The organism is Pseudomonas sp. S35 (assembly GCF_009866765.1).
Taxonomy (GTDB): domain Bacteria; phylum Pseudomonadota; class Gammaproteobacteria; order Pseudomonadales; family Pseudomonadaceae; genus Aquipseudomonas.
In genome coordinates this window covers 458,686-689,371 of record NZ_CP019431.1, presented here as the reverse complement: position 1 = coordinate 689,371, position 230,686 = coordinate 458,686, and the positions used below count along the sequence as shown (strand labels likewise).

General features: G+C 61.6%; 195 protein-coding genes, 2 tRNA genes and 1 riboswitch (1 of these 198 cut by a window edge). Of the genes, 78 read left to right on the top strand and 119 right to left on the bottom strand.

Annotated elements, in window-relative coordinates; genetic code table 11:
- Positions 1 to 110 precede the first annotated feature (110 nt).
- The 7 genes from urtE (at position 111) to ureC (ending at position 5,270) form a co-directional block, all read left to right on the top strand.
- The gene (gene urtE, locus PspS35_RS02935; protein ID WP_032890580.1) at positions 111 to 809 is read left to right on the top strand and encodes an urea ABC transporter ATP-binding subunit UrtE; all 699 of its coding nucleotides are present in this window, start codon (positions 111 to 113) and stop codon (positions 807 to 809) included.
- A gap of 31 nt (positions 810 to 840) precedes the next feature.
- Complete coding sequence (locus PspS35_RS02930) at positions 841 to 1,680, top strand: urease accessory protein UreD (RefSeq protein ID WP_159932706.1); 840 nt, start codon at positions 841 to 843, stop codon at positions 1,678 to 1,680.
- Positions 1,681 to 1,821: 141 nt separating this feature from the next.
- Complete coding sequence (locus PspS35_RS02925) at positions 1,822 to 2,124, top strand: urease subunit gamma (protein WP_010213535.1); 303 nt, start codon at positions 1,822 to 1,824, stop codon at positions 2,122 to 2,124.
- Positions 2,125 to 2,133: 9 nt separating this feature from the next.
- Positions 2,134 to 2,646 carry a GNAT family N-acetyltransferase gene (locus PspS35_RS02920; RefSeq protein WP_159932705.1) on the top strand — a complete coding sequence of 171 codons (513 nt, stop codon included), beginning with the start codon at positions 2,134 to 2,136 and terminating at the stop codon, positions 2,644 to 2,646.
- A 5-nt stretch (positions 2,647 to 2,651) separates the two neighbouring features.
- The gene (locus tag PspS35_RS02915; RefSeq protein WP_159932704.1) at positions 2,652 to 3,185 is read left to right on the top strand and encodes a GNAT family N-acetyltransferase; all 534 of its coding nucleotides are present in this window, start codon (positions 2,652 to 2,654) and stop codon (positions 3,183 to 3,185) included.
- Positions 3,182 to 3,487 carry an urease subunit beta gene (locus PspS35_RS02910; protein WP_123716077.1) on the top strand — a complete coding sequence of 102 codons (306 nt, stop codon included), beginning with the start codon at positions 3,182 to 3,184 and terminating at the stop codon, positions 3,485 to 3,487. The genes PspS35_RS02915 and PspS35_RS02910 overlap by 4 nt, the downstream gene beginning before the upstream one ends.
- A gap of 82 nt (positions 3,488 to 3,569) precedes the next feature.
- Positions 3,570 to 5,270 (top strand): urease subunit alpha, encoded by a 1,701-nt coding sequence (gene ureC / locus PspS35_RS02905; protein WP_159932703.1) that lies wholly within the window; start codon positions 3,570 to 3,572, stop codon positions 5,268 to 5,270.
- Between the two features lie 49 nt (positions 5,271 to 5,319).
- On the opposite strand, the gene PspS35_RS02900 is transcribed toward ureC, so the two are convergent.
- Positions 5,320 to 6,258 (bottom strand): DnaJ C-terminal domain-containing protein, encoded by a 939-nt coding sequence (locus PspS35_RS02900; protein ID WP_159932702.1) that lies wholly within the window; start codon positions 6,256 to 6,258, stop codon positions 5,320 to 5,322.
- 238 nt (positions 6,259 to 6,496) lie between these two features.
- Here PspS35_RS02900 and PspS35_RS02895 point away from each other — a divergent pair, with 238 nt between their 5' ends.
- Positions 6,497 to 7,765: an Hsp70 family protein gene (locus PspS35_RS02895; RefSeq protein WP_159932701.1), complete on the top strand. Its 1,269-nt coding sequence runs from the start codon at positions 6,497 to 6,499 to the stop codon at positions 7,763 to 7,765.
- Positions 7,766 to 7,841: 76 nt separating this feature from the next.
- Here PspS35_RS02895 and PspS35_RS02890 read toward each other — a convergent pair whose 3' ends face one another.
- The 3 genes from PspS35_RS02890 to PspS35_RS02880 form a co-directional block, all read right to left on the bottom strand.
- Positions 7,842 to 8,855, bottom strand: a complete 1,014-nt coding sequence (locus PspS35_RS02890) for an AI-2E family transporter (protein WP_049710256.1) — start codon at positions 8,853 to 8,855, stop codon at positions 7,842 to 7,844.
- Between the two features lie 101 nt (positions 8,856 to 8,956).
- Positions 8,957 to 9,256 (bottom strand): PsiF family protein, encoded by a 300-nt coding sequence (locus tag PspS35_RS02885; RefSeq protein ID WP_024073127.1) that lies wholly within the window; start codon positions 9,254 to 9,256, stop codon positions 8,957 to 8,959.
- Positions 9,257 to 9,326: 70 nt separating this feature from the next.
- Positions 9,327 to 10,115 carry a helix-turn-helix transcriptional regulator gene (locus tag PspS35_RS02880; RefSeq protein ID WP_159932700.1) on the bottom strand — a complete coding sequence of 263 codons (789 nt, stop codon included), beginning with the start codon at positions 10,113 to 10,115 and terminating at the stop codon, positions 9,327 to 9,329.
- Between the two features lie 97 nt (positions 10,116 to 10,212).
- Here PspS35_RS02880 and PspS35_RS02875 point away from each other — a divergent pair, with 97 nt between their 5' ends.
- The gene (locus PspS35_RS02875) at positions 10,213 to 11,091 is read left to right on the top strand and encodes a DMT family transporter (protein ID WP_159932699.1); all 879 of its coding nucleotides are present in this window, start codon (positions 10,213 to 10,215) and stop codon (positions 11,089 to 11,091) included.
- Here PspS35_RS02875 and PspS35_RS02870 read toward each other — a convergent pair.
- Positions 11,088 to 11,978, bottom strand: coding sequence for a triacylglycerol lipase (locus PspS35_RS02870; protein ID WP_159932698.1), 891 nt, complete (start codon positions 11,976 to 11,978; stop codon positions 11,088 to 11,090). The genes PspS35_RS02875 and PspS35_RS02870 overlap by 4 nt on opposite strands.
- Positions 11,979 to 12,154: 176 nt before the next feature.
- Between PspS35_RS02870 and PspS35_RS02865 the strand changes: the two genes are divergently transcribed.
- Complete coding sequence (locus PspS35_RS02865; protein WP_159932697.1) at positions 12,155 to 12,685, top strand: ferritin-like domain-containing protein; 531 nt, start codon at positions 12,155 to 12,157, stop codon at positions 12,683 to 12,685.
- Between the two features lie 64 nt (positions 12,686 to 12,749).
- On the opposite strand, the gene PspS35_RS02860 is transcribed toward PspS35_RS02865, so the two are convergent.
- The 3 genes from PspS35_RS02860 to PspS35_RS02850 all read right to left on the bottom strand — a co-directional run bounded on the left by PspS35_RS02860 (position 12,750) and on the right by PspS35_RS02850 (position 16,331).
- A complete protein-coding gene (locus PspS35_RS02860) occupies positions 12,750 to 13,103 on the bottom strand; it encodes a hypothetical protein (protein WP_238785973.1) in 354 nt (117 codons plus the stop codon).
- Positions 13,103 to 14,083, bottom strand: coding sequence for a hypothetical protein (locus tag PspS35_RS02855; RefSeq protein WP_159932695.1), 981 nt, complete (start codon positions 14,081 to 14,083; stop codon positions 13,103 to 13,105). The genes PspS35_RS02860 and PspS35_RS02855 overlap by 1 nt, the downstream gene beginning before the upstream one ends.
- A 178-nt stretch (positions 14,084 to 14,261) precedes the next feature.
- Positions 14,262 to 16,331 (bottom strand): AsmA family protein, encoded by a 2,070-nt coding sequence (locus PspS35_RS02850; RefSeq protein WP_159932694.1) that lies wholly within the window; start codon positions 16,329 to 16,331, stop codon positions 14,262 to 14,264.
- A 346-nt stretch (positions 16,332 to 16,677) separates the two neighbouring features.
- On the opposite strand from PspS35_RS02850, the gene PspS35_RS02845 reads away from it, so the two are divergent.
- Positions 16,678 to 17,160, top strand: coding sequence for a hypothetical protein (locus PspS35_RS02845; protein WP_159932693.1), 483 nt, complete (start codon positions 16,678 to 16,680; stop codon positions 17,158 to 17,160).
- Positions 17,161 to 17,312: 152 nt separating this feature from the next.
- Positions 17,313 to 17,945 (top strand): TetR family transcriptional regulator, encoded by a 633-nt coding sequence (locus PspS35_RS02840; protein WP_159932692.1) that lies wholly within the window; start codon positions 17,313 to 17,315, stop codon positions 17,943 to 17,945.
- Positions 17,946 to 17,950: 5 nt separating this feature from the next.
- Here the strand turns inward: PspS35_RS02840 and PspS35_RS02835 are convergent, their stop codons facing one another.
- Positions 17,951 to 18,493: a C40 family peptidase gene (locus PspS35_RS02835; protein ID WP_159937970.1), complete on the bottom strand. Its 543-nt coding sequence runs from the start codon at positions 18,491 to 18,493 to the stop codon at positions 17,951 to 17,953.
- A 329-nt stretch (positions 18,494 to 18,822) separates the two neighbouring features.
- Between PspS35_RS02835 and ureE the strand changes: the two genes are divergently transcribed.
- From ureE to PspS35_RS02810, 5 genes are all read left to right on the top strand, one after another.
- Positions 18,823 to 19,323, top strand: coding sequence for an urease accessory protein UreE (ureE, locus tag PspS35_RS02830; RefSeq protein ID WP_159932691.1), 501 nt, complete (start codon positions 18,823 to 18,825; stop codon positions 19,321 to 19,323).
- Positions 19,320 to 19,994, top strand: a complete 675-nt coding sequence (locus PspS35_RS02825) for an urease accessory protein UreF (RefSeq protein WP_159932690.1) — start codon at positions 19,320 to 19,322, stop codon at positions 19,992 to 19,994. Before ureE ends, PspS35_RS02825 begins: the two co-directional genes overlap by 4 nt.
- A gap of 12 nt (positions 19,995 to 20,006) precedes the next feature.
- The gene (ureG, locus tag PspS35_RS02820) at positions 20,007 to 20,624 is read left to right on the top strand and encodes an urease accessory protein UreG (RefSeq protein ID WP_099583647.1); all 618 of its coding nucleotides are present in this window, start codon (positions 20,007 to 20,009) and stop codon (positions 20,622 to 20,624) included.
- 21 nt (positions 20,625 to 20,645) lie between these two features.
- Positions 20,646 to 21,218, top strand: a complete 573-nt coding sequence (locus tag PspS35_RS02815; protein ID WP_159932689.1) for a HupE/UreJ family protein — start codon at positions 20,646 to 20,648, stop codon at positions 21,216 to 21,218.
- Positions 21,219 to 21,341: 123 nt separating this feature from the next.
- Positions 21,342 to 22,451, top strand: a complete 1,110-nt coding sequence (locus PspS35_RS02810) for an AGE family epimerase/isomerase (RefSeq protein WP_159932688.1) — start codon at positions 21,342 to 21,344, stop codon at positions 22,449 to 22,451.
- Positions 22,452 to 22,509: 58 nt separating this feature from the next.
- On the opposite strand, the gene PspS35_RS02805 is transcribed toward PspS35_RS02810, so the two are convergent.
- From PspS35_RS02805 to PspS35_RS02765, 9 genes are all read right to left on the bottom strand, one after another.
- Complete coding sequence (locus PspS35_RS02805) at positions 22,510 to 23,415, bottom strand: cation diffusion facilitator family transporter (RefSeq protein ID WP_138817088.1); 906 nt, start codon at positions 23,413 to 23,415, stop codon at positions 22,510 to 22,512.
- 197 nt (positions 23,416 to 23,612) lie between these two features.
- Positions 23,613 to 24,377, bottom strand: a complete 765-nt coding sequence (locus PspS35_RS02800) for an SDR family oxidoreductase (protein WP_159932687.1) — start codon at positions 24,375 to 24,377, stop codon at positions 23,613 to 23,615.
- Between the two features lie 777 nt (positions 24,378 to 25,154).
- Entirely contained in the window at positions 25,155 to 25,871 is a 717-nt protein-coding gene (locus tag PspS35_RS02795; RefSeq protein WP_159932686.1) for an ABC transporter ATP-binding protein, read from the bottom strand.
- Positions 25,868 to 26,743 (bottom strand): ATP-binding cassette domain-containing protein, encoded by an 876-nt coding sequence (locus PspS35_RS02790; RefSeq protein ID WP_159932685.1) that lies wholly within the window; start codon positions 26,741 to 26,743, stop codon positions 25,868 to 25,870. Before PspS35_RS02790 ends, PspS35_RS02795 begins: the two co-directional genes overlap by 4 nt.
- Positions 26,740 to 28,017, bottom strand: a complete 1,278-nt coding sequence (gene livM, locus PspS35_RS02785; RefSeq protein WP_159932684.1) for a high-affinity branched-chain amino acid ABC transporter permease LivM — start codon at positions 28,015 to 28,017, stop codon at positions 26,740 to 26,742. Before livM ends, PspS35_RS02790 begins: the two co-directional genes overlap by 4 nt.
- A 2-nt stretch (positions 28,018 to 28,019) precedes the next feature.
- The gene (locus PspS35_RS02780; protein ID WP_012721939.1) at positions 28,020 to 28,934 is read right to left on the bottom strand and encodes a branched-chain amino acid ABC transporter permease; all 915 of its coding nucleotides are present in this window, start codon (positions 28,932 to 28,934) and stop codon (positions 28,020 to 28,022) included.
- A gap of 182 nt (positions 28,935 to 29,116) precedes the next feature.
- Positions 29,117 to 30,253, bottom strand: coding sequence for a branched-chain amino acid ABC transporter substrate-binding protein (locus tag PspS35_RS02775; protein ID WP_159932683.1), 1,137 nt, complete (start codon positions 30,251 to 30,253; stop codon positions 29,117 to 29,119).
- Between the two features lie 374 nt (positions 30,254 to 30,627).
- A complete protein-coding gene (locus PspS35_RS02770) occupies positions 30,628 to 31,911 on the bottom strand; it encodes an FAD-binding oxidoreductase (protein WP_159932682.1) in 1,284 nt (427 codons plus the stop codon).
- Between the two features lie 112 nt (positions 31,912 to 32,023).
- Positions 32,024 to 33,514 carry an aldehyde dehydrogenase family protein gene (locus PspS35_RS02765; RefSeq protein WP_159932681.1) on the bottom strand — a complete coding sequence of 497 codons (1,491 nt, stop codon included), beginning with the start codon at positions 33,512 to 33,514 and terminating at the stop codon, positions 32,024 to 32,026.
- A 153-nt stretch (positions 33,515 to 33,667) separates the two neighbouring features.
- Here PspS35_RS02765 and PspS35_RS02760 point away from each other — a divergent pair, with 153 nt between their 5' ends.
- The 3 genes from PspS35_RS02760 to nadE all read left to right on the top strand — a co-directional run bounded on the left by PspS35_RS02760 (position 33,668) and on the right by nadE (position 36,765).
- Positions 33,668 to 34,558, top strand: a complete 891-nt coding sequence (locus PspS35_RS02760; protein ID WP_159932680.1) for a LysR family transcriptional regulator — start codon at positions 33,668 to 33,670, stop codon at positions 34,556 to 34,558.
- Positions 34,559 to 34,719: 161 nt separating this feature from the next.
- Entirely contained in the window at positions 34,720 to 35,934 is a 1,215-nt protein-coding gene (gene pncB, locus PspS35_RS02755; protein ID WP_017734987.1) for a nicotinate phosphoribosyltransferase, read from the top strand.
- A gap of 3 nt (positions 35,935 to 35,937) precedes the next feature.
- On the top strand, positions 35,938 to 36,765 hold the full coding sequence (nadE, locus tag PspS35_RS02750; RefSeq protein ID WP_159932679.1) for an ammonia-dependent NAD(+) synthetase: 828 nt from the start codon (positions 35,938 to 35,940) through the stop codon (positions 36,763 to 36,765).
- A gap of 142 nt (positions 36,766 to 36,907) precedes the next feature.
- Here nadE and azu read toward each other — a convergent pair whose 3' ends face one another.
- Entirely contained in the window at positions 36,908 to 37,354 is a 447-nt protein-coding gene (gene azu, locus PspS35_RS02745) for an azurin (RefSeq protein ID WP_159932678.1), read from the bottom strand.
- A 332-nt stretch (positions 37,355 to 37,686) separates the two neighbouring features.
- Between azu and PspS35_RS02740 the strand changes: the two genes are divergently transcribed.
- Complete coding sequence (locus PspS35_RS02740) at positions 37,687 to 37,869, top strand: hypothetical protein (RefSeq protein ID WP_099583660.1); 183 nt, start codon at positions 37,687 to 37,689, stop codon at positions 37,867 to 37,869.
- A gap of 46 nt (positions 37,870 to 37,915) precedes the next feature.
- Here PspS35_RS02740 and PspS35_RS02735 read toward each other — a convergent pair whose 3' ends face one another.
- From PspS35_RS02735 to PspS35_RS02710, 6 genes are all read right to left on the bottom strand, one after another.
- On the bottom strand, positions 37,916 to 38,806 hold the full coding sequence (locus PspS35_RS02735; RefSeq protein WP_159932677.1) for a transglutaminase family protein: 891 nt from the start codon (positions 38,804 to 38,806) through the stop codon (positions 37,916 to 37,918).
- Positions 38,806 to 41,292 (bottom strand): circularly permuted type 2 ATP-grasp protein, encoded by a 2,487-nt coding sequence (locus PspS35_RS02730; protein ID WP_159932676.1) that lies wholly within the window; start codon positions 41,290 to 41,292, stop codon positions 38,806 to 38,808. The genes PspS35_RS02735 and PspS35_RS02730 overlap by 1 nt, the downstream gene beginning before the upstream one ends.
- A 150-nt stretch (positions 41,293 to 41,442) precedes the next feature.
- Complete coding sequence (locus PspS35_RS02725) at positions 41,443 to 44,733, bottom strand: transglutaminase family protein (protein WP_159932675.1); 3,291 nt, start codon at positions 44,731 to 44,733, stop codon at positions 41,443 to 41,445.
- Between the two features lie 187 nt (positions 44,734 to 44,920).
- Positions 44,921 to 45,370: a hypothetical protein gene (locus PspS35_RS02720; protein WP_159932674.1), complete on the bottom strand. Its 450-nt coding sequence runs from the start codon at positions 45,368 to 45,370 to the stop codon at positions 44,921 to 44,923.
- Positions 45,367 to 46,299 carry an NAD synthetase gene (locus PspS35_RS02715; RefSeq protein ID WP_159932673.1) on the bottom strand — a complete coding sequence of 311 codons (933 nt, stop codon included), beginning with the start codon at positions 46,297 to 46,299 and terminating at the stop codon, positions 45,367 to 45,369. Before PspS35_RS02715 ends, PspS35_RS02720 begins: the two co-directional genes overlap by 4 nt.
- 159 nt (positions 46,300 to 46,458) lie before the next feature.
- Positions 46,459 to 48,762, bottom strand: coding sequence for a YgiQ family radical SAM protein (locus PspS35_RS02710; RefSeq protein WP_159932672.1), 2,304 nt, complete (start codon positions 48,760 to 48,762; stop codon positions 46,459 to 46,461).
- Between the two features lie 215 nt (positions 48,763 to 48,977).
- On the opposite strand from PspS35_RS02710, the gene PspS35_RS02705 reads away from it, so the two are divergent.
- Positions 48,978 to 52,961: a DUF6543 domain-containing protein gene (locus PspS35_RS02705; RefSeq protein ID WP_238785971.1), complete on the top strand. Its 3,984-nt coding sequence runs from the start codon at positions 48,978 to 48,980 to the stop codon at positions 52,959 to 52,961.
- Between the two features lie 3 nt (positions 52,962 to 52,964).
- Here the strand turns inward: PspS35_RS02705 and dnaB are convergent, their stop codons facing one another.
- The 7 genes from dnaB to rnr all read right to left on the bottom strand — a co-directional run bounded on the left by dnaB (position 52,965) and on the right by rnr (position 60,243).
- The gene (gene dnaB / locus PspS35_RS02700) at positions 52,965 to 54,359 is read right to left on the bottom strand and encodes a replicative DNA helicase (protein ID WP_064450415.1); all 1,395 of its coding nucleotides are present in this window, start codon (positions 54,357 to 54,359) and stop codon (positions 52,965 to 52,967) included.
- A gap of 110 nt (positions 54,360 to 54,469) precedes the next feature.
- A complete protein-coding gene (gene rplI, locus PspS35_RS02695; RefSeq protein ID WP_003171376.1) occupies positions 54,470 to 54,916 on the bottom strand; it encodes a 50S ribosomal protein L9 in 447 nt (148 codons plus the stop codon).
- Between the two features lie 18 nt (positions 54,917 to 54,934).
- Positions 54,935 to 55,828 carry a hypothetical protein gene (locus PspS35_RS02690; protein ID WP_159932670.1) on the bottom strand — a complete coding sequence of 298 codons (894 nt, stop codon included), beginning with the start codon at positions 55,826 to 55,828 and terminating at the stop codon, positions 54,935 to 54,937.
- 36 nt (positions 55,829 to 55,864) lie between these two features.
- Complete coding sequence (gene rpsR, locus PspS35_RS02685; protein ID WP_003171373.1) at positions 55,865 to 56,095, bottom strand: 30S ribosomal protein S18; 231 nt, start codon at positions 56,093 to 56,095, stop codon at positions 55,865 to 55,867.
- Positions 56,096 to 56,124: 29 nt separating this feature from the next.
- Positions 56,125 to 56,547 carry a 30S ribosomal protein S6 gene (gene rpsF, locus PspS35_RS02680; protein WP_003171371.1) on the bottom strand — a complete coding sequence of 141 codons (423 nt, stop codon included), beginning with the start codon at positions 56,545 to 56,547 and terminating at the stop codon, positions 56,125 to 56,127.
- Positions 56,548 to 56,857: 310 nt separating this feature from the next.
- Positions 56,858 to 57,613: a 23S rRNA (guanosine(2251)-2'-O)-methyltransferase RlmB gene (gene rlmB / locus PspS35_RS02675; protein ID WP_057724256.1), complete on the bottom strand. Its 756-nt coding sequence runs from the start codon at positions 57,611 to 57,613 to the stop codon at positions 56,858 to 56,860.
- Positions 57,610 to 60,243 (bottom strand): ribonuclease R, encoded by a 2,634-nt coding sequence (gene rnr, locus PspS35_RS02670; protein WP_159932669.1) that lies wholly within the window; start codon positions 60,241 to 60,243, stop codon positions 57,610 to 57,612. The genes rlmB and rnr overlap by 4 nt, the downstream gene beginning before the upstream one ends.
- A gap of 224 nt (positions 60,244 to 60,467) precedes the next feature.
- On the opposite strand from rnr, the gene PspS35_RS02665 reads away from it, so the two are divergent.
- The 4 genes from PspS35_RS02665 (at position 60,468) to PspS35_RS02650 (ending at position 63,520) form a co-directional block, all read left to right on the top strand.
- Positions 60,468 to 60,554 (top strand) — tRNA-Leu (locus PspS35_RS02665).
- A 155-nt stretch (positions 60,555 to 60,709) separates the two neighbouring features.
- Positions 60,710 to 60,796, top strand: a tRNA-Leu gene (locus PspS35_RS02660).
- 145 nt (positions 60,797 to 60,941) lie between these two features.
- The gene (locus PspS35_RS02655) at positions 60,942 to 61,967 is read left to right on the top strand and encodes an iron ABC transporter substrate-binding protein (RefSeq protein ID WP_159932668.1); all 1,026 of its coding nucleotides are present in this window, start codon (positions 60,942 to 60,944) and stop codon (positions 61,965 to 61,967) included.
- Positions 61,967 to 63,520 (top strand): iron ABC transporter permease, encoded by a 1,554-nt coding sequence (locus PspS35_RS02650; protein ID WP_159932667.1) that lies wholly within the window; start codon positions 61,967 to 61,969, stop codon positions 63,518 to 63,520. The genes PspS35_RS02655 and PspS35_RS02650 overlap by 1 nt, the downstream gene beginning before the upstream one ends.
- A gap of 98 nt (positions 63,521 to 63,618) precedes the next feature.
- Here PspS35_RS02650 and PspS35_RS02645 read toward each other — a convergent pair whose 3' ends face one another.
- The 12 genes from PspS35_RS02645 to PspS35_RS02590 all read right to left on the bottom strand — a co-directional run bounded on the left by PspS35_RS02645 (position 63,619) and on the right by PspS35_RS02590 (position 77,964).
- Entirely contained in the window at positions 63,619 to 65,553 is a 1,935-nt protein-coding gene (locus PspS35_RS02645; protein ID WP_159932666.1) for a methyl-accepting chemotaxis protein, read from the bottom strand.
- 139 nt (positions 65,554 to 65,692) lie between these two features.
- Positions 65,693 to 66,982: an adenylosuccinate synthase gene (locus PspS35_RS02640; protein WP_159932665.1), complete on the bottom strand. Its 1,290-nt coding sequence runs from the start codon at positions 66,980 to 66,982 to the stop codon at positions 65,693 to 65,695.
- A gap of 54 nt (positions 66,983 to 67,036) precedes the next feature.
- Complete coding sequence (locus PspS35_RS02635) at positions 67,037 to 68,224, bottom strand: ATP phosphoribosyltransferase regulatory subunit (protein WP_159932664.1); 1,188 nt, start codon at positions 68,222 to 68,224, stop codon at positions 67,037 to 67,039.
- 293 nt (positions 68,225 to 68,517) lie between these two features.
- On the bottom strand, positions 68,518 to 69,384 hold the full coding sequence (gene hflC, locus PspS35_RS02630; RefSeq protein ID WP_159932663.1) for a protease modulator HflC: 867 nt from the start codon (positions 69,382 to 69,384) through the stop codon (positions 68,518 to 68,520).
- Positions 69,384 to 70,559 (bottom strand): FtsH protease activity modulator HflK, encoded by a 1,176-nt coding sequence (gene hflK, locus PspS35_RS02625; protein WP_159932662.1) that lies wholly within the window; start codon positions 70,557 to 70,559, stop codon positions 69,384 to 69,386. The genes hflC and hflK overlap by 1 nt, the downstream gene beginning before the upstream one ends.
- Before the next feature lie 96 nt (positions 70,560 to 70,655).
- Positions 70,656 to 71,957, bottom strand: coding sequence for a ribosome rescue GTPase HflX (hflX, locus tag PspS35_RS02620; protein ID WP_159932661.1), 1,302 nt, complete (start codon positions 71,955 to 71,957; stop codon positions 70,656 to 70,658).
- Positions 71,958 to 71,969: 12 nt separating this feature from the next.
- On the bottom strand, positions 71,970 to 72,230 hold the full coding sequence (gene hfq, locus PspS35_RS02615) for an RNA chaperone Hfq (RefSeq protein ID WP_003188059.1): 261 nt from the start codon (positions 72,228 to 72,230) through the stop codon (positions 71,970 to 71,972).
- 94 nt (positions 72,231 to 72,324) lie between these two features.
- Positions 72,325 to 73,296, bottom strand: a complete 972-nt coding sequence (gene miaA, locus PspS35_RS02610; protein ID WP_159932660.1) for a tRNA (adenosine(37)-N6)-dimethylallyltransferase MiaA — start codon at positions 73,294 to 73,296, stop codon at positions 72,325 to 72,327.
- On the bottom strand, positions 73,296 to 75,194 hold the full coding sequence (gene mutL / locus PspS35_RS02605) for a DNA mismatch repair endonuclease MutL (protein ID WP_174244853.1): 1,899 nt from the start codon (positions 75,192 to 75,194) through the stop codon (positions 73,296 to 73,298). The genes miaA and mutL overlap by 1 nt, the downstream gene beginning before the upstream one ends.
- Before the next feature lie 14 nt (positions 75,195 to 75,208).
- Positions 75,209 to 76,630, bottom strand: coding sequence for an N-acetylmuramoyl-L-alanine amidase (locus PspS35_RS02600; protein ID WP_159932658.1), 1,422 nt, complete (start codon positions 76,628 to 76,630; stop codon positions 75,209 to 75,211).
- A 15-nt stretch (positions 76,631 to 76,645) separates the two neighbouring features.
- Positions 76,646 to 77,116 (bottom strand): tRNA (adenosine(37)-N6)-threonylcarbamoyltransferase complex ATPase subunit type 1 TsaE, encoded by a 471-nt coding sequence (gene tsaE, locus PspS35_RS02595; RefSeq protein ID WP_159932657.1) that lies wholly within the window; start codon positions 77,114 to 77,116, stop codon positions 76,646 to 76,648.
- On the bottom strand, positions 77,104 to 77,964 hold the full coding sequence (locus PspS35_RS02590) for an NAD(P)H-hydrate dehydratase (protein ID WP_159932656.1): 861 nt from the start codon (positions 77,962 to 77,964) through the stop codon (positions 77,104 to 77,106). Before PspS35_RS02590 ends, tsaE begins: the two co-directional genes overlap by 13 nt.
- Before the next feature lie 63 nt (positions 77,965 to 78,027).
- Here PspS35_RS02590 and queG point away from each other — a divergent pair, with 63 nt between their 5' ends.
- A complete protein-coding gene (queG, locus tag PspS35_RS02585) occupies positions 78,028 to 79,092 on the top strand; it encodes a tRNA epoxyqueuosine(34) reductase QueG (RefSeq protein ID WP_159932655.1) in 1,065 nt (354 codons plus the stop codon).
- On the opposite strand, the gene PspS35_RS02580 is transcribed toward queG, so the two are convergent.
- Complete coding sequence (locus PspS35_RS02580) at positions 79,089 to 79,706, bottom strand: trimeric intracellular cation channel family protein (RefSeq protein WP_172833454.1); 618 nt, start codon at positions 79,704 to 79,706, stop codon at positions 79,089 to 79,091. The two genes, queG and PspS35_RS02580, sit on opposite strands and share 4 nt — an antisense overlap.
- 182 nt (positions 79,707 to 79,888) lie before the next feature.
- Entirely contained in the window at positions 79,889 to 80,431 is a 543-nt protein-coding gene (orn, locus tag PspS35_RS02575; protein ID WP_150674920.1) for an oligoribonuclease, read from the bottom strand.
- Positions 80,432 to 80,539: 108 nt separating this feature from the next.
- Between orn and rsgA the strand changes: the two genes are divergently transcribed.
- Entirely contained in the window at positions 80,540 to 81,571 is a 1,032-nt protein-coding gene (gene rsgA / locus PspS35_RS02570; RefSeq protein WP_003171340.1) for a small ribosomal subunit biogenesis GTPase RsgA, read from the top strand.
- Positions 81,572 to 81,666: 95 nt separating this feature from the next.
- On the opposite strand, the gene motB is transcribed toward rsgA, so the two are convergent.
- Positions 81,667 to 82,683 (bottom strand): flagellar motor protein MotB, encoded by a 1,017-nt coding sequence (gene motB, locus PspS35_RS02565; protein ID WP_159932654.1) that lies wholly within the window; start codon positions 82,681 to 82,683, stop codon positions 81,667 to 81,669.
- Between the two features lie 3 nt (positions 82,684 to 82,686).
- Positions 82,687 to 83,538 (bottom strand): flagellar motor stator protein MotA, encoded by an 852-nt coding sequence (gene motA, locus PspS35_RS02560; RefSeq protein ID WP_099583685.1) that lies wholly within the window; start codon positions 83,536 to 83,538, stop codon positions 82,687 to 82,689.
- A gap of 167 nt (positions 83,539 to 83,705) precedes the next feature.
- Between motA and PspS35_RS02555 the strand changes: the two genes are divergently transcribed.
- The 3 genes from PspS35_RS02555 to asd are packed head-to-tail and all read left to right on the top strand — an operon-like array spanning position 83,706 to position 86,990.
- A complete protein-coding gene (locus PspS35_RS02555; protein ID WP_159932653.1) occupies positions 83,706 to 85,241 on the top strand; it encodes an HDOD domain-containing protein in 1,536 nt (511 codons plus the stop codon).
- Positions 85,242 to 85,298: 57 nt separating this feature from the next.
- Entirely contained in the window at positions 85,299 to 86,114 is an 816-nt protein-coding gene (gene rhdA / locus PspS35_RS02550; RefSeq protein ID WP_159932652.1) for a thiosulfate sulfurtransferase, read from the top strand.
- A 15-nt stretch (positions 86,115 to 86,129) separates the two neighbouring features.
- Positions 86,130 to 86,990 (top strand): archaetidylserine decarboxylase, encoded by an 861-nt coding sequence (asd, locus tag PspS35_RS02545; protein WP_159932651.1) that lies wholly within the window; start codon positions 86,130 to 86,132, stop codon positions 86,988 to 86,990.
- 55 nt (positions 86,991 to 87,045) lie between these two features.
- On the opposite strand, the gene serB is transcribed toward asd, so the two are convergent.
- On the bottom strand, positions 87,046 to 88,260 hold the full coding sequence (gene serB / locus PspS35_RS02540; protein WP_159932650.1) for a phosphoserine phosphatase SerB: 1,215 nt from the start codon (positions 88,258 to 88,260) through the stop codon (positions 87,046 to 87,048).
- 133 nt (positions 88,261 to 88,393) lie between these two features.
- Between serB and PspS35_RS02535 the strand changes: the two genes are divergently transcribed.
- Positions 88,394 to 89,920, top strand: coding sequence for an AhpA/YtjB family protein (locus PspS35_RS02535; protein WP_159932649.1), 1,527 nt, complete (start codon positions 88,394 to 88,396; stop codon positions 89,918 to 89,920).
- A gap of 168 nt (positions 89,921 to 90,088) precedes the next feature.
- Here the strand turns inward: PspS35_RS02535 and PspS35_RS02530 are convergent, their stop codons facing one another.
- The 5 genes from PspS35_RS02530 to PspS35_RS02510 form a co-directional block, all read right to left on the bottom strand.
- Positions 90,089 to 90,799, bottom strand: a complete 711-nt coding sequence (locus PspS35_RS02530; protein WP_174244779.1) for an ABC-type transport auxiliary lipoprotein family protein — start codon at positions 90,797 to 90,799, stop codon at positions 90,089 to 90,091.
- 176 nt (positions 90,800 to 90,975) lie between these two features.
- On the bottom strand, positions 90,976 to 93,240 hold the full coding sequence (gene parC, locus PspS35_RS02525; RefSeq protein ID WP_159932647.1) for a DNA topoisomerase IV subunit A: 2,265 nt from the start codon (positions 93,238 to 93,240) through the stop codon (positions 90,976 to 90,978).
- A 73-nt stretch (positions 93,241 to 93,313) separates the two neighbouring features.
- Positions 93,314 to 94,318 (bottom strand): esterase-like activity of phytase family protein, encoded by a 1,005-nt coding sequence (locus PspS35_RS02520; RefSeq protein WP_159932646.1) that lies wholly within the window; start codon positions 94,316 to 94,318, stop codon positions 93,314 to 93,316.
- Complete coding sequence (gene parE, locus PspS35_RS02515; protein WP_159932645.1) at positions 94,318 to 96,222, bottom strand: DNA topoisomerase IV subunit B; 1,905 nt, start codon at positions 96,220 to 96,222, stop codon at positions 94,318 to 94,320. The genes PspS35_RS02520 and parE overlap by 1 nt, the downstream gene beginning before the upstream one ends.
- A gap of 54 nt (positions 96,223 to 96,276) precedes the next feature.
- Positions 96,277 to 96,885, bottom strand: a complete 609-nt coding sequence (locus PspS35_RS02510; protein WP_159932644.1) for a YqiA/YcfP family alpha/beta fold hydrolase — start codon at positions 96,883 to 96,885, stop codon at positions 96,277 to 96,279.
- Positions 96,886 to 97,040: 155 nt separating this feature from the next.
- On the opposite strand from PspS35_RS02510, the gene PspS35_RS02505 reads away from it, so the two are divergent.
- From PspS35_RS02505 to PspS35_RS02495, 3 genes are all read left to right on the top strand, one after another.
- On the top strand, positions 97,041 to 97,949 hold the full coding sequence (locus tag PspS35_RS02505; RefSeq protein ID WP_159932643.1) for a LysR substrate-binding domain-containing protein: 909 nt from the start codon (positions 97,041 to 97,043) through the stop codon (positions 97,947 to 97,949).
- A 218-nt stretch (positions 97,950 to 98,167) separates the two neighbouring features.
- Entirely contained in the window at positions 98,168 to 99,484 is a 1,317-nt protein-coding gene (locus PspS35_RS02500) for an MFS transporter (RefSeq protein ID WP_065946613.1), read from the top strand.
- 76 nt (positions 99,485 to 99,560) lie between these two features.
- Positions 99,561 to 100,544: a M14 family metallopeptidase gene (locus PspS35_RS02495; protein ID WP_065925641.1), complete on the top strand. Its 984-nt coding sequence runs from the start codon at positions 99,561 to 99,563 to the stop codon at positions 100,542 to 100,544.
- A gap of 11 nt (positions 100,545 to 100,555) precedes the next feature.
- On the opposite strand, the gene cpdA is transcribed toward PspS35_RS02495, so the two are convergent.
- The 3 genes from cpdA to PspS35_RS02480 all read right to left on the bottom strand — a co-directional run bounded on the left by cpdA (position 100,556) and on the right by PspS35_RS02480 (position 102,524).
- Positions 100,556 to 101,368: a 3',5'-cyclic-AMP phosphodiesterase gene (cpdA, locus tag PspS35_RS02490; protein WP_159932642.1), complete on the bottom strand. Its 813-nt coding sequence runs from the start codon at positions 101,366 to 101,368 to the stop codon at positions 100,556 to 100,558.
- Between the two features lie 98 nt (positions 101,369 to 101,466).
- On the bottom strand, positions 101,467 to 101,916 hold the full coding sequence (locus PspS35_RS02485; RefSeq protein WP_003171323.1) for a DUF1249 domain-containing protein: 450 nt from the start codon (positions 101,914 to 101,916) through the stop codon (positions 101,467 to 101,469).
- Positions 101,907 to 102,524 carry an NUDIX domain-containing protein gene (locus tag PspS35_RS02480; protein ID WP_159932641.1) on the bottom strand — a complete coding sequence of 206 codons (618 nt, stop codon included), beginning with the start codon at positions 102,522 to 102,524 and terminating at the stop codon, positions 101,907 to 101,909. Before PspS35_RS02480 ends, PspS35_RS02485 begins: the two co-directional genes overlap by 10 nt.
- Before the next feature lie 191 nt (positions 102,525 to 102,715).
- Between PspS35_RS02480 and PspS35_RS02475 the strand changes: the two genes are divergently transcribed.
- Complete coding sequence (locus tag PspS35_RS02475) at positions 102,716 to 103,453, top strand: RsiV family protein (RefSeq protein ID WP_159932640.1); 738 nt, start codon at positions 102,716 to 102,718, stop codon at positions 103,451 to 103,453.
- On the opposite strand, the gene cytX is transcribed toward PspS35_RS02475, so the two are convergent.
- Complete coding sequence (gene cytX, locus PspS35_RS02470) at positions 103,422 to 104,711, bottom strand: putative hydroxymethylpyrimidine transporter CytX (RefSeq protein ID WP_159932639.1); 1,290 nt, start codon at positions 104,709 to 104,711, stop codon at positions 103,422 to 103,424. The two genes, PspS35_RS02475 and cytX, sit on opposite strands and share 32 nt — an antisense overlap.
- 146 nt (positions 104,712 to 104,857) lie before the next feature.
- The gene (gene thiC / locus PspS35_RS02465; RefSeq protein ID WP_159932638.1) at positions 104,858 to 106,747 is read right to left on the bottom strand and encodes a phosphomethylpyrimidine synthase ThiC; all 1,890 of its coding nucleotides are present in this window, start codon (positions 106,745 to 106,747) and stop codon (positions 104,858 to 104,860) included.
- A 149-nt stretch (positions 106,748 to 106,896) separates the two neighbouring features.
- A riboswitch (TPP riboswitch) is annotated at positions 106,897 to 107,002 on the bottom strand.
- Positions 107,003 to 107,198: 196 nt separating this feature from the next.
- Between thiC and PspS35_RS02460 the strand changes: the two genes are divergently transcribed.
- A complete protein-coding gene (locus PspS35_RS02460) occupies positions 107,199 to 108,638 on the top strand; it encodes a TolC family outer membrane protein (protein WP_159932637.1) in 1,440 nt (479 codons plus the stop codon).
- A 27-nt stretch (positions 108,639 to 108,665) separates the two neighbouring features.
- Here the strand turns inward: PspS35_RS02460 and waaA are convergent, their stop codons facing one another.
- Together waaA and PspS35_RS02450 are read right to left on the bottom strand one after the other, a co-directional pair.
- A complete protein-coding gene (gene waaA, locus PspS35_RS02455) occupies positions 108,666 to 109,943 on the bottom strand; it encodes a lipid IV(A) 3-deoxy-D-manno-octulosonic acid transferase (protein WP_159932636.1) in 1,278 nt (425 codons plus the stop codon).
- 23 nt (positions 109,944 to 109,966) lie between these two features.
- Positions 109,967 to 110,857 (bottom strand): LysR family transcriptional regulator, encoded by an 891-nt coding sequence (locus PspS35_RS02450; protein WP_159932635.1) that lies wholly within the window; start codon positions 110,855 to 110,857, stop codon positions 109,967 to 109,969.
- 97 nt (positions 110,858 to 110,954) lie between these two features.
- On the opposite strand from PspS35_RS02450, the gene PspS35_RS02445 reads away from it, so the two are divergent.
- Genes PspS35_RS02445 through PspS35_RS02430 form a run of 4 tightly spaced genes read left to right on the top strand, consistent with a single transcriptional unit; the run spans position 110,955 to position 114,331 of the window.
- Positions 110,955 to 111,290, top strand: a complete 336-nt coding sequence (locus PspS35_RS02445; protein ID WP_159932634.1) for a multidrug efflux SMR transporter — start codon at positions 110,955 to 110,957, stop codon at positions 111,288 to 111,290.
- A gap of 55 nt (positions 111,291 to 111,345) precedes the next feature.
- Positions 111,346 to 112,521 (top strand): FAD-dependent oxidoreductase, encoded by a 1,176-nt coding sequence (locus tag PspS35_RS02440; RefSeq protein WP_159932633.1) that lies wholly within the window; start codon positions 111,346 to 111,348, stop codon positions 112,519 to 112,521.
- A complete protein-coding gene (locus tag PspS35_RS02435; protein ID WP_159932632.1) occupies positions 112,518 to 113,330 on the top strand; it encodes an aldo/keto reductase in 813 nt (270 codons plus the stop codon). The genes PspS35_RS02440 and PspS35_RS02435 overlap by 4 nt, the downstream gene beginning before the upstream one ends.
- Before the next feature lie 41 nt (positions 113,331 to 113,371).
- Positions 113,372 to 114,331 carry a metal ABC transporter ATPase gene (locus PspS35_RS02430; protein WP_159932631.1) on the top strand — a complete coding sequence of 320 codons (960 nt, stop codon included), beginning with the start codon at positions 113,372 to 113,374 and terminating at the stop codon, positions 114,329 to 114,331.
- Positions 114,332 to 114,401: 70 nt separating this feature from the next.
- On the opposite strand, the gene PspS35_RS02425 is transcribed toward PspS35_RS02430, so the two are convergent.
- The 6 genes from PspS35_RS02425 to PspS35_RS02400 form a co-directional block, all read right to left on the bottom strand.
- Positions 114,402 to 115,337, bottom strand: a complete 936-nt coding sequence (locus PspS35_RS02425) for an NAD-dependent epimerase/dehydratase family protein (protein WP_159932630.1) — start codon at positions 115,335 to 115,337, stop codon at positions 114,402 to 114,404.
- Positions 115,330 to 116,754, bottom strand: a complete 1,425-nt coding sequence (gene hldE, locus PspS35_RS02420) for a bifunctional D-glycero-beta-D-manno-heptose-7-phosphate kinase/D-glycero-beta-D-manno-heptose 1-phosphate adenylyltransferase HldE (RefSeq protein ID WP_159932629.1) — start codon at positions 116,752 to 116,754, stop codon at positions 115,330 to 115,332. The genes PspS35_RS02425 and hldE overlap by 8 nt, the downstream gene beginning before the upstream one ends.
- 103 nt (positions 116,755 to 116,857) lie before the next feature.
- The gene (cysC, locus tag PspS35_RS02415) at positions 116,858 to 117,466 is read right to left on the bottom strand and encodes an adenylyl-sulfate kinase (RefSeq protein WP_159932628.1); all 609 of its coding nucleotides are present in this window, start codon (positions 117,464 to 117,466) and stop codon (positions 116,858 to 116,860) included.
- Entirely contained in the window at positions 117,459 to 118,163 is a 705-nt protein-coding gene (locus tag PspS35_RS02410) for a sulfotransferase family 2 domain-containing protein (protein WP_159932627.1), read from the bottom strand. The genes cysC and PspS35_RS02410 overlap by 8 nt, the downstream gene beginning before the upstream one ends.
- Before the next feature lie 153 nt (positions 118,164 to 118,316).
- On the bottom strand, positions 118,317 to 120,125 hold the full coding sequence (gene msbA, locus PspS35_RS02405) for a lipid A export permease/ATP-binding protein MsbA (RefSeq protein WP_159932626.1): 1,809 nt from the start codon (positions 120,123 to 120,125) through the stop codon (positions 118,317 to 118,319).
- A gap of 8 nt (positions 120,126 to 120,133) precedes the next feature.
- Complete coding sequence (locus PspS35_RS02400) at positions 120,134 to 121,312, bottom strand: O-antigen ligase family protein (protein WP_159932625.1); 1,179 nt, start codon at positions 121,310 to 121,312, stop codon at positions 120,134 to 120,136.
- Positions 121,313 to 121,460: 148 nt separating this feature from the next.
- Here PspS35_RS02400 and PspS35_RS02395 point away from each other — a divergent pair, with 148 nt between their 5' ends.
- On the top strand, positions 121,461 to 122,027 hold the full coding sequence (locus tag PspS35_RS02395) for a toluene tolerance protein (protein ID WP_174244778.1): 567 nt from the start codon (positions 121,461 to 121,463) through the stop codon (positions 122,025 to 122,027).
- Here PspS35_RS02395 and PspS35_RS02390 read toward each other — a convergent pair.
- The 8 genes from PspS35_RS02390 to PspS35_RS02355 form a co-directional block, all read right to left on the bottom strand.
- Positions 122,016 to 123,113, bottom strand: a complete 1,098-nt coding sequence (locus PspS35_RS02390; protein ID WP_159932623.1) for a glycosyltransferase — start codon at positions 123,111 to 123,113, stop codon at positions 122,016 to 122,018. The two genes, PspS35_RS02395 and PspS35_RS02390, sit on opposite strands and share 12 nt — an antisense overlap.
- Positions 123,114 to 123,155: 42 nt before the next feature.
- Positions 123,156 to 123,917, bottom strand: coding sequence for a glycosyltransferase family 2 protein (locus tag PspS35_RS02385; protein ID WP_159932622.1), 762 nt, complete (start codon positions 123,915 to 123,917; stop codon positions 123,156 to 123,158).
- Positions 123,918 to 123,968: 51 nt separating this feature from the next.
- Positions 123,969 to 124,925, bottom strand: coding sequence for a glycosyltransferase (locus PspS35_RS02380; protein WP_159932621.1), 957 nt, complete (start codon positions 124,923 to 124,925; stop codon positions 123,969 to 123,971).
- An 11-nt stretch (positions 124,926 to 124,936) separates the two neighbouring features.
- Positions 124,937 to 126,334: a PIG-L family deacetylase gene (locus PspS35_RS02375; protein ID WP_159932620.1), complete on the bottom strand. Its 1,398-nt coding sequence runs from the start codon at positions 126,332 to 126,334 to the stop codon at positions 124,937 to 124,939.
- On the bottom strand, positions 126,331 to 127,227 hold the full coding sequence (locus tag PspS35_RS02370) for an antimicrobial resistance protein Mig-14 (RefSeq protein ID WP_159932619.1): 897 nt from the start codon (positions 127,225 to 127,227) through the stop codon (positions 126,331 to 126,333). Before PspS35_RS02370 ends, PspS35_RS02375 begins: the two co-directional genes overlap by 4 nt.
- Complete coding sequence (locus tag PspS35_RS02365) at positions 127,227 to 128,357, bottom strand: glycosyltransferase (RefSeq protein WP_159932618.1); 1,131 nt, start codon at positions 128,355 to 128,357, stop codon at positions 127,227 to 127,229. The genes PspS35_RS02370 and PspS35_RS02365 overlap by 1 nt, the downstream gene beginning before the upstream one ends.
- Entirely contained in the window at positions 128,341 to 130,098 is a 1,758-nt protein-coding gene (locus PspS35_RS02360; protein WP_159932617.1) for a carbamoyltransferase, read from the bottom strand. The genes PspS35_RS02365 and PspS35_RS02360 overlap by 17 nt, the downstream gene beginning before the upstream one ends.
- Before the next feature lie 153 nt (positions 130,099 to 130,251).
- Positions 130,252 to 130,608 carry a YceK/YidQ family lipoprotein gene (locus PspS35_RS02355; RefSeq protein ID WP_159932616.1) on the bottom strand — a complete coding sequence of 119 codons (357 nt, stop codon included), beginning with the start codon at positions 130,606 to 130,608 and terminating at the stop codon, positions 130,252 to 130,254.
- Positions 130,609 to 130,804: 196 nt separating this feature from the next.
- On the opposite strand from PspS35_RS02355, the gene PspS35_RS02350 reads away from it, so the two are divergent.
- Positions 130,805 to 132,895, top strand: coding sequence for a TonB-dependent receptor (locus PspS35_RS02350; RefSeq protein ID WP_159932615.1), 2,091 nt, complete (start codon positions 130,805 to 130,807; stop codon positions 132,893 to 132,895).
- Here PspS35_RS02350 and PspS35_RS02345 read toward each other — a convergent pair whose 3' ends face one another.
- The 12 genes from PspS35_RS02345 to glnE form a co-directional block, all read right to left on the bottom strand.
- Positions 132,896 to 133,819 (bottom strand): ABC transporter permease, encoded by a 924-nt coding sequence (locus tag PspS35_RS02345; protein WP_159932614.1) that lies wholly within the window; start codon positions 133,817 to 133,819, stop codon positions 132,896 to 132,898.
- The gene (locus PspS35_RS02340) at positions 133,816 to 134,766 is read right to left on the bottom strand and encodes an ABC transporter permease (protein ID WP_159932613.1); all 951 of its coding nucleotides are present in this window, start codon (positions 134,764 to 134,766) and stop codon (positions 133,816 to 133,818) included. Before PspS35_RS02340 ends, PspS35_RS02345 begins: the two co-directional genes overlap by 4 nt.
- A complete protein-coding gene (locus tag PspS35_RS02335; protein WP_159932612.1) occupies positions 134,759 to 136,282 on the bottom strand; it encodes a sugar ABC transporter ATP-binding protein in 1,524 nt (507 codons plus the stop codon). Before PspS35_RS02335 ends, PspS35_RS02340 begins: the two co-directional genes overlap by 8 nt.
- Positions 136,282 to 137,268 carry a sugar ABC transporter substrate-binding protein gene (locus PspS35_RS02330; RefSeq protein ID WP_159932611.1) on the bottom strand — a complete coding sequence of 329 codons (987 nt, stop codon included), beginning with the start codon at positions 137,266 to 137,268 and terminating at the stop codon, positions 136,282 to 136,284. Before PspS35_RS02330 ends, PspS35_RS02335 begins: the two co-directional genes overlap by 1 nt.
- A 325-nt stretch (positions 137,269 to 137,593) precedes the next feature.
- The gene (locus tag PspS35_RS02325) at positions 137,594 to 139,036 is read right to left on the bottom strand and encodes a lipopolysaccharide kinase InaA family protein (RefSeq protein ID WP_159932610.1); all 1,443 of its coding nucleotides are present in this window, start codon (positions 139,034 to 139,036) and stop codon (positions 137,594 to 137,596) included.
- The gene (locus tag PspS35_RS02320; protein WP_159932609.1) at positions 139,036 to 139,788 is read right to left on the bottom strand and encodes a lipopolysaccharide kinase InaA family protein; all 753 of its coding nucleotides are present in this window, start codon (positions 139,786 to 139,788) and stop codon (positions 139,036 to 139,038) included. The genes PspS35_RS02325 and PspS35_RS02320 overlap by 1 nt, the downstream gene beginning before the upstream one ends.
- Positions 139,785 to 140,519: a lipopolysaccharide kinase InaA family protein gene (locus PspS35_RS02315; RefSeq protein WP_159932608.1), complete on the bottom strand. Its 735-nt coding sequence runs from the start codon at positions 140,517 to 140,519 to the stop codon at positions 139,785 to 139,787. Before PspS35_RS02315 ends, PspS35_RS02320 begins: the two co-directional genes overlap by 4 nt.
- Positions 140,519 to 141,325: a lipopolysaccharide core heptose(I) kinase RfaP gene (gene rfaP, locus PspS35_RS02310; RefSeq protein WP_159932607.1), complete on the bottom strand. Its 807-nt coding sequence runs from the start codon at positions 141,323 to 141,325 to the stop codon at positions 140,519 to 140,521. Before rfaP ends, PspS35_RS02315 begins: the two co-directional genes overlap by 1 nt.
- On the bottom strand, positions 141,322 to 142,446 hold the full coding sequence (locus PspS35_RS02305) for a glycosyltransferase family 4 protein (protein WP_159932606.1): 1,125 nt from the start codon (positions 142,444 to 142,446) through the stop codon (positions 141,322 to 141,324). The genes rfaP and PspS35_RS02305 overlap by 4 nt, the downstream gene beginning before the upstream one ends.
- Positions 142,446 to 143,507: a lipopolysaccharide heptosyltransferase I gene (gene waaC / locus PspS35_RS02300; protein ID WP_159932605.1), complete on the bottom strand. Its 1,062-nt coding sequence runs from the start codon at positions 143,505 to 143,507 to the stop codon at positions 142,446 to 142,448. Before waaC ends, PspS35_RS02305 begins: the two co-directional genes overlap by 1 nt.
- 1 nt (position 143,508) lies before the next feature.
- On the bottom strand, positions 143,509 to 144,543 hold the full coding sequence (gene waaF / locus PspS35_RS02295; RefSeq protein WP_159932604.1) for a lipopolysaccharide heptosyltransferase II: 1,035 nt from the start codon (positions 144,541 to 144,543) through the stop codon (positions 143,509 to 143,511).
- Positions 144,544 to 144,762: 219 nt separating this feature from the next.
- Positions 144,763 to 147,702, bottom strand: coding sequence for a bifunctional [glutamate--ammonia ligase]-adenylyl-L-tyrosine phosphorylase/[glutamate--ammonia-ligase] adenylyltransferase (gene glnE, locus PspS35_RS02290; protein WP_159932603.1), 2,940 nt, complete (start codon positions 147,700 to 147,702; stop codon positions 144,763 to 144,765).
- A gap of 383 nt (positions 147,703 to 148,085) precedes the next feature.
- On the opposite strand from glnE, the gene aceE reads away from it, so the two are divergent.
- From aceE to msrA, 4 genes are all read left to right on the top strand, one after another.
- Positions 148,086 to 150,731 carry a pyruvate dehydrogenase (acetyl-transferring), homodimeric type gene (gene aceE / locus PspS35_RS02285; RefSeq protein WP_159932602.1) on the top strand — a complete coding sequence of 882 codons (2,646 nt, stop codon included), beginning with the start codon at positions 148,086 to 148,088 and terminating at the stop codon, positions 150,729 to 150,731.
- Positions 150,732 to 150,742: 11 nt separating this feature from the next.
- Complete coding sequence (gene aceF / locus PspS35_RS02280; protein ID WP_159932601.1) at positions 150,743 to 152,392, top strand: dihydrolipoyllysine-residue acetyltransferase; 1,650 nt, start codon at positions 150,743 to 150,745, stop codon at positions 152,390 to 152,392.
- 302 nt (positions 152,393 to 152,694) lie between these two features.
- Positions 152,695 to 155,388 carry a GGDEF and EAL domain-containing protein gene (locus tag PspS35_RS02275; RefSeq protein ID WP_159932600.1) on the top strand — a complete coding sequence of 898 codons (2,694 nt, stop codon included), beginning with the start codon at positions 152,695 to 152,697 and terminating at the stop codon, positions 155,386 to 155,388.
- 72 nt (positions 155,389 to 155,460) lie between these two features.
- Positions 155,461 to 156,108, top strand: a complete 648-nt coding sequence (gene msrA, locus PspS35_RS02270; RefSeq protein WP_159932599.1) for a peptide-methionine (S)-S-oxide reductase MsrA — start codon at positions 155,461 to 155,463, stop codon at positions 156,106 to 156,108.
- Between the two features lie 75 nt (positions 156,109 to 156,183).
- On the opposite strand, the gene rlmJ is transcribed toward msrA, so the two are convergent.
- Positions 156,184 to 157,020, bottom strand: a complete 837-nt coding sequence (rlmJ, locus tag PspS35_RS02265) for a 23S rRNA (adenine(2030)-N(6))-methyltransferase RlmJ (RefSeq protein ID WP_159932598.1) — start codon at positions 157,018 to 157,020, stop codon at positions 156,184 to 156,186.
- Positions 157,021 to 157,194: 174 nt separating this feature from the next.
- On the opposite strand from rlmJ, the gene PspS35_RS02260 reads away from it, so the two are divergent.
- Positions 157,195 to 158,472: an O-acetylhomoserine aminocarboxypropyltransferase/cysteine synthase family protein gene (locus PspS35_RS02260; RefSeq protein ID WP_159932597.1), complete on the top strand. Its 1,278-nt coding sequence runs from the start codon at positions 157,195 to 157,197 to the stop codon at positions 158,470 to 158,472.
- Between the two features lie 109 nt (positions 158,473 to 158,581).
- On the opposite strand, the gene putP is transcribed toward PspS35_RS02260, so the two are convergent.
- The gene (putP, locus tag PspS35_RS02255; protein WP_159932596.1) at positions 158,582 to 160,066 is read right to left on the bottom strand and encodes a sodium/proline symporter PutP; all 1,485 of its coding nucleotides are present in this window, start codon (positions 160,064 to 160,066) and stop codon (positions 158,582 to 158,584) included.
- A gap of 461 nt (positions 160,067 to 160,527) precedes the next feature.
- On the opposite strand from putP, the gene putA reads away from it, so the two are divergent.
- Both putA and PspS35_RS02245 read left to right on the top strand, forming a co-directional pair.
- A complete protein-coding gene (gene putA / locus PspS35_RS02250; RefSeq protein WP_159932595.1) occupies positions 160,528 to 164,481 on the top strand; it encodes a trifunctional transcriptional regulator/proline dehydrogenase/L-glutamate gamma-semialdehyde dehydrogenase in 3,954 nt (1,317 codons plus the stop codon).
- A 229-nt stretch (positions 164,482 to 164,710) separates the two neighbouring features.
- Positions 164,711 to 166,513 (top strand): acyl-CoA dehydrogenase, encoded by a 1,803-nt coding sequence (locus PspS35_RS02245; protein WP_159932594.1) that lies wholly within the window; start codon positions 164,711 to 164,713, stop codon positions 166,511 to 166,513.
- On the opposite strand, the gene PspS35_RS02240 is transcribed toward PspS35_RS02245, so the two are convergent.
- Positions 166,510 to 166,800, bottom strand: a complete 291-nt coding sequence (locus PspS35_RS02240; RefSeq protein ID WP_159932593.1) for a cell division protein ZapA — start codon at positions 166,798 to 166,800, stop codon at positions 166,510 to 166,512. The two genes, PspS35_RS02245 and PspS35_RS02240, sit on opposite strands and share 4 nt — an antisense overlap.
- Entirely contained in the window at positions 166,797 to 167,027 is a 231-nt protein-coding gene (locus PspS35_RS02235) for a hypothetical protein (RefSeq protein WP_159932592.1), read from the bottom strand. The genes PspS35_RS02240 and PspS35_RS02235 overlap by 4 nt, the downstream gene beginning before the upstream one ends.
- 277 nt (positions 167,028 to 167,304) lie before the next feature.
- On the opposite strand from PspS35_RS02235, the gene PspS35_RS02230 reads away from it, so the two are divergent.
- The 5 genes from PspS35_RS02230 to trxC all read left to right on the top strand — a co-directional run bounded on the left by PspS35_RS02230 (position 167,305) and on the right by trxC (position 176,527).
- Positions 167,305 to 168,930 (top strand): methyl-accepting chemotaxis protein, encoded by a 1,626-nt coding sequence (locus tag PspS35_RS02230; protein WP_159932591.1) that lies wholly within the window; start codon positions 167,305 to 167,307, stop codon positions 168,928 to 168,930.
- A gap of 369 nt (positions 168,931 to 169,299) precedes the next feature.
- On the top strand, positions 169,300 to 171,042 hold the full coding sequence (locus PspS35_RS02225) for a potassium/proton antiporter (RefSeq protein WP_159932590.1): 1,743 nt from the start codon (positions 169,300 to 169,302) through the stop codon (positions 171,040 to 171,042).
- 52 nt (positions 171,043 to 171,094) lie between these two features.
- Positions 171,095 to 174,478, top strand: coding sequence for a mechanosensitive channel MscK (gene mscK / locus PspS35_RS02220; RefSeq protein ID WP_159932589.1), 3,384 nt, complete (start codon positions 171,095 to 171,097; stop codon positions 174,476 to 174,478).
- A 48-nt stretch (positions 174,479 to 174,526) separates the two neighbouring features.
- Positions 174,527 to 175,990, top strand: a complete 1,464-nt coding sequence (locus PspS35_RS02215) for a YdiU family protein (protein WP_159932588.1) — start codon at positions 174,527 to 174,529, stop codon at positions 175,988 to 175,990.
- A 102-nt stretch (positions 175,991 to 176,092) separates the two neighbouring features.
- The gene (trxC, locus tag PspS35_RS02210) at positions 176,093 to 176,527 is read left to right on the top strand and encodes a thioredoxin TrxC (protein ID WP_159932587.1); all 435 of its coding nucleotides are present in this window, start codon (positions 176,093 to 176,095) and stop codon (positions 176,525 to 176,527) included.
- Between the two features lie 72 nt (positions 176,528 to 176,599).
- Here the strand turns inward: trxC and PspS35_RS02205 are convergent, their stop codons facing one another.
- A complete protein-coding gene (locus tag PspS35_RS02205; protein WP_159932586.1) occupies positions 176,600 to 177,370 on the bottom strand; it encodes a ParA family protein in 771 nt (256 codons plus the stop codon).
- Between the two features lie 337 nt (positions 177,371 to 177,707).
- Here PspS35_RS02205 and PspS35_RS02200 point away from each other — a divergent pair, with 337 nt between their 5' ends.
- Genes PspS35_RS02200 through PspS35_RS02105 form a run of 20 tightly spaced genes read left to right on the top strand, consistent with a single transcriptional unit; the run spans position 177,708 to position 195,079 of the window.
- A complete protein-coding gene (locus tag PspS35_RS02200; protein WP_159932585.1) occupies positions 177,708 to 178,427 on the top strand; it encodes a beta-ketoacyl synthase chain length factor in 720 nt (239 codons plus the stop codon).
- Complete coding sequence (locus tag PspS35_RS02195; protein ID WP_159932584.1) at positions 178,403 to 179,215, top strand: lysophospholipid acyltransferase family protein; 813 nt, start codon at positions 178,403 to 178,405, stop codon at positions 179,213 to 179,215. The genes PspS35_RS02200 and PspS35_RS02195 overlap by 25 nt, the downstream gene beginning before the upstream one ends.
- A complete protein-coding gene (locus tag PspS35_RS02190) occupies positions 179,193 to 179,462 on the top strand; it encodes a phosphopantetheine-binding protein (RefSeq protein WP_159932583.1) in 270 nt (89 codons plus the stop codon). The genes PspS35_RS02195 and PspS35_RS02190 overlap by 23 nt, the downstream gene beginning before the upstream one ends.
- 9 nt (positions 179,463 to 179,471) lie before the next feature.
- The gene (locus PspS35_RS02185) at positions 179,472 to 179,726 is read left to right on the top strand and encodes an acyl carrier protein (protein WP_159932582.1); all 255 of its coding nucleotides are present in this window, start codon (positions 179,472 to 179,474) and stop codon (positions 179,724 to 179,726) included.
- Complete coding sequence (locus PspS35_RS02180; protein ID WP_159932581.1) at positions 179,723 to 180,268, top strand: hypothetical protein; 546 nt, start codon at positions 179,723 to 179,725, stop codon at positions 180,266 to 180,268. Before PspS35_RS02185 ends, PspS35_RS02180 begins: the two co-directional genes overlap by 4 nt.
- Complete coding sequence (locus tag PspS35_RS02175) at positions 180,265 to 181,935, top strand: acyl-CoA synthetase family protein (protein ID WP_159932580.1); 1,671 nt, start codon at positions 180,265 to 180,267, stop codon at positions 181,933 to 181,935. The genes PspS35_RS02180 and PspS35_RS02175 overlap by 4 nt, the downstream gene beginning before the upstream one ends.
- A complete protein-coding gene (locus PspS35_RS02170) occupies positions 181,928 to 182,662 on the top strand; it encodes a glycosyltransferase family 2 protein (protein WP_159932579.1) in 735 nt (244 codons plus the stop codon). Before PspS35_RS02175 ends, PspS35_RS02170 begins: the two co-directional genes overlap by 8 nt.
- Positions 182,659 to 183,594, top strand: coding sequence for a glycosyl transferase (locus PspS35_RS02165; protein ID WP_159932578.1), 936 nt, complete (start codon positions 182,659 to 182,661; stop codon positions 183,592 to 183,594). Before PspS35_RS02170 ends, PspS35_RS02165 begins: the two co-directional genes overlap by 4 nt.
- Positions 183,578 to 185,119 carry an aromatic amino acid ammonia-lyase gene (locus tag PspS35_RS02160; RefSeq protein ID WP_159932577.1) on the top strand — a complete coding sequence of 514 codons (1,542 nt, stop codon included), beginning with the start codon at positions 183,578 to 183,580 and terminating at the stop codon, positions 185,117 to 185,119. Before PspS35_RS02165 ends, PspS35_RS02160 begins: the two co-directional genes overlap by 17 nt.
- Positions 185,112 to 185,537: an acyl-CoA thioesterase gene (locus PspS35_RS02155; RefSeq protein ID WP_159932576.1), complete on the top strand. Its 426-nt coding sequence runs from the start codon at positions 185,112 to 185,114 to the stop codon at positions 185,535 to 185,537. The genes PspS35_RS02160 and PspS35_RS02155 overlap by 8 nt, the downstream gene beginning before the upstream one ends.
- Positions 185,534 to 186,244 (top strand): outer membrane lipoprotein carrier protein LolA, encoded by a 711-nt coding sequence (locus PspS35_RS02150; RefSeq protein ID WP_238785968.1) that lies wholly within the window; start codon positions 185,534 to 185,536, stop codon positions 186,242 to 186,244. The genes PspS35_RS02155 and PspS35_RS02150 overlap by 4 nt, the downstream gene beginning before the upstream one ends.
- The gene (locus PspS35_RS02145) at positions 186,234 to 188,546 is read left to right on the top strand and encodes an MMPL family transporter (protein WP_159932575.1); all 2,313 of its coding nucleotides are present in this window, start codon (positions 186,234 to 186,236) and stop codon (positions 188,544 to 188,546) included. The genes PspS35_RS02150 and PspS35_RS02145 overlap by 11 nt, the downstream gene beginning before the upstream one ends.
- Before the next feature lie 33 nt (positions 188,547 to 188,579).
- On the top strand, positions 188,580 to 189,827 hold the full coding sequence (locus PspS35_RS02140) for an NAD(P)/FAD-dependent oxidoreductase (RefSeq protein WP_159932574.1): 1,248 nt from the start codon (positions 188,580 to 188,582) through the stop codon (positions 189,825 to 189,827).
- Complete coding sequence (locus tag PspS35_RS02135) at positions 189,824 to 190,558, top strand: class I SAM-dependent methyltransferase (protein ID WP_159932573.1); 735 nt, start codon at positions 189,824 to 189,826, stop codon at positions 190,556 to 190,558. Before PspS35_RS02140 ends, PspS35_RS02135 begins: the two co-directional genes overlap by 4 nt.
- Entirely contained in the window at positions 190,555 to 191,037 is a 483-nt protein-coding gene (locus PspS35_RS02130; RefSeq protein ID WP_159932572.1) for a DUF3261 domain-containing protein, read from the top strand. Before PspS35_RS02135 ends, PspS35_RS02130 begins: the two co-directional genes overlap by 4 nt.
- Entirely contained in the window at positions 191,034 to 192,200 is a 1,167-nt protein-coding gene (locus PspS35_RS02125; protein ID WP_159932571.1) for a beta-ketoacyl-[acyl-carrier-protein] synthase family protein, read from the top strand. Before PspS35_RS02130 ends, PspS35_RS02125 begins: the two co-directional genes overlap by 4 nt.
- A complete protein-coding gene (locus tag PspS35_RS02120) occupies positions 192,197 to 192,658 on the top strand; it encodes a hotdog family protein (RefSeq protein ID WP_159932570.1) in 462 nt (153 codons plus the stop codon). Before PspS35_RS02125 ends, PspS35_RS02120 begins: the two co-directional genes overlap by 4 nt.
- Entirely contained in the window at positions 192,655 to 193,383 is a 729-nt protein-coding gene (locus tag PspS35_RS02115; RefSeq protein ID WP_159932569.1) for a 3-ketoacyl-ACP reductase FabG2, read from the top strand. Before PspS35_RS02120 ends, PspS35_RS02115 begins: the two co-directional genes overlap by 4 nt.
- Positions 193,383 to 194,609, top strand: a complete 1,227-nt coding sequence (locus PspS35_RS02110; RefSeq protein WP_159932568.1) for a beta-ketoacyl-ACP synthase — start codon at positions 193,383 to 193,385, stop codon at positions 194,607 to 194,609. Before PspS35_RS02115 ends, PspS35_RS02110 begins: the two co-directional genes overlap by 1 nt.
- A 26-nt stretch (positions 194,610 to 194,635) precedes the next feature.
- Positions 194,636 to 195,079, top strand: coding sequence for a hypothetical protein (locus tag PspS35_RS02105; protein ID WP_159932567.1), 444 nt, complete (start codon positions 194,636 to 194,638; stop codon positions 195,077 to 195,079).
- A 165-nt stretch (positions 195,080 to 195,244) separates the two neighbouring features.
- Here PspS35_RS02105 and PspS35_RS02100 read toward each other — a convergent pair whose 3' ends face one another.
- Positions 195,245 to 196,138: a LysR family transcriptional regulator gene (locus tag PspS35_RS02100; RefSeq protein WP_159932566.1), complete on the bottom strand. Its 894-nt coding sequence runs from the start codon at positions 196,136 to 196,138 to the stop codon at positions 195,245 to 195,247.
- Positions 196,139 to 196,262: 124 nt separating this feature from the next.
- On the opposite strand from PspS35_RS02100, the gene PspS35_RS02095 reads away from it, so the two are divergent.
- Complete coding sequence (locus PspS35_RS02095) at positions 196,263 to 197,531, top strand: MFS transporter (RefSeq protein ID WP_159932565.1); 1,269 nt, start codon at positions 196,263 to 196,265, stop codon at positions 197,529 to 197,531.
- Here the strand turns inward: PspS35_RS02095 and PspS35_RS02090 are convergent.
- From PspS35_RS02090 to pilM, 23 genes are all read right to left on the bottom strand, one after another.
- Positions 197,523 to 198,053, bottom strand: coding sequence for a cytochrome b/b6 domain-containing protein (locus PspS35_RS02090; protein WP_159932564.1), 531 nt, complete (start codon positions 198,051 to 198,053; stop codon positions 197,523 to 197,525). The two genes, PspS35_RS02095 and PspS35_RS02090, sit on opposite strands and share 9 nt — an antisense overlap.
- Positions 198,054 to 198,199: 146 nt before the next feature.
- A complete protein-coding gene (gspM, locus tag PspS35_RS02085; protein WP_159932563.1) occupies positions 198,200 to 198,631 on the bottom strand; it encodes a type II secretion system protein GspM in 432 nt (143 codons plus the stop codon).
- Positions 198,628 to 199,728, bottom strand: a complete 1,101-nt coding sequence (gspL, locus tag PspS35_RS02080; RefSeq protein WP_159932562.1) for a type II secretion system protein GspL — start codon at positions 199,726 to 199,728, stop codon at positions 198,628 to 198,630. The genes gspM and gspL overlap by 4 nt, the downstream gene beginning before the upstream one ends.
- The gene (locus PspS35_RS02075; protein WP_159932561.1) at positions 199,725 to 200,585 is read right to left on the bottom strand and encodes a type II secretion system protein GspK; all 861 of its coding nucleotides are present in this window, start codon (positions 200,583 to 200,585) and stop codon (positions 199,725 to 199,727) included. The genes gspL and PspS35_RS02075 overlap by 4 nt, the downstream gene beginning before the upstream one ends.
- Positions 200,582 to 201,130, bottom strand: a complete 549-nt coding sequence (locus tag PspS35_RS02070) for a type II secretion system protein GspJ (RefSeq protein ID WP_159932560.1) — start codon at positions 201,128 to 201,130, stop codon at positions 200,582 to 200,584. The genes PspS35_RS02075 and PspS35_RS02070 overlap by 4 nt, the downstream gene beginning before the upstream one ends.
- Positions 201,123 to 201,518, bottom strand: a complete 396-nt coding sequence (gene gspI, locus PspS35_RS02065) for a type II secretion system minor pseudopilin GspI (RefSeq protein WP_275113836.1) — start codon at positions 201,516 to 201,518, stop codon at positions 201,123 to 201,125. Before gspI ends, PspS35_RS02070 begins: the two co-directional genes overlap by 8 nt.
- The gene (gene gspH, locus PspS35_RS02060) at positions 201,508 to 201,969 is read right to left on the bottom strand and encodes a type II secretion system minor pseudopilin GspH (protein WP_159932558.1); all 462 of its coding nucleotides are present in this window, start codon (positions 201,967 to 201,969) and stop codon (positions 201,508 to 201,510) included. The genes gspI and gspH overlap by 11 nt, the downstream gene beginning before the upstream one ends.
- A gap of 3 nt (positions 201,970 to 201,972) precedes the next feature.
- Positions 201,973 to 202,416, bottom strand: coding sequence for a type II secretion system major pseudopilin GspG (gspG, locus tag PspS35_RS02055; RefSeq protein WP_159932557.1), 444 nt, complete (start codon positions 202,414 to 202,416; stop codon positions 201,973 to 201,975).
- Positions 202,417 to 203,619 (bottom strand): type II secretion system inner membrane protein GspF, encoded by a 1,203-nt coding sequence (gspF, locus tag PspS35_RS02050; protein ID WP_159932556.1) that lies wholly within the window; start codon positions 203,617 to 203,619, stop codon positions 202,417 to 202,419.
- A 2-nt stretch (positions 203,620 to 203,621) separates the two neighbouring features.
- Positions 203,622 to 205,070, bottom strand: a complete 1,449-nt coding sequence (gene gspE, locus PspS35_RS02045) for a type II secretion system ATPase GspE (RefSeq protein ID WP_159932555.1) — start codon at positions 205,068 to 205,070, stop codon at positions 203,622 to 203,624.
- Complete coding sequence (gene gspD, locus PspS35_RS02040; RefSeq protein WP_238786051.1) at positions 205,067 to 206,899, bottom strand: type II secretion system secretin GspD; 1,833 nt, start codon at positions 206,897 to 206,899, stop codon at positions 205,067 to 205,069. The genes gspE and gspD overlap by 4 nt, the downstream gene beginning before the upstream one ends.
- Positions 206,900 to 206,933: 34 nt before the next feature.
- The gene (locus PspS35_RS02035) at positions 206,934 to 207,440 is read right to left on the bottom strand and encodes a type II secretion system protein N (protein WP_159932553.1); all 507 of its coding nucleotides are present in this window, start codon (positions 207,438 to 207,440) and stop codon (positions 206,934 to 206,936) included.
- Positions 207,441 to 207,630: 190 nt separating this feature from the next.
- Complete coding sequence (gene gbpA, locus PspS35_RS02030; RefSeq protein ID WP_159932552.1) at positions 207,631 to 209,091, bottom strand: N-acetylglucosamine-binding protein GbpA; 1,461 nt, start codon at positions 209,089 to 209,091, stop codon at positions 207,631 to 207,633.
- A gap of 323 nt (positions 209,092 to 209,414) precedes the next feature.
- Positions 209,415 to 210,482 (bottom strand): uroporphyrinogen decarboxylase, encoded by a 1,068-nt coding sequence (gene hemE / locus PspS35_RS02025; RefSeq protein WP_159932551.1) that lies wholly within the window; start codon positions 210,480 to 210,482, stop codon positions 209,415 to 209,417.
- Positions 210,483 to 210,663: 181 nt separating this feature from the next.
- Positions 210,664 to 212,082 carry an FAD-dependent oxidoreductase gene (locus PspS35_RS02020; protein WP_159932550.1) on the bottom strand — a complete coding sequence of 473 codons (1,419 nt, stop codon included), beginning with the start codon at positions 212,080 to 212,082 and terminating at the stop codon, positions 210,664 to 210,666.
- A 32-nt stretch (positions 212,083 to 212,114) separates the two neighbouring features.
- A complete protein-coding gene (gene gltB, locus PspS35_RS02015) occupies positions 212,115 to 216,560 on the bottom strand; it encodes a glutamate synthase large subunit (RefSeq protein WP_159932549.1) in 4,446 nt (1,481 codons plus the stop codon).
- A gap of 350 nt (positions 216,561 to 216,910) precedes the next feature.
- A complete protein-coding gene (locus PspS35_RS02010; RefSeq protein WP_159932548.1) occupies positions 216,911 to 218,467 on the bottom strand; it encodes an AAA family ATPase in 1,557 nt (518 codons plus the stop codon).
- Positions 218,468 to 218,477: 10 nt separating this feature from the next.
- The gene (gene aroB, locus PspS35_RS02005) at positions 218,478 to 219,578 is read right to left on the bottom strand and encodes a 3-dehydroquinate synthase (protein ID WP_159932547.1); all 1,101 of its coding nucleotides are present in this window, start codon (positions 219,576 to 219,578) and stop codon (positions 218,478 to 218,480) included.
- 125 nt (positions 219,579 to 219,703) lie between these two features.
- Positions 219,704 to 220,222, bottom strand: a complete 519-nt coding sequence (gene aroK, locus PspS35_RS02000) for a shikimate kinase AroK (protein ID WP_159932546.1) — start codon at positions 220,220 to 220,222, stop codon at positions 219,704 to 219,706.
- A gap of 4 nt (positions 220,223 to 220,226) precedes the next feature.
- Entirely contained in the window at positions 220,227 to 221,552 is a 1,326-nt protein-coding gene (locus tag PspS35_RS01995) for a type IV pilus secretin PilQ family protein (RefSeq protein WP_159937968.1), read from the bottom strand.
- A gap of 68 nt (positions 221,553 to 221,620) precedes the next feature.
- The gene (locus PspS35_RS01990; protein WP_159932545.1) at positions 221,621 to 222,592 is read right to left on the bottom strand and encodes a pilus assembly protein PilP; all 972 of its coding nucleotides are present in this window, start codon (positions 222,590 to 222,592) and stop codon (positions 221,621 to 221,623) included.
- The gene (locus PspS35_RS01985; protein ID WP_159932544.1) at positions 222,589 to 223,143 is read right to left on the bottom strand and encodes a PilN domain-containing protein; all 555 of its coding nucleotides are present in this window, start codon (positions 223,141 to 223,143) and stop codon (positions 222,589 to 222,591) included. The genes PspS35_RS01990 and PspS35_RS01985 overlap by 4 nt, the downstream gene beginning before the upstream one ends.
- The gene (gene pilM / locus PspS35_RS01980; protein WP_174244852.1) at positions 223,140 to 223,793 is read right to left on the bottom strand and encodes a type IV pilus assembly protein PilM; all 654 of its coding nucleotides are present in this window, start codon (positions 223,791 to 223,793) and stop codon (positions 223,140 to 223,142) included. Before pilM ends, PspS35_RS01985 begins: the two co-directional genes overlap by 4 nt.
- A gap of 218 nt (positions 223,794 to 224,011) precedes the next feature.
- Between pilM and PspS35_RS01975 the strand changes: the two genes are divergently transcribed.
- Complete coding sequence (locus tag PspS35_RS01975; RefSeq protein WP_159932543.1) at positions 224,012 to 226,474, top strand: penicillin-binding protein 1A; 2,463 nt, start codon at positions 224,012 to 224,014, stop codon at positions 226,472 to 226,474.
- A 205-nt stretch (positions 226,475 to 226,679) separates the two neighbouring features.
- Here PspS35_RS01975 and PspS35_RS01970 read toward each other — a convergent pair whose 3' ends face one another.
- The 3 genes from PspS35_RS01970 to rpmE form a co-directional block, all read right to left on the bottom strand.
- A complete protein-coding gene (locus PspS35_RS01970) occupies positions 226,680 to 227,948 on the bottom strand; it encodes a malic enzyme-like NAD(P)-binding protein (RefSeq protein WP_122305733.1) in 1,269 nt (422 codons plus the stop codon).
- A 181-nt stretch (positions 227,949 to 228,129) separates the two neighbouring features.
- The gene (locus PspS35_RS01965; RefSeq protein WP_159932542.1) at positions 228,130 to 228,936 is read right to left on the bottom strand and encodes a thermonuclease family protein; all 807 of its coding nucleotides are present in this window, start codon (positions 228,934 to 228,936) and stop codon (positions 228,130 to 228,132) included.
- A gap of 14 nt (positions 228,937 to 228,950) precedes the next feature.
- Positions 228,951 to 229,184, bottom strand: a complete 234-nt coding sequence (gene rpmE / locus PspS35_RS01960; RefSeq protein WP_005784030.1) for a 50S ribosomal protein L31 — start codon at positions 229,182 to 229,184, stop codon at positions 228,951 to 228,953.
- Positions 229,185 to 229,410: 226 nt separating this feature from the next.
- Here rpmE and PspS35_RS01955 point away from each other — a divergent pair, with 226 nt between their 5' ends.
- Positions 229,411 to 230,686 carry the 5' portion of a primosomal protein N' gene (locus tag PspS35_RS01955; protein ID WP_159932541.1) on the top strand. The gene runs 944 nt beyond the window's last position, so only the first 1,276 of its 2,220 coding nucleotides appear in the window; its start codon is at positions 229,411 to 229,413; its stop codon lies off the right edge, out of view.

Here is a 230,686-nt window from a genome sequence, read left to right as displayed (position 1 = left end):
GACAGAACGCGGTGAAAGGGAAAGGGGCCGCTTCGCGACCCAGCGCGGGGCAAGCCCGCTCACTACAAGATAAGAGCCAGGCACCTGCAGGATTTGAGGAGAGTGTGAACATGCTGCAAGTCGACAAGCTGCACCAGTATTACGGCGGTAGCCACATCCTGCGCGGGCTCTCGTTTGACGTGAAGATCGGCGAAGTCACCTGCCTGCTCGGCCGTAACGGCGTGGGCAAGACCACCCTGCTCAAGTGCCTGATGGGCTTGCTGCCGGCCAAGGAAGGGGCGGTGAACTGGGAAGGCAAGGCCATCACCGGGTTCAAACCGCACCAGCGCGTGCACGCCGGTATCGCCTATGTGCCCCAGGGCCGGGAGATTTTCGGGCGGCTGACGGTGGAAGAAAACCTGTTGATGGGCCTTTCGCGCTTCCCAGGCTCCGAGGCCAAGGAAGTGCCGGCGTTTATCTACGAACTGTTCCCGGTGTTGCTGCAGATGAAGCATCGGCGCGGCGGCGACTTGTCCGGCGGCCAGCAGCAACAGTTGGCCATCGGCCGCGCCCTGGCCAGCCGCCCGCGCCTGTTGATCCTCGATGAGCCCACCGAAGGCATCCAACCTTCGGTGATCAAGGAGATCGGCGCCGTGATCAAAAAGCTCGCCGCGCAGGGCGATATGGCGATTCTGTTGGTGGAGCAGTTCTACGACTTCGCCGCCGAACTGGCCGACCAGTACCTGGTGATGTCCCGTGGTGAAATCGTGCAGCAAGGCCGTGGCGAAAATATGGAAAGCGAGGGTGTACGCGGCCTCGTAACCATCTAACCTGTAGCGTCCTAACGATAAGCACTAAACCATGAACCTGCCCGTTTCCCCTGCCCTGTTCACCCCCAGCTGGCACGCCGAGCTGGAACTTGGCTATGCGCGTTTCGGCGACACCACACGCCCGGTGATGCGCCGCCACCTCGGCCCGTTGCGCGTGCAAAAGCACCTGTATGCCGAAGGCCCCGAGGTGTGCCAGCACATCATCGTGCACCCGCCCGGCGGGATTGCCGGCGGCGATCGCCTGGACATCAGTGCCCATGTCGCCGAGGGCGCGTGGGCACAATTGACCAGCCCCGGCGCAGCCAAGTGGTACCGCGCCAGCGGCCCGGCCTTCCAGCGACTCGAACTGACGGTCGAGGCCGGCGCCACCCTGGAATGGCTGCCCCAGGAAACCATCGTCTTCAGCGCCGCCCAGGCCGAGCTCACCACGCGCATCGACCTGCACGGCGATGCGCGGCTGTTCTACTGGGACGTGGTCGCCTTGGGTCGCCCGGCCAGTGGCGAGCGTTTCGACCTTGGGCACTTTCAATCGCACCTGGACATCCGCCGCGACGGCCAGTTGCTCTGGCACGAACGCCAGCGCATTGTCGGCGCCGACGGTTTGCTCGACTCGCCCATTGGCCTGGACGGGCAACCGGTGTTTGCCACGTTGTTGGTGACGGGCGAAGTAAGCCCTGAACTGCTTGAACTCTGCCGCTCGCTGCCGAATGCCGTGCGCGGCGACCTGACCCAATTGCCCGGCTTGCTGGTGGCGCGCTGCCTGGCCAGCGAAGCGCTGCTGGCGCGGGGATGGTTGATTGATGTATGGAAATTGTTACGTCCCGCTCTGTTTGGGCGAGAGGCGGTCGCACCACGAATCTGGAGCACATGAAGATCAACATGTGGGGGGGCTTGCTCCCGATAGCGGTGGGTCAGTGACAGATGTATTGCCTGACATTCCCCATCGGGGCATGCCCCCTCCCACAGGGGATCTGCGGTGTTTTTATGAATGTTGTTTGAAGGACCTTGAACCATGGACCTGACCCCACGGGAAAAAGACAAACTGCTGATCTTCACCGCAGGCTTGGTGGCCGAACGCCGCCTGGCGCGCGGGGTGAAGCTCAACTACCCGGAAACCATCGCCTACATCTCGGCGGCATTGATGGAAGGCGCCCGCGATGGCCGCACCGTGGCCGACCTGATGCACTTCGGCACCACCCTGCTCAGCCGCGAACAAGTGATGGAAGGCATCCCGGAGATGATCCCGGATATCCAGGTGGAAGCCACCTTCCCCGACGGCACCAAGCTGGTCACCGTCCACCAACCCATCGCCTGAGGCCCGGCCATGATTCGTGATGCGATTGAAAGCGACCTGCCAGCGATTCGCGATATCTACAACGACGCGGTGCGCAACACCACGGCGATCTGGAACGAACAACCGGTCGACCTGGCCAACCGCCTGGCGTGGTTTAACGCACGCCAGGCCCAGGCGTATCCGATCCTGGTGTCAGTCGAGAATGACGAAGTCACCGGCTACGCCTCGTTTGGCGACTGGCGGCCGTTCGAGGGTTTCCGCTACAGCGTCGAGCACTCGGTGTATGTGCGTAACGACCAGCGCGGCAAAGGCCTTGGCCCACGCTTGATGGCGGCCTTGATCGAGCGCGCGCGCAGCGGCGGCAAATACGTGATGGTCGCCGCCATCGAAAGCGGCAACCAGGCCTCGATCCGCCTGCATGAACGCCTGGGGTTCACCACCACCGGGCAGATGCCACAGGTGGGTATCAAGTTCGGTCGCTGGCTTGACCTGACCTTTATGCAACTGGCCTTGAACCCGGGCGCCGAGCCGCCCAAGGAGTGAGATCGATGAGCGCTGCGCAACTGCGTCGAGTCAATGCAGAAAGTTTTGCCCATTACCGCGAGGGCCTGGTTGAGCTGTTGCTGGACGCGGTCAAGCACGGCGCCTCGGTCGGTTTTATGGCCGACTTCGACGAAGCCCAGGCCCGCGAGTACCTGCGCGGTGTTCAGGCGAGTATCGAAGATGCCAGCCTGCTGCTGTGGGTGGTGGTGCGCGACGAACAGGTGCAAGCCAGCGTGCAATTGGCGCTGTGCCAGAAAGCCAACGGGCTGAACCGCGCCGAAGTGCAAAAGCTGCTGGTGCACAGCAGTGCCCGTCGCCACGGCCTGGGCCAACAGCTGATGCACACCCTGGAACTCGCCGCACGCCAGCACAAACGTGGCCTGCTGTACCTGGACACCGAAGCCGGCTCTGGGGCGGAAGCGTTCTACCAGGCGCTGCGCTACACCAAGATCGGTGAACTGCCCGATTACTGCCAAAGCCCGGACGGGCGCTACAGCCCGACCGCTATCTATTTCAAGACCCTGGGGCAACCTGCATGATTCCTGGTGAATATCAGATCCAGCCTGGCGAGATCGAACTCAACGTCGGCCGCCGTACCGTCAGCCTGAGCGTGGCCAACAGCGGCGACCGGCCGATCCAGGTGGGCTCGCACTATCATTTTTTCGAGACCAACGACGCGCTGACGTTTGACCGTGCCGCGAGCCGTGGCATGCGCCTGAATATTCCGGCGGGGACGGCGGTGCGGTTTGAGCCGGGGCAAAGCCGTGAGGTTGAGTTGGTGGATTTGAGCGGTGGCAGGCGGGTGTTTGGGTTTGCCGGGCGGATCATGGGTGATCTTTAGGGCCTCATCGGGGGCAAGTCGAATCGTCGCACCGCCCCCGATAGCGATTTCACATTCAACACAAATACTTCAGGGCACACACATGAAAATCAGCCGCCAAGCCTACGCCGACATGTACGGCCCCACCGTCGGTGACAAGGTCCGCCTGGCCGACACCGAGCTGTTCGTCGAAGTCGAACAGGACTTCACCGTCTACGGCGAAGAGGTCAAGTTCGGCGGCGGCAAGGTGATCCGCGACGGCCAGGGCCAGAGCCAGTTGCTCGCCCATGAAGTGGTCGACACCTTGATCACCAACGCGCTGATCATCGACCACTGGGGCATCGTCAAGGCCGACGTCGGCCTCAAGAATGGGCGCATCCATGCCATCGGCAAAGCCGGCAACCCGGATATCCAACCCGGCGTGACCATGGCCATCGGCGCCAGCACCGAGGTGATCGCCGGTGAAGGCATGATCCTCACCGCCGGCGGCATCGACAGCCACGTGCATTTCATTTGCCCGCAGCAGATCGAAGAAGCGCTGACCAGCGGCGTCACCACGATGATCGGCGGCGGCACCGGCCCGGCCACCGGCACCAACGCCACCACCTGCACCTCCGGCCCGTGGCACCTGGCGCGCATGCTCCAGGCTTCGGATTCGTTCCCGATGAACATCGGTTTCACCGGCAAGGGCAACGCCAGTTTGCCCGAGCCGTTGATCGAGCAGGTCAAGGCCGGCGCCATCGGTTTGAAACTGCACGAAGACTGGGGCACCACGCCCGCCAGCATCGACAACTGCCTGAGCGTCGCCGACCAATATGACGTGCAGGTGGCGATCCACAGCGACACCCTCAACGAGTCTGGCTTCGTCGAAACCACCCTCGCCGCCCTCAAGGGCCGCACCATCCACACCTACCACACCGAAGGTGCCGGTGGCGGGCATGCGCCGGACATCATCAAGGCCTGCGGCTTTGCGAACGTGCTGCCCAGCTCCACCAACCCGACGCGACCGTTCACGCGCAACACCATCGATGAGCACTTGGACATGTTGATGGTCTGCCATCACCTGGACCCGAGCATCGCCGAGGACGTGGCCTTCGCCGAAAGCCGCATTCGCCGCGAGACCATTGCCGCCGAAGACATCCTGCACGACCTTGGCGCGTTCTCGATGATCAGCTCCGACAGCCAGGCAATGGGCCGCGTCGGCGAAGTGATCACGCGTACCTGGCAAACTGCCGACAAGATGAAGAAACAGCGCGGCGCCCTGCCGGGTGACGGCCCGGGCAACGACAATTTCCGCGCCAAACGCTACATCGCCAAGTACACCATCAACCCGGCGATCACCCACGGCATCAGCCATATCGTCGGCTCCATCGAAGTGGGCAAATGGGCCGACCTGGTGCTGTGGCGGCCGGCGTTTTTCGGCATCAAGCCGACCCTGATCCTCAAGGGCGGCGCGATTGCCTCCAGCCTGATGGGCGACGCCAACGCCTCGATCCCGACGCCGCAGCCGGTGCACTACCGCCCGATGTTCGCCAGTTTCGGCAGCTCGCTGCACGCCACCAGCCTGACGTTTATCAGCCAGGCAGCACTGGAGGCCGGGTTGCCGGAAGCCTTGGGGTTGAAAAAGCAGATTGCGGTGGTGAAGGGCTGTCGCGAGGTGCAGAAAACCGACCTGATCCACAACGACTACCTGCCGGATATCGAGGTGGACCCGCAGACCTATCAGGTCAAGGCCGATGGGGTGTTGCTGTGGTGTGAACCGGCTGAAGTGTTGCCAATGGCGCAGCGGTATTTCCTGTTCTGACACTGGCATTGCGTAGGAGCGAGCACGCTCGCTCCTACCGTAAAGCGGCTTAGAAATTCTCGCGTGGGTTGAAGTTGGCCTTTTTCGCCAGTTCCTGCCACAACGCGATGGTCTCGTCGTCAGCCTGCTTGGGCATTACGGCCTTGAGCTGCACGTACAGGAAGCCACGCTCCCCGGCCTTGTTCAGCAAGCCATGACCCTTGGCGCGCATGCGCTGACCGTTCTGGCTGCCGGCCGGCACCTTGAGGTTGATCTTGCCGGTGAGGGTCGGCACCGCCACTTCCGCACCCAGGGCCAATTCCCATGGCGCCAGGGGCAAGGTGATCACCAGGTTCTCGCCTTCCACTTCAAACTTGGGGTGCGGCGCAAACTTGATGATCAGGTACAGGTCGCCATTGGCCCCACCGCCAATCCCCGGCGCGCCCTGGCCTTTGAGGCGGATGCGCTCACCGTCGGCCACACCGGCGGGGATCTTCACGTTCAGGCTCTTGGTGGTGTTGCTGACATGCCGGCCCGACGCGTCGTATTGCGGCACCTGGAAGGTAACCTGCTTGGACTCGGTGGACAGCGTCTCCTCCAAAAACACCGACAGCTGCATCTCCACATCCTGGCCTTTACGCCCGGTAGGCCGGCGCTGGCCGCCACCGAACCCATCGCCGCGCGAACCGAAAATCGAGCTGAAGAAGTCCGAAAAATCCCCTTGGTCCTGGCCGCCGCCAAAGCCGCCACGGCTCTGCCAGCCCGGTGGCCCCTGGAACGGCTGGCCATGCTGGCCGTATTTGCGCAGTTCGTCGTATTCGGCGCGTTTGTCGGCGCTTTTAAGCGCTTCGTAGGCTTCGGACGCGTCCTTGAACTTGGACTCGGCGTCTTTTTCCTTGCTGACATCCGGGTGATATTTGCGCGCGAGCTTGCGATAGGCGGCCTTGATTTCCTTGTCATCGGCGCTCGGCTCGACACCCAATATCTTGTAGTAATCTTTGAAATCCATCGGCGGTTCACCATCCTTAATCGAGATCGCACAGCCCGGGGCACAACGTGCGCTGCTTTGCACCTGTTGAGTGATGTGGCCTGGGGGTGCGTCGGAGTATTATCGGCACTGGCCGTATGCACCAGATGTGGGGGCAAATTGCCCACTTTCAAGCACGATTTAACGGATGGTCGGCCTACGCATCCGCGCTCGACTGGCATACACTGCGCGGCCGTTTTTCGACCGGAACCCGATAGACATGAAAAACCCATCCCCAGCCCGTGCCTGCGGCATCGACTTCGGCACGTCCAACTCCACCGTCGGCTGGATCCGCCCCGGCGAGGAGACGCTTATCGCGCTGGAGGACGACAAGATCACCCTGCCGTCGGTGGTGTTCTTCAACTTCGAGGAGCGCCGCCCGGTGTACGGCCGCCTGGCCCTGCACGAATACCTTGAGAACTACGAAGGCCGCTTGATGCGCTCGCTCAAGAGCCTGCTGGGTTCCAAGCTGATCAAGCACGACACCAGCGTACTGGGCACGGCCATGCCGTTCACCGACCTGCTGGCGCTGTTTATCGGCCAACTCAAGAGCCGCGCCGAAACCACCGCCGGCCGCGAGTTCGAAGAAGTGGTGCTGGGTCGCCCGGTGTTTTTCGTCGACGACGACCCGATGGCCGACCAGGAAGCGGAGAACACCCTGGTCGACGTGGCGCGCAAGATCGGCTTCAAGGACATCTCGTTCCAGTACGAACCGATTGCCGCGGCCTTCGACTACGAGTCCACCATCGCCAAGGAAGAGTTGGTGCTGATCGTCGACATCGGCGGCGGTACGTCCGACTTCTCGCTGGTGCGCCTGTCGCCGGACCGTCGCCACAATGACAACCGCCAGGACGACATCCTCGCCACCGGCGGCGTGCACATCGGCGGTACCGACTTCGACAAACAGCTCAGCCTGCAAGGCATGATGCCGCTGTTCGGCTACGGCAGCCGCATGAAAAGCGGCGCCTACATGCCCACCAGCCACCACATGAACCTGGCCACCTGGCACACCATCAACTCGGTGTACTCGCAAAAATCCCAACTGGCCCTGGGCAGCATGCGCTACGACATCGAAGACACCGGCGGCATCGACCGCCTGTTCAAGCTGATCGAACAGCGCGCCGGGCACTGGTTGGCGATGGAAGTGGAAGAAACCAAGATCCAACTGACCCACGAAGACAACCGCCACGTGGCCCTGGACCGCATCGAAGCGGGCCTGAGCGTCGACTTGAGCCGGGCGCTGTTCGAATCGTCCATCGACGCCCTGCTAGAGCGCGTGCGCGGCAGCGTGACGCAATTGCTCAACGACGCCTCGGTGACGGTTGCGCAAGTGGACACCGTGTTCTTTACCGGTGGCTCCAGCGGCATCCCGGCGCTGCGCCACAGCATCTCGGCGATGCTGCCGAATGCGCGGCATGTGGAAGGCAATATCTTTGGCAGCATTGGTAGCGGGTTGGCGATTGAGGCTAGCAAGCGGTACGGCTGTTAAGCAGCACGTGTCCAGCTGCAAGTAAAAGCAGGTTTGCTGTTACTTGCAGCTTGCAGCTTATAACTCGCAACTGCTCCTAAACCATCCCACCGAGCTTCAGCTCACTCTTCAAATACGCGTAGTAAATCGGCCCCGCCACCACGCCCGGCAGGCCGAATGCGGCCTCAAACACCAGCATCGCCAGCAGCAATTCCCACGACTTGGCACTGATCTGCCCGCCGACAATGCGCGCGTTGAGGAAGTACTCGACCTTGTGGATAACAATCAAATACCCCAACGCCGCCACCGCCACCCAGATCGACAGCGACAACGCGACGATGGTGATCAGGGTGTTGGACATCAGGTTGCCGATCACCGGCAGCAGGCCGAGCAGGAAGGTCAGCACGATCAGGGTTTTGGTCAGCGGCAGGTGAATGCCACACAGCGGCAGCACCACGGCCAGGAACACGGCGGTAAACGCGGTGTTGAGCGCGGCGATTTTGATCTGGGCAAACACAATGTTGCGAAAGGCCTGGACCAGCAGGTGCAGGCGGTCGAACAGCGCGGCAGCCAGGGGTTTGCGTTTGGTCAGGTCGGGCACGCGTTGCAGGGCGATGATCGCGCCGAGCACCATGCCGATCAGCAGGGTGACGAACATGTGCGCGGCATCTTTGCCGACCAGTTGCAGTTCGCTCAGGTGCTTGCTCAACCATTCGCCGATGGCCACGCGAAACTCTGCGGCACTGGCCGGCAGGTAGGCGTCGAGGAACGGCGGCAGTTGGCCGCGCGCGCGGTCAACCACGCCCATGAATTTATCGAGGGACGCCCCGGGGTTTTCCGCTTCGTGGAGCAGGAAGCTGATGGCGCCGGCAAAGATCAGGGCCAGCACGCTGACGATCAGGGTGCCAAGCAACGCCACCGCCAGCCAGCGCGCGCGGCGGCCTTCGATCAGCCGTTGCAGTTGGGGGGTGAGCATGTTGACCAGTTCATAGACCAACAGGCCGGCCAGCAGGCTGGGCAGCAACTTCAGCGGCAGTACCAGCAGCAATCCGCCGAAAATGATGATGTAGCTGGCCAGCAACAACACATGACGCTGAGAAAACGTTGGCATACAGCCTCAAAACGAACGGCGTTAACGGATGTGTAGGAGCGAGCTTGCTCGCTCCTACAGGGCTGTGTGCGAGTGTCGCAGCCTTCTATGGCCTGGGGCTATTATTTCTTCAGACAGGTACTCATAAAGGTTTTGCGCGCATCCCCGGTCAAGGCCTTGGTCTTGGCGTCGGCATTGCAATCCTTCATCTTCTGCTGCTGCGGGGTCAGGGTCTTGGCGTCGTTGGCGGCAGGGGCCGACAGGCAGGTTTTCATGAAGGCCTTGCGCTCGTCGCCTTTGAGCGTCTTGGTGGTGGCTTCGGCATTGCAGGTGGTCATTTTGTTTTGCTGGGCGGTGGCGGCAAAGCCTTGGGAGCACAGCAGCAGGCCCATCATCAACAACGGAATACGCAACATCTTCATGGAGTTTTCTCCCTGTTACCACGCCGAGGGGCGCAGCCTACCCGCAGTGTAGTCAAACCCTGTTACATCTTCATCCACGGCGAATATTCGCCCGCCGATACTGCTCCGGCGTACAACCGGCATGGCGCTGGAACATCGCGATAAACGCCGAGGCGGTGCTGTAGCCGAGGTCGAACGCCACCTGCTGCACGCTGCGTTCGCTGTCGAGGGCTTCGATGGCAGCCAGGTAGCGCAGGCGCTGGCGCCATTCACCGAAGCTCATGCCCAACTCACGCACAAACTGCCGCGCCAGGGTGCGTTCGCTCACATGCACTTGCTCAGCCCATTGCGCCAGCGGGCGATTGTCGCCGGGGTCGGCCTGCATACCTTCGAGTACGCCGAGCAAGCCTGGACGACGGGCATAGGGCAAAAAACCGTCGTGGACCGGCGCCTGCCGCAGTTGGTCCACCAGCACCTGGGCCAGGCGGATATCGGCTTCGGTCTGGGGGATATTCACGTCACGCCGGGCGAAGTCACGCAGGATCGCCTTGAGAATATCGCTGATCGCCAGGGTGCACGGCTGTTGCGGCAACTGCTTGCACAGCGCCGGGGCCAGGCCCACCGAGTGATAGACAATCGCCTGGGCGTTGTAGGAGCTGTGCTCGGTATTGGGTGGGATCCACACCGCGTATTGCGGCGGCGACATAAAGCGGTTGCCGGCCACCTCCATGCGCATCACGCCACTCGCGGAGTAATCCAGCGAGCCCCAGAAATGCTGGTGCGGCGTGCATTCGGTGTCAGGGGCAAAGTCGGAATACCGGAAGTACACCGGGCTGGGGAGACTGCGGAAATCCGCAAGACGTACGGTATGTCTGGCCATATTGTCTGGATGCAGAGGTGATTTGTCTGGATCGAAGTATAAGCTTCTATCCAGACAGAGGATAATCGCGCCTCATCAACACACCTGGTTTCTTTCGATGCAATACGCGTATCCCCTGCTGGCCATTTTTATCTGGGCCGGCAACACCGTGGTCAACAAACTGGCCGTGGGCTCGATTTTCCCGTCGCAGATCGGCTTTTACCGCTGGCTGCTGGCGGCGCTGCTGTTCACGCCGTTCATGCTCAAACCGGTGATCGCCCAGTGGGCGCAAATTCGTCCGAACCTGGGCAAGATCGTCGTCCTCGGCGTGCTTGGCATGGCCGTGTATCAGAGCCTGGCGTACTACGCCGCGTCCCTGACCAGCGCCACCAACATGGGCATCATCCTGTCGCTGATGCCGTTGATGGCGTTGACGGCAGCGATCATCAGCCTCGGCCAGCGCCTGACGTTTGGCGCGCTCACCGGCGCCGTGCTGTCGTTTGCCGGTGTGGTCGTGGTGGTGTCGTCCGGCAGCCTGGGCGCGCTGTTGCAACACGGCGTCAACCTGGGTGACGCCATGATGCTGGTCGCCACCCTGGCCTACGCGGTCTACAGCACCCTGCTGAAAAAATGGCAGCTACGCCTGCCGCCGCTGGTGTTGCTGTACTTGCAGATACTGGTGGCGGTGGTGGTGTTGTTTCCGCTGTTCCTGTTCTCGGCCAAAGCCGACCTGGGCTGGGCGAATATTCCACTGATACTGTACGCCTGCTTGCTGGCATCGATGCTCGCGCCACTGGCGTGGATGCATTCGGTGAAGACCTTGGGGCCAAGCCGTACCACGCTGTTTTTCAACCTGCTGCCGTTGATTACCGCGTTGATTGCGGCGGTGGTGTTGAAGGAAGAACTGGCGCCGTACCACTTGGTGGGTGGCTTGCTGACCTTGGGTGGGGTGATCCTGTCAGAGCGCTGGACCACACCTGTGCGCCGCCCGGCTTAAACCCCTGCCGCTTTCAAGCGCTGGGCATGTTCGACAAAAAGACGGATCGGCTCGGCGCCCTTGCCCACCAGCCCCATGGACTGATTGACGATATCAAAGTGGTCCAGGGCGAAGTCATCGCCAATCACCGTGCCCAGGTGTGAGCTGTAGCGCCCGACCATGCCGTCGCACTGGCCCTTTTCCCGCACAAAGCTGCGGGCGAACAAGCGACAGCTGCGATGGGTACCGTCAAACAGGTTGCGGCCCCGATCCGTGATGCCCGGTTGCAGCGTGCCGGACCACGAGTAATAGCGCACGCCGTTGACCACCTCCGCGCCCTGCCCGCCCCACGTCTCGGGCAAGCCTTGGGGATACTGGCGATTGAACAGCGCCACACCTTCACTGGTCAGGGAATGGTGCGATGCCTGCAGGTCCGCCTTGAAGCGCGGCCCGCGGTAGCCGGTTTCCAGCACGCCCATCACCCAGGCGACCAGGTGAAACAGCGCGCTCATGATCCGGCCTTTGGCGCCGTCGGCGGGGTAATGGGCGTGGATGTGGTCCGCCAGTTCCGAACCGTGGTTCGGCCCGGCCACCGAGGTCACCGACGCCACCCATTCCGGCCGTTTGGCCGCGGCATAACGTGCCGTCAGCGAGCCCTGGCTATGACCGATCAAGTTGACCTTTTCTGCCCCCGTCTCGCGGCGAATGCGCTCAATCTGTACCAGCAACTGCTCGCCACGCACCTCACTGGAATCCAGCGGCGCCACCTGCACCGCGACTACCTGTGCGCCACCGGCACGCAATGCCGGGACGATGCCGTACCAATAGGGGAAGAACCCCAGGCGCACGAAACCGAGCATGCCGGGCACCAGCACCAGGGGGTAACGCGTGGCTAACGACTGCGGCATGACGCGAACGTCCTCGAAACTGAACACCTGCCGTGCAGCCTAGCCCACCGTCAAGTCGGCCTGATGACGCTGGGGATAAATCCGATAAAACTTTTTGCGTTGCCTGGGACTCACAACTTGGAGCGATCACGCCGGCAGAGCGTGGCGCAAAACCGGATTAGCACCAGGAGATTGAGATGACTGAAGCACATTTGACTGACGTTGCGACCCTGCGCAGCCGCGCCCGCCAGAACGTCGAAAACGGCGCCGTGACCGAAGGCTACGACGCCGACCGCAAAGAGATCATCCGCCTGCTCAACGAGTCGCTGGCCACCGAATTGGTCTGCGTGCTGCGCTACAAGCGCCACTACTTCATGGCCAGCGGCGTAAAAGCCGCCGTCGCCGCCGAGGAATTCCTGGAGCACGCCACCCAGGAAGCCGAGCACGCTGACAAACTCGCCGAACGCATCGTGCAACTGGGCGGCGAGCCGGAGTTCAACCCCGACCTGCTGTCGAAGAACTCCCACGCGCAATACGTGGCCGGCAATACCTTGAAGGAAATGGTCTACGAAGACCTGGTGGCCGAGCGCATCGCGGTGGACAGCTACCGAGAGATCATCCAATACATCGGCGACAAAGACCCGACCACTCGCCGCCTGTTTGAGGAGATCCTCGCGCAGGAAGAAGAGCATGCGGACGATATGGCGGATATTCTCGAAAGTCTGTAAATAGCGGCGCAAAAAGAGGGGGGGGAGCCGGTTAACCGGCTCCCCCCATTTTTTTGCCTGACCGTCATCCAGTCAGAAGCCACGATAACGCCATTCCGACGAAGGAAGACATAGTGAGCAGGTAGGGAACTACTATCCAAAGTTTGAGACGTCTTGGGATACGCTTCACATCCTCAACAAGTACAAGGTGCCGCCATTGGAAAAAACTCGGAATTAGGATGACAAGGGCGATCACGAAGAAACGTTTCAACTTGCCACCAAACGGGCCGACGCCGAACCTGTATTTGAACGTCACAATGAATGAGCTGAATTTTAGATAGTCTTCGGCCTCTTCAAGCTTTGTATAGATGACATAAAAATTTAATGGAAAACTCAGCAGCATCAACACACCCGACCATATGCCGATGGACTCCGACATCATTTTCCAACTCCTGAAATTTCATAAAGGCGGGTTCCTATTTGCTCACCAGCGTGGCTTCCCAAACTACCCACGGCGACGCTCCCAATGGCCGCCCCCACAATGGCACAGCCCAGCGCACTCGCTCCGGCGGTAGGTATGGCAAAGACAGCGGCACATACGGCGACCCCAACCCCCAAGCCTGCGTATCCCCCGTAAGCGGCGCCACCGACTCCTAACACCAGCTTCCCTCCCTCCACAAACTTAGCCCGATTACATTCATGCTCACGTCCGGCTGAACACGCCTCCGTTATTTCCAACGCAGTCACTCCAACATCCAGTGCTATACCGATATAGGTGCCCTTCTTCAATATCTGCGAAGCCTTGGCGAGGCGTTTGACTGCCTGTTCGTATTCGCGAATTTCACCGTGATGCCAATAGCTTTTAGTAGAAATACCCAACATTTTTTTTATCGACCCTTCATTTTTCAAGCCCGTACCAAAACGAGCCATACCCGAGAGCTGCTCCTCCAGCTTTGCAAACAACATCCTGCGTTTAGCCAGAAATTCATCCCTCGCGGCCGTTGTGCCCTTGCTCAAGTACTGCTTATGTAAAACGTCGATTTCTTGAAGTGTCCTCTCGATAGCCACAAGATGCTTACTCCAGGCACTGCTGGCACTCCCGACACCGATCGAAGCGTTGGTCATGATGAGCTGTAGTAGATCGTAGTTTTTGATCAAAAAATGATCGACTGCGGAATGCGCCAGCAACGCATGTTTTATGTTCTGCGCAGCGCGCATCAGTTGCGCTTCTTCAGCGGTGCAAGACGCTGTACGCGCATCAGGAATGATCACCAACTGCCCCGGCAAGACCACCACATTGCGGATGTGTTGGTTGACGATGTCGAACTTTGTTTGCGTATAAGGGCTAAGAGAAAGACTGAGCTTGAGCAGTGGATACGGCTGTGGTCGCTCATTGATAAATGCGTAGGCTCCCTGCATGGATTACACCTCCAAGTGACTGTGGCGGTCGACTATAGGAAGGCAACCCAGGAGGTGTAAGGGGAATCAGGGGCGGTTTTAGCGCTTCAGAAATGAGCTACACAAGACAAGGATCATACTTACGGCGCCCCGATAAAAAAGGCGACCAAAGGGTCGCCCTTTCTGACAATTTCGACGATCAGCCTTTCACCGTCTTCGGCGCCTTGCCTTCCTTCATCTGTTGCAACAGCGGTGCGCATTCATTGGGCTCGCCGCCACTTGGGGCGACCAGCGCCAGCAACCCAGCCGCCGGGCCGGCGATCACACCCAGTGCCACCATGCCTGCGCCACGCAGGGCCAGGGGGATGGCTTTCACGCCCGCATTGGGCTTGATAAATGGGCCGTTGACGTACAACGGCGAACGCAGGGAGAACAGGCGAAAGCCCTTCGATTCCGGTGTGACGGTCAGGTCCAACTGCTCGGTAGCCATGTTCGCGGTGCCGTCGATGTAGATGATGGCGTTCTCGGTATCGAACACAAACAGCCGCGTGGTTGCCAGGCCGGTCTTGATGCCGAAGTCCGCCGCCGCGCAGTTGATCTTCACTTCCTTGTCGCCAAACAGGCGGCCCACCACATAGTTGCCGACGTTGAGCCCGGCGATTTCCATCAGGCCACGGCTGATGGCGCCATCGTTGATCAGCATCTTCAGATCACCGTTGGAACTGCCCAGCAGCGCGGCGACGGAGTTGCCGCGCCCGGCAATATCGGCATCGCCGTTGAGTTCACCGAAGCTGGTTTTCATCGGCTCAAAGGTCGGGAACAGTTGCTTGAGCTTGAAGTTACGTGCGGTCAGCCTGGCGCGACCTTCCATTGGTGTGATGCGGCCATTCAGGCGGATCTGCGCATCGAGCTTGCCGCCAGCGACGCCGAAACGCAGGGGCTCCAGGCTCAGTTCGCCGTCGGTGAGCACCAGGTGGGTATAGAGGTCGGTGAAGGGCAACTCGGCACTGTGCACGATACGTTTGCCGGTGAATTCAACGTCGGCATCCATGTCGCGCCAGCGCTCGGTGCGGAACTCTTCCACTGGCAGCACTTTGGTCGCCGGCTGCTTGCTCTCGCCGCCACGGGCCTTTTGCTTGGCGTTGGAGTCGGCGCCGATCAGCGGCGCAAGGTCAGTCATGAGCAACTGGTTGGACACCAGCGCGCCGCTGAGCTTGGGCCGTGGCTGGCTGGCGACGTAGCCGAGGTTGCCGTGGATGTCGCTGTTGCCGATCTTGCCGTTGAAGTTCTCGTAGCGGAAGGACGCGCCGCTGGCCTCGTGCAACTTGGCGATCAAGTGACCGTCGGTGGCGTAGGCCGGCGAGTCCGGCAGGGTGACGCCGGTCAGCGGGTACAAATTGCCCAGGCTGCTGCCGGAAAGCTTGAGGCGCAGGTCGAGGGCGCCGAGGTTGAGCGGATCGGTCAGGGTGCCGGCCAGGGCGATGCTGGTGTCGGCGATCTTGACCTGGGCCTGTAGCGGGAATGGCTTGGCCGCGTCCTGCAGGGCCAGCAGGCCACCGATCTTGCCAGTGCCGTCGAGCTTCTGGCCGTGGTACTGGCCTTTGACCTTGAGGGCGAACGCATAGTCCTGGGGCGCGGAGCCTTTTTCCAGGGCCTTCTTGGCATCCGCGTCGCCGACGATTTCACCGAAGGGGATCGGTTTGCCCAAGGGGTCGATGATCACGTCGAGCTGGGTCTTGAGGGTCTGGTCGTCGAGGGTCACGTGGCCTTTGTCGAAGCCGATGGCACCAATGTCCACCACCCAGTTGGAGGGTTCGGCGTCCGGGTCCTTGGGATCGAATGTGAAGGTCCAGTTGGCGCGGCCGTCGGCCAGGCGCTGCAGTTCGGCGCTCGGTTCGGTGAGGTCGATACGCGGGATCACCACGCGCTGCACCAACAGCGCGAGGGGTGAAATACGCAGCTCGACCTTTTTCAGCGTGACCATTTGCGGCTTTTTCGACCACTCGGGGTTGCCCAGGCTCAGGTCTTCGGCAATCACATGGGGCCACGGCACCCAGGCACGCCAGCCGCCCTCATCGGGCTCGCGCTGCCACACCACGGCGAGGTTGCCATTGATGGCAAACGGGCGATGCAGCTCTTCGGAGACTTTGGCATTGAGGGGCGGCTTGATGCGATTCCAGTCAAAGAACACCAGGACCAGGACCACCACAGCGATTAAGAGAACGAAGCTGGCGCAGCTCCAAGCGACAATTTTACGAGTGCGCGTCATTGCACAGGACTCCTCAACACGACTAGCTGAACTACAGCTCATAAGGGTACGACTGGCAAACCGTCGTGGGGTTTAACCCGACGGCCAATTTAGTCGCAAAAAGCCATTTTCCTGATCATTCAGACAGATCCGATCATCAACGACGCACCATTGTTACCCAGGTTCGTGTCGAAAATACCCACCACAGTGCAAAACCGCGTGCTTGAGAGGCGCGATCTAGAGCCCCCGGCGAGAACAATCAATTCTGTTGATTATTACCATTGTGTTTATGAACTTTTATATCGACTTATCAAGAGTAGCATTAGCCCTGTACCCACTTTATCGCCCTCCCAAGGAGCAACCCATCATGAAACGCCAAGTACTCGCTACCGTCCTGTTGTCCGTTCTGGCTTCCAGCGCTTTTGCCCTGCCAGCCGCCGAGCAAGTCACCCCACAAGTCAAAGCCGACGCCGTGCACTTCAGCCAAACCCTGGCTCGCAGCGGTTCGCAAGAAGACGAGAGCCGTGACTACGCCAAAGGCGCTGTCGCTGAAAATGGTTCTGATCGCTTGCTGGAACGCAACGCCGTTGCCGAAGACGGTTCGGATCGCCTGCTGGAACGTAACCCTGTTGCCGAAGACGGTGCTGATCGCCTGCTGGAACGCAATGCCGTAGCCGAAGACGGTGCTGATCGCCTGCTGGAACGCAACCCTGTTGCCGAAGACGGTGCTGATCGCCTGCTGGAACGCAATGCCGTAGCCGAAGACGGTGCTGATCGCCTGCTGGAACGCAATGCCGTAGCCGAAGACGGTTCGGATCGCCTGCAAGAACAACATCAAGCACAGAGCTAACTCAGTGGTGGCCCAGAAAAAAGCCCGATCAGTCGATCGGGCTTTTGACTTTTTGTAGAACCTGTCACGCAACGCCTCCCGCCAAGTTCGACGCCCATGAAGCTGTTTTGCTAGAGTGCGTCGCTGTACTTGCCGACAAAGCCCACCCGCCCATGCTGCCCCGCGCCGAACAGAAGCAACAGACCCGCCTCGCCCTGATGGACGCAGCCCGCCATCTGATGGAGTGTGGCCGTGGGTTTGGCAGCCTTAGCCTGCGTGAAGTGGCCAAGACCGCCGGCATTGTGCCCACCGGCTTCTATCGCCACTTTGCCGACATGGACCAGCTCGGACTCGTGTTGGTGAGTGAAGTCGGCCAGACCTTTCGCGCCACCATTCGGCTGGTGCGCCACAACGAATTCGTGATGGGCGGCATTATCGATGCGTCCGTGCGGATCTTTCTGGATGTGGTCTCGGCCAACCGTTCGCAATTTCTGTTCCTGGCTCGCGAGCAATACGGCGGTTGCCTGGCCGTTCGCCAAGCCATCGGCGCCCTGCGCGAAGACATCACCCGCGACCTGGCCGCCGACCTGATGCTTATGCCCAAGTTGCAACACCTGAGCGCTGAAGGGCTGCACGTGATGGCCGACCTGATTGTCAAAAGCGTGTTCGCTACCCTGCCCGATATCATCGACCCGCCGGCACAGGCACTGCCGGCTCACCTCACGCCCCAGGCAAAAATCACCCAGCAGTTGCGCTTCATTTTTATCGGCCTCAAGCACTGGCAAGGCCTGGGCAGCACCGAGTAGCCCCGTCAGCCCGGCTTATGAAAGCGCTTGGCCGTGGTGTAGTTTTTGTTCCAGTAGCGGTTGCTCAGCGAATCGATACGTACCGTCTTGCCCGCACGCGGCGAATGAATGAACTTGCCCTCGCCTATATACAGGCCGACATGGCTGATCTGATTGTGCCCGTTACCTTTAAAGAACACCGCATCCCCGGGTTTCAGGGCGCTGCGCTTGATCGTCTTCGCGTTTGAGCGATGCATGGCCGCCGTGGTGCGGGGGATGCGGATGTTGGCTTCGGTCTTGAACAGGTAGACCAGCAGGCTGCTGCAGTCAAAACCCTGCTCCACGCTACTGCCTCCCCATTTATACGGCGTGCCCAGCAATTCATGGGCGCGGTCAATCACATCGTCGATAGCTGGCCGCATTGGCAGCGTTGGCAGCGATTGCAAGGTCTGCAGAGGCGTTGCGATCTGGACAGGCGCGGCGATCGTGCGCTGTTGAATATTGGCCGAGGAGGACGACGTGACCAGATAAAGACTGAAAATGAATAAACACAAAATTGACTTAAACATGATGGAACCCACCGTGGATTTTTAGCACGGGGTAGATCCTAATGATCTGACACGTAAGCAGATGAACGCCAAATCTGCAGAGCGGGTAGGACTAATCCGAAAACGCCAAAAATACAGCTCGGTAAAGACACGCCCCTCAGGCCTCCAGCACGGAACGCCCCCATTCGGTGCCAAATACCCGATAACGCACCATAAACAAGCATCACTGAAGGCGTGGACGCCCTGTTGAGTGGCACAATCGCGAGCACCTACAGTAAATTCCTACGCAATGCGTCGTTGGCAAGCCCCTTGCTCTAGCTCTGTTATCGCTCATAGCTGGAAGCTTCCTGATGCTGGTGATCCACCGCCGAATCGCCCCCCAAGCCCTCTGGGCCGCTGAGCTGCTGCTGAATTTCGAAGCCCGCAGCAAGAGCCGCCTGCGCTGTTTCAGTGCCGACGGTGAAGACGTCGGCCTGTTCCTGGAGCGCGGCCAGCCGCCGCTGCACGATGGTGAGTTCCTACAAGCTGAGGACGGACGTGTCGTACGCGTGTGCGCACGCCCTGAACAGCTGCTGCACGTCACCTGCGCCAGCGCATTTGAACTGACGCGCGCGGCTTATCACCTTGGCAACCGTCACGTCGCCTTACAGGTGGGAGACGGTTGGCTGCGCTTGCTCGATGACTACGTGCTCAAAGCCATGCTCGAACAACTGGGCGCTCATACCGAAACCCTCGAAGCACCGTTCCAGCCGGAGCACGGTGCCTATGGCGGCGGCCATCATCACTCACGTCATGGCGATGAAGATTTCAACTATCCGCCCAAGCTGCACCAGTTCGGCGTACGTGTATGAACCCAGCCTGGGCGCTGCTGCGTCTGGCCAGTCCGCAATTGCCGATTGGCGGCTACAGCTATTCCCAAGGGCTGGAGATGGCCGTGGAGAATGGCCGCGTCAACGATGCCGCCAGCGCGCGGCGGTGGATCAGTGACCAGTTGCTGCTCAACCTCGCACGCTTCGAAGCGCCGCTGCTACTCGCCCATTGCCGCGCCGCAGCCGAGCAGGATTGGCCGACACTCGCGCAATTGTGCGAAGAGCACCAAGCCAGCCGAGAGACTCGCGAGCTGTATCAAGAGAGCCGTCAAATGGGCTACTCACTGCAACAACTGCTCAACGGTCTGCCGGAACTGGACAACCAAGCCCGCACCTTTCTTGAGCAACGCAGCGAGCCTCATCTGGCGTTGGGCTGGGCCCTGGCTGCACGCGCCTGGACCATCAGCGCCGACGACGCCCTCGCCGCCTGGCTATGGAGCTGGCTGGAAAACCAATTGGCCGTGCTGATGAAAACCCTGCCCTTGGGCCAGCAAGCCGCCCAGCGCCTGACCAGCGATTTGTTGCCCCTGCTGCAACAAGCCCAGCAGGACGCCAGCCGCATCGACCCCCACCGTTTCGGCAGCGCCGCCTTCGGCCTGTCCCTGGCGTGCATGGCCCACGAGCGCCAGTACAGCCGCCTGTTCCGTTCCTAGGAGAAAAAACCCATGAACACACAACCCCTGCGCGTCGGCATCGGTGGCCCGGTGGGCTCCGGCAAGACCGCCCTGACCCTGGCCCTGTGCCTGGCGCTGCGTGATCGCTACAACCTGGCGGTGGTCACCAACGACATCTACACCCGCGAAGACGCTGACTTCCTGGTGCGCAACCAGGCCCTGGCGCCGGAGCGCATCATCGGCGTGGAAACCGGCGGCTGCCCGCACACGGCCATCCGTGAGGACGCCTCGATCAACCTGGAAGCGGTGGACCAACTCAACCGTCGCTTTCCCGGCCTGGACCTGATCCTGGTGGAGTCCGGTGGGGACAACCTGTCGGCCACGTTCAGCCCGGAGCTGTCGGACCTGACGATCTATGTGATCGATGTCTCGGCTGGCGACAAGCTACCGCGCAAAGGCGGTCCCGGCATCTGCAAATCCGACCTGCTGGTGATCAACAAGATCGACCTCGCGCCGCTGGTCGGCGCTTCGCTGGAGCTGATGAACAGCGACACCCAACGCATGCGCAACGGTAAACCTTTTGTGTTCAGCAACCAGAAAACCGGTGTCGGCCTGGATGAAATCGTCGCCTTTATCGAACGCCAAGGCCTGCTGACCACTGCCGCCTGATCAACCTATAAGGAACCTGTTATGAGCCTCCACAAACTCTTCGCCGCCGCCGCCCTGCTGCTCGCCCCGGCCCTGGCCTTCGCGCATCCCGGCCACGGCGACAATGGCCTGGTTGCCGGCATCAGCCACCCGCTGGGCGGCATCGATCACTTGCTGGCCATGGTTGCCGTCGGCCTATGGGCGGCGCAGCAAAAAGGCGCCGCGCGTTGGGCCCTGCCGTGCACCTTTGTCGGCACCATGCTGATCGGCGGCGTGCTGGGTTTTGAAGGGCTGGCATTGCCGGCGCTGGAAAGCGGGATTGCCGCGTCCGTACTGGCCCTGGGCCTGGCCGTGGCGCTGGCGGTGCGTCCGCCACTGTTCATGGCCGTGGGTTCTACGGCGCTGTTTGCGCTGTTTCATGGGGTGGCCCATGGCCTGGAACTGCCTGACATGTCCAGCCCTTGGGCGTATGCCGTTGGGTTTGTCGGGGCGACCGCGGTGTTGCACGCCGCGGGTTATGCCGTGGTGCGTTTTCTGCCGGCGGCGGCGGCGCCGTTGGTGCGGGTTGCTGGAGCGGCTTCGGCGGCGACTGGGGTGTGGTTGCTCGCCAGCTAAAAGCGCCAAGCTACAAGCTGCAAGTAGAGTCCGAGTGTTTTACTTGCAGCTTGAAGCTCACAACTTGAACCTGCCCCTCTGCTACCATGCGCGCCTACACCCCTGCCGTGACGACGCCAGCCAATGCCCATCGCTTCCCAACCCACGTTGAATTCCGTGCTCACCCACTTCCACAGCCTGATCGTGCCGCTCTGGCAGGGTCCGGGCTGGAATGCCGAGTTGGCGTTGCCCTATGAGGCGCTGGATGCCGATCATCGGCCTTTGCCACCGCAGCGCTACCGCGCCATGGCCTGCGCCCGGCAGTTGTACCTGTTCGCCAGCCTGATCGGCGAGCGCGGTGCGGCCTTCGCCGAAGAACGTGCCGCTGCGTTGTTCCGTTCCCTGCAACGGCACTTCCACGACGCCGAGCATGGCGGCTGGTTCTACAGCATCGACCCGGCCGGGCAACCGCTGGACACGCGCAAAGACCTCTACACCCACGCGTTCATCATCTTCGCCTGCGCCCATTACTGGGCCAAAGTACGCGAGCCATTGGTGGAATCGGTGCTCAATGCCGCCCTTGAAGTGGTCGCCGAGCGTTTCGCCACCGGCGATGGCCTGTATGAGGCGGTGCTTGAGCGTCATTGGTCGTCCCTCAAGTCCGGCCCGCTGCAAAACCCGTTGATGCACCTGGCAGAAGGCTTTCTCGCCACCCTGGCGGTACGTGAAGACGCCGATGTACAAGCGGCCTTGCTGGCCTTGGCGACGGCCATGCAGCAGCGCTTCATCGACCGCCAGCATGGCGTGATGATGGAAAAGCCGCTGGGCGCTGTGGATAACTGGTTCGAGCCGGGGCATCAATTCGAGTGGTTCTTTTTGCTGGAATCGTCACCCGTCTTACGCGGCACGCCGTTGCATGCCTCACTGAGCCGGGCATTTACCTACGCAGAGCAAAAGGGTGTGGATAGATCAAGCGGCGCGGTCAGCGGTATGCTCGCCCTGGACGGTAGCGTGCGTGACGCCACCCAGCGCATCTGGGCCCAGGCCGAATACCTGCGGGCACTGACCTTGCGGCCCGGTAGTGAAGCGGTGCTGCAACGCCAATTGCTGGCGCTGCAAGAGCATTTTTTGCATGCCAAAGGCTGGCATGAATGCCTGGATGCCAACGGTGTGGTGAGCCGACGGGACATGCCGTCGACCACGCCTTATCACTTGGCGACCTGCTATCAGGGCCTGATTCAGCATCTGCGCTGACCTTCAGAGCCTCATCGGGGGCAAGCCCCCGATAGCCTCACCTGGGTCTAAAGACCGATCACGCAATCCACTTGCGGTCCCCGGTAAAACTGATCGTCAACCAGCGCGCCGCATCCGGCGTGCCGAGCCCTGTGGATATCTCTTCGCGCAGCCCGTCCAGGGTCGCGACGTTATCCACCGGGTAGTTCGCCGGCAGCACCACATGAATCTCGATGAACCGCGCCCGCCCGTGCTTTTGCACGTAGGACACGTAGTCGTCGAAACCATGCCTGGCCTGGGCCGCGTCCATCACTTCACGCACTTTGTCATCCAGGTGGTCGGGGGCAATCCCCAGCACCTCGCGCAACGCTGGGCGCAGGATCTTGAATGCCGGCGCCAGCATGCTCAGGGCCAGCAGGATCAGGATCAACGGGTCGACATACACCGCCCACTCGCCATAGCCCTGGGACTTGAGCAGCAGCGCAGCCAGAAAGCTGATCAACAAGCCCACCGACAGCATCGCGTCCACCAGCCAACTGATGTTGTCGAACTGGATCAAGGATGATTTAAGCGTGCGGTTGCGGTAGCGCACATAGAAGAAATAAGCGAACTCAACAACGGTAAACACCGCCGCATAGACGATCACCAACCCCAACTCGATCTCGCGCCCGCCATTGATAATGCCGAACACGCCGTTGAGGAACGCATAGATGGCGATCAACAACAGGAAGCTGCCTTCGATCAGCAGCACCATCGGCTCCAGGTGCCAATAGCCGAACTGGAAGCGCTCGTTGCTTTTCTTGGCGATCAGCTTGGCCGTGATCAGCATCAACACCTTGATGGCGGTGGCGATCAGCGAGAAAAAGCCGTCGAACAGAATGGATTGGGCGCCGGATATCACACCCGTGACAATCCCAGCGATCGCGACCGCGAACATCAGGATGGTCGATTGTTTGAGCAGTGCCTGCTCACCTCGGTTACTCACATTTCCTCCAGTCAAAACCTTTGAACCGCTGGGTGCGGTGGGGTTTTCAGGGGCGCAGTGTACCTTATGGCCTGTTTTGGCCGATTTGACGTCATCGGGGGCAAGCCCCCTCCCACATTGGACCGAGTTCCAACATGAACACGCGGACAAATGTGGGAGGGGGCTTGCCACCGATGGCAGCGACGCGGCTTAACGTCTTACTTACCGCCCCGCTCAATCGCAAACCCGGCCCAGGTCTGGCTCACCGGCATCAGCTCCAAGCGGTTGATGTTGACGTGCGCCGGAGTGTTCATCACCCAGAAGATCGTGTCGGCAATGTCCTGCGGCTGGATCGGCTCAGCGCCCGCGTACGTGGCGTCATAGCGCGCCTGGTCACCGCCGAAACGCACCAACGAAAACTCACTCTCACACAGCCCCGGCTCGATGTTGGTCACGCGCACGCCAGTGCCTTGCAGGTCGCAACGCAGGTTCAACGAAAACTGCTTCACGAACGCCTTGGAGCCGCCGTACACGTGGCTGCCAGGGTACGGGTAGTTACCGGCGATGGAGCCCAGGTTGATGATCCCGGCGCCACGGCCATGAGCGATCAAGCGCGGCAGCAACAGGTTGGTCGTGGTCAGCAGGCCCTTGATGTTGGTGTCGACCATGGTTTCCCAGTCGTCGAGGCTGCACTTGGGCGCCGGGTCAGTGCCCACCGCCAGGCCGGCGTTGTTGATCAGGCCACGCAAGGTGGCGAACGACGGCGGCAGGCTGGCAATGGCGTCTTCCATGCCCTTGCGATCCCGCACGTCCACGACCAGGCCGTGCACTTCGGTCTGCTTGGAAAGCTCTTCGACCAAGGCATTCAAACGCTCGGCGCGACGGCCAGTGAGCACCAGTTTCCAACCGGCTTCAGCAAAACGACGGGCACAGGCTTCGCCGAAACCTGAGGTTGCGCCAGTAATAAACAGCGTGTCGGACATGGTGTTCTCCTTGCGGGCATCGGGAAAAAAAACAGCCAGCAGAATGCCCTTACACCGCCGTCGCGGCAACCGCTAAGCACACACCCTCCTGCACAACTGATCATTTTTTGATCATGTCAGGCAACGCCATATGAACCGTGGCCTGTAGACATATACGCGCAGGTTATCCACAACTGCGCCCACAGTCTTTGGGGGCAAGTGCAAAACAGCGAAAGCCGCTGTATACAAGGCTTGCAGGCGGTTTTAGAAAGTTTTTTGCTTGACCTTGGCGAAGCCGTATGTAGGCCCATCGGCAGCAGGAAAACCCGAACGATGGCTCCAGGCCAGTCATTCCGGCCTCTGCGGCGGTCTTTCCAGAGTTTAATCACAGACTTATCCACAGGCTGGCGGGTCATATTTCGGTCATATACCTGTGTCTTTAAACAGGTTGACAAACCCCTCGACCGGTCGCCAAAAAGCGACTGATCAAAAAACAACCGATGCGCTGCAAGCCACGGTTTTAAAGGCTTTCAGCCAGCTACTCCCACGTTACCCACAGCCGGTTCCACAGTGGATGGGGACAAGTCAAAAGTGTGACAAAACAGGGATTTGCGGCGGCTATATGTCGCGCTTTGGAGGTGGGCTGGATTTGTTTTCCACAATTTCAGAAGCAACCCAAAAACACGTGTGGGAGGGGGCTTGCTCCCGATAGCGGTGGGCCAGTATCAGATGTACTGAATGACACGCCGCTATCGGGGGCAAGCCCCCTCCCACATGGGTTTTGCGTGATCTTTTAGATCAGTGGCCGCCCAGGTAGGCGTTGCGCACTTCCTCGTTCACCAGCAGCTCCTTACCCGTGCCGGTGAGGCGAATCTCGCCGTTGACCATCACATACGCCCGGTCCGACAAGCGCAGGGCGTGGTTGGCGTTCTGCTCCACCAGGAAGATGGTCATCCCGGTGGCTGCCAGTTCGCGCAGGGTGGCGAAGATCTGCTTCACCACAATCGGCGCCAACCCCAGGCTTGGCTCGTCCAGCAGCAACAGCTTGGGCCGGCTCATCAACGCACGGGCGATGGCGAGCATTTGCTGCTCGCCACCGGACATGGTCATGGCGCGCTGGGTACGCCGCTCCTTGAGCCGCGGGAACAGCTCGAACATGCGCTGCATGTCATCAAAGGCGTACTTGTCGCCAATCGGGATGGTGCCCATCAGCAGGTTTTCCTCGACGGTCATGTCGGGGAACACCCGCCGCCCTTCCGGCGACTGTGCGATGCCGTTGGAGGCGATGTAGTGGGACGACTTGTGGGTAATGTCGACGCCGTTGTACAGAATCTGCCCCGACTCGGCCCGTGGCTGGCCAAAGATCGACATCAGCAGTGTGGACTTGCCCGCGCCGTTGGAGCCGATCAGGCTGACGGTTTCGCCTTCGTTGATGTGCAGCGAGACTTTTTTCAGGGCCTGGATCGGGCCGTAGAACACGTCCAGGTCTTTCATTTCGAGGATAGGTGCGCTCATACCAACTCCTCTTCGTCGGCGCCCAGGTAAGCAGCAATCACTTTCGGGTCGTTGCGGATCGCCTCCGGCCCGCCCTCAGCGATCACGTTGCCGTGGTCCAGCACCACGATGTGGTCGGAAATACTCATCACCATGCCCATGTCGTGTTCGATCAGCACCACCGTGAGGTCGTGTTCGTCGCGCAGCAGGCGAATCATCGCGCTGAGGGCTTCGGTTTCCTGTGGGTTGAGGCCGGCTGCCGGTTCGTCCAGGCAGATGATCTGCGGCCGCGTGCACATGGCGCGGGCGATCTCCAGGCGGCGCTGCTGGCCGTAGGAGAGTTCGCCGGCCAGGCGGTTGGCGCAGTCCACCAGGTCCACCACTTCCAGCCAATAGAAGGCGCAGTCCAGTGCATCGCTTTCGGCCTTGCGGTAGCCCTTAGTGTTAAGGATGCCTGCGAGCATGTTGCGGTTGACCCACATGTGCTGGGCCACCAGCAGGTTTTCCAGCACCGACATTTCCTTGAACAGGCGAATGTTCTGGAACGTGCGCGCTAGACCTGCCCGGTTGACCAGGTGGGTGCCGCCGAACATTTTGTAATACACGCGGTTCAGAAAGCTTTTCGGCGACACGAAGTCGGTGGCCTTGAAGCGTTCGCCCAACAGTTGGATCACGTTGGTCTGCTTGCCACGGATGTTGAGTTCGATCTTGCCGCCGCTGGCTTTGTAGAAGCCGGTGAGGCAGTTGAACACCGTGGTCTTGCCGGCGCCGTTGGGGCCGATCAGGGCGAAGATTGAGTTGCGTTCGACCTTGAGGCTCACATCGCTCAAAGCCTTGATGCCACCGAAGTGCATCATCAGGTGTTCCACGGACAGGACGACTTCCTTGCTCATGGCGCCACTCCTTTACGTGGTGTCACACCGGTTCGGCTGATCCGAATAAGGCCGCGTGGCCGCCAGATCATCATCACCACCATCAACACGCCAAACAGCAGCACGCGGTATTCGGAGAAACTGCGCAGCAGCTCCGGCGCGACGGTCAACACGAACGCCGCGATCACCACGCCCACCGTGGACCCCATGCCGCCCAGCACCACGATGGCCAGGATCAGCGCCGACTCGAAGAAGGTGAACGACGACGGGTTGACGAAGCCCTGGTAGCTGGCGAAAAACACCCCGGCCAAACCGGCGGTAGAAGCGCCGATGGTGAACGCCGAGAGCTTGACCAGTACGTGGTTCAGGCCCATGGAACGGCAGGCGATTTCATCTTCGCGCAGGGCTTCCCAGGCACGGCCGACTGGCATGCGGGTCAGGCGATGCTTGATATACAGCACGGCCAGCACCACCAGGAACAGCACGATGTAGATGAACATGAACTTGATGTTGGGGTTGTAATCGAGACCGAAGAACTCGTGGAACGGAATCCCGCCCTCCTTCGCCTTGCGCCCGAATTCCAGGCCTAGGAAGGTCGGCGAAGGCACCGGCATACCGTTCGGGCCACCGGTGAACGACAGCCAGTTATTAAGCACCAGACGGATGATTTCACCGAAGCCCAGGGTCACGATGGCCAGGTAGTCCCCGTGCATTCGCAACACCGGAAACCCGAGTATGCACCCCGCCAATGCCGCCGCGATGGCCGCCAGGGGCAGCACGCTCCAGAAGCCCAGGCCGAGGTACTGATAACCCAATGCCAGGCCGTACGCGCCGATGGCGTAGAACGCCACGTAACCCAGGTCGAGCAGGCCAGCCAGGCCAACCACGATGTTCAGGCCCAGGCCGAGCAACACGTAGATCAGGCCGAGGATCACCACGGTCAGCAGGTACTTGTTGGCAAAGATCGGGAACACGATGGCGATCACGATCAACGCCGGAATGATCCAGCGCAACCGCGACTTGTAGTCCGGTGGCAGCACATGCACGCCGGAGCCACTGCTCTCGAAGCCCTGCAGAATCTTCAGGCCCTTGGGGGTTTGCAGGAACAGGCTGAGGGCAAAGCGCCCCGCCATCACGATGGCGACCAGGATGGCCACGCGCGCCGGTTCCAGGTTGAAGCTGTAGCCGTCGAGGACCACGCCGACAATCGGACCGAACACGATCAGCGAAATCAGCCCGGCAAGGATCGTATCGACGACACTTTTCTTGATATCGATAGGTTTGGCAGCAGACATGTTTACACCTTAGCCACGAGCGGGCGACCCAGCAGGCCCTGGGGACGGAAAATCAGAATCACCACCAGCAGGGAGAAACTGAACACGTCTTTGTAGTCAGAGTTGATCAACCCCGAGAACAGCGACTCGGAGATACCGAGGATGATCCCGCCCAGCATTGCCCCAGGCAGGGAGCCGATGCCGCCGAGCACCGCTGCGGTAAACGCCTTGATGCCGATGATGAAGCCGGCATAGAAATCGAAGGTGCCGTAGTTCAAGGTAATGAGCACGCCGGCCAGGGCCGCCATGGCGGCACCGATCACAAACACGTAGGAGATCACGCGGTCGGTGTTGATGCCCAGGATCGAAGCCATCTTGCGGTCTTGTTGGGTGGCGCGGCACATGCGGCCGAGCTTGGTGTACTTGATGATGTAGGTGAGCAACGCCATGCCGGCAAATGCCGCGACGAGGATGAAGACCTTGGTGTACGTGAGCTGCACGAAGCCGCTGCCGATGTCGACACGCCAGGCGCCGGCCAGCAGGGTAGGAATGCCTTGTTGTTTCGCACCCTGGGCGATCTGCGCGTAGTTCTGCAGGATCAGGGAGATACCGATGGCGCTGATCAGCGGGGCCAGTCGGGTGGAGTTGCGCAGCGGTTTATAGGCGACACGCTCGATAACCCAACCGTAAACGCCCGTGACGACGACGGTGAACACCAAGGTGCCGAGAATGAGCAGCGGGAAGGATTCGATGCCGAAGTAAGCCAGCAGTGCCAGACTGATCGCCGCGAGGTAAGCGGAAATCATATAAACCTCGCCGTGGGCGAAGTTGATCATGCCAATGATGCCATAGACCATTGTGTAGCCGATGGCGATCAGGCCATAGACCGACCCGAGGGTCAGGCCGTTGACCAGTTGCTGCAGGAAAATACCATCCATAACGCAATCTCACGCGGTGAGCACCTGCACACCGGTGGGTGTGCGGCGCTTCTGGAGGAAAAGACAGATCTCGATCAGAACACGGTCACCTTGTGGGAGGGGGCTTGGCCCCGATGCGGTGGGTCAGCTGAACAACTGTTGGCTGACACTCCGCTTCGGGGGCAAGCCCCCTCCCACATGGATTACTTCTGCTTTTCCAACTGGTGGTATTTGCCTTCTTTATCCCACTGGTAAACCACGTAGTCGGAGATTTTCAGGTCGCCCTTACCGTCCCATTCCTTTTTGCCCATCACGGTCTGGACCGGGTTGGCCTTGAGCCACTTGGCAGCGTCTTCACCCTTGTTGGACTTGGCACCGTTGAAGCCGGCAGCCAGGGCCTGGACCGACGCGTAGGCGTACAGGGTGTAGCCTTCAGGCTCGGTGCCATTTTTGCGGAACTCTTCGACCACAACCTTGCTGTCTGGCAGCAGGCGCGGGTCGGCGCCGAAGGTCATGTACACGCCATCGACGTACTGCTTGCCGCCAGCGGTGGCCACCAGTTCGTCGGTCACGATACCGTCATCGGACATGAACTTGACGTCCTTGAGGCCCGCTTCACGGATCTGGCGCACCAGAGGCCCGGCTTCCGGGTGCAGGCCGCCGAAGTAGACGACGTCAGCGCCGGTGGAACGGATCTTGGTGACCAGGGCGCTGAAGTCTTTCTCGCCACGGGTCAGACCTTCTTCGAGCACCGGCTTGACTCCGCGCTTGGTCAACTGGGCTGCGGTGGCGTCGGCCAGGCCTTTGCCGTAGGTGTCCTTGTCGTTGATGACCGCGACTTTCTTGCCTTTGAGCACGTCGACGATGTAGTCGCCGGCGACGATCCCTTGCTGGTCGTCACGCCCGCACATACGGAACATGGCACCCAGGCCGCGTTCGGTGACTTGTGGGTTGGTGGAGCCTGGGGTGATGGCGATGATGCCCGCTTCGTCATAAACCTCGGACGCCGGGATGGTGTTGGAGGAGCAGAAGTGCCCGACCACGCCGATCACTTTGTCCTGGTCAGCCAGGCGGTTGGCCACGGCCACGGCTTGTTTTGGCTCGCACGCATCGTCACCGGCCACCAGCACGATTTTCTCGCCGTTGATGCCGCCAGCCTTGTTGATCGTATCGGCTGCCGCTTGGGCACCCTTCATGTACTGCTCACCGAAAGCGGCGTTGGCGCCCGTCATCGGCCCCGCGACGCCAATCTTCACATCAGCTTGAACAAACGTAGAAACACCCAGCGCCGCTGCAACGGCGAGGGCCAGAAAACCTTTCTTGTAAAACGTCTGGGACATGAGTGGTGCTCCGATATTTTTGATTTTTGGCACGACAACTTGCATTCAAACCTTTCACCGAAAGCTCAGAGCAAGCCCCGTGCCAGTACGTTTTTATTCTTCAAAAAGACACCGTGTCATTGTTATTACGGGCGTTTCGACTCGACTCGCCAGTACGTGCAACCGCCTAACACGCAGAGGTGCAACCAATGACCTTAAAAAGTACAACCCTGGCAGGTGCCACCTGCAACCGAATGGATAAACCGCAGCGCCTGCACCTGTAACAACGTGCGTAACGGAACTGCACATTTACAGTGCGTGACTGCTACGACCTGCACCAATACAGATTAGTAGCCTGCTAAGAAAATGCAGGCTTCTGAGCGGTATTTCGCTGATCAGATCACGATCCGCAGACATTGCCCGGCGTGATACAGCGAGAATCCAGCCTCGTACAGGCAACTGCGCAGGCCCACCCCGGCCAACGGCTGCATGGGCGCGAAAGGAATCGGCAAGGCCTGGGGATCCTGGTGACACAAGTAGTCGGCGAACGCCTTGCCGACCACACTGCCGGTGGTCACGCCACGCCCGTTATAACCGGTGACGGCGACCAGGCCGGGGGCCGGTTCGAACAAGCGCATCAGGTGATCGGGAGTGAACGCGATGCAACCGGTCCAGGTAAATTCCCACTGCACCGATTTGAGGTAAGGGAAGTAGTGCTGCTGCACCCGATCGGCCCATGCCTTGAGAAACCACGCCGGCTTCTGGTTGCCGTTGCCCAGGCTGCCGAGCAACAAGCGACCCTCGGCATCGCGGCGGATGCTGCTCAACACCTGGCGTGTATCCCACGAACCCTGGCCGCCGGGGAGGATCCGCTGGGCGGCGTCTGCGGTGAGCGGGGCCGACGCGACCTGGTAGTAATAACCGGGAAAAAAGTTACGCCGCAGCTCGGTCCATTCGCCTTCGGTGTAGGCATTGGAAGCAATCACCACCTGTGCAGCCTGCACTGCACCGTGCTGGGTCTGCACCGACCATAGCGCACCTTGGCGTTCCAGTTGGGTGACCGGAGAATGATCGAACAGTTGCCCGCCGAGTCCGACCGCCGCATTGGCCAACCCGCAGGTATAGGCCATAGGGTTCAAGGTACCCGCGCGCCGATCCAGCAAGGCGGCGGCAATCTTTTTAGTCCCGGTGGCTTGCTCGCAGGCCTGGCCGGTGAGCAATTGCACTGGCGCGCCACGGCGCTTCCATTGTTCTTCACGACTGCGCAAATCCGCCTCGCCACGGGCGTTGTGCGCCATGTGCAGGGTGCCCTCACGGCGCAGTTGGCAATCGATGGCGTATTTGTCGATCAGGCTGAACACCAGGGACGGTGCCGCACCGAGCATGCGGTTGAGCTGACTGCCCACCGCTTCGCCGAAACCGGCTTCGATGTCGTCTGGCGGGATCCACAACCCCGCGTTCACCAGCCCGACGTTACGGCCCGACCCGCCGTGGCCGGTGCGATGGGCTTCGAGCACGGCGACACTTTTGCCCTGTTCCAGCAAGTGAATCGCCGCCGACAAACCAGTGATGCCGGCGCCGATCACGCACACGTCCACTTTCAGCTCGCCCTTGAGCGCAGCGCGGTCCGGCCGGCTGGGGGTGAGGTGCTCCCACAAACATGTTTCGCGTAGTGCCATTGCCAGACTCCGGTGAGACCTAACAAACATCTGTTCCAAGCTGCAAATGCGATTCAAATGTGGGAGGGGACTTGCCCCCTCCCACATTTTGAGCGCAATCCGACTTGAGGGATTAGTCGAAGGTGATGCCCTGCGCCAGAGGCAGCTCCAGCGAATAGTTCACGGTATTGGTCTGCCGACGCATATACCCGCGCCACGCATCCGAACCCGACTCACGCCCGCCACCGGTCTCTTTCTCGCCACCAAACGCGCCGCCGATTTCCGCGCCGCTCGGGCCGATGTTGACGTTGGCGATGCCGCAGTCACTGCCCACCGCCGACATGAACTGCTCGGCTTCGCGCACATCCGTGGTGAAGATGCACGACGAAAGGCCTTGGGGTACCGCGTTGTTCAAGCGCAGAGCCTCGGCAAAATCGCTGTAGCCCACCACGTACAGAATCGGCGCGAAGGTTTCGGTGCACACCACATCACTCTGCTCAGGCATTTCCACAATTGCCGGCGACACGTAGTAGGCATTGGGGAAGGTGTCTTCCAACTGGCGCTTGCCGCCGAACACCTTGCCGCCTTCGCTCAAGGCTTGCTCCAGGGCATCCTGCATATTGTCGAAACCGTGCTTGTCGATCAGCGGGCCGATCAGGTTGCCTTCCAGCGGGTGGCCGATGCGCACTTTGGAATAGGCGGCCTTGAGGCGGGTGACGATTTCTGCCTTGACCGATTCATGGGCGATCAGCCGGCGCAGGGTGGTGCAACGCTGGCCGGCGGTGCCGACGGCGCTGAACAGAATGGCGCGCACGGCCATGTCCAGGTCGGCGCTTGGGCCGAGGATCATCGCGTTGTTGCCGCCCAGTTCGAGGATGCTGCGGGCAAAGCGCGCGGCGACTTTTGGCGCCACTTCGCGGCCCATGCGTGTGCTGCCGGTGGCGCTGATTAGCGCGACACGCGGGTCATCCACCAGCGCGGCGCCGGCATCGCGACCGCCAATGATCACCTGGCTCAGGTACTCAGGGGCGCCGTCGAACTTCTTCAGTACGCGCTCGAACAGCGCCTGGCAGGCCAGGGCGGTGAGCGGGGTTTTTTCCGAGGGTTTCCAGATCACGGCGTTGCCGCACACCAGCGCCAGGGCCGTGTTCCACGCCCACACCGCGACCGGGAAGTTGAAGGCGCTGATCACGCCGACCACACCCAACGGGTGCCAGGTCTCACGCATATGGTGGCCTGGGCGTTCGGACGCGATGGTCAAGCCGTACAACTGGCGCGACAGGCCGACGGCGAAGTCGCAGATGTCGATCATTTCCTGCACTTCACCCAGGCCTTCCTGAGTGATCTTGCCGGCTTCCCAGGAGACGAGCTCGCCGAGGTCGGCTTTGTATTCGCGCAACACATCGCCGAACTGGCGCACCAACTCACCGCGACGCGGTGCCGGCACTTTGCGCCAGGCGTCGAATGCATGCTCAGCGCGACTGACCTGTTGCTCCACCTCGGCAGCACCTTCCCAGTGCACGCTGCCGATGCGGCTGCCATCAATCGGCGAATGCACAGGCTGTTTACCCGACTGGTACAGCGCCGGGTTCACCCCGAGACGATCAAGCAATACGGCAACCATGGGTCACTCCTTCAATCTCAAACAGAAAATTCGCGCCGCCACAGACACGGCGATCCAGCGCTTATTTGTAGCTGGCCCAAGACTTGCCAACAAACGACGATTAGGCGAGATATCATTCCGTTTATTCATGCAAAGCATAAAAAGAGGCACGCCGTGCTGAACAAAAGACATTTGCCCTCGATCACCGCTCTGCAGTGTTTCGAAGCCGCCACCCGCCACTTGAGCTTCACCCGCGCCGCCGAGGAGCTGAACCTCACGCAAAGCGCGGTGAGCAAGCAGGTGGCGCAGTTGGAAGAATTGCTGCAACACCTGTTGTTTCGCCGCGTGCGCCGACGCTTGCAGATGACCCCCGCGGGCGACCTGTACCTGGTGGAAGTGCGCAAGATCCTCACGCAGGTGGAGATGTCCACCCACTACCTGCGCTCCTACGGCGGCGAGACCGAAGTGCTGCGCGTGTCCACGCCCTACACCTTCGGCGCCCGCTGGCTGGTACCGCGCCTCAAGGGCTGGCGGTTGCGCCACCCGCAGATCCATCTGGACCTGTGCAACGAGCAGGAACCGGACGAACTGCTGCAAGGCAAGGCCGACATGGCCTTCTACTTCGGCCAGGGCGCGCGCCCCGGCACCGAGAGCCTGAAGCTGTTCAGCGAAGAACTGGTACCGGTGTGCGCCCCGGAAAGCCTGCCCGCAAAACCCTTCACCGACCCCACGCAACTGAGCGAGCTGGTGCTGCTGCAAAACGCCTCACGGCCCCAGGGCTGGCATGACTGGTTTGCCGACCAGGGTTTTCACACCGAACACAGCTACCACGGGCCGCGTTTCGACACGTTCTATATGTGCATTCGCGCCGCGCAGGTGGGCTGTGGCGTGGCGCTGTTGCCGCGGTTTCTGGTGGAGGAAGAACTGGCCGACGGCAAGTTGGTGATTCCCTGGCAGCATGCGATGCCGAGCCAGGATGCGTATTACCTCGCCTACCCCGAGCATTCGGCGGAAGTGCCCAAGGTGCGTGAGTTTGTGACGTGGATGATGGAGCAGGTTATTTAGCGCCTGGAATATAGCCATCGGGGGCAAGCCCCCGATGAGGCCAGTGGCCTCACTGAAAAAATCACTGGCAAAACCCCACAGGTCTATGCGCCACTAGCCCCCTTCCTTAAATTGTGTGTAAAGGCTGGCGCCCAGCGCCGACCCGTCTGGAGATTCCCGTTATGAGCGAGAGTGTGTTTGCCGATCGCATCGTGCAGAACCTGCTCGACACCGACTTCTACAAGCTGACCATGATGCAGGCGGTGCTGCACAACTACCCCAACGTGGAAGTTGAATGGGAGTTTCGTTGCCGTAACAGTGAAGACCTGCGCCCGTACCTGGCGGAAATCCGCTACCAGATCGAGCGCCTCGCCGAGCTGAGCCTGAGCCCGGACCAGTTGGGGTTCCTGGAACGCATCAGCTTTATGAAGCCAGACTTCCTGCGCTTCCTCGGGCTGTTCCGCTTCAACTTGCGTTATGTGCAGACGGGCATCGAGAACGGCGAATTATTCATCCGCCTGCGCGGGCCGTGGCTGCATGTGATCCTGTTTGAAGTGCCGATGCTGGCCATCGTCAGCGAAGTGCGTAACCGCTACCGCTACCAGACCGTGATCCTGGAACAGGCCCGCGAGCAGTTGTACCGCAAGTTCGACTGGCTGACGGCGAATGCCAGCAGCGAGGAACTGTCGGAGCTGCAAGTGGCGGACTTCGGCACGCGGCGGCGCTTTTCGTACCGGGTGCAGGAAGAGGTGGTGAGCGTGCTCAAGCACGATTTCCCCGGCCGCTTTGTCGGCACCAGCAACGTGCACCTGGCCCGCGAACTGGACATGAAGCCGTTGGGCACTATGGCCCATGAGTGGATCATGGCCCACCAGCAACTCGGCCCGCGCTTGATCGACAGCCAGATCGCCGCCCTCGATTGCTGGGTGCGCGAGTACCGTGGCCTGCTGGGCATCGCCCTGACCGACTGCATCACCACCGATGCCTTCCTCGGCGACTTCGACTTGTACTTCGCCAAGCTGTTCGACGGCCTGCGCCATGACTCCGGCGACCCCGTGCAGTGGGCCGAAAAAGCCATCGCCCACTACCACAAGCTCGGTATCGAGCCGATGAGCAAGACGCTGGTGTTCTCCGACAGCCTGTCGCTGCCCAAGGCCCTGGAGATTTTCCGTGCGCTGCGCGGTCGCATCAATGTGAGCTTCGGTATCGGCACCAACCTGACCTGCGATATTCCGGGGGTGGAACCGATGAGCATCGTGCTTAAAATGACCGCCTGCAATGGCCAGCCCGTCGCGAAGATCTCCGATGAAGCGGGCAAGACCCACTGCACCGACCCGAATTTTGTCGCCTATTTGCGTCATGTTTTCAAAGTACCTGCCATTTCCAGCAAGGAGTGAATCATGCAAGCCGTACAGCGTGAGATTGCGCAGCAACTCAAGGTGCAAGCGCCGTTCAACGACCAGGCCGACCTTGAGGCCGAAGTGGCCCGCCGCGTGGCTTTTATCCAGGATTGCCTGCGCAACTCCGGGCTCAAGGCATTGGTACTGGGCATCAGCGGCGGCGTCGACTCCCTGACCGCCGGCCTGTTGGCCCAACGTGCGATGCAGGAACTGCGCGCCAGCACCGGTGACGAGGCTTACCGTTTTATCGCGGTGCGCCTGCCCTACGACACCCAGTTCGACGAAATCGACGCCCAGGCTTCGGTGGACTTTATCGAGCCGGACGAGCGCCACACCGTGAACATCGGCCCGGCGGTGAAAGCCCTGGCCAGTGAAGTGGCGGCGTTCGAAGGCAAGGCGGCGGTGTCCCGCGATTTCGTGCTGGGCAACACCAAGGCGCGCATGCGCATGGTGGCGCAGTACACCATCGCCGGCGCGGCCGGTGGCCTGGTGATCGGTACTGACCACGCGGCGGAAGCGGTAATGGGCTTTTTCACCAAGTTCGGTGACGGTGCGTGCGATCTGGCGCCGTTGAGCGGGTTGGTGAAGAACCAGGTGCGCTCGATTGCACGGCACTTTGGCGCGCCGGAATCGCTGGTGGAGAAGGTGCCGACAGCGGACCTGGAAGACCTGTCGCCAGGCAAGCCGGATGAAGCGTCACATGGCGTGACCTATGCCGAGATTGATGCGTTCCTGCACGGGGAAGCGGTGCGTGAGGAAGCGTTCAGGATTATCTGCGAGACGTACCGCAAGACTGAGCACAAGCGGGTGATGCCATTTGCGCCGTGAGGTGAGCCAGACAGTGGTGTGTTGATTGGCAGACAGCCATCGGGGGCAAGCCCCCTCCCACATTTACTGAGTTCACCGGTCAAAATGTGTGAATGCAGTGAGTGTGGGAGGGGGCTTGCCCCCGATGAACGATAACGCGGTGTTACTTGACGACCACAGTGCCTTTCATCATCGAGATGTGGCCTGGGAACGAGCAGAAGAACGCGTAGTCGGTCCCGGCTGCCAGCTTCGACACATCGAAGGTCACCGAATCTTTCTCTCCGGCACCAATCAGCTTGGTGTGGGCGATGATGCGGTCGTCACCCTCTTTCAGGTAGTTCTTGTCGATGCCAGCGGCCATGCCATCAGTGGCCACCGGTTGCATGTTCGCGGCACTGGTCAGCACCCAGTTATGGCCCATGACGTTTTTCGGCAAGCTGCCCGAATGTTCCAGGTTCACGGTGAACGTCTTGCAGCTCTTGTCGATCACGATTTCCTTGGTGTTGAAGGACATCTGGTCAGTGGAGTCGACGGTGACCTTGCACTCTGCGGCAAGCAACTGGCCGCTCGCCAGAGTCAGCAGGGAAACAGCAACGAGTTTGGCAAACATGTGAATCTCCAAGGCAGGGTTTAAAAAACGCGGATTGCGGTAAGGGTGCCTCAAGCAGGCTTGAATTCTTATGATCTGAATCAACAGATTGTATACAACTTTAGGCTATCAGACTTATCAACACAATCTACCAGCCAAAGTAGCAGTACCCGCCTATGATCGGCCCATCACCCACTGGAGTCCGAACCATGCGCCTCAATCACCTGCTCAATGGCCTGCTGGCCGCGTACGCCTGCGGTAAGTGAAGGCAAAGCGCGCTGCTAAGCTGCTACCATAGCGACCCAAGGCAGCCGCGCGCCGCCACCCTCACCTTCGACCCTAGAGGATCGCCCATGGCCAAACCTAATTACTCCTTCGCCAAACGTCAGAGAGACTTGGCCAAGGAACAGAAGAAAGAGGAAAAACTGCAACGCAAGAAAGCCGCTGCAGACGAAGAAGCCGGCGCACTGAACCCGGACGTCGATGCTGAAGAAACGAGCGACGAGACTGAAACACCAAAAGATCCGGCTGAATAATTTCTTTTGTGGTGAGCAGGCCCACTCTGCTCACCCTCCTCAACCTCTACTCCAGCGGCATCACCGTCACCCGCACCTCCGGGTCATGGCTCCCTCCCCCCAGAATCACCCCACGCAACGGCGACACATCGGAAAAGTCCCGGCCCCAGGCCAGGGTGATGTGCTCCAGTGCCGGCTGCACGTTGTTGGTCGGATCAAAATCCACCCAACCGGCCATCGGGCAAAACACCGAAACCCACGCGTGGGACGCGTCGGCGCCGATCAGCCGTGGCTGGCCAGGGGGCGGCTGGGTGAGCAGGTAACCGCTGATATACCGCGCCGCCAGGCCCCGCGAGCGCAGGCAGGCAAGCATCAGGTGGGCGAAGTCCTGGCACACCCCGCGACGGCGCTCCAACACTTCCACCAGCGGCGTAGCGACCTGGGTCGCCTCGGCATCGAAGGTGAATTCGCTGAAGATCTTCTCCATCAACGCCTGCGTGCCAAGCAGCAAGGGCTCGCCGGGCGGGAAGCAACTTTCGGAGAACTCGACGAAGGTTTTCTTCAGGTGCACGTAGGGCGATTCGAAGCGATACCGACAGGCTTCGATTCGCTCAGGCGTCATCGGCTGGCTGCTGTAGGTCAGGCTGTCACGGGTCTGGTCCCAGGCGGGTGACTGCCGGAAATCCAGCACCGGCCGCGCCAGCACTTCCACGGTCAGCCCGGCATTGACCAGCAGTTCATCATGGGGCCGCTCGAACGCCAGGCGGGTGATCGGGTTGCCGTACACGTCCAGCTCGTCTCGGCGCGAGGTCGGTTCCGGGCTGATATCCAGTTGTTGCAAAGTACAGCGCTGCCAGGCACAGGGTCGTGGCCATAAGTGCGCCAGTTGCTGGGCCAGGGACACCGGGCTGTCGTAGTGGTAGTGAGTATCGTGGAAAATCTGGTAGCGCGCGCTCATTACACCGACACCGTTTGTTGGCTGACGTCATCCACATGGGCAAAGTGGCGCAAGGCCAGGCGATCCGACACTTGCCCGCTTTCATCGGCCACTGCTTGCAGCAGATCGGCCAGGCCGTCCAAGGCGGCACGCACGCTGGACTCGCCAAACAACGGGTTCTCCAGACAGCCCAGGTCGAAACGCGCCAAGCGTTCCACCAAGGGCGCCAGGCCGGTTTCCCGGGGTACGGCAAAGTCGTCATTGAGTCGCCGCAAGGTGCGACTCACCAATTTGAGCTGGAACAGCACCGCATGGGGGTTCTGCTCGTCGAGCAGCAACAGGTCGAGCACTGGGATCAACTGCGGCACCGCCAGGTAGCGCGAGCGGTAGGTGATGCTGCTGTTGCCCAGTTCCAGCAACCACTCCAGCCCCGCCTGATCGAACACCGCCACGCCGCGCAGGAACGCCGCCAGGCTGCTGCTCAGAAACTGCAGGCGCTCGATGCGCCGGCCCATCATCAGGAAGCGCCAGCCTTCGTCGCGGGTCATGTCGTCCAAGGCAAACCCGGACAGCGCGGCCAGGGACATCACCAGGCGGTTGAGAAAGTCGAGCAATTCGCCAAAGTCCGGGGTGTCGCTTTCCAGTTCCAGGGCTTCACGCTGCAACTCCACCAACGCCTGCCAGTTCTCGCGGGACAACTTGCCACGCACTTGGGACGCCGCCCATTGCAAGCGTTGCAGGTTGGCGCGCAGGCTCGACGGCCAGTCGTCGCCGAGCAGAGCGGCTTGCAGGCGCTCCGGCAATTCGCCCTCTTCCGGCAGCAGGCGCAGGCTCTCACCCAGCTCCACCGCCGCCAGCAAGGCCAAGGGATCATCACCGTCCACATAACGCGCCAACACGATGCGCAGCCAGCGCGCGCTGTCATCGCAGCGCTCGCAATAACGGCCAAACCAGAACAGGTTTTCCACCACCCGTGACGGCAGATAGGGATCGCGGCGCACCAGGTCATGGGCGCCGATCGTACGCTGGGCACGCCACTGCTCACCACCGGCGGCGCGCTCGCCAAGCACCCAGGTGTCCTTGCTCGCACCGCCGCGCTGCATCGATACCACTTCGGCATCGGCTTCAGCGGCCACACGGGTCAGGCCGCCGGGCAATACGCGATAACCGTCGTCACTGGCCACCGCATACACACGCATGCCGATGGCGCGGTGCTGCAAGTGGTCATCCACGGTGTGCCATACCGGCGCCTGGGACAGTTGCGCCAGTTCCTGGGCGACGTAGGCGTACGGCCGCGCACGCATGCGTTCGGCCAGGGCCTGGCGTTGCTCATCGTTCAGATCGCGACCGAATACCGGGGCGAAGCTCTGGGAGGGAAACGCCGGTTTGATCAGTAGCTCCGGGAGTTTCTCCAACGCTTCGGCGAGCACCGGCGCTTCACCGCACCACCAGGTGGCAATGGACGGCAGGATCAGTTCTTCGCCGAACAAAAACTCGTTGATCTTCGGCAGAAAGCCCAGCAAACCGGGGGACTCCAGCACTCCGCTGCCCAAGGCATTGGCCACCAGCACATTGCCCTGGCGCACCGCATCCAGCAGGCCGGGAACGCCGAGGGCCGAGTCGGTGCGCAGTTCCAGCGGGTCGCAGAAGTCGTCGTCCAGGCGCCGCATGATCGCGTGCACCCGGCGCAAGCCGCTGAGGGTTTTGAGGAACACCGTGCTGTCGCGCACGGTCAGGTCGCCACCTTCCACCAGCGGGTAGCCGAGCTGGCGAGCGAGGTAGAGGTGTTCGAAATAGCTTTCGTTGAACCGTCCGGGGGTGAGCAACACGATCAGCGGTGGCTGGTCGTCACCGGGCGCCTGGCGGGCCAGGGTTTCCTGGAGCGTGCGGAAGAAACCGGTGAGGTGCTGCACCTGCAAGTCACGGTACAGGTCGGGGAAGGCGCGGGACACGATGGTGCGGTTTTCCAACGCATAGCCGGCGCCCGACGGGGCCTGGGTACGGTCGGCAGTGACCCACCAACGACCATCCGGGGTGCGTGCCAGGTCCACCGCGTACAGGTGCAGGAAGGCACCGTCGGGCGGCTGGATACCCTGGCATGGCCACAGGAAGTTGTTATGCCCGAACACCAGTTCCGCCGGCAGCAAGCCTTCTTTGATCAGGCGTTGCGGACCATACAGATCGGCAAGCACGGCATTGAGCAGGCGCGCCCGCTGGGCGATACCGGCCGACAGGTGCTGCCACTCGTCAGCCGCCAGCACATGGGGCAGCAGGTCCAGCTCCCACGGGCGGTCAGCGCCCTTGGGGTCGGCATAGACGTTGTAGGTGACGCCGTTTTCCTGGATCTGGCGCGTCAGCAACGCCTGGCGCTGGGCCAACTGCGCGGGAGTGCTGCGTTGCAGGTGGTCGAGCAAGCGCTGCCAATGGGCACGCACCGCGCCGCTGTCGTCCAGCAGTTCGTGATAGGTGCCCGCAGTCAGCGGGTAACGGTCGAGCAAGTCGGACATGGAACGCTCGGCAGGGCAAAGGGGGCTCAGATTAACTCAACAAACACTGCAAATCCCTCTATGGTCTCCAGGCTTTTGTGGTGAGTGGGCTTGCCCCGCGCGAGGCAAGCTCGCTCACCACACAAGCCTGGGGTCACAGGTGGATTGCGTTCAGTCATTTTTATTGGGGAAACGCCGCAGATCCAGGGTCATTGGTAATTCGTCGTTGATCACCACAGGCGGGACCGGCAGCTTCCCAGGGCTATGCCCCAAGCGGAAAAACCGCGCCATGCGCCGGCTCTCGGCTTCATTGGCGTTCACCGGCAGGCTGTCGTAATTACGCCCGCCCGGATGGGCGACGTGGTACTGGCACCCGCCCAGGGAGCGTTGCATCCACGTATCGAGCAGGTCAAAGACCAACGGCGCGTGCACCGGGATGGTCGGTTGCAGGCAGTTGGCCGGTTGCCAGGCGCGGTAACGCACGCCGGCAACAAACTCGCCAACGCGCCCGGTCGGTTGCAGCGGTACCGGGATGCCGTTGCAGGTCAGCAGATAGCGCTGCGGCGGCAGGCCGCTGAGCTTAACTTGCAGACGTTCCAGCGACGAATCCACATACCGCACCGTGCCGCCCACCGCGCCCTCCTCGCCCAGTACATGCCAAGGTTCCAGGGCCTGGCGCAGCTCCAGTTCGATACCGCTGACGGCGTAGTCACCCACCTTGGGAAAACGGAACTCCAGGTGCGCAGCAAACCATTCGGCGCGCAGCGGGTAGCCGGCGGCGTTGAGTTCGACGATCACATCGGCGAAATCCTGCTCGATAAAGTGCGGCAGTAAAAAGCGGTCATGCAGCTCAGTGCCCCAGCGCGCCAGCTTCGGCGGCGCATAGGGTTCGCGCCAGAACCGTGCCACCAGGGCCCGCAGCAGCAATTGCTGGGTCAGGCTCATGCGCGCATGGGGCGGCATTTCAAACGCACGCAGCTCCAACAGGCCCAGGCGGCCGGTGGCGCCGTCGGGCGAGTAAAGCTTGTCGATGCAGAATTCGGCGCGATGGGTGTTGCCCGTCACGTCGATCAGCAGGTTGCGCAGCAGGCGGTCCACCAACCACGGCGGGCATTCTTCACCGGGCTCGGGCATTTGTGCGAAGGCGATTTCCAGCTCATACAGCGCGTCGTTGCGCGCTTCATCCACCCGTGGCGCCTGGGAGGTCGGGCCGATGAACAGGCCGGAAAACAGGTAGGACAACGATGGGTGGTTATGCCAGTAGCTGATCAGGCTGCGCAGCAAGTCGGGCCGGCGCAAGAACGGTGAATCCTTGGGCGTGGCGCCGCCGAGCACAAAATGGTTACCGCCGCCGGTGCCGGTGTGGCGGCCGTCGATCATGAATTTCTCAGTGGTCAGGCGGGTTTGCCGCGCTTCTTCGTAGAGGAATTCGGTGCGTTCGACCAACTCATCCCACGTGGCGGACGGCTGCACGTTGACCTCGATCACACCCGGGTCCGGCGTGACCCGGAAGTTGCTCAAGCGCATATCGAACGGCGGTTCGTAGCCTTCCAGCAGCACCGGGCAGTGCAGCTCTTCGGCGGTGGCTTCGATGGCGGCGACCAGCTCCAGGTAATCCTCGACGCGCTCCAGCGGCGGCATGAACAGGTACAGCCGCCCTTCCCGCGCTTCGGCACACAGTGCGGTGCGGGTCAGCCAGTCGGCGGATTCATCCACCTTCGGTGCACGGTCTTCGCTCGGCGCAGGTTCACCGTGGCTTTGCAGTTGCGCGGTGGTCGGCAGTTGCGGTTGATCCTGGTTGGGATCGGTGGGATGCACAAACGGATATTGCGCCGCCGTGACCCAAGGCTGCGAGGCCAGGGGCAGGCGATAACCCAGTGGCGAATCCCCCGGCACCAGCCGGCAGTGGTTCTCGCGCAGGTACCAGCGCCCGCTCTGCCAGCGGTCATTGGCGGCGGTGCGCGCCAGCGGCAGCACTTGGCCGATGATTTTATCCAGGCCCTGGCTGAACACCTTGCGCAGGCGTTCGCGTTCCAGGTCATCGCTCAGACGCGGGTCTTGGGCGGTGACGTTCTGCGGCAGCGCACCTTCGCGCCACAGGTAGTAGAAGTTGTCTTCAAAGGCCGGGAACACAAAACGCACCGGCAACTTGAGGCGTTCGGCCACACTGGCCAGGAAGCGCCCGGCCATCACGCCATCGGCACCGTAGTCCTCTTGCTCATCGGCAATCAGCGCGCTGTTGTGCCAGATCGGCACGCCGTCGCGGCGCCAGTAGCAGTTGAGCGACCATCGCGGCAATTGCTCGCCGGGGTACCACTTGCCTTGGCCAAAATGCACCAGGCCCTTGGGCGCGTAGTGCTTGCGCATGCGTTGGAACAACTCGGCGGACAGGCGACGCTTGTCCGGGCCAAGGGCAGCAGTGTTCCACTCGGCGCCGTCGGGGTCGTCGATGGACACAAAGGTCGGTTCACCGCCCATAGTCAGGCGCACGTCGTCCTTGAGCAGGTCGCCGTCGATCTGCCGACCCAGGGCCTGAATCGCCAGCCACTGCTCTTCGGTGTAGGGCTTGGTCACCCGTGGGGCTTCCCAAATCCGCTCCACCGACATCTCGTGGGTAAACTCACACTCGCACGGCTCTACCAACCCGCTGATCGGGGCGGCGGACGAGGGATCGGGGCTACAGGCCAGCGGGATATGCCCTTCACCGGCGAACAGCCCGGAGGTGGCATCCAGGCCGATCCAGCCGGCACCGGGCAAATACACTTCGCACCAGGCGTGCAGGTCGGTGAAGTCCACCTCGGTGCCGGACGGGCCGTCGAGGGCTTTGACGTCGGCGGTGAGCTGGATCAAATAACCAGAGACAAACCGCGCCGCCAAGCCCAGGTTGCGCAGCAATTGCACCAACAGCCAGGCCGAGTCACGGCACGAACCGGAGGCGTTTTCCAGGGTGAATTCCGGGGTTTGCACACCCGGTTCCATGCGGATCAGGTAGCCGATATCGGTGGCCAGGCGCTGGTTGAGCCCCACCAGGAAATCCACGGCGGGCAGTGGCGTACGGTCGATACCGGCCAGGTAGGCGGCGAACTTCGGCGTCAGCGGTAGGGTTTCCAGGTACGGCGCCAGCTCGCGTTGCTCGTCGGCGGCGTAGCTGAAGGGGATTTTTTCGGCGTAGGGCTCAAGGAAAAAATCGAACGGGTTGAACACCGCCATCTCAGCGACCAAGTCGACTTCGATCCGCAGCTCATCGGTCTTTTCCGGGAACACCAGGCGCGCCAGGTAGTTGCCTTGCGGGTCTTGCTGCCAATTGATGAAGTGCTGCTCGGGCAGCACTTTCAGCGCATAGGACAGAATCCGCGTGCGGCTGTGGGCCGCCGGGCGCAAACGCACGATCTGCGGGCCGAGTTCGACCGCGCGGTCGTAGCGGTAATGCGTAACGTGGTGCAACGCGACATGAATCGACACGGCGGCCTCCTGCGAGCCAGGGCATGAACACAATGCGCGCAAGACTTATGCCACTGCGGCGGTCATTGCGCTTTATCGTAAGACCCGGTGCAGTACAGCACCAAAACGGCGCCATCGCAGGTGCCGTGGTGCGAGGTTTGCACATATTTGTGGCGAGCGCGTGCAAACAGGTGGTGAATCTACCCAGTCAGCGGTGCTTGGCCTTTGCGATCACTGCTTGGCGCAGGTGGCGTATTTCCAGCAGCCTCTGGCGCATTTCCCGATGGCGTTTGCTGTTGAGCAGCAGCAATCCCAACAACGGAAACAACACGGCCGAGCCATAGACCCAGCCATTGAGGCCGTATTGAATCATCGGCAGCACAAACAACAGGCAGGCGCCCAAATACCCGGCAATCAGCCGCGTCGCCCAGGGGTACCCGCGCGCAATCATGACATTGCCAAAAACCAGCACCGCCACCAACAGCAGGATGGCGCCCCCCGAATAGCTGGACTTGAGCGCGGGATCGACGCCGCGCAAATACGTCACGCCGGCCATGGACACCGCAGACGAACCGGAGAAGATCGCCATGAAAATGGTGCCCATGAACACCGGGAAATATCGGGCCAGGAATCCGCCCATGTCGGGGAAACCGTTCATTCCGTCAGGTCCTCATACAGGCCAATGGCGATCGTCTCCGCAGTGCCCACGTGGCCGGTTCGGTAGCTGCCCCAGATACCCAGCAAACCGCCCAATGCATCCTTGAGTTGGGTCAGGGTGGCATGACGGATTTGCGTGGAACTGTAGCGTTTGGTCAATGTGCCGGCGCGCTGCTGCAATTTCAGCAATTTGGGGGTCAGGCTGGGGTCTTTGAGGCTCAGCAGTTCCTTGGTCAACTTCTTGCGTTCCTGGCGGCTCAGGCCCTTGAGCAGTTCGTACCAACTCTTGCCCAACGCCGCCGCTTTGTTGGCCTTGAGCAAGCGAACCGTGGTCAAGGCACCTGTTCCGATGCCGACCAACGAAGCCGCATCGAGAAGGGGTGAAACAGCGCCGTACCAGGCAGCGTCATCCATGCGGTCGTTGGCATCGGGATCAAGGATTTCGTTATAGGTGCGCGCCACGCCAAACCCGCACTGAGCACTGCTGGCCAATGCCGCCGTGATGCCAATGCCGACCACAAACGCGCTGGCACCGGCCGTGAACGGCACGGCGACGCTGCCACTGAACACCACGATCCAACCGATCACCGCCGCGCCACAGGAAAGGCCCATGTCAAACGCTTCCTTTTGGAGGCGCCCTTCGCGGGGGTCGGTCTTCACCTGTTCCACAAACTGTGCGGGCGAGATGTACTTCTGCGCCTCGCGCAAGATGATGCGCTTGGGCTTGATGCTGCAGATCGGCTTGAATTCACGCAGGGTGATGACGTTGAAGTCGGCGTCGATGTACACCACGCCTGCGCCGACGATACCGGGGTCGGCATCAATGGCGGCGAACAGCCGCGCAAGGTTGATCTGACTTTCGATGCGCTGGCGCGCCATGAACTGGGAGCGGTTGGAGTCCATGCCGATGCCGGCCAGGGGGTTGCCCATGGGGGTGTTCTTCCTTGAAGGGGTGTTGACTGGACTGACGCTATCGGCGGCAAGCCCCCGATAGCGATCTAATGGCCGCCACCTTAACAAACAGACCACCCACCCGCTAGAAAGCAAAACGCCAGCATCACGCTGGCGTTTTACATAGTCAGGCTGCGATCAACGCGGCACAACCGGCTTACGCGCAGGCTTGCCGCCCTTGCCCTTCGCCGCATCGGTGCGCTCTTTGGCTGCCTGCTTGTTACGTGCCTGGGCCGCGGCCTTGGCTTGTTCGCGCTTGTCCCACGGGTTGCTGCCGTCGCTGCCACGCGGCGGCAGGCCAGTGTGTTGGGTGAGGATCTTGGTGGTGGTTTCCTTGGCGACCTTGTGGCTGCCAGCCGGCGTCGAGTTCTTGCGACGGGCGCTCTGGTAGCTGTCGGTGCTCGGCTGGTGCAGCGGGATCAGTTGGTCCTTGCCCGAACCGATCAGGTCGGCGCGCCCCATGCGGGTCAGCGCTTCACGCAACATCGGCCAGCCTTTCGGATCGTGATAACGCAGGAACGCCTTGTGCAGGCGGCGCTGGTCTTCGCTCTTGACGATGGTCACCGCGTCGCTCTTGTACGTCACCTTGCGCAGCGGGTTCTTGCCCGAGTGGTACATCGCGGTGGCGGTGGCCATCGGCGACGGGTAGAACGCCTGCACCTGGTCGGCACGAAAGCCATTACCCTTGAGCCACAGGGCCAGGTTCATCATGTCTTCATCGGTGGTGCCGGGGTGGGCGGCGATGAAGTACGGGATCAGGTACTGCTCCTTGCCCGCTTCCTTGGTGTACTTCTCGAACATGCGCTTGAACTTGTCATAGCTGCCGATGCCCGGTTTCATCATCTGGTTGAGCGGACCTTCCTCGGTGTGTTCCGGGGCGATCTTCAGGTAGCCACCAACGTGGTGAGTGACCAGTTCTTTGACGTATTCCGGCGACTCGACCGCGAGGTCGTAGCGCAGGCCCGAGGCGATCAGGATCTTCTTCACACCCGGCAATGCACGGGCGCTGCGGTACAGCTGGATCAACGACGAGTGGTCGGTGTTCAGGTTCGGGCAGATACCAGGGAACACGCACGACGGCTTGCGGCACGCGGATTCGATTTCCGGGCTTTTGCAGGCGATGCGGTACATGTTCGCGGTCGGACCGCCGAGGTCAGAAATCACGCCGGTGAAGCCTGGCACCTTGTCGCGGATCTCTTCGATCTCGCGAATGATCGACTCTTCGGAACGGTTCTGGATGATGCGGCCTTCGTGCTCAGTGATCGAGCAGAAGGTGCAGCCGCCGAAGCAGCCACGCATGATGTTCACCGAGAAACGGATCATGTCGTAGGCCGGGATCTTTTCCTTGCCGTACGCCGGGTGCGGCACACGGGCGTAAGGCATGCCGAACACGTAGTCCATTTCTTCGGTGGTCATCGGGATGGGCGGCGGGTTGAACCACACGTCCACTTCGCCGTGTTTCTGTACCAGAGCGCGGGCGTTGCCTGGGTTGGTTTCCAGGTGCAACACGCGGTTGGCGTGGGCGTAGAGAACCGAATCGCCACGGACTTTTTCCACGGACGGCAGACGAATGACCGTCTTGTCACGGGTCATGCGCGGGCTGGCCAGGATCTGTACGACCTTGGCCTCTTCCGGATCGTCCACCGGGCCTTTTTCCTGCTCGATGGCGCAGGCCTGGGTGTCCTGGGTGTTGACGTACGGGTTGATGATCTTGTCGATCTTGCCCGGACGGTCGATGCGCGTGGAGTCCACTTCATACCAGCCGGCGGGCGTGTCGCGACGGATGAACGCGGTGCCGCGCACATCGGTAATGTCTTCGATCTTGTGGCCCCACGACAGGCGCTGGGCGACTTCGACGATGGCCCGCTCGGCGTTGCCGTACAACAGGATATCGGCGGTGGCGTCGATCAGGATCGAGTTGCGCACGCGGTCCTGCCAGTAGTCGTAGTGGGCGATACGGCGCAGGGAGGCTTCGATGCCGCCGAGTACGATCGGCACGTTCTTGTAGGCTTCCTTGCACCGCTGGCTGTACACCAGGCTCGCACGGTCCGGGCGTTTGCCGGCCATGCCGCCAGGGGTGTAGGCGTCGTCGGAACGGATTTTCTTGTCAGCGGTGTAGCGGTTGATCATCGAGTCCATGTTGCCGGCCGCGACGCCGAAGAACAGGTTCGGCTCGCCGAGCTTCATGAAGTCGTCTTTGGACTGCCAGTTCGGCTGCGCAATGATCCCGACGCGAAAGCCCTGGGACTCCAGCAGCCGGCCAATGATCGCCATGCCGAACGACGGATGGTCAACATAGGCATCACCGGTGACGATGATGATGTCGCATGAATCCCAGCCAAGCTGATCCATCTCCTCCCTGCTCATGGGCAGGAATGGCGCAGGACCGAAACATTCGGCCCAGTACTTGGGATAGTCAAATAACGGCTTGGCTGTTTGCATGACGGTGACCGGTGTTGAGATGAAAAATCGCGGGCGCGGAATATAGCACAAATTTTGACCAATTCCGACGGCAATGGTCGGCTTTTAACGCGCGGCATTGCTGGCTGGGGGGCCAGCCCCTTTTGCCAATCAAAAGGGGCTATCACGCTAACGAATAGCCGAAGAAATCATGGGTAGCCTGGGATAGATCAACCACACCCCAGATGACCCGATCAATGAATACACCCTTGTCACAACCGCCAACCTTGCCCCTGACTGCTCATCAGGACTTTATCAAAACCCAACTGCCCACCTGGTTGAGCCAGGCTCCCACCGCTGTATTCAAGGCGTTTCGCAGCAGCCTGATCAATAGCAACCAAGCCAGGCACGACCTCAAAGAACTGCTCGATGAGTTGCAAAGCCCCGAAGCCTTTGCCCGACCGCTGCTGCGTGAGCGCCTCAAATCCTGGTTTTTTGGCTTGATTGAGGATGAAAACGCCATCCTGGTGCGCGAATGGAAAAATCATCATTTGCTGGGTTTGATCAACACCCACGCCAAAACTACGCGTCAGACCCTGCTGGAAGCGGCCCTGCAAAACTTTGAAGCCTCGGAAGCAGAAGCTGGGGGAATGGAGCCAGGCACCGCCATCTATAACGTCGTCCAAGGTGGTGAGGTCAAAACCATAATTTCGGCGCAATCATTCGCGCAATCATGCCGCGAGCTGGATCTGGGTGGACAATACCTCGAACACATCAAAAGCGTCCTTGAGCCAGCGCCCTGTTCCAAACCCGCCCGCTCCGCCAGTCAAGTACTCGGTTTGTTTCGTTCTCAAGCGCAGCATGCCTTTGGGGTCGCACTGCACATGGAGTACATGCAGGGAAAGTTGACGCCCAAGGAGCACCTGCAACTGGAAAGCCTGATGCACTCGGGCTCTCATCTGGATATACGGTACTGTCATCTGACTTTCAATAACGTAGTGCTGCCCAATGTCGTGGTGATCGAGGCCTCCACCCTCGGCAGACCGTTCATCCTGTACACCCCCGAAGACCCCAATGCCCCCTTTCGTTACCATGCGGCCATGCAAGACCTTGAGCAACGCTTGGCCGAACGCCTGCTAGACCAGGATTACCATACTTTCTTCAACCGCCTTGTGCCCTTGCAGCATCAGGGCAACCTACTAAAGGTGATCCCAGCCCAGGTCGGACGCCACGAGTTGATAACGGCTGGAAGAAGCGACCCTACCCAGCTGGAAGCATCAATCAGCCTCACCCCCATCAGAGGCGACCTGTTCCACTCCATCGCCCGGCATCGAATCACCCAGATCAAAGATGATGCACGCACCCTGGCGATACCCACCGCCGATGCTGACCTTGCAAGTCGACAAAAGCGCCTTCAGAGCTATATCGACCTGGGCAAATCGGTACTGTTCTTTGCCGCGTCATTCATTCCCATTGTGGGAGAGGTGATGCTGGTGATCGCTGCCGGTCAGATCATCAGTACCGTATATGACGGTTTCGCAGCCTGGAGTCGCGGCGACAGCGAACAGGCCCTGAACGACTTATTGGATGTGGTAGACACAGTAGCCATGGCCGCGGCAACCGCGGGTGCGGTCAAGGCCGCCAGCTTTACCGGTGGCCTGATAAAGGTGCGGGTACGCAACAAGGGATGGCGCCTGTGGAACCCGGACCTGAAGCCCTACCGCCACCCCAAGGTGCTTGCCGACTATGTGCGCGCCGATAAACAAGGCAAATATCAACACGAGCAACAGCAGTACCTGAAGTTCGATGAACATACTCACGCCATCAAGCGCGCCTCCGATGACAAGCACTGGGAGCTCTCACACCCCACCGACCCACACGCCTATGCCCCGCCCTTGCTGAGCAATGAAGTGGGCGGCTGGCGGCATGCGCACGAAACATCGACAGATTGGGACAATCTCAAGCTGATCAAACGCCTAGGACCTGATGCCGCCACACTCACCGAGCCGGCCGTCGAATCCCTCATGCTCCTTGGCGGCGTGGACACCCCCACGTTGCGCCAACTCCACCAGGACATGGTGCGCCCGCCGCCCTTACTGCGCGACACCCTCAAACACTTCAACCTGGAACAGGAAATCAACGACTTCAACCTGGAGCGTGCCGAAGGCATTTCGGTCACGCCCTATTCGCCGTTCATTCAATTCCATCTACTCAGCAAACTGCCGGAATGGCCAACCACGCATACGCTGAAAGTTGTCGGCGAGCAGAACAACGAGGTGATACGCGCCGGGACGGGCCCCGTCGAAATAAAAGTCAGCGAAGCACGATTCAGGCAGGGCGAACTGCTGCACGTGGTGGAGGAACAACTGCCGCAGGCGGTATTCAACAATCTATTGCCCACGTCATTTATCGAGGACTTCACCAAAACTGAAAACCTCGCCATGCGCCTGGAAGATCAGGCGTCACAGAAAAAACAGTGGCTGTTCTCTGTGCTCAACGCGCCAGGCGAAAAAGCCATCACGCCTACCGAGCAAAACCTGCGCACCCTCATGCCGGAGCTGTCCAAACACCATCTGGAGGAGCTAGAGGCGACGCTCAGCCCCCAAGACCAGCAAAGCCTGCAACAAAAAAACGACATGACACCATTACTGAAATGGGAAGCCGACCAGTACCGCAGTGCGATACAGGCAAATCGCGCTCAAGAAGGGGTTTTACTGGAGTCCGTCGGTGATCGACATAGCATCCCCCTGACCCTGTATGCCCTTGAGCAGATACCCGGCTGGCCTGCGCAGCGCAGAATCGAGGTGTATGACGGCACTGCCGATGGCCCCTTACTCGCCAGTCTCGGCCCAAAGAACGCCCGTACTCGACACGTGCTCATCCGTCAGGGCGAACAGTACAAACTTGAAGGCACCCCAGGCACCACTGACCTTCCGGGCGCACTGGAACGTACGCTTACCGTACCTGAGCGCAGTGCCATCCTGGAACAAACAGGCGCGACCACCCTGAGGCAGGCAATCCTGAACACCTGCGTGTCCAAGATGCGCAACGTACCGTTACCGCTGCGAGCCCCGCCAGTCACGGCGAAACTGTCCAACGCAGCCGGGCAGCCTCTGGACCCGCTGTTCGCCGAAATTCACCGACCCACGGGGCTGACACTGCGCGATGACGGCACTTACATCTCCACGCCACGTCCGGACGGCAGCTTTCGATACTACGTTCAGGACAACCAAAAGTATTACCCAGCCAAGTCCGACGCTCTGGGCTGGCGCCTGATTGACGCACGCAGTCGCTTCAGGGCCTATCAACCCTACCTGCGCAGAAAACCCGATGGTGGCTGGGAGGTCGACCCCATCAAGGATGCTTTGCTGGGAGGAAAAGACTCGCCGGTATCCTCACCGCGAGGGATGGAGTCCAGTGACGAGTTTGAGTCTGCGCACTCTTCCAGCGACTACGAGTCTGCAGAAGAGGGAACCATAAAGATCCAATACACCGCCCAAGAGCTCGATTCCATGCGCAGTGAACGGGGCTATCAGCACAGCCGGAACTATCTGCGCATCTACGACCGAGCCAACAATGGTCGATACCCGCTACGGGACGAGTTTGGCCAGCCCCTCCGAATCCGACGCATACAGGCACAAGCCAAATCATTAACCTCTGAAACGGTATTCAGAAGCGCGCTGATTCGGCCTTACATCCAATGGGAAGGCTATGAACAGGTTGCACGCCTTTATGAAGAAAAACTGGAGGTCATCCCTTTCACCGCCGCCCATCAACAGTTCCCGGAGGAGGCAGCCATGATTGGCCAGAGCACCGTCATCACCCGGCGAGCCTTGAAAAAAGGCGAAGCCCTAGGCGTCTATGGCGGCGAGACACTGCCTTTCTACGTTGCAAACGCACGTCAAGACCCCTACCTGATGCCCATCAGAAACGTCAGGCCAACCTCCACTCACGCGCTGCACACGCAACCGGTGCTGTCAGGAGACAACGCACTGTCGAGGATAAATACCCTTTTTGAGTATGACGCCGGCGTCCCGGTCCGACAGGCTATAACAGGCTACAACACCGAAGCGGCACTCTTTGAGATCGAAGCTCAAGTCGCCAACAACCCGCCCGAGCAAATGATACTCATCGGCCTGTTTGCCAGCGAGGACATGTCTGCCGGTACCGAGTTGCGCTGGAACTACAGATACAGCGAAACCGTCATCAAAAAACTATTTCCCAGGCAGCCAAGCCGATAATGATTACTCATCGTCAAAGTTGTAACTGCCCGGCGCCAGGTTTTCGAAGCGGGTGTACTTGCCGATAAACGCCAGGCGCGTGGTACCGATCGGGCCGTTACGCTGCTTACCGATAATGATTTCAGCGATGCCTTTATGCTCGGTTTCCGGGTGATACACCTCGTCGCGGTAAACGAACATGATCACGTCGGCATCCTGCTCGATCGCTCCGGATTCCCGCAAGTCGGAGTTGATCGGGCGCTTGTTCGGCCGTTGCTCCAGGGAACGGTTGAGCTGCGAGAGGGCAACCACCGGGCAGTTGAACTCCTTGGCCAGGGCTTTCAACGAGCGGGAAATCTCGGAAATCTCGTTGGTACGGCTATCACCGCTGGAGCCTGGGATCTGCATGAGTTGCAGGTAGTCGATCATGATCAGCGCGATATCGCCGTGTTCACGCACCAAGCGTCGGGTACGCGCGCGCATTTCCGACGGGCTGATGCCCGCCGTGTCATCGATAAACAGCTTGCGGTCGTTGAGCAGGTTGACCGCCGAGGTCAAGCGTGGCCAATCGTCGTCTTCCAGGCGGCCAGCACGCACTTTGGTCTGGTCGATGCGCCCCAGCGACGACAACATACGCATGATCAGCGATTCACCTGGCATCTCCAGGGAGTAGACCAGTACCGCTTTGTCGCTGCGCAACACCGCGTTTTCCACCAGGTTCATGGCGAAAGTGGTTTTACCCATGGACGGACGGCCGGCGACGATGATCAGGTCAGACGGCTGCAGGCCGCTGGTCATGCCATCCAGGTCGGTGTAGCCGGTGGACAGGCCGGTGATGGCGTTGTCGGTGTTGAACAGGGTATCGATACGGTCGATGGCCTTGGTCAGCAGGTCGTTGACGCTGACCGGGCCACCGGTTTTTGGTCGGGCCTCGGCGATCTGGAAGATCTGCCGTTCGGCCTCGTCGAGAATCTCTTCAGCGGTGCGGCCTTCCGGGTTGAAGGCGCTGTCGGCGATCTCGGTGGCGATGCCGATCAACTGGCGCAACGTGGCCCGCGCACGGACGATCTGCGCATAGGCCTTGATGTTGGCGACCGATGGCGTGTTTTTCGCCAACTCGCCCAGGTAACCCAGGCCGCCCACTTGAGAGGTCTGGCCTTCCTTGTCCAACTGTTCGGCCAGGGTCACCACGTCGATCGGTGAGTTCTGGTCGGCCAGCTTGGCGATAGCGCGGAAGATCAGGCGGTGGTCATGACGGTAGAAATCACCATCCGAGACTTGATCCAGCACGCGTTCCCAGGCGTTGTTGTCCAGCATCAAACCACCGAGCACGGCCTGTTCGGCCTCGATGGAATGCGGCGGCACCTTCAGGGCAGCGGTTTGCAGATCGTATTGCTCAGGAGCGGAGATATCGTTCATGGCCACTTGGAATTCGGGGATCGTAAAAAAACAAAAGGCACGACCTGTAAACAGGATCGTGCCCGATGTTAACCGGCTGGCACGCGAGGTGCCAACCCGTTAGGTGCTGCTTAAGCTGCTACCACGACAACGCGTACGGTGGCTTCAACTTCGGCGTGCAGGTGCACGGCTACGTCGAATTCGCCTACGTTGCGGATGGTGCCGTTCGGCAGACGAACTTCGCTCTTCTGCACTTCAACGCCGGAGGCGGTCAGTGCATCAGCGATGTCGTGGGTGCCGATCGAACCGAACAGCTTGCCTTCGTCACCGGCGGTGGCAGTGATAGTCACTTCCAGCTCAGCCAGTTGGGCAGCGCGAGTTTCGGCCGAAGCTTTTTTGTCTGCTGCTGCTTTTTCCAGCTCAGCACGACGCTCTTCAAACGCAGCCAGGTTGGCAGCGGTTGCAGCGGTGGCTTTGCCGTATGGCAGCAGGTAGTTACGACCGTAACCGGCCTTAACGTTCACTTTGTCGCCCAGGTTGCCCAGGTTGGCGACTTTTTCCAGAAGGATCAGTTGCATGTGAAAATCCTCTAACTTTTAACCTTCACCGTTCGCGTTATCAGCGTCTTTCGACGCCAGACGACCGCGAAAATCAATCAGGCCGTCGACAATGGCCAAAACCACGAGTAACGGATAGATCAGCTGCATGAACAGCAACAGCGTGACGTACAACCCCACCAGCCAGAACTTGGCCAGGCGCTTGCGCGCAACAAGCCCATGAATCAGGGCCAGCCCGGAAAACACCAGCGGTACGCTGCAAATCGGCGCCAGCAAGGCCATCTGTGGACCGAAGTTCGGTCCGACAACCATGCACGCCAGCAGCAACATCGCTGGTCCCGCGGGGATTCTGATACTGCGAAACTCGCGACCAAAACCACCCGGGTTGTACAACAACGCCTGCCAATAACGCCCAAGAATCAGGCTCAGCACGCTGACGACCTGCAACAAAGCCGCAATCAGGCCAGTCAGGACCGGGGCAATCAGTGACGCAAACCGCGCTCGCTCATCTACCGACAATTGCTGGTAGAGATCCCCGAGGGCCAGGGGCAGGATCTTGACGATCTCCTGCGCCAGCGCCTCGATTTGCGGGCGGAAAGCCGCGCCAAGCATCACTGAGTACACCAACCCCAATGCCACGCTGACCAGCAGCGTGCGGACCCAGGACTCGCTTGCGCGTAAAACCAACGCAAGGCTCGATGACCCCAGCAGTACCAGAAGTACCCGTGGATCACCCATTTGCAGCCACCAGATCAAGGCCGGCAACAAACCCAGGGCAAGAACGCCAAGAGCGTCCTTCAAACCGCGCCGCAGCAGCACAAGGCAACCCGCGGCAGCACCCAACCAATAAAGCAGCGGCAATGCCGCACAGCCAGCCACTACCAGAGTGGCCTGCACACGACCGCGCATGATGAACTCAGCTAAGGCGCGCATGCATTCAATCCCTTACTACTTGTCGACTGCCCGGTCTCAGCGGCCGTGGCTGTCGGTGTAGGCCAGCAGGGCCAGGAAGCGGGCGCGCTTGATAGCGGTGGCCAGCTGACGCTGATAACGTGCTTTGGTACCGGTGATACGGCTTGGAACGATTTTGCCGGTCTCGGATACGTAGGCTTTCAGAGTGTTGAGATCTTTGTAATCGATCTCCTTCACTTCTTCAGCGGTGAAGCGGCAAAACTTACGACGACGGAAGAAACGTGCCATTTGATAGGCTCCTTAATAAGGTCCGTGGATTACTCGTCAGCGTTATCGCTGCTGTCGCTGTCATCACTATCAGCGCTATCAGCGCCTTCGTGCTCAGGACGGTCGCGACGCTCACGGCGCTCACTGCGGTTTTCTTCAGCCTTGAGCATCTCGGATTGGCCGGTAACGGCTTCTTCGCGACGGATGACCAGGTTACGGATCACTGCATCGTTGTAGCGGAAGTTGTCTTCCAGCTCGGCCAGGGCCTTGCCAGTGCACTCAACGTTCAGCATCACGTAGTGAGCCTTGTGAACATTGTTGATTGCGTAGGCCAGTTGACGACGGCCCCAATCTTCCAGACGGTGGATTTTGCCGCCGTCTTCTTCGATCAGCTTGGTGTAACGCTCAACCATGCCGCCGACTTGCTCGCTTTGATCCGGGTGGACCAAAAAGATGATTTCGTAATGACGCATGAATGCTCCTTACGGGTTGTAGCCTGCCGCTCAAAAACGGTCAGACAAGGAGTGAATGACACTTATGGATCTTGCCGCAGGGGAGGCACATGCGTGCCTGCCAGGTGGGCAAGGGGCGCAATTGTAGAGAAGGGGAAGAACGGGCGCAAGGTGATTGGTGATTATTTGAACAACCTCCCAAACACCACAAAGCAAATGTGGGAGGGGGCTTGCCCCCGATTGCGGCCGGCCAGCCACATCATCTGTAACCGACCTACCGCTATCGGGGGCAAGCCCCCTCCCACATTTTGCATCTATGCCAGACTCAGAATTACTTCTTGGCCTTGGCCTTGGCCCCACGCTGACGTCGGGCTTCGAACAGGCACACGCCGGTGGCGACCGACACATTGAGGCTGCTGACGCTACCGGCCATCGGCAGGTGTACCAGGTAGTCGCAATGCTCACGGGTCAAACGACGCATACCCTTGCCTTCAGCACCCATGATCAAGATGGTCGGGCCCGTGAGGTCTTGGTCATAAATGCTGACCTCAGCCTCGCCTGCCGTGCCCACGATCCACAGGCCGCGCTGCTGGAGCTTCTCTAGGGTGCGCGCCAGGTTGGTCACGGCCACCAGCGGAATCACTTCCGCCGCACCGCAGGCAACCTTGCGCACGACTGGCGTCAGGGTGGCCGATTTGTCTTTAGGCACGATCACCGCCAGCGCACCGGCCGCATCCGCCGAACGCAGGCAGGCGCCGAGGTTGTGCGGGTCGGTCACGCCGTCCAGCACCAGCAGCAATGGCGCGCCTTCGGTACGGTCGAGCAGCTCGTCGAGCATGGCTTCGCCCCAGACCTGGCTTGGGCTTACGTCCGCCACCACGCCCTGGTGAACGCCTTCGACCCACACGTCCATTTCACGACGCTCGGCCTGGCCGATGGCAACCTTGTTTTGGGTAGCCAGCTCCACCAGCGCTTGCACGCGCGGCTCGCTGCGACCTTCCGCCAGCCACACTTGCTTGACGCGTTTAGGGTGGTGACGCAGCAATGCTTCTACGGCGTGGACGCCGTAGATTTTTTCCAGACTCATGACTTGGCCTTAGGTTTGCGCGACCCGCCGCTTTTCGCGGGGGCCGAACCCGCTTTAGGCGGGCCTTTACGGTGTTTACTTGGCTTGCTCGACGGCTTTTCCGCCCCGTGGGACTTTCCCCCAGACGCCGCTTTACCACCGCTTTTGGCTTCGTTGAGCAACTGCTGCTTCAACTCGCGGCTCTTGCGCAACTCGGCGTTTTTCGCCGCTGCGTCGCTTGGGCGATAGGCCTCAGGGGCCTTTTCCTTGGTCGAAGAACGACGACCCGCCTTGGCCGGCGCAGGCTCGGCGACCGCTGCTTTCGCAGAAGCCCCTTTGCCTTTGGTAGCCGGTGCAGCGGTTTCGCTGCCACGTTTTTTACGTCCCGCCGGCTCGGCTGGCTTGTCTGGCATGCCGAAGTCGATCTTGCGCTCGTCGAGGTCGACGCGCATGACCTGCACCTCCACGGTATCGCCCAGACGGAAACTGCGACCGGTGCGCTCGCCCGCCAGGCGGTGATGCACAGGATCGAAGTGGTAGTAGTCACCCGGCAAGGCAGTGACATGCACCAGGCCTTCGACGTAGATATCGGTCAGCTCGACGAACAGGCCAAAGCCGGTCACGGCGGTGATCACACCCGGGAACGTCTCGCCTACGCGATCTTTCATGAACTCGCACTTGAGCCAGTTCACCACGTCGCGGGTGGCTTCGTCGGCGCGGCGCTCGCTCATGGAGCACTGCTCGCCCAACTGTTCCAGGGCCGCTTCGTCGTACGGATAGATCCGTGCCTTCGGAATAGTCATGGCACCGGCGCGCTTGACGTGCGGGGTGTTTTGCTTGGAATGGATCACGCTGCGGATCGCCCGGTGCGTGAGCAAATCCGGGTAACGACGAATCGGCGAGGTGAAGTGGGTGTACGCCTCGTAATTCAGGCCGAAGTGACCCTGGTTATCAGCGCTGTACACCGCCTGGCTCAGGGAGCGCAGCATGACGGTCTGGATCACGTGGTAATCCGGACGGTCCTTGATGCTGGCCAGCAGAGCCTGGTAGTCCTTCGGCGTCGGGCCGTCCTTGCCTTTGTGCAGGGACAGGCCGAGCTCGCCGAGGAAGGCGCGCAGTTTTTCCAGGCGCTCCGGCGGTGGACCGTCGTGCACGCGGTACAACGCAGGGATTTCATGCTTCTTCAGGAATTCGGCAGTGGCCACGTTGGCCGCCAGCATGCATTCCTCGATCAGCTTGTGTGCATCGTTACGTGTGGTCGGGGTGATTGCGGCGATCTTACGCTCGGAACCGAAGACAATCCGGGTTTCCTGGGTTTCAAAATCGATCGCGCCACGTACGTGACGTGCACCCAGCAATACCTTGTACAGCGAGTAGAGCTGCTTGAGGTGCGGCACGACGCCGGCGTACTCGGTACGCAGGGCCTTGGCTTCGCTGGTCTTCGGCGTTTCCAGGATGGTGCTGACCTTGTTATAGGTCAGGCGCGCCTGGGAGTGAATCACCGCTTCGTAGAACTGGTAGTCGGTCATTTCACCGGTTTTCGAGATGGTCATCTCGCACACCATGGCCAAACGGTCGACTTTCGGGTTCAAGGAGCACAGGCCGTTGGACAACTGCTCAGGCAGCATCGGGATCACGCGCTCAGGGAAGTACACGGAGTTGCCGCGCACCTGGGCTTCGTTATCCAGGGCCGAACCGATCTTCACGTAGCTGGACACGTCGGCAATCGCGACGAACAACTTCCAGCCGCCGGAGAACAGGCGCAGCTTGCCAGGCTTGGCTTCGCAATAGACCGCATCGTCGAAGTCGCGGGCATCTTCGCCGTCGATGGTGACGAACGGTAGATGGCGCAGGTCGATGCGTTTTTCTTTGTCTTTTTCTTCGACTTCCGGCTTGAGCTTGGCGGCTTCTTTGAGCACAGCCTCAGGCCAGACGTGAGGGATATCGTAGGTGCGCAGCGCAACGTCGATTTCCATGCCCGGCGCCATGTAGTTGCCGACCACTTCAACGATATCGCCTTGTGGCTGGAAGCGCGCAGTCGGCCAGTGGGTGATTTTCACCTCGACGAACTGGCCGACCTTGGCGGCGCCATTGCGGCCTGGGGTGATCAGCACTTCCTGCTGGACCTTCGGGTTATCCGGCACAACAAAGCCGATACCGCCTTCCTCGAAGTAACGGCCGACGATGGACTCGTGGGCACGGGAGACCACTTCGACGATCACGCCCTCACGACGACCGCGACGGTCCAGGCCGGAAACGCGCGCCAATGCACGGTCGCCATCGAACACCAGGCGCATTTGCGCTGGGCTCATGAACAGGTCATCGCTGCCGTCGTCCGGGATCAGGAAGCCGAAGCCATCACGGTGGCCCGCAATGCGACCCAGGATCAGGTCAAGCTTGTCTACCGGCGCATAGGTACCGCGGCGGGTGTAGATCAGTTGAGCGTCGCGCTCCATGGCACGCAAACGGCGGCGCAGGGCTTCGAGCTGGTCTTCGGTGGTCAGACCGAACTCTTCAACCAACTGCTCGCGGCTAGCAGGCGAACCCCGATCGGCGAGGTGCGCCAGGATCAGTTCGCGGCTAGGAATAGGGTTTTCATATTTTTCCGCTTCACGAGCGGCCTCGGGATCGAGGGACTGCCAATCGGCCATTAGAGAGTTTTCACCTTGTCTATATGCGGGTTAGTTTGGCATACGCGTATTGAAACGGGAAATTTCAGGCATCAACAAGCGTTTAAAAGCCCTTTATGGCCCTCGCCGCGCACCTTGCACGACCATTGGCGAAATTTTCCAGGCTTTTTTGATGGCAGGGGTTTACAGCTGAAAATCTGCTCCGTATAGTGCGCGCCATCGACGACGGCAACGTTGTTGATGCTGCCCAGGTGGTGAAATTGGTAGACACGCCAGCTTCAGGTGCTGGTGATCGCAAGGTCGTGGAAGTTCGAGTCTTCTCCTGGGCACCAAATTCAGATCAAACCCGCGAAAGCGGGTTTTTTTCGTTTCAGGCCTTTGATTTTTAACGTGAATCTCGATTTATTTTTTTGAATCAGGGGTTTACAGATCAAAAAGCCCTCCGTATAGTTCGTTCCATCAACAGCGGCAACGTTGCATTGATAATGCCCAGGTGGTGAAATTGGTAGACACGCCAGCTTCAGGTGCTGGTGATCGCAAGGTCGTGGAAGTTCGAGTCTTCTCCTGGGCACCAAATTCAGATCAAACCCGCGAAAGCGGGTTTTTTCGTTTCCGGGGTTTAAAAACCCTATCGGCAATTTGCTCCTTCGCCGCACCTGAGAAACTTTATCGTTTATCCTTGCAATGATTTGTTGCATCTCAAGTGAGGAAAACCCCGGATGATGATCCGCGATACCCGTCCCAAGACATCCCTTCTGCGTGGCCTGACCATCACTCTGCTCGGCCTGGCCCTGCTCTCGCCCGCCGCCTACTCCGCCGACAAGGTTTCCCTGACCCTGTACAACGGCCAGCACAAAGAAGTCGGCGATGAACTCGCCAAGGCCTTCGAAGCCAAGACCGGCATTCACGTCAACGTGCGCAAAGGCAGCAGCAACCAACTGGCCAGTCAGGTCGTCGAAGAAGGCGACCGCTCCCCCGCCGACGTGATCTACACCGAAGAATCCCCACCTTTGAACAAACTGGGCGAGCAAGGCCTGCTGGCCAAGATCGACGCCGGCACCCTGGACGTACTGCCCAAGGATTACGTCGGCCGCAACGGCGACTGGATGGGTGTGACCGCACGCACTCGCGTGGTCGCGTTCAACCCGAAACTGATTGCCGAGAAAGACCTGCCCAAGTCGGTACTGGATTTTGCTGGCCCCGAATGGCAGGGCAAAGTCGGCTTCGTGCCCACCAGCGGCGCATTCCAGGAACAGGCCGTAGCGATCATCAAGCTGCACGGCCGTGAAGCGGCTGAAGAATGGCTCACCGGCCTGCGCGCCTTCGGCAAGGTGTACAGCAACAACATGGTCGCCCTCAAGGCTGTGGAAAACGGCGAAGTGGCCACTGTGCTGGTGAACAACTACTACTGGTTCGCACTGAAGAAAGAAAAAACCAACCTGGACTCCCAACTGCACTATTTCACCGACGGCGATGCCGGCGGCCTGATCACCGTGTCCTCCGCAGCCGCATTGAAATCCAGCAAGCACCCCAAGGAAGCCCAGCAATTGCTGGCGTTCATGGCGAGCGAAGAAGGCCAGCGCGTGATCACCAACACCTCGGCAGAATACCCGCTGCGCAAGGGGATGGAGTCCAACCGCGGCCTCAAGCCGTTCAGCGAGCTGCAACCGCCGAAAGTCACGCCTGCAGACCTTGGCAACGCCGAAGAAGCCCTGGAACTGGAACGTGACGTTGGCTTGAACTGATGAGCCCATCGCTCTCTGCTGCGCGGTTCAGCCCCCGCCGCAAACGCCCATCGATCTGGCTGCTGCTGCCCGTGCTGTTTTTGGTCGGCTTGAGCCTGCTGCCATTGGCGTATGTCGGACTCAAGGCATGGCAGGCCGGCTGGGCGCAGGCGGTGCATCTGCTGTGGCGGCCTTATGTGTTCGCACTGCTGCGCAACACCCTGGCGCTGATGGCGGGCGTCACAGTGACGTGCGCCGTAATTGGCCTGTCGCTGGCCTGGCTGCTGGAGCGCAGCAACCTGCCGGGTCGACGCCTCTGGGGCGTGATCCTGTGCCTGCCGTTTGCGGTGCCGGCGTTTGTCAGCAGCTTTACCTGGGTGTCGTTGAGCGCCAATTTCGAAGGGCTGGGCGGGGCGATCCTGGTGATGAGCCTGTCCAAATACCCGCTGGTGTTTTTGCCGGTGGCCGCGACACTGCGCAACCTTGACCCCTCCCTGGAAGAGTCGGCACGCACGCTGGGGCTGAACCGCTGGGGCGTATTCTGGCGTATCACGCTGCCCTTGCTTTGGCCATCGCTGCTGGCCGGAGCGCTGTTGATTGCACTGCATATGCTGGTGGAGTTCGGCGCTCTGTCGATCATCGGCCTGCAAACCTTCACCACCGCGATCTATCAGCAATTCGAACTGGAATTCAGCAATGCCAATGCCGCGATGCTGTCGGCGGTGCTGCTAGCGATGTGCCTAACGCTACTGTGGCTGGAACTGCGGGTGCGCGGTAAAGGCCGACACGTACGCATAGGCCAGGGCGCTGCGCGGCATGCCGAGCAGGTCAAGCTGGGAAAATGGGCGCCATTGGGCCAGGTGTATTGCCTGGCGCTGGCAATCATTGGCAGCGGCATACCCCTTGGGATGCTGGGTTATTGGCTGGCGGTCGGTTCGTCGGCGGCATTTCCGGTGGCCGAGATCAGCGAGGCGCTGCTTTCCTCACTGGCACTGTCACTCGGCGGTGCGGCGCTGTGCCTGGTACTGGCGGTGCCGGTCGGGCTGCTGGTGGTGCGCCATAAAGGCCAACTGGCGATCTGGGCCGAGCGCCTGCCGTATCTGCTGCACGCCCTGCCCGGCCTGGTGATTGCACTGACGCTGGTGTATTTCGCCTTGCATTACGTGCCGGCGCTATACCAGACGTCGGCGCTGTTACTGATCGCCTATGCGTTGCTGTTTTTGCCGTTGGCCCAGGCGCCGATTCGCACCGCGCTGAACAAGGCGGCACCGCAACTGGAAGAAGCCGCACGCACCCTGGGCGCATCCTCGTTCAGCGCGTTTTGCCGGGTGACCTTGCCGATCATCTTCCCTGCATTGGGTGCGGCGTTTGCACTGGTGTTCCTGGATGCAATGAAGGAATTGACGGCGACCTTGCTGCTCAGCCCGACCGGGCTGAACACCTTGGCCACCGCCGTGTGGTCGCACACCTCGAATGTTGAGTTTGCGGCGGCGGCGCCTTATGCGGCGTTGTTGATTCTGGTGTCGGGGTTGCCGGTTTATCTGTTAACAACCCGGATGTACTTGAGCCGCTGAGACCGCCATCGGGGGCAAGCCCCCTCCCACACTGGACTGTATTCACAGATCAAAATGTGGGAGGGGGCTTGCCCCTGATGAGGCTCGAACAGACAACACTAGGCCCGGAACTGCCCCAAGCTCGCCTTCAACTGCGCCGCCAACCCATCCAGCACCTTGCCACTGGCGGTCGTCTCCACCACCGCCTGCGCCGCACGCTCGGCCTGGGCGTGGATCACTTCAACCCGCCCCCGCACCGCATGCGCGCCCTGGGCTTGATGCTCGGCCGCACGGGTCGCCAAACCAATCGCGGCATGCACCTGCTCAACCGAAGCCTGCACCGTCTGCTGCAAGCGTACGCTGTCACGCAACACCAGCAAGCCCTCATTGGCCTGGCGCCCCGCCTTGCCGATGGTCTCAACCGCCTCGCGCGCGCCCTGCTGCAACGCCACGATATGCGCCTGGATATCACCGGTAGAGCTTTGGGTTTTACTGGCCAGTGCGCGCACTTCGTCCGCGACCACCGCAAAACCGCGCCCGGTCTCGCCGGCACGCGCTGCCTCGATGGCCGCGTTAAGCGCCAGTAGGTTGGTCTGCTCGGCGATCCCATGGATCACCGTCAGCACCACCTCAATCTGTTCGCTTTGTTGAGCCAGGCGCTCGATCACCTGGGAACCGGCCTGGACTTGACCTGCCAACGCCTCGATCAAGCTGCCGACTTCAGCCGATGTCCGTGAGTTCTCATCCGTGGCCTGGCGAATATCCACCACCTGCTGCAACGCCGCCTGCATGGCGTGGCTTTCAGCCTGGGCCTCGTCAGCCATTTGCGACAGCGCACGCAAGCTCTCGGCCACTTCGTCGCGCTGAAGGCCGGCGGCCGCATCGGCACCGGCATTGCGCAAGGTCATGGCGCCGATTTCTACGCCAGTACGCTGGGCCACATCGCCGGCTTCGCGCACGATGGGCTGCAACTTATCCACAAAGCGATTGACCGCCGAGGCCATGTCGCCGATTTCATCCTTGCTGCTGATCTGCACACGCTTGGTGAGGTCGCCCTCGCCCGCCGCCAGGTCATCCATCGCCGCAATCAACAGCTTCAGGCGATTGACCACACGACGGCCGAGCACAACGGCGATCAGCAGCAATACACCGAAACCGACCACCGCCAGCCCCATGCCGATGCGCCAGCGCAGAGTGCCCGCGGCCTCCTGCACGGCGCCGGTGGTGTTAGCCGTCATCTGGGTCGCAGTGGCTTGCGCCGACTGCAGGCGAGCGCCCATGGCCGCGGCACTGTCAGCGGCGGCACCTTTGAGGCTGTCGCCGACCAGTTGATCACCGCTGGCGATCAATGCGGCAAAACGCTTGTCGAGTGCTTGCAGGTCAGCTTCGACCGAAGCGGTCGATACGCCCATGAGCACCTTGCCGATCTCTACGCCATTGGGACTGATGGAGGCCTCGACATAGAACACCGACGGATCGTTCTTCGCCGCATTCAATACTTTGTCCAAGGCACGATCGCCCTGGCCTTTTTCCAGCAGCGCCTTGTTGATCGGGTTTTCGCGGTTCAGGTAACGGGTCAAGTGCTCACCTGCCGCGTCGTCGTAGACCACAAACAGCACGTTGGGATTGCGCTGGGCGCGCCGGGCAAACTCTGACAACGTTGGCACATCGCTGTCCCACATGGCGCGGGGCGCCACAGAGGCCAGCAGTTGGGCCATGTCGTTAGCGGAGTCTTTCAGGTCTTTTTCCAGGGTCGCACGCAGCTGCTGCTGCTCTTCCTGTAGGCGCGTGGAAAGCCCCGCCGTCAGACGCTGGCGAGTACTGGCGGACAAGCTGTCCAGGCTGGACGTGACTTCCTTGCCGGCTTGGGCCAACTCACCCGACAGCTTTTGGCTATCGATACCCAGGCGACTGCCCAAGTCCGCTTCCAGCGCAGTAACGGTGCTCCGGGTTAGCGCGACCGCCACCAGCACTTGCACCAAAAGGGCGATACCCAAGGTAACGAACACCGGCCGCAACAGACGGCTTTGTAACAACGAAAGAACGGCAGACATCAAGAATCCCTCCACCACGGGTGCCATTAATTTGATAGCACCGCGAAAGAGAGAACCGAAGCAAGGGTCGTGCCGCGCCGACGGCAGACACGAAAAAGGACTCCCGAAGGAGCCCTTTTCTATTTACATCAACAGCTTATTAAGCGAACGGATGACGCAAAACGATGGTTTCGTTGCGGTCCGGGCCCGTCGAAATAATGTCGATCGGTGCGCCGATCAGCGTTTCAACGCGCTTGATGTAGGCACGGGCGTTGGCCGGCAGTTCTTCCAGGGTCTTGGCGCCCACGGTCGACTCGGTCCAGCCCGGTACTTCTTCGTACACAGGCTGCAGGCCTACGTAGCTGTCAGCGTCAGTTGGGGCAACGTCATTACCGTCTGCATCTTTGTAGCCGACGCAGATGTTAATGGTTTCCAGACCGTCGAGTACATCCAGCTTGGTGAAGCAGATGCCCGAGATGCTGTTCACATCAATAGCGCGACGCAAGATAACCGCGTCGAACCAGCCGCAACGGCGAGCACGGCCGGTAGTTGCACCGAACTCGTGACCTTGTTTGGCCAGGTGTGCACCGACTTCGTCGAACAGCTCAGTCGGGAACGGCCCCGAACCTACACGTGTGGTGTAAGCCTTGGTGATGCCCAGGATGTAGTCCAGGAACATCGGGCCAACGCCGGAACCTGTCGCAACGCCACCAGCGGTGGTGTTGGAGCTGGTCACGTACGGGTAGGTACCGTGGTCGATATCCAGCAACGAACCCTGGGCGCCTTCGAACATGATGTCCTTGCCAGCGCGACGCAGGTCGTGCAGCTCGGCAGTCACGTCCAGCATCAGCGGCTTGAGCAGCTCGGCGTATTCCTTGCACTCGGCCAGGGTCTTTTCGAACTCGATGGCAGGTTCTTTGTAGTAACCGACCAGCATGAAGTTGTGGTAGTCCACCAACTCACGCAGCTTGTCTTCAAAGCGCGGCATGTTGAGCAGGTCGCCCACACGCAGGCCACGACGTGCAACCTTGTCTTCGTAGGCTGGGCCGATACCGCGACCGGTCGTACCGATCTTCAGCTCGCCACGGGCCTTTTCACGGGCCTGGTCCAGCGCAACGTGGAAAGACAGGATCAGCGGGCAGGACGGGCTGATACGCAGGCGCTCGCGCACCGGTACGCCTTTCTCTTCCAGCTTGATGATCTCGCGCAGCAGGGCATCCGGTGCAACCACCACGCCGTTGCCGATCAGGCACTGCACGCCTTCGCGCAGCACGCCCGACGGGATCAGGTGCAAGACGGTTTTTTCGCCATCGATGACCAGGGTGTGGCCAGCGTTGTGGCCACCTTGGTAGCGCACTACGGCGGCAGCATGTTCGGTCAGCAGATCAACGATCTTGCCTTTGCCCTCATCACCCCATTGGGTGCCCAGGACTACGACATTCTTACCCATAACACTTGTCCTCATTCGCGCAAACTTGGTGCCGGCGATGGCCGGCAGGAAAACTCAAGAAGCCAGTGGCGATACTTGCCAAAGCCCGTTCTGCAGAATCAATTGCTGGTCGCAGTCCGCTTCACGGGCGGCGGCCAATGGCTGGCCAGGCAAGGCCTGGACAACACGCTGACCCTCACTGCGCAACTGGCAAACCTGCTGCCAGAGTGCTGCGTCCGTACTGTCGGGCATCCAGATGCCACCAGACGGCAGCTCGACCTCAGCACGCCCCAGGGTCACCAGGGTTTTCAAATCGGTGGAGAAGCCAGTCGCTGGACGGGCACGACCGAAGTCGGCGCCGATATCGTCGTAACGACCGCCTTGGGCGATGGCTTGGCCAACACCCGGGACAAACACCGCGAACACCACACCGGTGTGGTAGTGATAACCGCGCAGCTCGCCCAAATCAAAGTACAGCGCCAGCTCCGGGAAGCGCGCCGACAGCTGCTCGGCAATCGCCAGCACATCGTCCAGCGCCGCCAGTACCGGCGCCGGCGCATTGGCCAGTCGCTCACGCGCAGCCGCCAGCACTTCACGGCCGCCGCATAGGTTCACCAGGGCACGCAGCATGCCGGCCAGGTCGGCAGGTACACCTTCGGTCAGGGCGATGACTTCATCGATGGCCTTGCGTTGCAGGGCATCGAACAGCTGTTGCTCCACTTCTCCGGACAAACCGGCCGCACGGGCCAGGCCACGGTAGATACCGACATGCCCCAGGTCCATGTGGACATCTGGTACGTCAGCCAGTTGCAGCATGGCCAGCATCAAGCTGATCACTTCAACGTCGCTGCTCGGGCTGGCATCACCGTACAACTCGGCGCCCAACTGGATCGGGCTACGGGAAGACGACAACGCACGCGGCTGAGCATGCAGCACGCTGCCGGCGTAGCACAGGCGGCTCGGGCCTTCGCGACGCAGGGTGTGCGCATCGATGCGCGCCACTTGCGGCGTAATGTCAGCGCGGAAACCCATTTGCCGGCCCGATTGCGGGTCGATGACCTTGAAGGTGCGCAGATCCAGGTCCTGGCCCGCGCCGGTAAGCAGGGATTCCAGGTACTCGATATGGGGGGTCACGACAAATTCGTAACCCCAGCTCTGGAACAGATCCAACACCTGGCGGCGCGCTACTTCAATGCGCGCAGCTTCCGGTGGCAGTACTTCTTCGATGCCATCTGGCAGCAGCCAGCGGTCTACCGTTGCCATTACGCCATTCCCCTTTGATCCGGGCGGCCAGCCCTCGGCCGAGCCTTGAGTGAAGCAGAAAATACCCGCCGCCTGCATAAACCACGCGCAAGAGCGACGTGACGAACGACCTGTAACCGGCCTCGTCGGGCACTTTCCTCGAAAAACCTGTCACGCCTGCCGAATCAAACATGCAGACGCAAAAAAGCCGGGAATTTCCCGGCTGCCGCATCATACACCCGTTTTCTGAAAGGATCACCCCGCCAGGCATTTTAGCCGCCCGACGGAGCGCATCCTACAGAATCACAGGCTGGTTACTTGGACTTTTCCAGGTAGCGGAAGAAGTCGCTGCTTGGGTCCAGCACCATGACGTCGGTTTTGTTCGCGAAGCTTTCACGGTAGGCACGCAGGCTACGATAGAACGCGTAGAACTCCTGGTCCTGGCCGTAAGCCTTGGCGTAGATCGCCGCAGCTTGAGCATCGCCATCACCGCGGGACTCTTCAGACTCGCGATAGGCTTCTGCCAGCAGTACACGACGCTGACGGTCGGCATCCGCACGGATACCTTCAGCCAGCTCGTTACCCTTGGCGCGGTGCTCACGCGCTTCACGCTCACGTTCGGTGCTCATACGCTCGAACACGCTGCGGTTCACTTCTTTCGGCAGGTCAATGGCCTTGACCCGAACATCGACAACTTCGATGCCCAGTTCTTTTTCGGCCATTGCGTTCAGCGAACGGGTGATATCCGCCATCAGCGCATCACGCTCACCGGAGACCACTTCGTGCAGCGTGCGCTTACCAAACTGGTCACGCAGGCCGGACTCCAACCGGCGTGACAAGCGGTCATCGGCAAGCTGCTTGAGGCCGGACGTCGCGGTATAGAAGCGCTCGGCATCCTTGACGCGCCACTTGGCGTAGGCGTCAACCATCACGGCTTTCTTTTCCAGGGTCAGGAAGCGTTGCGTCGGTGCATCCAGGGTCATCAGGCGTGCGTCGAACTTGCGCACCTGGTTGACGTAGGGGACTTTCACATGCAGGCCCGGCTGGACATCCGCCTGGACCACGCGACCGAATTGCAGCAGCACCGCACGCTCGGTCTGAGCCACGATGTAGAAGCAGTTCCAGGCAGCGATGACCACGACGACGCCCACAATCAGGGCGGTCAGCGATTTATTGCTCATCAACGACTCTCCCTGGTACGTGATTGCTGTTGCAGCAAGTCAGCGGCCGCACGGGCGCTCGCTTCATTGGCAGCGGCATTGGAGCCGGAGGCCGGTGCGCTGGTGCTGCTACGACCACCTTCGATCATCTTGTCCAGCGGCAGGTACAGCAGGTTGTTCTGCCCACCTTTGCCGCCGGTCACGAGGACCTTGCTGGTGTTGCTGAAGACTTCCTGCATGGTGTCCAGGTACAGACGCTCGCGGGTGACTTCAGGTGCCTTGCGGTACTCGGCGACCAGCTTGGTAAAGCGATCCGCCTCACCCTTGGCGCGGGAAACCACTTCGTCACGGTAACCATTGGCATCCTCAAGGATGCGCTGGGCCTGACCACGCGCTTCCGGCACGACGCCGTTGGCATAGGTTTCAGCCTGGTTGCGCGAACGCTGCTCGTCTTCACGGGCACGGATCACGTCGTCGAAGGCTTCCTGTACTTCACGCGGTGCCGCTGCGCTCTGTACGTTCACCTGAGTGACGGTGATACCGGTGCGATAGGTATCGAGGAACCGTTGCAGGCGCTCCTTGATCTCGCTGGCCATCAATTCACGACCTTCGGTCAGCACCTGGTCCATTGCAGTGGAACCCACTACGTGGCGCAGGGCGCTTTCAGTTGCGTGTTGCAGGCTGACTTCCGGCTGATCAACGTTCAGCACAAAGTCTTGCAGATTGGTGATCTTGTACTGCACGGTCAGCGGCACTTCGACGATGTTCTCGTCTTCGGTCAGCATCTGGCCCTGCTTGGTGTAGGCACGCTCACGCGTGACGTTCTCCATGTACTTCTTGTCGATCGGCGGGAAATAGATATTCAGGCCCGGGCCGACCGTTTCGTAGTACTTGCCGAAGCGCAGCACCACGGCCTGCTCCTGCTCGTCCACGACGTAGACGGCGCTGTACAGCCATACGGACGCCAGCACGACAAGACCCAGGCCCAGCAGGCCATAGCCGCCGCCCTTGCTTGTGCGACCGCCGTCGTCACCACCACGTTTTTTTCCACCACCGAACAACCCATTCAGGCTTTCCTGCAGCTTTCGGAAGGCCTCGTCGAGATCTGGTGGCCCCTTGCGGTCGCCATTATTGCGGCGCTTACCACCCCAAGGATCCTGATTATTCGAGTTGCCACCCGGCTCATTCCAAGCCATAGCGCTCTCCATCTGATAAAGCAAAGACGCACCCACGGCGCGCCGACCAATGCTACAGAATGCCTGCTACTGCGGCACAACCGCTTTCGGAGGCTTTTATTGCAAAGTGTGTTGTTCGATGAACTCTGTCGGTACTACGCCTTCACGGCTGACCAGCCGATTGAGCTCCGAGCGCGGCAACCGAACGGCCAGCAAGCTGACACCTTCTTCGTCGTGTTCTTCTTTCTGTACCGCGCCCAGCTCGAAAAACTGTGCACGCAGTCGAGCAAAACGCTGAGGCAAGCGCAAGGTGCCGACGAACAAATCGCTGCCGAGCAATTCGGCAATGGCTTGTTCGAGCAACGCCAGACCACTGCCATCTCGCGCCGACAGCCAGACCCGCTGGGGCTTGCCGTTCTCATCGCGCTGGATTTGTGGCTCAACGCCTTCAAGCAAATCGAGTTTGTTATAGACCTCGAGGATCGGCAAGTCCTGGGCACCAATCTCGCCCAGTACCACCATCACCTGCTCAATCTGCAACATGCGATCCGGTTCGGCCGCATCGATCACGTGCAACAGCAGATCGGAATTGCTCGACTCTTCGAGCGTAGACCGAAATGCCTCGACCAGCTTGTGGGGCAAGTGACGAATGAACCCCACGGTGTCAGCCAGCACAATCGGCCCCAGGTCGCCAATGTCCAGACGGCGCAGGGTCGGATCGAGGGTGGCGAACAGTTGGTCAGCCGCGTACACGTCGGACTTGGTCACGTTGTTGAACAGCGTGGACTTGCCTGCGTTGGTATAACCCACCAGGGACACGGTAGGGATATCCGCACGGGAACGCCCACGTCGCGATTGCTCGCGCTGGCTGCGTACTTTTTCGAGGCGGCCCTTGATCTGGCGCAGGCGAACCCGCAGCAAGCGTCGGTCGGTTTCGAGCTGGGTTTCACCCGGCCCACGCATGCCGATACCGCCACCTTGACGCTCAAGGTGAGTCCAGCCGCGAACCAGCCGGGTGCTCATGTGGTCAAGCTGGGCCAGTTCGACCTGGAGCTTGCCTTCATGGGTACGGGCGCGTTGGGCGAAAATATCGAGGATCAGGCCGGTACGGTCGATCACGCGACACTCGAAAACACGTTCGAGGTTACGTTCCTGACTGGGCGTGAGGGTGTGATTGAAGATCACCAGATCGGCTTCTTCGGCATGGACCAGGTCGCGCAGTTCCTCGACCTTGCCGCTGCCAATCAGAAATTTGGCGGTTGGCCGATGACGCGGTACGTTAAAAAACGCAACGGTCTCGGCGCCGGCCGAATTTGCCAACTCCTGAAACTCCTGCGGATCTTCGCGCGCCTCAGGGTCCTGTCCATCCAAGTGAACGAGGATCACTCGCTCACCACCACCGTGGCGCTCAAAGAACAAAGGAGACTCCTATCAGGCGTTACCTGGCTCAGCGTCACCTTGTTCGTCGCCAGCTGCGCTAGGCAGACGGATTGGACGAACTGGAACGACTGTCGAGATAGCGTGCTTGTAAACCATCTGGCTGACGGTGTTTTTCAGCAGGATCACGAACTGGTCGAACGACTCGATCGTGCCTTGCAGCTTGATACCGTTGACCAGGTAGATGGAAACCCCCACTTTCTCTTTACGTAAAGTATTCAAGTAAGGGTCTTGTAGCGAATGCCCTTTTGACATGTGCCGCACTCCTTTAAGGATCAATAATAAAAAATCGGAAAATAGATAGCTCATGGCCGTCACACCCCCAAGGATAGACGGCAATTGCAAGGACTCAGCTCAATATGGAGACCGTTCCCAAGTATTTCAAGGCGCGTGACAGATTGTCGCTGTCCAGGCTGTCCAACCAGTGCAAATCGCTCCAGCTGCGCAGCCAGGTGAACTGGCGCTTCGCCAATTGGCGCGTGGCAATGATGCCGCGCTCCTGCATTTCGGCTGACGTCAGCTTGCCATCCAGATGATCCCAGACTTGGCGGTAGCCTACAGCACGTATCGAAGGCAGCCCTGGATGCAGGTCACCTCGTGAACGCAGTGCTACGACCTCGTCGATAAACCCCTGTTCCAACATAATTGTGAATCTTTGTGCAATTCGCTCGTGCAGCACCTGGCGATTTGCCGGAGCAATGGCCAGATTCGCCACAGTATAGGGCAATTGTGACTGTCCAGATGCGCCTGCGTCAGCACTTTGCGCAGTTTGTTTGCGCCGCAGTTCAGTCATGGTCTCGCCGCTCACACGCCATACTTCCAAGGCGCGACTGAGGCGCTGCGGGTCATTGGGGTGAATACGTGCGGCAGACACCGGGTCCACCGCCGCCAACTGATCGTGCAGGGCCTGCCAACCAAGGCGTGCAGCCTCTTCTTCGAGTTCGGCACGCACCTGGGCGTCAGCCGGCGGCATATCTGCCAGGCCTTCCTGCAAAGCCTTGTAATAGAGCATCGTACCGCCGACCAGCAGCGGGATATTGCCCCGCGCGGTGATCTCGGCCATGGCAGCAAGGGCATCGGTGCGAAAATCGGCGGCCGAATAGCTCTCGCTGGGGTCGATGATGTCGATCAGGCGGTGCGGATGCTGGGCCAATAATGCCTTGGAGGGCTTGGCCGTGCCGATGTCCATGTCCCGGTAAACCAGGGCAGAGTCAACACTGATCAGCTCGCAGGGCAACACCTTGGTCAGCTCGATAGCCAGGTCGGTCTTGCCGGCGGCCGTGGGGCCCATCAGGAAAATCGCGGGGGGCAAGGCACTCATCAGCGGCCGCGCAGGAACAGTTTGTCCAGATCGTCCAGGCCCATCTGGGTCCAGGTCGGTCGGCCATGGTTGCATTGCCCGCTGCGCTCGGTGTTCTCCATGTCGCGTAGCAGGCCGTTCATTTCCGGCAACGCCAGGCGGCGATTGGCGCGGATGGCGCCATGACAGGCCATAGTGCCGAGCAGTTCGTTGATATGCGCCTGGATACGGTCACTGGTGCCGTACTCCATCAGGTCCGCCAGTACATCGGCCACCAGCCGGTTGGCTTCGGCTTGCTTGAGCAGCGCCGGAATCTGGCGGATAGCCAGGGTTTCCGGGCCCAGGCGTTGTAGTTCGAAGCCCAGCTTCTGGAACACGCCGTGGTGCTCTTCGGCGCAATCGGCCTCACGCTGGCTGACCGCCAAGGATTCCGGCACCAGCAGCGGCTGGCCGCTGAGGCCCTCGCTGGCCATGGCGATCTTCAGACGTTCGTACATGATCCGCTCGTGGGCGGCGTGCATGTCTACCAGCACCAGGCCGTGGGCGTTTTCCGCGAGGATGTAGATACCTTTGAGCTGCGCCAGCGCATAACCCAGCGGCGGGATATCACCGCCACCTTCCGGCAAGGCCACTGCGCCCGGCTCGGCACCCGGCAGCGGCGCATAGAATTCACGATAGGCCGCCTGGGCTTCGGCCACCGGCACTGCCGATTGCGTGCGCGGCGTGTATTGGTACTGATAACCCGCACCCGAACCGGAACCCGGTGCGGTATACGCAGGCTGCGGCTGCGGCGATTGCAACAGGTTACCCGCCAGGCTCATCTCGCCCTGGGGACCGAATTCACCGGCTTCGGGGCCGCTGGGACGCACCATCGCCGTCACGATCGGCGCCGACAGCTGATCATCCGGGCGCACATCGCCTAACGCGCGGTGCAACGTGCCATACAGGAAGTCATGCACCATGCGCCCATCACGGAAGCGTACTTCGTGCTTGGTCGGGTGCACGTTGACGTCGACGACCGAAGGGTCGACCTCGAAAAACAGCACAAACGTCGGATGCCGCCCGTTGAACAGCACATCGCGATACGCCTGGCGCACCGCATGGGCCACCAGTTTGTCGCGCACTGCACGGCCGTTCACAAAGAAATACTGCAAGTCCGCCTGGCTGCGGGAGAACGTCGGCAACCCGACCCAGCCCCAAAGCCGCAAGCCATTGCGCTCGATCTCGATCGGCAGCGCCTGCTCCAGGAACCCACCACCGCAAATCGCAGACACACGCCGAGCACGCGCAGCGTCGTCATGGGCTTCGTGCAGGCTGAGGATGGTCTTGCCGTTGTGCCGCAGGTGAAACGCCACGTCAAAGCGGGCCAAGGCCAGGCGCTTGATGACTTCTTGCAGGTGATCGAATTCGGTTTTCTCAGCCTTGAGGAATTTGCGCCGCGCCGGCGTGTTGAAGAACAGGTCGCGCACTTCCACCGAGGTGCCCACCGGGTGCGCGGCCGGCTGGACCCGCGGCGCCATGTCGCGGCCTTCGGTTTCCACTTGCCAGGCCTGCTCGGCACTGCGGGTGCGGGAGGTCAGGGTCAGGCGGGCCACGGAACTGATCGACGCCAGGGCCTCACCGCGAAACCCCAGGCTCATCACCCGCTCAAGGTCTTCCAGGTCGCGAATCTTGCTGGTGGCGTGGCGGGCCAGGGCCAGCGGCAGGTCATCGGAAGAGATGCCGCTACCGTCATCGCGCACCCGCAGCAACTTGACGCCGCCCTGCTCCACATCCACATCGATGCGCTTGGCGCCGGAGTCGATGCTGTTTTCCAGCAGTTCCTTGATCACCGATGCAGGGCGCTCGACGACCTCACCCGCGGCAATCTGGTTAGCCAGTCGCGGGCTGAGCAATTCAATGCGCGACCCGCTGTTCAAGGTTGATTCGCTCATTACTGCGCCGCCAATTCAGTGCCAGGAATGGTCAACACCTGGCCAACTTTCAACTCATCGGTTTTCAGGCTGTTGGCACTGCGCAACGTCGCGGCCGACACCTGGAAGCGCACGGCCAGCATTGCCAGGGTATCGCCGGGCTGTACGCGATGGTCACGCGGGCCTTGGGCGATCTTGCCGGAGTCACGCAGCCAGGCGATGTAGGTGCCCGGCGGCGGGTTCTGCTGGAAGAACTGGCGCACGCCGGCGCTGATGGAGCGCGCCAATGCCTGCTGATGGCTGGCACTGGCCAGCTTGGAGGCTTCGTTGGCGTTGGAGATAAACCCGGTTTCCACCAGGATCGATGGGATGTCCGGCGACTTCAACACCATGAACCCGGCCTGCTCCACACGCTGTTTATGCAACGAAGTCACGCGACCGATATTGCTCAAGACCTTCTGGCCTACGTTCAGGCTGGAGGTCAGCGAGGCGGTCATGGACAGGTCGAGCAGTACGCCAGCGAGCATCTTGTCCTTGTCATCGAGGGACACGTTGCCGGCGCCGCCAATCAAGTCGGAACGGTTTTCACTGTCGGCCAGCCAACGCGCTGTCTCGGAGGTCGCACCACGATCAGACAAGGCAAACACCGACGCACCGAACGCGGCGGTCGACGGCGCCGCATCGGCGTGGATCGACACAAACAGGTCGGCACCCTTCTTGCGGGCGATTTCGGTACGGCCGCGTAGCGGGATGAAGTAGTCACCGGTACGGGTCAACTCGGCGCGGTAGCCTTTCATGCCGTTGATCTGGCGTTGCAGCTCACGGGCAATGGCCAATACCACGTCTTTTTCATGCTGGCCACGCGAGCCGGAGGCGCCCGGGTCTTCACCGCCGTGGCCGGCGTCGATCACCACGATAATGTCGCGCTTGCCGGCCGGGGTGGGTGGTGGCGGCGGCAACTTGACCTGGGGCTGCGACGGGCTGACCGGCACGGCGGGCACGGTCGCCACGGCCGGCGTCGGCGCAGGCGGCGGTGCGGCATCGGCGGCGTTGTCGAACAGATCGACCACCAACCGGTTGCCATACTGGGCATTCGGCGCCAGGGAGAAGCTTTTCGGGGTCACGACTTTTTTCAGGTCGATGACCACCCGCAAATCGGTCGGCGTGCGCTGGGCCGAGCGCATGGCGGTAATCGGCGTGTTGGCGGTAGACACCTTCAGCGGCGCGGCCAGGGTCGCACCGTTGATGTCGATCACCAGCCGATCAGGCGCCGTGAGGGTAAAGACGCTGTGCTGGACCGGGCCAGACAGGTCGAACACCAGTCGCGTGTTATCCGGCGCTCGCCACAGGCGAACACTCTTCACCTGTGAAGCAGCCAGAGCATTGACAGTCATTGCCGCAAGCAACACCCCTACGACAGCAACCAACGCGCGAAAGCGCATACCTAACCCCACCAATTATTTGAATTTCAATGCCAGAGCGGCACACCACGATTGACCGCGCGGGCTCTGGGGCAACAACTTCAGCTGACGTCCTGATTCATGCGGCGTAATGGTAATGGTCAGGTCCGGCTTTGGCAAAAAGCCTGTGCCTTTATCTGGCCACTCGATCAGACACAGTGCGTCTTCGTCGAAATAATCACGGATGCCCATGTACTCCAGCTCTTCAGGGTCGACCAGCCGATAGAGGTCGAAGTGAAAGGCCCGTACGGTCCCGATCTCGTAGGGCTCAACCAGGGTAAACGTCGGGCTCTTCACCGCCCCTTTATGGCCCAAGCCCCGGATAATCCCACGCGAGAGTGTGGTCTTGCCCGCCCCCAGGTCACCTTCGAGAAAGATCAGCCCCGCTCCGCCCGTGACCTGCGCAATGCGATGACCCAACGCGACCATGGCGTCTTCATCGGCCAGCAAAAGGATTACTTCAGGCACGGCGACTGCTCCTCCAACAATTGACGAATGGCAGGTATCAGGTCGCTGGCCGCCAAGCCGCGACCCAGGCTGCCCTGGCGATCCCCCGCCGTAGCATGCAACCACACGGCCAGGCAGCTTGCCTCATAGGCCGGCATGCCTTGGGCCATCAGCGCGCCCACCAGCCCGGCCAGTACATCGCCAAGGCCCGCCGCCGCCATCGCCGGATGGCCCTGGTCACAACGGGAAACACGCCCATCGGGGCAGGCAATCAAACTGCCAGCACCCTTGAGGATAGCCACTGCCTTGAATTTCTGGCTCAACGCGCGCGCCACCTTAAGGCGATCGGCCTGAACCTCGGCTGTCGAAACGCCCAACAAGCGCGCAGCCTCGCCCGGATGCGGCGTAATCACGCTACCGCTCGGAAGACTCACCGTGCCGGTAGCCAACTGATTCAGCGCGTCTGCGTCCCACACCTGCGGCAGCTGCGCGTTCGCGGCAACCGATATCAGGCTTTTACCCCAAGACGCCTCACCCAGGCCCGGACCGATGACAATGACCGAGATTTTTTCCAGCAAGCCCATAAGCTGGTTGGCCGAACTCACGCCCACGGTCATGACTTCCGGCAAGCGCGCCAACGCGGCGGGCACATGTTCAAGGCGGGTCGCCAGGGACACCATGCCCGCACCGCTGCGCAATGCACTTTGCGCGCTCAACAGCGCCGCGCCGCCAAAGCCGCGGTCGCCGCCAATGACCAGCAAGTGGCCGAACTGGCCTTTACGGGCGCTGGGGGAACGCGCAGCCAGTTGCGGCAAATGGCCGGGCAACAGTGACTGAACGTCGGTTATTTCGTGATTTGTCTGCGGCATGCGTCTTCAAGCTCCGATGTCTGGCAGAATTATACGCATCTAACCTGCGGTTTCCCGTGTCTCATGCCTGCTATTACCTCCGATCTGCCCGCCCTCGCCCAATCGATCAAAGACTGGGGCCGCGAGTTGGGCTTTCAACAAGTCGGCATCAGCGGCCTGGACCTGGCCGAGCATGAACAGCACCTGCAACGCTGGCTCGACGCGGGCTACCACGGCGAGATGGACTACATGGGCGCCCATGGCAGCAAACGTTCCCACCCCGAAGAACTGGTACCGGGCACCCTGCGCGTGGTGTCGCTGCGCATGGATTATCTGCCAGGCGATACCCAAATGGCGCAGTTGCTGGCTAAGCCGGAAAAAGCCTACATCTCCCGTTACGCCCTGGGCCGCGACTATCACAAGCTGATCCGCAAGCGCGTGCAGCAACTGGCCGACCGCATCCAGGCACAAATCGGCCCGTTCGGCTTTCGGGCCTTTGTCGACAGCGCCCCGGTACTGGAAAAAGCCATCGCTGAAAAAGCCGGCCTGGGCTGGATCGGTAAAAACACGCTGGTACTCAATCGCAAGGCGGGCAGTTATTTCTTCCTGAGCGAACTGTTTGTCGATTTGCCGCTACCGGTCGATGAACCTCACAGCACTGAACATTGCGGCCGCTGCACGGCGTGCCTGGATATCTGCCCGACCAATGCCTTCGTCGGCCCCTATGTACTGGACGCCCGGCGCTGTATCTCCTACCTGACCATCGAACTGAAGAACGCGATACCCGAAGACCTGCGCCCGCTGATCGGCAATCGGGTGTTCGGCTGCGATGACTGTCAGATCGTTTGCCCGTGGAATCGTTTCGCCCGCCACACCGGCGAGAGCGATTTCAAGCCCCGCCATAACCTGGATAACGCAGAGCTGGCCGAACTGTTTATGTGGGACGAGGATAAATTCCTCAGCAGCACCGAAGGTTCACCCCTGCGCCGCGCCGGCTACGAGCGCTGGTTGCGCAACCTGGCCGTGGGCCTGGGCAATGCGCCGTCGAGCATTCCAGTGCTGGAAGCCTTGAAGGCGCGCCGCGATTACCCCTCGGAGTTGGTGCGCGAACATGTGCAATGGGCCCTCAACCAACACGCTACGCGCTAGTGCACGTCGTCGTTGTAGACAAACTTGGGCATTTCCCAGTGGAAACGAATAGCCAGCAGCCGCAGTAGAAAACCGCTGAACAATGTCAACAGAATCGCCTGCTCGCTGGGCAACTCCAGATACAGACAGAGCAGGTAGAACCAGGCTGCCAGGAACGACACGCTGGCGTACAGCTCGCGGCGGAAGATCAGCGGAATGTCATTGCAGAAGATATCCCGCAGGATGCCGCCGAAGACACCGGTGATCACACCACTGACCGACGCCACCAGCATGCCGTGGCCCATTTCCAGGGCGGTCATGCAGCCGATCAGCGTGAAGGCCACCAGGCCCAAGGCGTCCAATGCCAGGAACAACGAGCGCAGGCGGCGCATCAGCGGCGCGATAAAGATCGTTACCAGCGCCGCCACCGAGGTCAGCACCAGGTATTCCGGGTGTTTGACCCACGTCAGCGGGTAATGCCCCAGCAATACATCCCGCACCGAACCGCCCCCCAGCGCCGTCACGCAGGCAATCAGCACCACGCCAAACCAGTCCATACCGCGCCGGCCGGCGGACAACGCACCGGTCATGGCTTCGGCGGTGATTGCGATGAGGTAGAGCATCAGCAGCATGATGGCGATCCTTGCAGGGAGGCCGGCAGTCTAATCATTTGGTGATGGCACCAAAAGGGGGCGCTTGGCGATAAACCGCGCCGCCGCAATCGCGGACAAGCCCCCTCCCACATTTGGCATGTGTTCACAAATCAAAATGTGGGAGCGGGCTTGCCTGCGATGGCGTCAGTTCAGTCGCTACGGTTTCAGGCCTTGATGAAGTGCTTGCGGTAATGCTGCAACTCGGCAATCGACTCGCGAATATCATCCAGCGCCAAGTGAGTGCTGCCTTTATGGAAGCTGTCTTTGACTTCCGGCGCCCAGCGCGCAGCCAGCTCTTTGAGCGTGGACACGTCGAGGTTGCGGTAGTGGAAGTAGCTTTCCAGCCCCTTCATGTGGGTGTAGAGGAAGCGCCGATCCTGGCAAATGCTGTTGCCGCAGATCGGCGACTTGCCCTTGGGCACCCACTGTTCCAGGAAGGCGATGGTTTCGGCTTCGGCTTCGGCCATGCTGATGCGGCTGTCGCGCACACGCTGGGTCAGGCCGGAATTGCCGTGGGTGCGGGTGTTCCACTCGTCCATAGTGGCGAGCACCGCGTCGCTGTGGTGGATGGCGATCACCGGACCTTCGGCCAAGGTATTGAGATTGCTGTCGGTGACAATGGTCGCCATCTCGATGATGACGTCGGTGTCGGGGTTCAGACCGGTCATTTCCAGATCGATCCAAATCAGGTTCTGTGGGTTTTGCATGGCTTGATTCTCTTGGCACCTTGGCGTAGCCGGGCAGTTTAGCAGGCGGGGCCGTGCTAGACTCGCGACCGTTTCACCCAACCTTTGCATTATCGACACGGAACACCAATGGCCAAACGCCAGCTCAACCGTCGCCAAAACTGGCGCATCGAAAAGATTCAAGGCGAACGCGCCGCTCGCGCCGCCAAACGTGAATCCTCCGCCGTGGAAGCGCTTGAGGGCGGCGACCTGGGCCCCGAGCAAACGGGCCTGGTGATCGCGCACTTTGGTGTGCAGGTCGAAGTCGAGGCGCTGGAAGGCGAACTGGCGGGCTCTGTGTCCCGTTGCCATTTGCGCGCCAACCTACCGGCGTTGGTCACTGGCGACAAAGTCGTGTGGCGTGCGGGCAACCAGGGTATCGGCGTGATCGTCGCCCAGTTGCCGCGCACCACCGAACTGCGTCGTCCCGACAGCCGCGGCCAGCTCAAGCCGGTAGCGGCCAACGTTGACATGATCGTGATCGTGTTCGCACCGCTGCCCGAGCCCCATGCCAACCTGATCGACCGCTACCTGGTAGCCGCCGAGCATGCCGGCATTCGCCCGTTGCTGCTGCTGAACAAATTCGACCTGATCGACGAACAGAACGCCCCGGCGCTCAATGCGCTGCTGGCGGTCTACCGCACCCTGGGTTATCCGGTGCTGGAAGTTTCGGCGCACCACGGCAATGGCATGGAACAGCTGCAACAGCAACTGGACGGGCGTATCAGTGTGTTTGTCGGCCAGTCCGGCGTGGGCAAGTCATCGTTGGTGAACAGCTTGCTACCGGAAGTCGACACCCGTGTAGGCCCGCTGTCGGAATTGTCCGGCCAGGGCACCCACACCACCACCACCGCGCGGTTATTCCACTTCCCCGGCGGCGGCGAGTTGATCGACTCCCCCGGCATTCGTGAATTCGGCTTGGGCCACGTCAGCCGCAGCGATGTGGAAGCGGGCTTCATCGAATTCAACGACCTGATCGGTACGTGCCGCTTCCGCGATTGCAAGCATGATCGCGAGCCAGGCTGTGCACTGCTCAAGGCGCTGGAAGACGGTCGCGTGCAGCAGCAGCGGATGAACAGCTATCGTTCGATTATTGCGAGTCTCCCGGAGAGCAGTTACTGACCCTTGTGGCGAGCAAGCTCCCTCGCCACAGAAAGCTCACCCATAGGGCAGAAACAAAAAGGCCGCGATCATCGCGGCCTTTTTGCATGTGCTGCTTAGGAACCTGCCTTAGGCACCGTAGGGTCCTTCACCCCACCATCATCAAACAGGTTCAGCTTCTGCCGCAGCTCGTGGGCCGGCAACGGCTCCTGCCCTGGCGGGATGGCGTTCGGGTCGCCCGGTACTTCGCCGGGTGCGCCAGCGCCTGGGGTTGGCGCAGCGGGCGGCTGATCACCTTCAATCGCGCGCTGGGCCTTTTTGGTCAGCACCACGATGTCGATCCGCCGGTTGATTGGGTTGAACGGATCCTTGGGCTCAAATAACTGCGAGGAAGCAAACCCCACCACGCGCGCCACTTGCGGGTCCGGGTAGCTGCCTGCCACCAACGCACGACGGGCGGCGTTGGCGCGGTTGGCCGAGAGTTCCCAGTTACCGAAATCACCCTGGCCAGCATACGGCTTGGCGTCGGTGTGGCCGCTGATGCTGATCTTGTTCGGCACCGCCTTGATGGTGTCAGCCATGGCCAGCAGGATGTCTTCGAAGTACGGCTTCAAGCGTGCACTGCCGGAATCGAACATCGGCCGGTTGGCGGCATCGGTGATCTGGATACGCAAGCCTTCCGGCGTGATCTCGAACGAGATCTGATCCTTGAATTTCAGCAACTGCGGATTTTCATCCACCTTGGTCTGCAACTCTTGCAGCAACAGCTCCAGGCGTTCCTGCTCGACCTGCTCGGCCATGCTTTCGACAGTGTCGCGCTCGATCGGGATGTTTTCCTGAGGCGCTTCGGTCTTGACCTCTGGGTTGATGGTGCGCTCAGGCGCCAACTGCGGCGAACCGCCCAGGTCGATCACGAACGGCGTACCGCTTTCCGAGAAGCCAATCGGGTCTTTGAAGTAGCCGGCGATGGCGATCTTCTGTTCGGGCGTGGCGGTGGACATCAGCCACAGCACCAGGAAGAACGCCATCATCGCCGTCGCAAAGTCGGCGAAGGCGATTTTCCAGGCACCACCATGGTGCCCCGCAGCGAAGCGCTTGACGCGCTTGATGATTATCGGCTGGTTGTTTTCCATGGCTTAGCGACCGCGAACCGCTTGTTCCAGCTCGGCGAAGCTTGGCCGATGTTTCGGGTACAACACCTTGCGACCGAACTCCACCGCCAGCGATGGCGGCATGCCGGAGGCGGACGCTACCAGGCTGGCCTTGATCGATTCGTACAGGTTGATTTCTTCCTTGGCATCGTGAGCCAGGGAGGTCGCCAGCGGGCCGAAGAAGCCGTAGGCCGCGAGAATACCGAAGAAGGTACCCACCAGCGCCGCACCAACGTGCATGCCGATGGCCGCTTGGTCGCCTTCGCCCAGGGACGCCATGGTCACCACGATACCGAGTACCGCCGCAACGATACCGAAGCCGGGCATGCCGTCAGCGATGCCGGTCACGGCGTGGGACGGGTGCTCCAGCTCTTCTTTAAGGCTGAACAATTCCATGTCGAACAGGCCTTCGAGCTCATGGGGGGCCATGTTGCCGGAGGACATGATGCGCAGGTAATCGCAGATGTAGGCGGTCATGCGCTCGTCTTTGAGCACGGCCGGGTACTTGGCGAAAATCGGGCTGGCGGCGGCGTCCTCGATGTCAGCCTCGATGGCCATCATGCCTTCGCGACGACTCTTGTTGAGGATCTCGTAAACCAGGCCCAGCACTTCCAGGTAGAAGGTGTGGGTAAAACGCGAACCGAACATGGCCAGCGACTTCTTGACCACGTGCATGGTCATGTAGCCGGGGTTGGCCTGCAGGAAAGCGCCCAGTGCCGCACCACCAATGATCAACACCTCGAAAGGCTGGATCAGTGCCGCAATTTTACCGTGGGACAAGACGTACCCGCCGAGCACGCTCGCGAAGACGACGATAATGCCGATAATTTTAGCCATAGGAGATGAGTACTTGCGCCGTCGGGTTCATGGACATATTTGGGGGAACTGGAAAACTCTTGTTCCTCTTATCGGCAAAACTGCGCCAGACTATAGCCCGTTAAGGCGAAAAGCCAGTTCGGCCCGCTCCGGGCGTGTTGACCGCAAGTGATGATCGCGCCCCAATCATGGCTAATGAAACGACAGTCCCATCTGTAAGACCCCTCTCTCTCGCCGCTTGGATCAAGCGCCTGGACGACGTGCTGCTGCCTGTTCCACAGGCCAGCCATGACCGGGTGTGCAAAGCCATCCGCGACAGCCGCAGTTCGTTGCGAGATATTGCCGAACTGATGCAAAACAGCCCGGCCCTGGTGCTCAGCGTGATGCGCGAGGCCAACAGCCATACCCACGGCAGCCTGGCGGAACCGGCAGAAAACCTCGAAGTGGCGCTCAACCGCCTGGGCCTCAAGCGCGCCGAAGAACTGCTGGCGCGCCTGCCTTCTGTGCCGGCCCACGAGATTCCAGTGGCGCTGCGCCAGCTGTTGCTGGTGAGCCAGCATGCGTCGCAACAAGCCAACGGCCTGTTTGGCAGCCGCCTGGCGCGACTGTGGCAAGACATTCACTGGGGCAGCCTGCTGTTTCTGTCACCCCTGTGGCCGATGGCCGTTGCCTACCCCAAGCTCCTTGAAGAATGGGAACTGCGCGTCATCCACAAGGGCGAGTCGGCACGCAAGGTCGAGCAGGAACTGTTCGGCGTGCGCCTGCTGGACCTGTGCCTGGGCCTGACCGAAGCGTGGCACCTGCCAATCTGGGTATCCCAGGGCTATAACCTGCTGCTGCGCGAGCAACGACTGCTGGTAAAGGCGCTGCATATCGCCCGCGAGGACGACCCGTTGCGTCACCAGCAATTGCTCGACGCCGAACCCAACCTGCGCCGCTGGCTGAACCAGCCGGCCAATACCGTGCTGCTGGCCAACGGCCTGGCGATGTCGGCCCAGGAGTCCTGGACCTGCCCGCACACCCAACGCTGGCAATACCTCACCGCCCTGTACCTGCAACAGCCCTTGAGCGAGGTACAGCAACAGGCTCACCAGCAAGCCGTCACCAGCGCCCGCACCACCCTGATGCCCGACCTCTGGCACCCGGCGCTGTCGCTGATCTGGCCGTGGCATGTGCAAAAGATTCATCGCGGCCTGCTGCCTGCGCCGCCACCGACTGCCGAAGCCTTGGCGGTCTGGCGCAACCGCTGCACCGAACTGCTGGTGGAGCCGAGCCGCTTTGCCAACGCCATGCATTTGACCACCTGCGCCAAAGAAGCCTTGGTGGCCAGCGGCATGCAGCGGGTCCTGTTGTTCATGGCCGACCGCGCGTTGAGCACCTTGCGCGTACACCAGGCAGATGGCCTGCCTAAAGACGCCGCCAACCTGAGCCTGGACGTGGTCAACAGCACGCTGTTGCAGCGCCTGCTGGAGAAATCCGCCCAGGTTCGCCTGACGCCGGACAACCACGCGCAGTTCTCAGCCTTGCTGCCGCCGATCCTGCGCCGCCTGTTCACCGGCGAACACCTGCTGCTGCGCTCGATGAGCTGCAATGGCCGCGTGGTGATGGTGATGGTTGCCGACCAGGGCGGCGGGCCGTTCTCGGAAACCACCGTACAGGCGTTCGGCAAAACCGCCCAATGCATCGAGAAAGCCCTGCACAGCTTTACCAACCGCAGCGCCTGATGCTTGCGTTACAATCGTCGTCCTTTATCGCCAACATTTGTGCCCAGGAGACCTCACATGCCTGACTTCTCTGGCTTGCCGCTGGTGATCGAATCTGCCGACTTGCTGAGTCGCCTGGATGCCGAACACCTGATTCTGGTGGACCTCACCAGCGCCGCCCGCTACGCCGAAGGGCATATCCCCGGCGCGCATTTCGTTGATCCCAAGCGCACCCAACTGGGCCAGCCACCGGCACCCGGCCTGCTGCCCAACAAGGCCGACCTGGAAAAGCTGTTCGGCGAACTGGGCCACACGCCCGACGCCACCTACGTGGTGTACGACGACGAAGGCGGCGGCTGGGCCGGGCGTTTTATCTGGCTGCTCGACGTGATCGGCCACCAGAAATACCACTACCTCGACGGCGGCCTGCTGGCGTGGCTCGAAGACAAACACCCGGTTTCCACTGAAGTGCCCGCCCCTGTCGGCGGCCCGGTCAGCCTCACGCTGCACGACGGCCCCACCGCCACTCGCGAGTACCTGCAAAGCCGCCTCGGCGCAGCCGACCTGGGTATCTGGGACGCACGCGGCCCGTTGGAATATTGCGGCGAGAAGGTGCTTGCAGCCAAAGGCGGGCACATCCCAGGTGCCGTGAACTTCGAATGGACCGCTGGCATGGACAAGGCCCGCAACCTGCGTATCCGCCGCGACATGCCGCAGATCCTCGAAGGCCTCGGGCTGACCAAAGACAAAGAAATCATCACCCACTGCCAGACTCACCACCGCTCTGGCTTCACCTACCTGGTGGCCAAGGCGCTCGGTTATCCGCGAGTCAAAGGTTATGCCGGTTCCTGGGGCGAATGGGGCAACCACCCCGACACCCCCGTTGAGATTTAAGGTTTAAGGACAGTTATGAAAAAGCAGTTGTTTATCCTCAGCCAATACTTGCTGCCGCACCATTTGCTGTCGCGCCTGGCCGGCTGCATTGCCGAGTGCCGCGTACGCTGGTTCAAGAACGCCTTCACCACTTGGTTCGCCAAGCGCTACCAAGTGGACATGTCCCAGGCGCTGGTTGAAGACGTGACCGCCTACGAGCACTTCAACGCCTTCTTCACCCGCGCCCTCAAGGACGGCGCCCGCCCACTGGATCAAACCCCGGGCGCAATACTCAGCCCAGCCGATGGCGCGGTCAGCCAGTTGGGGCCGATTGAGCACGGTCGTGTGTTCCAGGCCAAGGGTCACAGCTTCAGCGTGCTGGAATTGCTGGGTGGCGATGCGGCGGTAGCGGCACCGTTCATGGGCGGCGATTTCGCCACTGTGTACCTGTCGCCGAAGGACTACCACCGCGTGCATATGCCACTGGCGGGCACCCTGCGGGAAATGGTCTATATCCCGGGCCGCATCTTCTCGGTGAACCAAACCACCGCCGAAAACGTGCCGGATCTGTTTGCGCGTAACGAGCGTGTTGCCTGCATCTTCGACACCGAACGCGGCCCGATGGCCGTAGTGCTGGTGGGTGCGATGATCGTCGCGTCGATTGAAACCGTATGGGCTGGCCTGGTGACTCCACCGAAGCGCGAACTGAAAACCTTGCGCTACGACGAAGCGGCACGCGCGCCGATTCACCTGGAGAAAGGTGCAGAGCTGGGTCGCTTCAAGCTGGGTTCGACCGCGATTGTGCTGTTTGGGCCGGATCAGGTTAAGTGGGCTGAAGAACTGGTGGCGGGTTCGCCGGTGCAGATGGGCCAAGGCATCGCACTGCCGAAAGCCTAATTCCAGACCTGTAAAGATCCAATGTGGGAGGGGGCTTGCCCCCTCCCACACTCAGTTAGAGCTGCCCGTCTCGGTCGCGAAAGCCCAGCAGATACAGCACGCCATCGAGCCCCAACGTCGAAATCGCCTGCTTGGCCGACTGCTTCACCAACGGCTTGGCGCGGAACGCGACACCCAACCCGGCAATCGCCAGCATCGGCAAGTCATTCGCGCCGTCGCCGACTGCAATGGTCTGCTCCAGACGCAAGCCTTCCTTGTAGGCCAACTCCTTCAGCAAATCCGCTTTGCGCTGTGCGTCGACGATCGGCTCCACCGCCACGCCTGTGACCTTGCCGTCCACCACTTCCAGCTCGTTGGCGAACACATAGTCGATGCCCAGCTTGGCCTGCAATTGCTTGGCAAAGTAGGTGAAGCCGCCGGACAGGATCGCGGTTTTGTAGCCTAGGCGCTTGAGTTCGGCGAACAGGGTTTCGGCACCTTCTGTCAGGCGTAGCGAGGCACCGATAGAGTCCAAGACGCTAACGTCCAAACCCTTGAGCAGCGCCAGGCGCTCTTTGAAGCTGGCACGAAAGTCCAGCTCGCCAGCCATCGCACGTTCGGTGATCGCCGAAACCTGCTCGCCCACGCCCGCAGCCTTGGCCAGTTCATCAATGACTTCAGCTTCGATCAGCGTGGAATCCATGTCGAACACCGCCAGTCGACGGTTACGACGGAACAGCGAGTCTTCCTGGAAGGCGATGTCGACGTTCAGCTCTTGGGCCACGCTGAGGAATTCCGCGCGCAAGGCCTGCGGATCGGCCGGCTCGCCGCGCACGGAGAACTCGATGCAACCCTTGCCCTGATCAGCCGGTGTGTCCAACGGCATGCGGCCCGACAGACGGTCGATATGATCGATGTTCAACCCGTACTGCGCAGTGATGGAGCTGACCCGCTGCAGTTGCTCGGCGGTGACCTTGCGGGTCAACAGCGTCACGATGTGGCGTTTCTTGCCCTGACCCGCCACCCAGTGCTGGTAGTCCTCTTCGGACACCGGAGTGAAACGCACCTGTTGATCCAGCTTGTACGCCGTAAACAGGATGTCCTTGAGCACGGACGAGGCCTGCTCGGTGCTCGGGATTTCCACCAGGATGCCGAACGACAAGGTGTCGTGGATCACCGCCTGGCCGATGTCGAGAATGTTCACACCACCCTGGGCCAGAACACCGGTAATGGCTGCGGTAAGACCCGGACGGTCAACCCCTGTGATGTTAATCAGGACAATTTCGCGCAAGGCGCACCCCCAGGCTGGAAAAAAACCGCATTCTACCCACTTTCAGTGACCATCGGGCACAGCCAGCGCTTTGCCGGTCTTGGGCCTGTCGCTATACTGCGCGTCAACTTCACGGACCGAGAGCCGAGCGCAAGTGAACCGGCCCACGCCAGTAAAAACCGATAACTTCTTCCTGCTGATCTTCCGGGCACTGCGCCACCGCCGTGTACCGATCGCATTACGCATCGCCAGCCATAATGTGATCCTGGTCGCCCTGGCCCTGGTGATCTACGCCTGCGTGATGGGTTTGCAGTTCAAACAGGCCATGCACGAGCAAGCCGACGCCCTGGGCGAGAGCTTGACCACCCAGACCGCCACCTCGGCGACCGAGCTGTTGGTGTCCAACGACATCCTCAGCCTCAACGTGCTGCTCAACAACCTGACCAAGAACCCGCTGGTGGCCCACGCCGCGATCTACAGCGTGGACAACCGCATCATGGCCGAAGCCGGGCAGCGCCCGAAAAACGGCCTGCTGGGTGAAGCCGAAGGCCTGTACCAGAGCAACATCACGTTCCAGGACGTGAAGGCCGGCCAACTGCGCATCAGCCTGGACATGCAGCAATTCCAGCAACCGATGACCATCAGCCTGCAAAGCATGGGCATCCTCAGCGCGATCCTGCTGGCACTGGCACTGGCTTTGAGCCTGCGCCTGGGCCGGCATATCTCCACGCCGTTGATGCAACTGCGCATCTGGCTGCGCGATATCGACGAACACACCCCGGCCACCGACCGCCAGGACGAAATCGGCGACCTCGCCCGCCAACTGCACGCCAGCTTCGCCCCGGAGCCAGCACCCAAGGTTGAACCGGAACCTGAGTTCGACGACAGCGATTACGACGACGAACCCGAGTTTGAAGTGCGCGACCTGCGTGACCCAGGCTTCGACGAAAGCGCCCCGGTGGCCGGCCTCAAGCCCGCCACACGCAAGGTAATCCAGGCCGAAGAAGATGAACTGGACGACGAAGACCCGTTCGCCGACCTGCGTGACACTTCAGCCACCAGCCCGGCTGTCGCGCCAAAACCCGCGCCGGCAAAAAATGCCGAACCCCAGCACAGCGCCGTACTGGCCGTGCAATTGGGCGCACAAGACCAACTGCGCCGCCTGCCCCGTGCACGCCTGACCGAACTGCTGGAGCGCTATCGCGATTGCCTCGACCAGGCAGCCTCGCTGTACCAGAGCGAACTGCACACCCTGAACGACGGCAGCACGCTGATGCTGTTCCACAGCGAAGACAGCGGCGAAGACTACCTGACCAACGCCATCTGCTGCGGCGAGCTGCTGCGCGCCCTGGGCCATGCCCTGCAGATCGAAGTGGCCGACAGCGGCATCACCCTGCAATTGCAGCTTGGCCTGACGGTGGGTGACGATTTGTTTGGCATGAGCCAGATCGACCTGCTGCTGACCGAAATCGCCCAGGACGCCCTGGCCCTGTCGCAACACAGCCGCAACCTGCTGCTGGTGGAGCGCAAGATCAGTGAAGACTCGCTGATCCGCCAACGCGCACGCATCCGCCCGATTGCCAGCCCTGAAGGCGCCAGCTGTGTGGAGCGATTGATGGAGCCATATCCGTCGATGCTGGAGCGGCAGTTGGCGCGGATGCATGAGACCCGCAAGCCCTGAAGAACACTGCAGGGCTAATGTGGGAGGGGGCTTGCCCCCGATAGCGGTGGTTCAGTTAATGATGTGCTAACTGATACTCAGCCATCGGGGGCAAGCCCCCTCCCACATTTATTCGTACAACAAAAAGGCCCGCTGAATCAGCGGGCCTTTTTTGTGGGCGATGTCAGATCAGAACCTGAACACTTCCATATCCGTACGGATCGGCGTAGCCATCGGCATTTTCGGCTTCTGCGGCTCTGCTGGCTTGGCCTGCACCGCCGGGGCTTGCTTGCGCGGCGCCTCGGCAATCGGCGGCTGGTTGGCCAATGGCTTGAGGGCCACCGACAACTGCTGCGCCAGATTCTGCAACAGCACGCCCTGGGCCTGGACCTGGGACGCGGTGGTACCCGCGTGTTCTTCCTGCAAATGCACGATGCGGCTGTCGCGCACCTGACCACGACGGTCGATCAAACGCCATTGCGCATCGAGGATGGCCGGCTGCGATGTCCCCGAGTCCAGTCGGGTGATGGTCAGCAACACCTGCACATCCGGCGAAAAACCGGCGGGCGCAGGCGACAGGACCACACGCTGGCTGTCCAGATGACCGGCCACTTGGCGCAGCATCAACTGGTTGATGTCGGAGGACAAGCTGCCCGCCCAACGACCATCGGTGGAACCTTGCAGGCTGCCGTCGTTCTGACGTTGCAGCAGGGTTTCGCGTTGCAGGTAGTCGGCAACCACCACCGGGCCCAGCAGGACCGCCATACCCGCACTTTGTGCAGGTTGCGCCGGACTTCCGCTGTCCAGCTGGTACAGCGACACCGGCTGGTGCGTGCTGCAACCCGCCAGCCCCAGAAGGCCAGCGAGCATCAAAAATAGAGGAAGGCGTGGAGCAGTCATCATCCCATCCAGGTGGCTGCCACAAGGCGAACCACAATGTAATACTAAAAATAACCTAAACACGCTCGGCCACGCCGGCGCTGGAAAGGCCATATCATCCGTGAATATGCGCCATGACTCCAGCGCCAAAGCGTCGATCTACGCGTTAAATCGTAGATCGAGGGCTCTAGTACGCCTTAAACAGGCGTTTCAACCAGTAAAGCATCCACTCGCTGGAAACCCCGCGGCAGTTTATTACCACGCCGTCCACGCTCGCCTTTGTAGTGTTCCAAGTCGTCGGGACGCAGCGACAGCGTGCGTTTGCCGGCCTGAAGCACCAGGGTGGCGCCCTCCGGGATCACCGCGATGTCGGTCACGTACTCTTCGCGACTGGCCACCCGCTCCCCTGGAATACCAATAATCTTATTGCCCTTGCCTTTGCCCAATTGCGGCAGATCGCTGATCTTGAACACCAGCAGACGCCCTTCGGTAGTTACCGACGCCAGCCAATTGCTCTCGCGGTCGTCCACCGGTCGCGGCAGGATCACCTTGGCGTTGTTCGGCAGGCTCAACAGCGCCTTGCCCGCCTTGTTCTTGGCCTGCAGGTCTTCACCCTTGACCACGAATCCGTAACCGGCGTCGGAAGCGATGACGTACAGCGAATCATCATCCGGCAGCAGCACGCACTCGAAATTCGCCCCTGGCGGCGGCGTCAGGCGCCCGGTCAACGGCTCGCCCTGCCCCCGTGCGGATGGCAAGGTGTGCGCCGGCACCGAGTAGCTGCGCCCCGTGGAGTCGATAAATACCGCAAACTGGTTGGAACGCCCGGCCGCAGCGGTCTTGAACCCGTCGCCGGCCTTGTACGACAAGCCAGTGGCGTCAATATCATGCCCTTTGGCGGAACGAACCCAACCCTTTTCCGACAGAACGACGGTAATTTTCTCGTTCGGCAGCAGTTCGGTTTCTGTCAGCGCTTTGGCTTCAGCACGTTGGACGATCGGCGAACGACGGTCATCGCCATAGGTTTCGGCGTCTTTGATCAGTTCGCTGCGCACCAGCTTTTTGAGCTTGGTTTCGCTGCCCAGCAGGGCTTGCAGCTTGGCTTGTTCCTTGAGCAGCGCGTCCTGTTCGTCACGCAGCTTCATTTCTTCCAATCGCGCCAACTGGCGCAAGCGGGTGTCGAGGATGTAGTCGGCCTGGATCTCGCTCAGCTCGAAACGCGCGATCAACTCGGCTTTTGGGTGCTCGGCGGTACGGATGATATGGATCACTTCATCCAGGTTGAGGTAGGCAATCAGCAAGCCGTCCAACAGGTGCAGGCGGCGCTCAACCTTGTCCAAGCGAAATTGCAGGCGACGACGAACGGTCTGCACCCGGAACTCCAGCCACTCCACCAGCAGGTTGCGCAGGTTTTTCAGCTGTGGCTTGCCGTCCAGGCCGATGATGTTGACGTTGACCCGGTAGCTGGACTCCAAGTCCGTACTGGCAAACAGGTGTTGCATCAGCACTTCGTGGTCGACCCGGCTGTTGGTCGGGATGATCACGATGCGGCATGGGTTTTCGTGGTCGGACTCGTCACGCAGGTCGGCGACTTGGGGCAACTTCGACGGTTTGGCCTGCATCAATGCGGCGATCTGCTCCAGCACCTTGGCGCCGGACACCTGATGCGGCAGCGCGGTGACGATGATGTCGCCGTCTTCGATGTGGTACACGGCGCGCATGCGCACCGAGCCCTTGCCGGTTTCGTACATCTTCAGCAGGTCGGCGCGCGGCGTGATGATTTCCGCTTCGGTCGGGTAGTCCGGGCCCTGGATATGCTCGCAAAGCTGCTCGACGGTGGCCTTTGGCTCATCCAGCAAGCGTACGCAGGCGGTAGCGACTTCGCGCAGGTTGTGCGGCGGTACGTCAGTGGCCATGCCGACCGCAATACCGGTGGTGCCATTAAGCAGGATATTCGGCAAACGTGCTGGTAACACCAGGGGTTCGTCGAGGGTGCCGTCAAAGTTCGGCCCCCAGTTCGCCGTGCCCTGACCCAACTCGCTGAGCAACACCTGCGAATACCGCGACAAGCGCGCCTCGGTGTAACGCATGGCGGCGAAGGACTTGGGATCATCCGGCGCACCCCAGTTACCCTGGCCGTCCACCAACGTGTAGCGGTAGCTGAACGGCTGGGCCATCAGCACCATGGCTTCGTAGCACGCCGAGTCGCCGTGGGGGTGGAACTTACCCAGCACGTCACCGACGGTACGCGCCGACTTCTTGTGCTTGGAATCGGCGTCCAGGCCCAACTCACTCATGGCGTAGATGATGCGCCGTTGCACGGGTTTGAGGCCGTCGCCGATATGCGGCAAGGCACGGTCCATGATCACGTACATGGAGTAGTTGAGGTAGGCATTTTCGGTGAAGTCAGCCAGCGACCGGCGTTCTACGCCGTCTAAGCTGTCTGCGAGGATGTCACTCATGCGGGCCTCATCATTGTTTGGTAAGGCGCAGCGGAACTGCCGCTGCGCCGGGTCAATTCAAGTGTTTGATCATTCAAGGCTGGGCACTCCAGCCGCCGACCGGGGCGGCAAAACGATAGACCACCGGGCGTTTTTCACCATCGGCACGGGGGCCGAAGTTGTTGTCGATGCCTACCCACGCGCCCTCGGCATCCACCACCAGGGCTTCGGCCAGGCCATAAGGTTGGGCGTAACGCCGCTCGGGCGTCAGGGTTTCGTCGGCGAACGACCAGCACAGCTCGACCTTGGCCGTGACCGCATCGCGCCGGCAAATCTGGAACGCATTCCGTTCCAGGGTAAACAGCTTGCCGTTGAACAGTGAAAGATCGGCGAAGTCCTTGGACACGGCCTTGGCGTCGGTGAACTTGACCGGCTGCACTTCCTGGCCGGCCTCACTCAGCAATACGCAAGGACCGTCGCAATTCCAGAGGCTCTGGCCACGCTTGATCGAAATCAAGCCGCGTCGTTCACGCTCGGCCGCCAACCAGATCTGGTTGCCTTCAGGGTTGACCGCCAACCCTTCAAACAAGGCATTGAAGTGCAGCAGCATGCCGCTGGCCCGGGCCTCACGCACCATGCCCGGGGCAATCTGCAACCATCGCGTATAGCTGTCATCGCCGTGAAGCGACACTCGCAGGACAGCGGCGTGAGACTCGCTGACGATATACAGCCCGCCCTGGTTATCGCAGCTGACGCCTTCGAAATCCAGATCACCGCCCCGAATAAACGACGCTGCCTTGGTGCGCGAGCGCAATCCCCAGGGCAGCCCGGATTCAGGAACAGGGGGTACATCGATGCCGAACTTTTCAGCCTTCCAAACGGTGTCCGACCTATCCAGGCGATAGATCTGGTCGTCGTCGCGGTCGGAAACCGTCCACAACGCCTCCCCGCACAGCGCCAGCCCCGAGAGGTTGCCGCCGCGCATGCCGTCCACGGGGTGCTCGGACACGAGTTTGAGCTCTGCCACGGGCGCAGCCACCACCGAGGTGGCCGCCAGCGCGCTCAACATCAGGATCGCCAGGACGACGCCTGTGCGCATCAGCCCAACACCTCGGCCAGGTTGCCTTTGGACTCCAGCCACGCCTTACGATCCGGCGCACGTTTCTTCGCCAGCAGCATGTCCATCATTTCCGAAGTACCGGCGTAGTCTTCCAGGGTCAACTGCACCAGGCGCCGGGTATTCGGGTCCATGGTGGTTTCACGCAGTTGCGGCGGGTTCATTTCACCCAGGCCTTTGAATCGAGTGACCTGCGGCTTGCCGCGTTTCTTCTCGGCGACCAGCCGGTCGAGGATGCCATCGCGCTCGGCTTCGTCCAGGGCATAGAAAATCTCCTTGCCCAGGTCGATGCGGTACAGCGGCGGCATGGCGACGTAGACGTGACCGGCATCCACCAACGGGCGAAAGTGCTGCACGAACAATGCACAGAGCAACGTGGCGATGTGCAGGCCGTCGGAGTCGGCGTCGGCGAGGATGCAGATCTTGCCATAGCGCAGTTGGGCGATATCCGCCGAACCCGGATCGACACCGATGGCCACGGCAATGTTGTGCACTTCCTGGCTGGCCAGGACTTCACTGCCGTCGACTTCCCAGGTGTTGAGGATCTTGCCGCGCAACGGCAGGATCGCCTGGAACTCTTTGTCTCGCGCTTGTTTGGCAGAACCACCGGCGGAGTCACCTTCGACCAGGAACAGTTCGGAGCGCATCGGGTCCTGCCCCGCGCAGTCAGCCAGTTTGCCGGGCAGTGCCGGGCCCTGGGTGATGCGTTTGCGCTCGACCTTCTTGCTGGCCTTGAGGCGACGGCCGGCGTTGTTGATCGCCAGCTCCGCCAGGGCCAGGCCCAGCTCAGGATGCTCGTTGAGCCACAGGCTGAAGGCGTCCTTGACCACCCCGGAGACAAACGCCGCGGCTTCACGGGACGACAGACGCTCTTTGGTCTGGCCGGAGAATTGCGGCTCCTGCATTTTCATCGACAGCACGAACGCGATGCGCTCCCACACGTCTTCCGGCGCCAGCTTCACGCCGCGTGGCAACAGGCTGCGGTATTCGCAGAATTCGCGCATGGCATCCAGCAGGCCTTGGCGCAAACCGTTGACGTGGGTGCCACCCTGGGCGGTGGGGATCAGGTTGACGTAGCTTTCCTGCACGCTGTCGCCGCCTTCGGGCAACCACAGCAGCGCCCAGTCGACGGCTTCTTTATTACCGGCCAGGCTGCCGCAGAACGGCTCGTTGGGCAGGCGCTCGAAGTCGCTGACGGAGTCTTCCAGGTAAGAGCGCAGGCCGTCTTCGTAGTGCCACTCGACTTTCTCGCCGGTGCCTTTGTCTTCAAAGGTCACCAGCAGGCCCGGGCACAACACGGCCTTGGCCTTGAGCACGTGCTTGAGGCGGCTGATGGAGAATTTCGGCGAATCGAAGTATTTCGGGTCCGGCGCGAAGTACACGCTGGTGCCGGTATTGCGCTTGCCTACGGTGCCGATCACTTCCAGGTCGGTGGCTTTGTAACCATCGGCGAAGGTCATCTGGTACTCATTGCCGTCGCGCTTGACCTTGACTCGCACCAGGGTCGACAGGGCATTGACCACGGAAATACCCACACCGTGCAAGCCACCGGAGAACTGGTAGTTCTTGTTGGAGAACTTGCCGCCGGCGTGCAGCTTGGTGAGGATCAGCTCGACGCCCGACACGCCCTCTTCCGGGTGAATGTCCACTGGCATGCCGCGGCCGTCGTCGGACACTTCCAGGGAATGATCCGCGTGGAGAATGACGTGCACCGACTTGGCGTGCCCGGCCAAGGCTTCGTCGACGCTGTTGTCGATGACTTCCTGGGCAAGGTGGTTCGGCCGACTGGTGTCGGTGTACATGCCGGGGCGTTTGCGCACCGGGTCGAGGCCCGAGAGGACTTCGATGGCGTCGGCGTTATAAGAGCTAGCGCTGGGAGTGGCCATGGGGTCTCGTCGTGAGTCGTTCGATTAAAAAGTAACCTGCGGTTTCCAAGGCAATTACAGTGCCGAGAAATCGAAGGATTGATACTGATCTGCGCCAATGCCGGCAAAGCTGAGCAGCGCCGGTAATTGCTGGGCGAACCCTTGGTAACCATGGTCGCCACCGGCCTGGATGCGCAAGGCACAGGCCCGGTAATACTGTTGGGCGAGGCGATAATCCAGGGTTTCATCCCCGGTCTGCAACCACACCTGATAACGCGCCGCATCCTGGGGCGCCGGCACTTCCAGCTCGGCCAGCGCCGTGACGTGGTCGTGGGTCAATTCCCAGGTTTCATCGGTGTAGAGGTTCTTCTGGGTGCCCAAGTAGCCGTCGAACATCCGATGGGGGCTTACCGCTGGGTTGACCAGCAGCGCCTTGAGGCCATGGCGCTCGGCAAGATAGGTTGCATAGTAGCCGCCGAGTGAGCTGCCGACCAGCAGCGGCCGCCCCAGTTGGGCAAGGGCCTCCTCTAACTGAGGAATAGCCTGACGAGGATGGTGATGCAACGCCGGCACGCGCAGTTGGTCGGCCAGGCCGAGGCTGTCCATCACGGTGATGAGCTGGCTGGCCTTGTTGGACGCCGGCGCACTGTTGAAACCGTGGATATACAGGATCGAAGCAGACATGCCGGGGGCCTCGCTGGGGCTGCCAAAGAGGCGCAGTTTACAGGGAACAGGGGGCTTGTGGGTGCAGCCGATCGCCGCTGACGGTACTATCTGCGGCCCGGGAACCCGGATATATGGCCGGAGGCCAGTGGCCCGACTTCAAGCGGGGAAACACCATGCAACTTGAATGGCTTGAGGATTTTGTCGAACTGGCGCGCACTCGCAGCCTGTCGCGTGCCGCCGAAAATCGCTGTGTCACGCATCCAGCGTTCGGTCGACGTATCCGGGCGCTGGAAGAATGGGTCGGCACGCCATTGATCGAGCGCAAGCAACCCCTGTCACTGACACCCTGCGGCCTGCTGTTCCTTGATGCCGCCACTCAATCGCTGGAATTGCTGGGCACTGTCAGAGCGCAGTTCAAAAATGACACCCTCAGCCGCGACGAACCGGTGCGCATCGCCACCGGCCGGACCCTGGCCTGTGACTTTTTCCCCGATTGGTACGAGTCATTGCACCCGAAACTGGGCAGCTTTGCGGTGTCATTGCTCACCAGCGGTGCGCAAGAAGCGATCAGCCGGTTGTCCGCCGGCGAGGTTGATCTGCTGCTGAGTTTTTCCAGCCCGCTGACCCAGACGCTGTTGGACCCGGAGCATTTCGACTCCCGAGTACTGGCCAAGGAGGAACTGCTACCGGTCAGCGCCCCGAGCGCCCCTGGGCAGCCGCAACTGCAGATACTCGCCGACAGCAACGCCCTGCTCATCCCTTGGCTGGCCTTCTCACCCACTCTGACACTGCGCAGCGTACTGGCCCGGCATTTGGATCGACTGCCGCAGCGCCTGGCGCTGCGAATGGTTTACCAAGCGGACTCCTATGACGCCATTCTGGAAATGGCCAAGCGTGGCCGGGGGCTGGCGTGGTTGCCGCGCATGGTCGTCAACGACGCGCTGGCATCGGGCGAGCTGCTGATGGCGGGGGGCGCCGAATTTTGCGTCAGTTTCGACGTTTCGCTGCATCGCCTGCGCGCCAACCGGAGCGAGATGGTGATGAGGATATGGACAGCCTTGACCCCCTCCACCACCCAGTAGCCGGATTTACGCGCTCTATCACCGCTGCCGGCAACAACCTGCCGGGTCGTGCCGAAACAGCTCAAATCTGTGCCGAAAGAGCAATTGCCGTTCTGCCGCCTTTGGTTCACTTTCATCCGGGCTTTCACCCATAACAATTAACGCCTTCGATGTCGCCAGGCCGCGCTGCGGTTCGGAGAGTCCGTAGGCCAACAGTGAAACAAACCCGGTGCACACTCATGACAACTCAATCATCCGCCTTATCATCGGCCCAAGCTCCCACCCGGCGCGGCCCATGGAAAGAGATCATCGCTGCCAGCGTCGGCAACGCGCTGGAGTTCTATGACTTACTGATCTATGGCTATTTTGCAGTCGTCATCGGCAAACAGTTTTTTCCGTCCGATAACGAAACCACCTCATTGCTGCTGGCCGTAGGCTCGTTCGGCATTTCCTTTTTGATGCGCCCGCTGGGCGCCATTGTGCTCGGTTCATACACCGACAGAGCCGGACGAAAGGCGTCATTAACGCTGTCGATCATGATCATGCTGGTCGGCACCGCAATGATTACGTTCGCCCCGACCTACGAGCAGATCGGCCTGGCGGCGCCGCTGCTGATCATCGTTGCCCGCATGCTCCAGGGGTTTTCCACGGGCGGCGAATTTGGCGCGGCGACCGCGTTCATGGTCGAACACGCCGACGCCGGGCGACGGGGTTTCTTTGCCAGCTGGCAATTGTCTACCCAGGGGCTGGCAACTGTGCTGGCGGCGGGTGTCAGTGCGATCCTCAGCTATGCGCTGTCGGATGTGCAGTTGAACGATTGGGGCTGGCGTGTAGCCTTCGGCTTCGGCCTGCTGATCGGGCCGGTAGGCTTTTACATTCGCAGACAAATCGATGAAACGCCGGACTTCAAGAAAAACGTAGCCAACGTAGCGGTCAAGACCCCACTGCGGGATGTCCTGATCAAAGGGCACGTCAGCCTGTTGCTGGCTATCGGCGTGGTGGCGGGCGCGACCGCATTCAATTACGTGCATAAGCTGTACATGCCGATCTACGCCTTTAAACAACTGAGCATCACTGCCACGTCGTCCTACCTGGGGGCCCTGATGACCGGTATTACGTTGATGCTCATGGCCCCGATTTTCGGTGGGCTTTCCGATCGCCACGGGCGATTCCGAGTGTTGACCATCGCCTTGTCGATTACCGGGCTGTCGTCTTATCCGATGTTCCTGCTGCTCAATATCTTCCCCAGTTTCTCCACGCTGCTGGTCGTGCAAGCGCTTGTCGGCGTATTGATTGCGGCCTGCCTGGGGCCAATCCCGGCAATGCTTGCCGACATCTTCCCAACCAGCATTCGCGGTACTGGGCTGGCGCTGAGCTACAACTTTTCCGTGACCCTGTTTGGTGGTTTCGCCCCGTTGATCGTGACCTGGATGATCGAGGCAAGCGGCAGCAAACTGGCGCCGAGCTTTTATGTGATGGCAACCATTTTGATCAGCGTACTGGCGATCGCCTGCCTGGGCCGGCGCATGCGCAGCGCCCATCCCTGCGCCAGTTAAGGGCCGCGAGTTCCCCCCTGCTTGTCGCGGCTCGCCCCCGCGACAAGGTACCCACCTTGAGCCCTCGGAGGCAGACATGAAAACCCTTGAGCAGGTTCGTGCATCACTGACACCGTACCCTGTGGAAGTCGAGTTCCCCGATCTCAGCCAATGGAAAGCCGGCAACTGCGGGATCGACTATGTCCACAGTTTTGACAGCGGCACGCCTGGGCCACATGTGCTGGTCATGGCACTGACCCATGGCAATGAAGTCAGCGGAGCAATCGCAGTAGACGCCTTGCTGCGCAGCGGCGTGCGCCCTCGCAAAGGCCGTTTGTCACTGGCGTTCGGCAATATCGAGGCCTATCACCGCTTCGACCCACACGACATTGACGCCACCCGTTTTGTCGACGAGGACATGAACCGTGTCTGGCTACCATCAACACTGGACGGCGACCGAGACTCCGTGGAACTGCGTCGCGCACGTGAGCTGCGACCGCTGATCGACAGTGTCGACTTGCTGCTCGATATCCATTCGATGCACGAAGAATCCCCACCACTGATGATGTGTGGGGCCTGCGCCAAAGGCCTGAAATTCGCAAAATCGTTAGGCGTACCGGCAACCGTGGTGGTCGACGCCGGCCACGCCAATGGCCGGCGTATGCGTGACTATGGTGGGTTTGGCGATCCCGCCAGCCAAAAAAACGCACTGCTGATCGAGACCGGCCAACATTTTTCTAAAAAAAGCCAACACGTCGCCCTCGATATTGCCGCACGCTTCCTGATGGCGACTGATGCAGTCGCCGAGGCCGACGTCTTGAAGCTCCTGAGCCAGGAAAAGCCGGGGCCCCAGCAATGCCTGCAAGTCACTGAACCGGTGATCGCCCACAGCATGGACTTCCGTTTTACCGATGACTTCCGCGGCCTTGAGCGCATAGCCCAGGCTGGAACAGTGATCGCTCGGGACGACCGGCGCGAGATCGTCACACCCCATGACGACTGCGTGTTGATCCAGCCCTCGCTGCGGCAGTTGGGTCCAGGGGTTACGGTAGTGAGGCTGGCGAAGGTTCTGGATATTTAGCCGCCGAGACGTCAATAGCCGTTGCTGCCGTAGTCCACAGTAAAAGCGAAGCCTGTGACACGCTCTACCCCAGTCTCCAACCGCCCATCGGCATGCAAACGCAACCAACGATAGCCCGGCGCCTGCTCACTGACCTTGAAATCCTCGCTGCCCGGCGCGAACTGGATGCAGGTGGACGGCGAAGCCAGCAGGCGCACGCCGTTACGCTCGCGATCGATTTCCTGGTGCACATGGCCCCAGAGCACTGCCTTGACCTGGGGAAAGCGGTCCAGCACGGCAAACAATGCGTCGGGATTGCGCAGGCCGATAGGCTCCATCCACGCACAGCCAAAAGACACCGGGTGATGGTGAAAGCACACCAGATGATGACGGCTAGGGGCTTCACTCAAGGCTTGGGCCAGCAATTGCAGCTGCGAATCCTGAAGATAGCCGGGGACCGAGCCCGGTACGGCGGAGTCCAGAAGCGTGATACGCCAGTTGCCCACATCCACCACTGGCTCAAGCAAGTCGCTGTGTGCAGCGGCCTGCGCCATGATCTGCGGCTCGTCATGGTTACCGGGAATCCAGCGCGCAGGGGCGCCGATGGGTGCAGTCATGTCGCGAAATTGCTGGTACGACTCCAGCGTGCCGTCCTGGGACAAGTCCCCGGTTGCCACGATCAGGTCGATTTGCGGCTGTTGCTGGCGCACCAACCCGATCACGCGCTGCAGGCTGTCACGGGTATTCATGCCCAGCAGTGTGCCGCCGGCCTCTGCAAACAGGTGGCTGTCAGATAACTGCACCAGCAGCGCAGTGTCGGGGTTCAAGGCGGATACGCTCGGCAAGGCGCTCTCCCAAGGCAATCACAGGAATGGACAATTGGGGCGATTATGCTGGGGCAGAACGCAAAGAGGAAACCCGGGAAAGCAGACGCAGTTCACATCTACCGCACGACCTCAAACTCATGACCCAGTGCCAGGCAATGGCTCAACCACTCACCGAGGAACACATTGAGCTGTGCTTTCTCATCGGGCTGGTGCATGAACACATTCGGGTAAGGATAGATGCTGCGAAAGCGTCGCGCATGTTCGGCGCTGATCACTTCGGCCATGCGCGCGTCATGGTACACCTGCACTTCCAGTTGCGGCACCGGCAGCCAGGGCAGGCTGTGCTCCTGGCGCACGCGCAAGGTGGTGGTGTACGGGCAGTTGACGATGACTTCCAGGGCCAGCACGCCGAGCATCTGGTCGCCATGGGTCACGCCGATGCGCCGCGCCTCGGGGGCGTGGCGCATGTCGGGAAGCAGGCGCATCAGGCGCGCATAGTTGGCTTCGCAGGCGGCTTGCAACCCGATCAGGTCGACTCGATAACGTTCCCGTGCCTTTACTGCCATAACCCCCTCACTTCCGCGCGATTAAGCGCAAGCCATTGCAGGGCGATAATGCTGGCTGCGTTGGAAATCTTACCGTCGCGTACCGCTTGCAGGGCGTCTTCGAAAGCCCAGACGGTGACGCGGATATCTTCTGCCTCTTCTTCCAGTCCATGGACGCCACCGGCACCGGCGCTGTCGCAACGGCCCAGGTACAAATGCACAAACTCGGTACTGCCACCGGGCGACGGAAAATACTTGGTGATCGGCCACAGCGCAGAGAAGGTCAGCCCAGCTTCCTCCTCGGCTTCGCGGTGTGCAACCTCCTCAGGTTCCTCGTCCTTGTCGATCAGGCCGGCGACCATTTCCACCAGCCAGGGGTTGTTGCCGCGCCCCATCGCACCTACACGGAACTGCTCGATCAGCACCACTTCATCGCGCTGCGGGTCGTACGGCAGCACGCAAACGGCGTCGTGACGGACGAAGACTTCACGGTTGATCACTCGACTCATGCCGCCATCGAATTTTTCGTGGCGCAGTTGCACGCGATCAAGCTGGTAGAAGCCCTTATAGGCATTGTCGCGCTGAACAATCTCAATCTTGCTCGGCGTCGATTTTGCTGTGTCCGTCATATCCCTTCCTCGTTGTGCCTGGCAATTCGCGCCATCCTAACGCGCTCACGCCCCTGGGTGCAGCCCCCTTCCGGTTGCCGGGATAGACGGCGGGCGTCAAACTCACTCTAATCAGCTTAGTGGCGAACTGACTGCCTTGCTGGTAGTCGAAGCTGCACAATTTCGCTCTTATCGATAGACGAAGGACATCCATGTCGCTTTTAAAAATCGCCTCCGTGGCCTGCATCGCCTTGACCCTCGGCGCCTGCCAAAGCCTGTTCCAACCCAGCTGGCGCACCCCGCTGGAAGCCACCCGCGACACCACCGAACAAACCCGGCCGGGCTGTGCCAGCGCCGATTGCGCGCTGGTGAACATCGACACCGTGCACTTCGTCAAGGAACCCAAGCTGGATGCGTTGATTGAGCAGCGCCTGCTGGAAATGACTGGCGCCAACCCGCTGCCGACTAGCCTTGCGACCTATCGCGAACAATTCCTGCAAACCGCAGCGCCGAACAACAGCATGTATCTGCAGGCCAAGGTACGCGAGCAGCATGACGGCTTGGTGATCATCGAACTGTCCAGCTACCTGGACCAGGGCGCCACCCACGGCGAACCGGGCCGCGCGTTCATCAACTATTCGCGCCAGCAACAAAAGGCCTTGTCGCTCACCGATATGCTGCTGCCGGGCAAGGAAGACGCCTTCTGGAAAGCCGCCCAGGTGGCGCACAACAGTTGGCTGATCAGCACCCGCCTGAGCCTGGAGCCGGAGTTCGTGAAAACCTACCCCTTCCAGAAGACCCCGAACGTGGCGCTGACTTACGGTGGCGTGATCCTCAAGTACCCCACCACCACTATCGCGCCGTACGCCCTGGGCCACGTCGAGTTGCAGATTCCCTACTCGCGCCTGGACGGCATCCTCAAGCCTGAGCTGGTGCCCGTACGCCGCTGAAGGCCCGAGCCAGGATGAACTGCAACAGCCCTGCCAGCACCAACGCCGGCAGGGTAGCGCCGACATCCGGGTACAGATTCGCCAACAGGTGGTAAGTGGCGATGCCACCCAGCCAGGCCAGCAACGCCGACCAATGCAGGCTGGTGACCACACCCTGGCCACGACGGCGCAGGATGAAATGATCCACCAGCACCACGCCGAACAACGGCGCGAACACCGAGCCGATCAACAGCAAGAAGTTCTGGTACTGGGCCAACGGCGCGAAACAGGCGATCAAGGTGCAGATCACCCCGATAGCCAATGCCAGGTGCTCGACTTTCAAGCGCAACAAAATCCCGCTGGACACCGCCGCCGAGTGAATATCGGCAAAGGCGTTTTCCGACTCATCCAACAGGATCAGCAGCAGCGGAATCCCCAGGCCCGCACCCGCCAACGCCAGGAGCAGCGCGTTCACTTCGCCGCTTGGCGCGAACGCCAGGGTATAGGCCACGCCCAGGCTCATCAGCCAGAAATTACCGATAAAGAAGCCCAACGCAGTGCCGCCGAAGACACTTTTGGCACGCTTGCCGAAGCGAGAGTAGTCGGCAATCAGCGGCAGCCACGACAGCGGCATGGCGATGGCAATGTCAAAGCCCACCGCGAATGGCAGCGAACCGTCACCGGCCTGAGCCCATAACGCGGCCAGGTCGGCCTTGGCAAACAGGTTCCAGGTCAGCCACAGGCAGGCGCCGAGCAGCAGCCAGATGCCCCATTTGCGCAGGATCTGGCGCACAAAGGTCAAGGGCCCGCTGACCGCCAGCAAGGTTGCCAGGCCGCCGAAAAACAGCGTCCACAACAACGGGCTGGCCAACACGCTGCCCTCGCTGAATGCCCGCGCGCCCAACAGGCTGGCGGCATCGCGCATCACGATGATTTCGAAAGAGCCCCAGCCGATCAGTTGCAGCAGGTTCAGCAACGCCGGCAGGCTCGCGCCTTTGGCGCCGAGGCTGAGCTTGAGCGCGGCCATTGCGGACAGGCCGGTGTCGCTGCCGATCACACCCACAGCAGCCAGCAACAGCACGCCAACCAGGGTGCCGAGGAAGATCGCCAGCAACGAGCCGCACAGGCCCAGGCCCGGCGCGAGCAGCGCGCCGGTTTGCAGGACCATCAGGCCGATGCCGAGGGAGAACCACAGGGAGAACAGGTCGCGGGCACCGAAGACTCTTTTGTCAGCGGGCACCGCGATGTCGGGGGAGTAAGTGCTCGGTTGAATGTTCAAGGGTGTTATCTCTGAGGGGCATTTGTTGTTTTTTAGATTGCTATCGGGGGCAAGCCCCCTCCCACCGCTTTGAACGTGTTCACCATTCAAAATGTGGGAGAGGGCTTGCCCCCGATAAGGCCAGTGCAGGCACCTGCAATCCTGGGTCAGACCTTCTTGTACAGCTGACTACCTTCCTGCTTGAACCGCTCCGCCTGCTCCGCCAGCCCCTTGGCCACGTCCACATCCACCGCTTCAATGCGCTGGTTGGCCGCGTACTCACGCACTTCCTGGGTGATTTTCATCGAGCAGAACTTCGGCCCGCACATCGAGCAGAAATGCGCGACCTTGGCCGAGTCCTTCGGCAGGGTTTCGTCGTGATAAGAACGTGCGGTATCCGGGTCCAGGCCGAGGTTGAACTGGTCTTCCCAGCGGAACTCGAAGCGCGCCTTGCTCAAGGCGTTGTCGCGGATCTGCGCGCCGGGATGGCCTTTGGCGAGGTCGGCCGCATGCGCGGCGATCTTGTAGGTAATGATCCCGGTCTTCACGTCATCCTTGTTCGGCAGGCCCAGGTGCTCCTTGGGCGTGACGTAGCACAGCATGGCGCAGCCAAACCAGCCGATCATCGCCGCACCGATACCGGAGGTGATGTGGTCGTAACCCGGTGCGATGTCGGTAGTCAGCGGGCCGAGGGTGTAGAACGGCGCCTCGTCGCAGCACTCAAGCTGCTTGTCCATGTTCTCCTTGATCAACTGCATCGGCACGTGGCCGGGGCCTTCGATCATGGTTTGCACGTCGTGCTTCCAAGCGGTCTTGGTCAGCTCGCCGAGGGTTTCCAGTTCACCGAACTGCGCGGCATCGTTGGCGTCGGCAATCGAACCGGGGCGCAGGCCGTCGCCGAGGGAGAAGCTGACGTCATAGGCCTTCATGATTTCGCAGATTTCGTCGAAATGCGTGTAGGTGAAGTTCTCTTTGTGGTGCGCCAGGCACCACTTGGCCATGATCGAACCGCCACGGGACACGATGCCGGTGACGCGCTTGGCGGTCAGCGGCACGTAGCGCAGCAACACGCCGGCGTGGATGGTGAAGTAGTCGACGCCCTGCTCGGCCTGTTCGACCAGGGTGTCGCGAAACAGCTCCCAGGTCAGGTCTTCGGCAGCGCCGCCGACTTTTTCCAGGGCCTGGTAGATCGGCACGGTGCCAATCGGCACGGGCGAGTTGCGGATGATCCACTCGCGGGTTTCGTGGATGTGCTTGCCGGTGGACAAGTCCATCACGGTGTCCGAGCCCCAGCGGATGCCCCAGGTGAGTTTCGCCACTTCTTCTTCAATGGACGAACCCAGGGCGCTGTTGCCGATGTTGCCGTTGATCTTCACCAGGAAGTTACGGCCGATGATCATCGGCTCCAACTCGGTGTGGTTGATGTTGGCCGGGATGATTGCGCGGCCACGGGCGATTTCTTCGCGCACAAACTCGGGGGTGATGATCTTCGGCACGCTGGCGCCGAAGCTGTGGCCAGCGTGTTGCTGGTCCAGCAGACCACTGGCGCGGGCTTCTTCGAGCTTCATGTTTTCGCGGATGGCGACGTATTCCATCTCGGCGGTGATGATGCCTTTGCGCGCGTAGTGCATCTGGGTGACGTTGGCACCGGCCTTGGCGCGGCGCGGGTTCTTCACGTGGGCAAAGCGCAGCGCAGTCAGCTCGGCGTCGCTGAGGCGTTGCTGGCCGAAGTGCGAGCTCAGGCCGGACAGGCGCTCGGTGTCGCCGCGCACTTCGATCCACGGCGAGCGTACATCGCCCAGGCCTTTGCGTACGTCAATGATCACATTGGGGTCGGTGTACGGGCCGGAGGTGTCGTAGACCACCACCGGCGCGTTGATTTCACCGCCGAAGTCGGTGGGGGTCACGTCCAGGCTGATCTCACGCATCGGCACACGGATGTCCGGGCGCGAGCCTTGCACGTAGACTTTTTGCGAGCGGGTAAACGGCTGCACGGAACCGGAGTCGACCTTGGCCGATTCACTCAGGTGCACGGTATTTTTTAGTTTTGTCGTCATCACGGGCTCTCCAACTTATCCAGGCGGTGGATTTTTGTCGGAGCGAACCTGTGACGGATGGACGCACTGAAACCAGTGCTGTGCTTGGCGCACGAGGACTGTTCGATTGTCGAACAGCATCCCGGACGAAGCACAAGAGGACTCGCCGGGTGACGAGAAATCTTGTTCCCTACGCAGGCGCTAACCTGATCAGGTTCAACGGGATCCGGTATTTACCGATCTCAGCCTTCCAACAAGGCACCCCGACAAGAACGCGGCCAGTCTAGACCATGCCGTGGGCAAATTGCCAACAGTGGAGCATTCAGCGTGATGAATGGCGCAATTACAGGATTGTTGTGCCGAGGTCGCGCCACTACACTCGGGTGCTGCCTCAAGGCTTGACGCCAGGGTTGGCCAGCCGTAGCCTTGAGCGCTAAATTATAGCCGTAATATTCACACTAGGGATCGCCTCATGCTGCGCAAACTCTCACTGGCTGTTGCCGTGTCTTGTGCGACCAACGCAATGGTCTGGGCAGCTGAAGCGCCCTTGTCTGCCAGAACCGATCTGGTCAGCGTCTATCAGGAGGCTGTGGATAACAACGCCGACCTGGCCGCCGCCCGCGCCCAGTACGGCGCGCAAAAAGAAGTAGTGCCCCAGGCCCGCGCCGGGCTGCTGCCGAACCTGTCGGCCGGTGCCGATATCAACAACGTGCGCACCCAGATCGACACGCCCGCCGCCACCGCCAACCGTGACGCCCATTCCTGGCGCGCGACCCTGAGCCAGCCGCTGTTTCGCGCCGACCGCTGGTTCCAGCTGCAAGCTGCCGAAGCCGTCAACGAACAGGCCGCGCTGCAACTGTCGGCCACCGAACAGAACCTGATCCTGCAAAGCGCCGAAAGTTACTTCGCCGTGCTGCGCGCCCAGGACAACCTGGCCTCCACCAAGGCCGAAGAAAACGCGTTCAAGCGCCAACTGGACCAATCCAACGAGCGCTTCGACGTGGGCCTGTCGGACAAGACCGACGTGCTGCAATCCCAGGCCAGCTACGACACCGCTCGCGCCAACCGCATCCTCGCCCAACGCCAGGTGGAAGACGCCTTTGAAGCGCTGATCACCCTGACCAACCGCCAGTACAACTCGATCCAGGGCGTCGTGCATACGTTGCCGGTGTTGCCGCCGCTGCCGAACGACGCCAAGGCCTGGGTCGAAACCGCCGGCCGCCAGAACCTCAACCTGCTGGCCAGCAACTACGCCGTCACCGCCGCCGAAGAAACCCTCAAACAGCGCAAGGCCGGCCACGCGCCGACCCTGGATGCGGTGGCGCAATACGAAAAAGGCGATAACGACGCCCTCGGTTTCAGCAACCCGAATGCCTTCGGCACGCCGTATCGCGGCGATGTCGAGCAACGCACCATCGGCCTGCGCCTGAGTATCCCGCTGTACAGCGGCGGCCTGACCAGCTCGCAAGTGCGTGAGTCCTACTCGCGCCTGGGGCAGACCGAGCAGCAACGCGAAGGCCTGCGCCGCCAGGTGGTGGAAAACACGCGCAACCTGCACCGCGCGGTGAACACCGATGTGGAACAGGTGCAGGCGCGCCGCCAGTCGATCATCTCCAACCAGAGCGCGGTGGAAGCCACGGAAATCGGTTACCAGGTGGGTACGCGCAACATCGTCGACGTGCTGGACTCACAGCGCCAGCTCTACTCGTCGGTGCGCAACTACAACAACAGCCGCTACGACTACATCCTCGACAACCTGCGCTTGAAGCAGGCGGCGGGCACCTTGAACCCTGGGGATTTGCAGGATCTGGCGCGGTATCTCAAGGCGGACTACAACCCGGATCGCGACTTCCTGCCGCCGGACCTGGCCAAAGCTGCCGCCGAACAACTCAAGGCCCGACCGGGTTATTGAACACACCACAGTTGGATCATTGTTGAGTCAGTGAGTGATCAGCCTGCCCAACCCATCCAGCAAGCGCTTCAACGCGCCCTGGTTGGCCTGCATCACCTTGAGCCCCGCCTGCGCCATCCTGCGCGCATCCTGCGGCAGCTCGAACAGCTGTCGCACGGCCTCGGCCAGCCCTTGCGCGTCATCCACCTCTCGCAACGCACCTGCTTCGCGCATCATCGCGGTGATTTCGAGGAAGTTGAACACATGCGGCCCCATGATTACCGGCTTGCCCAGCGCGGCCGGTTCCAGTGGGTTGTGCCCGCCGGTCGCCACCAGGCTGCCGCCGACGAAGGCGCTGTCGGCCAGGGCGTACAGAAACAACAGTTCGCCCATCGTATCGCCGAGTAGCACTGAAGTTTGCGCATTGACGGGTTCACCGGTAGAGCGGCGCACCGTGGCAAACCCTTGCGCCTGGCACAGCTCGAACATCGGGCCAAAGCGTTCCTGATGACGTGGCACCAGAATCAGCAACGCGTTGGGGTAACTGGCGAGCAGTTCGCGATGCGCAGCCAATACCACGTCATCTTCACCTTCGTGCGTACTGGCCGCGATCCACACCGGACGCTCGCTGGCGCCCCATTGCTCGCGCAACGCCGTGGCGCGCTCCAGCAATTGCGGGTCGATGGTCAGGTCGAACTTGATTGAACCGGTCACTTCTACGGTTTCCGGCCGCGCGCCCAGGCTCAAGAAGCGCTGGGCTTCGGTGTGCGTTTGCACCGCGAACAAACTCATTTGCGCCAGCATCGGCGCCGTCAGCTTGGCGAAGCGCCCATAGCCCTTGGCCGAACGCGCCGACAGCCGCGCATTGGCCAGCGCCACCGCAATACCGCGCTGGGCGCAGGCGTGGATGTGGTTGGGCCACAGCTCGGTTTCCATGATCACCGCAAGCCGGGGCTGCACACGATCGAGAAAACGCTTGGCGGCGCACGGCAAGTCATAGGGCAGATAGCAATGCTGGATGCGCGGCTCGTGGGCGAACAGCGCCTGGATCCGCTCGGAGCCGGTGGGCGTCATGCAGGTCACGGTGATCGGCAGCTGTGGATAACGTTCCAGCAGCCCACGGATCATTGGCGCGGCGGCAATGCTTTCGCCCACCGACACGGCATGCACCCAGATCCCGCCCGGCTTCATCACCGGCAAGCCGTAGGAGAAGCGCTCGCCCACGCGCTTGGCATAGGCCGGCGCCTTGCGGGCGCGCAGCCATAGACGTAAAGCCACCAACGGCAGCGCCAGGTAAAACAGACAGCTGTAGAGAGTTCTATTCATGGCGGCGGAGTTTATCCACTTTTTCAATCAATCGCCCGCAGGCACTCGGCAAAACGTTCAACGAGGAAACGCGCGGCGGGCCCGAGGTGCTCGTCGCGGCGCCATACCAGCTCCACCACCAGGGCCGGCGGCGTCCACTCGCTGTCCAGTTCCACCATTTGTTGCTGATAGGTCGGGTATTGCACGATATGCCGGGGCAGCCAGGCCCAGCCCAGGCCACTCATCATCCATTCGGCCAACACGTAGAAACTGTCGGCGCGCCACACCAGCGGGCTGGCGGCTTCGCTGCCGGGGTAGACACTGGTCTGCGTCGACATCAATAGCTGTCGGTACTGGGCCAAGCGCTGGCACGTCACGTATCCGTCCTTGGCCAGCGGGTGGTTCACACCGCAGACCGTGACCATTTCCACACTGCCCACCACGCGCCGCTCAAGGGTTTCGGGGATCTGGTCGTGATAGAACAACAGCCCCAGGTCCGCCTTGCGCTCCACCAACTTGCGCGCCACATCGCCCTGGGCGGCACTGGACAACTGCACTTCCAGCAACGGATAGCGCACCGCCAACGCCTCAAGGCTATCGAGCACCGGCTGGAACAACATCGCCTCATCCTGAGCCAGGCGCAGGCAGGCCTCTTCACCACGGGTCAACGACAATGCACGGCCATTGAGCCGCTCACATTGACGCAACACTTCGCGTGCTTCTTCCAGCAACACAGTGCCGGCTTCAGTCAGGCGCGGCTGGCGGCCACTGCTACGCTCAAACAGGCTCACGCCCAGGTCCGCTTCCAACAACGCGATCCCATTGCTCACCGCCGATTGCGCCTTGCGCTGCCCACGCGCCACGGCCGAAAACGAACGCAGCTCGGCGACGTCGACAAACAAGCGCATCTGCTCCAGATTCCACTGCATGGCCAACCCATCTCTATATCGGATAGGTAATGACTTTACCCCATCTGGCAAAGCCCTAGAATACCGACCTTATCAAGTGCGCTGCCTACCGAGGATTGACCCCATGAACCCTGCCTACTACTACCTGGCTATCGCCATTTGCTCGGAAGTGATCGCCACCGTGTCCATGAAAGCCATCAAGGGCTGGAGCACGCCGATCCCGTTGTTGCTGGTGATCGTCGGCTACGGCGTGGCGTTCTGGATGCTGACGCTGGTGGTGCGCACGGTGCCGGTGGGCGTGGCCTACGCCGTGTGGGCCGGGATGGGCATCGTGATGGTCAGTATTGCGGCGCTGTTTATCTACGGGCAGAAGCTGGATATCCCGGCGATGCTGGGGATGGGCCTGATTGTGCTGGGTGTGGTGGTGATTCAGCTGTTCTCGAAAACCGCCGGGCACTGACCGCCACTCAACAGCCTGTATACTGCGCCTCTTGTCTTGAACACTGAGGTCGCCCATGCCATCCGTTATTTCCACCGACGTCCTGATTGTCGGCGCCGGGGTTGCCGGCCTCTGGTTGAATGCGCGCCTGCGTCGCCAGGGGTTTTCCACGGTGGTGGTGGAAAATGCCACCCTGGGTGGCGGGCAAAGCGTGAAGTCCCAGGGGATCATTCACGGCGGTGCGAAATACGCCCTGCACGGCGCCCTCACCGGCGCCTCCGAAGCGATTGCCGATATGCCGCGTCGCTGGCGCGAAGCCCTGGCCGGTAACGGCGAGCTGGACCTCACGGGCGTGCGCTTGCTGTCCGAAGCCCATTACCTGTGGTCCCCCGGTACTATCGCCGGCAACCTCACCAGCTTTTTCGCGAGCAAGGCCGTGCGGGGTCGTGTCGACCAGGTCAAGGGCGAGGACTTGCCGCCAGCGCTGCAAGACCGTCGCTTCAAGGGCAAGGTCTATCGCCTGGCCGAACTGGTCGTCGACGTCCCGAGCGTGATCGAGCGCCTGGCGCAGTTGGCCGGCGATAGCTTGCTTGCAGGGCAACAGATCGAACCGCTGTACGACGGCAACAAACTGGTGGGCTTGAAGGTCGATGACCGCGAGATCCGCGCCCAGCGCATCGTATTGAGTGCCGGCGGCGGTACAGCCCAATTGCTCACGGCCCTGGGCCTGAGCCAGCCCGCCATGCAAAAACGCCCACTGCACATGATTATCGCCAAAGGCCCCGGCCTGAAGCCGCTGTACGCCCACTGCCTGGGTGGAGGCACCAAGCCACGTATTACCGTGACCACTCACCCCGCCGCCGACGGCAACTGGGTGTGGTACATGGGCGGTGACATTGCCGAGGCCGATGGCGTGATGCGCACGCCTGAAGAACAGATCGCCACGGCCCAGAACGAACTGGCGCAATTGCTGCCGTGGATCGACATGACCCAGACTCAATGGGCGACCCTGCGCGTCGACCGTGCCGAGCCGCTGCAATCGGGCCTGACGCGCCCCGACAACGCTTTCGTCGCCCAAGACGGCCGCCTGCTGGTGGGCTGGCCAACCAAGCTGGCCCTGGCGCCGGACTTCGCCGACAGGGTGATCAACAGCCTGGAGCGTGACGGCATCCGTCCAAGCCCCTCGGAGCAGCTGCCCGATCTGCCCAAACCCACCCTCGGCGTACCGGCCTGGGAGCAACTGCTGCCATGAGCCTGCCAACCTTGCACGACCTGCATCGCCCCCTGGGCAGCACCGGCCTGCTGGTGTCGCCGCTGGGCCTGGGCACCGTCAAGCTGGGCCGCGACCAAGGGGTGAAATACCCCAATGGCTTCCAGATCCCGGATGACGATCAAGCACGGATGTTGTTGCGCCAAGCGCGCCAATTGGGCATCAACCTGATCGATACGGCGCCCGCGTACGGGCGCAGCGAAGAGCGCCTGGGCCCGCTGTTGCGCGGCCAGCGCAAGGATTGGGTGATTGTCAGCAAAGTCGGCGAAGAGTTCGAGGACGGCGTGTCCCGCCACGATTTCAGCGCAGCCCATACCCGCATGTCCATTGAGCGCAGCCTGAAACGACTGGAAACGGACTTTATCGACCTGGTGCTGGTGCATTCGGACGGCGATGATCTGCATATCCTCAACGACTGCGAGGTCTACCAGACCCTCGCGCAGCTGAAAAAAGAAGGCAAGATTCGCGGTTTCGGGTTCTCCGGCAAAACCGTCGAAGGCGGTGTGAAGGCTCTGGAACAAGGTGATTGCGCGATGGTCACCTACAATTTGAACGAACAGGCCGAGAAAGCCGTCATTGAATATGCGACGGCACACGGCAAGGGCATCCTGGTCAAAAAGGCGCTGGCCAGCGGCCACGTTTGCCTGGAGCCAGGAATGGATCCAATACACGCCAGTTTCATGCTGTTGTTTGCGCAAACCGGCGTCGCCAGTGCTATTGTCGGGACCATCAATCCGCTGCACCTGGCCCATAACGTGGCGACCGCTGCCAAGGTCATTCGTCAACTCTGATGCCGCCCACGCGGCCGACCCCGTCGCAAGAAGGAGCCGACATGCCGCGAACGCTCATAAGAAAAAACCCCAGCAACTTTAAAACACTGCCACTACACGTCGAAGCCACCCCCGAAGGCCTGAGCTACCAGAGCGTGGGCATGCCGCTCAACTTCGCCCAGACCCTGCAACGGCGCAAGCCGGTAGACGTGCCAGACCCCGAACGCTTTGCCCTCGAACTGGCGAACCTCGGCGTATCGGTGCGCCTGACCCTGCACTGGCAAAACCGTGATTACTGGGTGTTGGTGCGCCAACGTCGCCAGGACCGCGGCGACGTGGTGCTCAAGCTGATCTCCGGTTACGTCCCGGCCCACGAACTGAACCTGCCGCTGCACACCGCCATCCAGGAAATTGCCGAAGAGTGCCTGCTGGAAACGCCCGAAGGCTGGCTCGGCGGGCGCTTCAACGATACCTGGCTACCCGCACCCTACTCCGCCGCGCTGCATTACCGCGAAGCACTGCCGTTTCGCTTGAGCCCGCTGTCCGGCGCGGCCCGCCCGGTGCGTTGCGCGACCACCCAGCTAATCGAACGCCCGCGGGCTTATGTGCATTTGCCCACGGCGTCGCTGCAACTGATCTATGACTTGCGCCTGGAAGTGCCGAAGGAAGCCAAGTCCCTGAGCCTGTTCCATGTAGACGAGCGCTTGGAGGGCGACCAACTGGTGGCACGCCTGGATCGCAAGCGTCCTGACCTGTACCTGATGCCACTCAAGGACGGCCAGCCCGTTCCTGAGCTGTACACCGTCAAGAAAGACCAGTTGTACCCGGCCAGCACACGGGGTTTGTACCTGGCAGAAAGCTTCGCCCAGCAGGAAGGCTGGCTGGTGCGCGAGGAACGTATTCGCTGGAAGGATTGGCTACGGCAGCAAGGCCTGGCGGAGCCGGAGAAAGAATCGAAGTTGAAGGGATTGGCGCGGCGCGTGCTGCGCAAGATCGTGCCGAAGAAGAAAACCAAGGGCTGAGTGAGCTGCGATCTAAATGTGGGAGGGGCGGTGCGACGATTCGACCTGCCCCTCCCACAGTTGATAGCGTTTAGCCGTTGATTAGCCGTTGGAGGCCGATTTTCAGCGGGGTCGGTTCGGGCAATTTGAAACTCGCCAACAACCGCTGGTTATTCGCCCGCGAATGCCGGATATCCCCTGACCGCGCAGGCCCGTAGGTCACAGCCGGCAAACTGCCCACCGCTTCCTCCAGCGCCTGCAGCACTTGCTTGAGGGTGGTAGTGCGGTTCCAGCCCACGTTGATCGCCCCCAACGGCGCCTCGGGCGCTTCGATGGCTTGCACCAATACGTCCACCAGGTCTTCCACGTACATGAAGTCGCGGGTCTGCTCGCCATCGCCGAACACGGCAATCGGCAATCCCTGTTGTGCACGTTCGCTGAAGATGCTGATCACACCGGAGTACGGTGACGACGGGTCCTGGCGTGGCCCGAAGATATTGAAGAAGCGGAAGATCACCGGCTCCAGGCCATGCTGGCGGCGGTAGAAATCGAAGTAGTGCTCGCCGGCCAGCTTGTCGGACGCATAGGGCGTCAACGGCGCCTTGGTGGTCTCTTCGTCAATCGAAGCACCTTCGCCATTGTTGCCGTACACCGCCGCGCTGGACGCAAACACCACACGCATGACGCCGGCCTTGCGCATGGCTTCGCAGACATTCAAGGTGCCGACGAAATTGCTCTGGTGCGTACTGACCGGATCATCCACCGAGGCCTGCACGGACGCCACTGCCGCCAGGTGCACCACCGCCGTCGCGCCAACAGCGGCACGCGCCACCAGCTCGGCGTCGGCGACATCACCCTCCAGCAGCTCGACGCGCGGGTTGTCCAGCGCCAGGTTGCTGCGTTTGCCTGTGGACAGGTTATCCAGTACGCGCACCCCATAACCCTTGGCGAGCAGCGCATCTACCAGGTGCGAGCCGATAAAACCGGCACCGCCGGTGATCAGGACCAACGGATCAGCTTTACTCATTGTTGCGGATCTTCTCGACAATCGCCGTGGTCGAGCTGTTCTCGACCAGGCCCAGCACTTTGACCTTGCCGCCATAGGCGCTGACGATATCGGCACCGACCACCTGGTCGACCGAGTAATCACCGCCCTTGACCAGCACGTCCGGCTTGACCTGGGCCAGCAGGTTTTCCGGGGTCGCTTCAGGGAAGCTGATCACCCAGTCTACTGCGCCCAGACCGGCCAGTACCGCCATGCGCCGGTCGACGCTGTTGATCGGACGGCCTGGGCCCTTGAGGCGACTGACCGAAGCGTCGTCGTTGACCGCAACGATCAGGCGATCGCCTTGGGCACGCGCCTGCTCCAGGTAGGTCACGTGACCGGCGTGCAGGATGTCGAAGCAGCCGTTGGTGAACACGATGCTTTCGTTGTGCGCACGGGCATCGTCAATTGCCAGCAGCAATTGCTCGATGGTCAGCACGCCGCGCTCGGAGCCTTCGGAACGCTGGATGGCGCGGCGCAACTCAGGCGCGCTGATCGCAGCGGTACCCAACTTGCCGACCACAATGCCCGCCGCCAGGTTGGCCAGGGCCACGGCATGGGGCAGTTCTTCGCCGGCCGCAATCGAGGCGGCCAGGGTGGAAATCACGGTGTCACCGGCGCCGGTGACATCGAACACTTCACGGGCACGTGCCGGCAGGTGCATCGCCGGGTGGCCTGGACGCAGCAGGGTCATGCCGTGCTCGCCACGGGTCACCAGCAAGGCGCCCAGGTCGAGATCGGTCATCAGCGCCGCGCCTTTGCTCACCAGTTCGTGCTCATCGGCACAACCGCCGACAATGGCTTCGAACTCGCTGAGGTTCGGCGTGATCAGGCTGGCACCTCGATAAATCGAGAAGTCCTTGCCCTTGGGATCGGCCAGCACCGGAATGCCCTTGGCCTTGGCGGCCTGGATCAGCAGTTGGTGGTTCTTCAGCGCGCCTTTGCCGTAGTCGGACAGCACCAGCACCTTGATACCTTCGAGCAACTCGTCGACCTGGCCGCTGAGGGCCAAAGCGTCGGTAGCGAAGGGTTCTTCGAAATCGATACGCAGCAATTGCTGGTGACGGCTCATGACCCGCAGCTTGACGATGGTCGGCTGGTGGGCAATGCGCTGGAACAGCGCACGCACGCCCGCACCGCGCAGGCTGTTGGCCAGGCTGTCGGCGGCTTCGTCGTCGCCGGTCACACCCACCAGGGAGGCCGGGGCGCCGAGGGCGGCAATATTGAGGGCAACGTTGGCAGCGCCACCTGGACGGTCTTCGATTTGCTCGACCTTGACTACCGGTACCGGTGCCTCAGGGGAAATCCGTGAGGTACCACCATGCCAGTAACGGTCGAGCATGACATCGCCGACCACCAAGACAGGGGCTTGATCGAATCGCGGCATGGACAACTTCATGGAGCAACCCACATACAAAATGAACAGGGGCGCGATATTAGCACAGGGTGAGCGCCGCCTAGTTCGAGAGCTTTACACGCCGTGTATCCCTGGCAAAAACTGGTTATTTTTTAAACAGCTTCGCGAGCACATGGTCCACGGCATCCGGCAGTTCGACGTCATCGGTATTGATTTCGCAGTCGGCCGCACACGGCGCTTCATAAGGACTGTCCACGCCGGTGAAAGCTTTGATACGCCCTTCCAACGCCGCACGGTACAAGCCCTTGGGGTCACGCCGCGCGCAAACATCGAACGGCGTGCTGAGGTAAACCTCAAAGAACTGCCCTACGCCGAACAGCGCCCTGGCGGTCGCCCGATCGACGCTGAACGGCGAAATGGCCGAAACAATCACAATTAATCCCGCGTCTACCATCAGCCGCGCCACTTCGCCAATACGCCGGATATTCTCTTTGCGCGCCGCATCGCTCATGCCCAGGTCATTGCACAGCCCGGTCCGCAAATTATCGCCGTCGAGAACAAAGGTGTGTCGCCCTTGCTCGTTTAGCTGCACTTCCAGGGCGTTGGCCAGGGTCGACTTGCCTGACCCGGAAAGCCCTGTCAGCCATATACAGCACGGCTGCTGGTGCTTGAGCACCGCCCGTGCGGTCGCCGACAACGACAGGGTAAAAGGACGGATAGCCGCAGAGCCCTTGGACAGCGATTGGCTATTCATAGCCCAAGACCTCGTAATCACGTTGATAGGCACGCCTGACCAGCCGGCGCGTTCGCGAAGAGCAAAACGCCCTGACCGGTTCGTTACGGCGCCCCAGTGAAACATTCAGGTGTGGCAGGGTCGTGGCCACCCCGAGACGTTCGCACAGGTGCTGGAAGTCTTGCTCCAGCGACTCCTGGCGCCCGAGGAAATCCATGGCCATCTGGCCCATGTGATCGACCAGGAAGTCAGTCTGGGGAGCAAAGTGCAATTGGCGGCGCAGGTTATCCGGGTGCAGCCAGCCAGCAATGAAATGGTCGAAGTCGCGGAAACTGCAGACCAACGCTTGGGCCTGCAGGTCGCGGGCACCCATGTGGTTGCCACGCAAGTAGGTATAAGCCGAGTACGCGCGCTCCAGCGGGTCACGCACGAACGCAAATTTGAAGCTGCGCGCGCAATGCTCGGGAAATTGCTGCTGATACCAGTAATACGGCAAATGCCCTGGCCAGCGCCCATCAAGCAGTGCCGAGCACACACTGCTGCCGGCGCATTTGGGCACATGGATAAACACGCATTTATGTCGCTCGAAGCCGGGGTTGAGCATTGCCACGCCAGACAGGGATTTGTTCACCGCCTGGCGATCCACCACCGACAAACGCCCCAGCAGAAACACCCTCTGGTGTTTGGGAAGCAGTTTCCACAACAGACGTTGCAACATTCCAATACCCACGCAAGAAGGTTAGCCCTCTCGTTCGTCATTCGAATCGAGAAGGCCAACATAGCAAACGATAAGCAGTGAATTATTTGGCTTTGGTCAAGCCCCGTAAGGGACCGGATACAAACGCCGGGGCGCATTGCACGCCCAGGCGGTTCAAGTGATGTTGTTGGCGACCGGCTCGTCCAGGCCCATGGCGTGCAGGCGTGAGTAATAGCCGCCCATGGCCAGCAGTTCGAGGTGCGTACCACGCTCGACAATTTCGCCGTGGTCCATCACCAGAATCAGGTCGGCTTTTTCGATGGTGGACAAACGGTGTGCGATCACCAGTGTGGTGCGGCCTTTCATGACCTTGTCCAGCGCCGCCTGAATGTGCCGCTCGGATTCGGTATCCAGTGCCGAAGTCGCCTCATCGAGGATCAGCAGCGGAGCATTTTTCAGCAGCGCCCGGGCGATTGCCAAGCGCTGACGCTGACCACCGGAGAGCAGCACGCCGTTTTCACCGACTTCGGTGTCCAGGCCTTTGGGCAGCTCGGCGATGAAGTCCATGGCGTAGGCGTCGGCGGCGGCTTTCTCGATGTCTGCACGCGGCGCATCGGCCAGGTCGCCGTAGGCGATGTTGTTGGCCACGGTGTCGTTGAACAGGGTCACGTGCTGCGTGACCTGGGCCACGTGTCGGCGCAGGTTGCGCAGGCGGTAGTCTTCGATTTCTACCTCATCCAGCAGGATTTCCCCGGTTTCGTGGTGATAAAAGCGCGGGATCAGGCTGGCCAGGGTCGACTTGCCGCTGCCGGAGCGGCCGACCAGGGCGATCATCTGCCCAGGGGCGGCGCTGAAGGAGATGTTCTTGAGCACCTCACGCTCGGCACCTGGGTAGGTGAAGCTCAGGTTGCGCACGTCCAGGCGACCGCTGACACGTTCACGTTCCACGGTACCGCTGTCGACTTCAGGCTCTTCATCCAACTGCTCGAAGATGCTCTCAGCACCGGCCACGCCCTTCTGGATCGTCGAGCTGACTTCCGATAACTGGCGGATAGGCTTGGGCAGCAGGCCCGCCGCCGTAATGTAGGCAACCAGGTCACCCGCCGTGGCGTCGCCGCGCAACAGCAGCACCAGGAACATCAACGTGGCCATGGCGGTGTAGATCACCAGTTGCAGCATCGGCGTGTAGACCGCGCCGGTCTTGTTCATGCGCAGTTGCTTGTCGGTGTTGCCTTGGCTCGCGGCCGCAAAACGCCGCTCCTCGTAGCCTTCGCCACCGAAGCTGCGGACCACACGGTAACCCTGGATGGTCTCGGAAGCGACGTGCGTCACATCGCCCATCGCCACTTGGATCTTCTTGCTTTGCTTACGGAATTTCTTGCTGGTACTGCCGACCATGATCGCGATCAGCGGCAGGATCGCCAGCATCACCAGGGTCAGTTTCCAGTTCATCCACAGCAGGTAGCCGAACAGGAACACCACCGTCAGGCCTTCACGGATCACGACTTTGATCGCATCCGTGGCCGCGCCGGTGACCATGGTCACGTTGAAGGTGATACGGGAGATCAGATGCCCGGAGTTATGGGTATCGAAATAACGGTTGGGCAGCACCAGCAGTTTGTTGAACAACTGGACACGCAGGTCATGCACCAGCCCCAGGGAAACCTTGGCCAGGTAGTAGTTGCCCAGGAAAGATCCCAGCCCTTGCCAGGCGGCGATCAGGATGATCAGCAACGGCACGGCCATCAGCAACTTCAGGTCCTTGAAAAACGGGACCTTGGGCATGAACACCACGTCGGGATTGCTCAAGCCATCCACGAAATACTTGAGAATCCCGGCAAGCATCGGCTGGGTGGACGCGAAGATCACGAAGCCCACGATACTCACCAGGAACATACCGAGGTACGGTTTCACATATCCCAGCAGCCGCAGGTAAATTTTCAGGCTGGAATCCTGTTCCGCTTTAGGCGGTGCGTCACTCATGGTGGAGCTCACTGATTGGATAGGACGCGAACTTTATCACAAGCATCGGGTTTGGCCCGAGCCCAGACCAAAACACTGGCCAGGGCGATCGGCAGCCAGGAGATGAACCACTCGGCCCGCGGCGTACCCGTCAGGCTGGCGGCGTCGAACTGCATGGCCAGGAACGAAAACACCCACATCCCGATGATGCCCTTGCCGTAGAGCGTGTCGCGTACCTTCCAGGCTTGCCACAGCACACCGAACCACAGCCCGCACCACAACAACAGGCCCGGCAGGCCCAACTCGATGCTCACGTGGGTGAACAGGTTGTGGGAGTGATCGAAATAGAGGTTATCGGCAAATACCTTGTAGTCCCCGCCCAGGCCAAGGCCGGTCCACGGGCGCTCGGAGATCATCTGCAGCGCGGCCATGAAGATCTGCGGGCGGTACGACACGCCACGGGACAGCATCAGAGACTGCATGGCGAAGAACACGGCCAGCGCAGCCAGCGCCGCGCCAATGGCAATCACGGTGGAACGACGATCACGGCACCAGGCCGGCATGGCCACGACCGTCAACAGCAGCGCCAGGGCAGCGCCACGGCTTTGGCTCAGGACCACAAACAGCCCGAGCAGCCCGACCGCCAGCACCCATCCTGCTTGCATCCAGCGCCCACGCGGCACCCAATGCAGCAACCAGATCGCTGCCAGGCCGATCACGTAGGCCCCCAGGATGGGGTGGGACAATTGGCCCAAGCCTTCAAGACGGGCAGACCAGGCATTATGCTCAAAGCCATAAAACTTGATGATGGCCACCAGTGCTGACAACGCCAGGCCAAAACCGCCCCACTGCATCACGCGAATGACACGTTCGGTCTGGCCACCGGCAAACACCGGGAAAAACAGCAGGAAGGCGCCGACATAAAGCAGGCGCTTGGCCTCGCGCGAAGGGTCTTCGGTATTGGTCCACGACAGGCTGATCGCCCCCCAGACAGCCAACAGGCCCACCATCACGCACATCCAGCGCTGCGCGTGCCAGACCGCCTTGAGTTGCTCGCGGGCCGACCAGGCGAACACCATGGCCGGCAACCAGAGAAACAGCGTCAATCCTTGTTGATACATCTTATTGGTCGGCGCGAAGGCAATAGCGAGCAAAAACCAAAGTAACCCCAAAACCATCCATACCTGCGCCCAACGACTTGCTTGCATCACCCGCTCCTGAATACGTTCAACCCGCCACCCCGGCATGGTTAAAACCTAAAACTTTCGGCATTATTACCGATCACTGTGCCCGCGACTCCCACAAGGCTTTCCGACGATGCAATGTTCAAGGCTTCCCCAAGCCGATTTAACCGCGATGATTGAAGGTGCCAAAATCCTCGAAAAGGACAGCTATGGCCCCAAAGTCTACCTGCTGACCGACGGGAATATCCTCAAACTGTTTCGCCGCAAGCGTCTGTTTTCGTCCGCGCTGTTTCGCCCGTACTCCAAGCGATTCATCGACAACGTGGCACAGTTGCAGCAGCGCGGGATCCCCACACTGACCGTACTGGCGTTCTTCCAACTGGAGGCGCCCGGCATGACCGCCGTGCTGTACCGCCCGCTGCCTGGTGAAACGCTGCGTCAGATTTCCAACCGCGAAGGCTTTGACTGGCATACGAACCTCGACCCGCTGGTGGCGCTGATTCGACGCCTGCACGGTGCAGGGATCTACTTCCGATCGTTGCACCTGGGCAATATCGTGGTCACGCCTGACAACGAAATGGGCCTGATCGATGTCGCCGACATGCGCTTCCTGCGTGCGCCCTTGAACCCGGAGCTCGCGCGTCGCAACCTGCAACATTTCGCACGTTATATTGCGCGCGAGAAGCTGAACGAGCGCTTTCCAATGCAAGCACTGGAGCAAGCGCTGCTAGCGGCATGAGAACAGCCGCCGGGTGGTTTGCGTGAAATCGCTCCAGGCCTGCTCTGGCGCCAGCGCCCGCGACTGCGCCTCGACAACGTCCTCGCCGGAGCTCGCAAACGCGCGCTCCATGAGGCGCCCCCAAGACGCGGCGTCGTCTGCCGGGGCATACCAGCCCGCATCACCCAACTGCTCGCGAAACACCGCCAGTTCGCTGGTCAGCACAGGCACACCCGCCATCACGGCCTCTTGCAGAATCAACCCCAACCCTTCTTCCGTCGACGGAATGGCTACCCAGTCAAACGCGCGGTAAAGGGTTGCAGCGTCCGGCAGATGCCCCGGCAACGACACCTTGCCGTGCAAGCCAAGCACCTTGATACGCGCCTCAAGCACAGACCTTGCCGGCCCTTCGCCGACGATCACCAAACGTGCATCCGCGTGCTGGGCCGCCACGCCGGCAAAGGCCTCCAGCAAACAGGAAAACCCCTTGCCATCGACCAGCCGACCAACCGCGCCCAGCACGGGCGAGCCCACTGGCGGCAGGCCCAAGCGGGATCGCGCCTGTTCACGGGAAAGCGCCGCAGCCCGGAAGACACCAGGGTCGAAGGCGCTGCGCAACACGGCCACTGGCCGTTTGAGGTAGCCCTCAAGCGAGCTGGCCAGGGTTTGCGATACCGCCGTCAGTGTCAGCTGCGACGCCGGAAACTGCTCGCACAGCTTTTGATCTGCGCTGCGCAAACGCGTGGAGCCATGAAAAATGACCACGGCCCGTATGTGCGGCAACTGCTTGAGCAGAGGTAAAAGCACACGTGCGACGCCGATGCCGTCCAGGAGCACAACCTGCACATCCCCGGGCAAGGCTTTCTGGAAACGCGCGCGCATCCAGGGCATCAGCAACTTCCACAGGTGCCGGCCCTTGAGACGTGCAGATGAGAGGTTCCACTCGACAGCCTGCTCGACCAGGCCATCGCAGCCGGCCGCACTGCCTTGAAGCAACCAGGTATGGACCGGCACATGACTGTCTGCGTGAGACAGAATTTGCTGATGAACCTTCTGCACCGAGGCATATGCAGAACCACCGGCCCACATGATGTTGAGAATACTCATCGAAAAAACCTTATGCGGCGTTGGTGTGGCTCGTCGTACTTACTAATGGATCAACCAGCCGATACCAATTCCCAGGATCAGCATGACTGCCAGCTTGATCCGCTCTCGCCGCTTGCGCCGTGCCTTGGTCAAGCGCTCCTCCGCCGTTGCCACATGCAAACCGAAGCCGGTGTGCAGCACCGCATCACCTTCCAGGGTAACGGCGGCCAGATTCAACTGTGCGTAACGCTTGGAAAGCCCCTTCTCACCCTCGAACCCGGCAAACGGTGCGCACAACCGATATTCCTTCATGCGCCGCAGGCCCGGGTTCAGCGAGAACCCCTGCCATTCCGGCTTATCGGACAACAACGGATAACACGGCACCCCGTCGATCACCTCGCGCGGCCCCCGGTGAATATAAGGGCTGTGCACCTGCAAGTCGTATACGAAATTACGTAACCAGACTTGAAGAATATCCGGGCGCTGCTCCAATACCGCCTTGGAGTCCTCAACGAAACCGGGTCGATAGAATGCCCAATCATCTTCGCAATGGAATATGTAAGGGGTTTTGACCGACTCGTAGGCCAGGTCGACGGATGCCAGTTGCCCAAGCTTCGGGCGATTGATCAAGAACGTGCAATGACTGCGCCAGTGCTCCGGAATCGCTTGGCGTACCGCCTCATCGCCCGAGTCTTCGGTAATGAAGACTTCGCGTATGGCTGCCGTATTGAACAGGTCGAAGCTCTCGAGTGTGCGCTTCAACAAGTCGAAGCGACCGCAACTGGTCACTACGAGCGTTATGTCGCTTTGGTCGGAGAATTGCATTCGAGCCTCGATAATATCATGTAGCCATCATTGACGGCCACATGGCCGATATCAAACGCCCAGTTTCAGGCGCAACTTTTCCAGCACACTCAATGGGGCACGGGGGCGCAAGGGCGGCGCCAGGGCTTCGACAATACGTTGGCCGATCCGCGCAAAGCTGAACTGGCTGACAGCAAGGTCTTGCCCGTTACGTGCGATGTCTTGCGCCAACTGAGGGTTGGATCGCAGCTCGGCGAGCTTCTCCTGCAACTGCGGGATGTCCTTGTAGAACACCACATTGACCTTGTCCTTGAAGCCAAGGGCCTCGTTTTCCGCAGCCCCCTGATCAAACGCAAGCAGCACACAGCCGCAGGCCATGGCTTCGAAATTCTTGATCATGTACTCGCCCATGCCCACGTCAGCACTGACGAAAAACCGGATCCGGTTAAGGGTCGCGCAGTATTCCTCACCGGATTTGGTGCGTGTGACCACCAAAGGTTCAACCCGAGCCAACTCATCAAGCAATGCCTTGCGACCACTATAGGCCACGCTGTTGGTACTGCCGACAAATGCCAGCTCAATGTCGCGCTCCAGGCCCTGGGCCTGCAACAGCGTCTGGTCGTACCCCTTGGGCACGAATACCGCATCAAAACCTTCGGCGCGCAGGCGCTCGGTCACCATATGACCGGAGCTGATCACCCGCGCCCAGGGCAGGCGGCGGTAGTGCGCACTGAACTTACCGGTGTATTTACACGGGATATAGTTCTGGTAGGCATCGTGCTCAAGGATCACCAGGTTCGGGATCGTGCGGATAAATCCGGCCTGACGGATTTCCTGCTTGAAGCGCAGGAAGAACACGATGCGGTCATAACGACTCACATCGACTTCACGCCGAAAGTAAGCGCGCAGGTTGCGCTGCTCGTCACTGCTCAGCCAGCGGGTATCGCACTCGCAGTGCGCGGCAATGCCTTCGTACAAGCGATCCAGAATGGCGCGCTGTTCTTTCTGCACCAGAAACAAAACTTTCATGACCTTCCCTTTCACAAACGCCAGAACAACTCATGCCGTCGCACGGCCTTGCGGAAAAACTCGTTCTCACCATAAGGCGACCGCGCCCGCCCCGCCAACACGCGCTGCAGCCAGCGGCGTACGCGGCGCTTGAACGGCGGTGCGGGCTGCAGGTCATGCATCATGCCCAGCGCCATGGCCTTGTCACGTTGCTGCGCCAATGACAGCGACAGGCTGCACGGGCGCAATTCAAGCGTGTCATCGAACTGCGGCGGCAAGGCGATGCCAGCTCCGGCATCGCCCATGGGCCAGCGGTCGTTGTCATGCAAATGGTTGGCGTACCCCAACAGTGTTGTCGGTTGCCACTCCAAGCCTTGCAGCGCCTCGATCACCGCTTGCTGCGCGCAGATGTGATCGGGGTGAGGGTCAAGGACCGGGTGGGGCAGCACGATCACTTGAGGGCGCGCCATCAGCAGCAACTGACGCAGGTCGGCCAGCAGGTTATGCCAGGTGGGCGAACCGTCCTGATCTGCCGGCAATGGGAAGGCGTTGAATTGGCGAAACAGGCGCACATCCATCAAGTCAGCCTCACGCGAGGCCACTGGCAGCTCGGGTGTTGCGCGCATCGCCGGCAATTGCAGGCAGAAATAACCCAGCTGTACACACTGCGCCTCGGGCACGCCAGCCCAGCGCGGTACGGCAATGCTGTCCCAGGCACGCAAGCGGCCTTTGATTCGCGAGGCTTCGACCGGGTCCAGGCCCATCTGCTGATAGTGCTCGGCTTCGATTTCACCCGCCGTGAGCGTCACGACCCACGGCTTTTGCGCCTGACTGTAAAGACCAAACGCAGCCAGCTCGGCATCGTCGGCATGAGGGGCGATGACCATCACGCGTTGCGCCGAGTAGTCCGGGTTGGCCCAGGCCCACAATCGGGGCACGCCTTGCACGCGGCAAAAGCGCCCGCGCAAACGCAACTCTCCGACCTTCAGGTCCTGCGCCAAACCACTGAGATTGAGATACCGAACCCCATTCACGCCACGCTCGAATGCCTGTCGATCCAGGCTGTCAGCGCCGGAGATTTCCACAACCGGATCAAAAAAACGGCCCAACCAACGACTCTTGACCGTGATCGCCAGCACCAAGGTGGCGGCGCCATCCACCGGTTGATCAACCCGCAGCTGCCCGCCTTCCAAGTGCACACCCGTCACCTCGGCATCCGCGCAGAACCGGTATCGATAGTCGTCACCGGGCGCATAAAACAGATGATCGGCAAACCACGCCTCGTGGGCGACCCAAGCCAGCACACCGAGCACCAGCGGCAACCACCAGACGACCCAGACGCCGATCACCACCAGCAGCAACAGGCCGATCAGCACGCCGACCCGTTTGTTACGCCGGTGACGCTTGAGCAATTGCTGTTTGCGGCTCATACGGTCAGCACCGGCACAGGGTTGCACCAACGGTCCTTGTACTCGCGGTCGGCGCGCCCGAAGGAAAAGCGCAGCGGCTTGCCGACTTCACGCGCCTGCTCCCAAGCACTCTGGGTGTTGAGGAAACTCAGGACGCTGCCCGGGCTGAACGCACGGGTTTGTGGGTCGACACCGCCATTGACGTACTCCACGCTGATCCACTCGGGCGATTCGACCCGGTACACCAACTGGACCGCGATAGGCGCGTCATTGAGGAAAACCACCGAGCCGATCAGCCACTCGCGCAGCAGCTCGATCACCTCAGCCATGCGCTCGGCACCCGTGGCGACAAAGCCCCAGCGGCGCAGGAACAGATCGCAGTAGATCGCCGCCAACTGCGCACTGGAAAATTCGCTCACCGGCCGCACCACACCGCCCGCCTCTTCCAGCAAACGCAGTTCGCGGCGCTGGTTGTAGCGGAATTTCTTCGACAGTTCTTCCGGGGTGCGGGCCATAGCCAATTGCTCGGCCTGGGGCCTGAGGCCGCTGAAACGGCCTTCGTTCAGGATCGACAGGTAGCGCGCCCGGTGGCGCAACGGCGCCTGGGCGTTGGCGGCGGCTGGCAGGATCAACTCGGCGTTACCCAGGTCGAACAGGCCTTTTTTGCCGCGCTGCTTGAGCACGTCTTTGGACAAGGCCAGGTCACGCCCCCAAGTGGCGATGCATGCTTGCAATTCACCGCCCTGCTCCCAGGCCAGGTAGCGCACCGGGATATCGGCCAGCCCGGCAAGGCGTTCGATCACCTGCGGGTGGGTGGCGACGCTGCCGCCAAAACGCTGCCAGGCGTTGCTGTAGGCAGGCGCGTCAACGACGGACCAGCCGCGCTCGCGCCAGCCTTGGAATCGATTGAGCATCAAGCCCCCGCGGTCAGTTCAATAACGTGCGGCAGTTGCCAGAAGGTATCGCGTACCGCCTGATCCGAGAAACGCGTGTGCAAGCGCTCCAGCATCATCTCGGCGCACTGCCGTTGTTGCTGCTGATCCATCGCCGCCAGGTGCCGCAGCCCTTGGGCGAGGTGTTCGGCGTCGCCGAAGGGGAACAGAATACCCACGCCTTCGACCACTTCCCGCGCCCCGCCACAGGCCGTTGCCAGCAACGGCACGCCCGCCGCCATGGCTTCGAGCAACACCATGCCGAACGGCTCGTGGTCGGAACTCAGGGCAAACACATCGAACGCCCGGAAGTACCGACGCGCATCCGGCACCTGGCCGAGGAACAGCACCTTGTCGGCAACCCCCAGCTCACGCGCCTGATCCTTGAGCGCTTGTTCCAGGCGCCCGGTACCTAGGATCGCCAGGCGACTCTCGGCCGGCAAATGCGGCAACGCCAGGGCAAAGCCCTTGAGCAGCGTGGCCTGGTCTTTATCCGGGTGCAGGCGGCCGACATTGCCGACCACCCACTCATCCGGTGACAGGCCCAAGGCATCGCGCGCCGCATCCACAGGCACCTGGATCGCCCGCAATGCATCAACATCAATGCGGTTATGCAAGGTCTGGATACGTGCGGCAGGCCAGGCCGGCAGACAGCGCCGCATGTCGTCACGCACCGCGTCGGAAACCCCCAGCAAGCTCAGGCGCTTGCGGAAAATCCCGGCAAACAGCTTGCGGCTGCGGCGCTGGTAGTCACCGAACGCGTGATGCACACCGATCACCGGCAGCCGCGTGCCGAGCAAAGCGATATAGATCGGCTTGAAACGGTGGGCGATACAAAAGCTGAAATTACGCGATGCGGCGATCTTGCGCAGTTCACGAATGGCACCCAGCTTCAGGCCACGAATGGCCTTGGAGCTGAACTCCATGAACAGCACTTCATCGCACGCGCACCCGGCCGCTACAGCAGGGTCGGCGACCCCGGTGAGAAACACCGTGGTCACCTTGTAGCCGGAGCCTGCGAACAAACTGGCGTACTGCCGTGCGCAGTCCAGGAACGGCCCGTCATAGCCGTGGCAGAACTGCAGGACGTGGCGGTCAGCCGAGCGCGTCATAAGGGTCCACGCCGTCTTTGACGACCAGGATGTCTTCCATGATCAGGTACTGCAGGTCGGAACCGAAGAACATGTCCAGCGCGTCTTTCGGCGAGCAGATCATCGCTTCGCCACGGCGGTTGAGCGAAGTGTTCAGGGACACGCCGTTGCCGGTCAGCACTTCGAGTTCTTTCATCATGTCGTAGTAACGCGGGTTGTATTCGCGCTTGAGCACCTGGGCGCGAGAGGTGCCATCTTCATGGACCACTTCCGGCACGCGGGTCTTCCATTCTTCCGACACTTCAAAGGTGAAGGTCATGAACGGCGCCGGGTGATCGACCTTGATCATCTGCGGGGCCACGGTGTCGAGCATCGACGGGCAGAAAGGCCTCCAGCGCTCGCGGAACTTGATCTGGTGGTTGATGCGGTCAGCCACGCCGGTCGCACTCGGGCAACCGATGATGGAACGACCGCCCAGCGCACGCGGGCCAAACTCCATGCGGCCCTGGAACCAGGCCACCGGGTTGCCGTCGACCATGATCTTGGCGATGCGCTGGGGCATGTTGTCGATCTTGCGCCACGTAGGCTTGCTCTCGTGCTTGGCGCACGCAGCGATCACGTCTTCGTTGCTGTAGGACGGGCCGAGGTAGACGTGCTCCATCTTCTCCACCGGTACGCCACGGGCGTGGGACACATACGCCGCCGCGCCCACCGCCGTACCGGCATCACCGGACGCCGGCTGCACGAACAGCTCTTTCACGTCATCGCGGGCAATGATCTTCTGGTTCAGCTTGACGTTCAGCGCACAGCCACCGGCGAAGGCCAGCTTGCCGGTATCCTTGAGGATGTCGCCCAGGTAATGGTCGATCATCTGCAAGGCCAGTTTCTCGAACAGCGCCTGCATGCTGGCGGCGTAGTGGATGTACGGCTCGTCGGCGATGTCGCCTTCGCGCTTGGGACCCAGCCACTCGATCAGTTTCGGCGAGAAGTAGAAACCCTTGCCCTTCTCTTTATAGCGGCGCAGGCCAATGACGTTGGCGTAGTCGGTGTTGATCACCAACTCGCCGTTCTCAAACGAGGCCAGGCGCGAGAAGTCGTATTTGCTGGCATCACCGTACGGCGCCATGCCCATGACCTTGAACTCGCCGTCAAGCATCTCGAAACCGAGGAACTCAGTGATCGCGCCGTACAGGCCGCCGAGGGAGTCCGGATCGTAGAATTCCTTGATCTTGTGGATCTTGCCGTTTTCGCCGTAGCCGAAGAACGTGGTGGCGTATTCACCCTTGCCGTCGATCCCGAGGATCGCGGTCTTCTCCTGGAAACCGGAGCAGTGGTAGGCGCTGGAGGCGTGGGCCAAGTGGTGTTCAACCGGTTCGATCTTGATTTTCTTCGGATCGAAGCCCAGTTGCTCCAGGCACCAGACGATCTTGTTGCGATAGCGCTTGTAGCGACGGTTGCCCATCAGGATCGCGTCAAGTGCACGGTCCGGGGCGTACCAGTAACGCTTGGCATAGTGCCAGCGCGCCTCGCCGAACAAGCTGATCGGGGCGAACGGAATCGCCACTACGTCAACGTCGGAAGGCTTGATGCCGGCCTGTTCCAGACAGAACTTCGCCGACTCGTAGGGCATGCGGTTCTTTGCATGTTTGTCGCGTACGAAGCGCTCTTCTTCGGCGGCCGCGATCAGCTTGCCGTCGATATACAAGGCTGCGGAAGGATCATGGCTAAGGGCGCCGGACAGGCCAAGAATCGTCAATGCCACAGGGGTCTAGCCTCTTTTAGTCTGCATGCAGGCGGGTCGCGCCTGAAAAAAGTGTGCTTCCGGCCTGGGCAGGAAACAGCTAAAGGGCGGGATTATAGCGTAAACACGCGGCGGGATGATCTAGGGAATGTGGCGACGGGTTGTCACTGCAACCTAACGGAAGATCTCGATGCTGCCGTCCTTGTTCTGCCGGTAGATCGTGTAGGGCAGCACCAGTGTGTCCAACACGCCGGAGGCGACGAACTCGACCGCGATAACCGGCAGCAGGCCGCCGCCATGACTGATCAAGCTGCTGTCCTTCAGGCTTTTATCAGCTGCGGGCTCGCCATTGAGCGTACAGAACCCATAGATCACACCGCTGTAGATGCGCGGCACGTTTTCACAGTGGCTGCCTGAAGCCTTCAGGTTCTGGCTCGCGACGACGTCAGGGCGAAAGACCGTGTTGATCGTTCCGCAACCGGCCAACGGCACGCACAGGGCAAGCCACAGGACTTTGGATGTAAGCCTCACGAACCACTCCTTTTGACACTTCGACCAACTTCATCGACAAGGCCAGGCACGCTAACATCGACCGTTCTGCCGGCCCAAGGCGAACGGTCCGACTTGCAGCGTAGGCTGATTCCCAAATGATAAAAATTTTCTAAACCACTAAACTCGCGCCCTTTTTTGCGTTTACCCCCTAAACGCCACGGATTCCGGCTGACACATGAAGACCCTCGCCCGCTTCACCCTGTTGCTACCCGGCCTGTTCGCGCTCTGCGATACCGCCCGGGCGGACGACACCGCACTGGTCCTCGACCCCAGCGTGGTCACCGGCTCGCGCAGCGCCAGCCCGACATTTGACCTGCCGTATTCGGTAGACGGCATCAGCCGCGAGCAGATCAGCGACGGGCAACTGGGCATCAATGCCTCTGAAGCGCTGTCCCGCGTCCCCGGCCTGGTGGTGCAGAACCGCCAGAACTACGCGCAGGACCTGCAGATCTCCTCACGCGGCTTCGGCGCCCGCTCGGCCTTTGGCGTGCGCGGCATCAAGCTGATCGCCGACGGCATCCCCGCCAGCACGCCGGACGGCCAGGGCCAGGCCGCCACGTTCAACCTCGACACCGCCGAGCGCATCGAAGTGCTGCGCGGGCCGGCTGCCACGCTGTACGGCAGCAACGCCGGCGGCGTGATCCAGATGTTCTCCCGCGACGGCGAAGGCCCGCCGCGCATCGGCGCCGAAACCCTGGTGGGCAGCGACGGCCTGAACAAGAACCACCTGAGCGCCGAAGGCGCGGCCAACGGTGCGGGCTTCGTGCTCGACGCCTCGCGCATGGACACCAACGGCTACCGCGACCACAGCAGCGCCCGCCGCGACCAGACCTTCGCCAAACTCAACGTCCAGCCCGATGACGACAGCAAACTGGCGCTGATCTACAGCAGCCTGGAACAGAACGGCACCCAGGACCCGCTGGGCCAGACGTGGGCGGCGTATAAAGCCGACCCGCGCTCGGTGAGCAGCAATGCGCTGACGTACAACACGCGCAAAAGCATCGATCATCAGCAATTGGGGATGAACTACGAGCGGTATTTCGGCGATGCGACGTTGCAGGTGACGGGGTATACCGGGCGGCGGAGTGTGATTCAGTATCTTTCGATTCCAGGCACCATCCCCGCAGGCAAACGCGGCGGGGTGGTAGCGTTCGACCGCAAGTTCTACGGTGGCTCTGCCCACTGGCTGCAACCCATCGCCAGCGCTCCGGGCGACCTGACCCTGATCGCCGGCCTCGACTACGACCGTAGCCAGGATGATCGACAGGGTTATTCCAACACCGTCAACGGTGTGCAAGGCGTCAAAGGCGCGCTGGGCCGCGATGAAACTGACACCGCCACCAGCCTCGACCCATTCGTGCAAGCCAACTGGCTGCTGGGCGACTGGACCCTGCAAGCCGGCCTTCGCCACAACACCATGAAAATGGAAGTGGACGACCGCTTCATCAGCGGTACCGACGGCGACGACAGCGGCAGCAAGACTTACCAGAAGAACACCCCATCGGTCAGCGTGATGTACGCGTTCACACCAGACCTGCACGGCTATGTGAGCGCGGGCAAAGGCTTTGAAACGCCGACACAGGCCGAGTCGGCCTACTCCAGCAGCTCAAACGGGTTCAACTTCGCACTCAAACCCTCAGTCAGCACGCAGTACGAAATCGGTTTGAAAGCACGGCTTGGCCAAGACACACGCATCAACGCTGCCGTCTTCCAGATCACCACCGAAGATGAACTGGTGATACAGCAATCCGTTGGCGGGCGTTCCACTTATCAAAACGCCGGCCGTACCCTGCGCCGTGGCTTGGAACTGGGTATCGAAAGCCAACTCGCCGAACACTGGAGCACCAGCCTCGCCTACACCCGCCTGCAAGCCACCTACGACAGCGACTTCGTCAGCGGCACCAGCACCGTCGTCGACAAAGGCAACTACCTCCCCGGCGTGCCGCAAACCACGCTGTTCGCCGAACTCAACTGGAAACCCCGCGACTGGCTCAGCACCGCTGTCGAGGGCATGTACCGCAGCAAGGTCTACGTCGAAGACACCAACAGCCAGCACGCCGCGCCGGGCTACAGCGTGTTCAACTGGCGTGCGCGCTTCGAGCAGAAAGTCGAGCACTGGACCTTCCACCAGACCCTGCGCCTGGACAATCTGCTGGACCGCCAGTACGTCGGTTCGGTGATCGTCGGCGACGGCAACGGTCGCTACTACGAAGCGGCACCGGGCCGCTCGTGGTACGCCGGCGCAGGTGCCGAGTACCAATTCTGATCAACGGGTTTGCAGGCGCCGACTGGTAAAACTAAACGCCAGCACCCCAAAAATCAGCACACCGGTCGCCACCTGCTGCCAATAGAAGTTCCAGCCGATCAGCAGCAGGCCGTTGGCGATCACATTGATAAACAGCACCCCCAGCAGGGTTCCGGGAACATTCGCCCGGCCCTGCCGGCTCAGGGTGGTGCCGATAAAGACCGCACCGATGGCATTGAGCAAAAACGCATTGCCCGACAGCGGCACATAGGCGCTGACCGTCGAACTGAGCAACACCCCCGCCACGCCGCACGCCAAGGCAGTCGCCAGGGCCACGACGGTGACAATCCGCTGTACCGACAAACCGGAGTAATACGCCAGCAAAGGCTGCGTGCCCTGGGCCAGGAGTTCGCGGCCCAGGCGTGCGCGTGCTAATGCCAGGCCGTAGAACAATGCCAGCCCGAGCACGACCAGCAAGGGTGCAAGGCCGCTCAGTTCAGGCTTCAAACCCTGGCTGATGTAGATCGGCTGGCCGCCGTCCGAGAGCAATTGCTGGGCGCTGGTACCGATAAACAACGTGCCCAGCGTGGCCAGGAAGGGGCTGATCCGCAGCCCGGCGATCAGCCCCGCATTCACCACGCCCACCAACAGCGCCGCGACCAACGCACCTGACGCGGCAACCGCCCAGCCATGCCCACCATTGAGCAGCACCACAAAACTGAAACTGGCGAAATCCAGCGCAGTGCCCACCGACAGATCGATGCCACCGGCCGCCACCGCGTACGTCATGCCGATGGCGACAATCGCCAGCAACACGAAGTTGTTCAGCAGCAGGCTTTTCAGGTTGCCGGCGCTCAGGAAGCCCGGCGCCTGCAAGGCAAACACCAGCACGATCAGCGCAAGTACCAGCGGCAACGTCAGCGGCAGCAAGGCACGCGGGTTCATGAGCGGGCTCCTCGATTCAGTGCACTGGACGCGGCTACCACCAGCAGGATCAGCACGCCCTGCACACCGTTGACCCAGAAGTTCGACACGTTGAGCAACTGAAACCCGTTGATCAGAAAACCGATCAACAACGCCGCCAATAACGTGCCCGGAATACTCGCCACCAGCCGCCGGGAAAACACCACGCCGAGAAAGGCAATCGCCACCACGGACAGCAACATATCGCCGGAGCCGGTGGTGCTGCCGCTGAAAAACGCAGCCGAACACAACGCCGCCACCGCCGCACAAAGGCCCGACAGCGCGTAACTGGAAACCACATAGGTAGCGACGCGAAGGCCTGCCGCTTCAGCCGCCTGGGGGTACTCGCCGACGGCATGCAAACGCAACCCATAAGCCGAATGCTGGACCAGCAAGGTCAGCCCCCCGGCCGCCAGCAGCAACACCCACGCCAGAGCCGGCACCGCCAGCCAGGTGCCGCCGCTGAGCAGGTCCAGCAACGGCGAGTCGGTGGAGACCACGGTATTTTCCGTCAGCACCAACTCCAACCCCGCCAGCACATTCATGCTCGCGAGCGTCGCCAACAGCGGCGGCAGGCGCAGCAGCACCACCGCCAGGCCATTGACCAAGCCCACCGCCAGGCCGCAGCCCAGCGTCAGCAGCAAGGTGAGCCGAAGGTCCAGGCCGGCATTGTTCAGGCGACTGAACACCGCCGCGCACAAGCCCAGGTTGGCCGCCAGCGACAGGTCGAGCCCACCGGCCAGCACATTCGAACCGCCGCCGATAATCACACAGGTCAGCCCAAAGGCCAGCACGCCGAGGATGGCCGACTGGCTGAACACATTGGCCAGGTTGCCCAGCGACAGAAACCCCGGCGCCGCCAGGGCGAACCCCAGCAAAATCGCCAGGAACACCCCCACCGAGCCCCGGCGCAGTATGGCCTCAAGCATGCTCGACCTCCCGCACCTGCACAGCAGCAGCAGGCACGGCGCCCGTCGCACAGGCGAGCAACTGATCGCTGTCGACCTCTCCTGCATAAAATTCACCGGCGATCTCGCCGCGATGCAGCACCAGGATCCGATCACTGATCCCCAGCAACTCCGGCAAATCCGACGACAGCACCAACACCGCCGCGCCCTCTTCCACCAGGCGCCCGATCAGCCGATAGATTTCCACCTTGGCGCCCACATCCACCCCCACACAGGGCTCGTCCAGCAAGTACACCGCCGAACGACGACTGAACCATTTACCCAGGGCGACTTTCTGCTGGTTACCACCGCTCAACTGGCTGACGGCGGCGTTAGGCCCCGCTGCCTTGATCGCCAGTTCTTCAATTAACCGCGCAGTTTCCACCTGCTCGGCGCGCCGGCTCAGCAAGCCCCAGCGACTGAACCGCGAGAGCCCCGCCAGCGTCAGGTTTTCCAGCACCGACAGCAGCGGCGAGATGCCCTGGCTACGCCGCTCCTCCGGCACCAGCGCAATCCCTTCGGCAATCGCCTGGCCCGGTGAACGCAGGCGCAGCAAGCGCCCGTCCAGGTGCACAGTGCCGCTGTCGGCCCGCTCGACGCCGAACAACGTCTTGAACAGTTCCTTGGCCCCCGAACCGACCAACCCGGTCAACCCGACGATTTCCCCCCGGCGCACCTGCAGGTCAATCTGCCGATAGCGCCGTGCCAGGCTCAAGCTGCGCACCTGCAACAACGGCGCGCCCAACTCGACCTTGGCCTTGGGGTACATCTCCTGCACGTCGCGGTTGACCATCAAACGCGCAATCTCTGCACTGGACGTGTGCCGTGGCTGCACCACCGCCACATCGCGGCCATTGCGCAGCACGGTGACCTCATCACACAGGCTGTCGATTTCTTGCAGGTAATGGGAAATGTAAAGGATCGAAAGCCCCTGGTCGCGCAGGCGCTTGACGATGCGCAGCAACTGGTCGACCTCGCGCTTGACCAGCGCCACGCTGGGCTCGTCGAACACCAGGATCTTCGGCTGGCGAATCAACGCCCGGGTGATTTGCAGCACCTGGCGCTCGGCGCTGTTCAACTCGCCCACCAGGGCGCCGGGGGGCAGTTGCAAATCAAAGTATTCCGTCAGCAGGCGCTGCGCCTCACGGTCTTGCCGCCGCCGATCCACAAACGGACCCCGACGCAATTCATGCCCGAAAAACAGCGCCTCGCCCACGGTAAAGCTGGCGGGCAACAGACGCTCCTGATGGATGAACTGCACGCCCAGCGCGTCCACCTGGCGCGGCGACAGCCTTGCATAGGCCTGGCCGTCGATACTCACCTGGCCCGCATCGGCCTTGTGGATACCGGCCAGGATCTTGATCAAGGTCGATTTGCCCGCGCCATTCTCGCCCACCAGGCCGTGGATGCTGCCGCGCTCGACCTTGAGGCTCGCGTCCTCCAGTGCCACGCTGGCGCCAAAGCGCTTGTGCAGGTGTTGCAGGTGCAATGCCGCCATCAGTCACCCCGCAGCTGTTGAACCTGTGACAGGTTGCCGGCAGTGGTCAGCAACGTGGCGACATGGGTTTCCTTGGGCAGATCACGTTGCCCGGCCAGGTAGCGCGCCACGTTCTGCACGGCCGTCTTGCCAATCAGCGCCGGTTGCTGCGCGACCACCGCGCCCACCGGCGAGTTCGCCTGGCCGAGCAATGCCAGCACCTCGGGGGTGCCGTCGACACCGTAGGTTTTGATCTCGGTGCGCTTGGCATCGATCAACGCCTTGCTCGCGCCCAACTGTGGAATATCCCAGGCCGACCAGATCGCCGACACACTGCCCTGCGGGTATTTGTTGAGCAGCGCCGACACCTGGGAGTAGGCGTCCTGCACGGTATTGGGGATCACATCGCGCAGCTCGGGCTGGATTATTTCCAGCTGCGGGTAATCCTTGAGCGCCAGCTTCAACTGGTCATAACGAATCGCACACACCGGCACGCCGTAGAAACCATTGAACACCAGGATCTTGCCCTTGCCGCCAGCGTCCTTGATCAGTTGCTCGGCCAAGGCTTTGCCGGTGGCGACGTTGTCGGACGTGGTGTTGTTGAGGCTGTACTGCGACGGCGCATCGATGGTGAACAACGGAATTCCGGCCTTGCTGATGCGCTTGAGCCACGGGTCGATCACGCTGAGGGTGCCGAGGGTCTGAATCACCGCGTCGGGCTTCTGGGTAACCACGGTTTGTAGCTGGGTCACCAGATTCTTGTCATTGCGCCCGGCGTCGAGGGTAATCGGCGTACCACCCAGGCGCTTGATTTCATCCACCTGCGCCTGGAATGCCTTGATATCGAAATAGTGACTGGTGCCGGTCATGCTCACCGCAATGCGTTTGCCGGCCAGGGACGGCACAGCGTCATCACCTTCGCCAGCCTGGGCGACGGCGGCGTGGCCCAGCAGCACGGCAGCGCCGAGACAGATCAGACGGGAAAGCGAGGAAAGGCTCAAAGGCATACAAGGCTCCGCGGGCGGCTGGTGAAAGGGTTCACCAGGCAGCGTTGCAGAGGCCGTGCCAGGATTTTTACCTATAAAAATCAGCAGGATAAAAATATTCAGCGCGTAAGTGCTGTCGGCCTCCACTCACAAGTGCCCAAGCACTGTTGCCCACGCAACACTTGAGGGCCGCACAATAACCCTGGTGAGCGGGCTTGCCCCGCGCGGGGCTGCGAAGCGGCCCACTAGAAGCACCGCGGTGTTCCAGGTAAATCGCAGCGGCTGGTTTTGGGGCTGCTGCGCAGCCCAGCGCGGGGCAAGCCCGCTCACTACAAGGAGCGAGCGTTCAGTCGATGGTTTTGGGCAGGCGCTGATCAATCAGTTTGTACAGCGCGCTTTCCTGTGGCCAGTTCCGCATAAACCGTGCGCGGTCCCTGGCATACGCCGGGGCGAAGCTGGCGGCGGAGCTGTGTTGGCACATCGCGTCGAGGTCGATCAGCGACCAGCGATCCTTATCCCAGAACAGGTTATGGCCTTTGAAATCACCATGGCTGATGCGCTCGCGAATCAGCTCGGCAAACAAATGGTCCAGCGCCAGTAACTCGTTTTCCGGCGCGTCACCGTGTTCGATGTAGGGCGCGAAACGCTCGATGATGTCCGGGCCCGGCAGGTATTCAGTAATCAGGTAGGCCCGGCTGCGCAGCCAGAAAAAGCGCTTTTCCAACACGGCCAAAGGCTTGGGCGTGGCGATGCCCAGGAACGCCAGGCGGTTGCCTTCACGCCACGAATGCCAGGCGCGACTCGGGCGCCAGAAGCGTTTGAGCCAATGGGCGAAGCCCTTGATGTTGTAGCGCTTGATCACCAGCGGCCGACCGGCCACGTCGACCTTGGCGACACTGGCGGCACCGCCGGTTTTGTAGAGGTGGCCCTGATCGAGTAGCTTATCGGCCTGTTCCAGTACCGGCAGCATCGCCGCCTCTTCTTCGCGACGAATTGCACGCAGGCCAAAGGCGCCGCGTACCACGCTGAACAGCGTGCATTCGCGGCCAACCTTGTTCAAATAGTCCTTCAAGCGCCAGGCGCTGACCTTGCGTACCTGTTTTTCCAAGGCTTGCAGCGGCAACGCGTGCTCACCGTTGCCCAGCAGGTAGTACACCAGCAATTCTTCGGTAAACGGCTCAAGGTTTTTCGGCAACTGGGCGAAAAACACCCCGAGGTTTTCCAGCACGCGGTTGCGCGACAGCGGCTTGCCGGCCTCTTCGACGCGGATGCCCGCGCCGTCGATCAAGTACAGCTTGCCGTCCTGGCGCAGCAGGTTGTCCAGGTGCAGGTCTTCCTGCCAAAGGCCCTTGGTGTGCATCTGCGCAATCGCGCCCAGCGCCTCGGCCAGCACGGCGGTTTGCTCATCGGCCAAGGGGGGCAGACCTTCGACGGCGTGCCAGGCATCGGCCAGGCTTTCGGCGCCTTCGATAAACTCGAACAGCAGCCAGCCACCCTCGCCGTCCTGCAAGCCGTCGGCGAGCAACAACGGGGTGCTCAGGCCTTGCTCGGCCAGCATGCGCACACCGCTGAGCTCACGTTGAAAATGCCGCGCTGCCTTGCCGCCCACCAATAACTTGGCCAACACCGGACGCCCGCGCCAGACTGCGGCGCCCACGTAACGCTCACCCGGCAACACCCGCAACAGGCTCAGCAACTGCAATTGAGCGGGGCCGGCGGCATCCGCCAGGTCGAGAGTCAGGGGCAAGCTCGGTGTGCGACCGGCGCTTTTGAGCTCGGACAGGCGCATCAGCGATTCTCCTTATGGCTACGCCGACTCGTCAGGCGTTGCAGCCAGGTGGTGACCAGCGAACTGTCTTCGGGCTGATCGAGGTAGGCGGCCAGCAGTTGGCGCACCTGCGCATCCGACCAAGGCCGCGCACGCCGCAACAACGGCTCCAGGTCCTTGACCCGATCCCGCCAGCCGAACAGCAACGGGCGGGTTTTTTCCAGGTCGATCAACTGCGCGGCGTAACCGTCGCCAGTGGCCTGCAGGAAAATATGCTTGGGGTAAAAGCAGCCATGCACCTGGCCGACGCTGTGCAACCGGCGCGCCAGTTGGCCGCACGCCAGCAGGATCGCGCGGTGCTGGGCGTCGCTCAATTGCGGCCACTGTTCGAGCAATGAATCCAGGTCATTCCAGCCGTCGAGGGCGCGGGTCAGCAGCATTGCGCGGTGTTCGCCGGCAACCTTGCGCTCGCCGTAGAACGCCGCCTGCAACGCTGGAATGCCCAGCCTGCGGTAACGACTGATATTGCGAAATTCGCGGGAAAAACTCGGCTCGCCCAACGGCCGGTGCAGGCTGCGCGTGAGGTAGTTGCTCTGGCGCTTGAGGTAGTAACCGTGGCCGTCGAGTTCCAGGCGAAACACACTGCTCCAGCCGCCACGGCTGGTGTTCGGCTCGTCCACTGCGTCCAGTTGCTTGGCCCACAGCGCGTCGAATGTCGCGAGGCCGTGGCGCTCCAGCAACGCACGGTCTTGAGCCGCCAGGAAATCACTCATTCGCGCCCCTCGAAAAACTTCACTACGTGGCGAATCCGCCGTTTGTCCGAGTCACTCAGGTGCCGGCACTGGCGGTACTGCATATAGAAACGCAGGCGCTGGGTCGCCGACAGGTGATACTTGGCCACTTTGTCCAGGCAGGCCAAGTCTTTGGTGATGCGGTACTTGAGCCAGAAACCGCGCCAGAAATCGCCGTTGGGGCAATCGATCAGGTACAGGGTCGACTGGTCGTCGATCAGCAGGTTGCGCCACTTCAAGTCGTTATGGGTGAAGCGATGATCGTGCATTGTGCGCGTGTATTCGGCGAGCTGGCGGCTGACCACGTTGACCCACTTGGCGTCGCGCAGGCGCACATCGTGACGCTCGGCCAGCACCGAAAGGTCTTCGGTGTTGGGCAGTTCGCGGGTGATCATCGCGCCACGGTCGTAGGCCAGGCCGTTGCGCTCCAGGCCCCAGGCCACCACGTCGGCGGTGGGTATCCCCCACTTGGCGAAACGCTTGAGGTTCTGCCACTCGGACTTGACCCGCGGCTTGCCCAGGTAGCGACGCAGGCCCTTGCCGGCGCCGGTGTAGCGCTTGACGTAGTAATTGACCCCGCCGCGCTCGACCCGGATCACTTCCGACAACGGGTCGCGGGTCAGCCGCTCGCCTTGCAGGGCGAACACCGCTTCGAGGCTTCCAAAATCATCCGCCAGGGCGGCGTAAGCAGGTTCCAGGTTCCAACCCGCCATCAGATCGCATCCCCGTAACGTTGCTTGCGTGCATACAGTTTGTCGGCCTTGCGCTGCATCAGGCTAAGGGAGGCCGATTGCTCGGTCAGGATCTGGCGCAGCGGCTGGCGGAAATAGCCCTTGAGAAAGCGCAGCTTATCGCGACGGGTCAAGCCGATGTCCAGCGCCGAGTAGTACAGCGCAGACAGGTCCTTGTCGCGCCAGCGCAGCGGCAAGTGTGCACGCATTTGGGCACGGTGCAGGTCGATCACCGAGAGCTTGATGTCACGCGGGTCGATCGGCTTGGACGTGTCCAGCAGGAAGTGGCACAGGTAGCAGTCGCGATGGTTCACGCCGCCCCGGTGCATGTCGCCGACCATGCGCGCCAGTTCGGCGGTCAGGGCATGGCGCAAGGCTGGCGTCGGCGGCTCGGCAACCCAGTTGAGGGTCACGTCTTCAAGGCTGAGGGTTGGCGCCAGCTCTTCGGTGATGATGAACGAATGCTGGTCCGCCGGGTTGCTGCCCTTTTCGCCGAAGGCCACGCCGGTCATGGTCGGAACGCCGATTTCCTGCAAGCGGTGAATGGCATCCCACTCCAGGCCGGCGCCCAGTACCGGCAACTTGGCGGTGATCAGGTTCTTGAAGATTTCCGCCCAACCGATACCCCGATGGATCTTTACAAAATACGGGCGGCCGTCGACCTCGGTGCGCAACGTGCGGCGCGCCGCCAGCTCACGGAATACCTGGCCTTGCAGTTTCTCGACTTCGGCGAACGCATCACGCCCGGCCCACAACGTCTTGAACGGTTCGGCAAGTATCAGTTTCATCGTTTTGGCTCCGCCAGAATCACATCCGCAGCGTGCTGCGGCATGCTGTAGAGGTCGGCCGTCTCGGCGAAGGCCAACCCATTGCGGCCCCAGGCCGCGCGCTGTGCAGAATCGGTCAGCATTTTAGCCAGGTACCCATTGAGCTGCGTTTGCTCAAACGGCTCATCCAGCACCAGGCCGCTGTCGGCTTCGGCGATGTAGTGGGCGTAACCGCACACCGCCGAGACCAGCACCGGCAGCCCAGCCACCAGGGCTTCAAGCAACACGGTACCGGTGTTTTCGTTGTAGGCCGGGTGGATCAACAGGTCGGCGCCCAGCAGGAAACGCGGAATATCGCTGCGACCCTTGAGAAACTGCACGCTGTCACCCAAGCCGAGGGTGGCGCTTTGCAGTTGGAAGACTTTGGGGTCGTCCTGGCCGATGACAAACAGGCGCGTACGCTTCTTCAGTTCAGACGGCAACGCGGCCAAGGCCTTCAGGCTGCGGTCGACGCCCTTGGTCTTGAAGCCGGAGCCGATTTGCACCAGCAGCAGGTCGTCATCGCCGAGGTTGAACTCCTGGCGAAAACCTGCACGGATTTCAGCCGCATTCGGCGGCGCGCGGCGGTCCTGGGCAATGCCCGGTGGCAGCAGGTGGAAGCGCTCAAGCGGGGTGTCGTAATGCTTGATGAACAGCGGCTGCTGCACTTCGGAAATCATCAAGACTTCGGTCTTGGCATCCTTGGCGAACACCGCACGCTCGTATTCGGCAAAGTGCTTGTAGCGGCCAAAATAGCGGTACAGGGAATGACGCAGGTTTTGCGCCTTGTCTTCAAAGCAGCCGTCGGCGGCGTAGTACACGTCCAGGCCGGGCATCTTGTTGAAACCGATCAGGCGGTCCACCGGACGCTTGGCCAGGTCGGCCTCCATCCACGCACTGAGCTTCTCGTTGCGCTTATGGTTGAAGAACGCCTTCACCGGCGCTACCAGCACTTCGAAGCCGGGCGGAATGTCGCCTTCCCAGATCAGCGTGTAGACACGGATCTGATGGCCGCGCTGCTGGCATTCCAGAGCGATGCGCATGAAGTCGCGCTGCAGGCCGCCGAAGGGGAAGTATTTGTACAGAACAAAAGCCAGTTGCATCAGTGCAGCTCCTCAGCCAATAACAACGTGCTCAGTCGGCTGGCCACACGCTCAGGGTTCAGGCGCGTGAAGCACAGGGGCGACTCGCGCTTGATGTCGAACCGACGCAGGTCGTCGGCCGTCGGTTGATAGGTACAGTGCTTTTGCAGGCACGGCGCGCACGACCAGTCGCTGCCCAGGTGAATCTGACCCTTGCCATAGGCGCCGGTCAGGCCTGGGTTGGTAGGGCCGAACAGGGAAATGGTCGGCACGTCCAACGCAGCCGCCAAGTGGCCCAGGCCGGTGTCCACCGCCACACAGGCACGGGCGCCGGCCAAGACACGGGCGACGCCGGCCAGGTTCAACTTGGGCAATACTTCGGCGTTGTTCAAGCCTTGGGCCAGGCGTTCGGCACGGGCTTTTTCGGCGGCGTTGCCCCAAGGCAATTTCACGTCCACACCCAGGCGGCCCATGCGCTCGGCCAGCTCGCGCCAATAGGCTTCGGGCCAGTGCTTGGTGTCCCAGGTGGTGCCATGCAAAAGCAGCACGAAGGGTTTTTTCGGCGGCAGGCCGAGCAGTTTTTCGGTGCTCAGCCCGTAGTCGCCCAGGCCTTTGGGCAAGTCATAGCCCAGCGCCACGGCGAACAGCTGGCGCAGACGCTCCACGGCGTGCTGCCCTCGGGCCACGGCCAGGCGTCGCGAGTAGAAGCGCGCAGCGATGGGCTCACGGGCAGAGTGCTTGTCGAAGCCCGCTACCGGGGCACGCACATAGCGGGTCAGCCAGGCGCTTTTGAGCAGGCCCTGGGCATCGATCACCAGGTCGTATTGGGTCGACTGGATCTGCTGCTTGAAGCGCCGCCACTCGCCACTTTTGAGGGTCTGCCAGAGGTTCTTGCGCCAGCGGCGGATGGCCACCGGGATCACCTTGTCCACCGCCGGGTGCCAGGTGGGGATCTCGGCAAAGCCTTCTTCCACCACCCAGTCGAATTGAATGCCAGGGAGCGCCCGCGCCGCGTCGGTGAGTGCCGGCAACGCATGGATCACGTCGCCCAGGGATGAGGTCTTGATTACCAGTACCCGCAACTCAGTGAACCTCGACCGCAGTGCCCTGCAATCGCTGCAAGGCTTCATTTACCGGCTGCGGCAGCAACTGACGCATGCAGTTGTAGTGGCCGAAACGGCAGGTGCGGTCAAAACACGGGCTGCATTCCAGGCCCAGGCGCACCACTTCGACCTTGTCGGCCAAGGGCGGGGTAAACCCTGGGGAAGTCGAGCCGTACACCGCCACCAACGGGCGGTTCAGCGCTGCGGCTACGTGCATCAGGCCGGAGTCGTTGGACACCACGGAGTCTGCGCAGGACAGCAAGTCGATGGCCTCTGCCAGCGAGGTATCGCCGCTGAGGTTGACCGACTCTTCGCGCAGGCCAGGAATCAGGCGCTGGCGGATCTCTTCACCCACCGGGTGGTCTTTTTTCGAACCGAACAGCCACACCTGCCAGCCTTCGCGGATCTTCGTTTCAGCGACCTTGGCGTAGTGCTCCGCCGGCCAGCGCTTGGACTCGCCGAATTCGGCGCCGGGGCACAGGGCGAGCACCGGACGATCCAGGGTCAGGCCGAACTTGGCCAGGGCCGCATCGCGGGTCACCGGGTCGATCTGCAGGCTCGGGCGCGGATACGGCTTGGGCAGCTCCGCCCCAGGCGCATACGCCAACGCCATGAAGCGTTCGATCATCAGCGGGTAACGCGTTTTATCCAACGTGCGCACATCGTTAAGCAGCACGTAGCGAAACTCGCCGCGCCAGCCGGTGCGCTTGGGGATGCCGGCAAAATACGGCACCAGCGCCGACTTGAGCGAATTGGGCAGCAGGATGGCCTGGTCGTACTGGCCGGCCAGGGATTTGCCGATGCGACGACGCGTTGCCAGCTCCAGGGCGCCGTGGCCGAGCGGGAAGCTCAAGGCCTTGCGCACTTCGGGCATGCGCTCGAGGATCGGCCGGCTCCACTCAGGGGCGAGCACGTCGATCTGGCAGCCTGGATGGCGTTGGCGCAGGCACTGGAACAGTGTCTGTGCCATCACCATATCACCGACCCAACTGGGCCCAACGATCAGAATATTCATGTAGTTTCCACAAACGATGCGGGGAGGCTTATGCCTCCCCGCATCGATAATTACCCAAGGTTGCGGTAGCCACGGAACTGCTTTGTGTGGGAGCGGACTTGCTCGCGAAAGCATCACCGCGGTCTGACAGACAGACCGCAGCGCCTGCTTCGCGAGCAAGCCCGCGCCCACACACAACCAGTTTCCACATTAGATTGGCGTCGCTCAATTAATCGAGTTTCAGCTTAACCCCAGTTCCTTCCAGATTCGCATCACCTGTCGCCGTTCGTCGGCGAACTGATCCCCCGCCACCGTACCGGCCTCGTTTTGCAAGGCCTGGCGATGCGCAGCGGAACGGTAGGCCTTATACACCTCGCGCAGCAGATGGGCATCGGCGGCGGGCATCAAACCCACCTGCTCCAGACCTTCCAGAATGCGGATATTGTCGGTGTAGCGCAGCAACGATGGATGTTGCGCAGACCACGCCAAAGCCGCGTATTGCACCATAAATTCAATATCGACGATACCTCCGGCGTCCTGCTTGAGGTCGAACACCGCCGCGGCGTCGAAGGCATTGGCACCGGTGCCCGCCGTGGTGGACTTGGTGCCCAGGTTGTCACGCATCTTGGTGCGCATCTCGCTGACCTCCTGGCGCAGCTTCGCCAGGTCACGCTCACGCCCCAACACTTTAGCCCGTACCTGCTCGAATGCACGGCCCACATCCTGGCTGCCCACCAGCACCCGCGCACGGATCAAGGCCTGATGCTCCCAAGTCCATGCTTCATTCTGTTGATAGCGGTCAAACGCCCCAAGGGAACTCACCAGCAAGCCTGAGGCGCCGGAAGGTCGCAGGCGCATGTCCACTTCATACAGCTGGCCGGAGTTGGTCTGGGTGGTCAGCAGGTGAATGATGCGCTGGCCCAGGCGCGTGAAGAACTGCGCACCATCGATCGGCTTGGCGCCGTCGGTCTCGGCCTGCGGGTCGCCATCGTGGATAAACACCAGATCCAGGTCCGAACCATGCCCCAATTCGATCCCGCCGACTTTCCCATAACCGACAATGATGAACCCAGGATCGCACAACGTGCCGTCCAGCCGTTGTGGCGAGCCGTGGCGCGCCACGGTCTGGCGCCAGGCCAGGGCCAGCACTTGTTCGAGGATGGCTTCGGCGAGCCAGGTCAGGTAGTCGCTGACTTTCATCAGCGCCAGGCTGCCGGCGATTTCCGAGGCGGCCACGCGCAGGCGGTGGGCCAGCTTGAAGTGACGCAGGGCTTCCATCTGCTGCTCAAGGTCGTCCTCGGGGATGCGCGTCAGGCGCTCGCGCAGTTCGGCGGCCAGTTCCGGCGCCAGCGGCGGCTTGAACAGGCGCCCCTCGTTGAGCAATTCGTCCAGCAGCAGCGGGAAACGGGTGATCTGCTCGGCAATCCACGGGCTGGCGGCGCACAGGGTCAGCAGGCGGCGCAGGGCGTCGGGGTTTTCCGTGAGCAGCACCAGGTAAGCGGAGCGGCGGGCGACGGCCTCCACCAGCGGCAACACGCGCTCCAGCACCAGGTCTGGGTTGGCGTGCTCGACGGCCTGGGCCAGCAGGCGCGGGATAAACGCATCCAGGCGTTCGCGACCGAGGCGCTGCATCGCACGCAATTGCGGGCTGCCGCGCAAGCCGGCGAGGGCCTTGAGCGCCTTGGGCGCATCGGCGAAGCCGCCTTCGGTCAATTGACGGCACGCCGCGCCTTCATCTTGAGACTCTTCCCACAGCGGCAACCACTCACCGCCCACGACCAACTCGCTTTCTTCGCCCCCCTCTTCATCCGGATCAGCGATGACTTGGCGGAAGTGCCAGTCCACCCGGCCACGCCAGTACATCAGGCGCTCATGGAACGCGGCCCAGTCGGCAAAGCCGAGCATGAAGGCAATGCGTGCCTGGTCTTGCGGGGTGTTGGGCAGCATCTGCGTCTGGCGGTCGGCAATCGCCTGGATCGCGTGCTCGGTGTAGCGCAGGAATTCATAGCCGTTGCGCAGTTCGGCGATCACCGCCGGCGGCAGGTAACCCTGGCCTTCCAGGGTGCCGAGCACCTTGAGCAGCGGGCGTTGTTGCAGGCTGAGGTCGCGACCGCCGTGGATCAGTTGGAACGCCTGGGCGATAAACTCCACCTCGCGGATGCCGCCCGAGCCCAGCTTGATGTTGTCGGCCATGCCTTTGCGCCGCACCTCCTGCTGGATCAACTGCTTCATGGTGCGCAGCGCTTCGATGGCGGAAAAGTCCAGGTAGCGGCGGTAGACGAACGGCCGCAGCATATCGAGCAATTGCGCCCCGGCCACCTGGTCGCCAGCGACCACGCGCGCCTTGATCATGGCGTAGCGCTCCCAATCGCGGCCCTGATCCTGGTAATACTGCTCCAACGCGTTGAAGCTGAGCACCAGCGCACCGGCCGAACCGTAGGGACGCAGGCGCATATCAACGCGGAACACAAAGCCGTCGACAGTCATCGGGTCGAGAGCCTTGATCAATTTTTGACCAAGGCGAATGAAGAACTCCTGGTTATCCAGTGAACGCTTCACGCCCTGCGTCTCGCCGCCTTCGGGGTAGGCGAAGATCAGGTCGATATCCGACGAGAGGTTCAACTCCACCGCGCCGAGCTTGCCCATGCCGAGGATGACCATGTGCTGCGGCTCGCCGCTGCGCCGGCCGGTGGGCGTGCCGAACTGTGCACAATGGCGCTGGTACAACCATTGGTAGGCTTGGTCGATGCTGGCGTCGGCCATGTCGGAAAGGTCGCGGCAGGTTTGCACCAGGTCGGCCTGACGGGTCAGGTCGCGCCAGATAATGCGCACTTGCTGGCGCGTACGCTGGCGACGCAACACGCGGCCCAGCTCCTCTTCTGTTTCTGCCTGTTGCACGGCACCTGCAATCTGGCCACACAGCTCGCCCGGCGCAAAGCCGCGGTCCAGCTCGCCCCAGGCCACCAACTCCAGCAACATCAAAGGGTCACGAACACTCTGTTCAATGACGAAATCACTGGCGGCGCACACCCGGGTGAAGTCGGCCCAGCGTTGCGCCGTCCACGCGCAAAGTCCATGATCGTCGTCCAGCGTGGCCACTGCGTCACGAAATGACTGCTCGGCGCGCTGGGCAATGGGGAGAAGAATGGCCGGCAGTTCGGCCAGCGTTGGAAGGCTCATGGTCTATCCTTGTTCGGCGCGTAAATGGCGTGTTGCGGTGAACCCGATAGCCACGCTTGGTGAAGGACTGTCGAACAAAGGTTATAAATAGCTGAAAATTGATAGTTCTTGGCAGGCAACATTAAACTTCTACCTTTTCTTGTTCGCAAAAGATCAACAATAACGATTATGCTCACCAGCCAGACCGAGCAATCCGCTCGGTCTTGTGTAGTTTTACTACTCGTATATACATTCGAAAGGCTGAAATGGCCGACGATTTGTAGTAAAACTACAGGACGCCGAAGCAACCTTCGGCCATCCAAGAATTTATGTCGTCTGCCCACAAGGCCAGTCGCAAACTTCAGGCAACCGATTCTGGTAGCCTTTCCGCCCTGGAGCAAGCCATGCAAGACCTCGATCCCGTCGAAACCCAGGAATGGCTGGACGCCCTGGAATCGGTTCTCGACAAAGAAGGCGAAGACCGTGCTCACTACCTGATGACCCGTATGGGCGAGCTCGCGACCCGCAGCGGTTCGCAACTGCCTTACGCCATCACCACGCCATACCGCAACACCATCCCCGTTACCCACGAAGCACGCATGCCTGGCGACCTGTTCATGGAACGCCGCATTCGCTCGCTGGTACGTTGGAACGCCATGGCGATGGTAATGCGCACGAACTTGAAAGATTCGGACCTGGGCGGTCACATCTCCAGCTTCGCTTCCAGCGCAACCCTGTATGACATCGGCTTCAACTACTTCTTCCAGGCCCCGACCGACGAACACGGCGGCGACCTGATCTACTTTCAGGGCCACACCTCGCCAGGCGTCTACGCCCGTGCGTTCATGGAAGGTCGCATCACCGAAGACCAGATGAACAACTTCCGCCAGGAAGTCGACGGTGGCGGCTTGTCGTCCTACCCGCACCCTTGGCTGATGCCTGACTTCTGGCAGTTCCCGACCGTATCGATGGGTCTGGGTCCAATCCAGGCGATCTACCAGGCACGTTTCATGAAGTACCTGGAAGCGCGCGGTTTCATCCCGGAAGGCAAGCAGAAAGTCTGGTGCTTCCTGGGCGACGGCGAGTGCGACGAGCCGGAATCCCTGGGCGCCATCTCCCTGGCCGGCCGCGAGAAGCTGGACAACCTGATCTTCGTCATCAACTGCAACCTGCAGCGCCTCGACGGCCCGGTTCGCGGCAACGGCAAGATCATCCAGGAACTCGAAGGCGTGTTCCGCGGTGCTCAGTGGAACGTGACCAAAGTCATCTGGGGCCGTTTCTGGGACCCACTGCTGGCCAAGGACGTCGACGGTATCCTGCAACGTCGCATGGACGAAGTCATCGACGGCGAGTACCAGAACTACAAAGCCAAAGACGGCGCGTTCGTGCGTGAACACTTCTTCAACACGCCTGAACTCAAGGCGATGGTTGCAGACTTGTCCGACGACGAGATCTGGAAACTCAACCGTGGTGGCCACGACCCGTACAAGGTCTACGCGGCGTACCACGAAGCGGTCAACCACAAAGAACAACCGACCGTCATCCTGGCCAAGACCATCAAGGGTTATGGCACCGGTGCCGGCGAAGCGAAGAACACGGCGCACAACACCAAGAAGGTTGATGTTGAAAGCCTGAAGCTGTTCCGCGACCGCTTCGACATCCCGGTCAAGGATGAAGAGCTGGAAGACCTGCCGTTCTTCAAGCCAGAGCCAAACAGCGCCGAAGCCCGCTACCTGAGCGAGCGTCGCACTGCACTGGGCGGTTTCGTGCCCCAGCGCCGCGCCAACAGCTTCGCCGTTCCGACCCCGGACCTGAGCACCCTCAAGGCTATCCTGGACGGCTCGGGCGACCGCGAAATCTCCACCACCATGGCCTTCGTGCGGATCCTCGCGCAGCTGGTCAAGGACAAGGACATCGGCCCACGCATCGTTCCGATCATCCCGGACGAAGCCCGTACCTTCGGTATGGAAGGCATGTTCCGTCAGTTGGGCATCTACTCTTCCGTCGGCCAGCTCTACGAGCCAGTCGATAAAGACCAGGTGATGTTCTACAAGGAAGACAAGAAGGGCCAGATCCTCGAAGAAGGCATCAACGAAGCGGGCGCCATGAGCTCCTTCATCGCTGCCGGTACTTCGTACTCCAGCCACAACCAGCCGATGCTGCCGTTCTACATCTTCTACTCGATGTTCGGTTTCCAGCGTATTGGCGACCTGGCTTGGGCAGCAGGCGACAGCCGTACCCGTGGCTTCCTGATCGGCGGCACCGCCGGCCGCACCACGCTGAACGGCGAAGGCCTGCAACACGAAGACGGTCACAGCCACATCCTGGCTGCCACCATCCCGAACTGCCGCACCTTTGATCCAACCTACGGCTACGAGCTGGCGGTGATCATCCAGGACGGCATGAAGAAGATGACCGAAGAGCAGCAGGACGTTTTCTACTACATCACCGTGATGAACGAGTCCTACCAGCAACCCGCCATGCCGGCCGGTGTTGAAGAAGGCATCATCAAGGGCATGTACCTGCTCGAAGAAGACACCAAGGAAGCAGCGCACCACGTACAGCTGATGGGCTCCGGCACCATCCTGCGCGAAGTGCGTGAAGCGGCGAAGATCCTGCGTGAAGAGTTCAACGTCGGCGCCGACGTGTGGAGCGTGACCAGCTTCAACGAACTGCGTCGCGACGGCCTGGCCGTAGAGCGCAGCAACCGCCTGCACCCTGGCCAAAAGCCAGCCAAGAGCTACGTCGAAGAGTGCCTGGCCGGCCGTAAAGGTCCAGTCATTGCCTCTACCGACTACATGAAACTGTTTGCTGAACAAATTCGCCAGTGGGTCCCGTCCAAGGAATTCAAAGTCCTGGGCACCGACGGTTTCGGTCGCAGTGACAGCCGTAAAAAGCTGCGTCACTTCTTCGAAGTCGACCGTCACTTCGTGGTGTTGGCAGCCCTGGAAGCCTTGGCTGACCGTGGTGAGATCGAACCTAAGGTGGTGGCTGACGCCATCGTCAAGTTCGGGATCAACCCGGAAAAACGCAACCCACTGGACTGCTGAGGAGATTTTTTGTGAGCGAACTCATTCGCGTACCTGACATCGGCAGCGGTGAAGGTGAAGTAATCGAGCTGTTTGTGAAGGTCGGCGACAAAGTCGAAGCCGATCAGAGCATCCTGACCCTGGAATCGGACAAGGCGAGCATGGAAATCCCTGCTCCCAAAGCCGGCGTGGTCAAGAGCCTGAAAGTGAAGCTGGGCGACCGCCTGAAAGAAGGCGACGAACTGCTGGAACTGGAAATCGAAGGTGCCGCTGATGCGGCCCCTGCGGCGGCGCCTGCTGCCGCTGCTGCACCGGCGCCTGCCGCTGAAAAGCCTGCCGCTGCTGCCGAGGCCCCTGCGGCCCCGGCTGCTGCACCGGCCGCAGCCTCTGTTCAGGACATTCATGTTCCGGACATTGGCTCGTCGGGCAAGGCCAAGATCATCGAACTGCTGGTCAAGGTCGGCGACACCGTCGAAGCCGACCAATCGCTGATCACCCTGGAGTCCGACAAGGCCTCCATGGAAATCCCTTCGCCGGCTGCCGGCGTGGTGGAAAGCATCGCGGTCAAGCTGGAAGACGAAGTCGGCACTGGCGATTTCATCCTCAAGCTGAAAGTACAAGGCGCTGCGCCGGCTGCTGCTCCAGCACCGGCCGCCGCTCCAGCTGCCAAGGCTGAAGCTGCACCCGCTGCTGCCGCCCCTGCACCTGCTGCAAAAGCTGAGGCCGCTCCGGCCCCAGTGGCTGCTGCACCTGCGCCAAGCGGTGCCAAGGTTCACGCCGGCCCTGCCGTGCGTCAGCTGGCCCGCGAGTTCGGCGTTGAGCTGAACGCAGTCGCGGCCACCGGCCCTCACGGCCGCGTGCTGAAGGAAGACGTGCAGGTTTACGTCAAAGCCATGATGCACAAAGCCAAGGAAGCTCCGGCTGCCGGCGGCGCTACCGGTGGTTCGGGCATTCCGCCGATCCGCACCGTAGACTTCAGCCGCTTCGGCGAAACCGAAGAAGTGCCGATGACTCGCCTGATGCAAATCGGCGCGGCCGGCCTGCACGCCAGCTACCTGAACATCCCGCACGTGACTCAGTTCGACCAGGCCGACATTACCGACCTGGAAGCTTTCCGCATCGCGCAGAAAGCCGTCGCCGAGAAGGCCGGCGTGAAACTGACCGTGCTGCCACTGCTGCTCAAGGCCTGTGCACACCTGCTCAAGGAACTGCCGGACTTCAACGCATCGCTGGCGCCAAGCGGCAAGGCGATCATTCGCAAGAAGTACGTCAACATCGGTTTCGCGGTAGATACCCCTGATGGCCTGCTGGTACCGGTCATCAAGAACGTCGACCAGAAGAGCCTGCTGCAACTGGCTGCTGAGGCTGCTGCACTGGCTGCCAAAGCCCGTGACAAGAAGCTCACCCCGGACGACATGCAGGGCGCGTGCTTCACGATCTCCAGCCTCGGCCACATTGGCGGCACTGGCTTCACGCCAATCGTCAACGCGCCGGAAGTGGCGATCCTGGGCGTGTCCAAGGCAACCATCCAGCCAGTGTGGGACGGTAAAGCGTTCCAGCCGAAGCTGATGCTGCCGCTGTCGCTGTCCTACGATCACCGTGTGATCAACGGCGCCGCTGCTGCACGCTTCACGCAGCGCCTGAGCCAGTTGCTGAACGACATCCGCACCATCTTGCTGTAAGTCAGCGCAGGTCTCCCTTTCACCGGGGAGACCGGCCTGCACCGATTTCCGAGCGCCACGCTCGTACCTCAACCCCGTCAATTTGGCGGGGCTTTTTTTGCTTTTCTGTACACGCAGAACAGGCTTGTACACCTTCTGTCACCGCGCCTACAGAAATCCCCCGTCCGGCCGATAACCCACTTATAGCACTTAGCCTTCATCCTCTCTTGTCAGCCCGCGCTGCATGATGCAACCTTGCCGCAGGCAACAGAAAAGAGGGCGTGAGCCCGGCGCCGTGCGCGTTATTTGAAGTGAGTTCCCCCATGAAAAGCCAACCCGATGTCGCCCGTATGGCGGCCGAGGTAGTGACGCAGTTACCGGTGCCTTCGCGCCTCGGTATGCTGCGTTTCGAGCGGCTTAACGAGGCAAGCTGGGCGCTGCTGTACCTCGACCCCAATTGCGAACGCCAATTCGGCCTGCCGGCGGTCGAACTGTGCGCCCTGCTCGGCACGCCCTACGCCAGCCTGATGGAACCCCAGGCACGCTATCAACTGCACGACACCATCCAGCAGCAACTGACCCAGAGCCCTCACTACCTGGTGCGCTACACCCTGCACACCAACGATGGTCCCCTGAGCCTGCTGGAAATGGGCGAAGCCTACAAACAACACAATCGCCATCTGTTGCGCGGCTACCTGATGGTGGTCGATGGCCTGTTCAGCGAGATCCCCTCCACCGCGCCGGCTACAGACCTGGAAAGCCAGAACAGCCGCCTGCAAATCGCCCTGGAGCTCAACCAGCGCGCCCAGCAGGAGCAACTGCAGCACCTGGAGCGGGTGCGCGCCCAGCAGGAACTGATCCTGCTGCTGGCCCGCCAGCGCTACACCGTCAACAATTCGCTGCAGGAAGCCGCCGAGCTGATCACCCGCAGCGCCTGTGATATCTACCAGCTCGACTGCGCCAGCATCTGGAACCTCGAAGGCCAGCGCCTGGTGCCAATCTCGGCTTACCACCGCGACGACCAACAGCACCATCTGCCCGAGCCCATCGATGCCAGTTGCTTCCCGGATTACCTGGAAGCCTTGCAGAGCAGCCGCGCCATAGATGCCACCAACGCCCTGCGCGACCCGCGCACCCGCGAGATGGCCGAGAACCTGCGCAACAGAGACATCCACGCCATGCTCGATGCGAGCATCCGCGTCGACGGCCAAGTGGTTGGCGTGTTGTGTCTGGAGCAGTGCGGCAGCCCGCGTGACTGGCAGGCCGACGAGATCGCCTTTGCCGGCGAGCTCGCGGACCAGTTCGCCCAGGTGATCAACAACCACAACCGCCGCACCGCCACCAGCGCCTTGCACCTGTTCCAACGTGCCGTGGAGCAAAGCGCCAACGCCTTTCTGCTGGTCAATTGCGATGGCGTGGTGGAGTACGTCAACCCAAGCTTCACCGCGATCACCCAATACAGCGCCGAAGAAGTCCACGGCCACCGCCTGGCGCAATTGCCGGCCCTGGAAAACCTCAGCGAATTGCTGTTCGACGCACCGTCGAGCCTGGCCAAGAGCAACAGCTGGCAGGGTGAATTCAAAAGTCGGCGCAAGAACCTCGAACCCTACTGGGGCCAGCTGTCGATCTCCAAGGTGTATGGCGACAACCGCGAGCTGACGCACTACATCGGCATCTACGAAGACATCACCCAGACCAAGCTGGCCCAGCAGCGCATCGAGCGCCTGGCCTACACCGACAACCTGACCAACCTGGGCAACCGCCCGGCGTTTATCCGCAACCTCGATGAACGCTTTGCCCGCGACAGCGACAGCCCGATCAGCCTGCTGCTGGTGGACATCGACAACTTCAAGCGCATCAACGACAGCCTCGGCCACCAGACCGGCGACAAGCTGCTGATCAGCCTGGCGCGGCGCCTGCGTAACAGCCTGAGCGCCGGCGGTAGCTTGGCGCGTTTTGCCAGTAACGAGTTCGCGGTGCTGCTCGACGACACCGACCTGGAGAGCGGCCAGCAGGTTGCCAGCCAACTGCTGGCGACGCTCGACAAGCCCATGTTCGTCGACAACCAACTGATCAGCGTCACCGGCTCCGTGGGCCTCGCCTGCGCGCCGCTGCATGGCCGCGACCCGCAGACCCTGATGCGCAACGCCGGCCTGGCGCTGCACAAGGCCAAGGCCAACGGCAAACACCAGGTCCAGGTATTCACCGAAGCGCTGAACGCCGAGGCCAGCTACAAGCTGTTCGTGGAAAACAACCTGCGCCGCGCCCTGACCCAGAACGAACTCGACGTGTTCTACCAACCCAAGCTGTGCCTGCGCAGCGGCCGCTTGCTGGGCATGGAAGCATTGCTGCGCTGGAACCACCCGGAAAAGGGCATGATCCGCCCTGACCAATTCATCAGCGTGGCCGAAGAGACCGGCTTGATCATCCCCATCGGCAAATGGATCGCGCGTCAGGCCTGCCGCATGAGCAAGCAACTGAGCGCCGCTGGCATGGGCAACCTGCAGGTGGCAATCAACCTGTCGCCCAAGCAGTTTTCCGACCCGGACTTGGTGGCCTCGATTGCCACGATCCTCAAGGAAGAAGAGCTGCCGGCCAACCTGCTGGAGCTGGAGCTGACCGAAGGCCTGCTGCTGGAAGCCACCGAAGACACGCGCCTGCAACTGGACCAACTGAAGAGCTTCGGCCTGACCCTGGCCATGGACGACTTCGGCACCGGTTACTCGTCGCTGAGCTACCTGAAAAAATTCCCCATCGACATCATTAAGATCGATCGCAGCTTTATCCACGAAATCCCGGACAACCAGGACGACATGGAAATCACCTCGGCCGTGATCGCCATGGCCCACAACCTCAAGCTCAAGGTCGTGGCCGAAGGCATCGAGACCGCCGAGCAACTGGCGTTCCTGCGCCGGCATCGCTGCGACGTCGGCCAGGGCTACCTGTTCGACCGGCCAATCCCCGGCGCAGAGCTGCTTGAGATGCTCAAACGCTACCCGCGCGGGCCAATCGCCTGACAGCGCGGTAACACTCGGGCACACTGGCTGTCTGAATTCTTACCTTACTCAATCTGACTGAGAGGACTGATCATGGTCTTGCGCTCGGAAATCCTGGTGAACAAAAACGTGCTGCCTACTCAAGAACAAGCGTTGCCTGGTCGTGAAACCCCGATGACCCTGCCGGAGACGCACTTCGTCAACGGCAACCCCCTGCTGGGCCCATTCATGGACGACGTCGGCTTCGCGATCTTCGGCCTGGGATGCTTCTGGGGTGCGGAGCGCAAGTTCTGGCAGCGCGATGGCGTGGTCAGCACCGTGGTCGGTTACGCTGGCGGCTTTACGCCGAACCCGACGTACGAAGAAGTCTGCTCGGGCCTGACCGGCCACAGCGAAGTGGTGCTGGTGGTGTATGACCAGGCCAAAGTGAAATACGAAGACCTGCTGAAGATGTTCTGGGAATTGCACAACCCGACCCAGGGCATGCGCCAGGGCAACGACATCGGCAGCCAGTACCGCTCGGTGATCTATGCCACGACGCCCGAGCAATTGGCGGCGGCGCAGGCCAGTGCCGAGGCTTACCAGCAAGAGCTGACCAAGGCCGGCCTGGGCGCGATCACCACGCAAATCGAGGAAGCACCTACGGTGTTCTTCGCCGAGGCGTATCACCAGCAGTATCTGGCGAAGAATCCGCAGGGATACTGCGGTATCGGCGGCACCGGCGTGACTTGCCCGATCTAATATCAACGTGAATCAAAATGTGGGAGGGGGCAAGCCCCCTCCCACATTTGGTTCTATGTTTGACGTTAGAACGGATTACTCAGCTATGAGCCAATCCATCTGCCACCCACCCTGGGTCTGGCCAAGCTTTTTGGACAGCCACGGCAGCAGCTCACGCAATTCCTCTTCCAGGCCCCACGGCGGGTTGGCGATCGCCAGGCCCGAGCCGGTCAGGGTGTTGGGCGTGTCCAGCGGATGCACCAGCAACTCCACGCGCAGCAGCTTTGGCGCGCCGGTGCCGGCCAGGTCCTGGTAGAAGCGGCGTAACATGCGCTGGTCTTTGACCGGGTACCAGATCGCCGCGACGGTCTGGCGCATACGGCTGACGGCTTCCTTGAGGGAGGCCGCGCAGCGTTGCATTTCGTCGAGTTTTTCAAACGGCGGGTCGATCAGCATCAGCGCACGTTTTTCCGGTACCGGCAGCAAGGCACGCGGGACATGCCAACCTTCGCCCAGGTGCACCTTGACCCGACGGTCGCCCTTCATGTTGTCCTTGAGCAGCACGCCGTCTTCCGGGTGCTTTTCATTGAGCAACACACGGTCCTGTGGGCGCGTGAGGCGCCGCGCCAGTTCCGGCGAGCCCGGGTAGTAGCGCAACTGGCCATCCGGGTTCATCTCGTGCAGCACGCGCATGTAATCGGCCGTCAGTGGCGGCAGGTCGTCCAGATCCCACAGGCGCGCAATGCCTTCCAGGTATTCACCGGTGCGATTGGCCTGGTCGCCTTGCAGGTCGTACAGACCGATGCCGGCGTGGGTGTCGAGGTAGGCGAACGGCTGCTCCTTGCGCGACATCAGGGCGATGAGGCGGGTCAAGGTCAGGTGTTTGAAGACATCGGCGTGGTTGCCGGCGTGAAAGGCGTGACGATAATTCATGGTTGCTCCTGCGCAGGGGGCGAAGTTTACCTTCTACGCGGGCAAAGGTGCAGGGCTGCGTGTCGGGCGATGCTTATGCCGTAAAGACAGGGCGCGGGCCGAAAAAAATCTAAATGTCGACGCCAGGGCGGATTTATTGTGGCCATCCACCATCCAGGGAGGTCAATAACCCTCATGAAAGACGCCACCATCGCGCTGCATCACGGCTTCAAGTCCGACCCGACCACCAAGGCCGTCGCGGTGCCGATCTACCAGAACGTCGCCTTCGAATTCGACAACGCGCAGCACGGTGCCGACCTGTTCAACCTCGACGTGCCCGGCAATATCTACACGCGCATCATGAACCCCACCAACGATGTGCTGGAGCAACGCATCGCCGCTCTTGAGGGCGGTATTGCGGCGCTGGCCGTGTCGGCTGGCAGTGCGGCAATTCACTATGCGATCCAGACCCTCACCCGTGCCGGCGACAATATCGTCACCACCCCACAGCTCTACGGCGGCACCTACACCTTGTTCGCCCACCTGCTGCCAAGCTTTGGCGTCGATGTGCGCTTTGCCCGGGACGACAGCGCCGAGGCCATCGCCGAACTGATCGACGACAATACCAAGTTGGTCTACTGCGAAAGCATCGGCAACCCGGCGGGCAATATCGTCGACCTCGAAGCCCTGGCCAAGGTCGCTCACGCCCGCGGTGTACCGCTGATGGTGGACAACACCGTGGCCACGCCGATCCTGTGCAAGCCGATCCAGTTCGGCGCCGACATCGTCGTGCACTCGGTGACCAAGTACATCGGCGGCCACGGCAACTCCCTGGGCGGTGTGATCGTCGACAGCGGCACCTTCCCGTGGACCCAGTACCCGGAAAAATTCCCCGGCCTCAACAACCCGGAGCCGGCCTATCACGGCGTGGTCTACACCGAAAAATTCGGCCCCGCCGCGTTTATCGCCCGTGCCCGCACGGTGCCGCTGCGCAACACGGGCGCGGCACTGGCACCCATGAACGCCTTCCTGCTGCTGCAAGGCCTGGAAACCCTGGCCCTGCGCATGGAGCGCCATACCGAGAACGCGCTGAAGGTCGCGCAGTTCCTGCAAGGCCATGCCGAGGTGGAGTGGGTCAGCTATGCCGGGCTGGCCGATCACCCCCATCACGCATTGGCGCAGAAGTACCTGCAGGGCAAGCCCTCGGCGATCCTCTCCTTCGGCTTGAAAGGCGGGTTCGATGCCGGCGTACGTTTCTACGACGCGCTGCAGATCTTCAAGCGCCTGGTGAACATCGGCGACGCCAAGTCCCTGGCCTGTCACCCAGCCTCTACCACCCATCGGCAGATGAACGCGCAGGAGCAGGCCAAGGCCGGCGTGAAACCCGAGATGATCCGCCTGTCGGTAGGCATCGAGGCGATAGAGGACTTGATCGACGACTTGCAGCAGGCGTTGGGCTCAACTCACCAATAGAACGATCGGCGCGACGTTGCGCGTGACTGAGCAGCAGAGACCAAAAAGGCCCGCCATCCAGAGGACGCGGGCCTTTTTTCAACTCAACCGGCGCTCAGCGCCCGGCGAATCACTTGTTGAGGTTGTAGTCTTTTTCCGCCGCATCAAAACGCTCGACCATACCGGCAGTCGGGGCGCCCATCTTGCTCACGAAGTAGATCGCGAGGCTGGCGAAGATGAAGCCTGGGATGATTTCGTACAGGCCCAGCAGTTCGAAGTGTTTCCACACGATCACGGTGATCGCGCCGACCAGGATACCGGCCAGTGCGCCGTTGCGGGTCATGCCTTTCCAGATCACCGAGATCAGTACCACAGGACCGAATGCAGCGCCGAAACCGGCCCAGGCGTAGCTGACCAGGCCCAGTACACGGTTTTCCGGGTTGGCGGCCATGGCGATTGCGATCAGGGCAACCACCAGCACCATCAGGCGACCGATCCACACCAGCTCAAGCTGGGAGGCGTTCTTGCGCAGGAACGCTTTGTAGAAGTCTTCGGTCAGGGCGCTGGAGCACACCAGTAGTTGGCAGCTCAAGGTACTCATCACCGCCGCGAGGATGGCCGACAGCAGGACACCGGCAACCCATGGGTTGAACAGGATTTTTGCCAGTTCGATGAACACACGCTCAGGGTTTTCGGTGACGGGACCGGCGACCTCAGGGTGCGCCGAGAAGTAAGCGATACCGAAGAAGCCCACCGCAACCGTGCCGGCCAGGCACAGGATCATCCAGGTCATGGAGATGCGACGCGCCTTGGCGATCGACTTGACCGAATCCGCCGCCATGAAGCGCGCGAGGATATGCGGTTGGCCGAAGTAGCCCAGGCCCCAGCCCATCAGCGAGATCACGCCAATGAAGGTGGTGTTTTTCAGCATGTCGAAACTGGTCGGGTCCTTGGCTTCAATCGCCAGGAACGTAGTGTCCACACCGCCGGTGGCCAGCAGCACAATGATCGGCGTCAGGATCAGCGCGAAGATCATCAGCGTGGCTTGCACGGTATCGGTCCAGCTCACGGCCAGGAAACCACCGATAAAGGTGTAGGCAATAGTCGCTGCAGCACCGGCCCACAGCGCGGTCTCGTAGGACATGCCGAAGGTGCTTTCGAACAGACGGGCACCGGCCACGATGCCGGAGGCGCAGTAGATGGTGAAGAACACCAGGATCACCACCGCAGAGATGATCCGCAGCAGGCCGCTTTTATCTTCGAAACGGCTGGAGAAGTAATCCGGCAGCGTCAGGGCGTCACCGTTGTGCTCGGTCTGTACCCGCAGGCGACCGGCCACGAACAGCCAGTTGAGGTAGGCACCCACGATCAGGCCGATGGCGATCCAGCTTTCCGACAGGCCGGACATGTAGATCGCGCCCGGCAAACCCATCAACAACCAGCCGCTCATATCGGAAGCACCGGCGGACAAGGCTGTCACCACGCTACCGAGGCTGCGACCGCCCAGGATGTAATCGGAAAGGTTGTTGGTGGAGCGATAGGCCATCAGGCCGATCAGCACCATTGCTGCGATGTAGATCACGAATGTGATCAGGGTTGGATTACTTACGCTCATATGAGTGACGCCCTGGCTTTGTTTTTATGTAGCGGCGGTCTGTCAGACGGCCACCCACTGGTCAGTGAGTAAACGTACCTGCGTGCCGCGCATTTATGACTGACGTTTCCCCAGGAAAGCCGTCAGCCGATGAACCCCGTTTTACCGATGGTTGCACCTTGGCCGCGAATGCTATTCAACAAAGCAAATAAGGTGCAACCAGTTTCTTGGGAATAAGTTGCACCCTGACGCAAAAATCGTAAAACGGCCTGTTTTTGCTCCTTTTCGGAGCAAAAACAGCCGATCTCAGAAGTAAACGCACCAAGAAAAAGCACATTCCGCTGGCGCCAGAATTATTTCGGATGAAGCGCCTAAAATTTCATGGATAAAAAGGGTTGCACCCGGTTGCACCTCTTCATGCGCAAAGCTAATCTTGCCGCCAGCTGATGCCACTCGGTAGTGGCACCCATGAGGATAAGAAAATGGCGACGACCACCCTTGGGGTCAAACTTGACGACCCGACCCGCGAACGCCTTAAGGCTGCCGCGACCTCCATTGATCGCACGCCGCACTGGCTGATCAAGCAGGCGATTTTCAATTACCTGGAGAAACTGGAGGGTGGTGCAACCCTGTCCGAGCTCAATGGTTTGAGCAGCAAGGATGCCGATGATGCCGGCGAGGTCCAGTCCGACCACGCCCACCAGTGCTTCCTTGAGTTCGCCGAGAGCATCCTGCCGCAGTCCGTACTGCGCGCCTCGATCACCGCCGCTTACCGTCGCCCAGAGCCGGAAGTGGTGCCGATGCTGATCGAACAGGCCCGCTTGCCGGTCGCGATGGCCGAAGCCACCAACAAGCTGGCCGCCTCGATTGCCGAGAAACTGCGCAATCAGAAGAGCGCCGGCGGCCGCGCCGGTATCGTCCAGGGCCTGCTGCAAGAGTTCTCCCTGTCGTCCCAGGAAGGCGTGGCGCTGATGTGCCTGGCCGAAGCGCTGCTGCGCATCCCGGACAAAGGCACCCGTGACGCACTGATCCGCGACAAGATCAGCACCGGCAACTGGCACCCGCACTTGGGCAACAGCCCGTCGCTGTTCGTCAATGCCGCCACTTGGGGCCTGCTGCTGACCGGTAAACTGGTCGCCACCCATAACGAAGCAGGCTTGACCTCGTCCCTGAGCCGCATCATCGGCAAGAGCGGCGAGCCGATGATCCGCAAGGGCGTCGACATGGCCATGCGCTTGATGGGCGAGCAGTTCGTCACCGGCGAAACCATCGCCGAAGCGCTGGCCAATGCGAGCAAATTCGAAGCCAAGGGCTTCCGCTATTCCTACGACATGCTCGGTGAAGCCGCCCTCACCGAACACGACGCCCAGAAGTACCTGGCGTCGTACGAACAAGCCATTCACTCCATCGGCAAAGCCTCTCACGGCCGTGGGATTTATGAAGGCCCGGGCATTTCCATCAAGCTGTCGGCCCTGCACCCGCGTTACAGCCGTGCGCAGTACGAGCGCGTGATGGACGAGCTGTACCCGCGCCTGCTGTCCCTGACCCTGCTGGCCAAGCAATACGACATCGGCCTGAACATCGACGCCGAAGAAGCCGACCGCCTGGAGCTGTCCCTGGACCTGCTCGAACGCCTGTGCTTCGAGCCGCAACTGACCGGCTGGAACGGCATCGGTTTCGTGATCCAGGCCTACCAGAAGCGTTGCCCGTATGTGATCGACTACGTCATCGACCTGGCGCGCCGCAGCCGCCACCGCCTGATGATCCGCCTGGTAAAAGGTGCGTACTGGGACAGCGAAATCAAGCGCGCCCAGGTCGAAGGCCTGGAAGGCTACCCGGTCTATACCCGCAAGGTGTACACCGACGTGTCCTACATTGCCTGCGCACGCAAACTGCTATCGGTGCCGGAAGTCATCTACCCGCAGTTCGCCACGCACAACGCCCACACCCTGTCGGCCATCTACCACATCGCCGGTCAGAACTATTACCCCGGCCAGTACGAGTTCCAGTGCCTGCACGGCATGGGTGAGCCGCTGTACGAACAGGTTGTCGGCAAGGTGTCCGAAGGCAAGCTGAACCGCCCATGCCGCGTGTACGCACCGGTCGGCACCCACGAAACACTGCTGGCCTACCTGGTCCGGCGCCTGCTGGAAAACGGCGCCAACACCTCGTTCGTCAACCGCATCGCCGACCAGTCCATCTCCATCCAGGAGCTGGTGGCCGATCCAGTGGCCAGCATCGAGCAAATGGCCACGCAGGAAGGCGGCTTCGGCTTGCCGCACCCGCGCATCCCCTTGCCACGTGACCTGTACGGCAGCGACCGCGCCAACTCGGCCGGTATCGACCTGGCTAACGAACACCGTCTGGCGTCGCTGTCCTGCGCCTTGCTGGCGACCGCACACAACAACTGGAAAGCCGCGCCGATGCTCGGTTGCGCCGCCAGCGATCAAGCGTCTGCGCCAGTATTGAACCCATCTGACCTGCGTGATGTGGTCGGCCAGGTTCAAGAAGCCACCGTCGAAGACGTCGACAACGCCATCCAATGCGCCATCAACGCTGGCCCGATCTGGCAGGCCACCCCGCCCGCCGAGCGCGCCGCGATCCTGGAACGCGCCGCCGACCTGATGGAAGGCGAGATCCAACCGCTGATGGGCCTGCTGGCTCGCGAAGCCGGCAAGACCTTCGCCAACGCCATCGCCGAAGTGCGTGAAGCCGTGGACTTCCTGCGTTACTACGCCGTACAGGCCCGTAACGATTTCACCAATGACGCCCACCGCCCATTGGGCCCAGTGGTCTGCATCAGCCCGTGGAACTTCCCGCTGGCGATTTTCAGTGGTCAAGTCGCTGCCGCATTGGCCGCCGGCAACCCGGTACTGGCCAAGCCCGCCGAGCAAACCCCGTTGGTCGCCGCACAAGCCGTGCGCATCCTGCTGGAAGCCGGTATTCCGCAAGGCGTGCTGCAACTGCTGCCGGGCCAGGGCGAAAGCGTGGGTGCCCGCCTGGTCGGTGATGATCGCGTCAAAGGCGTGATGTTCACCGGTTCCACCGAGGTGGCGCGCCTGCTGCAACGCAATGTCGCTGGCCGCCTGGATGCCCAGGGCCGTCCGATCCCGCTGATCGCCGAAACCGGTGGCCAGAACGCGATGATCGTCGACTCCTCGGCACTGACCGAACAGGTGGTCATCGACGTGGTGTCCTCGGCCTTCGACAGCGCCGGCCAACGTTGCTCGGCGCTGCGTGTACTGTGCCTGCAGGAAGATTCGGCAGACCGCGTCATCGAAATGCTCAAGGGCGCGATGGCTGAATGCCGCCTCGGCAACCCGGAACGCCTGTCGGTAGACATCGGCCCGGTGATCGACGCCGAAGCCAAGGCCGGCATCGAGAAACACATCCAGGCCATGCGCGACAAAGGCCGCAACGTGTACCAAGTGGCGATTGCCGACGGCGAAGAGATCAAGCGCGGCACCTTCGTGATGCCAACCCTGATCGAGCTGGAAAGCTTCGACGAACTGCAACGGGAGATCTTTGGCCCGGTGCTGCACGTGGTGCGCTACAAGCGCAAAGAGATCGACCAACTCATCGGCCAGATCAATGCGTCCGGCTACGGCCTGACCCTGGGCGTGCACACCCGCATCGACGAGACCATCGCCAAGGTGATCGACAACGTCAATGCCGGTAACGTCTACGTCAACCGCAACATCGTGGGTGCCGTGGTCGGCGTGCAACCGTTCGGCGGCGAAGGCCTGTCGGGTACCGGCCCGAAAGCCGGTGGCCCGCTGTACCTGTACCGCCTGTTGTCGACCCGCCCTACCGATGCGATCGAGCAATCCTTCATCCGTGGCGACAAGCTGGCGGCACCGGATGTACGTCTGCGCGACGCCATGAGCCAACCGCTGACGGCCCTGAAAGCCTGGGCCGAGAGCAATACGTTCAGCGAGCTGAGCGCGCTGTGCAGCCAGTTCGCCGCACAATCGCAAAGCGGGATCACCCGCCAACTGGCCGGCCCGACCGGCGAGCGCAACAGCTACGCCATCCTGCCGCGCGAGCACGTGCTGTGCCTGGCAGAAGTGGAAGGCGACCTGCTGACTCAGTTGGCGGCGGTCTTGGCGGTCGGTGGCTCGGCGGTATGGCCGGAAACTGACCTGACCAAAGCCTTGTTCGCACGCCTGCCGAAGGACATCCAGGCGAAGATCCATCGCGTGGCCGACTGGACCAAGGACGAGGTGGTCTTCGACGCGGTCCTGCACCACGGCGACTCCGACCAACTGCGTGCGGTCTGCAAGCAAGTGGCGCAGCGTGGTGGGGCGATTGTCGGGGTGCATGGTTTGTCTCAGGGCGAAACATCCATTGCCTTGGAGCGCCTGGTGATTGAGCGTGCGTTGAGCGTGAACACCGCTGCAGCAGGCGGCAACGCCAGCCTGATGACCATCGGCTAACTGACGAAACGCGGTAAAAATGTGGGAGGGGGCTTGCCCCCGATAGCGGAGTTTCAGTCAGCACATCGGATACTGACACACGGCTATCGGGGGCAAGCCCCCTCCCACATTTGATCGCATTTCAACGCCCCTCCTGACGTTCTGCCTCTTCATCACCCAGATCAATCTTGCTATCCACCCTCCATTCGCGCACTTAGACTCAGGCCAATTCCTCCAAAGGTAAGCCGCCATGTCCGAGACGCTGCTCAGTTCCCGCAATCTGGCTTTCGAGCTGTACGAAGTCCTCGATGCCGAGGGCCTGACCCAGCGCGAGCGGTTTGCCGAGCACAACCGCGAAACCTTCGATGCGGCCATCAGTACCGCACGCGCCATCGCCGAAAAATATTTCGCGCCGCATAACCGCAAAAACGACGAAAACGAACCGCGCTACGAAGACGGCAACGCCATCCTGATTCCGGAAGTCAAACCGGCGGTGGATGCGTTCCTGGAAGCCGGTTTCCTCAATGCTGCCCGCAGTTTCGAAGCCGGTGGCATGCAGTTGCCGACCCTGCTGTCCCAGGCCTGCTTTGCGCACTTCCAATCGGCGAATGCCGCGTCCACGTCCTACCCGTTCCTGACTATGGGCGCGGCTAACCTGATCGAAAGCTTCGGTACCGAGGAGCAGAAACAGCGTTTCCTGCAACCGATGATCGACGGGCGCTTCTTCGGCACTATGGCCCTGACCGAACCCCACGCGGGTTCATCGCTGTCGGATATTCGTACCCGCGCAGAGCCTGCGGCTGACGGCAGCTATCGGCTCAAGGGCAACAAGATCTTTATCTCTGGCGGCGACCACCCGCTGTCGGAAAACATCGTGCACATGGTGCTGGCCAAACTGCCGGATGCGCCGGCCGGGGTGAAGGGCATCTCGCTGTTTATCGTGCCCAAATTCCTGGTCAACGATGACGGTAGCCTGGGTGCACGCAACGATGTGCTGCTGGCCGGGCTGTTTCACAAGATGGGCTGGCGCGGCACCACGTCGACCGCGCTCAACTTCGGCGATAACGGGAACTGCGTCGGCTATCTGGTGGGCAAACCACACCAGGGCTTGAGCTGCATGTTCCAGATGATGAACGAGGCGCGAATCGGTGTCGGCATGGGCGCCGTCATGCTGGGTTACGCCGGCTACCTGTATTCCCTGGAATACGCCCGCGAACGCCCGCAAGGCCGGCTGCCCGACAGCAAAGACCCAACCACCGCGCCGGTCTCGATCATCCAGCATGCGGATATCAAGCGCATGCTGCTGACCCAGAAAGCCTATGTAGAAGGCGCCTTCGACCTGGGCCTGTACGCCGCGCGCCTGTTCGATGACACCACCACGCTGGCAACCGAGACCGAGCGCAAGCAGGCCCACGAACTGCTGGACCTGCTGACGCCCATCGTCAAATCCTGGCCGTCTGAGTTCTGCCTCAAGGCCAACGAACTGGCGATCCAGATCCTCGGCGGCCACGGCTACACCCGCGAATACCCGGTGGAGCAGTACTACCGCGACAACCGCTTGAACCCGATCCACGAAGGCACCCACGGCATCCAGTCCCTGGATTTGCTGGGGCGCAAGCTGGCGCAGAACGGCGGCTCAGGCCTCAAGCAACTGATTCGACTGATCGCCGACACGGGCGCGCGCGCGCAGCAATACCCGTCACTGGCAGCGCTGAGTGCCCCCCTGGAACAACTGGTAGCACGGCTGCAACAGGTCACCCTGGGCCTGTTGACGGATCTCGCCCAAGGCAAGGTCAACAGCAGCCTGGCGAACTCGGCGCTGTACCTGAAGGTGTTCGGGCATACGGTGATTGGCTGGCGCTGGCTGGAACAGGCGATTCGCGCCGAAGAAGGGCTGGCCTTGGGCAATGCGGCGGATGTTGCCTTCTATAAGGGCAAACTCCAGGCCGCCCGTTACTTCCTGACATGGGAAGTACCGGGCTGCCATCATGAACTGGCGATTCTGGAGGCACGTGATGACACGTGCCTGGGGATGCAGGATGCGTGGTTCTAAGGCTGGATGGCCTTGGAAATCACCTCGACCGTGGCGCTGACTTGCTCTTGGTAACGGTCAAGTTCCTGTTGGTGAGCCTGCTGCAATTCGATCTGCTCGGCGCACAGATTCAGCGCCGCCAGCACCAGCAACTTGTCACCGATCAAGGTCGGGTACTTTTGCTTGGTGGTGGCCAGGGAAGCCTTGAGCATCGTCACGGCGTGCATCAGGGTGTTGTCTCCCCCCGCAGGCGCCTTGATCGAGTAATCCTCTCCGAGAATTGAAACGACCTTTATCCCTTCATTCATGCGCTGACAGGACCTGCGCTCACACGCTCAACCAATGCCTGAATGCGGGCAGCGGTGGCACCGTGCTTTTCTTCCTGTTCCATCAGGCTCAGTTGCAGGCTGTCGTTCTCATCCTTGGCGACAGCGAGCTCAGCCTTGAGGGATTCGTTGCTGCCCAACAGGTCCTGATTCTGCTGTACCAGGTCGCTGACCATTTGTTCCAGTTGACTGAGGGATGCTTCTAACATTTTGATTTCTCGGGCATTTTTGAAGGGCGGTGACGATAAAGAAAATTCACCTCGGATGCCAGGGTTATCCCCGGCGCGCAGCCCGATTTTTAAGGGCCGGGCCACACTTTGAAGCCTTAGTGACTGCATTTGCCCCATCTGGTTCCTGAATCGGACAAACCCCTCGTCAGATGCGACAAAAACGCACACGCCCCTTTAGACTTTAGTCGTACGACCGATAGCGATGCACACCCCGTCTCACCCCCGCACGGATCGCGCTTCTCCCCAGGATTTCCGCATGTCGCTTCGTAACATGAATATCGCTCCGAGGGCTTTCCTCGGCTTTGCGTTGATTGGCGCCGTTATGTTGTTTCTGGGTGTGTTCGCCCTCAACCAAATGAGCAAAATCCGTGGTGCCACCGAAGACATCACCCTGTCCAGCGTGCCGAGCATTCGCGCCCTTGATGAGTTCACCCAACTGACCCTGCGTCTGCGCGTGCTGTCCTACCGCTTGCTGACCAATCGTGAACCAGACGTGCAGCAAAAAACCCTGGAAGCGTTTGAACTGCGCAACCAACAGATCCGCACCGCCCAGGGCGTCTACGAAAAGCTGATCGAAAGCAGCGAAGAGCGTTCCACCTACAACGAATACGTGCGCCTGCTCGGCCAGTACCACCAGATTGAAGAACGCATGAAGAGCTTGTCGCGTGCCAATCAGGTGGATGAATTGCGCACCCTGCTCAATACCGAACTGTTGAGCAATTCCGAGCTGGTCAACGCGGTACTCACCCGTTTGCTCGATATCAATAACAAGATGGCCCTGGCCACCAACCAGGAGGCTGAAGACCAATACAACGCGGCGTTCAACCTGGTCGTCGGCCTGCTGGTGGCCGCAACGCTGCTGACTGTGTTGTTCGCCTGGTTGCTGACACGCAGTATCACCCTGCCGATTTCCCAGGCATTGGAAGCGGCGGAAGAAGTCGCCGAAGGCAACCTCACGCGGCCGATCAAGGTCGAGGGCAATGACGAAGCCGGTCGCCTGCTGGCCGCCATGGCCAAGATGCAGGACAACCTGCGCGACACCCTGCAACGCATCGCCGGCTCCGCCACCCAACTGGCCTCGGCCGCCGAAGAGCTCAACGCCGTCACCGATGAAAGCGCCCGTGGCCTGACCCAGCAAAACAACGAAATCGAACAAGCCGCCACCGCAGTCAACGAGATGACCAGCGCCGTCGAGGAAGTCGCGCGCAATGCGGTGAGCACGTCCGAAGCCTCGCGCAATGCCACCACGTCTGCTGGCGACGGCCGTGATTTGGTGCAAGAAACCGTCAGCGCCATCGAACGCATGAGCGGCGACGTGCAAGCCACCGCCACCCTGATTGGCGAACTGGCCAATGAGTCGCGCGATATCGGCAAAGTGCTGGATGTGATTCGCGGCCTGGCCGACCAGACCAACCTGCTGGCGCTGAACGCTGCAATCGAGGCCGCGCGCGCCGGTGAAGCCGGTCGTGGGTTTGCGGTGGTGGCGGATGAAGTGCGCGCCCTGGCCCATCGCACCCAGCAGTCCACCAGCGAGATCGAACGGATGATCGGCAGCATCCAGGCCGGCACCGAGCACGCGGTGGATTCGATGCGCAACAGCACCGAGCGTGCGGAGTCCACGTTGAACATCGCCAAAGGTGCAGGGATGTCGCTGGACACGATCAACACGGCGATTGTCGAAATCAACGAACGCAACCTGGTGATCGCCAGCGCGGCAGAAGAGCAGGCCCAGGTGGCGCGGGAAGTGGATCGCAACCTGGTGAATATTCGTGATTTGTCGGTGCAATCGGCGACCGGTGCCAGCCAGACCAGTGCGGCGAGCAATGAACTGTCGCGCCTGGCGGTGGATTTGAATGGGATGGTTGGCCGCTTCCGCCTCTAACTGCCTGCACGGGCTTGAAATGTGGGAGGGAGCTTGCCCCCGATAGCGGTGGGTCAGTTACCGATAAGCTGACTGACATACCGCCATCGGGGCATAGGTATCTACACAACTCTTAAAGGCTGACACATAACTCTGTGGTGAGCGGGCTTGCCCCGCTCACCACAGAAGCCTGATTGCCATAGATTCCGTATTCACTGGAAGTTGTGTAGATACCCATGGCCATCGGGGGCAAGCCCCCTCCCACATTCAGATCTGCGCCCGGCGTTAAAAGCTTTTTGACAGCACTGCAATTCAACAGGTTAGAATCCCTGGCACGCAGACTGCATGGTCAGTTTGCGCCCCGTCTTGTTTGCTTATGGAGTACTGCCTTTGAATGCGACGACCATCAACAGCCTGTTCTTGATCGGCGCGTTGCTGGTGAGTGCGAGCATTCTGGTGAGTTCTCTTTCCTCACGCCTGGGCATTCCGATCCTGGTGATCATCCTGGCCGTGGGCATGGTCGCGGGCGTCGATGGCGGCGGCATCATCTTCGACAACTACCCCACCGCCTACCTGGTGGGCAACCTCGCGCTGGCCGTGATCCTGCTCGACGGCGGCTTGCGTACACGGGTGGCGAGTTTCCGCGTGGCACTCTGGCCGGCGTTGTCGCTGGCCACGGTGGGGGTGTTGATTACCACAGGCCTCACCGGCATGGCAGCCGCCTGGCTGTTTGACCTCAATATCATTCAAGGCCTGTTGATCGGCGCGATTGTCGGCTCCACCGACGCCGCAGCGGTGTTCTCCCTGCTCGGCGGCAAGGGCCTGAACGAACGGGTTACCGCGACCCTGGAAATCGAATCCGGCAGCAACGACCCGATGGCGGTGTTCCTCACCGTGACCCTGATCGACATGATTGCCAGTGGCCAGACCGGCCTGCACTGGAGCCTGCTGACCCATCTGGTGCGCGAATTCGGTATCGGCGGCATTGTCGGCCTGGGCGGCGGCTGGTTGATGCTGCAGATGGTCAACCGCATCAACCTGGCGACCGGCCTGTACCCGATCCTGGTGATCGCCGGCGGCCTGTTCGTGTTTGCCCTGACCAACGCCTTCCACGGCAGCGGCTTCCTCGCGGTGTACTTGTGCGGCCTGGTGATCGGCAACCGCCCGGTGCGCAGCCGTCATGGCATCTTGCATATGCTCGACGGCATGGCCTGGCTTGCACAGATCGGCATGTTCCTGGTGCTGGGCCTGCTGGTCACGCCACACGACTTACTGCCGATTGCCTTGCCGGCCCTGGGCCTGGCGCTGTGGATGATCCTGTTTGCGCGGCCGTTGTCGGTGATGGTCGGCCTGCTGCCATTCAAAGCGTTCCACGGTCGCGAAAAAGCCTTTATTGCCTGGGTTGGCCTGCGCGGCGCGGTACCGATCATTCTCGCGGTGTTCCCGTTGATGGCCGGCCTGCCCCATGCGCAGCTGTACTTCAACCTGGCGTTCTTTATCGTGCTGGTGTCGCTGCTGGTGCAGGGCACGAGCCTGCCGTGGGTGGCCAAACTACTGAAAGTGACCGTGCCGCCCGACCCCGCGCCAATCTCCCGCGCCGCCCTGGAAGTGCACGTCACCAGCGAGTGGGAACTGTTTGTCTACCGCCTGGGCGCGGAAAAATGGTGTATTGGTGCCGCCCTGCGCGAGCTGAAAATGCCCGAAGGCACGCGGATTGCGGCACTGTTCCGTGGCCAGCAACTGCTCCATCCGTCGGGTAGTACGGTGCTGGAAGTCGATGACCTGCTCTGTGTGATCGGCCATGAACACAACCTGCCAGCCCTGGGCAAACTGTTCAGCCAAGCGCCGCAGCGCGGCCTCGACCTGCGCTTTTTCGGCGACTTCGTGCTCGAAGGCGACGCCCAGCTGGGCGCGGTTTCGGCGCTGTACGGCCTGAAACTGGAGGGCATCGACCCGGACATGCCGCTGAGCAGCTTCATCACCCAGAAAGTCGGCGGCGCGCCCATCGTCGGCGACCAGGTGGAGTGGAACAACACCATCTGGACCGTCGCGGTCATGGACGGGAACAAGATCGGCAAAGTGGGCGTCAGATTCCCCGAAGGAAGTCGCCCGGGCCCCGGACTCTTCCTCTAAACTGCGGAGCGATAGCACGCTCCCGATTCTTCACCTTGCTCGATCGGTCTCTATGCCAACCCTGCGCACGTTTCTCGCCACTGCCCTGCTGGGCCTGACCCTTTGTGTCGGCAGCGTCTACGCCGCCGACCCGCCCAGCGCCGACGCCATCCAGCAAACCCTGGACAAGCTGCCCGACCGCAAGCTGCCCGACGCCGACATGAAGGCGCTGCAAACCATCCTGCAGCAGACGCTCACCTACCTGGGCAACAAACAGGATTACGAGCAGCGGCTGATCGACCTCAAGCGCCAGCTGGAAGACGCCCCGCGCCAGACCAGCGAAAACCAGCGCGAGCTGACCCGGCTCAAAGCCACCAAAATCATCCCGGTGGCCCAGCGCTATGCCACGCTGCCGGTACCGCAGCTTGAGCAATTGCTGGTGCAGCGCACCACCCAGCAAGGCGACCTGCAAAAGGACCTGGCCGAAGCCAACAGCCTGACCATCGCCGCCCAGACCCGCCCCGAGCGTGCGCAGACCGAAATCAGCAGCAGCCAGACGCGCATCCTGCAGATCAATTCGACGCTCAAGGCCGGCAAAGACAACGGTAAAACCCTCAGCAGCGACCAGCGCAACCAACTGAACGCCGAACTCGCCTCGCTCAACGCGCTGATACCGCTGCGTCGCCAGGAACTGGCCGGCAACAGCCAATTGCAAGACCTGGGCAACAGCCAGCACGACCTGGTGGTGGAAAAAATCGCGCGCCTGGAGCAAGAGATCCAGGACCTGCAAACCCTGATCAACCAGAAGCGCCTGGCCCAGTCCCAGCAGACCGTGACCCAGCAGTCCATCGAAGCGCAAAAAGCCGGTGGCAGCAGCCTGCTCGCCACGGAAAGCGCAGCCAACCTGAAGCTCTCCGACTACCTGCTCAAAAGCACCGACCGCCTGAACGACCTGACCCAGAAGAACCTGCAGACCAAGCAGCAACTGGACACCGTGACCCAGAGCGACTCGGCGCTGGACGAGCAGATCAACGTGCTCAAGGGCAGCCTGCTGCTGTCGAAGATCCTCTACAAGCAAAAACAAGCGCTGCCACGCCTGACCGTGGATCGCGACCTGGCCGACGACATTGCCAACATTCGCCTGTACCAGTTCGAGGTCAACCAGCAACGTGAGCTGATCAGTTCCCCCAGCACCTATGTCGACAACTTGCTGGCCAACCAGCCGCCGGACGACGTCACGCCGCAACTGCGCCGTACCCTGCTGGAACTGGCGGTCACCCGCAGCGATCTGCTGGAACGCCTGAGCCGCGAATTGAGCGCACTGCTCAACGAATCCATCACCCTGCAACTCAACCAGAAACAACTGCTCAGCACCGCCACCACGCTACGCGCCACGCTCGATGAGCAGATGTTCTGGATCCCGAGCAACAAGCCGCTGGACACCGAGTGGCTGGAAACCGTGCCGGCGCACCTGAGCAAGCAAGTCACCACCCTGCCCTGGGCCTCCAGCGTCAGCGAGCTGTATGACGGCCTGACCCAACGCCCGTTGCTGTTCCTGCCGCTGTTGCTATTGATCGGTTTCCTGCTGTGGCGACGCACCGCGTTGTACGCACGCCTCAAAAGGGTCCACCTGGACATCGGCCACTTCAAGCGCGACAGCCAGTGGCACACGCCGCAGGCGATCCTGGTGAACATCCTGCTGGCGATGCCGGTGGCCCTGGGCCTGGCGCTGTGCGGTTATGCACTGCAAATCGACGCCCGTGGGCAAAACGCCAACCTGGGCGCAGCGCTGCTGCAGATCGCCCAAGCGTGGCTGGTGTTCTACACCGCCTACCGCATCCTGGCGCCAGGCGGCGTGGCCGAACTGCACTTTCGCTGGGAAAAACCCCAAGTCGAATTCCTGCAAGGCTGGGTGCGTAAACTCGGCCTGGTGGTACTGGCACTGGTCGCCGTGGTGGCCATCGCCGAGCACCAACCGGCAGCACTGGCCGACGACGTACTGGGTATTGGCGTGGTGCTGTTGTGCTACGCGCTGATGGCGTGGCTGCTCGGGCGCCTGCTGCTGCACAGCCCGACCCACGAAAAAGCCTCGCTGTTTCGCAAAGCCGTGGGCCTGCTGTTTACCGCCCTGCCCATCGCCCTGTTCATTGCCGTGTGCTTTGGCTACTACTACACCGCCCTCAAGCTCAGCGACCGGTTGATCAACACCCTGTACCTGCTGATGTTCTGGCTGGTGATCGAAGCCACCTTCGTGCGCGGCCTGGGCGTTGCCGCCCGCCGCCTGGCCTACGCCCGCGCCCTGGCCAAACGCCAGGCCGCCAAAGAGGCGGGGGATGGCGAAGCGGTGATCGAAGAGCCGACCCTGGACATCGAACAGGTCAACGAACAGTCCATGCGCCTGATTCGCCTGGCCCTGCTCGGTGGCTTTATCGCCGCGCTGTACTGGGTGTGGTCGGACCTGATCTCGGTATTTTCCTACCTGGATAACGTGACCCTGTACGAATACACCAGCGGCACCGGTGCGAATATCAGCATGGTGCCCATCAGCATCGGCGACTTGCTCGGCGCGCTGATCATCATCGGCATCACCTTCGCCCTGGCGCGCAACCTGCCCGGTCTGCTGGAGGTGTTGGTGCTGTCCAAGCTGGATCTGGCCCAGGGCAGCGCCTACGCCACCACCACCTTGCTGTCCTATGTGATTGCCGGCGTGGGCTTCGTGTCCACCCTGTCCACCCTCGGCGTGAGCTGGGACAAACTGCAATGGTTGGTAGCCGCGCTGTCGGTGGGCTTGGGCTTCGGCATGCAGGAGATCTTCGCCAACTTCATCTCCGGCATCATGATCCTGTTCGAACGCCCAGTGCGGATCGGCGACACCATCACCATCGGCAACCTGTCCGGCACGGTGAGCAAGATCCGCATCCGCGCCACCACCATCACCGACTTCGACCGCAAGGACATCATCGTCCCGAACAAAACATTTATTACCGGGCAATTGATCAACTGGTCGCTGACCGACACCATCACTCGCGTCACCCTGAAGCTGGGTGTGGACTACGGCTCCGACCTGGACCTGGTGAAGGAATTGCTCCTCAAGGCCGCCAGGGAAAACCCACGGGTGCTGAAGGAACCGGAACCTCACGTGTACTTCCTCAACTTCGGCGAAAGCACCCTCGACCACGAGCTGCGCATGCACGTGCGCGACCTCGGTGACCGCAACCCGGTGATCGACGAGGTGAACCGCTTTATCAACCGCGAGTTCAAGAACCACCACATCAACATCTCGTTCCGCCAGATGGAGGTCTACCTCAAAAACCTCCACGGCCAGGAATACAAACTGGTGCCGGTGGACGACGAGAAACGCACCATCGTCGGCCCGGTCGAGACCCAGGATGCGCCGCAGCCGCCACCCGGCAAAGTCGAGGACGCACCCGAGCCGCCACCGAGCAAACTCGACTAAACGCCCTATCCCCAGCAGAATGCTCGGACATTCTGCTGGAGATGGCCGGTGAAAGCCCTCGACGAACTGACCTTCGACAACCGCTTCGCACGCCTGGGCGACGCGTTCTCAACCCATGTTCTGCCCGAGCCCCTCGACGAGCCGCGCCTTGTGGTGGCGAGCAACGCCGCCATGGCCCTGCTCGACCTCGACCCGGCTGAGGCCCAGACACCGGTGTTCGCCGAGCTGTTCAGTGGCCATAAGTTGTGGGCCGAGGCGCAGCCACGGGCGATGGTCTATTCCGGGCATCAATTTGGCGGCTATTCCCCGCAACTGGGTGACGGCCGGGGGCTGTTGCTGGGCGAGGTGTATAACCAGGCCGGCGAGCACTGGGATCTGCACCTCAAGGGCGCCGGGATGACGCCTTACTCGCGGATGGGCGATGGACGTGCGGTGCTGCGCTCTTCGATTCGCGAATTCCTCGCCAGCGAAGCGCTGCATGCGCTGGGCATCCCCAGCAGTCGTGCGCTGTGCGTGATTGGCTCCAGCACCCCAGTGTGGCGTGAGAAGCAGGAGCGTGGCGCTATGGTGCTGCGCCTGGCGCCCAGCCATATCCGCTTCGGGCATTTCGAGTATTTCTACTACACCAAAAAGCCCGAGCAGCAGGCCGAGCTGGCCGAACACGTGCTGAGCCTGCACTACCCCGAATGCCGCGAACAGCCCGAACCGTACCTCGCGATGTTCCGTGAAATCGTCGAGCGCAACGCCGAGATGATCGCCAAATGGCAGGCCTATGGCTTCTGTCATGGGGTGATGAACACCGACAACATGTCGATCCTGGGCATCACCTTCGACTTCGGGCCGTTTGCGTTTCTGGATGACTTTGACGCCCACTTCATCTGCAACCATTCCGATCACGAAGGGCGCTACTCGTTTAGCAACCAAGTGCCGATTGGCCAGTGGAACCTCAGCGCACTGGCCCAGGCATTGACGCCGTTCATCAGCGTCGATGCCTTGAAAGAGGCGCTGGGCCTGTACTTGCCGCTGTACCAGGCGAATTACCTGGACCTGATGCGCCGCCGCTTAGGGCTAACCACTGCCGAAGAAGATGACCAGACGTTGGTGGAGCGGTTGCTGAAGCTGATGCAGAACAGCGGGGTGGATTACACGCTGTTCTTCCGGCGCCTGGGGGATGAGTCAGCGACGCTGGCGGTGACGCGGTTGCGCGATGACTTTGTCGACATGGCCGGCTTCGATGCCTGGGCCGAGCAGTACAAGGCACGTGTCGCACGGGACGGCGACTACAGCGAGGAGCAGCGCCGCGAGCGGATGCATGCGGTGAATCCGCTGTACCTCCTGCGCAACTACCTCGCTCAGAACGCGATCACCGCCGCCGAATCAGGCGACTACAGCGAAGTGCGGCGATTGCATGAGGTGCTTTCCAGGCCGTTCGAGGAGCAAGCGGGGATGGAGCAATACGCGCAGCGGCCGCCGGATTGGGGCAAGCATTTGGAGATCAGTTGTTCGTCGTGAACCCGAGAGCAATGAGCACCCTCTTCACAATCATATGTTTCGCTTGATAACTATCATTGCTGGCTCCAAATAGAGCCTATTGGCCATTTCAAGGAGCCCACCATGTCCGAACCGCTCGTCGTCCCCTGCCCCCATTGCAACGGCCTCAACCGCATCCCCGGCGAACGCCTGGGAGATGCGCCCAACTGCGGGCGTTGCAAACAGCCTGTGTTATTGAACAAGCCTTTTGAGCTCAAACAAGGCGACTACGCCAGCCAGATCAAGGGCGATTTGCCGTTATTGGTCGACGTGTGGGCCGATTGGTGTGGGCCGTGCAAGTCGTTTGCGCCAGTGTTTGAACAGGCGGCCGGGCAGTTGGAAGGCAAGTGCAGGCTGGCCAAGCTGGACAGCGAGGCCAATCAGCAGCTGTCGGCGCAGTTGGGGATTCGTTCGATCCCCAGTCTGATCCTGTTCAAGAACGGCCGCGAAGTGGCGCGTCAGAGCGGGGCGTTTGCGTTGCCGCAGTTGATGAGCTGGTTGCGTAGCCAGGGGGTGTAACCGAACCTTGAGGACAACGCTGGACAGTGTGGGAGGGGGCAAGTCGAAACGTCGCACCGCCCCTCCCACAGGTCAGGCGTTTTCCAGCAAGTTGTGCAACTCCACAAACTGCTGCGTCAGCTTATGCCGTGGGTCCAGGTGGATCAGCGGCTTGCTCTCCTGGTGCGACTCACGCATACGCACCGAGCTGGCCAGGTACACCGGCAGCACCGGCAAGCCTTCGGCGATCAACTCATCCAGCATCTGCTGCGGCAGGCTCGCCCGTGCCTGGAACTGGTTGACCACGATGCCCTCCACTTCGAGGCCTTCGTTGTGGTCGTCTTTCAATTCTTCGATTTCACGCAACAGGCCATACAGGGCCTGGCGGGAGAAACTGTCGCAATCGAAGGGAATCAACACGCGATCGGCAGCGATCAGCGCCGAAACCGCATAAAAATTCAGGGCCGGCGGGGTATCCAGGTAAATCCGGTCGTAACCTTCGCTCAGTTCATCCAGCAGCTTTCGCAGTTTGTTGATCTTGTGCTTGGCCTCAAGCTTGGGCTGCAGGTCTGCCAGCTCAGCGGTCGCGGTGATCACATGCAGGTTATCGAACGGAGTTTCGTAGATATCGACCTTGTTTTTCTTCGAAAACGGCCCGGAAGACAGGGTTTGCTTGAAAAAATCGGCGATCCCCATGGGGATATCATCGCCAGTCAGACCGGTGAGGTACTGGGTCGAATTGGCTTGTGCATCGAGGTCCACCAACAGGGTTCGATAGCCTTCGCTGGCACTGACCGCCGCCAGGTTGCAGGCGATGCTGGACTTGCCCACGCCGCCTTTTTGATTGAACACCACGCGCCGCATGGAAAAACCTCCGTGTATCAATGAATGTCCGAGTGTAGAGGGCAAAAGCGCCTGTTAGCTACCTCGTTCATCCATGCACGGCTGCATTAGCACAACGCTGAAGCACCTCGCGTACAAATGAATAGGACCGGTCCGACAATCCAACCCGGCCGTGGGTATAGGACAATCGGTAAATCTTTCCGCCCTGTTTGTCATCCGCCTTGAACAAATCTTTACCAAAGTTTGCTAGAACCCCACAGCACCGGGATAATGCGCGCCATTCGGCGAATGCTCCCTGTCCCGGTTTTCGGGGCCAAACGCCGCACATGGAAGCCCGCAGGGGCGGGATAACTTCTCAGTGATCAACTTCAACATCGCCCAATGGCGCGCCTGGGCTCCCGGCCTGGAAAGTGCGCACGACTGGCACGCTTGGTGCCAGGCCCCGGTGTTGCTGCCCGCCAGCGATGCTTCGCCCGACGTGTCATTCTTGCCGGCCATGCAGCGCCGGCGCCTGAGCCGCCTGGCGCGCATGGCCTTCAGTGTGGGCTGGCCGCTGGCCGAGGGCTTGCAGGACCTGCCGCTGGTGTTTATTTCCCGGCATGGCGAAACCCCACGCACCCTCGACATCCTCAGCGACCTGGCGAACGACCAGCCACTGTCGCCGACCCAGTTCAGCCTCTCGGTGCACAACGCGGTCATTGGCCTGTGGTCAATCCTGCGTAATGAAACCAGCGAAATGACTGCCCTGGCCGCCGCCGGCGACGGCCTGGAGCACGGCATGCTCGAAGCAGCCGCGCTACTCAACGAAGGCGCCCCGGCCGTCTTGCTGGTGATCACCGAAGAGCAACCGCCCGAGGCCTACGCCAACTGGATCGTCGATGTGCCCTTTCCCTACGCCTTAGGCCTGCTGCTGACCCCAGGCGACGAGTGGCAACTGGAACTCACGCCCGGCACTGTCCAACCCACTCAAACCCAGTGGCCCCACGCCCTGACCCTGCTGCGCACCCTGCTCACCGAACAGGGCGCCTGCCAACATGCCTGGAAGAACCGCGTATGGAACTGGCAACGCAAGCCCTGACCGACAAGCCACGGGACGCCTATTACTGGCGCCTGTTCTCGACCGCCGCCAGCTTCGCGCTGTTCGGCTTCGGTGGGCTATGCCTGCGTTTGCTCGTGTTCCCGCTGCTCAGTTGCCTGCCGGGAGACGCTGCCAACCACCGCCGTCGCGCCCGTCACACCATCAGTTGGCTGTTCTGGTTTTTCATCCGCTTGATGCAGCGCGCCGGCGTGCTGACCTATAGCGTCGAAGGCGCCGAAAACCTCGGCCGCCCCGGCCAGATGATCATCGCCAACCACCCGTCGCTGATCGACGTGGTGTTTTTGATCGGCCTGGTGCGCCAGGCCAACTGCGTGGTCAAACAGAGCCTGTGGCAAAACCCGTTCACCCGCGGGCCGGTACGCGACGCCGGTTACATCAGCAACGACGGCAGCGCCGAGATGCTCGACGCCGCCGCCGATGCCCTGCGCAGCGGCCAAACCCTGATCATCTTTCCCGAAGGCACTCGCACCACACCCGGCGCGGCACCTGCCTTTCATCGCGGCGGCGCCGCCATTGCGCTGCGCGGTGCGACAATCATCACCCCCGTGGTGATCAAGGTCCGTCCCACGACCCTGACCAAGGCCGAACCCTGGTATCGCATCCCGAAATGCCGCGTGCACTTCAGTTTGCGTGTGGGTGCCGATATAGAACCACAGGCGTTCGCAACACTGGGGCCCGCGCCCCAGGCCTCGCGCAAGCTCAACGATCACCTGCACCACTATTTTATTAAGGAGCTCGCCGAAGATGAGCGACCAACACCGCCTTGAGCAAGAGATAAAACAACTGATCATCGATGCCCTGGGCCTGGAAGACATCAGCGTCGACGACATCGGTAGCGACCAAACCCTGTTCGGCGAAGGCCTTGGCCTGGATTCGGTAGATGCCCTGGAATTGGGCCTGGCGATCCAGAAAACGTACGGCATCAAGATAGATGCCGACGCCAAGGACACCCGTAATCACTTCACCAACGTGGCCTGCCTTGCGGCGTTCGTCACAGCCAGACAGGCAGCTTGAGACCGGACCATGCAAACTCGTGACGATATTTTCAACACCCTGCGCGACGCCTTGGTGGAACTGTTTGAACTCCCCCCGGAGCGCGTCACCCTCGACGCCAACCTGTACCAGGACCTGGAAATCGACAGCATCGATGCCGTCGACTTGATCGACCATATAAAGCGCCAGACCGGTAAAAAGATCGCCGCCGAAGAGTTCAAGGCGGTCCGCACCGTAAACGACGTGGTTGAGGCGGTGTTCCGCCTGGTCCAGCCCGCCGCATGAGCCGACTGATCGGCCTTGGCCTGTTGCTGGCGGGGCTGCTGTACCCCTTTGCGGTGTATTACGGCACCGAGCACTTTGCACCGTGGCAATTCGGCCTGCTGCTGGGCAGCCTGTGGCTGCTGCGTGCATTCACGGGCGCGCGCCGCCCGGGCAGTCGCTGGATGGCGTTGGCGGTAATCGTGTTTTGCCTGTTGCTGGCGTGGTTCGACAACCCGCACCTGTTGCGCTGGTACCCGAGCCTGGTCAGCGCGTTCATGCTGGCGCTGTTTGGCCTGAGCCTGAAATACGGCCCGCCGATGGTCGAGCGCCTGGCCCGCATGACCGACCCGGAGTTGCCGCCCCATGCAATTGTGTATACGCGCCGGGTCACCGTAGTGTGGAGCGCGTTTTTTCTGTGTAATGGCCTGCTCGCCGCCGCCCTCACCCTATGGGCGCCGCTGAGCTGGTGGACGTTGTACAACGGCCTGATCGCCTACGGGCTGATGGGGCTGTTGTTTGCCGTGGAATGGCTGGTACGACAAAGGGTTCGAGGCCGCGTATGAATGGGTTGAAACTTGAGCACTTGCTGCTTGAGCCGCTGCAACAGCGTTGGGTCACGACCGAACCTGCAATGAATCACGCCCAGTTGTGGGAACAATCCCTCAGCCTGGCTGCGGGCTTGCAAGCGCGCGGCATTCGTCGCCTGGCCGTGCACCTGGAAGACGCCGGGGTCATGGCGATTGCCCTGCTGGGCGCCTGGCGCGCCGGGGTCAGCGTGCTGCTGCCTGCCGACTTACAACCCCAGACCCGCCAACGCTGGGCCGATGCCGTGGACGGCTGGCTGGTCGAAACGGCAGACCTGCACGCGCTCTACCAAGCACCGTTGAGCCCGGCAGTATTGGACCTGGATGCCTGCCAACTGAGCCTGTGCACCTCCGGGTCCAGCGGCGAACCCAAGCGCATCGACAAAACCCTGCGCCAACTGGCCAACGAAGTTGAGGCCCTGGAAACGCTGTGGGGCGCCGACCTTGAAGGCGCCTGCATCATCGGCAGCGTCGCCACCCAACATATCTACGGCCTGTTGTTCCGCGTGCTGTGGCCGTTGTGCGCCGGCCGCACATTTGTGCGCAAGCAACTGGCATTTCCCGAAGACGTGCAACGCGCCAGCCGCGAGCACGCGCAGTTCGCCTGGGTGGGCAGCCCGGCGCTGCTCAAACGGATGGGCGACAACCTCGACTGGCCCGCACTGAGCCGCGTTTCACGGGTGTTTTCCTCCGGCGGGGCCCTGCCTGCCGAGGCCGCCGACAGCCTGTTCGACCGTTTGCAGCAATGGCCAACGGAAATCCTCGGCAGCTCGGAAACCGGCGGCATCGCCTGGCGCCAGGGTGCGCAACCCTGGCAGCCGTTCGCCGACGTACAGCTGAGCCAGGACGCCGACGGCGCCCTGCGCATTGCCTCGCCTTACCTGCCTGCCGGGCACATCGAGCAGACTGCCGACGCGGCAAACATCCATGCCGATGGCCGCTTCGAGCTGCTTGGCCGCCTGGACCGTATCGTCAAGCTGGAAGAAAAACGCATCTCCCTGCCCATGCTCGAACAGGCGCTGATGAGCCACCCCTGGGTCGCCGAAACACGCCTGGGCGTGGTGCAGGAGAACCGCGCGTCCCTGGGCGCCCTGGTGGTGCTGAGTGCCGATGGCCTTCACGCCCTGCGCAACCAAGGCCGGCGCCACGTGACTCAAGCCCTGCGCCAGCACCTGAGCCAGCATTGCGAAGCGCTGGCCTTGCCGCGTCGCTGGCGCTTGCTGCGCCAACTGCCACTGAATGCCCAGGGCAAACTGCCCCAGGCGGATGTCGCCGCGCTGTTGCTGGCACCCCGACCGAAAGCGCCGGAAGTGCTTGAGCAAGTCGAAACCAATGGCGAATGGACCCTGCAACTGAGCGTACCGCCGGACCTGGCCTACTTCAGCGGGCACTTCCCGGTCACCCCGGTGCTGCCGGGCGTGGTGCAGGTGGAATGGGCGTTCAACCTCGGCCAACACTTGCTCGACGTGCCGCCGACCTTCGCGGGCATGGAGGTGCTCAAGTTCCAGCAACTGGTGCGCCCCGGCGACCGTATCGAACTGCACCTGCGCTTCGACCGGGAGCGCGGCAAGCTGTACTTCGCCTACCGCAACGGCGTCGCGGCGTGTTCCAGCGGCCGGATCCAATTGGTGGCCGAGCATGCATAAGCCCTGTGCCCTGATCCCGGTCTATAACCATGAAGCCGCCGTGCCCGCCGTGGTGAGCAGCCTGTTGAACAGCGGCCTGCCGTGCCTGCTGGTAGACGACGGCAGCAGCGCGGCGTGCGCGGCGGTATTGGCGCAATTGGCGAGCCTGGATAACGTCACCCTGCTGACCCTGCCTCACAACCAAGGCAAGGGCGGCGCGGTGATGGCCGGTTTCCGCGAAGCAGCGCGCCTGGGCTACTCCCATGCCCTGCAAGTGGACGCCGACGGCCAGCACGATCTGCGCGAAGTCGAGACCTTCCTCGATACCTCGCGCAGGCACCCCGACGCCGTGATCTGCGGCTACCCCGAATACGATGAAAGCGTGCCCAAAGGCCGTCTGTACGCACGCTACCTGACCCATGTGTGGGTATGGATCAACACCCTCTCGCTGCAAATTCGCGACTCCATGTGCGGCTTTCGCGTGTACCCGCTGGTTCCAGTGCTGGCGCTGATGGACTCGGCCTATATCGGCACGCGCATGGACTTCGACTCGGACATCCTGGTGCGCCTGGCCTGGCGCAACCAGCCGATGCGCTGGCTGCCGACCCAGGTGCACTACCCGGTCGATGGTCTGTCGCACTTTCGCTTGTTCCACGACAACCTGCGCATCAGCGCCATGCACACCCGGCTGTTTTTCGGCATGTTGGTGCGCGCGCCAATGATTCTGTGGCGACGGTGGCAGGCATGAGCGACAGCAGCAAACACTGGGCCGACCGCCAAGAGCGCGGCAGCTACTGGCTGATGAAACTCACCGCCGTCGCCGCCAAGGTTCTGGGCCGCCGACTGTTGAGCCCGGTGCTGTACGGCATTGTGTTGTACTTTTTCCTGTGTGGCCGCACCGCACGCCAGAGCGCCTGGCAATACCAGCAGCGCCTGGCCGAGTGGAGCGGGCGCGATGAGCTGCGCCCCTCCCACCGCAAAGTCTTTGCCCAGTTCATGGCCTTCGCCGACGCCCTGCTCGACAAACTCGACGTATGGAACGGCAAGCTGCGCCTGGAACAGATCGAAATCAACGACCCTGCGCAATTGCGTGGGCAACTGCGTGGCGAGCGCGGGCAGATGCTGGTGGGCGCGCACCTGGGCAACCTCGAAGTGTGCCGCGCGCTGGCGGAGATCGGCGAACAGGTCACCATGAACGTGCTGGTGCACACCAAGCATGCTGAACAATTCAACCGCCTGCTGGGCGAAGCCGGTGCTACCCATTTGCGCCTGATCCAGGTCAGCGAGCTGGACCCGGCGACCATGTTGCTGCTCAGCCAGCGCCTGGACGAAGGTGAGTGGCTGGCGATTGCCGGCGACCGCGTGCCCCTGCACGGCGGGCGCACGGTGCGCGTGGACTTCCTCGGCCATCACGCCGCGTTCCCCCAAGGCCCGTGGCTGCTGGCCGGCCTGCTCAAATGCCCGGTCAACCTGCTGATGTGCCTCAAGCACAAGGGCCGTTATCGCCTGAGCATTGAGCCTTTCGCGCAGTCTATCGAATGGAAGCGCAGCACCCGCGAGCAGGTCATCGCCCAGTGGACCGCACGCTACGCCGCGCGCCTGGGCCAGTTCTGCCTGCAAGCGCCCCAACAATGGTTCAACTTTTACCCTTTCTGGAAGACCGATGACGACGCATCTTGAGCCGGTAACCTTTGGCGAACGCCCCCTGCGCATCGAAGACGTGCTGGCCCTGGCCAACCGTCAGGCGCCCACGCAGTTGCAGGGCGATGCGGCGTATCGCCAGCGCATCGCCAAGGGCGCGCAGTTCCTCGACTCGCTGCTGGACAAGGAAGGCGTGATCTACGGCGTAACCACCGGCTACGGCGACTCATGCGTGGTGGCGGTGCCGTTGCAGCACGTCGAAGCACTGCCGCGCCACCTGTACACCTTCCACGGTTGCGGCTTGGGCAAGCTGCTCGACGCCCAGGCCACCCGCGCCGTACTGGCCGCGCGCTTGCAGTCGCTGTGCCACGGCGTTTCCGGCGTGCGTGTTGAGCTGCTGGAGCGCCTGCATGCGTTCCTGGAACACGACGTGCTGCCGCTGATCCCGGAGGAAGGCTCGGTGGGCGCCAGCGGCGACTTGACGCCGCTGTCCTACGTGGCGGCGACCCTGTCCGGAGAGCGCGAAGTGATGTTCCGTGGCGAACGCCGCCAGGCTGGCGATGTGCATCGCGAACTGGGCTGGGACCCGCTGGTCTTGCGTCCCAAGGAGGCGCTGGCGCTGATGAACGGCACCGCCGTGATGACTGGCCTCGCTTGCCTGGCCTTCGCCCGCGCCGACTACCTGCTGCAACTGGCCACGCGCATCACCGCCCTGAACGTGGTCGCGCTGCAAGGCAACCCGGAGCACTTCGACGAACGCCTGTTCGCCGCCAAACCGCACCCTGGGCAGATGCAAGTCGCCGCCTGGCTGCGCAAGGATCTGGCGATTGATGCGCCGACCGCGCCGCTGCACCGCTTGCAGGATCGCTACTCCCTGCGCTGCGCCCCGCATGTGCTCGGCGTGCTGGCCGACAGCCTGAACTGGCTGCGTTCGTTTATCGAGATCGAACTGAACAGCGCCAACGACAACCCGATCATCGACGCCGAAGAAGAACGCGTGCTGCACGGCGGGCACTTCTACGGCGGGCATATCGCCTTCGCTATGGACAGCCTCAAGACCCTGGTGGCCAACGTCGCCGACCTGCTCGACCGCCAGCTCGCGCTGTTGGTAGACGTGCGTTACAACCACGGCCTGCCAAGCAACCTGTCCGGCGCCCCCGCCGACCGCGCCATGATCAATCACGGCTTCAAGGCCGTGCAGATCGGCACCAGTGCCTGGACCGCCGAAGCGTTGAAAAACACCATGCCGGCCAGTGTGTTTTCGCGCTCCACCGAATGCCATAACCAGGACAAAGTCAGCATGGGCACCATCGCCGCCCGCGATGCGATCCGCGTGCTGGAGCTGACCGAACAGGTCGCCGCCGCCACCTTGCTCGCCGCCAACCAAGGCGTGTGGCTGCGTGCCCAGGCCGAGGATGCACGCCCGTTGCCACCGGCCTTGGCGGCCATGCACGCAGCGCTGGCCAAGGACTTCCCACCGGTGATCGAAGACCGCGCCCTCGAAGGCGAACTTCGCCTGTGCCTGCAACGCATCGCCGAGCAACACTGGAGGCTGCATGCGTAGCCCCGGCGTACTGCACAGCGACACGCAAATCCTGGTGCCGTTTTTCGACGTCGACACCATGAACGTGGTGTGGCACGGGCATTACGTGAAGTACCTGGAAGTGGCACGCTGCGCGCTGCTGGACAAGATCGGCCACAACTACACGGCGATGCTCGAAGCCGGCTACGCCTGGCCGGTAATCGACATGCAACTGCGTTATGTACGCGGCGCGATCTTTGGCCAGACCATCAACGTGCGCGCCAGCCTGGTGGAATGGCAGAACCGTTTGAAGGTCAACTACCTGATTACCGACCTGGCCAGCGGCGAGCGCTTGACCCGCGCCACGACCGTGCAAGTGGCGGTGGAGATGGCCAGCCGCGAGATGCAGTTGGCCTCGCCAAAAATATTCACTGACGCCGTAGAGAGAGCCTTGAAATGAGATGCCCTGTGGAAGCGGGCTTGCCCGCGATGGACGTTAACGATAACGCGGGGCGCCTGACACTACGCGGCGCCCTCAAGTTCTTCGCGGGCAAGTCGAATCGTCGCACCGCCGCTCCCACATTGATCGCGTTCGTTCTGTCGATTTGCATTCCAGGCCTGGCCCACGCTTTCGACTTGCAGCAGTTGAGCGATCAATTGGCAAAACCCTCCGTGATCCACGGCAGTTTCACCCAGGAAAAACACCTGCGTGCCTTGCCACAGCCCTTGGTCAGCAAAGGCACCTTCGTCCTCGCCAAGGACCACGGCCTGCTGTGGCTGCTCAAAACCCCATTACAACAGGACTACCGCATCAGCGCCCAAGGCATCGCCCGGCGTGACGCCAATGGCTGGCAATCCCTGCCAAGCAAGAGCGCCGGGGCCGAGCAGAATCGATTGTTCCTCGCCGTGCTCCAGGGCGACAGCAGCGGCTTGCAACGGGACTTCGAGCTGCAGCTGCAAGGCGAGGCCAAGCAATGGAAGCTGACGCTGATCCCACGCTCGTTGCTACTCAAGCAAGTGTTCAACCAGATCAACATCGACGGTGGCGAGCTGGTACACACCATCGAACTGCTGGAAACCCAAGGCGACAGCACCGTTTTGCGCATGCAGGACAGCACCGCCGAACAACCGTTGAGCGACGCGGAGCAACACGACTTTGCCCAGTGAGCGTCTGCTGCCGCGCCTGTTCCTGACCCTGCTGGTGGCCGTGCTGGCCCTGGCCGGCTGGCAATGGCGCCACGGCGCACCGCTGTCGGCCAACCTGATGGAACTGGTGCCGGGCAGCACGCCGGACGCCCTGGAACTGCAAGCCGAACAACGCATGCAGGAACCGTTGAACCGCGAGATGCTGGTGCTGGTGGGGCATACCGACCGCCAGCAGGCAGTGGCCACGGCGCAACAGTTGGGCGAGCACTGGCAGGCCAGCGGCCTGTTTGAAAAGGTGCAGTGGAACCTGCAAGCCGACCTGCCCGCACTGCGTGAGCAATTGCTGCGCGGCCGCCTGGCGATGCTGTCAGCCAAGGACCGCGAGCAACTGATCGAACACCCCGACGCGTTTATCCAGCAGCGCGTACAAGCGCTGTTCGACCCGTTCACCGGCTTCAGCCTGGTGCCCAGCCAGGACGACTGGCTGGGCCTGACCGGGCGTATCCAGAACAGCCAACCGCAACGCGGTGCGGTGCAGTTGGATATCGGCAGCGGCGCGTTGATCGCCGAGGCGGACGGCAAAAGCTGGGTGCTGCTGCGTGCGCGCACCACCGGCAATGCCTTCGATATGAAACTGCCGCTGCAAGTGGCGGACTTGCTCCAGGCCAGTCGTGAACAGGCCGGCGAACACGGTGCGCAGCTGCTGGCCGCCAGCGGTTTGTTGTACGCCGCCAATGGTCAGCAGCAGGCCACCCGGGAAATCACCTGGGTCGGCGGCGGCGCGACCGTGGGCATCCTGCTGTTGCTGCTGCTGGCGTTCCGTCGCTGGCGCGTGCTGCTGGCCTTCGTACCGGTGCTGGTGGGCATGCTGTTTGGTGCGGTGGCCTGCGTGGCGCTGTTTGGCCATATGCATGTGATGACGTTGGTGCTCGGTTCCAGCCTGATCGGCGTGGCAGTGGATTACCCGCTGCATTACCTGTCGAAAAGCTGGAGCCTCAAGCCGTGGCGCAGTTGGCCGGCATTGCGCCTGACCCTGCCGGGGCTGAGCCTGAGCCTGGCCACCAGTTGCATCGGCTACCTGGCGCTGGCCTGGACGCCGTTCCCGGCGCTGACCCAGATCGCGGTCTTCTCCGCTGCCGGGTTGGTCGGCGCGTACCTGTCGGCCGTCTGCCTGTTGCCGGCGTTGCTCAAGGGCGTCGAGCTGCGCCCGGCGCACTGGCCGCTGCGTATCGCCGAGTGCCTGTGGCTGTTGCGCGCCGCCCTGCTCAAGCGTGTCTGCAGCCCGGTATTGCTGGCGCTGCTGCTGCTGTTTTGCGCCGGTGGCCTGTGGCAGCTCAACAGCAAAAACGATATCCGCCAGTGGATCGGCGCGCCGCCGCAGTTGCTGCAAGAGGCCCAGGCCGTGGCGCGCATTACCGGCTTCCAGCCCACCAGCCAGTTCTTCCTGGTGCGTGCCGAGAATCAACAGCAGTTGCTGGAGCGCCAGGCCGCGCTGGGCCAGCGCCTGGATCAACTGGTGAACATGGACAAGCTCCAGGGTTACCTGGCGCTCAATCAACTGGTCAACCTGCCGGCCGAGCAGCAACAACTGCGCGATGCCCTGAACGCGCTGCCACAGCATTGGCAGCCGCTGCTGGACCTCGGCGTACCGGCCAGCGCGCTGCAGGCCGAAGTCGCGCAGTTGCAAGCGCTGCCCACCGAAGACATCGACGCCGCGCTGCTGGGCCCATTGGCCGAGCCTTGGCGCACACTGTGGCTCGGCCCGGTGGACGGCGGCGTGGCGGCGATGGTCAGCCTGCAAGGCTTGAACAACCCGGCGCTGCTGCGGGTGCAAGCCGTGGATTTGCCCGGCGTGCAATTGGTCGATCGCCTGGGTGATTTGAACCGCGTGTTTGCCGCGACGCAGATCAGCGCAGCCGAATTGAAATTGATGTCGTGTGTGCTGATCGTGTTGCTGCTGATCCTGCCGTTCGGCTTCGGCGGCGCCCTGCGCATCGTCGCGCTGCCACTGCTGGCCGCGTTATGCAGCCTGGCCAGCCTCGGTTGGCTGGGCCAGCCGCTGACCTTGTTCAGCCTGTTCGGTTTGCTGCTGGTGACGGCGATCAGCGTCGACTACGCGATCTTGATGCGCGAACAGATCGGCGGCGCGGCCGTCAGCCTGTTGGGCACGCTGCTGGCGGCGCTGACGACCTGGTTGTCGTTCGGCCTGCTGGCGGTGTCGAGTACGCCGGCTGTGAGTAATTTCGGCCTGTCGGTCAGCCTGGGCCTGGCGTTCAGCTTTATGCTGGCGCCCTGGGCCGGCCAACAGAAACACGCCTTATGAATGTGATTATCGCCAATGCGGCAAGGAGCCCTCGTGCCCACAGTTGAAATGGAACGTCGCCAGGTGGTTGTAATCGGTGCCGGTCCGTCCGGTGCCATCGCCGCCGCGCTGCTCAAGCGCAAAGGGCATGATGTATTGATCATCGAGCGCCAGCATTTCCCGCGGTTCTCGATTGGCGAAAGCCTGCTGTCCCACTGCATCGACTTTATTGAAGAAGCCGGCATGCTCGACGCCGTACAGGCCGCGGGTTTCCAGGTGAAAACCGGTGCCGCCTTCGCCTGGGGCGAGCGCTACAGCGCCTTTGATTTCAGCGACACCTTCAGCAACGGCAAGCCGACCACCTTCCAGGTGCAACGCGGCGAGTTCGACAAGTTGCTGGCCGATCAGGCAGCGAAGCAAGGCGTGGAAATCCGCTATGGCGAAACCATCGTCGGCGTGGATTTCGCAGGCGCCTGCCGCTACCTGCATGTACGCCGTGAGAACGGCAGCGAGTACCACCTCAAAGCCAAGTTCGTGCTCGACGCCAGCGGCTACGGCCGTGTGCTGCCGCGCCTGCTGGACTTGGAAGCACCGTCGAATTTCCCAGTGCGCCAGGCGGTGTTCACCCACGTTGAAGACCGCATCGAACACCCGGGTTTCGACCGCACCAAGATCCTCGTGACCACCCATCCTACAAAGCGCGACATCTGGTTCTGGACCATCCCGTTCAGCAATGGCCGGTGCTCGGTGGGCGTGGTCGCGGCCAAGGAGCATTTTGACGGCCGCGACACCGACCTCGACGCCTGCCTGCGCAGTTTTATCGACGAGACCCCAAGCCTGTCCACCGTGCTGCACAACGCCGTGTGGGATACCCCGGCGCGCACCATCGGCGGCTACTCGGCCAACGTCAAAACCCTGCACGGCCCAGGCTTTGCGTTGCTGGGCAATGCGGCGGAATTCCTCGACCCGGTGTTCTCCTCCGGCGTGACCATCGCCATGCGCTCGGCCAGCATGGCGGCCAGCCTGCTGGACCGTCAGCTCAATGGCGCGACGGTGGACTGGCAAACCGAGTTTGCCGAGCCACTCAAGCGCGGTGTCGACACGTTCCGTTGCTACGTCGAGGGCTGGTACGCGGGGACGTTCCAGGACGTGATCTTCCACCCGGACAGTTCGCCGGAGATTCGCCGGATGATCAGCTCGATCCTCGCCGGCTACGCGTGGGACGAGCGCAACCCGTTTGTCAGCGAGCCCAAGCGGCGGTTGCGGATGCTGTCGGAGATTTGTGCGAGTGAGCCGGTATGACGTCTCAATACCTGAGTAAAAACTACGTCGAAGAGACGAAGTTCGGCTTCTGGTTCCTGCGCAGCCACACCTGGCAGCACCACGTGCTGCGCGTGGCGATCAACGACCTGCGCAGCCTGTTCACCGACCCGCTGCCCGAAGCGCCGGTGCTGCTGGACGCCGGTTGCGGCCAGGGCAAGTCGTTCCAATACTTGCAGCAGGTGTTCGCCCCCGAGCGCCTGATCGGCCTGGATGCCGACCCCCACAGCCTGGCGCTGAGCAAGGCCGAAGCCGAGCGCCAGGGCCTGGCCATCGAGCTGATCGGCAGCGACTGCGCGACCCTCGATGTGCCGGACGAAAGCGTCGACATCCTGTTCTGCCACCAGACCTTTCATCACCTGGTCGAACAGCATCGCGCACTCAACGAGTTTTACCGCGTGCTCAAACCGGGCGGCTACCTGCTGTTTGCCGAATCCACCGAAGCCTATATCGACACCTGGGTGATTCGCTGGCTGTTCCGTCACCCCATGCATGTGCAGAAAAGCGCCGACGAATACCTGGAGATGCTCCGCGAGCAGGGCTTTGAATTCGGCCCGCAGAACGTCTCGTACCCGTACCTTTGGTGGAGCCGCTCCAGCGACTTCGGCCTGTTGGAACGCTGGGGCCTGCGCAACCCGCCGCCAGCGGGCCAGCGTGAGGAAACCCTGGTCAACTGCGTGGCCCGCAAGCCCCTGGCGAGCGCCGCACCATGATACGTAGCCTGTTGATCGCTTGCCTGTTGCTGCTGAGCGCCTGCGCCAGCCAGCCGCCGCTGCCGCAAAAAACACCCGCGTTGGCGTTGCCGATGCAATTGCACGTGCAGCGCCTGGCAGACGGCCAGAGCCAGGATTGGTTGCTGGTGATCCAGCGCGAAGACGGCGCAATCCGCTGGTCGATGATGGACCCGCTGGGCATCCCCCAGGCGCGTCAAAAGCTGATCAATGGCCAGTGGCAGGCCGACGGCTTGCTGCCGCCCAACCCCCAGGCGCGGGAACTGTTCGCCGCGCTGCTGTTTGCCCTGGCCTCGGCAGACGAGGTGCGTGCAAATTACCCTGGCGCCCAGGCGAGGGACCTTACGCGCACCCTGCCGGGGCATTGGCAGATCGTCTATCAGTCCTCAGAAGTATTCAGCGTGAACATGAGCGGCCAGCCGCTGAGCTACCGCGTCACGCCGCTCGGTGCCGCCCAATGACCGCTTACCTCAATGCACTCGGCGTGATCTGCGCCCTCGGCCGTGGCCAGGCGCATGTCAGCCGCAGCCTGTTTGCCGGGGACTGCTCAGGCATGCGTGCCGACAGTGGCTGGGTGCCCGAACGCGTACTGCCGGTGGCCGGTGTGCCCGGCGAGCTGGCGACCATCCCGGTGGAACTCGGCCAGCAGAGCAGCCGCAATAACCAACTGTTGCTGGAAGCCGCGATGCAGATCGAAGGCCAGATTCGCCAGGCGATCCACACCTACGGCGCCTCGCGGGTCGGCATTGTGCTGGGCACCAGCACCTCGGGCATCGACGAAGCCAGCCGCGGCATTGCCCTATACCTGCGCGATCATCAGTTCCCCGGCGACTACGACTACCAGCAACAGGAGCTCAGCGCCCCGGCGAACTTCCTCGCCGACTGGCTGCAACTGAGCGGCCCGGCCTACGTGATCTCCACCGCCTGCACGTCCAGCGCCCGTGCGCTGATGAGTGCCCAACGCCTGCTCGACCTGGGCGTGTGCGATGCCGTGATCTGCGGCGGCGTGGACAGCCTGTGCAAGCTGACACTCAATGGGTTCAGCGCGCTGGATGCGGTATCCAGCGAGCGTTGCAATCCGTTTTCGGCGAACCGCAACGGCATCAATATCGGCGAAGCGGCGGTATTGTTCGTGATGAGCAAAGCACCCGCGCCGATTGCTCTGCTGGGCAGCGGCGCCAGTTGCGATGCGCACCATATCTCTGCGCCGGAGCCGACCGGCAAAGGCGCGTTGCAGGCAATGCGCAAGGCCCTGGCCAGTGCAAAGCTGATGCCCGAGCAGATCGGTTATCTGAACCTGCACGGCACCGCCACCCAGCACAACGACGCGATGGAAAGCCTGGCCGTCGCCAGCCTGTTTCCCCAAGGCGTGCCTTGCTCATCGACCAAACCCATGAGCGGCCATACCCTGGGCGCAGCCGGTGCATTGGAAGCGGCGTTTTGCTGGCTGAGCCTCACCCACGGCCGGCTGCCACCCCATGTCTGGGACGGTCAGCCCGACCCCGCGTTGCCCGCCTTGCAATGGGCACGCAGTGGCGACACCTTGGAAAAACCCTGCCTGATGAGCAACTCGTTTGCCTTCGGTGGCAATAACGTCAGCCTGATTATCGGAGAGGCCCCATGAGCGATTGGCCACTCGCCGAACTACTGCCCCACGCCGGCGACATGATCCTGATCGACCAGGTGCTGTCGTTCGATGAAGAGCAGATTCACACCCGCACGACCGTCAAGCCCGGCGGCCTGTTCAACCAAGCCGACGGCAGCCTGCCAGCCTGGGTCGGCGTCGAGTTGATGGCGCAGAGCGTGGCCGCCTATGCCGGTTGCCGCGCGCGCCAAAAAGGCGAAGCGGTGGAACTGGGTTTCCTGTTGGGCACACGTAAGTTCGAGTGCAACGTGGCGCACTTCCCCGCAGGCACCGAGTTGAGCATCCACGGCTTGCGCTCCCTGGAAGACGACAACGGCATGGGTGTGTTCGAATGCCACCTGACCGGTGATGGTATCCACGCCAGCGCCCGCTTGAATGTATTTCGACCGCCCCAGGCGGCCAATTATTTAGATGAATCGAAGGACGAAACGCCATGACTGAACCTGTACTGGTCACCGGCTCCAGCCGTGGCATCGGCCGCGCCATTGCCTTGCGCCTGGCCCAGGCCGGGCATGACATCGTGCTGCATTGCCGCAGCGGTCGTGCCGAAGCCGACGCGGTGCAGGTCGAGATCCAAGCCCTTGGCCGTACGGCACGGGTGCTGCAATTCGACGTGGCGGATCGTGCAGCGTGCAAGGCAATCCTCGAGGCGGATGTTGAACAGCATGGCGCCTACTACGGCGTGGTGCTCAATGCCGGCCTGACCCGTGACGGCGCGTTCCCGGCCCTGTCGCAAGACGATTGGGACGTGGTGATGCGCACCAACCTGGACGGTTTCTACAACGTACTGCACCCGGTGATGATGCCGATGATCCGCCGTCGCGCAGCCGGGCGTATCGTGTGCATTACCTCGGTGTCGGGGCTGATCGGCAATCGCGGCCAGGTCAATTACAGCGCATCGAAAGCCGGCCTGATCGGCGCCGCCAAGGCCCTCGCCATCGAGCTGGGCAAGCGCAAGATTACCGTCAACTGCGTGGCGCCAGGGCTGATCGACACGGCCATGCTGGATGAGAACGTACCGGTGGAAGAATTGATGAAAATGATCCCGGCACAGCGCATGGGCACCCCGGAAGAAGTCGCCGGTGCGGTGAATTTCCTGATGTCGGCTGAAGCCGGCTATATCACCCGCCAGGTCCTGGCCGTGAACGGGGGCCTGTGCTGATGAAACGTGTAGTCGTCACCGGCATGGCCGGCATGACTTCCCTGGGCGGCGATTGGGCGACCATCTCGGCCAACTTCCGCGCCAACCGCAGCGGTATCCGGCGCATGGACGAGTGGGACCGCTTCACCGAGCTGAACACTCGCCTGGCCGGGCCCATCGATGATTTCGTGGTACCCGCCCATTGGACCCGCAAGCAATTGCGCAGCATGGGCCGCGTCTCGCGCCTGGCGGTGTGGGCGGCGGAGCAGGCGCTCAAGGACGCTGGTTTGCTCGGTGACGAATCGATCAAGGACGGCCGCATGGGCGTGGCGTGTGGCTCATCCACCGGCAGCACCGACGAGATCAAGGCGTTCGGCAACATGCTGCTCAACTCGGTGGCCGAGGGGCTCAACGCCAACTCCTACGTGCGCATGATGCCGCACACCACGGCGGCGAATATCAGCATCTTTTTTGGCCTGACCGGGCGTTTGATCCCCACCTCCAGCGCCTGCACCAGCGGCAGCCAGGGCATCGGCTACGCCTATGAGGCAATCAAGTTCGGCCGCCTGCCGCTAATGCTCGCCGGCGGCGCCGAGGAGCTGTGCCCCACCGAAGCTATGGTGTTCGACGCGCTCTACGCCACCAGCCTGAAAAACGACGCGCCGCAGACCAGCCCGCGCCCCTACGACAGCGGCCGCGATGGCCTGGTGATCGGCGAAGGCGGCGGCATGTTGGTGCTGGAAGAGTTGGAACATGCCCTGGCGCGCGGTGCGCATATCCATGCCGAACTGGTCGGCTTTGGCAGCAACGCCGATGGGCAGCACACCACCCGCCCCGAACAGAAAACCATGCGCCGCGCTATGGAACTGGCCCTGGAAGATGCCGGGCTGGAACCGTCCGCCATCGGCTACGTCAACGGTCACGGCACTGCCACCGATCAAGGTGACATCGCCGAGACCCTGGCCACCAGCAGCCTGTTCGGCAGCCGCATGCCCATCAGCTCGCAGAAAAGCTTCCTCGGCCATACCCTTGGGGCCTGCGGTGCGTTGGAGTCGTGGTTCAGCATCGAGATGATGAACCGCAACCAGTACGTGCACACCTTCAACCTCGATTCAGTCGACCCGCAATGCGGCGAGCTGGATTACCTGCAAGGTGAATTTCGCGAGATGCACAACGACTACGTGATGAACAACAACTTTGCCTTTGGCGGCGTGAATACGTCGCTGATCTTCCGCCGCTGGTCCTGACTTTTTAATCGATTGGAGAATACGGAATGTCTTCCTTGCTACGCGCTACCCTGATCACCCTGGCCCTGCTGACCACTGCTGGCTGCACCAGCAAGCCGGTGCTCAACACCCAGCACGACCTGCAGGCCGATACCCAGGTCAGCGAAGAAAAAATGAAAACCGTCATCGTCAACGCCTTGCAGAAACGCGAGTGGACGGTGCAACGCCTGAGCCCGCAGTTGGTGCAGGCCGAGATCAACGTACGCAACCAGTATTACGCAGCCATCGACATCCGCTACACCCGCAACAGCTACGCCATCACCTACCGCGACAGCCGCGAGCTGGGCTACAAGGACGGCAAGATTCATCGCAACTACAACCGTTGGGTGAACAACCTGGACCGCGACATCATGGCCGCGTTGCGCAACGGTGGTGTGAGTGAATCGGGCTCGGCGGCGCAGTTGTTTGAGCAGACCGGGACCACCAAGTAACACTCGATTGCTGTGGTGAGGGGGCTTGCACCACCAAAACGGCCTCGTTTTCTCGGGTTATGTTTTCACCAAAGGAGTGTCAGTTAACGCATCTGTGACTGACACTCCCTCATCGGGAGCAAGCCCCCTCCCACATTTTCGATGAGGGATTGGAACCCATGCACATCAATGTGCAGCCCTGAGCGTCAACAACTCCACAAACGCCCTGGCCATCGGCGTCTGCCCTCCCTTGCGCTGCACCAGCCATACCGACGTCACCGCCTCCGGATCCAGCAAGGTGCGATACACCACGCCATCAATGCGGATGCGCTGGTAAGACGCCGGCAGCACCGACACGCCCAGCCCCGCCGCCACCAGGCCGATGATGGTCATCGCCTCTCCCGCTTCCTGGGCGAAGTGCGGGCTGAAGCCAGCGTCGCGGCACAGGTTGAGCAGTTGGGCATACAGGCCACTGCCGTAGCTGCGTGGGAAAAACACAAAGGGCTCGTCAGCCAACTGCGCCAGATACAAGCCCCGCTCGCTGCCTTCCACCAGCGGGTGACCGGCGTTCAATACGGCGACCAAGGGTTCACGCATCAGCTCGATGACACTCAACGAGTCCGGCAACGGCAGCGGCCGCATCAGCCCCACCTGGATCGACTCATCCACCAGCGACTCGGCCACTTCGGTGCTGCTCATTTCCTGCAGGTTCAGGTGCACTGCCGGGAAGGCCTGGCGAAACGCAAAGATCGCCTGGGGAATGCTGGCGTTGAACGGTGCGGAAGAAGTAAAACCGATCTTCAACTCCCCCAACTCGCCCAACTGCGCGCGACGGGCGACATCCGCCGCCTTATCCACCTGCGCCAGCACCAGCCGCGCCTCGTGCAGGAACAAGCGCCCGGCCTCGCTCAATTCAACCCGGCGATTGGTGCGCTCGAATAACCGCGCGCCCACCTCCCGCTCCAGTGCCTGGATCTGCTGGCTCAGCGGTGGTTGCGAGATGCCCAGCACCTGGGCGGCCCGGCCAAAGTGCAACTCTTCGGCAACGGCGATGAAGTACCGCAGGTGACGCAATTCCATGCAAACCCCATTAGGTCGTAAAAGCTATCAAACAGGTCGAACAATATATTGGAAAGAATCATTAGCCAGCTATATTCTTTTTTGCAGTGCCCGCCCTGGCCGGCTTTTGCTCCCCGAGGTCCCCGTGAAATCTGCTGTCGCTCCACTCGCTCAAGACGTTCCGCCCACCGCCCTGGATGAGGTGGTGGCCCAACTCAATGACGAGTACATCGAAAAAGGCACGCCGATGTTCATGCGCACGGTACTGGCGTTGTTCTCCGGCGGCTTTGCCACGTTTGCTCTGCTGTACTGCGTGCAGCCGATGATGCCGGCGCTGTCCCACGAGTTCTCTATCAACGCGGCGCAAAGCAGTCTGATCCTGTCGGTGTCCACGGCGATGCTGGCGTTGGGCCTACTGATCACCGGGCCGATTTCCGACACCCTGGGGCGTAAGCCAGTGATGGTCGCCGCGTTGTTCTGCGCCGCCCTCGCCACGATTGCCAGCGGCCTGATGCCGTCCTGGGAAGGGATCTTGCTGATGCGTGCGCTGGTGGGCCTGTCACTCAGCGGCCTGGCCGCCGTGGCCATGACCTACCTCAGCGAAGAGATCCACCCGCAACACATCGGCCTGGCTATGGGCCTGTACATCGGGGGCAATGCGATTGGCGGCATGAGCGGGCGCTTGATCATCGGCGTGTTGATCGACTTCGTCAGTTGGCACACCGCGATGCTGATCATCGGCGCCCTGGCGCTGATCGCGGCCACGGTGTTCTGGAAGATCCTCCCCGAATCGCGCAACTTCCGCGCCAGCAGCCTCAAGCCGCGCAGCCTGGTAGAGGGCTTTGTCATGCACTTCAAGGACGCGGGCCTGCCGTGGCTGTTCCTCGAAGCCTTCCTGCTGATGGGCGCGTTCGTGACCCTGTTCAACTACATCGGCTATCGCCTGCTGGCCGATCCCTACGACCTGAGCCAGGCGGTGGTCGGCCTGCTGTCGCTGGTGTACCTCTCGGGCATCTACAGCTCGGCAAAAATCGGCTCGCTCGCCGACCGCCTCGGTCGCCGGCGCGTGCTGTGGGCCACCATTGTGCTGATGCTCGCCGGCATGGCGTTGACCCTGCTCACCCCGCTGTGGCTGGTGGTGCCGGGCATGCTGATCTTCACCTTTGGTTTCTTCGGCGCCCACTCGGTGGCCAGCAGTTGGATCGGCCGCCGCGCCGTGAAAGCCAAGGGGCAGGCCTCGTCGCTGTACCTGTTCTGCTACTACGCCGGATCGAGCATTGCCGGGACCGCCGGTGGGTTCTTCTGGCACTTTGCCGGTTGGAACGGCATCGGTGCGTTCATCGTGGCGCTGTTGATCGGCGCGTTGCTGGTGGCATTGCGGTTGGCAAAGTTGCCGCCGCTGGCTTCAGCCTGAGACGGTTGCCCCGTTGAACGACATCCGCGCCATCACCCGCTTGCCCCGACGCTCATGCAGCACCACCGCGCCAATGTGCAGCACCAGCATCAGTAACAACACCACACAGGACAACACGTGCACACGGGTATACCAGGCGATGCTGGCTGGGTTGCTGTCAAACGGCGCGATGGACACCAGGTTAAAGATATTGATCGGGCGATCCATCATCAGCACGCCCGTTGCCAGCACCACGGCCAATACGACATACATGGCTTTATGAACCACTAACGCCATGCACTCCTGCAGCGAACGCTTGGATGAACACTCCAGGCCGTGGGTAATGGAGCAATACACGCGCAGGACGAACACCGGGATATAGAGCGCCGTCAGCGACACATTGAAGAACCCGACCCATGCCTTGACCGCGGCCGGGACCGTAAATACCGCCACATAAAAACCTGATAACAACGACCACAAAATAACAGCGGCCGAGACCCAGTGCAGCCCCTTCTGCATGGTCGAATAACGGGATGTTTTCATCGTTTTATCACCTGATCACTCTTTTAAAATACACATTACAGGCCCAGACCAACGGTCTGCGGGGCTAAATATTCGGGCAAATGGATGAACGAAGACGTAGGAAAAATCCTTAACAGAGCGCGAAACCTCCTAGCACGGACGATGCTCTACAGTTCAAGTCGAGCCTCCAGGCGGTTATCGCGCTTCTCCAGCGTGAGTCCCTCGAAGGCCCCCGCATCCCGTTCCAGCGCCGCCAACCAACCGAGCAACGCCGTCGCTTCGCCGCTGACGGTCAAACGCAATCGCTCGCTTTGCACCTCGACGTGATCAACCTTGAGCCCCGCAGCTTCCGCGCTGTCGTTGATGGTCGAGGCCGAGGGCTGAACCGCCGTCGCCCCGGCACGCTGCGGCTGGGCACGCTGCACTTGCTGCGCCAATACCTGTTGTTGCTGGTAATGCCGTTCGGCACTGGCCATGCGCTGCCGGCTGGGCTGCCACAATGTGTGGAATAGCAGTACACCGATCAGAAACGTCGCCAGCACGCCGAGTAAAAATCGATCACGAGGGGACAGCGCCCTCCAGGTTTGCAGGCCGTTCATGAGGGGTCCTCCAACATCAACACCGCGTGTACGCGATTGCCTTCCTTGTTGGCGTTACCCAGCCGCACCGGCATGCCACTCTGGCGCGCTTGGGCTTGCAACTGCTCCAGGGTGCTGAAGCCTTGGGCCGTCAACTGAATCTTCCAGCCCTCGCCACGCCGAAACTCCATGCGGTGTACCTCCACGTCAGCCCCGCCGAGCACCTGATCGGTCAGGCGCACCAGGCGTACCAATGGGGTCTGAGGTTCGCGCGGCGCCTGCCCTTGCACAGCGTTGAGCTGCGCGGCAAGGTCGACGATACGCGTCTGCTCCGGGTACAACGCCTGGAAGCGCGCAACACTCTGGCCATGAAGACTGCGGGCTTGCCCTTCGACATATTGAATACGCACCTGCATGAACCCCCAATCGATGACAAACGCCAAGGCGGCGGTCAGCACGGCAATTGACCAGGGCCAGGGTCTTCGGGCACGGCCGAATTCACCTTGCAACAAATCGATCGGCTGACCCTTGCCACCCCATAACGCAGCCTCGATATACGCCTGGTTTTGTACTGCATCCGGCCACTGCAAAGGAGCTTCCAGCGACGGTTCCAGCGCCTTGAGTGCGGGTGCCGAGATCGCCAGGCGCATGGGCCCGCCCACCACACGACGGCCATACCAATCCACTGCGGCGTGACAGTCGTCGGCAAGCAAATCGGCGTCGACGTGCACGCTGCTCACCTCGATGCCCAGCGTCGCCAACTCGTGCAGCAACGCCTTGAAGCGCGCCTTGTGCGTCACCAGCACCGGGATGCGGCCGGCTGCGTCGCGCTGGCCCACACTCACATGCACGGCATCCAGTTCCTCGGCCAACTGGTCTTCGATGGCGAAGGCCACCGCCTGGGCGGTCGGCCGACGTGTGGAAGGCCATACCTCACTGCGCAAAGCGCTGCACATTTCCATCGGCAACAGCAACCGGACCGGCTGGCGCTCCAGATGGCGTGCGACCTCGATCAGGCGCATGGGAAGACAGTCATCCGCCGCCCGCCAGACACAGCAAGGCCATTCGCTTATCGGGCCGCCAAGGCCTTCGGCGCTTAAGTGAAGCCAGGTTTTCATGAGGCGTTCTCGCTCAGTGTCGGCGCAGGGAAGCGACGTTGTACGACGCGCCAGCGTGCGGTTTTGGGGTCACGCTCAACCTCGCTGGCCAGACGCAGGTGGCTGGCCCCCAGATGGACGTCAACGTTGATACGAAACCAGCGACTGCTGACGCCAAGCCCGTGGCTGTTCACACCCAGCCCGGCGAGCAACGGCTCGTCGGTGAATGCCTGGGCGCTCGCGTAACCCGCTGCCGGCCGTTGACCCGCCAGCGCTTCGGCGATCGGCAGGGAGACACCGTCAAGAATCGCCAGCACCCGGGGCCGCGCAGTGTTGATGTTCAGGCTGGCATCCTTGGGCAGCAAGGCGACCCAGGGCGCCAGTTGTCGCAAGATTGCGCCGTCGATGCCAGGCAGTAGCCGCAGTTGGCTGAGTTCACGCAGCTCTGCCACCGAGCCCGCAGCGCGCAAGTCCAGCGGTGGCAGCCCCAGGGCGGCGAGCAAGCGCAGCCAGCGCTGCTCAACCACCTGATCCACTTGCCCGCCGCCCAGCAGCGCGTTGATGTTGAAGCGCGCAGAAAGGTCTTCAACCCGCAGCGTGATGCGTGCGTCTTGCCCCTCAAACGGCCAACTCATGCGTGCCCACGCCTGGCCGTTATGCACCCGCGCCCGCTCATCCTCGCTCGTCGACGCCAGTGTCACCAAGGCCCATGCCTCGGCCGACAGCGCCAGTTGACGCAACTGCACCTGATGAACCTGGCGAGCACTGCTCTTGACCATCAGTTGATGGCTGCGCAGCATGCCTGCGGTCAACAACAGCGCCAGGCTCATCACCAACAACACACTGAGCAGGGCGATACCCTGTTGGCGCTGTTTCATGGGGCACTCTGGGGCAGTGGCAAGACACGCCGCACCTGTTCGAAACGGCCCACCGACAGCACCACCTCCAGCGCCCGTGCAGGCCTCTGTGCCGCGCCTTTGCCCACCGGCCATACGCCGTGCCATCCGGTTTCAGGGTCAAACAGGCGCCAGCTCAACATGCGCACGTCGTCGAGCAGTTTCTGCCGTTCAACCACCGCTGATTCCACGCCTCGGCTTTCACGCCACAACACTTGCTTGTCCAGGCGGTAGAGCACCTGCTGACGCTCACTGCGCGGCAAATCCTGCGGGTTGCGCCAGTGTGTACGCAGCAGTTGCAAGGTCGTGGGGCCGAGGACCAGCACCGAGGACGCCACCTGCAGTGCATCCCGCTCGATCACGCCAATCGCCCGTTGCAGGCGGCGCAGCTCGTGTTCGTGGCTGGCCGTGGCCTGCTGCGCGCGCACCACGGTGTCGAACAGGCGCGCGCTGGCAAGGCCCAGCAGGCCAAAGATCGCCAGCGCGATCACCAGTTCCAGCAGCGTGAAGCCCGCCTGTTTATCCATCTGCGGCGGGTATCCAACCCTGCGTGCGATAGACCGGCTGATCACTGCCGGCAGCGCTTACGCTGATATCGACCTTGAGCAGGCGAGGATCAGTGGCTGGCGTGATCACTTGGTCGACCACCCAATCTCGCCCATCAAAGCGTTGCAGCAATTGCTGGCGCCCGGAGGAGGCCGGCTGCAAGCGCAGCTCGCTCAATCGGTTATCGGCGACCCAGGCACACTGGATACGCTCTTGCAGCCGCGCAGTCTGGCGCAATGAGTAGTGATTGGCGGTAATAACCGCGCCCGCGAGCGTGGCGAAAACCACCAACGCAATCATGACTTCCAACAAGGTGAAACCACGGGTGTTGGCCCGGCGATTGCGGCGGCGCCGGTGCTTAGCTTTCACTGGACAACGCTCCCACCCCATCACTGACAACCCGCGCCCACACCTGCTCCTCGAAGGCAAAAGACCAGACAAACGCACTGACTTCATCGCTGCTGAGCATCAGCAATTGCGGCGCGACGCTCTCAAGGCTCAAGCGCCGGCCTTCCTGTTCAAGATGAAACTGCATGCCTTCTGCCAGCCGCTGGGCTGCACCCGTCTGCTGCCAGCCCTGAGGGTCAAGGCGGTAGACCTGGTACCCATCACGCCGCACGCGCACGCCGTACTCGCGCCCCTCGATCACCGCTTGCTCGCGCAGGTGCTCGATCAGTTTCACCACCTCGCCGGCTTCCTGCCGCGCCTGACGGCCAGGGGTGTTGCCGGTCGTCAGGCCGACCGCGCCCAGCACGATGCCCATCAGTGCAATCACCACCATCAGTTCCAGCAAGGTAAAACCGCGGCTGTGCCTGGGCACGGGTCAGTCCCCCCAGTTGCCGATATCAGCGCCATGGCCTTCGCCACCCGCCACGCCATCGGAACCCAGGGAGTACAGGTCATAACCACCGTTGCCAGCACGCACCCCAGGATTCAGGTATTGATAGGGGGTGCCCCAGGGATCGACCGGCACGCTTTTCAGGTAACCCTGAGGGTTCCAGCTCCTCGGCACGGGCGTGCCAGCCGGGCGTTTGCTCAAGGCCTCAAGGCCTTGCAACGTCGAGGGGTAATGGCCGTTGTCGAGCCGGTACATCTCCAGGCTGGTGGCGACCGCCTGCACGTCGGTCTTGGCCGCTGTCACCTTGGCCTGGTCGGGCCGGCCCATGAACTGCGGCACCACAATGGCCCCCAGCACCCCAATGATGACAACCACCACCATGATTTCGATCAAGGTAAAACCACGTTGGCCGTTGGGCATTTTCAGCATTCAGTTCACCAGTTGGTTAAGGCTGAGGATCGGCAGCAGAATGGCCATGACAATCAGCAGCACTACGCCGCCCATCACCACCAGCATCGCCGGCTCAAACAAACTCACCACCAGCGTGATACGGGCGGCGAGGCTTTTTTCCTGTTGTTCGGCGGCACGCGCCAACATCCTGTCGAGTTCGCCGGCGCGTTCGCCGCTGGCGATCATGTGCAACATCAACGGCGGTATATCGCCGCTGGCGTCGAGGCCACGGGTCAGCGTGCCGCCCTCCCGGACCGCACGCGCGACATCGCCCATTCGGGCGCGAATGGTCACGTTGCCGATCACCGCCGCGGCAATTTCCAGGGCGTCCACCAGGGGCACCGCACTTTTGCCCAGGATCGCCAGGGTGCTGGCGAAGCGCGCCGCCTCCATCTCACGAAAGACGCCCCCCAACAACGGCAGGCGCAGTGCCTGGCAGTGCCACCGCCAGCGCCAGTGCGGCTGATGCAAGCTCCAGCGCAGCAGCACGCCCAACCCCAACAGCATCAACGCCAGCGCCCAGCCATAGGCACGCAAACCGTGGCTGACGGTGATCATGGCGTGGGTCAGCCAGGGCAGTGGCTGGCCGCTGTCGACAAAGATCTTCACCACATCCGGCACCACGTAACCCAGCAGGAAACCGACGATGGCCAGGCAGGCGAACATCAACAGGGCCGGATACACCAACGCCAGCTGGATCTTCTGCCGCGATGCCTGGCGGGCTTCGGTGTAGGCGGCCAACTGCTCAAGCACCTGTCCCAGATGGCCACAGCGCTCACCCGCCGCAATGGTGGCGCGAAACACATCGGGAAATGCCCGTGGATAGGCGCCGAGGGCCGAGGCCAGGGACTGCCCTTCCATCACCCGGTCACGTACCTGCGAAAGCAGGCCACTGACCCGTCGTTTCTGGCTTTGCTGCACCACCGCTTGCAGTGCCTGCTCCAGCGGCAACCCAGCCTGAACCAGGGTCGACAGTTGCAGGGTCAGCAGCGCCAGGTCAGCGGCACCCAGCCCTGCCGCCGCTCCCGCAGGGCCCACGCGCTCGCTCGCCAAGCGCATCTGACTCGGCAGCAGCCCGCGCTCACGCAGCAATTGCCGGGCATGGCGCGGGCTGTCCGCCTCTTGCCGGCCCTTGCACGGGCGGCCGTGGCGGTCCTGGGCTCGATAGTCATAGGTGGGCATGGTCAGTCCTCCTGAGTGACCCGCAGCAGCTCATCGACGCTGGTCTCGCCTTCCAGCACCCGACGGCGGCCATCCTCAAACAGGCTGCATGCATCGCGCCGTGCCTCAGCCAGCAACACTTGCTCACTGGCCCCCTGATGAATCAGTGCCGCCAGCACGGGCGTGACCCTCACCAATTCGTAGATACCGATACGTGCGCAATACCCCTGGCGGCATTGCTCGCAGCCAACCGGCGTGAACACGCGTGGCGCCTTGGTGGGGTCCAGCCCCAACCGCCGACAGACCTCGGCGTCGGCCACGACGGCGATCTTGCAGGCCGGGCACAACGCGCGCACCAGCCGTTGCGCCAACACGCCGACCAACGACGACGCCAGCAGATAGGCATCCACGCCCATGTCCAGCAGACGCGTCACCGCGCCGATGGCACTGTTGGTGTGGAGCGTCGACAGCACCAAATGCCCTGTGAGCGAAGCCTGAACCGCGATGTCAGCGGTTTCACAGTCACGGATCTCGCCCACCATCACCACATCCGGGTCCTGGCGCAGAATCGCCCGCAGGCCTCGCGCAAACGTCATCTCGACCTTCGGGTTGACCGGCGTCTGGCCGATGCCCGGCAGGTGATATTCAATCGGGTCTTCAACTGTCAGGATGTTGCGGGTCTGGTCGTTGAGATGGGCCAGTGCGGCATACAAACTGGTGGTCTTGCCTGAACCGGTGGGGCCGGTCACCAGGAAAATCCCGTGGGGCCGGCCGAGCAGTTGCTGCAACGGCCCAAGGGTGCTCGGCGCCATGCCCAGACGGGCCAGTTGCAGGCGTCCGGCCTGTTTGTCGAGCAAGCGCAGTACCACGCGCTCGCCATGGGCCGAAGGCAGTGTGGAAACCCGCACGTCCACTTCGTGCCCTGCCAGGCGCAACGCGATGCGACCGTCCTGTGGCACACGCTTTTCAGCGATGTCCAGGCGCGCCATGACCTTGATCCGCGACACCAGCAACGTCGCCAACTCACGCCGTGGCCGCAGCATTTCGCGCAATTGCCCATCGACACGCATGCGCACCACCAGTGTGTGCTCGAAGGTTTCAAGGTGAACATCCGAGGCTTTTTCCCGCACCGCCTCACTGAGCAATGCGTTGATCAACCGAATGATCGGAGCGTCGCCTTGCTGCTCCAGCAAGTCAGCGGTCTGCGGCACCTGGTCCACCAGGCTGAGCAGGTCCAGCTCATCGTCCAACCCTTGGGCAACTTGCTCGGCGGCTGTTTGCCCCTCGCTGTAAATCCTGGCCAACGCGAGGGCGAAGGCTTCGTCGGTGAGCAGACGCAGCGGCAACTCGTGATCGCTCAGGCGGCGGGCCTCGGCAATCGCGCTCAGCGGCGCATCCCCTCGAACGGCCAAATGCCCAGCGTCGATCACTACGCCAAAACGCCGGGAAAACCCGAAGGGCAAAGGCTTCATCGCTCACCCTGCGCCGACCGGCGCGGGTCGAACAAACGTGCCGCCTCATCGGGCAACGGCGGCCCCGACTGGCGCTCATCGCGCAGGTCCTGATAACGCGCCTGGCTGATCTTGGAAAGGTCCTGGCCACTGCGCACGATCGTGGGGCGCAGGAACACCATCAGGTTGCTCTTGACCTGGGTATCACGGCTCCAGCGAAACAACGCGCCGAGGTAGGGAATATCGCGCAACAGCGGCACGCCGCTGGTCTGGGTGCGCACGCTGTCCTTGATCAGGCCACCGATCACAATGATCTCGCCGTCGTCTGCCAGGATCGTGCTTTTCAGCGCGCGCTTATTAGTGATCAGGTCCGAGGAATCAACCCCGGCGACCGCCGGGGCGATATCGGAGACCTCTTGCGCCACTTCCAGGCGCAGGGTCGAGCCTTCGTTGATATAGGGCTTGATCTTGAGGCTGATCCCGACGTCCTTGCGCTCCACCGTGGTGAAGGGGTTATCCGCACCGCTGCTGTTGGTGGCGTAGGAGCCCGTCTTGAACGGTACGTTCTGGCCGACAATGATTTCTGCTTCCTGGTTGTCCAGGGTCAGCAGGCTCGGCGTCGATAGCAGGTTACTGCGCGTATTGCTGGCCAGGGCGGAGACCAGCGCACCGAAACGATCGCCGCCCAGCCTGAGCAGGGCGCCTTCCGGCACGGCGGTCTTATCATCGAACGTGAGGGCGCCAAGGATCGGGATGCCGGTACCGGGGAAGTTGATAAGCCCCTGCCCATCGCCGCGATTGAGCGCCCATTGCACCCCGAGCGCCTCGCTGATATCGCCGCTGACTTCCACAATGGCCGCGTGAATCAACACCTGGGCCCGAGGCTGGTCCAGCTCGCGCACGATGCCCTCAAGGGTGGCCAGTTGCGTCGCTTCGGCAACCACCACCAGGGCATTCTGGCTTTCATCGGCCCTGACCATGAACGGCGCTGCGGCCGTCGCATCTTTCAGGCTCACGATGCCAGGTTGGGACTTCATGCTCTGTCCCATGGAGTCCAGCACCTCGGCCAATTGCTTGGCGTCGCTGTAGCGCAGGCGAATGACACGGGCATTGTCCAAGCGCGCGGGCGTCGCGGTATCCAGGCTGCGTGCCAGTTGCACCAGACGCTGGCGCACCGCCGCCGTGCCGACGATCACCAAGCGGTTACTGCGCGGGTCAGCCAGGACCTGGATGGCACTGTCGGCCGCCTGCTTACCGATGGACGCCTCCATCAGCCGTGCGATATCCGCGGCCACACCGTGGCGCAACTCCACCAGCTCATGGGCATTCTTCGCGCCGGAATCCAGTTGCCGAACGACATCGCCAATGCGTTGCACGTTGCGCGCAGTGTCGGTAATCACCAGGGCATTGGCGGACACCGAGGGCCCGACGTAGCCATTGGCTGAAATCAATGGCCGCACCAGCCCCGCCAGGTCCGCCGCACTGCTGGCGCCCAACGCGATGACTTGCGTGACGAACTGCTGCGCCGCCGACGTTCGCTCGTCGCCAGTGCTGGCCTGGGTCTTGGCCTGGGTCGCGGGAACAATCAGCAACTGGTCGCCCTGGTCGATCACGCTGAAATCATGGGCATCGAGCACGCTGTAGAACAGCCGCCGCACGCCCTCGCGATCCAACGCCTGGCGAGACACAACGGTAATTCGGCCGTCAATTTTGGGGTCGAGGATTACCGTTGTGTCGAGGATGGTCGACATTTCCTCGACCACATCGCGCAATTGGGCGTTGTTCATCGCCAACTGCCAACGCGGCTCTGCCGCCGACGCGTGTCCGATAGACAGCAGCATGCCCAGCATGAGCGTCCCTACAGCACCTGTGCGACTCATGGACTTAGTCACTCCCGGGTTGCTCGACCGTCGGTCGAAAATGAACAGAGGGCGCCGCCAGACTGCGCGCCTGCGCCGCCGGCAAAAAGTGCCCGCCCGGTGTATGCAGGACCAGCAACTCCTCACGGCCCTGGCGCCACAACACCACCTGCGCACTTTCGATGCGCCGCAGCAGACTGCCGCCCGGCAATCGCTCGCCGGCGTGGTAAAAACGCGTCCCGTCGGGGCCCGCCAGCAAGGCACGAGAATCGCTGCCATCGGCAACCACAGTGGCGTGCAGCGTCAGCGGTTCTTTGCTGTTCAAAGGGCGGCCTTGCGCGGTCATGCCAAACACCGTCGCCACCGCCTGGGTATTGAGCGCGACGGGTTGCGGCACGCCGATCACCGGCGCCGGCAGCACCTGCACGGCCACTTCCCGGGTTTGACGAAACAGCCATTCCTGCCACGCCAGCGTCAGCCCGTAGCCCAAGGGCAACAACAGCAACAGCGCCCGCAACATGGCCGGATTCATAATTCCCCACTGGCAGAACCTTTTTTGAAATAAACAGCGTGATACGACACGGCGCCGGCGAACTACCCGCCCGTCGAACAACGCCCGCACTTCGTCATTTGACGCGGTGCGCCAGAATCAAAAGTATTCGGATAAAAAAGACACCCGGATAAGTTCACGCGAACTTATCCGGGCTTATTCAACTAAGGGTTCAGAGTTGTTCCCAGGCTGTCTGCCAGTGGTCACCTACACCTGGTTCAAAACCATTGGCCGTTGGCAGGTACTGTTTGCAATAACCCGAGAGAGGGAATGGCTTGCATTCATAAACTTCATCGGTCTTGGGCTGCAGTACACGTGTGCCCGCCTCGTAACTTTCCAGGTTTTGAGGAAACACGAAGTGATAGTCCTTGGCACCGCCCTCGCCCGTCAGGTTGACAGGCTGGGTGTCCTGCCGTGTTGTACGCCCATCGACAGTAGTACCCAGCAGCGTCATGTGGTGCGTGCCCGGCTCGCTGCGCACATCCATTTCCAGCGTGTTGCTATCGCCCTGTGCGAGGGTCTTGAGGGTACCCACCGGCTTGTTGTTGGCGTCGAACAGCGTGGCTTCGATATTCATGTCACGGTTGGCGAGCATGGCAAAGCGCACTTTCGCCCGCCCCTTGTCCAGCACGTACTCACTGGAGATTCCCGACAACGCCATACGCGCGAGGGCATCCTCCTTGACGTCCAGCTTCAGCTCATAACGAACCACACTGCTGTCTTTCTGGGCATACAGGTTGTTCTTGCCTTTGACCGGAGCAATGTTGCCCTGCTCATCGCGAATACCCGCCTGGATCAGGGTCTGGGACTGGTTGATCTTTTCGGCCAGCTTGAATGCCCAGTTCTGCGGCAAGCCCTCTTCGGCACTGTCGATCGGGATTTCAACCGAGTACGCCGCGCTCTCGCCGGCACCAGTGAAAGCACGGGCCTTGACCTTGTCACCCACCAACAAGGTGGCAGATGGCGTGATGCTGCCGACCGCACTCCAGCCGCCCGGCAAATCGGGTTCGGCAAGGATGTTCACGTCCACCACGTTGTAGAACGCGGCATCGGTATCGCCCACCGTCCAGATGCCCAGGATGATGTGCGACCCCGTCTTGTCCTGAGGAATCACGCAAGCGTGCTTCTGGCCGCTGACAGGTAGCACGTTGCCGCCATCCACCGAACAGAAGGGTGTGCCTTCAAACGTTGCGCGCTTGAGCGGCTCGTTCGGGTTCCAACCGTTACGGGTAATAAAGTATTCATGCTTGGTAGCGGGATGAGCGGCCGTGTATTTCCAGTCGAAACTGATGTTGCGGTCGTGAATTTCGGTCTGGTGCCAACGGTTGGCAGACTGGGCGTCCATGGCCGAGAACAGGCCGATACCGCCACTGGCGATCTTGCCGTCGACCGGCCCCTGCAACGGTGCACCACCGACACCGGCGGGAAACCCCTTGAAGGTTTCACCGACACTTTGCGGCTCGTACTGCGCTCCGCCGCAGTCTTTGTTCAAGCCTTTCTGGCATTGAAACGCGCGCGACGGCGGATCATTCAAATAACCATGAGCCTGCGCACTTTGAGCCGGTATCAACAATGCACTCAAGAACGCCAGCGAAGAAATCCCACCCCAACGAGACAAATCTTTTTTTATCATAAAATTCAAGCCAACTTCACCAGTCAATAAAAACCCATATCAAAAAACATGGACTACGTTTTATACGGTTGTTGTAAACGAGCGAGGTGATTTTTACGGACTTGAACATGATTTGATGTAGGAATAATTGAATTTTACCGAACTATCTCTTGCCTATAAGAAAGGCGTCTCGTACAAGTAAGAACTGTCTTAAAAACAAACAACCATAGACGCGCTATCGCTGGAAGATAAACGCATCTTCCAGCGACCGGTTGGATTAAAACAGCTTGGCGCTGAACGTCACCCACTTGGCGAAAGCGGGTGACGCAGGGTTTGGAAGGGGGTTACGCGTGATATTGCGCGGACAATTCGTGTACCGCTTGCAGGAAAGCGCCGGCGTGTTCCGGGTTCACTTCCGGGGTGATGCCATGACCAAGGTTGAACACGTGACCACTGCCTTTGCCGTAGCTGGCGAGGATGCGACCTACTTCGGTACGGATCGCTTGCGGCTTGGCGTAGAGCACAGTCGGGTCCATGTTGCCTTGCAGGGCCACTTGGTTGCCCACACGGCGACGGGCTTCGCCCAGGTCGCAGGTCCAGTCCAGGCCCAAGGCGTCGGCACCGGCATCGGCGATGCTTTCCAGCCACAGGCCGCCGCCCTTGGTGAACATGATGACCGGCACCTTGCGGCCTTCGTGTTCGCGGATCAGGCCGCTGACGATCTTGCGCATATAGGCCAGGGAAAACTCCTGGTACGCCGCCGCCGACAGGTTGCCGCCCCAGGTGTCGAAAATCTGCACCGCTTGCGCACCAGCCATGATCTGGCCGTTGAGGTAGGAGGTGACCGACTGCGCCAGTTTGTCCAGCAGCAGGTGCATGGCTTGCGGGTTGTCGTAGAGCATGGCCTTGGTCTTGCGGAAGTCTTTCGACGAGCCGCCTTCGACCATGTAGGTGGCCAGGGTCCACGGGCTGCCGGAGAAGCCGATCAGTGGCACACGGCCGTTCAGCTCGCGGCGGATGGTGCTCACGGCGTCCATCACGTAGCCGAGGTCTTTGTGCGGATCCGGGATCGGCAGGGCTTCGATATCGGCCAGGGTGCTGACGACCTTCTTGAAACGCGGGCCTTCGCCGGTTTCGAAGTACAGGCCTTGGCCCATTGCGTCAGGGATGGTGAGGATGTCGGAGAAGAGGATGGCCGCGTCCAGTTGTGGGTAACGGTCCAGCGGCTGCATCGTGACTTCGCAGGCGAACTCCGGGTTCATGCACAGGCTCATGAAGTCGCCGGCGTTGGCGCGGCTGGCGCGGTATTCCGGCAGGTAGCGACCGGCTTGACGCATCATCCACACGGGGGTGACGTCCACGGGTTGCTTGAGCAGGGCACGAAGGAAACGATCGTTCTTGAGGGCAGTCATGTCGGCATCCGCAAAAAAAGTGCGGGCATTTTCTCAGAGCCGGGCGCAAAAGGCACGGAATGGGCCGTGCCTTTTATCTATTGGGTTGATTTACGACAATTTCTTGAATGTGGCAAAAACAAATGTGGGAGGGGGCTTGCCCCCTCCCACATTTTGATCCCATTTCAATTTGGGATCGGGGTCAGACTTGCAGGTAGTCCAGGATGCCTTCGGCGGCATTGCGGCCTTCGAAGATCGCCGTCACCACCAGGTCAGAACCACGCACCATATCGCCACCGGCAAAGATTTTCGGGTTGCTGGTCTGGTGCTTGTACTGGCCTTGTTCCGGGGCAACTACGCGGCCCTGGCTGTCGGTCTGGATTTCGAACTGCTCGAACCACGGCGCCGGGCTTGGACGGAAACCGAAAGCGATGACCACGGCGTCGGCCGGGATGATCTCTTCGGAACCCGGGATCGGCTCGGGACTGCGACGGCCACGGGCATCCGGTTCGCCGAGACGGGTCTCGACCACCTTCACGCCTTCGACGCGGTCTTCACCGACTATAGCGATCGGCTGGCGGTTGTAGAGGAATTTCACGCCTTCTTCCTTGGCGTTCTTCACCTCTTTGCGCGAGCCGGGCATGTTGGCTTCGTCACGACGGTACGCACAGGTCACCGACTTGGCGCCCTGGCGGATCGAGGTGCGGTTGCAGTCCATCGCGGTGTCGCCACCGCCCAGCACCACGACCTTCTTGCCTTTCATATCGACGAAGTCTTCCGGCGCCTTTTCAAAGCCCAGGTTGCGGTTGACGTTGGCGATCAGGAAATCGAGCGCGTCATACACGCCCGGCAAATCCTCACCGGCAAAACCGCCCTTCATGTAGGTGTAGGTGCCCATGCCCATGAACACGGCATCGTATTCAGCGAGCAGTTGCTCCATGGTGATGTCCTTGCCGATTTCGGTATTGAGACGGAACTCGATACCCATGCCGGTGAACACTTCACGACGGTGGCTCAGTACGGTTTTTTCCAGCTTGAACTCGGGGATACCGAAGGTCAGCAGGCCGCCGATTTCCGGGTTCTTGTCGAACACCACCGGGGTCACGCCACCACGCACCAGCACGTCGGCACAGCCCAGGCCCGCCGGGCCCGCACCGATGATCGCGACGCGCTTGCCGGTCGGCTTGACCTTGGACATGTCCGGGCGCCAGCCCATGGCGAAGGCGGTGTCGGTGATGTACTTCTCCACCGAACCGATGGTCACCGCGCCGAAGCCGTCGTTAAGGGTGCACGCACCCTCGCACAGACGGTCCTGGGGACAAACCCTGCCGCAGACTTCCGGCAGGGTGTTGGTCTGGTGCGACAGCTCGGCGGCGGCGAGGATGTTGCCCTCGGCCACCAACTTGAGCCAGTTGGGAATGAAGTTGTGCACCGGGCACTTCCATTCGCAATACGGGTTACCGCACCCCAGGCAGCGGTGGGCCTGATCGGCCGAGTGCTGGGGTTTGAAGGGTTCGTAGATTTCCACGAACTCTTTCTTGCGTTGACGCAACAGTTTCTTCTTCGGATCTTTGCGCCCGACATCGATGAACTGGAAGTCGTTATTCAGACGTTCAGCCATGTTAAAACCTCATCAAACTCTTCAGGCGCATATCACTGCGGGTTGGCACGGATGCTGGAAAGCAACGATTTCAGGTTGGCAGCCTTGGGCTTGACCAGCCAGAAACGACGCAGATAATCATCGAGGTTTTCGGCGAGGTTACGCCCCCATTCGCTGCCGGTTTCCTCAACGTACTCGTCCAGCACGTGCTGCAAGTGGTTCCGGTAGGATTCCATGGCTTCGCCGCTGATCCGCTGGATCTCGACCAACTCGTGGTTGACCTTGTCGACGAAGGTGTTGTCCTGATCGAGCACGTAGGCGAAACCGCCGGTCATGCCCGAACCGAAGTTGTAACCGGTCTTGCCCAGTACCGCGACAAAGCCCCCGGTCATGTACTCGCAGCAGTGATCGCCGGTGCCTTCCACCACGGTGTGGGCACCGGAGTTACGCACAGCGAAACGCTCACCGGCGGTGCCGGCGGCGAACAGCTTGCCACCGGTGGCGCCGTACAGGCAGGTGTTGCCGATAATGGCACTGTCCTGGCTCTTGTAGACACTGCCGACAGGCGGAACGATCACCAGCTTGCCGCCGGTCATGCCCTTGCCCACGTAGTCGTTGGCGTCGCCTTCCAGGTACATGTGCAGGCCGCCGGCGTTCCACACGCCGAAGCTCTGGCCGGCAGTGCCCTTGAAGCGGAAGGTGATCGGCGCTTTAGCCATCCCTTGGTTGCCGTGCTTGCGGGCGATTTCGCCGGAGATGCGTGCGCCGATGGAACGGTCGCAGTTGCAGATATCCAGGGCGAATTCGCCACCGCTGGCGTCGCTGATCGAAGAGCCGGCCATGTCGACCATCTTCTCGGCCAGCAGGCCTTTATCGAACGGCGGGTTACGCTCAACCCCGCAGAACTGCGGTTTGTCGGCCGGGATGTGATCGCTGCCCAACAGCGGCGTCAGGTCCAGGTGGTGCTGCTTGGCGGTCTGGCCCTGCAGGATGTCCAGCAGGTCGGTACGACCGATCAGCTCTTCCAGCGAACGCACGCCCAGCTTGGCCAGCCACTCACGGGTCTCTTCGGCGACGTAGGTGAAGAAATTCACCACCATGTCAACCGTGCCGATGTAGTGATCCTTGCGCAGCTTCTCGTTCTGGGTCGCCACGCCGGTGGCGCAGTTGTTCAGGTGGCAGATGCGCAGGTACTTGCAGCCCAGGGCGATCATTGGCGCGGTGCCGAAGCCGAAGCTTTCGGCGCCGAGGATTGCCGCCTTGATCACGTCAAGGCCGGTTTTGAGGCCGCCGTCAGTCTGGACACGAACCTTGCCGCGCAGGTCATTGCCGCGCAAGGTCTGGTGGGTTTCGGCCAGGCCGAGTTCCCAGGGTGCGCCGGCGTACTTGATCGAGGTCAGCGGCGAAGCGCCGGTACCGCCGTCGTAGCCGGAGATGGTGATCAAGTCGGCATAGGCCTTGGCCACACCGGCGGCGATGGTGCCCACGCCAGCTTCTGCGACCAGTTTCACCGAGACCAGGGCCTTCGGGTTAACTTGCTTGAGGTCGAAAATCAGCTGCGACAAGTCTTCAATCGAGTAGATGTCGTGGTGCGGCGGAGGCGAGATCAGGGTCACGCCTGGCACTGCATAACGCAGCTTGGCGATCAGGCCGTTGACCTTGCCACCTGGCAGCTGGCCGCCTTCACCGGGCTTGGCGCCCTGGGCCACCTTGATCTGCAGCACTTCGGCGTTGACCAGGTATTCCGGGGTCACGCCAAAACGCCCAGTGGCGACTTGCTTGATCTTCGAGCTCTTGATGGTGCCGTAGCGCGCCGGGTCTTCGCCGCCTTCGCCGGAGTTGGAACGCGCACCCAGGCGGTTCATGGCTTCGGCCAGGGCTTCGTGCGCCTCAGGCGACAAGGCGCCCAGGGAAATACCAGCGGAGTCGAAGCGCTTGAGGATCGATTCCAACGGCTCGACTTCGCTGATGTCCATCGGCGTGTCCAGGGTCTTCACCTTGAACAGGTCGCGGATCATCGACACCGGGCGGTTATCCACCAGCGAGGTGTATTCCTTGAACTTGGCGTAGTCGCCCTGCTGCACGGCGGCTTGCAGGGTGTTGACCACGTCCGGGTTGTACGCGTGGTATTCGCCACCGTGTACGAACTTGAGCAGGCCGCCTTGCTGGATCGGCTTGCGCGCGCTCCAGGCTTCGGCTGCCAGGGCTTTCTGTTCGGCTTCGATGTCGACGAAGCGCGCACCCTTGATGCGGCTCGGCACGCCACGAAAGCTCAGGTCGCAGACTTCTTCGGACAGGCCGATGGCTTCGAACAGCTGTGCGCCACGGTACGAGGTGACGGTGGAGATACCCATCTTCGACAGGATCTTCAGCAGGCCCTTGGTGATGCCCTTACGGTAGTTCTTGAACACCTCATAGAGGTCGCCCAGCACTTCACCGGTACGGATCAGGTCGCCCAGCACTTCGTATGCCAGGAACGGGTACACCGCCGAGGCGCCGAAGCCGATCAACACCGCGAAGTGATGCGGGTCGCGGGCGGTGGCGGTTTCGACCAGGATGTTGGAATCGCAGCGCAGGCCTTTTTCGGTCAGGCGGTGGTGTACCGCGCCGGTGGCCAGCGATGCGTGGATCGGCAGCTTGCCCGGCGCGATATGGCGGTCGGTCAGCACGATCTGGGTGCGACCGGCGCGCACGGCTTCCTCGGCCTGATCAGCAACGTTGCGCACAGCGGCTTCAAGGCCGAGGGCTTCGTCGTAGTTCAGGTCGATGGTCTGGCGGTCGAAGCCTGGGCGATCCAGGGTCATCAACGAACGCCATTTGGCCGGGGAAATAACCGGCGAGCTGAGGATCACGCGGGAGGCGTGCTCAGGCGATTCCTGGAAGATGTTGCGCTCGGCACCGAGGCACACTTCCAGGGACATCACGATGGCTTCGCGCAGCGGGTCGATCGGTGGGTTGGTCACCTGGGCGAACTGCTGGCGGAAATAGTCGTACGGCGTGCGCACGCGCTGGGACAATACGGCCATCGGCGTATCGTCGCCCATCGAGCCGACGGCCTCGTAGCCTTGCTCGCCGAGCGGACGCAGCACTTGGTCGCGCTCTTCAAACGTGACCTGGTACATCTTCATGTACTGCTTAAGCTGGTCGACGTCGTAGAAAGCCGAACCGTGGTCGTTGTCTTCCATGGTCGCCTGGATGCGCAGGGCGTTCTTGCGCAGCCATTGCTTGTACGGGTGACGAGACTTCAAGCGGTTGTCGATGGCGTCGGTGTCGAGGATCTGCCCGGTTTCGGTGTCCACGGCCAGGATCTGGCCAGGGCCTACGCGGCCTTTGGCGATCACGTCTTGCGGCTGGTAGTTCCACACGCCGATTTCCGACGCAAGGGTGATGAAGCCGTTGGTGGTGGTGACCCAACGCGCCGGGCGCAGACCGTTACGGTCGAGCAGGCACACCGCGTAGCGACCATCGGTCATGACCACGCCAGCGGGGCCGTCCCACGGCTCCATGTGCATCGAGTTGTACTCGTAGAATGCACGCAGGTCCGGGTCCATGGTCTCGACGTTCTGCCACGCTGGCGGAATGATCATGCGCACGCCACGGAACAGGTCGATGCCGCCGGTGACCATCAGTTCGAGCATGTTGTCCATGCTGGAAGAGTCGGAACCCACGCGGTTGACCAGCGGGCCGAGCTCTTCGAGGTCCATCAGGTCGTTGGCGAACTTGGTGCGACGGGCCACGGCCCAGTTGCGGTTGCCGGTGATGGTGTTGATCTCGCCGTTGTGGGCGAGGAAGCGGAATGGCTGGGCCAGCGGCCATTTCGGCAGGGTGTTGGTGGAGAAGCGCTGGTGGAACACGCAGATCGCGGTTTGCAGGCGCTCATCGCTCAGGTCTGGATAGAAGGCGGTCAAATCCGCCGGCATCATCAGGCCTTTATAAATGATGGTCTTGTGGGAAAAGCTGCAGATGTAGTGGTCGGCGTCGGCGGCGTTGGCCACGGACGAGCGACGACGGGACGTGAACAGCTTGATCGCCATGTCCTGGTCGCTCAGGCCGTCGCCTGCAATGAACACTTGCTCGATCTGCGGCAGGCGCTCATGGGCCAGGCGGCCGAGCACGCTGGTGTCGATTGGCACTTTGCGCCAGCCGACGAGTTGCAGGCCGGCAGCGACGATCTCGCGGTTCATGTTCTCGCGAGCAGCTTCGGCTTTGACCGGGTCCTGGTTGAAAAACACCATGCCCACGGCGTACTGCTTGGGCAATTCGACTGCGAAATGCTCTTTGGCGACAGCGCGCAGGAACTGGTCGGGCTTTTGAATCAGCAAGCCGCAACCGTCGCCGGTCTTGCCGTCGGCGTTGATCCCACCGCGGTGGGTCATGCAGGTCAGGGCCTCGATGGCCGTTTGCAAAAGGGTATGACTGGGCTCGCCCTGCATGTGGGCTATCAGGCCGAAACCGCAGTTATCCTTGAATTCATCGGGTTGGTACAGACCTGCTTTCATAGACACTTTCTCACCAGGCTGCCTCTTATACCGAGGCAAATTTCTTTTCAATTCAACCGGTTACCTTCCACGCCGAACGTACGCCGGCTTAGCGGGGGCAAAAGGGAGGTCATTGTACACACCGACACAGACGCTCACAAATTTAGCGACGAAATGTCGCAAATCTATGTCGCATTTATGAAAGGTTTAAAGCGATATGCTGTGCTAGTCAAAACTTTTTTAATTCTGACCGCTACGACTCAAAGGCTACTGTAACGCAGACACCACAAAGCGCGCGGTCTGTAGAGACTGCACGCCATGCGATTTTTTTGAGGTGCCGGGAGGGCGGCCTGGGTAAGGCCGCCGGATCTTCAGCGAGTTGTTGCGAGTTCTTGTTGAACGCTGGCAACAGTGCGAGGCCAAGGTTTACCAGCCTGAACCTTCGCTGGCAAGGTTTTGATCGCAGAATCAGCTGCGGCACGGCTGGAGAAGTTGCCGTAGGTAATCACGTAGAGAGGCTTGCCGTTGAGCACTTTCTTGAAATAACGGTACTCGCCGCCCTGCTCTTTCACGAACGCCTGGGCGTTGGCTTCGGAGCTGGTGCCGAGGATCTGTACGACGAAGTTGCCAGTAGGCTGGCTGGCGTACCAGCTGCTGCCGGCGGCGCCTGCTTTGGCGACGGTGGCCGGTTTTTCAGCGGGCTTGGTCACAGGCGCGGGCTTGGCTGCTGGAGCAGGCGCTACGGGCTTGGTGACTGGGGCTGGCTTGGCGGTGGCAACCGTCGGCGCAGGTGTGGGCGCTGGCTTAGCGGCCGGCTGACCGGCCGGCACACCCGCAGGTGGCGCCGTAGTGGTGACGGTTGGCGGCGTGGCACTGGAACCTTCCACCGGCACGCCGTCGTCGCCCTCGGAGATGCCACCGGCTTCTTCGGCGAGTGGGCCGCGCATCACGGGTTGGCCGACCATTGGCAGGTTGGTCGGTTGGCCGGAGTTGGCGAACTCGACGTTTGGCGTGGGCTTGCCCAGTGGCAACTGCGCCTGTTCGGTTGGCGCGCCAGCGGTGGCAGGCGCCTTGCTGCGGCCAGGGATCAACCAGGCGGCGGCTACGGCGACCACGACAACGGCGGAAATCGCCAATACGTGCTTCTTAGGCATAGTGAACCCCATCTTTGGACGCTTGACCGCAGAGCGGCTGGCAATCATGGCTTCGATCATTGCATCGCGGGCAACCTGGTTGATGGTGCCAGGCCAACCGTCGGAGCTTTCGTGAATATCAGAGATCTGATTTGCCGTGAAAAGTTCGATACCGGCCCCTGCGCCTTCGAGGCGTTGCGCCAGGTATTCGCGGGTTTCTTCTTCTTCGTAAGGCTGCAATTCGATGACGTGGAACAGTTCCTGATCGCCGCTGATCTGCTCCAGATCGGCGATCAACGACGACTCACCGAACAGGAACACATGGGGACGACCTTCCGGCGTACCCGCCGCCAGCGCCAGCAGCGCTTCCAGGGCGGACTCGTCGAGCTGCTCGGCATCATCTACCAGCAGGTAGACTTCCTGGCCGGTCAGGCCCAGTTGCACGACCTGCTTGAGGATCGCGCTTGGCTCGGCAGTGGACACGTCCAGGGCCTGGGCAACCTGGCGCAGCACACCGGCTGCATCGCCATTGCCACGGGCCGACACCACCACACTCTGTACCGATTGTTTGTTGGTGCTGGCGACCAAGGCCTGGCGCAGCAAGGTCTTGCCGCTGCCCAGCGGGCCGGTCACGACCAGCAGCAACTGGCTGTAGCGCGCCAGGTGGTGCAGTTGCCCTAGCACCGGCTTGCGCTGGGCCGGGAAAAATTTGAAACCAGGGACCCGTGGAGCAAAAGGGTCGTGGCTTAACTGGTAATGGCCGAGGAACGCCTCGTCGGCATGCAAACTAGTCATCGGGATCTTATTAACCTTTAAGCTGGGCCAGGGCGCGGTAATCCGCTCCCAGCGTGGCCTGTAAAATCTCTTTCGGATAATCGTCGGTCACCACCGCTTCGCCCATATGGCGCAGCAGCACCAGTCGCAGTCGACCGTCGATCACTTTCTTGTCTATCGCCATATGTTCGAGGAAGTCCGCCTCGGTCATCTCCTCAGGTGGAATGACCGGCAAACCGGCGCGCTGGAACAGGTGGATGCCGCGATCACGCTCTTGAGCGCTGATCCAGCCCAGGCGTTGCGACATCTCAAGCGCCATCACCGTGCCAGCTGCCACGGCCTCCCCGTGCAACCACACACCATAGCCCATGTGGGTTTCGATCGCATGGCCGAAGGTGTGGCCCAGGTTCAACGTGGCCCGCACGCCGGACTCCCGTTCGTCGGCATTCACCACCAGCGCCTTGGCGGCGCACGAGCGGGAAATCGCTTCGGTCAGCGCCACCTGGTCCAGGTTGCGCAGGGCGTCGACGTGTTCTTCAAGCCAGGTCAGGAACGGCTCATCGCAGATCAGCCCGTACTTGATGACTTCTGCCAGGCCCGCCGACAATTCGCGCGGTGGCAAGGTATTGAGGGTCGCCGTGTCGATCAGCACAGCCTGAGGCTGATAAAACGCACCGACCATGTTCTTGCCCAACGGGTGGTTGATGCCCGTCTTGCCGCCCACCGACGAATCGACCTGGGACAACAGGGTGGTTGGCACCTGGATAAAATCCACACCACGCTGGTAGCAGGCCGCCGCGAAACCCGCCATGTCGCCGATCACACCGCCGCCCAGGGCGATCACGGTGGTGCGGCGGTCGTGGCGGGCAGTGAGCAGGCCATCGAAAATAAGTTGCAGGGTTTCCCAGTTCTTGTGGGCTTCGCCGTCGGGCAAAATCACGGAGATCACTGAGTACGCCGCCAGACTACGGCTCAAACGCTCAAGATACAGTGGCGCAACCGTTTCGTTGGAGATGATCGCCACCTGCCGCCCGGCGATGTGCGGTGCGAGCAACTCGGGCTGGTCCAACAAACCTTCGCCAATATGGATCGGGTAGCTGCGCTCGCCTAGATCGACCTTAAGTGTCTGCATGTGTCCCCGCGTTGAAGATGTATTGACGACCGGCAGCGTCGCGATCCGACGCCACTTGATGGCTCTACGCCACACCCTGCAGGGTTGTAGCGCGCCGCCGAGAATAGCGCATTTCGGGCCTGGCTTTAACGGGGTGGCAGCCGTTGCAGGCGCTCAAGAATGTCGAGGACCACCATACGAGGCGGCCGCTCATCGGTTTCCACCACCAGATCGGCGATTTCCCGATACAGCGGATCACGCAGCGCAAGCAGGTCGCGCAAGGTTTTTTCCGGGTTGGCGGTACGCAACAACGGGCGATTGCGATCGCGAGCCGTGCGGCCGACCTGCTGCTCGACCGACGCATGCAGATAAACCACCCGACCACCGGCATGCAGCGCCCGGCGGTTTTCATCGCGCATCACCGCGCCCCCGCCGGTGGCCAATACCACGCCATCGCACTCACACAGCTCGGCGATCATCGCCTGCTCGCGGTCACGAAAGCCCAGTTCGCCTTCCTTATCGAAGATCCACGGGATATTGGCGCCCGTGCGCAATTCAATTTCCTTATCGGAGTCTTTGAATGGCAGGCGCAGCTCTTTGGCCAGCAAACGGCCGATGGTGCTTTTTCCAGCCCCCATCGGTCCTACAAGAATCAAATTTCGCACAGAATCAACGACTCACAGCAATCGCCTGGTTATTCATAATACGCGGAGTCAGGAATACCAGCAGCTCGGATTTTTTCTCTGCCAGCACATCGCGCCGGAAAAGGCGGCCAAGATACGGCACATCGCCCAAAAATGGCACTTTATCTACCACTTTGCTTTGGGTATTGGAAAAAACCCCGCCAATCACGATGGTCTCGCCATCCTTGACCAACACCTTGGCGTTGACCTCGTTTTTCTTGATCGGCGGTACGTCGTTGAGTTTGTTGAGGTAGTCGGGCTCATCCTTGGTGACTTTCACCTCCATGATCACGCGGTCGTCGGGAGTGATCTGCGGGGTGACTTCCAGCGATAGGGAAGCCTCCTTGAACGAAACCGAGGTGGCACCGCTAGAGCTCGATTCCTGGTACGGGATCTCGGTGCCCTTGAGGATGCGCGCGGTCTCCTTGTCGGCGGTGACGACTTTGGGCTGCGAGACGATTTCACCGTTGCCGGTTTTCTCCATGGCGTTCAGTTCCAGGTCGAGCAGCAGGTTATCGGTGATGTAGGCGATCCCCAGGCCCGAAGTCGCGGTGAGCGCCCCCATATCTACAAACGGCGAGCTCGGCGGAGCTTCCGGCGGCTCCACACCTTCGGGCAAGGGTTTGTTGATACCGCCAGCGCTCCAGTTGCCGCGATGAAGCCGCCCTCCCCAGCGTGCTCCCAGGCTTTTGTCGTAGTCGACATTGGCCTCGACAATACGCGCCTCGATCATCACTTGGCGCACAGGGATATCCAGTTGTGCCACGATTCGCCGCAGCTCTTCAAGCCGTTCGACGGTCTGGTAGGCAATGATATTATTGGTGCGGTCATCCACCGCCACCGAGCCCCGCTCATCGGTCGTGCCTTCCAGGCCGCTCACCGACTGGAACAGCTTGGCCAGGTCCGCCGCCTTGGCGTAATTGACCTGCAGCAATTCCCGGCGCAACGGTGCGAGATCGGCCATTTGCTTGCGCGACTCCAGGTTCAGCAGTTCGCGCGCGGCCAATTCCTCCGCGGGTGCCACCAGCAAGACCCCGGCCCTTACGCGCTTATCCAGCCCCTTGGTTTGCAGGACCAGGTCCAGCGCCTGGTCCCAGGGCACGTCCTTGAGCCGCAGCGTGATGGAGCCTTGCACATCGTCGCTGGCCACCAGGTTGAGGCCCGCTACGTCGGCGATCTGCTGCAATACCGCCCGCAGTTCGATGTTCTGGAAGTTGAGGTTGAGCGTGTCGCCGGTGTAAGTCTTCGAAACCGCATTACCAGGGGGTTGTAACGGGATCAGATCCATACGATTGGGCAGGGCAGCAGCCATCGGCGCCGTGAACGCTATCCATAGCGCCACACCGAAGGACGAGAAAGTCCATTTCATGTTTTATTCCGTTATGAGTTGACGTTTAACACGAGGGTTCGCGGACGCTCCAACCATGCGCCCTGTTCATCGGGAAACAACTCGACCAGTTCGATCCGGTCATCATGAATGGCAATCACCCGACCGTGGTCCGGCCCCAGGTAATCGCCGACCGCCAGGCGGTAGACCGTTGATGCGGCCCGCAGCAATGCGAAGGTCTGTGCGCCACGGGACAGTGTGCCGACCATTTCGAACTGGTCCAAGGCGAGACCTTCCAGCCCCCCTCGCGGTCGAGCAGGGTCTGGCGCCAGGGCAACCTGCCCAGGCACGTGATCGACTTGCAAGGCCAGCGGCTTGAACGGATCACGCAGCGCGGTGGCGTCGTAGACAAAGGAGCGCCCGCGCACCACAGGCTCCCCCCGCAACTCCCCTGGCCGCGCCAACCAATAGGTCTTGGCCAGCAGATCAAGCCGAAGCAGTTCGCCATCGCGCTGCAGGGCGACATCGTGCACCGTAGTGATTCGCCAAAGACCGCCCAGGTCGCTCACAAACCTCGCGAGATCGTGATAAACCCCGGTGACGCCGAGCTGCAAGGGCTGCTCCACATAGTGCGGGCCAGGCAGCTCATCCAAAGGGGTGACGCTCTCGACCACCAAGCCATTGGCCAATGCCAACCGAGCGATATCCTCCAGCAGGCCGGGCATCTCTGAGGCGCCTGGCAACTGCCGCAGAAACCCGCTGGCACTTGCTTGCAACTGCTGGAACTGCTGAATCCGCCTCTCGAGCTCAGCAGCCGAGGCGGTTTTTGCCGCTAGCTGCTGCTGCAGAACCTGCTCCTGCGCTTCGACCTGACTCAATCGCTCCCGCGACAGGCTCAAGCACACAAGGTCGCCCACCATCAGCACCAAGCCAGCCAGGGCGCACCCCAGCACGGTCTTAGCTAGCAGGGGCCATTTTGCGGCGTTGTGGGTCAGTGCGCAGAAATCGAGCCTGGGCAGGCTCACGGCTGGGCCTCGGAGGACTCTCCCTGGCGCACCATCAATTGAAACTCATTGGCGCCGTGCGCGCCTTCGGTTCGCACATGCTGCAGCCGGGTAGCGTGGGCGCCTTCAGACGCTTCCAGGCGGCGCATCAGTTGCGCGATGTCCTGGCTGGATTCAGCACTGCCGCTGATACTCACCGTGTCGCCTTTGGCCACCACTTCATGCAGATGCACCCCCTCAGGTACCGCTCGCGCCAACTGGTCCAACAACTGGGCGCTGGAGGAGCGACCTTCGTGCAGGTCCTGCACGACCTTCATGCGCTCGGCCAATTGCTGGCTTTGCTCTTGCAGGTCGTCGATGGTCTTGATGCTGGAGTCCTGAAGGGCAATTTCCTTGCCCAGGTGGTTATTGCGCGTCACTTGGCGATCGATGGCCTGGTCGATCACTTGGTCCGCCAGCCACACGGCCGCCAGCGCCACGCAGGCGAACGCCAGCAGAAACGCGAGGAAATATTTGCGTCGCCGCTCTGCCAGCGCCTGGCGCCAAGGCAAAAGATTGATTCGTGTCTTCAAGCGAAACTCCTCAGGGCCAGCCCGCAGGCAACTCCCATCCCTTGGGCATCCACGACCCATTGTGCACCATCGACTCGATGGCCCGGCGTGAAGCTGGCGAAATCCTGACGGCTAGCGCGCGCCAATGCAAACGCTTCAACGTCGACCACCTGCGGCACCAGCCCGGCCAGGGCCAAAACCGCCTCGCGGGCTTCCACATGTTCCCTCAGGCAGGCCACCAGCAGTACCTCCACGCGCCCCGGGTTGCGCGCCGAGGGCCCCTGCACCTGAAAGTCGATGGCCATCTCATCCAGCGGATAAGGAATGTACTGCTCGGCCTCCATCTGGATCATCCATGTCATCTCGTCGTCGGTGAGCCCGGCGTCCAGCTCCACCAGCCGTGCGATGACCGAAGGCCCTGATACCGCCACCGCTGCACCACGCGCCGAGGTCAGCAGCCGAGCCACCGCCACCCGCAGTGCATGCCCTACGCCTTCGAGATCCTGTAGCGTGCCATCGACGACCGCATGGGGCGGCAGCTCGTGCGTGGCATAGGCCTGAACGCTGTAACCGGCGGTTGAACGACCCAGCTCGACCACCTTGATTGCCGTGTCATTGATGTCGATACCCAGCAAGGCGTCGACTTTTCGCCTGAAAAATCCCTTTCTCATAAAACTCCCTAAAACTTTGCCTGTCATACCGCCTGATTGCTGTTGTGCACCCTGCATTCGGTCGCCTTGTTAAAGAGCCGCGAATGACGCCCCAAGGGGAAAAATGCTTTAATGCCCAGCGTTTTTCCCCGCTTTTTATCTGCAGCTCGGGTTGATCCATCGTTTGCCATGCATGCCCCGACGCGTAACCCATTCTTTTCTCTGGAAATCCAAAAGCCTTGATTCGTCTGCTGAAGTTTTTCGGGTACTCCATTGTCGCGATCGTCTGCGGGCTGATGCTCGTACTCAGCGGGGCCTACCTCTACCTTAGTCCGGGTTTGCCCTCCGTAGAGGCTCTCAGAAGTATCCAGTTGCAGATTCCTTTGCGGGTCTACAGCAGCGATGAAAAACTGATCGCGGAGTTCGGCGAAATGCGCCGTACGCCGATCCGTTTTGCCGATATTCCACCCAATTTCATCAGCGCCCTGCTGTCGGCCGAAGACGATAATTTCGCCAACCACTACGGCGTCGACCCCAGCAGCCTGGTGCGCGCCGCGACGCAATTGGTAAAAAGCGGACACATTCAATCCGGTGGCAGCACCATCACCATGCAGGTGGCGAAGAACTTCTTCCTCACCAGCGAGCGCAGTTTTTCGCGTAAAGCCACCGAAATCCTGCTCGCCCTGCAGATCGAACGCCAGCTGACCAAGGACGAGATCCTTGAGCTCTACGTCAACAAGATCTACCTGGGCAACCGCGCCTACGGGATCGAGGCAGCGTCCCAGGTGTACTACGGCAAGTCCATTCGCGACGCCAGCCTGGCACAGATGGCAATGATTGCCGGCCTGCCCAAGGCCCCTTCACGCTTCAACCCCTTGGCCAACCCGGCGCGCAGCAAAGAGCGCCGCGACTGGATCCTGGGCCGCATGTACAAGCTGGGCAAGATCGACCAGGCCGCCTATGAAAGCGCAGTGGCCGAGCCGTTGAACGCCAGCTACCACGTACCGACGCCAGAAGTGAATGCGCCGTATATCGCCGAAATGGCACGCGCCGAGATGGTCGGTCGATATGGCAGCGAGGCCTACACCGAAGGCTTTCGCGTGACCACGACAGTACCGAGCGACACTCAGGAAATGGCCAACGACGCGGTCCATTCCGGCCTGATCACGTATGACCAGCGCCACGGCTATCGCGGCCCTGAATCGCGCCTGCCGGGCAAAACCCTGAGCGCCTGGACCACCGAACTGGGCAAACAGCGCGCGATCAGCGGCCTTGAGCCGGCCATCGTCACCCAGGTGAAGAAGGACGGTGTGCAGGTATTGACCCGCACCGGTGAAGCCCACGTCGCCTGGGACAGCATGAAGTGGGCGCGCCCCTTCCTGAACACCAACAGCATGGGCCCGATGCCCAAGCAGCCGTCGGACGTCGCGCAAGTGGGCGACCTGATCCGCGTGCAACGCCAGAAAGACGACAGCCTGAAATTCAGCCAGGTGCCGCTGGCCCAGGGCGCCCTGGTATCCCTGGACCCGCAGAACGGTGCGATCCGCGCCCTGGTGGGCGGCTTCGCCTTCGAGCAGAGCAACTACAACCGCGCCACCCAGGCCAAGCGTCAGCCCGGCTCGAGCTTCAAGCCGTTCATCTACAGCGCCGCACTGGATAACGGCTACACCGCCGCCAGCCTGGTCAACGATGCGCCGATCGTGTTTGTCGACGAGTACCTGGACAAGGTCTGGCGCCCGAAAAACGACACCAACACGTTCCTCGGTCCGATCCGCATTCGCGAGGCGCTGTACAAGTCGCGCAACCTGGTCTCGATCCGCTTGCTGCAAGCGATGGGCGTAGGCAAGACCATCGACTACATCACGCGCTTTGGCTTCAACAAGTCGGACCTGCCGCCGAACCTGTCGCTGGCGCTCGGCACCGCGACCCTCACGCCGATGGAAATCGCTACCGGCTGGAGCACGTTTGCCAACGGCGGCTACAAGATCACGCCGTACCTGATCGACAAGATCGAAAGCCGTAATGGCGACACCCTGTTCACCGCCAACCCTCCACGGGTACCGGGTGATGTGGTCAATGGCGTGGCAGCCACCGACGGCCTGGCAGCACCGAGCAACGGCGGCATCACCATCGAACCAACCCCTGGCGCTGTGCCCGCCGCCAATGCTGCTGCACCTGAACCACAAGCACCCGCCGTGGCCGAGCGCATTGTGGATGGCCGTACCACCTATATCCTCAACAGCATCCTTGAAGACGTGATCAAGAAAGGCACCGGCCGTCGCGCACTGGCCCTGGGTCGTGCAGACATCGCTGGCAAGACCGGCACCACCAACGAGTCCAAGGATGCCTGGTTCTCCGGCTATAACGCTGACTACGTGACCACCGTGTGGACTGGCTACGACCAGCCGGAAAGCCTCGGTCGTCGCGAATTCGGTGGCACGGTCGCGCTGCCGATCTGGATGAGTTACATGGGCGCGGCCTTGAAGGACAAGCCGGTGCATACCCAGCCGGAGCCGGAAGGCATTCTCAGCCTGCGCATCGACCCGGTGAGTGGCCGTGCGGCATCGCCAAGCACGCCAAACGCGTACTTCGAGCTGTTCAAGAGCGAAGACACGCCGCCGTCGGTCAATGAACTGGGCAATGGCGTTGCACCGGGCAGCCCGCTACCGGCAGATGAGGCGGCGCCGATCGATCTGTTCTAACGGAGTCTGTGCTTGAACACAGATCCAATGTGGGAGCGGGCTTGCCCCCGATGGCAGGGGATCAGTTCACTCATTGGGTGGCTGACACACCGCTATCACGCCCCCTCCCACATTTGGTTCTGCGCACGCCGTGGGTTTTATAGCCACACAGCAAAAAGCCCCGACTCGCGAGAGCCGGGGCTTTTTGTTGGTGCGCTACGACGGCTTAGCCGTTGAACACATCATCCACGCTTTGCAGCGGGTAGTTCTTCGGATACGGCAGGGTGGCTACGCCGGTCTCGATGGCGGCTTTGGCCACGGCATCGGAGATCAGGGTGATCAGGCGCTTGTCCATTGGTTTCGGGATGATGTACTCACGACCGAATGCCAGCGGGGCACCACCGTAGGCGTCGCACACATCCTGAGGCACCGGCAGCTTGGCCAGTTCACGCAGGGCGTTGGCGGCAGCCACTTTCATCTCTTCGTTGATGCGCTTGGCGCGAACGTCCAGGGCACCACGGAAGATGAACGGGAAGCCCAGTACGTTGTTGACCTGGTTCGGGTAGTCCGAACGGCCGGTGGCCATGATCACGTCGTTGCGCGTGGCGTGAGCCAGCTCTGGCGAGATCTCTGGGTCCGGGTTGGAGCAGGCAAACACGATCGGGTTGGCCGCCATGGACTTCAGGCCTTCAGCGCTCAGCAGGTTCGGGCCCGACAGGCCGACGAACACGTCTGCACCGTCAAGGGCGTCAGCCAGGGTGCGCTTGGAGGACGGGTGGGCAAACATCGCCTTGTACTGGTTCAGGTCGGTACGCTCGGACTGGATCACGCCCTTGCTGTCGACCATGTAGATGTTTTCCAGCTTGGCGCCCATGCTCACGATCAGCTTCATGCAGGAGATGGCCGCAGCGCCGGCGCCCAGGCAGACGATCTTGGCGTCGGACAGGGTCTTGCCAGCGATTTCCAGGGCGTTGATCATGCCGGCCGCGGTAACGATCGCGGTGCCGTGCTGGTCATCGTGGAATACCGGAATGTCGCACTGCTCGATCAGGGCCTTTTCGATCTCGAAGCACTCAGGTGCCTTGATGTCTTCCAGGTTGATGCCACCGAAGGTGATGGAGATGCGCTTGACGGTGTCGATGAAGGCCTGCGGGCTTTCGGAGTCGACTTCGATGTCGAACACGTCGATACCGGCGAAGCGCTTGAACAGCACGCCCTTGCCTTCCATCACTGGCTTGGAAGCCAATGGGCCAAGGTTGCCCAGGCCGAGAATCGCGGTGCCATCGGAAATCACTGCAACCAGGTTGCCCTTGCCGGTGTACTTGTACGCCAGCTCAGGGTCACGCGCGATTTCACGTACAGGCTCGGCCACGCCAGGGCTGTAGGCCAGCGACAGGTCGCGGGCGGTGGCAGTGGCTTTGGTGAGCTCTACACTCAGCTTTCCTGGACGAGGATGGGCATGATATTCGAGAGCGGCAGTTTTCAAATCAGACATATCGGCATTCCGCTTTTACTGTTGGTCGACGGACCGCCGAGGATACTCGTGTCGTAAAGCCCCTACAAGACTGGTCAGTCACAGGTGTCAAGGGCCAGGAGCGACGTACTTTAGTCTAAAGCCACGGGATACAAGGGCTGCACTGTTCACAATCCACTTGAAAAATGTCTACAATATTTTCTCAATCCATCGATTTAAGCATTGCGGGATCGGTCAATGGCAGTAGCCAGCGCGCCTGGGCATTTTTTAACCCGCCGCGTTTCGAACGATCCTGCACCCAGCCCCGCGCCTCGATTGTCTTGCCTTGCAGACCATTGAGCACGCCACTGTCGAACTGGCGGGCCAGATCGGGTGCAATGCGTAATACCAGTGAGCCGTGCAATTCGATCCAGATGCCGCCACGATTGCGCTCGATCTTGCTCACCCGGCCGCTGACCAGCGCGAAGCCGGATTGCTTGAGCTGCGCCACTGGCAGCACCGGAGATTGCCGCCACAGCCCCAGCCGCGCTGCACGGGCACTGTTTTCAGCTGCCTGCTGACAAGCCACCAGATCAACATTGGGCGCCACGCCCACCTGGAATCCCAGGCCGTCAGCCAGCAACTGCGCCTCCAGGTTCTCGCCATTGGCGCCATAGAGATGAGCCAGGGTACGGCCGTAATGGTCCTTGCCCTCACGGCCCGGCACCAAACCGACACGCCCGTGACTGGCCCCCACCAACGCCTGCAAGCGCTGGCGCGCAGCAACCGCAAAAGGTTCGTCAGTGCGCCCCTTCTTGCCGGTTTCCGGCGCATTGAGACCGATCATGCGCACACTGCGGCCATCCTTGAGGCGCACCGTGTCGCCATCGACCACGCGCTGCACCTCAACCTGGACCACGGACGCCGGCGCCGGGCAAAAAACCTGCGCCTGGGCGGCCGACAGCCAAATCCCAGGCACAAAAAAGGCGCCCGCGAGGGACGCCTTTTTCAACAGCTGGCAAAAGCCCATAAGGCTTTTGAGCCTTACTCTGCTGGAGTAGCAGCAGGCTTCTTGCCGAAAGCACCAAAGCGATCTGCGAAGCGCTGTACGCGGCCGCCGGTGTCCAGAGTCTTCTGCTTACCGGTGTAGAACGGGTGGCACTCGTTGCATACGTCAGTACCCAGTGGCTTGCACAGGTTCGAGCGAGTTTCGAACTTGTTACCGCAGCTGCAGGTTACTTCGATGGTTTCGTACGCTGGATGGATATCGGCTTTCATGGCACTTCCTCGGGCTAGCGTGCCGCCACTCGACACTATTGTCGAATACCGCACGTAATTAGGCCGCGGATTCTACCAGACCTTTTTAAACGCGCAAGCGGCCCTTGCTGCCGATTCCCTACATAAAAGCCCCTTTCATCAGAAAACCACGGCATACCCAAGCCACCCCCTGTCTGCTAGGCTCCCGCCCCTGCGCCACCGCCTGCCTTTATATGAGACCCCCCGCGTGCCCGACGCCATCTTGCGCCTCGCCCTGCCCTCGCCCCTGCGCCGCCTGTTCGATTACCGGGCGCCGGCCGGCGTGCTGCGGGCGCAGTTGCAGCCAGGCATGCGCGTGCGCGTACCCTTTGGCCGACGGGAAATGATCGGCGTTCTGATAGAAGTCGCCGATCACAGCGAAGTCCCGGCCGAAAAGCTCAAGCCGGCCCTGGCCATCCTCGATGCCACCGCGCCGCTGCCGCCCGCACTGTTCAAGCTGTGCCTGTGGACCGCCCAGTATTACCAGCACAGCCTGGGCGACACCTTCAGCTGGGCGCTGCCGGTGCTGCTGCGCCAGGGCGAACTGGCCGAAGCGCGCCAGGAACGTTTCTGGTCGATGGTGCCCGGCGCCCGTCTCGACGACCCGCGCATCGCCCGAGCCCCGCGCCAGCGTGAAGCCCTGGCAACCCTGGGCCAGCATCCACACGGCGTGGCTCATCAGCTATTGAGCAAGCTGATGCTGAGCAAGGACAGCCTCGACCTGCTGCTGGCCAAAGGCTTGGTGCAAGTGGAGATCCGCAAGCACGCCCCAGACCCGCGCCACGAACATTGGCTGGCCCAGCCGGAATTGCCGCTGAACCCCGAGCAGCGCGCGGCATATGAAGCGATTCGCGCCGGTTTCGACAGTTTCCATGCGTTCCTGCTGGCCGGCGTTACCGGCAGCGGCAAGACCGAAGTCTATCTGCAGTTGATCCGCGAAACCCTGCAAGCCGGTAAACAGGCGCTGGTGTTGATCCCGGAGATCAACCTCGGCCCGCAGACCCTGGCGCGTTTCGAGCAGCGCTTCAATGCGCGCATCGCCCTGGTGCACTCGGCGGTCAACGACCGTGAACGCCTTGAGTCCTGGCTGGCGGCGCGGGATGGCGAAGCCGACATTATTATCGGCACCCGTTCGGCGCTGTTCACCCCGATGAAAAACCCAGGGCTGATCATCATCGACGAGGAGCATGACGGTTCCTATAAACAGCAGGAAGGCCTGCGCTACCACGCCCGCGACTTGGCGCTGGTGCGGGCCCGCCAGGAAGATATCCCGATCGTGCTGGGCTCGGCCACGCCTTCGCTGGAAAGCCTGCACAATGCCTACACCGGCCGTTACGGGCTCCTGCGCCTGAATGAGCGCGCCGGCGGCGCCAAGCAACCACGCTTCCTACGCCTGGACGTAAAGAGTCGCCCACTGGACAGCGGTATTTCCGGGCCGATGCAACAAGCCATCGGCCAGACCCTTGCCGCCGGCCAGCAAGTGC

Bases quoted from the DNA above. Each gene is read 5' to 3' on its own strand.
- urtE (WP_032890580.1), top strand. From the start codon at position 111: ATGCTGCAAGTCGACAAGCTGCACCAGTATTACGGCGGTAGCCACATC.
- PspS35_RS02930 (WP_159932706.1), top strand. From the start codon at position 841: ATGAACCTGCCCGTTTCCCCTGCCCTGTTCACCCCCAGCTGGCACGCC.
- PspS35_RS02925 (WP_010213535.1), top strand. From the start codon at position 1,822: ATGGACCTGACCCCACGGGAAAAAGACAAACTGCTGATCTTCACCGCA.
- PspS35_RS02920 (WP_159932705.1), top strand. From the start codon at position 2,134: ATGATTCGTGATGCGATTGAAAGCGACCTGCCAGCGATTCGCGATATC.
- PspS35_RS02915 (WP_159932704.1), top strand. From the start codon at position 2,652: ATGAGCGCTGCGCAACTGCGTCGAGTCAATGCAGAAAGTTTTGCCCAT.
- PspS35_RS02910 (WP_123716077.1), top strand. From the start codon at position 3,182: ATGATTCCTGGTGAATATCAGATCCAGCCTGGCGAGATCGAACTCAAC.
- ureC (WP_159932703.1), top strand. From the start codon at position 3,570: ATGAAAATCAGCCGCCAAGCCTACGCCGACATGTACGGCCCCACCGTC.
- PspS35_RS02900 (WP_159932702.1), bottom strand. From the start codon at position 6,258: ATGGATTTCAAAGATTACTACAAGATATTGGGTGTCGAGCCGAGCGCC.
- PspS35_RS02895 (WP_159932701.1), top strand. From the start codon at position 6,497: ATGAAAAACCCATCCCCAGCCCGTGCCTGCGGCATCGACTTCGGCACG.
- PspS35_RS02890 (WP_049710256.1), bottom strand. From the start codon at position 8,855: ATGCCAACGTTTTCTCAGCGTCATGTGTTGTTGCTGGCCAGCTACATC.
- PspS35_RS02885 (WP_024073127.1), bottom strand. From the start codon at position 9,256: ATGAAGATGTTGCGTATTCCGTTGTTGATGATGGGCCTGCTGCTGTGC.
- PspS35_RS02880 (WP_159932700.1), bottom strand. From the start codon at position 10,115: ATGGCCAGACATACCGTACGTCTTGCGGATTTCCGCAGTCTCCCCAGC.
- PspS35_RS02875 (WP_159932699.1), top strand. From the start codon at position 10,213: ATGCAATACGCGTATCCCCTGCTGGCCATTTTTATCTGGGCCGGCAAC.
- PspS35_RS02870 (WP_159932698.1), bottom strand. From the start codon at position 11,978: ATGCCGCAGTCGTTAGCCACGCGTTACCCCCTGGTGCTGGTGCCCGGC.
- PspS35_RS02865 (WP_159932697.1), top strand. From the start codon at position 12,155: ATGACTGAAGCACATTTGACTGACGTTGCGACCCTGCGCAGCCGCGCC.
- PspS35_RS02860 (WP_238785973.1), bottom strand. From the start codon at position 13,103: ATGTCGGAGTCCATCGGCATATGGTCGGGTGTGTTGATGCTGCTGAGT.
- PspS35_RS02855 (WP_159932695.1), bottom strand. From the start codon at position 14,083: ATGCAGGGAGCCTACGCATTTATCAATGAGCGACCACAGCCGTATCCA.
- PspS35_RS02850 (WP_159932694.1), bottom strand. From the start codon at position 16,331: ATGACGCGCACTCGTAAAATTGTCGCTTGGAGCTGCGCCAGCTTCGTT.
- PspS35_RS02845 (WP_159932693.1), top strand. From the start codon at position 16,678: ATGAAACGCCAAGTACTCGCTACCGTCCTGTTGTCCGTTCTGGCTTCC.
- PspS35_RS02840 (WP_159932692.1), top strand. From the start codon at position 17,313: ATGCTGCCCCGCGCCGAACAGAAGCAACAGACCCGCCTCGCCCTGATG.
- PspS35_RS02835 (WP_159937970.1), bottom strand. From the start codon at position 18,493: ATGTTTAAGTCAATTTTGTGTTTATTCATTTTCAGTCTTTATCTGGTC.
- ureE (WP_159932691.1), top strand. From the start codon at position 18,823: ATGCTGGTGATCCACCGCCGAATCGCCCCCCAAGCCCTCTGGGCCGCT.
- PspS35_RS02825 (WP_159932690.1), top strand. From the start codon at position 19,320: ATGAACCCAGCCTGGGCGCTGCTGCGTCTGGCCAGTCCGCAATTGCCG.
- ureG (WP_099583647.1), top strand. From the start codon at position 20,007: ATGAACACACAACCCCTGCGCGTCGGCATCGGTGGCCCGGTGGGCTCC.
- PspS35_RS02815 (WP_159932689.1), top strand. From the start codon at position 20,646: ATGAGCCTCCACAAACTCTTCGCCGCCGCCGCCCTGCTGCTCGCCCCG.
- PspS35_RS02810 (WP_159932688.1), top strand. From the start codon at position 21,342: ATGCCCATCGCTTCCCAACCCACGTTGAATTCCGTGCTCACCCACTTC.
- PspS35_RS02800 (WP_159932687.1), bottom strand. From the start codon at position 24,377: ATGTCCGACACGCTGTTTATTACTGGCGCAACCTCAGGTTTCGGCGAA.
- PspS35_RS02795 (WP_159932686.1), bottom strand. From the start codon at position 25,871: ATGAGCGCACCTATCCTCGAAATGAAAGACCTGGACGTGTTCTACGGC.
- PspS35_RS02790 (WP_159932685.1), bottom strand. From the start codon at position 26,743: ATGAGCAAGGAAGTCGTCCTGTCCGTGGAACACCTGATGATGCACTTC.
- livM (WP_159932684.1), bottom strand. From the start codon at position 28,017: ATGTCTGCTGCCAAACCTATCGATATCAAGAAAAGTGTCGTCGATACG.
- PspS35_RS02780 (WP_012721939.1), bottom strand. From the start codon at position 28,934: ATGGATGGTATTTTCCTGCAGCAACTGGTCAACGGCCTGACCCTCGGG.
- PspS35_RS02775 (WP_159932683.1), bottom strand. From the start codon at position 30,253: ATGTCCCAGACGTTTTACAAGAAAGGTTTTCTGGCCCTCGCCGTTGCA.
- PspS35_RS02770 (WP_159932682.1), bottom strand. From the start codon at position 31,911: ATGGCACTACGCGAAACATGTTTGTGGGAGCACCTCACCCCCAGCCGG.
- PspS35_RS02765 (WP_159932681.1), bottom strand. From the start codon at position 33,514: ATGGTTGCCGTATTGCTTGATCGTCTCGGGGTGAACCCGGCGCTGTAC.
- pncB (WP_017734987.1), top strand. From the start codon at position 34,720: ATGAGCGAGAGTGTGTTTGCCGATCGCATCGTGCAGAACCTGCTCGAC.
- nadE (WP_159932679.1), top strand. From the start codon at position 35,938: ATGCAAGCCGTACAGCGTGAGATTGCGCAGCAACTCAAGGTGCAAGCG.
- azu (WP_159932678.1), bottom strand. From the start codon at position 37,354: ATGTTTGCCAAACTCGTTGCTGTTTCCCTGCTGACTCTGGCGAGCGGC.
- PspS35_RS02740 (WP_099583660.1), top strand. From the start codon at position 37,687: ATGGCCAAACCTAATTACTCCTTCGCCAAACGTCAGAGAGACTTGGCC.
- PspS35_RS02735 (WP_159932677.1), bottom strand. From the start codon at position 38,806: ATGAGCGCGCGCTACCAGATTTTCCACGATACTCACTACCACTACGAC.
- PspS35_RS02730 (WP_159932676.1), bottom strand. From the start codon at position 41,292: ATGTCCGACTTGCTCGACCGTTACCCGCTGACTGCGGGCACCTATCAC.
- PspS35_RS02720 (WP_159932674.1), bottom strand. From the start codon at position 45,370: ATGAACGGTTTCCCCGACATGGGCGGATTCCTGGCCCGATATTTCCCG.
- PspS35_RS02715 (WP_159932673.1), bottom strand. From the start codon at position 46,299: ATGGGCAACCCCCTGGCCGGCATCGGCATGGACTCCAACCGCTCCCAG.
- PspS35_RS02710 (WP_159932672.1), bottom strand. From the start codon at position 48,762: ATGCAAACAGCCAAGCCGTTATTTGACTATCCCAAGTACTGGGCCGAA.
- PspS35_RS02705 (WP_238785971.1), top strand. From the start codon at position 48,978: ATGAATACACCCTTGTCACAACCGCCAACCTTGCCCCTGACTGCTCAT.
- dnaB (WP_064450415.1), bottom strand. From the start codon at position 54,359: ATGAACGATATCTCCGCTCCTGAGCAATACGATCTGCAAACCGCTGCC.
- rplI (WP_003171376.1), bottom strand. From the start codon at position 54,916: ATGCAACTGATCCTTCTGGAAAAAGTCGCCAACCTGGGCAACCTGGGC.
- PspS35_RS02690 (WP_159932670.1), bottom strand. From the start codon at position 55,828: ATGCGCGCCTTAGCTGAGTTCATCATGCGCGGTCGTGTGCAGGCCACT.
- rpsR (WP_003171373.1), bottom strand. From the start codon at position 56,095: ATGGCACGTTTCTTCCGTCGTCGTAAGTTTTGCCGCTTCACCGCTGAA.
- rpsF (WP_003171371.1), bottom strand. From the start codon at position 56,547: ATGCGTCATTACGAAATCATCTTTTTGGTCCACCCGGATCAAAGCGAG.
- rlmB (WP_057724256.1), bottom strand. From the start codon at position 57,613: ATGAGTCTGGAAAAAATCTACGGCGTCCACGCCGTAGAAGCATTGCTG.
- rnr (WP_159932669.1), bottom strand. From the start codon at position 60,243: ATGGCCGATTGGCAGTCCCTCGATCCCGAGGCCGCTCGTGAAGCGGAA.
- PspS35_RS02655 (WP_159932668.1), top strand. From the start codon at position 60,942: ATGATGATCCGCGATACCCGTCCCAAGACATCCCTTCTGCGTGGCCTG.
- PspS35_RS02650 (WP_159932667.1), top strand. From the start codon at position 61,967: ATGAGCCCATCGCTCTCTGCTGCGCGGTTCAGCCCCCGCCGCAAACGC.
- PspS35_RS02645 (WP_159932666.1), bottom strand. From the start codon at position 65,553: ATGTCTGCCGTTCTTTCGTTGTTACAAAGCCGTCTGTTGCGGCCGGTG.
- PspS35_RS02640 (WP_159932665.1), bottom strand. From the start codon at position 66,982: ATGGGTAAGAATGTCGTAGTCCTGGGCACCCAATGGGGTGATGAGGGC.
- PspS35_RS02635 (WP_159932664.1), bottom strand. From the start codon at position 68,224: ATGGCAACGGTAGACCGCTGGCTGCTGCCAGATGGCATCGAAGAAGTA.
- hflC (WP_159932663.1), bottom strand. From the start codon at position 69,384: ATGAGCAATAAATCGCTGACCGCCCTGATTGTGGGCGTCGTCGTGGTC.
- hflK (WP_159932662.1), bottom strand. From the start codon at position 70,559: ATGGCTTGGAATGAGCCGGGTGGCAACTCGAATAATCAGGATCCTTGG.
- hfq (WP_003188059.1), bottom strand. From the start codon at position 72,230: ATGTCAAAAGGGCATTCGCTACAAGACCCTTACTTGAATACTTTACGT.
- miaA (WP_159932660.1), bottom strand. From the start codon at position 73,296: ATGAGTGCCTTGCCCCCCGCGATTTTCCTGATGGGCCCCACGGCCGCC.
- PspS35_RS02600 (WP_159932658.1), bottom strand. From the start codon at position 76,630: ATGCGCTTTCGCGCGTTGGTTGCTGTCGTAGGGGTGTTGCTTGCGGCA.
- PspS35_RS02590 (WP_159932656.1), bottom strand. From the start codon at position 77,964: ATGCCGCAGACAAATCACGAAATAACCGACGTTCAGTCACTGTTGCCC.
- queG (WP_159932655.1), top strand. From the start codon at position 78,028: ATGCCTGCTATTACCTCCGATCTGCCCGCCCTCGCCCAATCGATCAAA.
- orn (WP_150674920.1), bottom strand. From the start codon at position 80,431: ATGCAAAACCCACAGAACCTGATTTGGATCGATCTGGAAATGACCGGT.
- rsgA (WP_003171340.1), top strand. From the start codon at position 80,540: ATGGCCAAACGCCAGCTCAACCGTCGCCAAAACTGGCGCATCGAAAAG.
- motB (WP_159932654.1), bottom strand. From the start codon at position 82,683: ATGGAAAACAACCAGCCGATAATCATCAAGCGCGTCAAGCGCTTCGCT.
- motA (WP_099583685.1), bottom strand. From the start codon at position 83,538: ATGGCTAAAATTATCGGCATTATCGTCGTCTTCGCGAGCGTGCTCGGC.
- PspS35_RS02555 (WP_159932653.1), top strand. From the start codon at position 83,706: ATGGCTAATGAAACGACAGTCCCATCTGTAAGACCCCTCTCTCTCGCC.
- rhdA (WP_159932652.1), top strand. From the start codon at position 85,299: ATGCCTGACTTCTCTGGCTTGCCGCTGGTGATCGAATCTGCCGACTTG.
- asd (WP_159932651.1), top strand. From the start codon at position 86,130: ATGAAAAAGCAGTTGTTTATCCTCAGCCAATACTTGCTGCCGCACCAT.
- PspS35_RS02530 (WP_174244779.1), bottom strand. From the start codon at position 90,799: ATGACTGCTCCACGCCTTCCTCTATTTTTGATGCTCGCTGGCCTTCTG.
- parC (WP_159932647.1), bottom strand. From the start codon at position 93,240: ATGAGTGACATCCTCGCAGACAGCTTAGACGGCGTAGAACGCCGGTCG.
- PspS35_RS02520 (WP_159932646.1), bottom strand. From the start codon at position 94,318: ATGCGCACAGGCGTCGTCCTGGCGATCCTGATGTTGAGCGCGCTGGCG.
- parE (WP_159932645.1), bottom strand. From the start codon at position 96,222: ATGGCCACTCCCAGCGCTAGCTCTTATAACGCCGACGCCATCGAAGTC.
- PspS35_RS02510 (WP_159932644.1), bottom strand. From the start codon at position 96,885: ATGTCTGCTTCGATCCTGTATATCCACGGTTTCAACAGTGCGCCGGCG.
- PspS35_RS02505 (WP_159932643.1), top strand. From the start codon at position 97,041: ATGCAACTTGAATGGCTTGAGGATTTTGTCGAACTGGCGCGCACTCGC.
- PspS35_RS02500 (WP_065946613.1), top strand. From the start codon at position 98,168: ATGACAACTCAATCATCCGCCTTATCATCGGCCCAAGCTCCCACCCGG.
- PspS35_RS02495 (WP_065925641.1), top strand. From the start codon at position 99,561: ATGAAAACCCTTGAGCAGGTTCGTGCATCACTGACACCGTACCCTGTG.
- PspS35_RS02485 (WP_003171323.1), bottom strand. From the start codon at position 101,916: ATGGCAGTAAAGGCACGGGAACGTTATCGAGTCGACCTGATCGGGTTG.
- PspS35_RS02480 (WP_159932641.1), bottom strand. From the start codon at position 102,524: ATGACGGACACAGCAAAATCGACGCCGAGCAAGATTGAGATTGTTCAG.
- PspS35_RS02475 (WP_159932640.1), top strand. From the start codon at position 102,716: ATGTCGCTTTTAAAAATCGCCTCCGTGGCCTGCATCGCCTTGACCCTC.
- thiC (WP_159932638.1), bottom strand. From the start codon at position 106,747: ATGACGACAAAACTAAAAAATACCGTGCACCTGAGTGAATCGGCCAAG.
- PspS35_RS02460 (WP_159932637.1), top strand. From the start codon at position 107,199: ATGCTGCGCAAACTCTCACTGGCTGTTGCCGTGTCTTGTGCGACCAAC.
- waaA (WP_159932636.1), bottom strand. From the start codon at position 109,943: ATGAATAGAACTCTCTACAGCTGTCTGTTTTACCTGGCGCTGCCGTTG.
- PspS35_RS02445 (WP_159932634.1), top strand. From the start codon at position 110,955: ATGAACCCTGCCTACTACTACCTGGCTATCGCCATTTGCTCGGAAGTG.
- PspS35_RS02440 (WP_159932633.1), top strand. From the start codon at position 111,346: ATGCCATCCGTTATTTCCACCGACGTCCTGATTGTCGGCGCCGGGGTT.
- PspS35_RS02435 (WP_159932632.1), top strand. From the start codon at position 112,518: ATGAGCCTGCCAACCTTGCACGACCTGCATCGCCCCCTGGGCAGCACC.
- PspS35_RS02430 (WP_159932631.1), top strand. From the start codon at position 113,372: ATGCCGCGAACGCTCATAAGAAAAAACCCCAGCAACTTTAAAACACTG.
- PspS35_RS02425 (WP_159932630.1), bottom strand. From the start codon at position 115,337: ATGAGTAAAGCTGATCCGTTGGTCCTGATCACCGGCGGTGCCGGTTTT.
- hldE (WP_159932629.1), bottom strand. From the start codon at position 116,754: ATGAAGTTGTCCATGCCGCGATTCGATCAAGCCCCTGTCTTGGTGGTC.
- cysC (WP_159932628.1), bottom strand. From the start codon at position 117,466: ATGAATAGCCAATCGCTGTCCAAGGGCTCTGCGGCTATCCGTCCTTTT.
- PspS35_RS02410 (WP_159932627.1), bottom strand. From the start codon at position 118,163: ATGTTGCAACGTCTGTTGTGGAAACTGCTTCCCAAACACCAGAGGGTG.
- msbA (WP_159932626.1), bottom strand. From the start codon at position 120,125: ATGAGTGACGCACCGCCTAAAGCGGAACAGGATTCCAGCCTGAAAATT.
- PspS35_RS02400 (WP_159932625.1), bottom strand. From the start codon at position 121,312: ATGCAAGCAAGTCGTTGGGCGCAGGTATGGATGGTTTTGGGGTTACTT.
- PspS35_RS02395 (WP_174244778.1), top strand. From the start codon at position 121,461: ATGATTGAAGGTGCCAAAATCCTCGAAAAGGACAGCTATGGCCCCAAA.
- PspS35_RS02390 (WP_159932623.1), bottom strand. From the start codon at position 123,113: ATGAGTATTCTCAACATCATGTGGGCCGGTGGTTCTGCATATGCCTCG.
- PspS35_RS02385 (WP_159932622.1), bottom strand. From the start codon at position 123,917: ATGCAATTCTCCGACCAAAGCGACATAACGCTCGTAGTGACCAGTTGC.
- PspS35_RS02380 (WP_159932621.1), bottom strand. From the start codon at position 124,925: ATGAAAGTTTTGTTTCTGGTGCAGAAAGAACAGCGCGCCATTCTGGAT.
- PspS35_RS02375 (WP_159932620.1), bottom strand. From the start codon at position 126,334: ATGAGCCGCAAACAGCAATTGCTCAAGCGTCACCGGCGTAACAAACGG.
- PspS35_RS02370 (WP_159932619.1), bottom strand. From the start codon at position 127,227: ATGCTCAATCGATTCCAAGGCTGGCGCGAGCGCGGCTGGTCCGTCGTT.
- PspS35_RS02365 (WP_159932618.1), bottom strand. From the start codon at position 128,357: ATGACGCGCTCGGCTGACCGCCACGTCCTGCAGTTCTGCCACGGCTAT.
- PspS35_RS02350 (WP_159932615.1), top strand. From the start codon at position 130,805: ATGAAGACCCTCGCCCGCTTCACCCTGTTGCTACCCGGCCTGTTCGCG.
- PspS35_RS02345 (WP_159932614.1), bottom strand. From the start codon at position 133,819: ATGAACCCGCGTGCCTTGCTGCCGCTGACGTTGCCGCTGGTACTTGCG.
- PspS35_RS02340 (WP_159932613.1), bottom strand. From the start codon at position 134,766: ATGCTTGAGGCCATACTGCGCCGGGGCTCGGTGGGGGTGTTCCTGGCG.
- PspS35_RS02335 (WP_159932612.1), bottom strand. From the start codon at position 136,282: ATGGCGGCATTGCACCTGCAACACCTGCACAAGCGCTTTGGCGCCAGC.
- PspS35_RS02330 (WP_159932611.1), bottom strand. From the start codon at position 137,268: ATGCCTTTGAGCCTTTCCTCGCTTTCCCGTCTGATCTGTCTCGGCGCT.
- PspS35_RS02325 (WP_159932610.1), bottom strand. From the start codon at position 139,036: ATGCGCCTGTCCGAGCTCAAAAGCGCCGGTCGCACACCGAGCTTGCCC.
- PspS35_RS02320 (WP_159932609.1), bottom strand. From the start codon at position 139,788: ATGAGTGATTTCCTGGCGGCTCAAGACCGTGCGTTGCTGGAGCGCCAC.
- PspS35_RS02315 (WP_159932608.1), bottom strand. From the start codon at position 140,519: ATGGCGGGTTGGAACCTGGAACCTGCTTACGCCGCCCTGGCGGATGAT.
- rfaP (WP_159932607.1), bottom strand. From the start codon at position 141,325: ATGAAACTGATACTTGCCGAACCGTTCAAGACGTTGTGGGCCGGGCGT.
- PspS35_RS02305 (WP_159932606.1), bottom strand. From the start codon at position 142,446: ATGCAACTGGCTTTTGTTCTGTACAAATACTTCCCCTTCGGCGGCCTG.
- waaF (WP_159932604.1), bottom strand. From the start codon at position 144,543: ATGAATATTCTGATCGTTGGGCCCAGTTGGGTCGGTGATATGGTGATG.
- glnE (WP_159932603.1), bottom strand. From the start codon at position 147,702: ATGAGCCTTCCAACGCTGGCCGAACTGCCGGCCATTCTTCTCCCCATT.
- aceE (WP_159932602.1), top strand. From the start codon at position 148,086: ATGCAAGACCTCGATCCCGTCGAAACCCAGGAATGGCTGGACGCCCTG.
- PspS35_RS02275 (WP_159932600.1), top strand. From the start codon at position 152,695: ATGAAAAGCCAACCCGATGTCGCCCGTATGGCGGCCGAGGTAGTGACG.
- msrA (WP_159932599.1), top strand. From the start codon at position 155,461: ATGGTCTTGCGCTCGGAAATCCTGGTGAACAAAAACGTGCTGCCTACT.
- rlmJ (WP_159932598.1), bottom strand. From the start codon at position 157,020: ATGAATTATCGTCACGCCTTTCACGCCGGCAACCACGCCGATGTCTTC.
- PspS35_RS02260 (WP_159932597.1), top strand. From the start codon at position 157,195: ATGAAAGACGCCACCATCGCGCTGCATCACGGCTTCAAGTCCGACCCG.
- putP (WP_159932596.1), bottom strand. From the start codon at position 160,066: ATGAGCGTAAGTAATCCAACCCTGATCACATTCGTGATCTACATCGCA.
- putA (WP_159932595.1), top strand. From the start codon at position 160,528: ATGGCGACGACCACCCTTGGGGTCAAACTTGACGACCCGACCCGCGAA.
- PspS35_RS02245 (WP_159932594.1), top strand. From the start codon at position 164,711: ATGTCCGAGACGCTGCTCAGTTCCCGCAATCTGGCTTTCGAGCTGTAC.
- PspS35_RS02240 (WP_159932593.1), bottom strand. From the start codon at position 166,800: ATGAATGAAGGGATAAAGGTCGTTTCAATTCTCGGAGAGGATTACTCG.
- PspS35_RS02235 (WP_159932592.1), bottom strand. From the start codon at position 167,027: ATGTTAGAAGCATCCCTCAGTCAACTGGAACAAATGGTCAGCGACCTG.
- PspS35_RS02230 (WP_159932591.1), top strand. From the start codon at position 167,305: ATGTCGCTTCGTAACATGAATATCGCTCCGAGGGCTTTCCTCGGCTTT.
- mscK (WP_159932589.1), top strand. From the start codon at position 171,095: ATGCCAACCCTGCGCACGTTTCTCGCCACTGCCCTGCTGGGCCTGACC.
- trxC (WP_159932587.1), top strand. From the start codon at position 176,093: ATGTCCGAACCGCTCGTCGTCCCCTGCCCCCATTGCAACGGCCTCAAC.
- PspS35_RS02205 (WP_159932586.1), bottom strand. From the start codon at position 177,370: ATGCGGCGCGTGGTGTTCAATCAAAAAGGCGGCGTGGGCAAGTCCAGC.
- PspS35_RS02195 (WP_159932584.1), top strand. From the start codon at position 178,403: ATGGAACTGGCAACGCAAGCCCTGACCGACAAGCCACGGGACGCCTAT.
- PspS35_RS02190 (WP_159932583.1), top strand. From the start codon at position 179,193: ATGAGCGACCAACACCGCCTTGAGCAAGAGATAAAACAACTGATCATC.
- PspS35_RS02185 (WP_159932582.1), top strand. From the start codon at position 179,472: ATGCAAACTCGTGACGATATTTTCAACACCCTGCGCGACGCCTTGGTG.
- PspS35_RS02180 (WP_159932581.1), top strand. From the start codon at position 179,723: ATGAGCCGACTGATCGGCCTTGGCCTGTTGCTGGCGGGGCTGCTGTAC.
- PspS35_RS02175 (WP_159932580.1), top strand. From the start codon at position 180,265: ATGAATGGGTTGAAACTTGAGCACTTGCTGCTTGAGCCGCTGCAACAG.
- PspS35_RS02170 (WP_159932579.1), top strand. From the start codon at position 181,928: ATGCATAAGCCCTGTGCCCTGATCCCGGTCTATAACCATGAAGCCGCC.
- PspS35_RS02165 (WP_159932578.1), top strand. From the start codon at position 182,659: ATGAGCGACAGCAGCAAACACTGGGCCGACCGCCAAGAGCGCGGCAGC.
- PspS35_RS02160 (WP_159932577.1), top strand. From the start codon at position 183,578: ATGACGACGCATCTTGAGCCGGTAACCTTTGGCGAACGCCCCCTGCGC.
- PspS35_RS02155 (WP_159932576.1), top strand. From the start codon at position 185,112: ATGCGTAGCCCCGGCGTACTGCACAGCGACACGCAAATCCTGGTGCCG.
- PspS35_RS02150 (WP_238785968.1), top strand. From the start codon at position 185,534: ATGAGATGCCCTGTGGAAGCGGGCTTGCCCGCGATGGACGTTAACGAT.
- PspS35_RS02135 (WP_159932573.1), top strand. From the start codon at position 189,824: ATGACGTCTCAATACCTGAGTAAAAACTACGTCGAAGAGACGAAGTTC.
- PspS35_RS02130 (WP_159932572.1), top strand. From the start codon at position 190,555: ATGATACGTAGCCTGTTGATCGCTTGCCTGTTGCTGCTGAGCGCCTGC.
- PspS35_RS02125 (WP_159932571.1), top strand. From the start codon at position 191,034: ATGACCGCTTACCTCAATGCACTCGGCGTGATCTGCGCCCTCGGCCGT.
- PspS35_RS02120 (WP_159932570.1), top strand. From the start codon at position 192,197: ATGAGCGATTGGCCACTCGCCGAACTACTGCCCCACGCCGGCGACATG.
- PspS35_RS02115 (WP_159932569.1), top strand. From the start codon at position 192,655: ATGACTGAACCTGTACTGGTCACCGGCTCCAGCCGTGGCATCGGCCGC.
- PspS35_RS02110 (WP_159932568.1), top strand. From the start codon at position 193,383: ATGAAACGTGTAGTCGTCACCGGCATGGCCGGCATGACTTCCCTGGGC.
- PspS35_RS02105 (WP_159932567.1), top strand. From the start codon at position 194,636: ATGTCTTCCTTGCTACGCGCTACCCTGATCACCCTGGCCCTGCTGACC.
- PspS35_RS02100 (WP_159932566.1), bottom strand. From the start codon at position 196,138: ATGGAATTGCGTCACCTGCGGTACTTCATCGCCGTTGCCGAAGAGTTG.
- PspS35_RS02090 (WP_159932564.1), bottom strand. From the start codon at position 198,053: ATGAAAACATCCCGTTATTCGACCATGCAGAAGGGGCTGCACTGGGTC.
- gspM (WP_159932563.1), bottom strand. From the start codon at position 198,631: ATGAACGGCCTGCAAACCTGGAGGGCGCTGTCCCCTCGTGATCGATTT.
- gspL (WP_159932562.1), bottom strand. From the start codon at position 199,728: ATGAAAACCTGGCTTCACTTAAGCGCCGAAGGCCTTGGCGGCCCGATA.
- PspS35_RS02075 (WP_159932561.1), bottom strand. From the start codon at position 200,585: ATGAAACAGCGCCAACAGGGTATCGCCCTGCTCAGTGTGTTGTTGGTG.
- PspS35_RS02070 (WP_159932560.1), bottom strand. From the start codon at position 201,130: ATGGATAAACAGGCGGGCTTCACGCTGCTGGAACTGGTGATCGCGCTG.
- gspG (WP_159932557.1), bottom strand. From the start codon at position 202,416: ATGCTGAAAATGCCCAACGGCCAACGTGGTTTTACCTTGATCGAAATC.
- gspF (WP_159932556.1), bottom strand. From the start codon at position 203,619: ATGCCCACCTATGACTATCGAGCCCAGGACCGCCACGGCCGCCCGTGC.
- gspE (WP_159932555.1), bottom strand. From the start codon at position 205,070: ATGAAGCCTTTGCCCTTCGGGTTTTCCCGGCGTTTTGGCGTAGTGATC.
- gspD (WP_238786051.1), bottom strand. From the start codon at position 206,899: ATGCTGGGCATGCTGCTGTCTATCGGACACGCGTCGGCGGCAGAGCCG.
- PspS35_RS02035 (WP_159932553.1), bottom strand. From the start codon at position 207,440: ATGAATCCGGCCATGTTGCGGGCGCTGTTGCTGTTGTTGCCCTTGGGC.
- gbpA (WP_159932552.1), bottom strand. From the start codon at position 209,091: ATGATAAAAAAAGATTTGTCTCGTTGGGGTGGGATTTCTTCGCTGGCG.
- hemE (WP_159932551.1), bottom strand. From the start codon at position 210,482: ATGACTGCCCTCAAGAACGATCGTTTCCTTCGTGCCCTGCTCAAGCAA.
- PspS35_RS02020 (WP_159932550.1), bottom strand. From the start codon at position 212,082: ATGGCTGAACGTCTGAATAACGACTTCCAGTTCATCGATGTCGGGCGC.
- gltB (WP_159932549.1), bottom strand. From the start codon at position 216,560: ATGAAAGCAGGTCTGTACCAACCCGATGAATTCAAGGATAACTGCGGT.
- PspS35_RS02010 (WP_159932548.1), bottom strand. From the start codon at position 218,467: ATGACTAGTTTGCATGCCGACGAGGCGTTCCTCGGCCATTACCAGTTA.
- aroB (WP_159932547.1), bottom strand. From the start codon at position 219,578: ATGCAGACACTTAAGGTCGATCTAGGCGAGCGCAGCTACCCGATCCAT.
- PspS35_RS01995 (WP_159937968.1), bottom strand. From the start codon at position 221,552: ATGGCTGCTGCCCTGCCCAATCGTATGGATCTGATCCCGTTACAACCC.
- pilM (WP_174244852.1), bottom strand. From the start codon at position 223,793: ATGAGAAAGGGATTTTTCAGGCGAAAAGTCGACGCCTTGCTGGGTATC.
- PspS35_RS01970 (WP_122305733.1), bottom strand. From the start codon at position 227,948: ATGTCTGATTTGAAAACTGCCGCTCTCGAATATCATGCCCATCCTCGT.
- PspS35_RS01965 (WP_159932542.1), bottom strand. From the start codon at position 228,936: ATGGGCTTTTGCCAGCTGTTGAAAAAGGCGTCCCTCGCGGGCGCCTTT.
- rpmE (WP_005784030.1), bottom strand. From the start codon at position 229,184: ATGAAAGCCGATATCCATCCAGCGTACGAAACCATCGAAGTAACCTGC.